The 166,402-nt window shown below is 44.6% G+C and carries 149 protein-coding genes, 8 tRNA genes, 2 rRNA genes and 7 pseudogenes (2 of these 166 cut by a window edge); 69 read left to right on the top strand and 97 right to left on the bottom strand.

Annotated features, from left to right (window positions below):
- From BDI_RS19795 to BDI_RS21490, 5 genes and pseudogenes are all read right to left on the bottom strand, one after another.
- Positions 1 to 324, bottom strand: a 23S ribosomal RNA gene (locus tag BDI_RS19795); it reaches 2,555 nt to the left of the window's first position.
- A gap of 106 nt (positions 325 to 430) precedes the next feature.
- Positions 431 to 504, bottom strand: a tRNA-Ala gene (locus BDI_RS19790).
- A 10-nt stretch (positions 505 to 514) separates the two neighbouring features.
- A tRNA-Ile gene (locus tag BDI_RS19785) sits at positions 515 to 588 on the bottom strand.
- Between the two features lie 149 nt (positions 589 to 737).
- Positions 738 to 2,264, bottom strand: a 16S ribosomal RNA gene (locus tag BDI_RS19780).
- The 16S and 23S rRNA genes sit together here with 2 tRNA genes alongside, the layout of an rRNA operon.
- A gap of 1,028 nt (positions 2,265 to 3,292) precedes the next feature.
- Positions 3,293 to 3,403: pseudogene (locus tag BDI_RS21490) on the bottom strand (integrase); the annotation flags it as partial.
- 119 nt (positions 3,404 to 3,522) lie between these two features.
- Here BDI_RS21490 and BDI_RS19775 point away from each other — a divergent pair.
- The 6 genes from BDI_RS19775 to thiL are packed head-to-tail and all read left to right on the top strand — an operon-like array spanning position 3,523 to position 12,798.
- Positions 3,523 to 6,459, top strand: coding sequence for a xanthan lyase (locus BDI_RS19775; protein WP_012056237.1), 2,937 nt, complete (start codon positions 3,523 to 3,525; stop codon positions 6,457 to 6,459).
- The gene (locus BDI_RS19770; protein ID WP_009276081.1) at positions 6,456 to 7,916 is read left to right on the top strand and encodes a glycosyltransferase family 2 protein; all 1,461 of its coding nucleotides are present in this window, start codon (positions 6,456 to 6,458) and stop codon (positions 7,914 to 7,916) included. Before BDI_RS19775 ends, BDI_RS19770 begins: the two co-directional genes overlap by 4 nt.
- The gene (locus BDI_RS19765; protein WP_012056236.1) at positions 7,913 to 8,863 is read left to right on the top strand and encodes a DUF4922 domain-containing protein; all 951 of its coding nucleotides are present in this window, start codon (positions 7,913 to 7,915) and stop codon (positions 8,861 to 8,863) included. The genes BDI_RS19770 and BDI_RS19765 overlap by 4 nt, the downstream gene beginning before the upstream one ends.
- Positions 8,864 to 8,893: 30 nt before the next feature.
- The gene (gene sppA, locus BDI_RS19760) at positions 8,894 to 10,642 is read left to right on the top strand and encodes a signal peptide peptidase SppA (protein ID WP_080504993.1); all 1,749 of its coding nucleotides are present in this window, start codon (positions 8,894 to 8,896) and stop codon (positions 10,640 to 10,642) included.
- Between the two features lie 10 nt (positions 10,643 to 10,652).
- Positions 10,653 to 11,762 (top strand): tetraacyldisaccharide 4'-kinase, encoded by a 1,110-nt coding sequence (lpxK, locus tag BDI_RS19755; protein ID WP_012056234.1) that lies wholly within the window; start codon positions 10,653 to 10,655, stop codon positions 11,760 to 11,762.
- A gap of 7 nt (positions 11,763 to 11,769) precedes the next feature.
- Complete coding sequence (gene thiL / locus BDI_RS19750) at positions 11,770 to 12,798, top strand: thiamine-phosphate kinase (RefSeq protein WP_005858417.1); 1,029 nt, start codon at positions 11,770 to 11,772, stop codon at positions 12,796 to 12,798.
- 76 nt (positions 12,799 to 12,874) lie between these two features.
- On the opposite strand, the gene BDI_RS19745 is transcribed toward thiL, so the two are convergent.
- A complete protein-coding gene (locus BDI_RS19745) occupies positions 12,875 to 13,990 on the bottom strand; it encodes a DUF4852 domain-containing protein (protein WP_012056233.1) in 1,116 nt (371 codons plus the stop codon).
- A gap of 215 nt (positions 13,991 to 14,205) precedes the next feature.
- Here BDI_RS19745 and BDI_RS19740 point away from each other — a divergent pair.
- Together BDI_RS19740 and BDI_RS21440 are read left to right on the top strand one after the other, a co-directional pair.
- Positions 14,206 to 14,278: transfer RNA gene (locus tag BDI_RS19740), tRNA-Phe, on the top strand.
- A 251-nt stretch (positions 14,279 to 14,529) separates the two neighbouring features.
- Positions 14,530 to 14,744, top strand: a pseudogene (locus BDI_RS21440) (site-specific integrase); the annotation flags it as partial.
- Positions 14,745 to 14,896: 152 nt separating this feature from the next.
- On the opposite strand, the pseudogene BDI_RS21315 reads toward BDI_RS21440, so the two are convergent.
- From BDI_RS21315 to BDI_RS19675, 11 genes and pseudogenes are all read right to left on the bottom strand, one after another.
- Positions 14,897 to 15,319, bottom strand: a pseudogene (locus BDI_RS21315) (ATP-binding protein).
- Positions 15,320 to 15,669: 350 nt separating this feature from the next.
- A complete protein-coding gene (locus tag BDI_RS19720) occupies positions 15,670 to 17,016 on the bottom strand; it encodes an aspartate kinase (RefSeq protein WP_008779450.1) in 1,347 nt (448 codons plus the stop codon).
- 28 nt (positions 17,017 to 17,044) lie between these two features.
- Positions 17,045 to 18,763: a sensor histidine kinase gene (locus BDI_RS19715; protein ID WP_012056232.1), complete on the bottom strand. Its 1,719-nt coding sequence runs from the start codon at positions 18,761 to 18,763 to the stop codon at positions 17,045 to 17,047.
- A 10-nt stretch (positions 18,764 to 18,773) separates the two neighbouring features.
- Positions 18,774 to 19,895 (bottom strand): sensor protein KdpD, encoded by a 1,122-nt coding sequence (locus BDI_RS19710; protein WP_005858479.1) that lies wholly within the window; start codon positions 19,893 to 19,895, stop codon positions 18,774 to 18,776.
- 13 nt (positions 19,896 to 19,908) lie between these two features.
- Positions 19,909 to 20,679: a hypothetical protein gene (locus tag BDI_RS19705; RefSeq protein ID WP_005858477.1), complete on the bottom strand. Its 771-nt coding sequence runs from the start codon at positions 20,677 to 20,679 to the stop codon at positions 19,909 to 19,911.
- 31 nt (positions 20,680 to 20,710) lie between these two features.
- Positions 20,711 to 21,292: a K(+)-transporting ATPase subunit C gene (locus tag BDI_RS19700; protein WP_012056231.1), complete on the bottom strand. Its 582-nt coding sequence runs from the start codon at positions 21,290 to 21,292 to the stop codon at positions 20,711 to 20,713.
- Between the two features lie 80 nt (positions 21,293 to 21,372).
- Positions 21,373 to 23,412 carry a potassium-transporting ATPase subunit KdpB gene (gene kdpB / locus BDI_RS19695; RefSeq protein WP_005858473.1) on the bottom strand — a complete coding sequence of 680 codons (2,040 nt, stop codon included), beginning with the start codon at positions 23,410 to 23,412 and terminating at the stop codon, positions 21,373 to 21,375.
- Positions 23,413 to 23,428: 16 nt separating this feature from the next.
- Positions 23,429 to 25,138 carry a potassium-transporting ATPase subunit KdpA gene (gene kdpA / locus BDI_RS19690; protein WP_005858471.1) on the bottom strand — a complete coding sequence of 570 codons (1,710 nt, stop codon included), beginning with the start codon at positions 25,136 to 25,138 and terminating at the stop codon, positions 23,429 to 23,431.
- Positions 25,139 to 25,165: 27 nt separating this feature from the next.
- A complete protein-coding gene (locus BDI_RS21485) occupies positions 25,166 to 25,246 on the bottom strand; it encodes a potassium-transporting ATPase subunit F (protein ID WP_080504992.1) in 81 nt (26 codons plus the stop codon).
- Between the two features lie 371 nt (positions 25,247 to 25,617).
- Positions 25,618 to 25,803, bottom strand: coding sequence for a helix-turn-helix domain-containing protein (locus BDI_RS19680; RefSeq protein WP_005858469.1), 186 nt, complete (start codon positions 25,801 to 25,803; stop codon positions 25,618 to 25,620).
- A gap of 41 nt (positions 25,804 to 25,844) precedes the next feature.
- On the bottom strand, positions 25,845 to 26,318 hold the full coding sequence (locus BDI_RS19675) for a hypothetical protein (protein ID WP_005858467.1): 474 nt from the start codon (positions 26,316 to 26,318) through the stop codon (positions 25,845 to 25,847).
- A gap of 701 nt (positions 26,319 to 27,019) precedes the next feature.
- On the opposite strand from BDI_RS19675, the gene BDI_RS19665 reads away from it, so the two are divergent.
- From BDI_RS19665 to BDI_RS19655, 3 genes are all read left to right on the top strand, one after another.
- Positions 27,020 to 29,257 (top strand): bifunctional alpha,alpha-trehalose-phosphate synthase (UDP-forming)/trehalose-phosphatase, encoded by a 2,238-nt coding sequence (locus BDI_RS19665; protein WP_012056230.1) that lies wholly within the window; start codon positions 27,020 to 27,022, stop codon positions 29,255 to 29,257.
- Positions 29,258 to 29,286: 29 nt separating this feature from the next.
- Positions 29,287 to 31,074: a glycoside hydrolase family 15 protein gene (locus BDI_RS19660; protein WP_012056229.1), complete on the top strand. Its 1,788-nt coding sequence runs from the start codon at positions 29,287 to 29,289 to the stop codon at positions 31,072 to 31,074.
- Positions 31,075 to 31,242: 168 nt separating this feature from the next.
- Entirely contained in the window at positions 31,243 to 33,330 is a 2,088-nt protein-coding gene (locus BDI_RS19655; protein ID WP_005858459.1) for a cation:proton antiporter, read from the top strand.
- Between the two features lie 194 nt (positions 33,331 to 33,524).
- Here the strand turns inward: BDI_RS19655 and BDI_RS19650 are convergent, their stop codons facing one another.
- The 7 genes and pseudogenes from BDI_RS19650 to BDI_RS19620 all read right to left on the bottom strand — a co-directional run.
- Positions 33,525 to 34,817, bottom strand: coding sequence for an MATE family efflux transporter (locus tag BDI_RS19650; RefSeq protein WP_009017076.1), 1,293 nt, complete (start codon positions 34,815 to 34,817; stop codon positions 33,525 to 33,527).
- A gap of 505 nt (positions 34,818 to 35,322) precedes the next feature.
- Entirely contained in the window at positions 35,323 to 36,825 is a 1,503-nt protein-coding gene (locus tag BDI_RS19645) for a glutamine synthetase family protein (protein ID WP_012056228.1), read from the bottom strand.
- Between the two features lie 18 nt (positions 36,826 to 36,843).
- On the bottom strand, positions 36,844 to 37,794 hold the full coding sequence (locus BDI_RS19640) for a glycerophosphodiester phosphodiesterase family protein (RefSeq protein WP_012056227.1): 951 nt from the start codon (positions 37,792 to 37,794) through the stop codon (positions 36,844 to 36,846).
- An 80-nt stretch (positions 37,795 to 37,874) separates the two neighbouring features.
- Positions 37,875 to 39,470 (bottom strand): sulfatase family protein, encoded by a 1,596-nt coding sequence (locus BDI_RS19635; RefSeq protein ID WP_012056226.1) that lies wholly within the window; start codon positions 39,468 to 39,470, stop codon positions 37,875 to 37,877.
- Positions 39,471 to 39,636: 166 nt separating this feature from the next.
- Positions 39,637 to 40,659: a sulfatase family protein gene (locus BDI_RS19630; RefSeq protein ID WP_012056224.1), complete on the bottom strand. Its 1,023-nt coding sequence runs from the start codon at positions 40,657 to 40,659 to the stop codon at positions 39,637 to 39,639.
- A complete protein-coding gene (locus BDI_RS19625; protein ID WP_008772533.1) occupies positions 40,646 to 42,133 on the bottom strand; it encodes a RagB/SusD family nutrient uptake outer membrane protein in 1,488 nt (495 codons plus the stop codon). Before BDI_RS19625 ends, BDI_RS19630 begins: the two co-directional genes overlap by 14 nt.
- A gap of 18 nt (positions 42,134 to 42,151) precedes the next feature.
- Positions 42,152 to 43,096, bottom strand: a pseudogene (locus BDI_RS19620) (SusC/RagA family TonB-linked outer membrane protein); the annotation flags it as partial.
- 74 nt (positions 43,097 to 43,170) lie between these two features.
- On the opposite strand from BDI_RS19620, the gene BDI_RS19615 reads away from it, so the two are divergent.
- Positions 43,171 to 44,430 (top strand): putative DNA modification/repair radical SAM protein, encoded by a 1,260-nt coding sequence (locus tag BDI_RS19615; RefSeq protein ID WP_005868650.1) that lies wholly within the window; start codon positions 43,171 to 43,173, stop codon positions 44,428 to 44,430.
- A gap of 26 nt (positions 44,431 to 44,456) precedes the next feature.
- Positions 44,457 to 45,221: a TIGR03915 family putative DNA repair protein gene (locus BDI_RS19610; protein WP_012056223.1), complete on the top strand. Its 765-nt coding sequence runs from the start codon at positions 44,457 to 44,459 to the stop codon at positions 45,219 to 45,221.
- Between the two features lie 245 nt (positions 45,222 to 45,466).
- Here the strand turns inward: BDI_RS19610 and BDI_RS19605 are convergent, their stop codons facing one another.
- The 7 genes from BDI_RS19605 to BDI_RS19575 form a co-directional block, all read right to left on the bottom strand.
- A complete protein-coding gene (locus tag BDI_RS19605) occupies positions 45,467 to 46,264 on the bottom strand; it encodes a 3-keto-disaccharide hydrolase (RefSeq protein WP_008772537.1) in 798 nt (265 codons plus the stop codon).
- A gap of 87 nt (positions 46,265 to 46,351) precedes the next feature.
- The gene (gene queF / locus BDI_RS19600; RefSeq protein ID WP_005858434.1) at positions 46,352 to 46,816 is read right to left on the bottom strand and encodes a preQ(1) synthase; all 465 of its coding nucleotides are present in this window, start codon (positions 46,814 to 46,816) and stop codon (positions 46,352 to 46,354) included.
- Between the two features lie 9 nt (positions 46,817 to 46,825).
- The gene (queC, locus tag BDI_RS19595; protein ID WP_005858432.1) at positions 46,826 to 47,500 is read right to left on the bottom strand and encodes a 7-cyano-7-deazaguanine synthase QueC; all 675 of its coding nucleotides are present in this window, start codon (positions 47,498 to 47,500) and stop codon (positions 46,826 to 46,828) included.
- Positions 47,501 to 47,577: 77 nt separating this feature from the next.
- A complete protein-coding gene (locus BDI_RS19590; protein WP_005858430.1) occupies positions 47,578 to 48,312 on the bottom strand; it encodes a class I SAM-dependent methyltransferase in 735 nt (244 codons plus the stop codon).
- A 35-nt stretch (positions 48,313 to 48,347) separates the two neighbouring features.
- Positions 48,348 to 48,710, bottom strand: a complete 363-nt coding sequence (locus BDI_RS19585) for a VOC family protein (protein ID WP_005858428.1) — start codon at positions 48,708 to 48,710, stop codon at positions 48,348 to 48,350.
- A 98-nt stretch (positions 48,711 to 48,808) separates the two neighbouring features.
- Complete coding sequence (locus BDI_RS19580) at positions 48,809 to 49,615, bottom strand: AraC family transcriptional regulator (protein WP_005858426.1); 807 nt, start codon at positions 49,613 to 49,615, stop codon at positions 48,809 to 48,811.
- 100 nt (positions 49,616 to 49,715) lie between these two features.
- Complete coding sequence (locus tag BDI_RS19575; protein WP_005858424.1) at positions 49,716 to 50,189, bottom strand: Lrp/AsnC family transcriptional regulator; 474 nt, start codon at positions 50,187 to 50,189, stop codon at positions 49,716 to 49,718.
- Positions 50,190 to 50,351: 162 nt separating this feature from the next.
- Between BDI_RS19575 and BDI_RS19570 the strand changes: the two genes are divergently transcribed.
- Positions 50,352 to 51,224 carry a DMT family transporter gene (locus BDI_RS19570; RefSeq protein WP_005858422.1) on the top strand — a complete coding sequence of 291 codons (873 nt, stop codon included), beginning with the start codon at positions 50,352 to 50,354 and terminating at the stop codon, positions 51,222 to 51,224.
- Positions 51,225 to 51,550: 326 nt separating this feature from the next.
- Here BDI_RS19570 and BDI_RS19565 read toward each other — a convergent pair whose 3' ends face one another.
- Together BDI_RS19565 and BDI_RS19560 are read right to left on the bottom strand one after the other, a co-directional pair.
- Positions 51,551 to 52,426, bottom strand: coding sequence for a nucleotidyl transferase AbiEii/AbiGii toxin family protein (locus tag BDI_RS19565; RefSeq protein WP_008675090.1), 876 nt, complete (start codon positions 52,424 to 52,426; stop codon positions 51,551 to 51,553).
- A gap of 4 nt (positions 52,427 to 52,430) precedes the next feature.
- Positions 52,431 to 53,012 carry a type IV toxin-antitoxin system AbiEi family antitoxin domain-containing protein gene (locus BDI_RS19560; protein ID WP_005828819.1) on the bottom strand — a complete coding sequence of 194 codons (582 nt, stop codon included), beginning with the start codon at positions 53,010 to 53,012 and terminating at the stop codon, positions 52,431 to 52,433.
- 246 nt (positions 53,013 to 53,258) lie between these two features.
- Here BDI_RS19560 and BDI_RS19555 point away from each other — a divergent pair, with 246 nt between their 5' ends.
- A complete protein-coding gene (locus tag BDI_RS19555; RefSeq protein WP_008675091.1) occupies positions 53,259 to 54,146 on the top strand; it encodes a toprim domain-containing protein in 888 nt (295 codons plus the stop codon).
- A gap of 71 nt (positions 54,147 to 54,217) precedes the next feature.
- Here the strand turns inward: BDI_RS19555 and BDI_RS19550 are convergent, their stop codons facing one another.
- Complete coding sequence (locus BDI_RS19550) at positions 54,218 to 54,997, bottom strand: DUF4121 family protein (protein WP_032934312.1); 780 nt, start codon at positions 54,995 to 54,997, stop codon at positions 54,218 to 54,220.
- A gap of 384 nt (positions 54,998 to 55,381) precedes the next feature.
- Positions 55,382 to 55,480 (bottom strand): annotated as a pseudogene (locus tag BDI_RS20575) (DNA-binding protein); the annotation flags it as partial.
- Positions 55,481 to 55,575: 95 nt separating this feature from the next.
- On the opposite strand from BDI_RS20575, the gene istA (BDI_RS19540) reads away from it, so the two are divergent.
- From istA (BDI_RS19540) to BDI_RS19520, 5 genes are all read left to right on the top strand, one after another.
- Positions 55,576 to 57,174: an IS21 family transposase gene (istA, locus tag BDI_RS19540; RefSeq protein ID WP_011965960.1), complete on the top strand. Its 1,599-nt coding sequence runs from the start codon at positions 55,576 to 55,578 to the stop codon at positions 57,172 to 57,174.
- A gap of 11 nt (positions 57,175 to 57,185) precedes the next feature.
- Positions 57,186 to 57,941, top strand: coding sequence for an IS21-like element helper ATPase IstB (gene istB / locus BDI_RS19535; protein WP_011965959.1), 756 nt, complete (start codon positions 57,186 to 57,188; stop codon positions 57,939 to 57,941).
- Positions 57,942 to 58,049: 108 nt separating this feature from the next.
- On the top strand, positions 58,050 to 58,667 hold the full coding sequence (locus BDI_RS19530) for a DUF4122 family protein (RefSeq protein ID WP_049762382.1): 618 nt from the start codon (positions 58,050 to 58,052) through the stop codon (positions 58,665 to 58,667).
- A 199-nt stretch (positions 58,668 to 58,866) separates the two neighbouring features.
- Complete coding sequence (locus tag BDI_RS19525) at positions 58,867 to 59,685, top strand: DUF134 domain-containing protein (RefSeq protein ID WP_008675184.1); 819 nt, start codon at positions 58,867 to 58,869, stop codon at positions 59,683 to 59,685.
- Positions 59,682 to 60,059 (top strand): DUF4405 domain-containing protein, encoded by a 378-nt coding sequence (locus tag BDI_RS19520; protein WP_008778557.1) that lies wholly within the window; start codon positions 59,682 to 59,684, stop codon positions 60,057 to 60,059. Before BDI_RS19525 ends, BDI_RS19520 begins: the two co-directional genes overlap by 4 nt.
- 183 nt (positions 60,060 to 60,242) lie before the next feature.
- Here BDI_RS19520 and BDI_RS19515 read toward each other — a convergent pair whose 3' ends face one another.
- From BDI_RS19515 to BDI_RS20570, 5 genes are all read right to left on the bottom strand, one after another.
- Positions 60,243 to 60,938: an SIMPL domain-containing protein gene (locus tag BDI_RS19515; RefSeq protein WP_008675186.1), complete on the bottom strand. Its 696-nt coding sequence runs from the start codon at positions 60,936 to 60,938 to the stop codon at positions 60,243 to 60,245.
- Between the two features lie 12 nt (positions 60,939 to 60,950).
- Positions 60,951 to 61,823: a hypothetical protein gene (locus tag BDI_RS19510; RefSeq protein WP_008675187.1), complete on the bottom strand. Its 873-nt coding sequence runs from the start codon at positions 61,821 to 61,823 to the stop codon at positions 60,951 to 60,953.
- Positions 61,824 to 61,834: 11 nt separating this feature from the next.
- Positions 61,835 to 64,135, bottom strand: a complete 2,301-nt coding sequence (locus BDI_RS19505) for a WG repeat-containing protein (protein WP_008675189.1) — start codon at positions 64,133 to 64,135, stop codon at positions 61,835 to 61,837.
- A 201-nt stretch (positions 64,136 to 64,336) separates the two neighbouring features.
- The gene (locus tag BDI_RS19500; RefSeq protein WP_008675194.1) at positions 64,337 to 64,864 is read right to left on the bottom strand and encodes an outer membrane beta-barrel protein; all 528 of its coding nucleotides are present in this window, start codon (positions 64,862 to 64,864) and stop codon (positions 64,337 to 64,339) included.
- Between the two features lie 28 nt (positions 64,865 to 64,892).
- Positions 64,893 to 65,414: a hypothetical protein gene (locus BDI_RS20570; RefSeq protein WP_008675197.1), complete on the bottom strand. Its 522-nt coding sequence runs from the start codon at positions 65,412 to 65,414 to the stop codon at positions 64,893 to 64,895.
- Positions 65,415 to 65,645: 231 nt separating this feature from the next.
- Here BDI_RS20570 and BDI_RS19490 point away from each other — a divergent pair, with 231 nt between their 5' ends.
- The 13 genes from BDI_RS19490 (at position 65,646) to BDI_RS19425 (ending at position 75,855) form a co-directional block, all read left to right on the top strand.
- A complete protein-coding gene (locus BDI_RS19490) occupies positions 65,646 to 65,948 on the top strand; it encodes a DUF4134 domain-containing protein (protein ID WP_032934306.1) in 303 nt (100 codons plus the stop codon).
- 4 nt (positions 65,949 to 65,952) lie between these two features.
- Entirely contained in the window at positions 65,953 to 66,279 is a 327-nt protein-coding gene (locus tag BDI_RS19485) for a DUF4133 domain-containing protein (RefSeq protein WP_008675203.1), read from the top strand.
- Positions 66,276 to 68,801 (top strand): TraG family conjugative transposon ATPase, encoded by a 2,526-nt coding sequence (locus BDI_RS19480; protein ID WP_008675208.1) that lies wholly within the window; start codon positions 66,276 to 66,278, stop codon positions 68,799 to 68,801. The genes BDI_RS19485 and BDI_RS19480 overlap by 4 nt, the downstream gene beginning before the upstream one ends.
- A gap of 8 nt (positions 68,802 to 68,809) precedes the next feature.
- Complete coding sequence (locus tag BDI_RS19475) at positions 68,810 to 69,166, top strand: DUF3876 domain-containing protein (RefSeq protein WP_008675209.1); 357 nt, start codon at positions 68,810 to 68,812, stop codon at positions 69,164 to 69,166.
- Positions 69,163 to 69,792 (top strand): DUF4141 domain-containing protein, encoded by a 630-nt coding sequence (locus tag BDI_RS19470; RefSeq protein WP_008675210.1) that lies wholly within the window; start codon positions 69,163 to 69,165, stop codon positions 69,790 to 69,792. Before BDI_RS19475 ends, BDI_RS19470 begins: the two co-directional genes overlap by 4 nt.
- A gap of 3 nt (positions 69,793 to 69,795) precedes the next feature.
- Positions 69,796 to 70,809 (top strand): conjugative transposon protein TraJ, encoded by a 1,014-nt coding sequence (traJ, locus tag BDI_RS19465; protein WP_008675211.1) that lies wholly within the window; start codon positions 69,796 to 69,798, stop codon positions 70,807 to 70,809.
- Positions 70,810 to 70,857: 48 nt separating this feature from the next.
- Positions 70,858 to 71,481, top strand: coding sequence for a conjugative transposon protein TraK (gene traK / locus BDI_RS19460; protein WP_008675212.1), 624 nt, complete (start codon positions 70,858 to 70,860; stop codon positions 71,479 to 71,481).
- A complete protein-coding gene (locus tag BDI_RS19455) occupies positions 71,478 to 71,753 on the top strand; it encodes a hypothetical protein (RefSeq protein ID WP_008675213.1) in 276 nt (91 codons plus the stop codon). The genes traK and BDI_RS19455 overlap by 4 nt, the downstream gene beginning before the upstream one ends.
- A complete protein-coding gene (gene traM / locus BDI_RS19450; protein ID WP_012056217.1) occupies positions 71,728 to 73,026 on the top strand; it encodes a conjugative transposon protein TraM in 1,299 nt (432 codons plus the stop codon). The genes BDI_RS19455 and traM overlap by 26 nt, the downstream gene beginning before the upstream one ends.
- Before the next feature lie 62 nt (positions 73,027 to 73,088).
- Positions 73,089 to 74,003: a conjugative transposon protein TraN gene (gene traN, locus BDI_RS19445; RefSeq protein WP_008675218.1), complete on the top strand. Its 915-nt coding sequence runs from the start codon at positions 73,089 to 73,091 to the stop codon at positions 74,001 to 74,003.
- Entirely contained in the window at positions 74,000 to 74,578 is a 579-nt protein-coding gene (locus BDI_RS19440; RefSeq protein WP_008675220.1) for a conjugal transfer protein TraO, read from the top strand. The genes traN and BDI_RS19440 overlap by 4 nt, the downstream gene beginning before the upstream one ends.
- A gap of 19 nt (positions 74,579 to 74,597) precedes the next feature.
- The gene (locus BDI_RS19435; protein ID WP_008675221.1) at positions 74,598 to 75,074 is read left to right on the top strand and encodes a DUF3872 domain-containing protein; all 477 of its coding nucleotides are present in this window, start codon (positions 74,598 to 74,600) and stop codon (positions 75,072 to 75,074) included.
- Positions 75,075 to 75,375: 301 nt separating this feature from the next.
- Complete coding sequence (locus tag BDI_RS19425; RefSeq protein ID WP_008675225.1) at positions 75,376 to 75,855, top strand: glycoside hydrolase family protein; 480 nt, start codon at positions 75,376 to 75,378, stop codon at positions 75,853 to 75,855.
- A 68-nt stretch (positions 75,856 to 75,923) separates the two neighbouring features.
- On the opposite strand, the gene BDI_RS19420 is transcribed toward BDI_RS19425, so the two are convergent.
- The 7 genes from BDI_RS19420 to BDI_RS19390 form a co-directional block, all read right to left on the bottom strand.
- Positions 75,924 to 77,078 (bottom strand): hypothetical protein, encoded by a 1,155-nt coding sequence (locus tag BDI_RS19420; protein WP_008675228.1) that lies wholly within the window; start codon positions 77,076 to 77,078, stop codon positions 75,924 to 75,926.
- Between the two features lie 25 nt (positions 77,079 to 77,103).
- Entirely contained in the window at positions 77,104 to 77,985 is an 882-nt protein-coding gene (locus BDI_RS19415; RefSeq protein WP_008675230.1) for a hypothetical protein, read from the bottom strand.
- Between the two features lie 12 nt (positions 77,986 to 77,997).
- Positions 77,998 to 79,233 (bottom strand): hypothetical protein, encoded by a 1,236-nt coding sequence (locus tag BDI_RS19410; protein ID WP_032934307.1) that lies wholly within the window; start codon positions 79,231 to 79,233, stop codon positions 77,998 to 78,000.
- 5 nt (positions 79,234 to 79,238) lie between these two features.
- A complete protein-coding gene (locus tag BDI_RS19405; RefSeq protein WP_008675232.1) occupies positions 79,239 to 80,000 on the bottom strand; it encodes an N-6 DNA methylase in 762 nt (253 codons plus the stop codon).
- 1 nt (position 80,001) lies between these two features.
- Entirely contained in the window at positions 80,002 to 80,808 is an 807-nt protein-coding gene (locus BDI_RS19400) for a DUF4121 family protein (protein WP_008675233.1), read from the bottom strand.
- Complete coding sequence (locus BDI_RS19395; RefSeq protein WP_008675235.1) at positions 80,795 to 81,073, bottom strand: hypothetical protein; 279 nt, start codon at positions 81,071 to 81,073, stop codon at positions 80,795 to 80,797. Before BDI_RS19395 ends, BDI_RS19400 begins: the two co-directional genes overlap by 14 nt.
- A 281-nt stretch (positions 81,074 to 81,354) precedes the next feature.
- On the bottom strand, positions 81,355 to 81,645 hold the full coding sequence (locus BDI_RS19390) for a DUF4120 family protein (protein WP_007838816.1): 291 nt from the start codon (positions 81,643 to 81,645) through the stop codon (positions 81,355 to 81,357).
- A gap of 331 nt (positions 81,646 to 81,976) precedes the next feature.
- On the opposite strand from BDI_RS19390, the gene BDI_RS19385 reads away from it, so the two are divergent.
- The gene (locus BDI_RS19385; RefSeq protein WP_008675239.1) at positions 81,977 to 82,321 is read left to right on the top strand and encodes a hypothetical protein; all 345 of its coding nucleotides are present in this window, start codon (positions 81,977 to 81,979) and stop codon (positions 82,319 to 82,321) included.
- Positions 82,322 to 82,378: 57 nt separating this feature from the next.
- Here the strand turns inward: BDI_RS19385 and BDI_RS19380 are convergent, their stop codons facing one another.
- The 11 genes from BDI_RS19380 to BDI_RS19330 form a co-directional block, all read right to left on the bottom strand.
- A complete protein-coding gene (locus tag BDI_RS19380; RefSeq protein ID WP_008675240.1) occupies positions 82,379 to 83,092 on the bottom strand; it encodes a hypothetical protein in 714 nt (237 codons plus the stop codon).
- 1 nt (position 83,093) lies between these two features.
- A complete protein-coding gene (locus BDI_RS19375; protein WP_008675242.1) occupies positions 83,094 to 83,795 on the bottom strand; it encodes a hypothetical protein in 702 nt (233 codons plus the stop codon).
- 10 nt (positions 83,796 to 83,805) lie between these two features.
- Positions 83,806 to 84,825 (bottom strand): LPD29 domain-containing protein, encoded by a 1,020-nt coding sequence (locus BDI_RS19370; RefSeq protein ID WP_008675244.1) that lies wholly within the window; start codon positions 84,823 to 84,825, stop codon positions 83,806 to 83,808.
- A 13-nt stretch (positions 84,826 to 84,838) separates the two neighbouring features.
- Positions 84,839 to 85,048, bottom strand: coding sequence for a hypothetical protein (locus tag BDI_RS21310; RefSeq protein ID WP_032934308.1), 210 nt, complete (start codon positions 85,046 to 85,048; stop codon positions 84,839 to 84,841).
- Entirely contained in the window at positions 85,024 to 85,323 is a 300-nt protein-coding gene (locus tag BDI_RS19360; RefSeq protein ID WP_032934309.1) for a hypothetical protein, read from the bottom strand. The genes BDI_RS21310 and BDI_RS19360 overlap by 25 nt, the downstream gene beginning before the upstream one ends.
- Complete coding sequence (locus BDI_RS19355; protein WP_008675246.1) at positions 85,320 to 85,919, bottom strand: hypothetical protein; 600 nt, start codon at positions 85,917 to 85,919, stop codon at positions 85,320 to 85,322. Before BDI_RS19355 ends, BDI_RS19360 begins: the two co-directional genes overlap by 4 nt.
- A gap of 47 nt (positions 85,920 to 85,966) precedes the next feature.
- The gene (locus BDI_RS19350; protein WP_008675247.1) at positions 85,967 to 86,464 is read right to left on the bottom strand and encodes a DUF4313 domain-containing protein; all 498 of its coding nucleotides are present in this window, start codon (positions 86,462 to 86,464) and stop codon (positions 85,967 to 85,969) included.
- A gap of 35 nt (positions 86,465 to 86,499) precedes the next feature.
- Complete coding sequence (locus BDI_RS19345; protein ID WP_008675248.1) at positions 86,500 to 86,766, bottom strand: hypothetical protein; 267 nt, start codon at positions 86,764 to 86,766, stop codon at positions 86,500 to 86,502.
- A 69-nt stretch (positions 86,767 to 86,835) separates the two neighbouring features.
- Positions 86,836 to 87,723, bottom strand: coding sequence for a hypothetical protein (locus BDI_RS19340; RefSeq protein WP_008675249.1), 888 nt, complete (start codon positions 87,721 to 87,723; stop codon positions 86,836 to 86,838).
- 3 nt (positions 87,724 to 87,726) lie between these two features.
- Complete coding sequence (locus BDI_RS19335) at positions 87,727 to 88,869, bottom strand: hypothetical protein (protein ID WP_012056215.1); 1,143 nt, start codon at positions 88,867 to 88,869, stop codon at positions 87,727 to 87,729.
- A complete protein-coding gene (locus BDI_RS19330; protein ID WP_005634950.1) occupies positions 88,854 to 89,150 on the bottom strand; it encodes a hypothetical protein in 297 nt (98 codons plus the stop codon). Before BDI_RS19330 ends, BDI_RS19335 begins: the two co-directional genes overlap by 16 nt.
- Positions 89,151 to 89,176: 26 nt before the next feature.
- Here BDI_RS19330 and BDI_RS21480 point away from each other — a divergent pair, with 26 nt between their 5' ends.
- Together BDI_RS21480 and BDI_RS19325 are read left to right on the top strand one after the other, a co-directional pair.
- Entirely contained in the window at positions 89,177 to 89,371 is a 195-nt protein-coding gene (locus BDI_RS21480) for a hypothetical protein (RefSeq protein WP_005634939.1), read from the top strand.
- A 191-nt stretch (positions 89,372 to 89,562) separates the two neighbouring features.
- Positions 89,563 to 89,973 carry a hypothetical protein gene (locus BDI_RS19325; protein ID WP_008675262.1) on the top strand — a complete coding sequence of 137 codons (411 nt, stop codon included), beginning with the start codon at positions 89,563 to 89,565 and terminating at the stop codon, positions 89,971 to 89,973.
- 185 nt (positions 89,974 to 90,158) lie between these two features.
- Here the strand turns inward: BDI_RS19325 and BDI_RS21435 are convergent.
- Together BDI_RS21435 and BDI_RS19320 are read right to left on the bottom strand one after the other, a co-directional pair.
- Positions 90,159 to 90,444 (bottom strand): annotated as a pseudogene (locus BDI_RS21435) (site-specific integrase); the annotation flags it as partial.
- Positions 90,445 to 90,524: 80 nt separating this feature from the next.
- On the bottom strand, positions 90,525 to 91,646 hold the full coding sequence (locus BDI_RS19320) for a lipid II:glycine glycyltransferase FemX (RefSeq protein WP_008675265.1): 1,122 nt from the start codon (positions 91,644 to 91,646) through the stop codon (positions 90,525 to 90,527).
- Between the two features lie 510 nt (positions 91,647 to 92,156).
- Between BDI_RS19320 and BDI_RS19315 the strand changes: the two genes are divergently transcribed.
- Genes BDI_RS19315 through BDI_RS19290 form a run of 6 tightly spaced genes read left to right on the top strand, consistent with a single transcriptional unit; the run spans position 92,157 to position 98,653 of the window.
- Positions 92,157 to 93,392: a quaternary amine ABC transporter ATP-binding protein gene (locus BDI_RS19315; protein ID WP_008675267.1), complete on the top strand. Its 1,236-nt coding sequence runs from the start codon at positions 92,157 to 92,159 to the stop codon at positions 93,390 to 93,392.
- A 20-nt stretch (positions 93,393 to 93,412) separates the two neighbouring features.
- On the top strand, positions 93,413 to 94,228 hold the full coding sequence (locus BDI_RS19310; protein ID WP_008675269.1) for an ABC transporter permease: 816 nt from the start codon (positions 93,413 to 93,415) through the stop codon (positions 94,226 to 94,228).
- Between the two features lie 25 nt (positions 94,229 to 94,253).
- Complete coding sequence (locus tag BDI_RS19305; RefSeq protein WP_008675272.1) at positions 94,254 to 95,141, top strand: glycine betaine ABC transporter substrate-binding protein; 888 nt, start codon at positions 94,254 to 94,256, stop codon at positions 95,139 to 95,141.
- Positions 95,142 to 95,145: 4 nt separating this feature from the next.
- Positions 95,146 to 96,837, top strand: coding sequence for a SulP family inorganic anion transporter (locus BDI_RS19300; protein ID WP_041525712.1), 1,692 nt, complete (start codon positions 95,146 to 95,148; stop codon positions 96,835 to 96,837).
- Positions 96,837 to 97,982 carry a hypothetical protein gene (locus tag BDI_RS19295; protein ID WP_008675280.1) on the top strand — a complete coding sequence of 382 codons (1,146 nt, stop codon included), beginning with the start codon at positions 96,837 to 96,839 and terminating at the stop codon, positions 97,980 to 97,982. Before BDI_RS19300 ends, BDI_RS19295 begins: the two co-directional genes overlap by 1 nt.
- Before the next feature lie 20 nt (positions 97,983 to 98,002).
- The gene (locus BDI_RS19290) at positions 98,003 to 98,653 is read left to right on the top strand and encodes an MgtC/SapB family protein (protein ID WP_008675282.1); all 651 of its coding nucleotides are present in this window, start codon (positions 98,003 to 98,005) and stop codon (positions 98,651 to 98,653) included.
- 68 nt (positions 98,654 to 98,721) lie between these two features.
- Here the strand turns inward: BDI_RS19290 and BDI_RS19285 are convergent, their stop codons facing one another.
- Positions 98,722 to 99,591 carry a helix-turn-helix domain-containing protein gene (locus BDI_RS19285; protein ID WP_227742524.1) on the bottom strand — a complete coding sequence of 290 codons (870 nt, stop codon included), beginning with the start codon at positions 99,589 to 99,591 and terminating at the stop codon, positions 98,722 to 98,724.
- A 139-nt stretch (positions 99,592 to 99,730) separates the two neighbouring features.
- Here BDI_RS19285 and BDI_RS19280 point away from each other — a divergent pair, with 139 nt between their 5' ends.
- Positions 99,731 to 101,674: an alkyl/aryl-sulfatase gene (locus BDI_RS19280; RefSeq protein ID WP_032934321.1), complete on the top strand. Its 1,944-nt coding sequence runs from the start codon at positions 99,731 to 99,733 to the stop codon at positions 101,672 to 101,674.
- Positions 101,675 to 102,513: 839 nt separating this feature from the next.
- Here the strand turns inward: BDI_RS19280 and BDI_RS19275 are convergent.
- Positions 102,514 to 103,749, bottom strand: a complete 1,236-nt coding sequence (locus BDI_RS19275) for a site-specific integrase (RefSeq protein WP_012056211.1) — start codon at positions 103,747 to 103,749, stop codon at positions 102,514 to 102,516.
- A 474-nt stretch (positions 103,750 to 104,223) separates the two neighbouring features.
- Positions 104,224 to 104,299 (bottom strand) — tRNA-Phe (locus BDI_RS19270).
- 208 nt (positions 104,300 to 104,507) lie between these two features.
- Between BDI_RS19270 and BDI_RS19265 the strand changes: the two genes are divergently transcribed.
- Together BDI_RS19265 and BDI_RS19260 are read left to right on the top strand one after the other, a co-directional pair.
- A tRNA-Pro gene (locus BDI_RS19265) sits at positions 104,508 to 104,581 on the top strand.
- 66 nt (positions 104,582 to 104,647) lie between these two features.
- A complete protein-coding gene (locus BDI_RS19260) occupies positions 104,648 to 105,322 on the top strand; it encodes an HAD family hydrolase (protein ID WP_012056210.1) in 675 nt (224 codons plus the stop codon).
- 5 nt (positions 105,323 to 105,327) lie between these two features.
- Here the strand turns inward: BDI_RS19260 and BDI_RS19255 are convergent, their stop codons facing one another.
- Positions 105,328 to 105,933 (bottom strand): RNA polymerase sigma-70 factor, encoded by a 606-nt coding sequence (locus tag BDI_RS19255; RefSeq protein WP_041525636.1) that lies wholly within the window; start codon positions 105,931 to 105,933, stop codon positions 105,328 to 105,330.
- Positions 105,934 to 106,068: 135 nt separating this feature from the next.
- On the opposite strand from BDI_RS19255, the gene BDI_RS19250 reads away from it, so the two are divergent.
- From BDI_RS19250 to BDI_RS19220, 7 genes are all read left to right on the top strand, one after another.
- Positions 106,069 to 106,141, top strand: a tRNA-Trp gene (locus tag BDI_RS19250).
- Positions 106,142 to 106,344: 203 nt separating this feature from the next.
- Positions 106,345 to 107,922, top strand: coding sequence for an SUMF1/EgtB/PvdO family nonheme iron enzyme (locus tag BDI_RS19245; RefSeq protein ID WP_012056208.1), 1,578 nt, complete (start codon positions 106,345 to 106,347; stop codon positions 107,920 to 107,922).
- A gap of 20 nt (positions 107,923 to 107,942) precedes the next feature.
- Positions 107,943 to 109,325, top strand: a complete 1,383-nt coding sequence (locus BDI_RS19240; protein ID WP_012056207.1) for a Gfo/Idh/MocA family oxidoreductase — start codon at positions 107,943 to 107,945, stop codon at positions 109,323 to 109,325.
- Between the two features lie 12 nt (positions 109,326 to 109,337).
- Complete coding sequence (locus BDI_RS19235; RefSeq protein ID WP_012056206.1) at positions 109,338 to 110,276, top strand: sugar phosphate isomerase/epimerase family protein; 939 nt, start codon at positions 109,338 to 109,340, stop codon at positions 110,274 to 110,276.
- 25 nt (positions 110,277 to 110,301) lie between these two features.
- Positions 110,302 to 110,988, top strand: a complete 687-nt coding sequence (locus BDI_RS19230) for a LuxR family transcriptional regulator (RefSeq protein WP_012056205.1) — start codon at positions 110,302 to 110,304, stop codon at positions 110,986 to 110,988.
- 9 nt (positions 110,989 to 110,997) lie between these two features.
- Positions 110,998 to 111,579, top strand: a complete 582-nt coding sequence (locus BDI_RS19225) for a helix-turn-helix transcriptional regulator (protein ID WP_012056204.1) — start codon at positions 110,998 to 111,000, stop codon at positions 111,577 to 111,579.
- Positions 111,580 to 111,685: 106 nt separating this feature from the next.
- Positions 111,686 to 114,010, top strand: a complete 2,325-nt coding sequence (locus BDI_RS19220; RefSeq protein WP_012056203.1) for a TonB-dependent receptor — start codon at positions 111,686 to 111,688, stop codon at positions 114,008 to 114,010.
- A gap of 175 nt (positions 114,011 to 114,185) precedes the next feature.
- On the opposite strand, the gene BDI_RS19215 is transcribed toward BDI_RS19220, so the two are convergent.
- The 20 genes and pseudogenes from BDI_RS19215 to BDI_RS19120 form a co-directional block, all read right to left on the bottom strand.
- Positions 114,186 to 115,034 (bottom strand): NAD-dependent epimerase/dehydratase family protein, encoded by an 849-nt coding sequence (locus tag BDI_RS19215; RefSeq protein WP_012056202.1) that lies wholly within the window; start codon positions 115,032 to 115,034, stop codon positions 114,186 to 114,188.
- An 8-nt stretch (positions 115,035 to 115,042) separates the two neighbouring features.
- Positions 115,043 to 116,104 carry an ATP-grasp domain-containing protein gene (locus BDI_RS19210; RefSeq protein WP_008779400.1) on the bottom strand — a complete coding sequence of 354 codons (1,062 nt, stop codon included), beginning with the start codon at positions 116,102 to 116,104 and terminating at the stop codon, positions 115,043 to 115,045.
- Between the two features lie 5 nt (positions 116,105 to 116,109).
- Positions 116,110 to 117,333, bottom strand: a complete 1,224-nt coding sequence (locus BDI_RS19205) for a diaminopimelate decarboxylase (RefSeq protein WP_012056201.1) — start codon at positions 117,331 to 117,333, stop codon at positions 116,110 to 116,112.
- 13 nt (positions 117,334 to 117,346) lie between these two features.
- On the bottom strand, positions 117,347 to 117,967 hold the full coding sequence (locus BDI_RS19200; RefSeq protein WP_012056200.1) for a sugar transferase: 621 nt from the start codon (positions 117,965 to 117,967) through the stop codon (positions 117,347 to 117,349).
- A 5-nt stretch (positions 117,968 to 117,972) separates the two neighbouring features.
- Complete coding sequence (locus BDI_RS19195; protein WP_012056199.1) at positions 117,973 to 118,650, bottom strand: PIG-L deacetylase family protein; 678 nt, start codon at positions 118,648 to 118,650, stop codon at positions 117,973 to 117,975.
- Positions 118,651 to 118,655: 5 nt separating this feature from the next.
- Positions 118,656 to 119,666, bottom strand: a complete 1,011-nt coding sequence (locus BDI_RS19190; protein ID WP_008779396.1) for a hypothetical protein — start codon at positions 119,664 to 119,666, stop codon at positions 118,656 to 118,658.
- Between the two features lie 117 nt (positions 119,667 to 119,783).
- The gene (wecB, locus tag BDI_RS19185) at positions 119,784 to 120,944 is read right to left on the bottom strand and encodes a non-hydrolyzing UDP-N-acetylglucosamine 2-epimerase (RefSeq protein WP_012056198.1); all 1,161 of its coding nucleotides are present in this window, start codon (positions 120,942 to 120,944) and stop codon (positions 119,784 to 119,786) included.
- Positions 120,945 to 120,946: 2 nt separating this feature from the next.
- Entirely contained in the window at positions 120,947 to 122,155 is a 1,209-nt protein-coding gene (locus tag BDI_RS19180) for a capsular polysaccharide biosynthesis protein CapF (protein ID WP_012056197.1), read from the bottom strand.
- Between the two features lie 34 nt (positions 122,156 to 122,189).
- Positions 122,190 to 123,281 (bottom strand): polysaccharide biosynthesis protein, encoded by a 1,092-nt coding sequence (locus BDI_RS19175; RefSeq protein WP_008779393.1) that lies wholly within the window; start codon positions 123,279 to 123,281, stop codon positions 122,190 to 122,192.
- A 23-nt stretch (positions 123,282 to 123,304) separates the two neighbouring features.
- Complete coding sequence (locus BDI_RS19170) at positions 123,305 to 124,546, bottom strand: CDP-glycerol glycerophosphotransferase family protein (protein ID WP_012056196.1); 1,242 nt, start codon at positions 124,544 to 124,546, stop codon at positions 123,305 to 123,307.
- Between the two features lie 17 nt (positions 124,547 to 124,563).
- On the bottom strand, positions 124,564 to 125,583 hold the full coding sequence (locus BDI_RS19165) for an NAD-dependent epimerase/dehydratase family protein (protein WP_012056195.1): 1,020 nt from the start codon (positions 125,581 to 125,583) through the stop codon (positions 124,564 to 124,566).
- 3 nt (positions 125,584 to 125,586) lie between these two features.
- Complete coding sequence (locus BDI_RS19160; protein WP_008779390.1) at positions 125,587 to 126,318, bottom strand: IspD/TarI family cytidylyltransferase; 732 nt, start codon at positions 126,316 to 126,318, stop codon at positions 125,587 to 125,589.
- Between the two features lie 19 nt (positions 126,319 to 126,337).
- Entirely contained in the window at positions 126,338 to 127,573 is a 1,236-nt protein-coding gene (locus tag BDI_RS19155; protein ID WP_012056194.1) for a hypothetical protein, read from the bottom strand.
- A gap of 107 nt (positions 127,574 to 127,680) precedes the next feature.
- Positions 127,681 to 128,991 carry an O-antigen polymerase gene (locus tag BDI_RS19150; RefSeq protein WP_012056193.1) on the bottom strand — a complete coding sequence of 437 codons (1,311 nt, stop codon included), beginning with the start codon at positions 128,989 to 128,991 and terminating at the stop codon, positions 127,681 to 127,683.
- Between the two features lie 16 nt (positions 128,992 to 129,007).
- A complete protein-coding gene (locus BDI_RS19955) occupies positions 129,008 to 130,015 on the bottom strand; it encodes an acyltransferase family protein (protein ID WP_012056192.1) in 1,008 nt (335 codons plus the stop codon).
- Positions 130,016 to 130,030: 15 nt separating this feature from the next.
- Positions 130,031 to 131,554: an MATE family efflux transporter gene (locus tag BDI_RS19140; protein WP_012056191.1), complete on the bottom strand. Its 1,524-nt coding sequence runs from the start codon at positions 131,552 to 131,554 to the stop codon at positions 130,031 to 130,033.
- A 319-nt stretch (positions 131,555 to 131,873) separates the two neighbouring features.
- Complete coding sequence (locus BDI_RS19135) at positions 131,874 to 133,040, bottom strand: glycosyltransferase family 2 protein (RefSeq protein WP_127908264.1); 1,167 nt, start codon at positions 133,038 to 133,040, stop codon at positions 131,874 to 131,876.
- A 17-nt stretch (positions 133,041 to 133,057) separates the two neighbouring features.
- Positions 133,058 to 134,371 carry a UDP-glucose dehydrogenase family protein gene (locus BDI_RS19130; RefSeq protein WP_041525635.1) on the bottom strand — a complete coding sequence of 438 codons (1,314 nt, stop codon included), beginning with the start codon at positions 134,369 to 134,371 and terminating at the stop codon, positions 133,058 to 133,060.
- Positions 134,372 to 134,618: 247 nt separating this feature from the next.
- Positions 134,619 to 134,969: pseudogene (locus tag BDI_RS20550) on the bottom strand (PD-(D/E)XK nuclease domain-containing protein); the annotation flags it as partial.
- A 201-nt stretch (positions 134,970 to 135,170) separates the two neighbouring features.
- A complete protein-coding gene (locus tag BDI_RS19120; RefSeq protein WP_041525634.1) occupies positions 135,171 to 135,371 on the bottom strand; it encodes a hypothetical protein in 201 nt (66 codons plus the stop codon).
- Between the two features lie 109 nt (positions 135,372 to 135,480).
- Between BDI_RS19120 and BDI_RS19115 the strand changes: the two genes are divergently transcribed.
- The 6 genes from BDI_RS19115 to BDI_RS20895 all read left to right on the top strand — a co-directional run bounded on the left by BDI_RS19115 (position 135,481) and on the right by BDI_RS20895 (position 139,403).
- Entirely contained in the window at positions 135,481 to 136,023 is a 543-nt protein-coding gene (locus BDI_RS19115; protein ID WP_012056187.1) for a BT4734/BF3469 family protein, read from the top strand.
- Positions 136,020 to 137,810, top strand: a complete 1,791-nt coding sequence (locus BDI_RS19110; RefSeq protein ID WP_012056186.1) for a DUF3987 domain-containing protein — start codon at positions 136,020 to 136,022, stop codon at positions 137,808 to 137,810. Before BDI_RS19115 ends, BDI_RS19110 begins: the two co-directional genes overlap by 4 nt.
- A gap of 85 nt (positions 137,811 to 137,895) precedes the next feature.
- Positions 137,896 to 138,090 carry a DUF4248 domain-containing protein gene (locus BDI_RS19105; RefSeq protein ID WP_005868558.1) on the top strand — a complete coding sequence of 65 codons (195 nt, stop codon included), beginning with the start codon at positions 137,896 to 137,898 and terminating at the stop codon, positions 138,088 to 138,090.
- Positions 138,091 to 138,113: 23 nt separating this feature from the next.
- Positions 138,114 to 138,617 carry a D-Ala-D-Ala carboxypeptidase family metallohydrolase gene (locus tag BDI_RS19100; RefSeq protein WP_012056185.1) on the top strand — a complete coding sequence of 168 codons (504 nt, stop codon included), beginning with the start codon at positions 138,114 to 138,116 and terminating at the stop codon, positions 138,615 to 138,617.
- A gap of 120 nt (positions 138,618 to 138,737) precedes the next feature.
- Positions 138,738 to 139,229, top strand: coding sequence for a DsbA family protein (locus tag BDI_RS19095; protein ID WP_012056184.1), 492 nt, complete (start codon positions 138,738 to 138,740; stop codon positions 139,227 to 139,229).
- A gap of 66 nt (positions 139,230 to 139,295) precedes the next feature.
- Positions 139,296 to 139,403 carry a smalltalk protein gene (locus tag BDI_RS20895; RefSeq protein WP_022193190.1) on the top strand — a complete coding sequence of 36 codons (108 nt, stop codon included), beginning with the start codon at positions 139,296 to 139,298 and terminating at the stop codon, positions 139,401 to 139,403.
- Here the strand turns inward: BDI_RS20895 and BDI_RS19090 are convergent.
- Genes BDI_RS19090 through nusG form a run of 3 tightly spaced genes read right to left on the bottom strand, consistent with a single transcriptional unit; the run spans position 139,377 to position 142,809 of the window.
- Positions 139,377 to 141,317 carry a polysaccharide biosynthesis protein gene (locus BDI_RS19090; protein ID WP_012056183.1) on the bottom strand — a complete coding sequence of 647 codons (1,941 nt, stop codon included), beginning with the start codon at positions 141,315 to 141,317 and terminating at the stop codon, positions 139,377 to 139,379. The genes BDI_RS20895 and BDI_RS19090 overlap by 27 nt on opposite strands.
- A gap of 16 nt (positions 141,318 to 141,333) precedes the next feature.
- On the bottom strand, positions 141,334 to 141,714 hold the full coding sequence (locus BDI_RS19085; RefSeq protein ID WP_009276131.1) for a hypothetical protein: 381 nt from the start codon (positions 141,712 to 141,714) through the stop codon (positions 141,334 to 141,336).
- Positions 141,715 to 141,753: 39 nt separating this feature from the next.
- Positions 141,754 to 142,809 (bottom strand): transcription termination/antitermination protein NusG, encoded by a 1,056-nt coding sequence (nusG, locus tag BDI_RS19080; protein WP_012056182.1) that lies wholly within the window; start codon positions 142,807 to 142,809, stop codon positions 141,754 to 141,756.
- A 303-nt stretch (positions 142,810 to 143,112) separates the two neighbouring features.
- Here nusG and istA (BDI_RS19075) point away from each other — a divergent pair, with 303 nt between their 5' ends.
- A complete protein-coding gene (gene istA / locus BDI_RS19075) occupies positions 143,113 to 144,711 on the top strand; it encodes an IS21 family transposase (protein ID WP_011965960.1) in 1,599 nt (532 codons plus the stop codon).
- An 11-nt stretch (positions 144,712 to 144,722) separates the two neighbouring features.
- A complete protein-coding gene (gene istB, locus BDI_RS19070; protein ID WP_011965959.1) occupies positions 144,723 to 145,478 on the top strand; it encodes an IS21-like element helper ATPase IstB in 756 nt (251 codons plus the stop codon).
- Positions 145,479 to 145,882: 404 nt separating this feature from the next.
- Here the strand turns inward: istB (BDI_RS19070) and BDI_RS19065 are convergent, their stop codons facing one another.
- Positions 145,883 to 146,815 carry a tyrosine-type recombinase/integrase gene (locus tag BDI_RS19065; protein ID WP_012056181.1) on the bottom strand — a complete coding sequence of 311 codons (933 nt, stop codon included), beginning with the start codon at positions 146,813 to 146,815 and terminating at the stop codon, positions 145,883 to 145,885.
- Between the two features lie 87 nt (positions 146,816 to 146,902).
- On the opposite strand from BDI_RS19065, the gene BDI_RS19060 reads away from it, so the two are divergent.
- From BDI_RS19060 to BDI_RS19040, 6 genes are all read left to right on the top strand, one after another.
- Positions 146,903 to 147,292 (top strand): DUF2007 domain-containing protein, encoded by a 390-nt coding sequence (locus tag BDI_RS19060; RefSeq protein ID WP_012056180.1) that lies wholly within the window; start codon positions 146,903 to 146,905, stop codon positions 147,290 to 147,292.
- 13 nt (positions 147,293 to 147,305) lie between these two features.
- Entirely contained in the window at positions 147,306 to 147,488 is a 183-nt protein-coding gene (locus tag BDI_RS21430; protein ID WP_009017040.1) for a hypothetical protein, read from the top strand.
- Between the two features lie 165 nt (positions 147,489 to 147,653).
- Entirely contained in the window at positions 147,654 to 148,988 is a 1,335-nt protein-coding gene (locus BDI_RS19055) for an NADP-specific glutamate dehydrogenase (protein ID WP_005858752.1), read from the top strand.
- Between the two features lie 181 nt (positions 148,989 to 149,169).
- Positions 149,170 to 150,600 carry a RapZ C-terminal domain-containing protein gene (locus tag BDI_RS19050; protein WP_005868544.1) on the top strand — a complete coding sequence of 477 codons (1,431 nt, stop codon included), beginning with the start codon at positions 149,170 to 149,172 and terminating at the stop codon, positions 150,598 to 150,600.
- Positions 150,597 to 151,334, top strand: a complete 738-nt coding sequence (locus BDI_RS19045; protein ID WP_005858756.1) for a nucleotidyltransferase family protein — start codon at positions 150,597 to 150,599, stop codon at positions 151,332 to 151,334. The genes BDI_RS19050 and BDI_RS19045 overlap by 4 nt, the downstream gene beginning before the upstream one ends.
- A gap of 15 nt (positions 151,335 to 151,349) precedes the next feature.
- Positions 151,350 to 152,381, top strand: a complete 1,032-nt coding sequence (locus BDI_RS19040; protein WP_012056179.1) for an endonuclease/exonuclease/phosphatase family protein — start codon at positions 151,350 to 151,352, stop codon at positions 152,379 to 152,381.
- An 80-nt stretch (positions 152,382 to 152,461) separates the two neighbouring features.
- Here BDI_RS19040 and BDI_RS19035 read toward each other — a convergent pair whose 3' ends face one another.
- A complete protein-coding gene (locus BDI_RS19035) occupies positions 152,462 to 155,416 on the bottom strand; it encodes a PEP/pyruvate-binding domain-containing protein (RefSeq protein WP_041525632.1) in 2,955 nt (984 codons plus the stop codon).
- Between the two features lie 195 nt (positions 155,417 to 155,611).
- Between BDI_RS19035 and gdhA the strand changes: the two genes are divergently transcribed.
- Positions 155,612 to 156,946 carry an NADP-specific glutamate dehydrogenase gene (gene gdhA / locus BDI_RS19030; protein ID WP_005868539.1) on the top strand — a complete coding sequence of 445 codons (1,335 nt, stop codon included), beginning with the start codon at positions 155,612 to 155,614 and terminating at the stop codon, positions 156,944 to 156,946.
- 98 nt (positions 156,947 to 157,044) lie between these two features.
- On the opposite strand, the gene ruvC is transcribed toward gdhA, so the two are convergent.
- Together ruvC and BDI_RS19020 are read right to left on the bottom strand one after the other, a co-directional pair.
- The gene (ruvC, locus tag BDI_RS19025; RefSeq protein ID WP_008779373.1) at positions 157,045 to 157,602 is read right to left on the bottom strand and encodes a crossover junction endodeoxyribonuclease RuvC; all 558 of its coding nucleotides are present in this window, start codon (positions 157,600 to 157,602) and stop codon (positions 157,045 to 157,047) included.
- Positions 157,599 to 157,913, bottom strand: coding sequence for a DUF4286 family protein (locus BDI_RS19020; protein WP_005868538.1), 315 nt, complete (start codon positions 157,911 to 157,913; stop codon positions 157,599 to 157,601). The genes ruvC and BDI_RS19020 overlap by 4 nt, the downstream gene beginning before the upstream one ends.
- Positions 157,914 to 157,999: 86 nt before the next feature.
- Between BDI_RS19020 and BDI_RS19015 the strand changes: the two genes are divergently transcribed.
- Positions 158,000 to 158,076, top strand: a tRNA-Ala gene (locus BDI_RS19015).
- Between the two features lie 238 nt (positions 158,077 to 158,314).
- On the opposite strand, the gene BDI_RS19010 is transcribed toward BDI_RS19015, so the two are convergent.
- The 6 genes from BDI_RS19010 to BDI_RS18985 all read right to left on the bottom strand — a co-directional run bounded on the left by BDI_RS19010 (position 158,315) and on the right by BDI_RS18985 (position 165,687).
- Positions 158,315 to 158,387: transfer RNA gene (locus BDI_RS19010), tRNA-Thr, on the bottom strand.
- Between the two features lie 39 nt (positions 158,388 to 158,426).
- The gene (locus BDI_RS19005) at positions 158,427 to 158,888 is read right to left on the bottom strand and encodes a hypothetical protein (protein ID WP_005858768.1); all 462 of its coding nucleotides are present in this window, start codon (positions 158,886 to 158,888) and stop codon (positions 158,427 to 158,429) included.
- A gap of 62 nt (positions 158,889 to 158,950) precedes the next feature.
- The gene (locus tag BDI_RS19000; protein WP_005858770.1) at positions 158,951 to 159,985 is read right to left on the bottom strand and encodes a DUF6340 family protein; all 1,035 of its coding nucleotides are present in this window, start codon (positions 159,983 to 159,985) and stop codon (positions 158,951 to 158,953) included.
- A gap of 38 nt (positions 159,986 to 160,023) precedes the next feature.
- Positions 160,024 to 160,875: a sugar phosphate isomerase/epimerase family protein gene (locus BDI_RS18995; RefSeq protein ID WP_012056177.1), complete on the bottom strand. Its 852-nt coding sequence runs from the start codon at positions 160,873 to 160,875 to the stop codon at positions 160,024 to 160,026.
- Between the two features lie 34 nt (positions 160,876 to 160,909).
- Entirely contained in the window at positions 160,910 to 162,880 is a 1,971-nt protein-coding gene (locus tag BDI_RS18990) for a sensor histidine kinase (protein WP_012056176.1), read from the bottom strand.
- A 185-nt stretch (positions 162,881 to 163,065) separates the two neighbouring features.
- Entirely contained in the window at positions 163,066 to 165,687 is a 2,622-nt protein-coding gene (locus tag BDI_RS18985) for a valine--tRNA ligase (protein WP_009017033.1), read from the bottom strand.
- Between the two features lie 367 nt (positions 165,688 to 166,054).
- Here BDI_RS18985 and BDI_RS18980 point away from each other — a divergent pair, with 367 nt between their 5' ends.
- On the top strand, positions 166,055 to 166,402 hold the 5' portion of the coding sequence (locus tag BDI_RS18980) for an RluA family pseudouridine synthase (RefSeq protein ID WP_005858777.1). It continues 567 nt past the right edge of the window; only the first 348 of its 915 coding nucleotides appear in the window; it begins with the start codon at positions 166,055 to 166,057; the stop codon falls past the right edge of the window.

The raw sequence follows: 166,402 nt of genomic DNA, 5'->3' as shown, positions 1-166,402 counted from the left end.
GTTCCACTTGACTCTATCTTGCCACGTCGTGGTCCTACAACCCCCGTGTCGCCTAGACGACATGGGTTTGGGCTCTTCCGTGTTCGCTCGCCACTACTTACGGAATCATTGTTTATTTTCTCCTCCTATGGGTACTTAGATGTTTCAGTTCCCCACGTTCGCCTCCCTTACGGGATGACAGGCCTTCAGCCTGCCGGGTTGCCCCATTCGGATATCCCGGGATCAAGGGCTATTTGCGCCTCCCCCGGGCTTTTCGCAGCTTATCACGTCCTTCGTCGCCTCCGAGAGCCAAGGCATCCACCGTCTGCCCTTGCTTACTTTCTCTCACCTCGTACTTTACGTACGGGTTGATATATCTTAAGCTCGCTCTACTTGTTTCTTCTTTTTGATGTCCAACATGTCAAAGATCCTCTTTCCCTCGCGGGATGTGTGGAGAATAACGGATTCGAACCGTTGACCCTCTGCGTGCAAAGCAGATGCTCTAGCCAGCTGAGCTAATCCCCCTCATTCGGAGTAGTCCCAGGCAGAGTTGAACTGCCGACCTCTACATTATCAGTGTAGCGCTCTAACCAACTGAGCTATAGGACTGTCAACTTTGCCAAGACTTACGTCCCAGCTTCATCTTTTTCTCTCCGACCGGCCTTCCGGTCATTGATCTATATAATAAACATAATCTCAACAGCAGCACAAGGGATCAATACCTCGTATGACCTCGGTACGGAATCCTGAAGCTCCAGAAAGGAGGTGTTCCAGCCGCACCTTCCGGTACGGCTACCTTGTTACGACTTAGCCCCAGTCACCAGTTTTACCCTAGGCCGATCCTTTCGGTTACGGACTTCAGGTACCCCCGGCTCCCATGGCTTGACGGGCGGTGTGTACAAGGCCCGGGAACGTATTCACCGCGCCATGGCTGATGCGCGATTACTAGCGAATCCAGCTTCACGGAGTCGGGTTGCAGACTCCGATCCGAACTGAGACGTGGTTTGGGGATTCGCTCCCTGTCGCCAGGTGGCCTCCCTTTGTCCACGCCATTGTAACACGTGTGTCGCCCCGGATGTAAGGGCCGTGCTGATTTGACGTCATCCCCGCCTTCCTCGCAGCTTACGCTGGCAGTCCCACCAGAGTCCTCAGCCTAACCTGTTAGTAACTAGTGGCAAGGGTTGCGCTCGTTATGGCACTTAAGCCGACACCTCACGGCACGAGCTGACGACAACCATGCAGCACCTCGCAAACGGCTATTGCTAGAAAAGGTGTTTCCACCTCGGTCCGAATGCGTTCAAACCCGGGTAAGGTTCCTCGCGTATCATCGAATTAAACCACATGTTCCTCCGCTTGTGCGGGCCCCCGTCAATTCCTTTGAGTTTCACCGTTGCCGGCGTACTCCCCAGGTGGATCACTTAACGCTTTCGCTGTGCCGCTTACAGTGTATCGCAAACAGCTAGTGATCATCGTTTACTGCGTGGACTACCAGGGTATCTAATCCTGTTTGATCCCCACGCTTTCGTGCATCAGCGTCAGTAATGGCTTGGCAGGCTGCCTTCGCAATCGGGGTTCTGCGTGATATCTATGCATTTCACCGCTACACCACGCATTCCGCCTGCCTCAAACATACTCAAGCCCCCCAGTTTCAACGGCAATTCTATGGTTGAGCCACAGACTTTCACCGCTGACTTAAAAGGCCGCCTACGCACCCTTTAAACCCAATAAATCCGGATAACGCTCGGATCCTCCGTATTACCGCGGCTGCTGGCACGGAGTTAGCCGATCCTTATTCATAAGGTACATACAAAACGGGACACGTCCCGCACTTTATTCCCTTATAAAAGAGGTTTACGATCCATAGAACCTTCATCCCTCACGCGACTTGGCTGGTTCAGCCTCTCGGCCATTGACCAATATTCCTCACTGCTGCCTCCCGTAGGAGTTTGGTCCGTGTCTCAGTACCAATGTGGGGGACCTTCCTCTCAGAACCCCTATCCATCGTCGGTTTGGTGGGCCGTTACCCCGCCAACTGCCTAATGGAACGCATGCCTATCTATCAGCGATGAATCTTTAGCAAATATTCCCATGCGGGATCCCTGCTTCATGCGGTATTAGTCCGACTTTCGCCGGGTTATCCCCCTCTGATAGGCAAGTTGCATACGCGTTACTCACCCGTGCGCCGGTCGCCGGCGGTGTATTGCTACACCCCGCTGCCCCTCGACTTGCATGTGTTAAGCCTGTCGCTAGCGTTCATCCTGAGCCAGGATCAAACTCTTCGTTGTTTAAATTGTTTCTTAATATCCTCGCTCCGGAATCCGTTTATCGTAGTCCAAAGTCATACTTCTTTTGACGGTATTAATCCGGAGAATCTCTTCTCCAATACTTGTACTACTTGTTGAATTATGTAAATCTCTCAAAGAACTCTTCTGTCGCTTTCGTTTTGCGAACGTGGCTGCAAAGATAAGGACTTTTATTTTAAACTTCCAAATTATTCCGGAACTTTTTTTCTAAAAGTTTGTTTCATCATTTTGTACCGGCGTTCTCTCTCGAATGCGGGTGCAAAAGTAGTGTTATAAAACATAACCTCCAAACTTTTTCGGATTTTTTTTGCAATATTTTTTTCATGAGGGGGATTGCGTACATTGAAATAATACGTGACGCTCTTTTTTAACTTACGAGTCACCACGTGTACCGAAAACAGGGCTCTCACGAGTGCTTTTACACGTATAAAAACGATAAACAGGTCCTGGCGACGAGAGGAAATCACACGGGAAAAACGGCTTTCTGCTCATGGAATCACGAGAAAATCGCTCTGTACACGTGCTTTTGGGCCACGTACAATGTGAGTTTAGGCCGATTATATCGCCCCAAAGACTAAAAAAGGGCTAAGAGAACAGTATTACATAAACAACTGTCTATCTATACTTTAAGACATCAAGAAAATCTTCCAAAAAAATCACAGGGCGCATTAGGGCGCATCTTTACGTGTTCGCAAAAACATTTTACAAAAAAAAATATATTACTCCATCTATATATAAGTAAGACGCTAATTTTTTTATAATATAAAAGTTTTACAAACCTCGCAAAGATGCGCCCTTTGCGCCCTGAACCATCCCCTACCAACTTATCAGGGATACAAAAAAAGCCTATGGGACACGGCCGTAAAGTCATTGAGATAACACCTCTATCCCATTGACTTTACCACCGTTTCCCATTGAGATACTATCGCAAACCCGACACTTCAAGAAGGGATAATCATTCCCCAGATAGGCGTCTTGACCATGAACACGAATAGTTCGCTCGCAACTGAACTGAACCGCACCATCGTCCCGTTAATCGCTACCCGTCCCATGATAGGGACAAATCCGTTCTTCTCCTTGCTGCCGTTCACATAAATTTGACTTCTCCCAATATCCACAATTTGCCCCTACCTTCTTCATATTCAATTTTAATTGCGCCAATCTGGGCTTTTTATAAGGTTATTACGGAGATTTTCCGTAAATTTGTAGAAATAAGACAGCCAATAATATTTATAAAAATATGCGAGAAAAACTCTCCTATCCTGTTAGGATCATCATATCCTTACTATCCATTTTTCTCTGGAGCTTTCCGGCAGAAGGGCAGGATAGTGAAAGCTTAAAAAAGCAATTAGATCAAAAGCTAAACTCTTTCGCAAGGCAATATGTGTCTTCACGCACCATTAAGATTGACTCCATCCTCATACAGAAGAAGAAAGTCACGCTTTTCGCCAATGAAGCTTTGGAGGACATCCCTTTTCGGGAATACAACGTTTCTGAGCTTTACGCAAGTATAGCTCCCCTATTCCCCAATGCCTCCAAGATCGTCATCTTGACCCGAGATACAGACATTGAGAGCTTGATTCCCGAATACGACAGAAAAGGACGTCCCAACAAAAAGAGGCTATACTCCATTAAAGAGAGTAAATACCCGCTAACCCGTAGCCTATCCACCCCTCATGAGATAAAAAACGGATTACAAAACCGTCATATCGCCCTTTGGCAAAGCCATGGTTTATATTACGCCCAGACCGCCCATCGCTGGGAATGGCAACGGGCTCGCATGTTCGGCACCGTGGAGGACTTATTTACGCAGAGTTTTGTTCTTCCTTATCTGACCCCGATGCTTGAAAACGCAGGAGCGACTATTCTTATCCCCCGGGAAAGGGACACTCAAATACACGAAATCATTATCGACAATGATCGCTCTACTCCGGGATCCGAGTATAAGGAATTGGATGGAGAGAAAGCTTGGTCGGATGGGGAGAAAGCCGGATTTGGGCATATTCAAGCTACTTATACGAATGGGGAGAACCCTTTTACGCAAGGCACCTATCGGCAGACGGTCACACAGAGGAAAGGAAAAGAAAGTCTCATCGAGTGGATTCCCGAAATTCCGGAATCGGGGAATTACGCAGTCTATGCCTCCTATCAATCTTTTCCGAACAGCACAGAGCAGGCACTGTATACCATCCATCATGCCGGAGGGGAAACCACGATCGCCGTCAATCAAACGATGGGGGGTGGAACTTGGATCTATCTGGGAAATTTCAAATTCACGGCATATGGAAAAGCCCATGAGAGAATCGTATTGACGAATCAAAGCAATAAATCGGGAAAGATTATCACGGCAGACGCAATCAAGATCGGTGGCGGCATGGGGAACATCGCACGTAGCCCGCTAGAAAGTCCCTATCCGATAGAAGCAGAGACAAGCGGGTATCCACGGTTTACCGAGGCGGCCCGATATTGGCTACAATGGGCGGGAATGCCAGATAGTATCTATTCGAAAAGCGCTTTCCACAATGATTATCAAGACGACATTTACGCACGTCCCCGATGGGTTAATTATTTAAAAGAACAGACCCATATCCCTATCGACATGGCCTTCGCATTCCATTCCGACGCAGGAACCACCCCGGATGACTCAATTATAGGGACACTCGGCATCTATATGTCTAAAAGCAACGACGGAATCTACACCAACCGGAAAAGCCGGGAGATCGCCAGAGACCTAACCGACATGATCCAAACACAGATCCTGTCCGATGTCCGCAAGGTTTACAATCCTCAATGGAGCCGCCGGGGCATGTGGAATCAATCTTATATAGAGGCACGTATTCCCGATGTCCCAACGATGCTATTAGAATTACTATCCCATCAAAACTTCGCCGATATGCGTTACGGGTTAGACCCACGCTTCCATTTCCTTATCTGTAGGGCGATCTATAAAGGGATGCTCCGTTATATCTGTTTCCAGAATAAACAGGAGCCTATCGTACAACCGCTCCCACCTGATCGTCTGTATACGGAGCTCGTAGAAACGAATAAAGTGAGAATCGGCTGGAAAGCCGTACAGGATACTCTTGAGGAGAGTGCCTCACCAACCGCCTATATCCTTTATAGTCGAAAAGACAGCGGTGGATTCGATAACGGGACGCTCGTAAAAGGAGAAGAAATCATTCTTCCAATTGAGGCGGGTATTATCCATAGTTATAAGGTAGCTGCCGTAAATAAGGGAGGCATCAGTTTCCCTTCCGAGATCGTAAGTGTTTACCGGTCTCCTAAAGGTGAAAAGGATAAGACGGTATTAATCGTCAATGGATTCGACAGGATCAGTGGTCCAGCCAGTTTCGAGAGTGCGACGGATAGTTTAGCCGGCTTTCTTTATGCCGTCGACCGGGGAGTACCTTATCTGAATGATATCGCATTTATCGGGGATCAATTCGAATTCCGCCGTTCCGCCACATGGAACAGCAATGATAATAACGGGCATGGGGATAGTTACAACAATTACGCAGGCCAAGTCATAGCGGGCAATACCTTCGATTATCCTTTCATACATGGGCAGGCCATGGCCGGGACCGGTTATTCCTTTGTCTCATGTAGCCATAAATCTTTGGCCGAGGGAGTCGTAAAGCCGGATACGTATCCGATTATTGACTTGATTTTAGGAAAACAGCGCCAACCGGTTATCACTCCCGTTTTACAGGATACGCTTCGCAGCTACCTTGCCCAAGGCGGCAACTTGCTTGTAAGCGGGACGAATCTTTTCTCCGACAGCTGGGGCAACGCACAAGACCGTACGTTCGTCGAGGAGGTACTAAAAGGGAAGTTGGCTAGCCGTAATGCCAGCAAGGAGGGAATCGTAAACAGTTGCGCATCCCCTTACGGATATATAAACGGCAGATACACGTTCCGGACACGTCCGAACCCTATTTGCTACTCGATCGAGTCGGTAGACGGTGTACTTCCGGCGGATAAGCTCGCCCATACCATCTTGAGATATCCGGAGAACAATATCGGGGCGGGAATCGTTTATGAAGGGAAATATCGGACTTGTTCGCTCGGTTTCCCGTTTGAGGCACTTCAAACACCGTCGGAACGAAATCGACTCATGGAGTCCATCTTACGCTTTTTCTCCATTCAACAACAAAATAAAATACAGTATATACAATGAAACGAATCAATTGCTTTATCCCTTATGGAAAAATAGAGGCTACACGACAAACGGTAGCGCAATTGGCCGAGTCGTCCTTAGTGAGTCAGATCTATCTAATCACGGACGATCCCCACGCCAAGGCTATTTATCCCTGCAACTTAATCCGCACGGAGAATATATGGAGCACGAAGACCCTCCGGGAAATAGCCGGCTATGCCAGTGCCCATTATACGTTAATTTATACGAAGACTGAAGAGCTTCAATTAGGCATGTATGCCCTAGAGCGTTTTGTCGCCATCGCCGACGATACGAGATCCGGTATGGTTTACTCCGATTATTACGAGAAGAAGGAGGGCAAACTCAACCCCCATCCGGTGATCGATTACCAGAAAGGAAGTCTTAGGGATGATTTCAATTTCGGCTCCCTCCTACTCTATCGTTCTTCCACGCTACAAAACGCCATAGCCTCCATGGATACGGAATATACATTCGCCGGACTCTACGACTTGCGCCTGAAAGTCTCCCAAAACGCTCCGCTGACGCATATCAACGAATATCTATATACAGAAGTAGAGAATGATTTACGGAAATCCGGAGAGAAGATGTTCGACTATGTAGATCCCAAGAACCGCTCCGTACAGATCGAGATGGAAGCCGCCTGTACAGATCATTTAAAGATGATAGGCGGCTACTTGCCCCCTCATTTCAAGCCAGTCCGTTTTGACGAGCAGACATTTCAAACGGAAGCCTCCGTTATTATCCCTGTACGTAACCGTGTACGGACGATCGAGGACGCTATCCGTTCCGTACTGCGACAAGAGGCGTCCTTCCCTTTCAACCTAATCATTATCGATAATCATTCCACGGATGGCACCTCCGAGCGAATCCAAGCGATCGCCGCCACGGACCTTCGTATTATCCATATCCAGCCGGAGCGTGACGATCTCGGCATCGGGGGGTGCTGGAATATAGGAATACACCATTCGGCTTGCGGCAAGTTCGCCATCCAATTGGATAGTGATGATGTATACAGTGACGAGCATACCCTGCGTAAGATCGTGGAAGCCTTCTACGAGCAGCGATGCGCCATGGTGGTCGGAACCTACCGAATGACCGATTTCGATATGCGAACCATCCCGCCCGGAATTATCGACCATAAAGAATGGACTCCCGAGAACGGCCGCAATAACGCCCTCCGCATCAACGGGCTTGGAGCGCCCCGAGCCTTTTATACACCCTTGCTACGGAAACTAAACCTCCCGAACACCAGTTACGGAGAAGATTACGCCCTCGGCCTACGTATCAGCCGCGAGTACCCGATCGGGCGGATCTACGACGTGCTGTACCTTTGCCGCCGTTGGGAAGATAACTCCGACGCCTCATTGGATGTCGTGAAAATGAACAACCATAATATATATAAGGATAAAATCAGGACTTGGGAACTCGAGGCCCGCTTAAACATGGAAAGACAATGAAACCAAACAACTGGGTCAGCTCATCGCAAGCGACCGAATTACTGTCCAAGCAACTCGTGACATGGCCATTGGCCGAGAAGAACTATAAGGCGCTGGAGGCCGTGCAAGTAAAATCCTTCGATATGGGAGGGTTCTCGATACGTGCGCAATTCAATCCCGCCCGTATTGTTTCCACCGGGGCCAAGGTAGATGCCCGATCCCTAAAAGAACGCAAATGCTTCCTATGTCCCGAGAACCTGCCGGTGGAACAGGAGCGGCTGCCTTTCGGCTTTCGCCATCTGGTATTGTGCAACCCCTACCCGATCTTCCCCCAGCATTTCACGATCCCTACCCGGAAACATACTCCGCAACTGATATTGCCGCAATGGAATGACTTCTTGGAACTGACAAGGAGACTCGCTCCCTTCACCGTCTTCTACAATGGACCCCGTAGCGGAGCCTCGGCACCGGATCATGCCCACTTCCAAGCAGTGACACGAGGCATCATGCCGCTGGATGAAGAGGTAACCCAATTTATACGACAATCGTATGCGAGTGTATACGACAACCGTATATACCCACTCACCGGCAACCTCCGCCCCGGCCTCGTCATCCAAGCCGCCACCGAAGAAGCCGCCACCCGGCTCTTCAAAAAGATCTACGCCGCTTTGCCGATACTTCCCGGTGAGCCCGAGCCGATGATGAATATCTTCGGCTCCTATTACGATAATAATTGGGTAATCACGGTAATCCCTCGTAAACGCCACCGCCCATGGCAATACGAGGCTGAGGGGAACGACCATCTCCTGTCCAGCCCGGGAGCTGCCGATATCGGAGGTCTTTTCATCACCCCTTTAGAAAAAGATTTCAAAAAGATCAACCCGGAGCTTCTGCGAGATGTTTACCAACAAGTATGCCTCAACGACCGGGACGTAGAGGAAATTTTCGTACATTTGTCATCTAATTAGTTTTCAATAGATATGAAACAATTCTTTAAAATGATGTTTGCCTCAACGCTAGGCGTTATGTTGGCAATGGGAATAATCCTGACGGTATTGATATCCATGACTATAGGATATATCGCCACCGTAGGTAGCACACCTGATTACACCCCCAAGAGCAATACGGTATTCAAGATCAAGCTAGACGGGACGCTAGCGGATAACCCGGCGGAGAATCCATTCTCTGCCTTGATGGGCGACAAGGAAAACATGCTGTCACTGAAGGACCTGCTCGAGACGATCCGGATAGCGAAACAGAATGACAAGATCGCGGGGATTTATATCGAATCGGGGCTTCTCTCCTCGGGTAGCGCCAGCTTGGAGGCAATCCGCCGATCGCTGATAGACTTCAAGGAAAGCGGCAAGTTCGTGGTAGCTTACGCCGATAATTTCACGCAAGGGAATTACTTCCTTTGTTCCGTAGCCGATAAGGTATTCTTGAATCCGCAAGGCATCCTTGAATTGACGGGACTCGCCTCGCAAACCCTATTCTACAAAGGACTGATGGATAAGGTAGGTATCGAGATGCAGATTTTTAAGGTAGGTACCTACAAAGGTGCCGTGGAGCCTTTTATGCTGGATAAGCTGAGCGAGGCGAACCGGGAGCAAATCCAATCGTATATCTCCACCATCTGGGATAATATAGCCGAAGGCATCGCCGAATCACGCGGCATCAGCGTGAACGATATCAACCATTACGCCAATGAGGGGCTTTTCTTCGCAGACCCTGTGAAAACGGTAGAATGTGGCTTTATAGACGAATTGAAGTATAAGCCGGAGGTAGAAGCATACGTCAAAGAGCTAGCCGGACAAAATGGAGAGAAACTGAGATCGGCCAACTTAGCTCAAATGAAAACCCTCAAGGCCTCACCCTCCAAAAACGCCCCGGAGATAGCCGTACTTTACGCCGAAGGCGAGATTAAGGCGCAAACACCCGGCAACTTTTACGATATCGAACAAAGTATCACGGAGAAAATGGCCGATGAGCTTATCAAGCTAAAAAACAATGATGACGTGAAAGCCGTGGTATTCCGTGTGAATTCCCCGGGAGGTAGCGCTTATATATCCGAGCAGATATGGCGTCAAGTTGTCGAGTTGAAAAAGGTGAAACCTGTGGTCGTTTCCATGGGCAACGTAGCTGCCTCGGGAGGCTACTATATCTCATGCGCCGCTAATAAGATCATCGCCGAACCGAATACGTTGACCGGCTCCATCGGCATCTTCGGCATGTTCCCGAACGCCTCCGGATTATTCGGGAAACTAGCGTTGACCACGGACATCGTAAAGACGAACACATTCTCGGACTTAGGAGACCTCTCCCGTCCCATGACCGAGAGTGAGAAAGCACTGATACAGGGATACGTGGAAAGAGGCTACCAAACGTTCCTTTCCCGCTGCGCCGAAGGTAGAGGTATGACTACCGAAGCGGTCAACGCTATCGGACAAGGACGGGTATGGACGGGTGAGCAAGCGAAAGAAAGAGGTTTAGTCGATGAGCTGGGCGGTATTGAATTAGCTATAAGCACAGCGGCGGGGTTGGCTGATCTGGATCAGTATAGCGTAACTACCGTCAGCGGTTCCAAGAATTTCTTGGACGAGTTCTTGGAAAGCCAGCTCGGAGAGGTGAAACTCTCTATCGTCAAAAATGTATTGGGTAATGAGTTCGAGTACTTCAAGACGTTGAATAATATCAAGACGAATTGCGGAATCCAAGCTCGTATGCCTTACGATATGAAACCGTTATAATAACTGGACCATGCTGACAGATCATACGATTAAGTTCAATAAACTCCTCACTCCATTCTCTTTCCTTTATGGAATCGGGGTGAGATTCAGGAATCAGCTGTTCGACTGGAAAGTCCTTCGGACAGAGCGGTATGATCTGCCTATTATTTGCGTGGGGAACCTGACTGTCGGGGGGACCGGAAAAACTCCTCATACGGAATACATCATCCGTTTGATAAAAGACCGATACCGGGTAGCTGTACTCAGCCGTGGCTATAAACGGAAAACCTCCGGTTTCTTGTTGGCCGATCAGCGAAGTACCAGCAAGGATATCGGTGACGAGCCGTACCAAATGAAACGTAAGTTTCCAGATATTCTCGTTGCCGTAGACGCTGATCGCCGCAGGGGTATCCGCAATCTATTGGCTCTGCCAGAGAATAAGCGCCCGGATGTGATCGTGCTGGACGATGCCTTTCAACATCGATACGTCGCCCCCACGCTGAACATCCTTTTAACCGATTGCCACCGTCTTTATACGCAAGATAGGCTCTTGCCCGCAGGCCGTTTAAGGGAACCTATGGATGGCGCTCGACGTGCGGACGTGATCATTGTCACGAAATGTGAGTCATGCATACAACCTATAGACTTCCGGATCATAGAGGAGGATATACATCTCTCAGCTTATCAAGAGCTCTATTTCAGCCGTATTCTTTACGGGGAGCTGGAACCCGTCTTTTCCGGTAAAGCCCCCAGACGCACATTAAAAGGGCTGGCCTCTACTACAGAGGTTTTATTGGTATCCGGTATCGCATCCCCGGCACCTCTCGAAAAAGAGATCCATAAATATACGGAGCATGTCACCTCATTGATCTTTCCGGATCATCACGCCTTCGATCGGCATGACATCCAGAAAATACAAACGGCCTTCAAGCGGTTGACTTCTACAAGTAAATTGATAATCATCACGGAGAAAGATGCCGCCCGACTCCGTGACCTTCCTTCGCTTCCCATGGAATGGTTTTCTCATTTATATTGTTTGCCTATTACGGTGGGTTTCTGTATGGATCGGGAAAAACAATTTCAAGAATTAATAGTTAAACATATTGATACAAGAATAAAGAATCATCCTATATTACGTTAACAATCTTATGAGCAATAGAACAGAAATATCGACTTTGGGAGAGTTCGGGTTAATCCGTCATCTCACCGATAAAATAGAACTTAAAAATCCGAGTACGTTGAAAGGTGTTGGTGACGACGCAGCCGTACTAGATTACACAGACAAGCAAGTATTGGTTACGACAGACCTTTTGCTGGAAGGTATTCATTTCGATTTGATGTATGTGCCGTTGAAACATCTCGGCTATAAATCCGCAGTCGTAAACTTCTCCGATATTTACGCCATGAACGGCCGCCCGAAACAGATTACGGTATCATTGGGTATTTCCAAACGTTTCTGTGTAGAAGATCTCGAAGAATTCTACGAGGGCATTAAACTCGCTTGTGATATCTATGACGTAGATCTCGTTGGTGGCGACACTTCCGCCTCACGCACAGGGTTAGCGATCAGCATCACTTGCCTAGGCGAGGGAGAGAAAGGTAAAGTTGTCTATCGAAACGGAGCCAAGGAGACCGATCTTATTTGCGTGTCCGGCGATTTAGGGGCCGCCTACATGGGTCTCCAATTACTGGAACGGGAGAAAAGCATATTTAATGGGGAGAAAGATTTCACGCCCGATTTCTCTGGTAAAGAATATTTGTTGGAACGCCAATTAAAACCGGAAGCCCGCAAAGACATTGTCGAGGTTCTTGACCAAGCTGGAATCGTTCCGACCTCCATGATGGATATCTCCGACGGCCTCTCTTCGGAGTTGCTTCATATATCTAAAGAAAGTAATGTAGGTTGCCGAGTTTACGAAGATCGTATTCCTATCGATTACCAAACCGCAGCCATGGCAGAGCAGTTTAACATGAATCTGATAACCGCGGCATTGAATGGAGGTGAGGATTATGAACTCTTATTCACTGTTCCTTTAGCAGATCATGATAAGGTGTCGGAAATGAAAGGTATTAAGGTGATCGGTCATATAACAAAGCCGGAGTTAGGCAATTATCTTGTCGGTCGTGACGGAGGTGAAGTCGAGCTTAAGGCGCAAGGTTGGAACTCACTAAACTAAAAAGAAATATCCGCTCTGAATTCACGAATGCAAAGCGGTCCGTCTCATTTTTATTGGGGGACGGACCGTTTTCCTATTATTTCACTTCAATGGATCCTAAATAATTATAGAAGAGTTCAAAATCACTTATCTTCAAGAAAGGTAAGTGATAAACATCCATCTTTATAATTTGCGCCTCTATAGCCATTTTCCCATACAAATCAGCCAAAGACATACTCTTTATATCACCGTTATGATAGACCTTATTCTTTTTCTCGGGAAGCTGTACCTTCTTATCCAAGAAACGGATATAAGTATAAGAAGTAGCCAGCGGCGTATTATAAGTAGGCACTTTTCCGACTTTCCTCATATCATAAAACCCTTTCGCACGAGCCGTCTCACAAGGGACATTCATGAACTCTGGTATATTCACAAATCGAAAGACACAATCATCCCATTTACAAAAGCCAATCTTAGCCAACGCATCCGGCTGGTCTGTCTTAATTTGTGGGCACCACAACCCTTTTAATGGAAAGATCTGCTTATCCATATCATATTGTAACATCTCCGACTGACTCTCAATACGAAACACCTTACTAAAATCAACGTCCCCTAACGCCTTTTCCAATTTAGCGGCATATTCTTTCTTAAGATCCGCCATAGTAAATGGATCGGCTTGATTTTTCTCTACCAGATTCTTATCACAATGAGCCATATACCTTACTATCACATCGTCATCAACTGTCACATTATTTAATTTAAGCGCATAAACAAATAAGAGATCGGACGTTAAATCGACCATACCTTCAACTTCGCTTTTAAAATATTCCGAAACAATATTCCCTTGACTAAGCGCATCATTAATATTTATACAAAGACGCCGTCCATCCAGTTCTACCACGACAAGAGGATGCGTTTCTACCTCAGAATAAACGCCCATACCCTCAAAGAGTTTCTTATCGTAATCTGGAATATCAACGATCACCGCCTCTTGACTAGCCAGATTCTCTTTCGGCATCGTAGAAATCTTCCCATCCTTTGTAAACGTCCTAACAAACAAATATCCGGAAACCTTAGGGACACCAAACATAATCTTATCCCCTTTTTTATACACTTTCCCATCACAGGCAGACACCGCATCACGAGTTCCTATCCCAGCAGCAAATGCCAAACATACCCAACTTAAAACAATACTCCAAATTACTTTCTTCATATCTATAGCTTATTAATCATTCTCTACCCGCTTCCAAAAATAAGTAAAAATCCATATTTATCTACACGCTCCCCCTATTTACCCTGCTTATAGCAGCTAATTCCCCCTCTACCCTCAAATATTTTCAAAAAATCCACCGCCACCTATTGCATATATCAAAAAAGTCCGTATCTTTGCACCCGTAATCGAAACAACGATATACAAAACGACATGATGGTGCCATAGCTCAGTTGGTAGAGCAAAGGACTGAAAATCCTTGTGTCCCCGGTTCGATTCCTGGTGGCACCACTTTTAAGAAAAGAAAAACGATGTAAATCCCTGAATTTCAAACAAGTTCAGGGATTTTTCATTTCCAAGAATAGGCAAAATAAGTGGGATTGAAGCAGACGGCACGTCCTTATTCGGGGGACGGTTTTAGAAAGCCTAAAATGTTACACAACACAAGTGCTACTTCGTTTTTTTACAGCACGTTGATCTATTTTACATAACCAGGTTCTCGGTTCGATTTCCTAATTTTGTATCATTAAAAATTGAGCCGTATGGAAAGAGAAATATTCAGCGTGTTGTTCTTCATCAAGCGTAGTAAACCGTTAAAAACGGGAAAGTACCTTTGCGTGTGAAATTCTATCAGATTTACCAAGACTTGGAATTGGAGGAAAAGATTGTCTCCGCACGTGCCATAGTAAACCGCTATCAGGAAAAGGACGAAACTTTCAAAACATTATACAATGTGTTCAAGGAGTATAACGACAACTTGGAAACTCCAATGAAACAGATCCCCAATATCCAACTTAAATTGACCCCCGATTTATTTTTCCTAAAATACAAAAAAATATCACATAATCAGTTTATTAGTTTTCGATTTGTGCTGGGTTTATAATTTTTATTTACTGCCAATATAATCATTCATTTCTTCCCGCAAATTTTGTGTATGGACTCTCCGTGCAGCTCAATTCTTGCGGCTTGGTGAGTTATTCTGTCCATGACTACGCCGGCTATTGTCTTCTTGCCGATGACATCATACCTGTCTTTGACCGGCAATTGTGATGTAATCAGTGTTGATTTCTTACCATATCGGTCTTTGATGATGTCCATCAGATGCATTCTGCTTCCGTTGTCCAACGGCTGCAAGCCGAAATCATCCTGTATAAGCATATCCGTCCTTTCTATCTTTTTCAGCTCCTACAGGATGCTACCTTTTACCTTGGTGGCCTTCAACTGCCCTAAAAGTCTGGAAGTATTGGCATACAGCACTTTCAATCCTTTCTGGCAGACTCTGTATCCCAAGGCTGTGGTAATGTAGCTCTTTCCTGTACCGGAGCTTCCCATGACAAACAAGTCGCACGCCTCCTTGACAAATCTTGTTCATGCTGATTGATTTATTGGGAATACTATCTGTTTTGTCTATTTAATAGATTAATGTAGAATTATGAACTGATTCTGTAACTCTTTTAATGTTTTTTGGGGTGGGGCAATTTAAATTGGATTTTGGGGGACTCTTTAGATAGGATAATGGGGGGACAGTTTATACCAGATTTTCCACCTGTCAATACACAGAAGAATTTTCATTGTTTATTACCGAAAAATAGAAGCAGTCTCTACAAAAAAAGACTGCTTCTGCTTCATTTCTAAAACAAATCAAAAAACAAATATGCTCAACTATTAATCTTAATTTTCTTTTAAGAAACGGATGATAACACAGGTTTGTCTGATACGGAAAACAAGTGCTCACTAAGCGCCTTCAAAGCATGCACTTTATCTTCCGCTTTCATCACCAACGATACATTACTACTACTTCCGCCGTATGAAATCATCCGTACGGGAATATCTTTCAATGCATTGATGATGCGTGCCTCAAAACCGACATTTTGCCATTCCAGGTCACCAACAACACAAACAATCACCATATTCTTTTCGACTGTAATCGTTGCGTATTTCCGTAATACACCCACAATCTCGTCTATATGCTTGTCATCATCAATCGTTACGGAAACCCCGATATCGGAAGTGGTCACCATGTCCACCGGCGTATTGTAATTATAGAACGTATCAAACACGATGCTCAGAAAATGAGGTGTCGGTATCATATGGAGCGACTTGATCTTGACATACGTGATGTTGTCTTTGGCGGCAACAGCTTTGATCGCACCCTTTTCCGCCGTGTTCGAGATCAATGTACCCGACGCACTTGGCTGCAATGCGTTCAAGAGACGTACCGGTATGTTCTTTTCCTTGGCAGGCAGGATGCAAGTCGGATGTAGTATCTTGGCACCGAAATGTGCCAACTTAGCGGCTTCGTCGAAGTTCAACTGCCTAACAGGAGCGGTGTCATTGACAAACCGTGGATCGTTGTTGTGCATCCCATCAATATCCGTCCATATCTGTATCTCTTCTGCTTGGATAGCCGCCCCAATTAGAGAGGCGGTGTAATCGCTTCCTCCTCTTTCCAAGTTGTCAATGCTGCCGTAAGCATTCCGGCAGATGAAACCTTGCGTAATATATATTTCTGCCTCTTTGTTTTGCTCCAAAAGTGTATTTAGGTGTTTAGCGATATATTCCATGTCCGGTTCATTGTCCATTGTAATCCGCATGAAGTTCAACGCAGGCAATAAAACTACCTTCACTCCTTGTTCTTCCAGATAGCAGGTCATCAGAAAGGTTGATATTAGCTCACCCTGCGCCAAGATTTCCTTTTCATCGAACATGCTGAAAGGCATATTAGAGAAAGACCAGACATGTTGAGACCGTTCGAGCATGTATTGCATGGCTTTTTCCTTGTAGACATCGCTCCGGTATAATTCTTCTATATGATTGACATAAGCCTGCTCCAAGGAAGAAAGGACCGCATTGGCTTTTTCCGGATCTTTCTTATGGAAGCACTCAGATATCTCCACTAAAGAGTTTGTTGTCCCTGCCATGGCAGAGAGTACTACTATTTTCTGTTCCTGATCGCAAATGATTGATGCGACATTCTTGATCCGCTGGGCAGAACCGACTGAAGTACCACCAAATTTTAATACTTTCATTAGACTATCTGATTTTTGATTTTACTTTTTATACATTGAATCTGATCACGAACGTGCTACCTTTACCGACTTCGCTTTCGATACGGATCGTACCACCATGAGCTTCCACAAAGTCCTTGCTGATGGCAAGTCCCAAACCGCTACCTTGTACTTTTGTTCCCGGCACACGGAAATAGTGGTCGAAAATACTTTCGTGGTAACGCGAGTCAATGCCCTTTCCGAAGTCCTTGACATAGATCTCGACGGCTTTGTCGATCTGTCGTGCACCGATGATAATCCGTCCGTTCTCCGACGAATAACGGATGGCGTTCGATAACAGGTTGGTCACAACCCAAGCAATTTTCTCGCTGTCGACAAACAATTTGGTGATCTTTTCAGGATACTCCACTTCGATCTGACAGTTAAAACGCTCGGCCTGTACCCGGTTCGCCTTGATGGCATAGTCGATCAGTTCGATCGGTTTGGTAATCTTCGGATTCAGGTAGAGCTTACCGCTTTCTACCTGTGACATCTTCAACAATTCGCCAGTGATCTCCAACAAACGGTCACTATTTTCCTTTATGTTCTTGGAAAGGCTCTCCTGTTCTGTATTCAGTTTTCCGATCCGATTGTCTTCCAGCAGTTCCAAACTCATCATGATAGCAGATATCGGTGTCTTCAGTTCATGAGAGATCGTTGAAATAAAGGTTGTCTTTGCAATATCTTTTTCTTTAAATTCGGTCACGTTCTTCAACAGGATCACATCCCCGACATACTTACTCTCCAGTCCAGTCTGCCTGTTAACGTTGATCGGGATGTATTTTACTTGAAAATAGCTTTCCTTGTTGTCTGCGTAGATTTTCAACGGATCCTTATTGTCATCGGGATGTACCAACTGGCGGATCAAACGGCGCAGCAGATCATTTTTTAACGCCACTTCGGGAGCCGGTTTGTCGATAATGTTTTCCCGTGTCAAATTCAAAACAGTCAAAGCCTCGTCATTGACAAACAAAATCTTCCGTTCCTTACTCAAGCCTATGATAGGTTCTGCAATGCTGTTGATAATTGTTTCTATATATTTTTTCCCTTGCAGGATATCTTCCAGCGAACTGTTCCTGTATTCGGCCAAGCGCTCGGCCATCTCGTTGAACAACGTGGCTATTTCCTTAAACTCCGGTTCATTGCCCAAATTGAGCCGTTTGCTGTAATTGGCATTGGTGATTTCCTTGATGCCATCCGTCAATTTCTGGATCTGTACGCTGACCGAGCGTGGCAGGCGAGCCAGAAAGAGGAAGGCGATCACGATACAAGCAATTCCTACCGTCCAGATCCAAAAGAGAGACCTTTCCGCCGTATGGACAGCCACTTCATTCTTTTCATAAATGGCAGACATATTGACTGCCATAATGGTATAAATCGTCTGGCGTATCTGCCGAATCGATTCATCATCCATGTCATCCAACGCCTTTTCACAGTTCGAACTTAATCGGTTGGTTAGTACGTCTTCATCCTTCTCTGTCAGATTTTTTTTCTGAGCTTCCAACCCGGCCTCAAACTCTTTTCGAGCATTCGGATTTTCCCGAATGGCATCCAGTGACTCGAGCATCTGACGGGAATAAAGGAGTGAATTATAATTATCCGCTAGGATATTCTGCGTGTCATCCGATACATTATGAATGTTTTTTATAGCCAATCCACCTAATAAAGTGATCAGGACAAATAAAAGTCCTATCCCATAAGTCAACTTTGTTTTTATATTCATATTCATGGAAGGATTTTTATGCTAATATTATTAAATCAATGCCTAATTGAGCCAACTCTTCTAACATGTTCCGATAGTGGACCATCGCAAGGATAGCGGAAGGATATTTTAAAGCTGGTCGTCCGATACATAGCGTACTGATTTGCTTTTCTTTACAAGCCTGTACGATCGCATCCGTTATATGTGGGGATTGCACTTGAATGATTTCTCCTCCAAGTTCCGTTGCCAACTTGAAATGGTTAAGCAAATGCCTTTGACTTGCCAACGGAATCCTGTCGGAACTTTCTCTTGGGGTTTGTACATACAGTACAAAAAACTTGGAATTATATCGGGTTGCCAACCGTGCGACTTTCCGTATGATCTTACGGGGAGTTTTCTCATTACTGCTGATGCAGGCCATAAACCTTTCGTGGCGTACGCCGAGATTCTCTGGAATGGTATTCTCCACTTTTTTTTCTACCCGCAAAGCTACCTCTTTCAATGCCAACTCCCTAAGCTGAAGAATATGTTCAGCCTTAAAGAAATTATTTAATGCTGTTTGTATCTTATCGGGTTTGTATATTTTTCCGGCTTTTAACCGAGCCAGCAGTTCGTCAGCAGTAAGGTCTATGTTGACCACTTCATCAGCCTGCTCCAGTACGATATCAGGAATACGTTCCTTGACCTCAATGCCAACCACGTCCTGCACCATCTCGTTAAGTCCTTCTATATGCTGAATATTGACCGCCGTGATCACACTGATACCGGCATCCAGTATATCCATGACATCCTGCCAACGCTTTTCGTTCTTACTGCCTTCGACATTGGTATGAGCCAATTCGTCAACGATGACAACTTCAGGATGGATACTGAGAATCGACTGCAAGTCCATCTCTTCGATCTCTTTTCCTTTATAAAATATCTTGCGGCGGGGGATGATAGGCAATCCTTCCACCAATGCCTCCGTCTCGACTCGCCCATGTGTTTCTATATAACCGATCTTGACATCGATACCGCTTTCCAGTAATTGGTGGGCATCTGATAGCATCCGATACGATTTACCTACACCGGCAATCATGCCGATGTAGATTTTAAAATTGCCACGACGAGACTTTTTCAACAAATCTAAAAAATGTTGTACACTTTGTTCTCGGTCCATGCGTATTATTATATCAAGGTCTTAAAGAAATTCCCAAGACAAGATGGGCATCCTCCATGCGAGGGTTCCAAATTGCCTGTGTAAAAATAGGTAATGAGAAAGAATCCGTGATTTTGATATCTTTCGTTGCTTTCAATGCAACATTCGTTACTGCAAATCCACTATTTACATCACCTCCATACGTAGTTATTCCCGCATCATACGGAAGAACACCACAAGTTGCATTCAGATCGACGCCCTTCACTGTGAATGGAAAATTCAACTCCACATAAGAAGAATAGTTTTGGTTTCCATTTTCATCTTTGTCTTGACCGGCAAACATGAAATTCCAGGCGATAGACAAAGGTAACTTCTCAATAGGCAAAGTGTAAGCCAAACCTGCTTCAAAATGGTGATCTGTTTCATGGCTTTTGAAGTTAAAATAACGGCAAGAGCCTTGCCCTGCCCACCATAAGCTAGCGACAGATAATGTAGGACCAGCTGATCCGAATGTATACGCTGCCGTTAAATCTATCTCTTTAGCCGCAGGCATAGATGTAGAGTTTGCTCCCTGAAAATCGGTAGATCCCCAGGCTGTCAAAGAGAAATTACCTACCCCCAGTGATAGTGTCGGCTGGAAGCTAGCACCAGTCTGGTAGAAACCACGCCAAATATAGGAACTTACCAAATCTCCCTGCACAGAAAAACTTACTTTACCATCCTCTTCCTGTGCATTAGCCAACGTAGAAGATGCCATTGAGAATACAATTGCCAAGGCTGCTACTTTTTTTACGAATGATTTCATAACCTAAATCTAATTGACTTATTAAAATTTGTTATTTGTTATTTGATGCTTGATCAAGCGCAACATTTAATTTCAATACATTTACTTTCTCCGTTCCGAACATACCCAATAACGGTTTCTCAACATGAGAATTGACGATACCCATGACCTTTTCTTCCGACCATCCACGAGCGTCCGCTACACGTTTGGCCTGTACATAAGCCGCTTTCGGTGAGATATGGGGATCCAAACCGGAACTGCTGGCTGTGATGATTTCAGCCGGAACTTTTTCACGGGTTAGGTAAGGATGATGAACCAAGAATGTATCAATACGTTCTTCCAACAAAGCTAAATGTTCTTCATTGGAAGGTCCCTTGTTACTACCTGCCGAACTGGATGCATCGTAACCATCACCAGCATGGGAAGGACGTCCCCAGAAATAAATATCTTGCGTGAAATTCTGACCAACGTTGGCGGCCCCCACTACTTTTCCATTCAATGTAACCAGTTCAGCATTACCTTTATTCGGTCCTGCCACTTGGGCAAACAACCACAAAACGAAGATGTAGAAAACACTGAAGAACAAACAAAATGCAATTGTCAGTCTTAATGATTTAAAAAGATTTGATATCATAATGAATTATTGTTTTATTTTCTTAACCTTCCTCCTATCTTCATACAGAGGGAGGAAGGTTTTTAATATTGATTTTACTTTTACATGAATAAACTTACAATCATATCTATCAACTTGATACCAATGAACGGGGCAATTACACCGCCCAAACCGTAGATCAGCAAGTTGCGACGAAGCAATGCGGAAGCACCGATCGGTTTATAAGCCACACCACGTAATGCCAGAGGGATCAGAATCGGGATGATGATCGCATTAAAGATGATCGCACTTAGGATCGCTGATTCCGGACTGTGCAGGTGCATGATGTTCATCGGGGCCAATGCCGGGATCGTAACCATGAACAGAGCTGGTACGATAGCGAAATACTTGGCCACGTCGTTAGCGATACTGAAAGTAGTCAGCGTACCGCGAGTCATCAGCAACTGTTTACCGATTTCGACAATCTCGATCAGTTTCGTTGGGTCGTTGTCCAAATCAACCATATTACCAGCTTCCTTGGCAGCCTGCGTACCACTGTTCATTGCGACACCAACGTTTGCCTGAGCCAAGGCCGGGGCATCGTTCGTACCGTCCCCCATCATGGCGACCAGCTTACCGTTTTCCTGTTCCTTACGGATATAGTTCATCTTGTCTTCCGGTTTGGCTTCGGCGATATAATCGTCTACACCGGCTTTTTCAGCGATATATTTTGCGGTCAACGGATTATCACCGGTTACCATTACCGTCTTCACACCCATCTTACGCAAACGTTCAAAACGTTCTTGGATACCCGGTTTGATGATATCCTGTAACTCGATCACACCAATGATGAAATCATCCTGTGAAACAACCAGCGGAGTACCGCCGTTACTCGTGATCTTCTGAACCAAATCGGCCACCTCTTTCGGATATTTGTTGCCGGCAGCCTCACTCATCTTACGAATAGCATCAAAAGCTCCTTTACGGATGCGAGTACCGTTTGCCAAATCCACTCCTGAACATTTAGTTTCTGCCGTAAACTTGATCATCTTTGATCCGGATGTATTCAGATCATGTACACGTACACCTTTTTCACGTCCCAATTCCACGATTGACTTACCTTCGGGTGTATCGTCTGAAAGAGAGGACAGTAGACAAGCTTGTACAAAAGAGTGTTCGTCAATGCCGGATACCGGATAGAACTGGGTTGCTTTACGGTTACCGATCGTGATCGTACCGGTCTTGTCGAGCAGCAAAGTATCAATGTCACCGGCTGTTTCAACCGCCTTACCGGATTTGGTGATCACATTAGCAGACAACGCACGATCCATACCGGCAATACCGATGGCAGATAACAAACCACCGATCGTAGTCGGGATCAAACAAACGAACAAAGAGATAAAGGCCGCGATCGTAATCGTCGTGTTGGAATAATCAGCAAACGGTTTCAAGGTACCGCAAACAACAACGAATACCAATGTAAAACCTGCCAGCAAGATTGTCAAGGCGATTTCGTTCGGAGTTTTCTGGCGAGAAGCGCCTTCCACCAAGGCGATCATCTTATCCAAGAAACTTTCACCCGGTTCGGTCGTCACTTTCACCTTGATCTGGTCGGACAATACTTTCGTACCGCCTGTTACAGAACTCTTGTCTCCACCCGCTTCACGGATCACCGGAGCAGATTCACCTGTGATGGCGCTTTCATCGATAGAAGCCAGACCTTCGATAATTTCACCATCGGAAGGAATCGTGTCGCCGGCTTCACAAATAAAGATGTCGCCTTTCTTCAACTGAGAAGAACTGACCGTTTCAATCTTGTTACCGACACACAATTTGGCAGGAGTTTCTTCCCGGGTCTTACGCAAACTGTCGGCCTGTGCCTTGCCTCGTGCCTCTGCAATCGCCTCTGCGAAGTTGGCGAAAAGCAACGTGGCGAACAATACAATAAACACTAAGATATTGTAACCGAAAGATCCTTGTGTCGTATCACCGGTGGTAGCCGCCCAAATCGTAACAAACAACATGACGAATGTCACCACCTCCACGATAAACATGATCGGGTTACGGAACATCATCCGCGGATTCAACTTAATGAATGATTGCTTCAAACTTTCTATAACGAGCTTCTTTGGAAATAAAGAAGCAGTTTTGTTATTTCTCATCTTCTTAATCTGTCAATTAGTAAATACTAAAATATTCGGCGATCGGGCCTAATGTTTGTGCCGGGAAGAATGACAAGGCAGCAACGATGACGATTACGAAGAATGTCATCACACCGAATGTAACCGTATCAGTCTTTAATGTACCCGCACTCTCCGGAGTGTACTTCTTGTTTGCCAAAAGACCTGCAATAGCTACCTGTCCGACAATTGGCAAATAACGTGAAATGATCAGTGCCAAACCGCAAGTGTAGTTCCAGAAATAGGTATTGTCGCCTAATCCTTCAAAACCGGAACCGTTGTTAGCAGAAGAAGAAGTATATTCATATAACATTTCACTGAAACCATGGAAACCAGGGTTGTTCAACCAGCCACCCTCGCTCTCTACGAATTCAGGGGCATATACCCATACGTAGGAAGAGATAGCCGTAAAGATCAAAATCACGAATGGGTGAGCCAACGAAACGATCGTTGCAATCTTCATTTCTCGGGCTTCTACCTTTTTACCTAAGAATTCCGGCGTACGTCCGACCATCAAACCGCTGATGAATACGGCTATAATCAAGAATGCATAGTAGTTCATGAAACCTACGCCGACACCACCAAACCATGTATTGATCTGCATGTTCAACATCTCCACCATACCAGAAAGAGGCATTGTACTGTCGTGCATACCGTTAACGGAACCATTAGAGGTGACGGTCGTAGTCACAGACCACAAAGCGGTTGCGCCCGGACCCAGACGGGTTTCCTTACCTTCCATAGCACCGCAAGACTGGTCAATACCCATCTCGTCGATTTTCGGGTTACCTGCCATCTCATAGTGAACGTTACAGAATACCCCCAAAAGATAAGCAAACAGCATCACACCATAGATCACATAACCTAACTTTTTACGTTTCAGATAAAATCCCAAAGCAAATACCAATGCCATCGGAATGATCAGAATAGACCAACATTCTACAATATTGGTCAGGTAAGTCGGGTTTTCCAATGGGTGAGAAGAGTTTACTCCGAAGTAACCACCACCATTCGTACCTAACTGTTTAATCGGAACGATTGCAGCTGTAGGACCTTGTGAAACAGTTTGTTCAGCTCCTTCCAATGTCGGGATTGTCATTTTGGAGTCAAAGCCCATCGGCGTACCTTGTATGATCAGGATGAAACCCACGATCAGAGACATCGGGAAAAGGATACGTGTACAGCTGATCACTAAATAGTGCCAGAAGTTACCGATTGTTTTAGTTGTTTTGGCGGCCATCGACTTCATAATTCCAGCCATGGCAGCCATACCTGTTGCAGCAGTGATGAACTGGAACAACATGATGACGAACAACTGTGTAAAATAAGTCAAACCGCTTTCTCCGCTATAGTGCTGCAAGTTACAGTTAACCATGAAACTAATACACGTGTTGAACGCCAAATCTGGACTTTGTCCGCTGTTCCCATCAGGATTCAAAGGAAGATATCCTTGCGATACCAACAGGATCATACCCCAGAAGAACCAAAATACGTTTATAATAAGCAGAGATTTCAAGAATGCCTTCCAATCCATCTCTTCATTGGGGTTGATACCCGCCAGCTTGTAAATAAATCTTTCAATTGGAGCCATGAAACGCATGCAGTCGTTTCCCTCCTTATACACCTTGGCGATATGCTTTCCCAGCGGGTAACTGATAACCAGCAGCAGCAATATCTGCAATGCTACACCTAAAATTTCTGTATTCATCTTTTCACTTAAAAAAACTAATTACCATTAAAACTTTTCAGGCTTAATTAGGACATACATCAAATACCCGAAGATCAATAAGCAAAGTATAAACAGTGCTAAAAACATAATTTAATTCTCCTTTCTTACATTAAATTTTCTCAAACCAGTCCACACACTTGAAGAAAAACCAATAGCATGCTACACCGGTAGCACACAAGAACAAAAATGATAACGTATCTTCCATACTTGTCTTTTTTAATTGTTAATACTATTTATTTGTTTTCCACCCTACTATATGCCAAAGCTGTGCCAAAAAATCGAGTTCTTGCACAATACATTGTTTATCAGCTATATAATCAAAAAATAATATTATTATGTAATATGCTCAATCCTTTTCAAAAGGAAAAAGATATTTTCATTTTGAAAAGGTATATAAAAAAGGCAAGCTGCCTGTTTTAGGTAAACCTACCGGGTATGCAAGAACAAAGTGTTCCACATTATAGTCCATAGGCTTCCATCTTCCTATAAAGTGTGGTTAAGGCTATCCCAAGAGGACGAGCAGCTTCGGGTTTGTATCCGTTAGTATGTTGGAGAACTTTCTGAATGTGGTGCTTTTCAACGCTGACTAGGTCCAATTCAATATTATTCCCCGTATTTTCAGATAATTGACATTTCCTTTCCATGGACATCGTTTTATGGCTGCCATATATTTTTTACGATCACTTTAAATCTCACCAAAATCTTTAGATATCTGCCCTGCACAGGCAGGCTTCCAACAATCGAAATTTCTCTTTTTAGCTAAAATCATGTTATTGATTATAGGCAATTCGCAACTTTCGCTGATATATAAAATAGCATGTCCTTGAGCTGTTGTTTTCAATTGTTTTCTTAATGTGTTCCAAGCTTCTGTATCAGAAATAAAATATTGCGATGCGGTAGACTCCGTTTCATACACCAGTTTGTATTCATTCAGCACCAATTCATTTTCCTGATTTGTCTTCTTTTGAGGATAGCATAAATAGGCAATTCCTGTCAAAAGGATGATTCCTGTAAAAGTATTCAGCAGATATTTAAAATAATAATCATTTTCGAAGACATAGAATTCATTGATGCTACCACATATACATACGCTAGCCACTAACAGTAATATTACCGTTATCCGTTGCTTTAAAAATTTCATCCGCATATTCTTTTCCATTTGTATCCTAATTTTTGAAATCAAATCCTTTAAATAAGCCGTGAATAAATTATATCCACGGCTCAAAAAGAAAAAAACAATTCAAATCTTTACAGAATGAATGGAGAAAAAGATTTTGGTACACATAAAACAACTTTAATTGCAATAATATATAATATGAAACTCATATCCTTCTATGAGCAACCAAGTACTTCTTGCAAGGCCACCATTTTTCAATCCTGTTTTTCAAAATGAAAAAATACCCCAAAACACCAATCCAGCTTGTTACTAGTAACAGAACGATAATCTTGTTTTTGATCCTTTGAGGAACATCTTTTTTTATTAAATTGCTGATTGCCCATACAGAGGCAAGCGAGCCTAACTGATAAATAAAAAATACCATTTTGTTTCTTTGTTGTTCTACATTGTTTCTTATAGCAGACAACCGAAGATGAATATTAATGATACTTTCTTCGGAAATCTAAACTGATAAAGATAATGCCAAAATCAGACTAATTAGAAAACAACAAACATAAATCACTATATATCAATCGATTAAAAATATTAATTCTAAATTGAAAGTAAAAAAAACAACTAAAATGAAAAAGTGTTTTTCATTTTGGTAATATTACTTAGGCTTCCCTATTTGCAAACATCTGTTTATCAATGACAAATACAAATTGGTATGGATTTTGCTTTGTGTTGTATATAATATTTCAAATATGAGATTATTTATCATTTCGAATAGGTTGCCTGTAAAAGTTACACGTTCCTCCGATGGAAAATTTGTTTTTTCACGGAGCGAAGGAGGGCTGGCTACAGGTTTGAAGTCATTGGACGTTGATTGTGAAAAACATTGGATTGGTTGGCCTGGCGTCTGCGTAGAACAAAAGACGGAAAAAGATGACATTTGCAGTCAATTGGAAAAAAATAATTATCATCCGGTATTCTTATCCGACAGGCAGTATGAAAATTACTACGAAGGATATAGCAACAGTACCCTATGGCCCCTCTGTCATTACTTTTTTGCTTATACGTTATATAAAAAGAACTTTTGGGAATCATATAGGGAAGTCAATGCTGTTTTTTGTGAAGAGATATCTCGGATAGTTGAACCTAATGATTGGGTTTGGGTACAGGACTATCAGTTAATGCTGTTGCCGGGCATGCTCCGTGAGAAGTTTCCCAACCTTCATATCGGGTATTTCCACCATATTCCGTTCCCTTCACATGAACTTTTCCGGATTCTGCCCGAAAGGGTCGAGATCCTGAACGGACTTTTGGGAGCCGACTTTGTCGCTTTTCACATTCACGATTATATGCGTCATTTCATCAGTGCGACGGAACGCATCCTTCATAAGAATTTCAATCTGGATGAAGTTCAAATGAATGATCGTGTAACCCGTGTGGATGCATTACCGATGGGGATAAACTATGATCTTTATCACAATGTGATAGCTGATGACAAAGTCCACCACGCAGTAGAGAAAACACGACTTCTATTTGGAGATCATAAGTTAATCATATCGGTAGACCGACTGGATTACAGCAAAGGAATATTGCACCGTCTTTACGGATTCGCCTCTTTTTTGAAAAATCATCCGGAATATCACGGGAAAGTGACATTGGCGATGGTTATCGTCCCCTCTCGCGACCATGTAGGCAGTTATGCCGAATTGAAAACCAAAATAGACGAGGAGATCGGTTCTATCAATGGAACTTACTCTACCATGAATTGGACTCCGGTATGTTATTTTTATCACGGTTTCTCTTTTGAGGAATTGGTAGCGATGTATTATGTTGCCGATATAGCCTTGGTAACCCCTTTGCGCGATGGTATGAATCTTGTGGCAAAAGAGTATGTCGCTACCAAACAAGATAATCCGGGGGTACTCATTTTAAGTGAAATGGCCGGTGCTTCGGTTGAATTGTCTGATGCTTTATTGATTAATCCAAACGACACGGACCAGATCGAACAAGCCATTTGCCGTGCATTGAAAATGCCATTGGAGGAACAAAGAGAAAGGCTTCAGCGAATGCAAGCCATCCTTTCGGTTCAAACCGTAAACAAATGGGCTGCGGATTTCATGAGAGAATGGCGGCAGGCCGCAGAGAAAAACAAACGATTACAAAAGAAAAAGATCTCCGCACAAGACCAGAACGAAATCAAAACATTATATGACCAAGCGAAAAAGCGCTTGATTTTGCTGGATTACGACGGAACATTAACTGCATTCAAAAATCATCCGGAAGATGCAGCTCCAACACCTGCATTACGAGACCTGTTACAGCGTTTTTGTTCCGACTCTCGGAATCATGTAACCATTAATAGCGGGCGGGACCACTATACATTGGAGAAATGGCTGGGAGATCTTCCTCTGTCTTTTGCCGCCGAGCATGGTGCATTTTACAAGGAAAAAGGCGCATGGCATAAAAACATAGGCAATCGAGAGTGGGATTCGGAGCTATTGTTTATTCTAAATTTGTTTGTAAGCAAAACCCCGTACTCTCATCTTGAGACAAAAGAAGCTGCTCTTGCCTGGCATTATAGAGAATCGGACGCCTGGCTGGGAGAGCTGAGAGCGCAACAGCTAACAAAGGCTATAATGCCTGTTTGCCTGAGAAAGGGATTACAAATCATGCAGGGCAACAAAGTCGTGGAAATAAAATCTCCAGAATACACAAAAGGTTCGGAAGTAGATCGCCTATTATTGGCTTCCCGCTATGATTTTATACTAGCAATGGGAGATGACACGACGGATGAGGATATGTTCCGGGCTCTTCCAGTATCCGCCATAACAGTTAAAGTTGGAATTGTATCTGAAAAAGCCAAATACAATCTGTCCTCGCAGGAAGAAGTATTGCCTTTTTTGGAAGAACTGTCGGGTGAAGGTGTTAGTTACGGAACGACTTCCAGAAGCATAAAAGGTCAACTGAAAGCCACCGTTGATTTTTTTTAAGGATTGTGGACAAATAAAAAATAATTTTTATGGACAAGTTAAATTACGGAGTAATAGGAAATTGCTGCACAGCGGCTTTGATTTCGGATAAAGGCAGTATAGATTGGTTATGTTTCCCTAACTTCGACTCACCTTCCATCTTTGCGTCATTGCTCGATCGGGAGAAAGGGGGATATTTCGGCTTCGAGGTTTCTCCGGATTATCAAATATCGCAATCGTATGTTCCTCATACAAATATTCTTTCGACCAACTTCGTATCAGAAGAAAATGAATTTGCCGTTGTAGATTTCATGCCTTGTTACCATCTGAGCGATGCGAGCAATTGTTATCGTCCGGCAGAGATCTACCGATATATCCGCAGAATCAAAGGTACTCCCCGTTTTAAAATCAACTATGAGCCGGCTCCGGACTATGCCCGTGGAAAGACAATTTTCAACACGACCTCGGAATATATAGAGACCTACTCTACTTCTAACAGCAAAGATAGGCAATATCTTTATTCCTCACTACCTTTGCACAAGATCTTGGAACAGAAAGAAATCATACTGGCTAAGGACGAGTTCTTGCTACTTTCATATAACGAGAAAGTAATCCCCGTCAACATTGAGCGTGAGAAACTGGAATACTGCCGGACGCTGGTTTATTGGCTAAATTGGACTGACCGAACCAAGAAGTTTACGGTCTATAACGATGTCATTGAGCGAAGTCTCCTAGTTTTAAAATTGATGTCTTTTTATAATGGAGCCGTATTGGCGGCCATAACAACTAGCCTACCGGAAACGATCGGAGAAGTCCGTAACTGGGATTATCGTTTTTGTTGGCTGCGCGACGCCTCCATGTCCATTGAAACTTTGTTCCAGATAGGCCATGTCGAAGCCGCAAGGCGGTTCATGAGATTTGTCCAGTCTACTTTTGTTTCTCAACACGATACTTACCAGATCATGTACGGTATTCGCGGAGAAAGAAAATTGACGGAAGTTATTCTGGGACATCTTTCCGGTTATAAGAACTCACGACCCGTTCGGATCGGTAATGATGCTTACCACCAGCTTCAAAATGACTCGTTCGGCTATTTAATGGACCTGATCTACCAATACTATCGTTTGATGCCCGGTACATTGGACGAGGTGGAAGATATGTGGGAAATGGTAAAAAGTATCCTGACGAATGTGATGATTGACTGGAAAAAACCAGACAAAGGCATTTGGGAGATTAGAGGAGAAGGACAGCATTTTGTTTCCTCCAAAGTTATGTGCTGGGTCGCATTAGACAGGGGAGCTCGTATTGCAGATTTATTAAACAAACCGACATACCGGAGACGTTGGTCGGAAGAAGTGGCCGTAATCAAAGAAAATGTCATGAAAAACGGTTGGAAAGAAGAGATGCAAAGTTTCTCGCAAGCCTACGGTAATTCCGACCTTGATGCGTCCTTGTTGTTAATGGAACCGTACGGATTTATCGATCCGAGAGACATACGCTACCATAAAACAGTGCAAGCGATAAAGAATGCGTTACTTTACAAAGGGTTGATGTACCGTTATAAATCTCATGATGATTTCGGACTTCCCTCTTCCGCCTTTACTATTTGTACGTTCTGGCTCATTCGTGCTCTTTATGTCATAGGAGAAAAAGAAGAAGCACGTAGTCTGTTTGAGGAAATGCTTCATAATTCAAATCACTTGGGACTTTTCAGTGAAGACATTGATTTTGAAACCAAGGAGCAACTGGGGAATTTTCCTCAAGCATATTCCCATTTGGCACTAGTCAATACCGCTATATTGTTTTCGGAAGAGGACATACGACTGTTTTTTAAATAAACCTTCTGTATCTCTTTCATTTTGGAAATATTTTTTCACTATGAAAGAGATTTTATTCTCTTTTTATAGGACAAAGCTCATAGATATCTCATTATTAAATAATTATATATCTTCGAACGCTATTGGCTCAAAAATTGCCAGCTCCTTGCAGTTAAATAGTGAATCAATATGGAAACGAATAATTTACTGGCCCCATTATTTTTTGTATTGATAAGGTTGATGGGAGGTGCGATTTTAAAATTCGGATTAAAAAAGATGCCTCTTCCTTACACGGTCGGGCTATTTGCCTTTGGATTATTGATCGGTACGTTTGACCGGATAGGCTGGTTGGAAAGCATTCCTATATTAAAATCATCGATCGATTTTGCCGGAAATGCTAATCCCGATATGATACTTTATATTTTTCTTCCGATCTTGATATTCGACGCTGCTTATGAACTGGACGTGCATATCTTTCGAAAAACATTGACAAATGCCACTATATTGTCCGTACCGGGTGTCATTATTGCGATGTTGCTGACGGCTGCCTTGATGATAGGGATCGGAACGTTCGCCCCTTCTTATGAAGGGTGGAACTGGACATTTGCATTGATGTTCGGAGCCTTGATAAGTGCGACAGACCCAGTGGCCATTGTCGCATTGTTGAAAGAGCTAGGCACCAGTAAACGTTTCTCGACGCTAGTGGATGCCGAGTCGATGCTAAACGATGGAACCGGTATTGTCCTTTTCATGCTGTTTTTCGGAGCCTATACCGCTACTGGTGTTTCGGATTCTCCCGTAGCGGACTTTATCATGGTCGTTGCCGGAGGAGCCCTGGTTGGTACGCTTTTGGCTTATTTGTGTATTCAATTTATCACAAATGTAAATGGAGACGAGATGCTTCAAAACAGCGTGATGATTCTTTCCGCTTATATGACTTTTGTCATAGCGCAAAATTATTTGGAAGTATCGGGAGTAATCGCTTTGGTCGGTTTCGGTTTGACAGTCTCTTACATGGGCCGTCTGAGGTTGAAACCGCAGGTCAATAAATTCATGCGTCAATTTTGGGAATTGGCGGCACACATAGCAAATACATTGATATTCATAATTGTAGGTGTCGTAATAGCATTGAAGGTAGACTTCTCATGGATGGATTTATTGATTCTTATCTGTGTATATGCCGGGATAAATATCATTCGTATATTAATAATAACCATATTTTATCCGATCATGAAACGGTCCGGATATGGCTTGTCGGTGCGAGAGTCCACGATCTTGAGTTGGGGAGGATTACGTGGTGCATTGGGACTAACGATGGCACTGATGGTATCGTATACCTTTTCGATACCAGAACCAATACGTCGGCAAGTACTTTTCCTTACGGCTGGGATTGTAACTTTAACATTGACAATAAATGCGACTACAATCGGTTGGCTTCTAAAGAAATTGGGATTGGCAGAGATACCGTCCTCCAAGCTTCTTTTGGATTATAGCGTAAAAAAGCAGTTGTACGAAGGTTCTGAAAAATACCTAAAAGATTTGAAACAGAAGGAAGCGTTGGAAGCAACAGACTGGAGTATTGTCGAACAGTTCCTACCTCAAAAAGAAATATATCCGGAAATGCCTGTCCGTACCAAAGACGTAATGGCAGACATACGTCTACGAATCTTGGATAGAGAGCGCTCGCTCTATTGGAGCCTATACACAAACGGTGTCATTTCATCCGGGACGCAAAGACGTTTAAATGCCGCAATTGATGAACAATACGATCGAGACGGAAAGAAACCTCTATGCGACCGAGGCGATATTTTTGAATTCTGTGAGGAACCTTCATGGATAATCAGTATGAAGTTTTTCTCTCGTTTTTTCCAAAAATGGGCAGATATTTACTATCAAGACAGAATTATTTTAGGGTACGATTTGGCAAGGGGATTGATCATAGCCCAGAAAGAGTCCTTGAAACTGGTTAACGAGTTTGGCTCCTCGGAAACAGTCTCTACCGAATATGAAAGTTGCTTGTCGCTTTTACAAGTCGAGATCCGTAAAAATATAACTAGAGCATCGAATTTTATCACAAAAATATCCATTGATTATCCTAAATCATATAAAGAGGCTGTGACTCGCAAGTCTGTCCGTATGTTATTGAGCAACGAAAAAAAGAGGATAGAACAATTCAAGGAACAGGGTTTGATTTCCCAAGAAGAAGCCGAGCAAATGGTAAATGAGTTGGGAGAACGTCATAATAAGGTTTTTACTTCTTACCAGTTCCTAAAATAGCGACAAGAAAAATATGTCATCCTCAATAGATAATAACTCATCTAAATCACCATTCATAATGTATGGTAAACACTGGCGAATCTTGTCTATAGGCCAATCCCACTATTTGAGGATCTTGTATAATGGTATTTAGATATACGGTTTGTTTATTTCCCGTACGTGGATATATTTTAGTCATCATCTTTCTTCGTTTTTTAGTAATGTTTCTTTTTCAAATAAAAAATAGATTGTGTAGCCAACAGAATTACAAAGACGTATTCCGCTGTTAAATAGATTGCGAGAGGAGCTTGCGTGTAGCGACATAACCAATAAAGATAAACCAAATATATGGCTGTTGTCGTAACTTGAAAAAGGAAAGTCATTTGTGTCTTTCCTGTTCCTCCGACAGCATTCAAATATACATAACCCGGTAAAGCGAAAGTGTAATTCAACAACATTACAACAAAAGGGGCAAAAGCTAATTGTATCAATAGTTCATTACTCGTATAAAAACCAATAATCCATCGATTACACAATAAAGCAATCGCAACCAAGGGAAATCCTATGGTATAACCTAATTTCAGAATTTTACTACAGATTGAAAATAGTGTCTTCCCTTCTCCCGCACCAATCGCATTACTGACTAATGAGCCTGTTGTAAGCGCAAAAGAATTCGCTATCACAAAAAATATAGCCGATACGCTCCGGGTTATATTGGAAATCGCTAACTCTATTTTTCCCAAATGTTCAATTGAAACGAAAAACAAGAACCAAGGGGCTACACTAATAAGCGCATGAAGCATACTCCATGTTGATAACTTCAAGACTTTTATAAGTAAATTACCATTATAGACCGGCCTTAACCCATATTTTTCTTTATCCAATCGTATCCACATATAGAAGGAAAGCATCATAAAGGAGCCCATCTCTGCCAAAGAAGAGGCAATTGCCGCCCCCGAGATTCCTAATTCCCTAGTGAATATCAAATAAAAATTTAAAGGAATATTGATTAATACCGCTATGGCAGCAGCCCAAGATAGAGCTTTTGTATGCGTTATCCCCACTAAAAAAGAACGTATCGCTAAAAATGGGAATGAAAACAACAATCCAAAGCTACGCCAATCCAAGTATAGAATTACCGCTCGATAAATATCCGAGGAAACGATCAGCTTCTTTAGTATAAATGGGGAAACCGTATGAATGAGAAGGTAAAGAAAGATAGCCAATCCCAAAAGGAAAAATAAGCCTTGAAAAAAGGTCTTGCCGGTTTCCTTGTAATCTTGCTCTCCATTCCTTCGAGCTACCATTACTTGCAACCCAATGCTAAATCCAAAACCAAGCATATAAATCGCTAAATAATAAATTCCGGCGATAGCGGACGCTCCTAATTCTATCTCTCCAACGTGGCCTAAGAAAACAGCATCCGTAATATTGATTAATTGTTCCATTAAGATGCTCATCATTACAGGAAAGTTGATGAGCCATATTTGTTTATATGTATAATTCATTGCTCAACTGTATAATAGTGCGATACAACATACCGCTTTTATGCAGTATGTTATTTCGTAATCCATAAAATAAAAGGATATAAAATCTCCGTGACAAATAAAGCTGTATCTGTCAAATAGCTGAATAGCTTTATTGGATAGGGCTAAAAGAAAAAACGGCTAAATAGACGTCTCTATCCAACCGTTCAAAAGATCTTCGCGATAATCTTTTGTGCTCACAGTCAAGGTTAAACTTGAAAAACATATAACTTCAAAATGAATTTATAACATCATTTTGTTTTGATGTTGGCAAAGGTAAGCCTTTATTTGTAAATAACAATTTTTTATCATGTTTTTTTTACTATTATATCTTTTTTTTCTTCTCTAGAATATTTTCGTTTTAATTTATGGCCTCTCTTGTGCTCGGATATTCAAAAAAAACGCAATGGAAAGTTCAAGAAATGAAAGCAGGGCATAAAAAGGGTGTGTCATGACACACCCTCTTGTGAAACCATAAAAAAGATTTTCAGCCACAATGGAAATAAGTATTGACCAGCTTCAACATCTCTTCCGGATTATTCTCTAGGTCCTTGCGTAAAGAAGCGTCATCATAAGATTCCAGTTTATGGATGATGCCGTCTATCATACTCGGACTAAATACGTTATATTTTTCAAAAACAGCACGCTGTTGTCTTAAACGGGCGGCTGAGGCTGCGCAACTGTCTGGGAGTTGATCCAATGTCTTTAGGCGATCTTGATTCTCTTCTTTATGAATATTCACGTTTACATAAGTCTTCTCAGCGATTTCCAAAGCATCATCGATCTCAAAACCATGGCGGCACGCAACTGCCAATCCTGCCAATAATTGGTATAAATCAGCGGAGCCATCCGGTGAACGCATCTCGACCGTTTGCTTTTGGCTCGTATCATAATGGCTGGCAGGTTCCAATGGGTTCGCCAAAGCACACATGTCCGTTTTTGCGGCCCAACCTAGCGGAACACGAACTAAAACTGAACGATTCCGATCTCCCCAACAAATATTCGTAGGTGCTTCTTGGTGTGGAACCAAGCGGAAATATGAGGTTGGGTTCGTATTTCCAAAAGCCGTAATAGAGGAAGCTAAGCACATCATTCCAGCGATAGCCTTACGGGCGGTTTCGGATAAGATACCATTCGCTAACATCTGATTCTTGCCATTTTTCATGATACGCATATGGACATGCAGACCGGAACCTGCTTTTCCCACCGTAATTTTCGGAGCGAAAGTGATGTTATATCCATATTCATGCGCTAGATTGCGGATCGCCCATTTTGCGATCATCAATTGATCCGCTGCATTTTCCGCAGGACATGGTAAGAACTCGATCTCATTTTGCTCATAGATCAAACCATTTAACGTAAAGTTACCAACTTCCGAATGACCATATTTAATTTGTCCCCCGGCTTGCGCTATGCAGTGCATGCACTCCGTCCGGAACTCATTGAACTTAGCGTAAGGAGCGGATTCATGATAACCTTTTTGGTCGGTAGCAGGGAAAACGCCTTCATCCGGTGCGATTACGTAATATTCTAATTCACCCATTGCCTCAAAATCCATTCCCGTCACCTCATGAAAAGCCTTACAAGCTTTATGCAAGGTATATTCCGGGGAACTTTCTAAGGGTTCTCCATCCTTATTGAAGAATGAGCAAAGCATGGTAAGCGTAGGTAATTCCGCAAACGGATCCTCGAAAGCCGTACGGAAACGGGGCACCACATACAGGTCACTACTCCCCGCCTCGATAAACGAGAAAAGACTAGAGCCATCCACACGCTCACCGCAAGTCAAGATCGCATCCAGATAAGCTGCATTGTTGATTACAAAGTTCAGTGTTTTCAAACGTCCGTCGCCTGCAGGATACATAAAATTAACCATCTGGATATCTTTCTCATAGATATAACGGATAATGTCCTCTTTCGTAAACTCGGACGCTGGCTTTTGTAAAAACTCCACTAATACGTTGGGAGTCATTTCTAGTTCTTTGTTCATGTTTTATATTGATTATGTTTATAGTGTAGAGAAAAACTTTCCTTTGGAACTGCTAACCGGAATCAAGCTAGAGATCGCTTCAGCAACCTCTATAGGTCGGTCAGACTCTATGATGTCCACGCCTTGACGGATGATCATACGGTATGCTTCAGCACGACTTTCGGGTGTGGATAGTTTATCGTCGGAGGGAGCGGTAGATATCATGCACATGACACCTCTTTCATGCAACATATCGATTACCTCACGGACTTCGGGGGTAATCTTCGGACCTACGTAAGCCATGATATGGCTCCAAGGTATACCGTTATCCTCATAGTCTTGAACCGCTTCTTTCGTTTTCACGAAAGCCTCAAACATGAAATTCGGATTTTTCTCGTAAAAGAAACGAGCCGAGGCACCATCATGAACCGTAATCATTACATAAGGTTCCGCTTGCATATCGGTAATCAACTGAGCAGTGCGCTCCATCGGAACATCCTTCTTATCAAGGATTAGGATTGTTTTTCCACGGGCCCAACGAATCGCTTCCTCTAAAGTCGGGATACGATAGTTTGTGATATTTCCTTCGGGATCCTTCAAACGGAAATTTTGCAATTCTTCCCAAGTATAATCAGAAACTTTCCCGGTCCCATTACTGGTACGCTCCAGTGTATCATCGTGGAAAAGGACGATAACACTATCTTTGGTTAACCTCGGATCTATCTCGAACGTGGCAGGAGTATAAGAGAGGGTATTTTCAAAGGTTTCCATACTGTTCTCAGGATAACCTTTTCCCCGTCCGCCTCGGTGCCCGCTAATTAAAGGAATTCGGTCATCCGCATATTGGTAGAAAGATATCAAATCATCTACATTTGATATCTGTAGCGTATTCATTCCCTTGTATTCAAGCTCCTCCTTTGGCGTGTTCAATACGCAAGAACCACAAAGCAGGACCAGCATTAAAAATCTGGCGGATAAATTGAGTTTCATTTCACAATCGTATTTTAGGTGAATGATTCTTTCTATCCGCCAAACTTACACAAAATAAATGATTTTACAGAGTTAGCACCTTAATATTCGTCAACTTTCTGGTCTACACGGAACTTATCCAAACGTGCTTGCAGGCGAGTTTGGATATCAGCATATTCCGGATTATCGTATAAATTATTCAGCTCATTCGGATCACTTTGCAAATCGTAAAGCTCGTTGCAATTAATCGCGTCATTATGCTCATTCTTCTCTCCATAGAAATGGATCAATTTATAACGACTGTCACGCACGCCATCGTGACGACGTACCATATGGATAGCTGGATAATCATAATAATGATAATACAGATACTTGCGCCAATCTTTTGGTGTCTCGCCTCCAAACAAGGGAACTAAAGAAGTTCCTACCATATAATCAGGTTTCTCGATACCGGCTATATCCAGATAAGTTGGGGCATAGTCAATGTTCTGTACTAAGGCTGTACATTCACTTCCCGCCTTGATTTTAGCAGGATAACGGATAATCAACGGCGTACGGAAAGATTCCTCATACATGAAACGTTTGTCGAACCACCCATGTTCACCCATGTAAAAACCTTGATCCGAGGTATAAACGATCACGGTATTATCCATAAGTCCTTCTTTTTCCAGATAGGCGATCAAACGTCCCACCTCATCGTCAATAGATTTGATGCAACGTACGTAATCCTTGATATAACGTTGATATTTCCATTTAACCAAATCCTCACCTTTCAGGTTCTCGTTAATGAATTTTTCGTTACGAGGCTTATAAGAAGCGATCCAAGCCTCCCGTTGTTCCGGGGTCATACGATCCAAAGAGGCCTGCCAACCATCAATATTCCATTCCTTTTTATAAGCCTCCTTATCTTTAAGCTCATCTACCTTCAAATCATAAACCAAAGTCATATTTTTGTCTATACTCATCTCTTGTGTACGTGCGGCATCGCAACGAGTGGCATAATTATCATTGAAAGTATCTGGATATGGGAACTCTACATCCTCATATAAATCCATATATTTCGTATCCGGCATCCAGTTACGATGTGGAGCCTTATGATGAACCAGCAGGCAGAAAGGCTTATCCTTATCCCTCTCTTCCAAAAACTCGATAGCGTGATCGGTCGTAAGGGTCGTCGCATATCCCTCTTCTTTTACATACTTGCCATTCGATTCTTTACTTTTGAACTCCGGATTATAATAATCTCCTTGATCCCATAACACATGATAATAATCAAAACCTTTCGGCTCACATTGCATATGCCATTTACCGACAACACCTGTCTGATAACCGTGCTGTTGTAAGATTTCAGAGAAGAATACTTTTGTCGTATCAATACCTTTTCCTAACTGTCTTTGTCCGTTTTGGTGACTGTAAAGACCGGTCATCAAACAAGCACGGCTAGGAGTAGACAGAGAATTCTCTACAAAGGCTTGCCTGAATAACATACCTTCCGCAGCCAAACGATCTAAATTTGGTGTAGGAGCCAATTTACCTAGCGCATGTCCATAAGCGCTAATAGTTTGATACGAATGATCATCCGTCATGATATGAATGATATTGAGCGGCTTCTCTGCCACTTCTTTTTGCCCTGTTCCGCATGCGGAGAACAAAAGGGCAGGGGCTAATATAGCTCCATAATTAATAGTATTTTTCATATATAATTATTTTATGTAACCTACTTCCCGACGATTCAAACCTATTTGTCCCGTGAGATCATCTCCCAGATCCAACCGAGCCTCTTCTGCTATAGATTGTAATAGACGAACCACCTCCGGATATTGATCTTTCACATCATATCTTTCTCCCGGATCTCTACGCAAATCATATAATCGTACTGGCTAATTGATTGCAAACAGTACCTCTAGGAATCACTCCTTTCCAACGCATGATACAAGGAACGCGTTGTCCTCCCTCAAACGTGGTAGCTTTCGCTTCTCTCAAACCTCCGGTACTCCCGGCATGATTACCAAAACTAAACCAAGGCCCATTATCCGACGTAAAGATAATCAAAGTATTTTCATCTAGGTTTAATTCCTCTATTGTTTCTAGAACTTGTTGGACACTCCAATCTACCTCAAGCATGACATCCCCATATAAACCTTGTTTACTCTTTCCTTTAAATTTGTTGGATACAGCAAGCGGAACATGTGGCATCGAGTGAGCAAAGTAAAGAAAAAATGGTTGTTCACGATTCTTTTTGATAAACTGGATCGCCCGTTCCGTATATAATGTAGTAAGCTCGGCTTGATCATTCAATGTCCACAATTCTCTTATTTTTTCATTTCCGTCGATTAATGGTAATGCCGGATGCCGTAATTTGTTTGGTAAATTAGATGCTGGAGTCACTCTATTCCCGTCATAATCTACTGGCCACATATCATTGGAATAAGGCAACCCAAGATACTCATCAAATCCTTGTTGCAAAGGCAAAAATGGATAAAGGTGACCTAAATGCCATTTACCGACCATTCCACAAGAATAACCTCTAGTTTTTAACATTTCCGGAAGAGTTTCCTCATTAGGGGCCACTCCTATACGGCCTTGAGGCATCAATGCCCCCGAAATCCCCACTCGATTTGGATAACACCCTGTAATTAATCCGGCTCTCGATGCGCTACTTATAGGTTGGGCTGCATAAAAGTGGGTAAAAAACATTCCTTCAGAGGCCAGTCGGTCAATAGTAGGCGTGTTATATCCAGAAGCACCGGTGATTGTTAAATCGCCATATCCCATATCATCCATAAAAAAGATCACGATATTAGGAAGTTTGTCCCGGGCTTGTATAATAACCGGGGTAACAGTTGCTACCCCAGTTATAAATAACAATTTTCTAATATCCTGCATTTTGTACTAAATTAGGATTCAAGTCTATCTCGGATTGAGGGATCGGCATAAGGATCATATGCTCCTTGATATTTTGCGCAATCTCAGTTTTATTAGCTTCCGCTACTTTTGCTTCATATGCACTATGCTCTTTCATTCGTTGAATAAATGTACCGGTACGTACTAAATCGAACCAACGATGTCCTTCGTGAGGGAATTCCAGCCGTCGTTCATTTAATATAGCTGTACGAAACTCATCCTTCGACATAGGTTTAAAGTTTCCAGAATCATCACCAAAAGCACGTTCCCGTATCCTGTTTAACATAGCGAGAGCCTTTGTAGATTCGCCCACTTCATTTAATGCCTCTGCATACATTAATATAGCGTCCGCATACCTGATAATGTGCATATTTACATCGCAACGGTCACCCGTTTCAAGCCCTTCAACCCAGAACTTACCGCTAAGTGGTATACTTGATTTCAATATTTCACCGGTTTTAAGATGAGCGAACTCTGTTTTAAAATTAGTCTTTTTTCTCAAATCTCGATTATCAAACTGGTCATACAATTCTTGTGTCGGGATATCAGCCTCATTAAGGGCAGAGATTCCTAAGCTCCCCGGAATGGAATATTTCGGACCAGCAAGCGCCATTTCACCATTATGTTGAAATGGAGGTTCTTTATACTCAATATAAAGTACAGCCTCAATACCAGCCTCTGTATCTCGAAGCCAGTTCGCATGGTAATCTTTGTGTAAACCGAAGCCATATTCAGATTCATGCTCGACTACCTCCGCCAATTTATCTTTCGCCTTTTGGAAATCCCCTTTAGTCAAATAGACTTTACCGAATAAAATTTTAGCGGCCCCTTTGTTGATACGGCCCTCATCGGAAGCCGAATATTCAGATCTTAAAGGAAGATGTTCTTCCGCAAATGTAAGATCTTCTATAATCTGATCATAAATCAGTTCTTTAGAATCACGTGGTCCTTTTGAATCTTCTACGGTTTTCAAGTCTAAGATTAGAGGAACATCGCCGAAGAAACGAACGAGGTTGAAATAGTATAGAGCACGAAGTGTACGAGCCTCAGCGATCAATCGGTTCTTTTTACTTTCATTCATTTTGATCTCTGGAATCTTAACAATCGCCGTATTTGCCCTAGAAATACCGGAATAACAATTTTTCCACATATCTTTTACAAATGTATTCTGAGAGTTAAATCGCAGAAACTCCAAGTCTTGTAAGTTTGCGTTCGGCATACCTAAACCATTTTTCATCATATCGGTAGGTAGCTCTGCCATCATATACATCAAACGGTTATATAAGCTGTTTAATTGCTGATAAGTAGCATCTACCGCTGCCTGTGCGTCTTTCTCGCTTGTATAAAAATTATCCACGACCAAACGGTCCACGGGATTCTCGTCAAGGAAAGAACAACTGTTGATTCCACAAGAGAAACAGAAAGCTGAAAATATATATATGAACGATTTTTTCATTTTGAGTCGATTTAAAAGTTATTTAATATCCAATTTAATGCCAAACATAAAGGTACGGGCTTGCGGATAACCGCCAAAGTCCTCTCCTGCCTCTAAAGTTGAAGCGCCTCGATAGCTCACTTCCGGATCATAGCCTCTGTATTTAGTCCAAGTCAATAAGTTTTGTCCGGTTACGTACAATCGCAGACCTCCGATATGTTTCCAATTCAATTTCGGGAAACTATAAGACAATGAGACAGTTTTTAATTTCAAGAAAGAACCGTCTTCAATGAACCGATCACTTACGATATTATTCCGATTCGTTGTCGCTTTTTGGTATTCATTACTTGGATTCGTAGGTGTCCAACGGTTCACGAGATCCTGATATACATTTTGTCCACCAGTCGGCGACTCAAGCTCCATTGCGTTATAATTGAAAATCTTATTCCCATATGAGTATTGTAAGAATACGTTCAACTCAAATCCTCTATAAGCAAACGTGTTGGTCATACCTCCAAAGAATTTCGGATTTGCGTCTCCCAATATCTCCCGATCGTTTGTGGCATCAATCTTACCGTCTCCATTCAAGTCCTTATAACGACGGAGTCCGACACCGATAGGCGAGGGTGAAGAAGTTTGTTGAGCACATTCTGCTTCATTTTGGAAAATGCCGTCAAAACGATAGCCATAAAATACTCCAATTGGTTGACCAACGATCAAGCGACGGATATCACTCGTCTTTAAATGATCGTCGTATGTACCTACATCTTTATACGTTTCCCCACCCAACTCTAATACTTTATTCCGGTTGAATGAAATATTAAAGGCTGTTGTCCATGAGAATGCCCCGCTTAAGTTGTCACTCTCAATAGAAAGCTCGTAACCTTTATTTTGGACACTACCAATATTTTTCAACATAGAATCATAACCGGAGGCGCTAGGAATCGCTACATTATATAATAAGTCCGTTGTTTTTTCGAAAAAAATAATGAGGAAGTTATAAATGGAGGCTTTTTCCCATGAGATCATTATCTTTGTACGAAACAATCCCGCAAATTATGGACGAGAAAGTGCTCGAGAAATTGAAAATCTTGGCCGAGTCGGCAAAATATGACGTATCCTGCGCTTCCAGCGGAACCTCCCGTTCGCATAAGAGCGGGGCTATAGGAAGTGCCGCGGGATGGGGCATTTGCCATAGTTTCGCTGAGGACGGACGGTGCATCTCGCTTTTAAAGATCATGCTGACGAATTATTGTATGTATGATTGCGCCTACTGCATCAACCGGCGAAGTAATGATTTGCCGAGGGCTACACTCTCCGTTACCGAGTTGGTGAATCTTACGATCGAGTTTTACCGGCGTAATTACATTGAAGGATTGTTTTTAAGCTCCGGCGTGGTCCGAAACCCGGATTACACGATGGAACGGTTGGTGAGAGCCATCAAGGATTTGCGCCTCGTACATCACTTCAATGGATACATACATATGAAGAGTATCCCCGGAGCCAGCCAAGAATTGGTAAATGAGGCTGGGCTTTACGCCGATCGTTTAAGCGTGAATATAGAGATCCCGAATGAGGCGAGCTTGCGGACTCTAGCTCCGGAAAAGGATTTTAAAAGCGTATTTGCCCCTATGCGTTATATCCAACAAGGTGTATTACAAAGCGCCGAGGAACGCAAGCGTTTCCGGTATGCCCCACGATTCGCTCCCGCCGGGCAAAGCACGCAGATGATCGTTGGCGCTACGGCGGATACCGACAAGGATATACTTCGTCTATCATCGGCCTTATATCAGAGACCTACGATGAAGCGTGTTTACTATTCGGGATTCATTCCGGTAAATGCGTATGATAACCGTCTTCCGGCACTTACCACGCCTCCGCTGGTCCGTGAGAATCGTTTATATCAAGCGGATTGGTTATTGCGTTTTTATCAATTCAAGGTAGATGAGATTGTCAATGACGCATATCCGGATCTGGATCTAGACGTGGACCCGAAGTTGGCTTGGGCCCTGCGGCATCCGGAAGTCTTTCCAGTAGATATCAATAAAGCGGATTACGAGATGCTTCTTCGGGTTCCGGGAATTGGCGTGAAATCGGCAAAGATCATAATCGTTTCCCGGCGTTACGCTAATCTCGGTTCAGAGCAGTTGAAGAAAATAGGAGTGGTCATGAAAAAGGCTAGCTATTTTATTACTTGCCGGGAACTCCCGACGCAGACCGTGAATGAGGTCAGCCCTGAAACCGTCCGGCAACTATTGACGAGAAAGAGCGGAAAGAAAGTCGACGATCGGCAGCTCATACTGCCTTTTATAGATTAACGCCTGTTTTATAAGAAGGATTGATAATGATTATATTTGTTTACGACAAGACTTTTGAGGGATTGCTTACCGCCGTATTCGACGCCTATTCCCGCCGGACTTTTCCGGATTTGTTAGTAACCGAGGGTGAGCCATTTCCATTGTTCTATGACGAGGCGATACGGATCTATACAGATGACCGGAAAGCAGAACGGGTATGGAAAGGGCTTGAGAAGAAAATCTCCAAGTCTTCTCTTTCCGGGCTGACGGTAACTTGGTTGTCGGAATTACCGGAAGTAGACCTGTTGTTATTCAGATATATCCGCAAAGCGATCGACGCTCCAGCCACGATTGAGTTCAATCTTGGTGACCCGGCCATATTGGAAACGGCCAAGATCTGGAAGAAAGTAAACAACGAACGCTTGCGAGTGATGCAATTCTTTCGTTTCCAAAAAGCGGCGGATGGAACTTACTTTGCTGCCATCGCACCTATATATAACGTATTACCTTTGGTATTACCTTATGCGCAAGACCGTTTCGCTGATCAGCAATGGCTCATTTACGACTTAAAAAGAGAGTATGGATATTATTATGATCTTAACGATACGATAGAAGTCCGTTTCGAAGAGAAAGATTCACACTTATTGACCGGATTGCTCAGTGAGGATATCATGGATAAGGATGAGAAACTTTTTCAAAGTATGTGGAAGGAGTATTTTAAGTCTATCGCTATCAAGGAGCGTTTAAACCCACGGCTTCATCGCCAACATATGCCGGCTCGTTTTTGGAAATATATGCCGGAGAAGAGATAATAGTATAATTGCTATTAATCAGCCAATTACAGTTTTTGTTAATTTCATTATCGAAAAACTAAAGTTTTTTCAGCAGGAAACTAGAGTTTCTCCATTGGAAAACTTTTGTTTCATCTAAGGAAAACTAAAATTTCGTGCTATAGAAAAAAATGTTTCTCTCATATAAAACCAGCCTGCTATTTAACGAAAAAGGGATGAACTTAATATCAAGTCCATCCCTTCTTATTACAATCAACACGTTTCTCCTATAGCTCACGAATCCAGATATTACGGAAGCTGATCGGCTCGCTAGGATCGCCATGGCTCTGCAGGATGATAGGGCCTGCGCCATGTTTCTTCACTTGCGGGAAACCGATCCACTCTGTCGTACCCAATATCGTCGTATGGTTCTGCAAAACCACGCCGTTCTGGATAACCGTTACGGTTGGATGCGTGCGATAAGAACCATCTTCCTTGAAAGTGGGGGCGGTATAAATGATATCGTATACGTTCCATTCGCCCGGTTTACGCATGGCATTGGCCAAAGGAATGGATTGTTTGTAGATACTACCAGTCTGGCCGTTCACGTAAGTCGGGTTATTGTAGCAGTCTAACACTTGAACCTCATACATCCCTTGTAGGAAAATACCGCTGTTGCCTCTCGACTGGCTCTCTCCTGTGATATTCGTCGGGACTTGCCATTCGATATGCATCTGGAAATCGTTGAATTTCTGTTTGGTCTGGATATCACCCTTCTTCTTGTTTACGGTAAATACACCATCATGCACATCCCATTCGGCGGCACCGCCCTTTACGCTCTCCCAAGCGGAAAGATCCTTGCCGTCAAACAAAACGATAGCGTCGGAAGGAGCCGTGAAACCTCCACCTTTTAAATCTGTACCCGGAGTGACTACCGGCGGAACAGGTTCGTAAAACTCGGACATCTCATGCGTGATACCCGCATAACCTGTAGGCATCTTGAACTCTTTTTTCTTGTCTTGAGCGACAACGGTAACGCAACCCGCTAAAGCGAAAGCCGCAACTGTAAGCAATCTTTTGTTCATGGTCTAAAATGATTTATTAGTTAGTTAACATTTCTTGCTGCAAATATACCGTTTTTTGCCGAGACTGATAACGATTTGTCAGAAATCTTATTGATTATGATCAAATAATCTTTTCTCGGCCAACTGCTCAAACTTGGTGTTCGGACGACCGTAATTGCAATACGGATAAATACTTATACCGCCTCTCGGTGTGAATATACCAGTAATTTCGATATATTTCGGATCCATTAATTTTATCAAGTCCTTCATGATAATATTCACGCAATCCTCATGAAACGCCCCATGGTTGCGGAAGCTGAATAAGTAAAGCTTCAAGCTCTTGCTCTCTACCATTTTCACGTCGGGGATATAATCGATATGAATCGTAGCGAAATCCGGTTGTCCGGTAATCGGGCAGAGACTGGTGAATTCCGGGCAATTAAACCGTACCCAATAATCATTTCCTTGATGCTTGTTCGTAAATGCCTCCAATACCTCCGGAGCGTAATCCTGTTTATATACGGTAGAGCCACCTAATAAATGCAACTCTCCTTCTTGTTTTCTCTCGTCCATTTCTTTCATTTACTTTTGATTCTCTTCTTTCCTTTTCAGATATTTCTCCAATCCGTCCTTACGAAGTTTGCAAGCCGGACAATGCCCACATCCCTCAGCCATAACACCGTTATAGCAAGTCAGCGTCTGCGTACGTACTAGATCAAAGACGCCCAGTTCGTCCGACAATTCCCAGACTTCGCTCTTATCCCGGTCCATAAGCGGGGTATGAATTACGAATTGCTCATCCATCGCCAGATTTAATGTTACGTTAAGAGAACGCACGAACGTATCCCGGCAATCCGGATAACCACTATAATCAGCCTCGGAGACACCCGTTACCAAATGATAAATCCCCTTACCACGGGCTAAGATAGCGGCGAAAGTAAGGAATACCATATTACGGCCGGGCACAAACGTATTCGGATAGCTATCCTCCGGCTTCTCTTGATCCATCTCTATGCTCGCATTCGTAAGCGAGCAATTGGGATCTAACTGGCTGATAAGCGATACGTCCAATAACTGAAAAGGTACGTCCGCATCCGCAGCGATCTTTCGAGCGACCTCTATTTCCAAGGAATGTTTCTGTCCGTATGTGAAGCATACGGCCTCTACACGTGAAAAATGCTTCTTCGCCCAGAAAAGGCAAGTCGTGGAATCTTGTCCACCCGAGAAGCATACCAAAGCGGCATCTTGTTGTTTCATATCTTTCTTGTTTTTAATACGTGGTTTAGCAAGCACACGGAAAAGACATCTTTTCAGCCACAAAGATACGCTTTTTTTTAATTCTTTCGAGCGGCGATAAGCAACATCATCGGACGGCGAAGTTCGTCTCGCATCCCGGGAACCGTATCCAGCATCGATTCGTCCGGTTGAGGCTCCACCAGATGGGTGATACAGAAACCCGCCTTGATCAATCCGTTCACGTAAGTCGTAAGTGTCTTATGATATTTGGTTACATCCTCTCCCAAAAAATGAGCATGCCGGATTCCCTCTTGAAAATAATGATCCACCGGCCAATGCGCAGGTTTCCCTTCCGAATCGTAAATCCAATCTTGATTGCCATAAGCAGTAAAAACGGGATGTTCCACAGAGAAGACAAAGACACCCTCTTGCGTTAAACATTTATATACCTCTGTACAAACCGTATCGAACGACTCGAGATAATGGAATGTCAAGGAGCTGATCACGATGTCAAAAGAATTTGGAGCAAAATCAAAATCCTCGATTGCTATTCTTTTATATTCGATCAACGGGGAGGAATTTATCTCCCGTGCCTTGTCTAACATCTTCCCGGAAAGGTCAATGCCTAAAGCGAAGGTCGCCCCTCGCTCTATGGCATATCGACAATGCCAGCCAAAACCACACCCTAAATCCAATACACGCTTTCCGTTAAAATCAGGCAACATCTTCTTTAGCTCATGCCATTCTCCTGCTCCTCTCAGCCCTTGTACAGAGCGAGACATCTGACTGTATTGACCGAAAAAGCGTTCATCATCATACTTATTTTCTTTCATATTATATATTGTAGGGATATCTTGGCCGAAGATACTTATTTTTCGTAGATACCGACATGATTTCCTTCGCTATCTTCTAAAACGGCGAAGTATCCTTTATTTTCCGCTTCAATCTTTGTCTTGGGTATAATAATTTTACCCCCTTTATCCAATACTTTAGATAAAGTGTCCTCGATATCTTGGCTATTAAAATGGATTAAGATACCATCCGGCGAAGGTTGATAACTAGGAGCGTAGAACAAAGCCCCAACCACTTCTCCTTGCTCGATAAAACAAGCCATCTTCTCTGTCTCACACTCGAAAACCGATAGTTTTAACCCCAAAATAGTTTCATAGAAATTGATCGCTCGATAAAAGTCTACAGTTGGAATCTCGAAAAAAGCAATTAAATTGTTCATTTTGTTTTCTTTTTATAGTTACTGTTAATGTCCTCGCGAAGACATCACAAAAGTAGAGCGTATCGTATCTATAGGATAGAAGAAAAAGGACATCTTGATCATTCCGAGAAATAATCAGAATAAGGAGCGCATAAGGAAAGATACTCCGTGGGTGTATAGCCGGAAAACAGCTTAAACTCTTTTATCATATGTGACTGATCTGAAAACCCACATTCATAAGCTAATTGAGCGAATGAAATGGATGGATTCTGTTGTACCTTAAATAAAGCTCGTTGCATCCTAACGATACGAAGAAACTCTTTGGGCGTAGCTCCTACATAATCTAAGAAAATGCGGTTGAACTGTTTAGAGCTTAGGCATGCGGTTTCAGATAACTCAGAAATATTAGTTTTCGCTTGTTCATTTATTTGATGGAGGACTGCGGATATTCGCTTTAAGTTATATTCATAGCCTTCAAACCTATAAAGACGGTGAATCAAAAACTGCTCGATCAAGCGGATGCAAGTTTCATGGTCATCAGCCTCTATCACTTTTCTGGATAATATTGATAATTCCAAATCTGCTATAGCATCCACCGCTATAAGTTCTCCATAAAAGAACTTAAGGGGAAGTTGAAGGATGGCTCTTGCCGCGTACGGCTGAAAAACAACCGTGATCATTTCAATCTTTCCGGCTGACATCACATCTGAAAAGTTGAGGCATTGCCCACAGATGAACGCTTGAGGCTGCGATTCTTTTTTTCCTACTAATAAAAGCCTTTTACCTCTATGAAATACTAATTGTATGCAGCCCGTTGGTAAAGTCCGTTCAGATACAGAAACATCCGCGCCATCTTCCAGTATCCAATAATATCTCACATAAGGAGTTAATATATGAATAGGCTTTATTATTTTAAATGACTGCATCTTATAGAATTTAATTTATCGGGGCAAAGGTAAATAACCCCTAATCAATTCTATAGTAAAAAAGAGACATTTCATATAATACTGCGACATTAAGCTTCAATCAACTATTTTTGGGTATATTCAAAACTGTAGTATGCTTGATTTCATTAAGCACAAAAGAGCTTTGCATCTTCACGATGCCATGAACCTTGGTTAATTTCTCGAACACAAATTGATTATAGGCATCTAAATCCTTAAGAACCACTTTGACAAAGAAATCATAAATACCTCCCGTCGAGTAACATTCCATTATTTCATCGATATTCCGTATTTCTTCTTTGAAGCGTTCGATATGCTCATCATCGTGTACAGCTAAAGATACATTACAGAAAATGATCAAGGGTAATCCTATTTTTTTATTGTCAACCAATGCCACATATCCTTTTATATATCCTTCGTTTTCTAAACGTTTGATTCGTTCGTAAATAGGAGTCTTGGAGATATGAAGTTTCTCAGAAAGCTCTTTTGCATTGATCTTCGCGTCCTTTTGCAAAGAATGAAGAATTTCAATATCTGTCTCATCAAGTAGTGCCATAGTTTTTTTCCTGTTTTATTTGATTTAATATCCCCGAATTAGAATTATAGAATGCAAAACAGGACAAAAATAGGAAAATTATCGTATTTAAGCTTGACGTATAGGAAAACAATCTTCTTTAAATAACTTTGCAGCAAATAAAAATCTAATTCTAACACAATTATGTTTAAAAGTAAAGATCTTCTGTATCATAGTATCGCCATATTGACAGTCATTATATGGGGAACAACGTTTGTCTCCACAAAAATACTGATTAATACAGGATTATCACCGGTTGAGATATTGTTATACCGTTTCGTGCTTGCGTATTTTTGTATTTTGACTATAGCGCATCGACGGTTGTGGGCTAATTGCGTAAAAGATGAATTCTTATTGTTCTTGTCTGGATTATGTGGTGGTTCCCTATACTTCATAGCGGAGAATACGGCACTGGGCATCACATTGGCTTCCAACGTTTCATTATTGATCTGTACAGCACCGATCATTACAACGGTATTGTCTCACCTATTTTATAAAGAATCTCTTAGGAAAGGACTGTTATATGGATCTTTAGTTGCCTTATTTGGAGTCGGATTAGTTGTTTTCAACGGCAGTGTTCTTTTAAAAGTAAATCCACTTGGTGATTTTCTCACTTTAGTTGCCGCTACGATGTGGGCTTTTTACTGCCTTATCCTAAAGCGTTTGAGTCGTTCTTATCCCACCTTGTTTATTACACGAAAAGTATTTTTTTATGGGATACTTTCTCTTTTCTTCTATTTTGCGATCTACCCTTTAAATATCAAACTAGAGTTATTGAAACTGCCAGTCGTATATTTAAATATATTATTTCTGGGTGTCATCGCCTCAATGCTTTGTTATATCATGTGGAATACGGCAGTCAGAGCCCTCGGAGCATCAAAAACAGCCAATTATATTTACATTGTCCCTCTGGTCACCTTGATAACTTCTGCGATTTTTCTATCAGAAACTATTACGATAGCTTCTGGTATTGGCGCTTTAGCCATTATTAGTGGAGTTTATATCGCAGAGAGGTAAAAATAAAGAAGGGTTACTCATATGAGTAACCCTTTGATTTTCAGTGGTGCCACCAGGAATCGAACCTTTTGCTTCGGTTTATTCTAACTCCTTGAGTGACTGTACACTTATTACTTTATCTTTTATGAAAGCCATTGAATTAGCATCACACTAAATTCATCGCTTTTCGTAATTGTCTTTGCAATCGTCATCTCTTTGACAATGTAAAGGTAGATAAAAAGTTCGATTTCCGCAAATGTCAATAGGATTTTTATGAAATATTTTTTGCTCAAACCTGATAATGTTCCTAAAAGATGGCTAAGAGCCTGTCTAAATCTTACTCAATTCTATTTTGAGAGTTTTATCCAATATTTTTCAGCCATAGGCTGTAGCCTGTCTCTTATTGCCTTCATCACAGTATCGAAATCAAGCGCCTCTTTCCATTGAATTTTTCTAAGAAAAGCCTTCCAACGGCTTATGCGTGCCCTGTCTGTAGCAAAACTATCCGTAAACAGTTGCAAATCGGGGTTGTATGCAAGTCCTCGATTGTCGAACGTCGCTTCGATGGCGTCATACAAAGCGTCGTCATTCAAATTTCTCTTCGTCAGGAGCTGATAACAGTCAAAGAAATCTTTCATGCGACTGTTGAGAACATCACGGTCTATCATCGTATGGAACTTCTCGGCAATAACGGTTTCTAAAGAATATGCCTGTATATTCACAGAAGGGATATCCGGTAAAAGCAGAGGAAAGTCTATTGTTGTTGGATGTGGAATGACGACATCGCCAAAGCCAATATCTACAGACATATTATAAGCTATGGTATCCATATGGGCGGTAAAATAGAATCTTGTACCAGGATATTTCTTTTCGACCGTGATCGGTTCTATTTTGATACTTCCCGCGTCAAATGATACCCCATCTTCATCGCATACGATACCCAGGATTTCTTGGAAGACACGAGCCAGGAAATCCCTGTCACGACTGATCCTGTCCGCCATAAAATCCACATCAACCGTAGGACGAGCCTCAAGTCCGTTCATGGCATAAAGCAAAGAGCCGCCTTTCAACAAGAAATTGTCCTTGTACTGGCTTACAGAAACCCTGTAAAGCAGTCTCTCGTTGAAGTACCTTGCCAGAAGATACATGTATTTATAGCCTGTCTCATTCATGAGGTTGAGCAAGCGTGTCTTTACAGACTTGCCATAGTTTTTCTTTCCCATTATCTTATTCTATTGCGATTTCGAGGTAATTTTTCAACGTGTTAAACACTCTTAGGCGCTTGGCGTAATCCTGCAAACGGGCGAGATTACGGTTCGGCTTTTTCAGATAAGTACGTATTACTTCCGCGCAAACGTCCAGACCAATCTTGTTCCGGTACTTCACCGCGTCACAAACACTTCGTTCCATATCAGTAATATGAACTTTATATCCCGATATATCCGCATCCATAATCCCAAACTCCAAGTTCTCTTTTTTCCAATAATAAAGTTCTATAGGCAGGGCGTGTGGAAGTACTACTTTCCTTTTATTGGCAATGGCTATGCAAAAAGCAGGCGGGACTGTCGTAGACAGTTGATGATATGTCCAGGCATTGTATAGGCATACAACACCATTCGGTATTATCCTCTCCACGTCTATCATCGTGTTTAGCAATGCCTCGGGAGCGGCATATACTCCATGACGCAATCTTATCAAATCGCCACGTTCTTTAGCCCGCAACACCTGTTTATATTCCGACAGGTGAGATATATCCGTTGTGGATATAGTCCCTCCGAGAGACGCAACTTTATTAACTATATCATTCATATAATCCACCTTAGAAGTTCTTTTTCCATTCGCAAAAATACGATTATTTTCCGAATGACAGGTAATATTCTACGGTAAATTTACAAAAACGCCGTAGAATACTATCAGTATCCGTTTTTCATATAAATCATATCTATAGAAGAAGCCCTGTGCCATCTGATGATTTCTGACGACATCTGATGACATTGCTTTTCATGTTTCAGAGATAAAGCGGTTCTTTGCCTAAATCCATGAAAATAAGATGTCATGAACATACAGGAAGCAAAGAACATCAGGCTTGTTGATTTTTTAGCCGGATTCGGACATGAACCGGTAATACAGCGTGGGAACAGCGTATGGTACAAATCGCCCTTCAGGACGGAAAAGGAGGCCTCTTTCAAGGTAGACCTCCATAAGGAACTATGGTATGACTTCGGTCTGGGGAAAGGAGGGGATATTATAACATTAGCCAAGGAGATTTGTCGGACACAGGATGTAAGCCGTGTGTTACGGTGTATTGAGGATAAAAGGACGGTTTTGAAGCCGGCTACTGTCTCCTGCCCTTTTGAAAAAGCGTATCCCGCCTTTCAGGACTTGAAAATCACGCCTCTTGCCAACCGGATACTGCTTGCCTATCTGGAGGAACGGTGCATTGATACGGAAACGGCCCGAAAAGCATGCAAGGAGGCTCATTTTAAGCGGAACGGGAAAAATTATTTTGCCATCGCTTTCCCTAATATTTCCGGAGGGTACGAGATACGGAACAGGTATTTCAAGGCTTGTATCGCTCCCAAGGACATCAGTTGTATCATCAGCTCACCGGAGAGCGGGATTTGCTATATTTTTGAGGGGTTTATGGATTTTCTGTCTTTCAGGGCGGCTTTTCCATCCTTGAAAGAGGGGGATTATATAGTGTTGAATTCTGTCAGTAACTTACAGAAAGCTTTTTCTTTCCTTTCACGATATGATGGCATCTGTTGCTGTCTGGACAATGATACGGCCGGAAAAAATGCGGTGCAGGCATTAAAGGAGAAATACGGAATCCGTATATGCGATCTCTCGCATGAATATTCCGGATATAAGGACCTGAATGAATATCTGTGCGGGAAAAACAACCGGCTCCATAATAATAGAGGAATTGAAAAGACAGTCTGATGGTGTACCCTCGTTTCCTTCCTGCCGCACGTGGCAGGAAGCGGGTTGATTTTTAATGCGGCGATACTGTGTTAATAGTAGAATGTGGTCAGATGTGTTTTATGGTCTTTTACAATCTTTACTTCCTGCATCTGTCCGTATATCTCACGCACGGATACCGGACAGTCCATCTTTTCCCATTCTTCCGGCGAAATCCTCATGTCGGAATGCCTGAAACATAGCATGACCATTTCCGGAGAACCCTCTTCTGCGAATATGAAACCTTCATGGTCGTCGACAAACTGCCTGAGTCCATCCTCATCCTTGCAGGATATTTCTCCGGTGTACATATCCCCGCCCGGTCGGGTGTTTTTGCGGATATGGATTTTGAACCATTCCCGGCTTTCCGGATGTTCAGGTGCGTCACACTCCCACAGGGCTATTTTCGCATCGTAGTAAACCTCCCCGTTTTCACATGCCCCGTAATGCCCCCAATGCTTGAAACGGCTGGTAGTCCATGTATTAAACCTTACATCGCCTGCCTTTACCAATACGCACTCACCGCCATGCATATCGCATTTGATGCCCTTTTTATCCTGGGACACGAACGGGACACGGGAGAAATTCCGGAGCACGATGTTATCTCCATACACGGCATCTACGAAGAACGGCCGGGAACGTTCACCGTATCCGGAAATAAAGAACAGGCTGTCACCTGTACGGGGATACCGGTCGGAACGTGTCTTTTCGATGTGTTCCACCATTGCGTTCGCTTTCTCTATGTCTTCCCGGACAAGCCCGTGCATCCGGTCATACCAGTAGTTCAAGCAGATGAACGTTTCCTTGCAATACTTGTTTTTTGTTTGGATCATGGTCTTTTTTATTTTATGGTTAAACATGCCCGGCTTTGGTAAAGCCGGTATTTCTTTTCTTATATGCATCCGTTTGTCTTTTGCCCTGATTGTGCAAGGCTTGGCGAAAAAATACCGCAGCGAAGCGAGGATGATTTTTTCAGCCAACCGGTCCAAAGGACCGCCTTGCTCGATCAGGGGCAAAAGGCTACCTTTGCAGGTAAGAAACAGAAATGCGGAACACTGCTTGATTCCAAGGTGGAAAACCTTTGCCTCGCAACCTGATATATCCCCCCAATAAAATCCGGCAAGGAAAATCTGTTTTTAAAAGATTCCTTGGTTCATATGTCTTACATTGAACAGTATAAGGAAGCACTTGAAGTCCGGATATTTCCCAAACGGACATTACCGGTCATCAAACGCCTCCACCCTGTTTCTTTCCAACAAAGCAAGGATGTCCTTCTCCTTATATAGTAATTTGCCTCCTATCTTGTAGTAATGTAGATACTAATTGAAAAGTGCACCAATATTCCAATTGAAAAGTGCGCCGCCATAGGATAAGTATAATGACCTTTGTATCATCCAAATACAAAGGTAAAATGAAGACTATGGTAGAAAGACAATCAATAATACACATGTATAGAGTATGCGGTTATAGCAAACGGCGTATCTCTCGTGAACTTCATGTCAGCCGTCATACCGTTGACAATATTCTTTCAGAATACGAATCAGCCATCCGTACTGATAATCCGGAAGAGGCTTTGAGTGATTTGCTTACCGTCCAGCCCAAGTATGACAGTTCCAAACGCCGCCCTCGCCGCCTTACACAAGAGATTAAGGACGAGATCGGGTTTTGCCTGAAGAAGAATGCCGTTAAGGTAGCTACGGGGCTTCGCAAGCAGCGCATGCTGAAGAAGGATATCCACCAGTTTCTGTTATCCAAAGGATATACCATCAGTTATGCCACAGTGTGCAGTTATATAAAAAATATAGAGTCATACAAAGAGAAGAAAAAGAGCGAAGCCTTTATCCGGTTGTTCTATGAGCCGGGATGCATTGTTGAGTTTGACTGGGGTGAAGTCCTTCTTTTTATTGACGGTGTCAAGACCAAGTTTTATCTGGCCGTATTCACTTTCGGGCATAGCAATGGCAGATACGCCTACCTTTTCAGGCATCAGAATACGCTTGCCTTCATGGAATCCCACCGCAACTTCTTCAGGGATATACATGGTGTCCCCGCCATGATGGTCTATGACAATATGCGTGTAGCCGTCAAGAGCTTTGTCGGTGGTGACAAGAAGCCTACGGAAGCCCTGATGAAGATGTCCGGTTTCTATTGTTTTGAGTACCGTTTCTGTAATGTACGGGCCGGATGGGAGAAAGGGCATGTGGAACGCAGCGTGGAATATGTCAGGAGGAAAGCTTTCTGCCTGACTGACCATTTCAATGACATACGTTCCGCCCAGGAGCATTTGAACCGAATGTGTACGCAGGTCAACAACGAGCAGGGCAGTCTTTCAACAGCGGAGAAATCATCGCGTCTGGAGGCTGATTTGTCATCGCTGAAGCCTTTTCCCGGCAACCTTGGCTGTTTTGAGGTCAATGAGTACATCGTGGACAAGTGGTCGACTGTCAGCATGAAAAATGTTCATTATTCCGTACCTGATTCCCTTGTAGGAGAAAAAGTACATGTCAAGGTCTACAGTGAAAAAATCGTCATCCTGTACGGGAAGGAGAAAGTGGCCTCGCACCAACGCAGTTATTGTGGTGGCGACTGGTGCATCAAGCTGGAGCACTACTTGCGTACACTTTCCCGTAAACCGGGTGCATTACCTCATTCTGTGGTCTGGCAAAGAGCACCGGAAGAACTGAAAAGACTGTATGACAGCTATTTCAAGAATGACAACAGGGCATTCGTCCTGCTGCTGGACTATGCATGGGAAAATGGTTTTTCCGGGACAGACATCATCAGGGCATGCAGGGAACTGACCGGACGTGGTGTCAGAAAGATATCTCCGGAACAGGTAAAGGCCATGTTGCATGGCAACGCACAGGAAGAGATGGAAGAATCCATGGAGTCGCCTGTTCTTCCGGCACAACAAGAGAATATAGAAAGAGAAGCCGTGGATATGCTTGAAGGCATTACGGCACTCATGACAGGATACAATGAAGCGCATGATATAATACCAACCATTTAAGTTTATAATATATGAAATCAGAAAAAGAAACCATTTATGACTATGCGACAGAACTGAAGCTGCTGGCCTTCAAAGAGGAACTGGAATACACCCTTTCATTGGCAGCCGGAGAAAACTGGAGCCATTTGCATTTCTTGACCGAATTGCTTGGAAAGGAAAGTGTCAGAAGAAGGGAATGTAGAAGAAAATCAAGGATAAAATCTGCGGGATTCCCACAAATGAAGTATCTGCATGAACTTGTCATGGAAGACATGCCCAAAGAGGCACAGATAATATTGCCTGAATTGGAAACACTGGACTTCATCAGGGAGGGAAGAAACATAGTCCTGTATGGAAATCCGGGGACGGGAAAGACTCATATTGCTACGGCTTTAGGAATAAAGGCCTGCCAGCAGGATTTTACCGTATTGTTTACTTCAGTCCCTGTCTTGCTTACCCAGATAAGGGAAGCCAAATCCGCAAAGACACTGCGGGCGTTGCAATTACGGTTTGAAAAATACGATCTGGTTATCTGTGATGAATTCGGATATGTCAGTTGTGACAAGGAAGGAGGAGAACTGCTTTTTAACCACTTGTCCTTAAGGGCCGGGAAAAAAGCTACAATCATTACTACTAATTTGGCTTTTAACAGATGGAATGAAATCATAAAGGACAAGGTGCTTGTAGCGGCAATGGTCGACAGGCTTACACATAAAGCCTATCTGGTAAATATGACCGGACTCTCTTATAGGCTCAAAGAAACACAAAAAATGAGACAAGATAAATGAAGATTTTAAACTTATATGTAATTTTGTAACAAGTATGGATGGAGCTCTTTTCAATTAAAATACGGTGCACTTTTCAATTAGTATCTACAGGTCGGCTGTGCCGCTTACCTGTTATATAAGGTATGGGAACAAAAGAAAAAAGTACGTGAGCTGTGTGACCTGCTGTACACGCCGGCGAAAAGAGAACAAATGATATCGATGTCACCGGAGCCGGCGGATGAGAAAGAAGTGATGGGAAAGACACGCTTTGTCTATCTTGACGAGAACGCCGGGAAGACGGCGGCCCCCTATATGAGTCAGCCGCTGGAACAGGGGACGGACTATATCGGTGAGGATGAGGAAATCCGGGAAGAGGATGTGGAATGTCTGCTTCCGCTGGAGGAGATGGAACTCCTTCGGAAGGAGCAGGAAGAACTGGACAGCACATTACCGGAAACGGAAGTGATTACGCAGGCGGTTACGCTGGAGGAGTTCAGCCTTGTCGGGGATGTGCTGATGAGGGTGAACGGGGCGGATCAGGATGCGGACAAAAGGAGCAGTGCCGCACGGACGCTGTTCGCTATCCGCAATACCAGTCTGTTCGATCTTTTCATTTCCCAGGTAGGGAATGAGGAAGCCGTGAATAAACTGCTGGAAGAGAACCTGGATGAAGATGGGAACCCGCGACCTTTGAAAAAAGGGGGGAAAAGGAACAATGGCGGGGTTGACTGGCGGGAGTTGGTGTAAGAGGGAATACTTCCGGGGAATAGGATTCTGCCTGCGGACATAGGCGGAATTCTGTATTTTACAGAAAGGCGGCTTTCATTTATATGCCGTTCGGCATGTGGCTTCATTTCGGAAGTAATTTTGGTTTAAAAAAGAGGAACTATTGTTTTTTATTTTGAGCATTTGTTCATTATATTTGCAAGCAGAAACAATATATATAATGTCACCACGTCCTAAAAATATCCGTAAAGTTAATGACATGCCCGTTGCCGCAGGATTCAAGCCCATAGGTCTGAACGGTTGTTGTAAGAATACCATATTCTTGCATTTTGAAGAGTATGAGGCGATACGGTTATGCGATTATGAAATGAAAACCCAACAGGAAGCGTCTGTTTCAATGGGAGTATCACGTCCGACACTAAGTCGGATATATGTCAGCGCAAGGCAAAAGATTGCCAAGGCATTGGTTCGTGGTGTTACCATTATGATAGAAGGCGGAGCAGCGTACACAGACAGTGAATGGTTCCGTTGCGGAGCATGCGGTTTCTTATTCAACAATATCAATCCCACGCTTAAAATCCGCAAGATGGAATGTCCGGTATGCCACTCCGATGACTTAAGCGCAAGTAATATTAACATTAATAAAAATGAGATTATGATGAAAATTGCTATTCCGACCAGAGACAATGTAGTCGATAACCATTTCGGTCATTGTGAGTATTACACAATCCTGACAGTAGGACAAGACAACCAGATTCTAAGTAGCGAGACTATTCCTTCTCCGCAAGGATGCGGATGTAAATCCAATATCGCAGGAGAATTGGAAAACATGGGAGTCAGCGTTATGCTGGCAGGAAATATGGGGCAAGGTGCCTTGAATGTACTTACGTCCCACCATATCAAAGTCATAAGAGGCTGTTCGGGTAATCTATTGGAAGTTGCCGCTGATTATTTAAGCGGGAAACTTACAGATTCGGGAGTGGGCTGTTCATCCCATGAACATCATCATGAATGTCATGGACATAGCCATAAAGAATGATGTCCGGAAAGAATAAGATGCCGCTTAATATTATCATAGACTTTGTCATGCTGATGGCAATGGCTTTGGTAAGTATAAGTGGCTTCATATTGGAAATAGTAATTCCTTCCCGCCATGCTGTAAGATTCCAAGACGCTACCCCATGGTGTTCACATTTGCTGGGCTTGGGAAGGCATGATTGGGGTAATATTCATTTGTGGGCGGGAGTTGTATTGGTCACTCTGCTTGCCATTCATATCTTGTTACACATAAAGATGGTATCGGCTTTTGTTACAAAGAAATGCCCGAACCATACACTACGGATATTGCTTTATGTTTTGTTATTGATGCTGTTAATGATGACAATAATGCCTTGGCTTTATTTATGTTATTAATTTAGAACAAGCCAACTTATTACTTTATGTGGTAGAATAGGTTGGCTTGTTTATTTATGAATATCCGATATGGTAGAACATTGGAATTTAGATTCAAGATCCTCCTCGAATTTCATACCAAGTTATTGAAGGCAATGGCAGTATACGACATTATTTCTTATATTCAGGCAGTTACGATTCCTTTCAATCCGCAATCTCAAACCGCACAAGCATAGAGTATTTCTTTTTAATTGTACGGAAACTATCAAATGAAACGACACTGGAGGACAGCACGTTACTCTGTGAGAAAGGAAGGCTGCTACCTGCTTCGTCTTCTACAATACGTATTACCGGTCCCAATTTTTTACCCAATGCCTCCACCAGATAGGACGCTTTCCTCTGCGCCGCTTTCAAGGCCGCGATTTTTCCTTTTTGATGGTAGGACAACATGTCCTTGTTTTCCAGTTCACCGATGCGCATGGTATGGATACCTTTGGTATCCATACGTTTGAGGATTTCATCAATCTGTTTGAAATCCAGTAACGTAATATCGAAGGTCTTGGCCACCAGAAAGTCCTGCCCTTGCTTACGCCAATAATCACCGATCTCCTGCGTACGGACGGCATTCGGAGAGATACCCGCGTCATGCAGCACTTCCCGCAGTCCCTGTTCGATCCGGTCCAAAGAGATCTTTGTACGATATTCCTCCGGTTTGGACCTGCCATCAAACTCCTCCTCGAAGTATTCACGGATTTCGATAATGTAGTGAATCCTGTCCGGCACGATCTCAATCTCGGATGTCCCGGTCACTTCAATGTAGCGTCCGTCTGCCTGCGCCTGCACCTGTGACAGGCCGGCTAGCGGCAGGAGCATTGCCAATAATAATAGTCTTGTTATCATAAGCGGTTGTATTTATTTTACTTCAAATTCCGTATCCATATAAATTTCGAGTTGCAGTCCTATTCGGTATTTTCCTGAAAGTAACCTGCCTGCTTGGAATCGTTTCTTGTCGTTTCTGTCTGTTATCCGGTTGACATCCCATGAGACAGGAATGGTAAACAGTATCGCTTCTCCACCTTTCAAACGGGCACGGCTTTTCATATAATTCGCTTCTCCTACCCAACCGGAACGGGCAAAGGGATGTACCATATATCGCTCGTCTGTACTTATACTAGGGAAAAAGACCGGTTGTACCTCCAGGTTTGTATGGTTTTCAAATAAAATACGTATGGAATCATTATTGGATGGTAATACCTTGAAAGCAAAGGCACCGTCCATTTCCGTCTCCTTTATGGAAACAATACTTTTACCTGTCAGATTGCAATAGGTATGGATGTTGGCAAACACATAAAAATTAGCCTGGTACCTGTTGGGCTTTAACGGATATTTAAACTCGGACATACGGATATGTTCGGGTAGCGTATCGCCTTTGGATAAATCTCTTCCTCCAATGGCGAATACAAGATTGTCTATAAAGGGGAAACCGAGCCATTTGCCATTTACCATCTGTTTGAGATTATGATATTCAAGCTCGGCTGTAGGGCCATCCATATTGATTATATCAAGCACAATCTCTTTTGTCCGAGGAGAATATACTGGTTGTCGTGTCCTGATTTTGTAGGCGTCCGCATGGGTGATGGTGACAGCGGGAAGCCTTTGTATGCGGATGCGGCTCTCATACTTTTCTATTTCCGACAGTGACAGCGGAAAATCGATATCCTGCGCTTGCAATTTGGGTAACAAGCAGAATAAATAAACTGATAACAAGTACGCTATTTTTTTCATACGTTTTGACTTTAAGGTTGTACAAACTTACATCTTCTGTTTATATATCTCCATTCTTCACTATCCCAATAATGTTTTTCGCCGTCAGACCCGGATACGACTTTTTGTTTTCCCGTAAATGTAACCTTAGCCTTTCCTCCCTCAAAAGGGTATGCAAACTTGAATTGGGGAGTAATGATTATGTGTCCCGACGAATCGGCAAAACCCATCAGGCCTTTCTCATCCATGATTCGGAACAACCCTTCCTTGACATAATCAGGTCCGTTATCACATTCGACTACATAAAAAAGTTTCTTGCCTGCATCGTTAATGCAGACTATCCTGGCATCTCTTGGCTTGTCTTCGTATACAAAGCCTATACCTTTGATGGTATCGGTTTGACAGAATTTATATCTGCCGTATGGCACAATGGTATCTCCACGCTCATTTAGATAACAGACCGGAACACCCGCTTCCAAACGAGGTTCAGGGGTATGGGCAATCAAGGTGGCATCATATCTCATCAAGACGGGTTGGTCGCAGGTGGAATAACCGGTAATAACCACATCCGCCTTCGGAAGGAGTGGCATGGTATCCAGTCTGTATTGAATGCATAGCGTATCCTTTCCAGGGCATAAGACAGTAGGTTCATTTCTAAACGATTGTAAAACATCCAGTACTGATTTTCGAAATGAACGGGGCGTTTTACCAAGAATAGTGGCCGTGGTGATGTAACCATCCTGATTCACTTCGTAAGCAACTCGCAAGACACAGCCTTTGTTCTTCTTCTGCCAGACTATCGGGTATTTACATCGTCGGCTCAATGTCTTGATAAGCCAGCTTTCATCCCGTAGCTCATCCAATGATTTATCCAGTCCGAAGATGCCGGGAGGTACTTCCTCGCGCCATGTTTTCCCGTATTTTTTATCCAGATAGCGGAACACTTCCCGGTTGTAGGCTGTCAACAGACGATTGGGCGTGTTTAAATAGCAATCCATCTTTCCGTTTTCTTTCAGGGGATAATAGCTATAATATTTTACTCCATACTTTTTCCAAAAGATATGTTCCCGTACTTTTTTGTCTTGTTCAATGGGTATGACCAGTTTTAGATTCGGGTGCCCTTTATTGATATATTCACGTGACAATTTCGGTGAACATACATATTCTTCGATATAGTCATAAGGCAATGTCAATACCAGTTGTAAGGTGTCCGTGCATGTTGTTCCGGACACGGTGACGAGTGTGTCACAAGGATTCAAGCCAATAAATTCTGCCCGCAAAAGACATTGTCCTTTTTTTAAATGTTTTATTCTGAAAGTTCCTGTAGAATCAGTCAGCCAACCTTGAAAAGGCAATCCCTCTACTCTCAGATTGGAACCGGTCAACGGCCTTTTTATAACATCATAGGGCGGAATCTGTCGCACTTCTTCCCCATAAACTTTACCTATAATGGAATATCCGGTTGTATCGTTATCTGCTTTGGATGGTAAATCATTTTTCTCCCAAATACCTAATACGCAGTTTAGAGGTTCCATGGTATATTTCCCGTTGATGAATAGTCTCTCCCATGGATAAATACTTTTCAGTGTCTCTTTGAAAGCTTTCACTAATGGGTGGTTCCGGTCTTCAATGTTTTCTCCTTTGGGACGTATGAACAAAGTTCGGACATCAAAGTCCAGGAGATGGCCATCCGGGGTACATTGGATATTACGTATACTGAATATCAGCCGCTGTCCTTTGTACTTCGGAAAACGATGCCAGGGGAACCGCCGGATGATTTCATCTTGTGATTCTAAAATCTTTATTCCAGGTTGTTTGAAATTATGGTATGTCCGTACACTTTGTATCCTGCCTTGCCTGAGTAGAATTACCTGTTCGGCTTCCATATTACGGTCGAAACCGGAGTGGACATAATGTACCAAATCACCTTTGCCGGCCCGTAGTTCACCGCTGAACCAGCGGGCAGGAATCCTTCCGTTCTCATAATAAGAGGCAAAAAGTGTTTTCAGAGCGTCTGTGTGGTAAATCAAAGTGGAATCTTTCCGACTTGCCTTGTCATATACGCATATTTCCATACGTTGCAGGTAAAGACAGCTGTCCTCTATTTTCCAAAAGGCCGTATAACCATCCCAGTTGGCGGTTGACATACAATGATTTTCCGGAAGAAAGTCCCTTAACCGTGTATATAGGGCGGAATCCTTGTCTATTGGTCTGGCCATCAGCCACCATTGCTCACCATTGATGTAAATGACATCACAAGACTGTCCCGTCGCCTTTATATACAAAGAGACGAATAGAAACAAGATTACGATAGAATATCTCTTTATACGCATGGATCTGTTTTACTTAATTGTCACACTATCCTTTTCAGAAATACAAAAAAGAACACTCTTTTTGTATTCTTCTTAGACAAAAATGTGGTTGTAAGCACTCATTTCTAAAACTCCAATACGCTTCTTGCTCAATTCTATATATCAGCCCTTTACTGAAGCAATTTTCAGTAAAGGGCTGATATTGTTTTATTATAGAATAAATTAAAAACGATAAGCGAATCCCAAATTGAATACAGCCTGATCAAAATCACTGACCAGTTGGTAGCGTAACTCGAAATTCATAATCCAACTACTTGTCAATGCGAAGTCGGCTCCACCACCGATATTCACTCCTACCCTGCATTCGTTATGATTGTCATCATCTTTGTCTATATGAATATGGTCTCCGTCCACATCAATATCAAAACCATCTCCTAGGTCAAACATCCAATTAGAAAATGTAAAACCGAATAGGGGATATAACTTTACGCTTCTGCCTACGGGACATAAATAATGGAGATTCATATTTATGTCCAACATACTAACATTGTCGTTTTCTATAAAGTAATTCAAAGACGGCTCAAGACGTATGGGGTTGGTTATATTGTATTGATATTTCAACCCAAGGCCAATACTCTCAATTTCCGTCCCATAACTCAGTCCGAATCCAATAGCTTGTCTACCTTTTTGAGCATAAACGCCACTCAACATAACAAACAACAATCCTAAAAAAATTAAAATCTTTCTCATTTCAATATATTTTTATACTTAATAAATGTTAATCATCATTCCAGTCATCGTCGTCATCATCATCCCACCTATAATGTTTGTTGTGTTTATGCTTCTTGTGTTTTTTATAATGTTTGTGATGATGTTTTCGGTGATGGTCACAGTATGAACAATAATGTTCATGCCAACAATTACTATGATAATTTACCCTGTCATAGAAAGGATTGTAATATACCGATCCCGGCCTTATACCTATCTCTATCAAAACACGATCCCAGCCGTGCCTATGGTAACGTTTATAATAATCACATACATCACGCATGTGCCTGCCAGATGTTTTGGCTATTTCAAGGGCCAAACCTACATTCCCCCAATCTCTTCCACATTGCCTATAATAATCATCCAATAGATTGTTGGGGGTATTATATTCTATACACAAACGTTTTCGGTAATCCGAAAGTTCCACAGAGGCATATTTATTTGCCCTGCCAATAAACAATGATAGCCTATCTTGCGCAAACATGGAACAAGAAATAGCTATGAGCAATAGCAAAACTTTAAATTGTCTCATATTTTTACAAAGCTTTTTGTTGATAAATACGGTTATATTCGCAAACATAGGTATAAAAAAGACAAAAAGCAATTTTTGTCTAAAAATTATAGCAAAACTAGATTATTATGGTCATTTAGGACATTTGATGACATCTGGTGACATCTGATGACAGCACTGAATTACAGTACGTTATTCCATTTTACATTCGCTGTCGAATTCAAATTTATGTCTCACCTAAATGATTCGACAATGAAGAGAAGAATCCTTTTTTCTGTGATGTGTGCGGTTATTACCGCCAGTGTTTTTGCGCAGGGCCAAGGTCAGGGCCTTGCCGGTATCAACGCGGCGACCAGTCTCATGACCTCGTATTTCGATCCCGCCACTAAGTTGTGCTACGCCATCGGGGCCGTCCTGGGGTTGGTGGGCGGTATCAAGACCTACGGCAAGTTCTCCAGTGGCGATCCTGATACCTCGAAGACAGCCGCCAGCTGGTTTTTCGCATGTATCTTTCTGATCGTGGCCGCCACCATCCTGCGTTCCTTCTTCCTCTAGAGGCATGAAGTATCCGGTAAACAAAGGTGCGGGCAATCCCGTCGAGTTCAAGGGACTCAAGTCTCAATATCTGTTCGTTTTCGCCGGCGGACTTGTGATGGTGCTCCTTGCGGTGGTTATCCTCTATCTGGTGGGTGTGGACCAATGGATATGCATCTCCTTCGGGAGCATATCCGGTGGCCTACTGGTATGGATGACTTTTCGGTTAAACGCCCGCTACGGTGAACACGGACTGATGAAGCTGCTGGCCGAAAAACGCCATCCGCGCTACCTAATTCACCGCAAGAGAGTCTTCAGATTATTCACGAAAAGAAAAAAACAAAAATCATGAGAAATGTTTTAAAGGCGGAAACGCTAGAACGCAGATTCCCCCTTCTCTCAGTAGAGAACGGCTGCATTGTGAGCAAGGACGCCGACCTGACCGTGGCTTTCGAGGTGGAGCTGCCCGAGTTGTACACGGTGACGGAGGACGAGTATGAGACTATGCACTCTTCCTGGATAAAGGCCATGAAGGTGCTGCCGGAGCATAGCATCGTCTGTAAGCAGGACTGGTTCATCCAAGAAACATACCGTTCTAAAAGTGATGGTGAGGAACAAAGCTTTCTTACACGCAGCTATGAACTACATTTCAATGAAAGACCGTACCTAAACCACAGATGCTACCTGTTCCTGACAAAGACGACCCGAGAGCGTAGCCGCCAACGGAGCGATTTCAGCACCCTCTGCCGGGGATTCCTGCTGCCCAGGGAGATAACCGACAAAGACACGGCTGCCCGTTTTCTGGAGTCGGTGGAACAGTTCGAACGCATCATGAACGATTCCGGGCATATAAGGCTGCGGCGTCTGGAAACGGACGAGATTACTGGCACGAAGGAACGTCCCGGACTGGTGGAGAAATACCTCTCGCTCTCGCTGGAGGATGAGAGTGCCGTATTGCAAGACATCTGCCTCAAGCCCGGACGGATGCGTATCGGAGACAAGCGGCTTTGCCTGCATACCCTCTCGGATACGGAGGACCTGCCCGGCAAGCTCTCCACCGACATGCGTTACGAGAGGATGTCCACGGACCGCAGCGACTGCCGCCTCTCCTTCGCGGCGCCGGTGGGACTGCTGCTGCCGTGCAACCACATCTATTCACAGTACGTGTTCATTGACAACGCACAGGAAATCCTGCAGATGATGGAGAAGAACTCACGTAACATGCTCTCGCTGTCAAGATACAGCCGGAGCAACGCCGTAAACCAGGAATGGACGGAAATGTATCTGGACGAGGCACATACCAAAGGGCTGCTTCCCGTCAGATGCCATTGCAACGTCATCGCCTGGGCCGAGGACGCGGATGAGTTCCGTCGCGTCAGGAACGACACGGGCAGCCAGCTGGCCATGATGGAATGCACGCCAAGGTATAACACTATCGACATGCCGGTCCTCTATTGGGCGGGTATTCCCGGCAACGCAGGTGATTTTCCAGCCGAGGAGTCGTTTTACACCTTCCTGGAACAGGCGGTATGCCTCTTTTCCGGAGAGACCAATTACAGAAACTCACCCAGTCCTTTCGGTATCCGTATGGCGGACCGTCAGAACGGGATTCCGGTACATGTGGACATTTCCGACCTTCCCATGAAACGGGGAATCATCACCAACAGGAACAAGTTCATCCTCGGTCCTTCAGGCAGCGGGAAGTCCTTCTTCACCAACCATCTGGTCCGGCAATATTACGAGCAGGGCACACATATCCTGCTGGTAGATACGGGCAACAGCTATCAGGGATTGTGCCGCATGATTCACGACCGCACCCGTGGGGAGGACGGGATCTACATTACGTACGAGGAGGACAACCCGATAGCCTTCAATCCGTTCTATACGGATTGCGGACTGTTTGACGTGGAGAAACGGGAAAGCATCAAGACATTGATCCTGACCTTGTGGAAACGGGAGGACGAGGCACCGAAACGTTCGGAGGAGGTGGCCCTTTCCGGGGCGGTGAACGCCTATATCCGGATGATTTCGGAGAACCAGGGTATCAAACCGGATTTCAACGGTTTCTACGAGTTTGTCGCCGATGACTACAGGAGAATGATTGAGGAGAAAAAGGTGCGTGAGAAGGATTTTGACATTGACGGTTTCCTGAACGTGCTGGCACCTTTTTACAAGGGCGGAGACTATGACTTCCTGCTGAATTCCGACAAGGAGCTGGACCTGACAGGCAAACGGTTCATCGTGTTCGAGCTGGACAACATCAGTGGCAACAAGGTACTGCTTCCCGTGGTGACGCTGATCATCATGGAGACCTTCATCGCCAAGATGCGCAGGCTCAAGGGGATCCGCAAGATGATTTTAATAGAGGAATGTTGGAAGGCCCTGATGTCCGCCAATATGAGTGAGTACATCAAATACCTTTTCAAGACGGTCAGAAAGTATTTCGGCGAGGCCGTAGTGGTAACCCAGGAGGTGGATGACATCATCAGTTCCCCTATCGTGAAGGAGGCCATCATCAACAATTCCGACTGTAAAATCCTGCTTGACCAACGAAAATACATGAACAAGTTCGAGCACATCCAGCGGCTTCTCGGCCTGACAGAGAAAGAAAAAGGGCAGATACTCTCCATCAACCAGGCGAACCATCCCGGGCGGTTCTACCGGGAAGTGTGGATCGGGCTTGGCGGAACCCACTCGGCAGTATATGCCACGGAAGTGAGCGGGGAGGAATATTACACGTTCACGACCGAGGAGTCCGAAAAGATGGAAGTACAGCGGCTGGCAGAAAGATTGGATGGCAACCTGGAACTTGCCGTCCGCCATCTGGCAGAGAAAATGCGAGAGGAACAAGGACAAAGATCAACCCTAAAATGAAAACGATTATGAGAAACAAACCCCTTATGAGACTGGCGGTATGCCTGATCGGCATGGCCGCCCTGGTATTGCAAAGTTGTGCGGACGGTGGTACCGACCGTGACAGACTCTGCGGATCGTGGACCAGTGTGGACGGCAAACCGGACGTGTTGGTATATAAGGAAGGAGAGGCCTACAAGGTGACGGTATTCGCCCGTAGTGGCAAGACACGCCGCCTCAGGCCGCAGACCTACCTGTTGGTGGAAGAGAACGGCAACCTCTTTATCAATACGGGGTACCGTATCGATGTATCCTACAACGAGGAGACGGATATCCTGACTTTCTCACCCAACGGGGATTATGTACGGAAGGAGGAACGCCCATGAGAGCGAGGACATTCCTGATCGGGATAATGCTTGTGCTGGGCGGGAACATGGCCCGGGCGCAATGGGTGGTGACCGATCCCGGAAATCTGGCCCAAAGTATCATCAACATGTCGGACAACATCGCCCATACCTCCAAGACGGCGGTCAATACGGCCGACAATTTTGCGGAGACGGTAAAGATCTACGAGCAGGCCAAGAAGTACTACGACCAGTTAAAGGCGGTGAACAACCTGATACAGGACGCCCGCAAGGTGCGTGACATCATCCTGATGGTAGGCGATGTGTCCGACATCTATGTGACGAACTTCAAAAAGATGATGAACGACGACAACTTCTCGTCCCGCGAGCTGGACGCCATCGCCTTCGGTTACACCCGCCTGCTGGAGGAGAGCAACGACGTGTTGCAGGACCTCAAACAGGTCATCAACGTGAGCACGCTCTCCATGACCGACAAGGACCGTATGGATGTGGTGGACAACTGTTATTACGAAATGCGCCGTTACCGCAATCTGGTGAGCTATTATACTAACAAGAACATAGCCGTGAGCTATCTCCGTGCCAGGAAAAAGAACGATATGGAACGTGTGATGCGGCTCTATGGAAATGAAACCTCCAAATACTGGTAGCCCATGGTACCTTTGACGATAGATTTTGCCAACCTGCATACCATACTGGGAACCCTGTATGAAGATATGCTCCCCCTCTGCAAGGACATGATGGACGTGGGCAAGGGGCTTGCCGGGCTGGGCGCCCTCTTTTATGTCGCCGTACGCATATGGCAGTCGATGGCACGTGCCGAGCCGATAGACGTGTATCCCCTGCTGCGCCCCTTCGCTATCGGCATCTGTATCCTGCTTTTTCCCACACTGGTACTTGGCACGCTGAACACCGTGCTCAGTCCTATTGTGCAGGGTACGCACAAGATGCTTGAGGGGCAGACGCTGGACATGGAGCGATACAGGGCGCAGAAGGAGGAGCTGGAAAAGGAGGCCATGCTGCGGAATCCTGAAACCGCCTATCTGGTGAGTGACGAGGAGTTCGACCGGCAGCTAGACGAGTTAGGCTGGTCAACCGTGGATACCGCCTCCCGGCTGGGTATGTACGTGGAGGTGGGCATGTATAACCTGGAGAAGAAGATCCGTGACACGTTCCGCAGCCTGCTGGAACTGATATTCGCCGCGGCGTCGCTGCTGATAGATACCGTGAGGACCTTTTTTCTGGTCGTGCTCTCCATTCTGGGACCGGTAGCGTTCGCCTTCAGCGTATGGGACGGTTTCCAGTCCACACTCGGACAGTGGTTCACGAGGTATATCTCCGTCTATCTGTGGCTTCCGGTCAGCGATCTGTTCAGCACCCTGCTCGCCAAACTCCAGGTGCTGATGCTCCAGAACGACATCCAGGAATTGCAGAACAATCCTGACTACTCGATAGACAACTCGAACAGTGTCTATATCATCTTTATGCTTATCGGGATTATCGGGTATTTTACCGTTCCGACGGTGGCGGGCTGGATCGTGCAGGCGGGAGGAGCCGGGAATTTCAGCCGCAACCTGAACCGTACCGCCACGAAAACCGGCAGCTTTGCGGCAGGAGTGGGCGGTGCCGTATTGGGAAATATCGGAGGACGGTTGAGAGGCAAATAAGCCTTGCCGGAAATATTTGTTTATTCATTCAAACCAATCATTCGAGAAATGGAATTCAAGTCTTTGACCAACATTGAGAGCAGCTTCCGCCGCATCCGTATGATGGCGGCCGTTTTTATCTGCTGCTGCACTCTTGTCACCGGCTACGCGCTTTGGAGCTCGTACCGCTTCGCCGAAAGGCAGCGTGAGAAAATCTATGTACTGGACGGGGGTAAGTCGCTGATGATGGCCCTTTCGCAGGATCTTTCGCAAAACCGTCCTGCCGAGGCGAGGGAACACGTAAGACGCTTTCACGAGCTGTTCTTCTCGCTCTCTCCACAGAAAGAGGCCATCAGCCACAACATCGACCGTGCCCTGCAACTGGCGGACAAGAGCGCCTACCACTATTATGTGGATTTTGCCGAGAAGGGATATTACAACCGCCTGATATCGGGCAACATCAATCAGGTGGTGCATGTGGACAGCGTGGTGTGTGATTTTGCCCGTTACCCTTACAAGGCGAGGACGTATGCCCGTCAGATGATAATTCGTGAGAGCAACGTGACCGAGCGCAGTTTGGTCACCACCTGCTCACTTCAGAATACGGGACGTTCGGACGACAATCCGAATGGGTTCATCATCGAACAGTTTACCATTCTAGAGAACAGGGATATCAGAAGCACGGAACGATGAGAAAAGAAAAAAAACACCTGAGACGTATGGACTGCTGTATCCGGCTGTTCTGCCACCGCCTGACAAGGAAACAACGGAAGATCGTGACAACCACGGCATTCCTCTTGTTTCTGACGGCCTGCCTCCATGCCATCCTCGCCTCGCTATCCGGCTTGGGAGAGCTTGGGGGAAAGATGAAAATAGAATATGTCCGGCCGCTTGACTTGCGACCGGAAAAAAGTACAATCAATTTAAACACCCCATCCGATGAAAATAGATATCCAGAAGATTAAAAAACAGCTGGGATTCCCAAGCGACCGGCCGTTGACTCTCCAAGAGAAGCGCCGGTATATGAAGTTCGCCGTCTATCCGCTCTTCTTCCTGATATTCGCGGGGATTGTCCTGTTGATATACAGTCCGACCGAAAAGGAAAAAGCGGAGGCGGAGAAAGAGAGGGGATTCAATACCGAGATCCCGTCTCCCGAAGAGAGCCGTATGGAAGGCAACAAGGTCAGCGCCTACGAGCGGGAAGCCTTGTCGAAGAAAGAGAGAGGACGGAAAGACACTTTCCTGGAAATGTCGGAACTGTTCAACCGGAACAAGGACCGGAAAGACACCGTACCGTCAGTGGACAGCGGAGTGAACCTTGAACTGCCGTCCGTACCGGAAACCGTACAGACGCATAATCCGGTACGTTCCTCCACCTCTGCCTACCATGACATGAACCGCTCGCTTACGACCATTTACACGCCACGGGAAACCTCCCGGGAGGAGGAACTGCTCCGGCGTATCGAGGAACTGGAAAAAAGACAGAACATGGAACCGTCCCAGGAACAGTCATTGGAGGAAAAAATGGCCCTGATGGAAAAGTCATACGAACTGGCGGCCCGGTACAACGGCAAACAGACACCGTCCGTTATCCCTACGGATGACCGGAAAGACAGGACATCGGTCAAGCCGGTCAAGCGGATACGACAAGAAGTGGTATCTTCCCTTGCGCAACCGGTGAATGACGGGGACTTCATAGCCGGAGTGTCCGAAGAAAGGAACACCGGTTTCCATACGCCGGTGGGCAGGACACCGGTATCGGACCGTAATACCATTGCCGCCTGTGTGCACGGCACGCAGACCGTATCGGACGGACAAGCCCTGCGTGTCCGCCTGCTGGAAGCGATGGCAGTGGACGACCGCCTCATACCCAAAGGAACGGTATTGACAGGCGGAACACGGATCCAGGGAGAACGCATGGATATTGTCATCACCAATGTGGAATATCAAGGAACCGTCATTCCGGTGGAACTGGAAGTGTATGATGCGGACGGTCAGCAAGGAATATTGATACCCAACTCACTGGAGTATGATGCCGTGCGTGAAATAGCGGCGGGCATGGGCGGTTCGATGGGAAGCAGCATCAGCATCTCCACCGACGCGGGAGCGCAGATAGCCTCGGATCTGGGTAAAGGTGTCATACAGGGCGTGTCACAGTACATCACCAAGAAGATGCGCACGGTCAAGGTCACGCTGAAAGCCGGACACAGGCTGCTGCTTCACTCTCCGAAACAATGAAACGGTATACAGACGAGAAAACAGAAACCAATTATTCAACAAACAACCAACAATAATCGGACATGAGAAAGATTCTGATGATGTTTGCCCTACTGACGGGCTTCATGGCTGCGTATGCGCAGCAGAGTGGCGGAGATTATTTCGAGGGGCTGAGCCGCAAGATAGGCTTCAGCCGGATGATACCTCCGCATGGTCTGGAAATCACTTACGACAAGACCGTACACGTGATTTTCCCCTCTCCCATCAAGTATGTGGATCTCGGTTCCACCAACCTGATTGCCGGCAAGGCGGACGGCGCGGAAAATGTGATCCGTGTGAAAGCGGCCAGAAAGCATTTTCGTAATGAGACGAATATGAGCGTGATCACGGAAGACGGAAATTTTTACACCTTCAATGTCAAGTATGCCGATGAACCGTTGCTGCTTAATGTGGAGATGTGTGATTTTATTCATGACGGGGAGACGGTGAACCGCCCGAACAACGCGATGGAAATTTATTTGCAGGAGCTGGGCAGTGAGTCACCGCGTCTGGTACGTCTGATCATGAAATCCGTACACAAGCAGGACAAGCACTGGATCAAACACATCGGCTGCAAGCGCTTCGGGGTACGGTTCCTGCTCAAAGGACTTTATACGCATGGAGACCTGCTCTATTTCCATACCGAGGTGAGAAATGCCACCCATGTGCCGTTTGACGTGGATTTCGTGACTTTCAAGATAGTGGACAAGAAGATAGTGAGGCGTACCGCCATGCAGGAACAGGTGATTTATCCGCTGCGTGCGTTCAACTATGTCATTCGTGTGGAGGGAAAGAAGGACGAGCGTACCGTGTTTGCCCTGCCCAAGTTCACCATTCCCGACGATAAGAAACTGGTAGTGGAAATGTATGAGAAACAAGGCGGCCGTCATCAGATCTTTGAGGTGGACAACGAGGATCTGGTGCGTGCGGAAACTATCAATGAGCTGCAAGTGCGATGAAGAGGTATTTATATATCACCTTTGCGCTGCTGGTACTTCTGGCAGGGCAGGCGGGAGCACAACGCCGTCTTCCAAAAATGAAGGGCGTCAGTCTCACGGCAGGAATGACGGACGGCTTTTACTGCAAGGCGAATAAGCCGGATGCCGGTTTCTCTTTCGGGCTGGCGGTTTCCACTTATGCAAAAAAGAGAAACCAGTGGGTGCTGGGCGGTGAGGTACTGAAGCGCAATACGCCTTATCGTGACGGTTCTATCCCTTTAGTGCAATATACCGGTGAAGGCGGATATTATTATAATATCTTTTCCTCCCCTAATAAAACGGTATTCTTAAGCATTGGCGGTTCGGCGATGCTGGGCTATGAATCGGTGAACGGGGGGAAAAGACTGCTGTATGACGGTGCCACGCTGGGACAATGCGAATCCTTTATCTATGGTGGTGCGATAACGTTGGAGGCAGAGACCTACCTGTCTGACCGTTTAGTGCTGCTGCTCCGGCTTCGTGAACGCATCCTTTGGGGCAGCGCTTCCACGCATGCCCACTTCCAGTATGGAATCGGTATCAAATACATTCTCTAATTTTTAAACCCATATACCCATGAAAAGAAAAATCGTTGACTTTATGACGTTTATATGCTGCCTGGCAGTTTCCTGTCTTTCTCTTGCTTCTTGTGACAGCGAACTGGACGTTCAGCAGGAATACCCGTTTACGGTGGAGTCGATGCCGGTAGTCGGTAAGATCGCTGATGGTGAGACGGTGGAAATCCGTCTGGAAATTAAAGCGGAGGGAAATTTCTCCGGAACAGTCTATACATTGAGATATTTCCAACCGGACGGTAAAGGCAGCTTAAAGATGGAGGACGGTACGGTGTTGAAACCCAATGACCGCTACCTGTTAAATGAACTGAGGTTCCGGTTGTACTATACCTCGCAGAGTGCGGATGCGTCACAGACCATCGACCTTTATTTTGAGGATAACTGGGGGAATTTGCAGAGGTTGAGTTATGACTTCAACGCGGATGACACCCCTCTGGCTGAAAAGGATGATACGCATGGAAAGGAGGTACAACCATGACATACCTGTATTTGTACATACCGGGAATGGCCCATGAGGTACAGCTGTCGGAATCGGCCGACCGGATTCCCAATATGGGGGACCGGCTCGAAATTGACGCGGTACGGCTCGACAAGTCCTCCCGCAACCTGTTGGAAACGACACCGGCCTGTCACTGCTTTGAAAAGAATGCGGAAACGGAACGGCAGTCCCTCGCGGAATACCTGGCGGAAAGTGTGGTGACCGTAACGGGAAGAAGGTGGAGCTACGGGGATGGACATACGTATTGCACGTTGGATGTGGAGGTAAGGAATTGAACGGAATGAGGAAACTTTTGTTTATTCTGATGGTACTGCCGTTCACTTTGAATGTTCGTGCCGAAGATCCGCCCTCCATGCTGGAAAAGGCGGTTTCCAACATCAAACGGTGGGAAGGCTGGCATCGGGGGAAAATGCCTTACATCGGTTTTGGACACCGCCTGCTCCCCCATGAGAAGCTGACCGAGAACCTGAGCGAGGCGCAGGCGGACTCACTTTTGAGATGCGACCTTGAACGGTGCCTGAAGGTATTCCGTAAATATGGAAAAGACTCGCTTCTTTTAAGTCTGTTAGGTTTTAATGTGGGCTGTTACCGTCTGATTGGAAACGGGAAGATACCCAAAAGCAGACTGATTCAAAAACTGGAAAGTGGCGACCGGGATATTTACAGGGAATATATATCGTTCCGCTGTTATCAGGGGAAAGTCATTCCAAGCATAGAGAGGAGAAGAAAAGAGGAGTTTGAACTGTTCTATATACCTTAGATTGAAATTATGCAAAGCCGTGAACGGATGCTGGCCATCGTCGTTCACGGCTTTAGTCTTAGCCACTCTTAATTTATCTTTACCCGGTTCATCAGCTGTCCCGAAATTTCATGCAGTTCCCGGCAGCGTTCCGGCTGCTGTTCCCTTGCAAAGGCGGTGATTCCCTGTGTCAGTTTCCATAGCGTGGCCCCGCCTGTAACTCCGTCGTCAGGATTGTTGTTCATTAGCAGTTTCTCGACCTCACGTCCCTCGTTTTTCAACAAGGCACCTTTCTGCACCAGATTCTTCAGTTCCTTGTCGAAATCCACGTCTATTTCCGATGCTCCTTGAATTTCGATGGCCTTCTGCATGATGGTGTCTTTGCTGTACAGTCCTTTGGTCAGGTCGGAAACAGCCGATACAGTGGTCTGCGTGTCCAGTTCGTAGGTCTTTTGGGAGAGGGACAGGGATTCCGGCAGTCGGCCTCCAAGGTGTATTTGCCGCATGACGGACTCCCTGACCATCCCGTTCAGGCACGCCCCGTTGAGCAGGAACGACCGCATATCGACCGATCCGTTGCCATAGTCGGATGTGGAGAAGCGTGCTCCTGCGAAGATGATGACCGTTCCGTTCTTACGGGTGGGTATCTCTATCGGAGTGGGCAGGATTGTCTCACACCATACTTTCGTGTCGTTCATATAGGCATCGGACACGACCGCTCCCTGTCCTCCCGCCTCACGGATGAAAGCGGTCAGGATATCCACTGAGTTCAGCCGACGGTAGGAGTCCGACAATACGCCCCGGACTTCCATTCCTACCGCCCGTATCAGTACCCGTGTACGCTCGGTCCATCCCGAATGCTCGTTCAGGATGGTGGCGCACAACTGTTTCTGCCAAACATCCCCGGCGGAAAGCTCGCGCAGGTATTTGGCGGGAATGCCCATCTTCTCCGAAATCTGGCTTATGGCGTTGCCGTGCAGGTTGAAGTTCCCTTCGGGCATTGCCATCTGTACCCTTCCTTCCGCTTTGAAAGAGATAACGGGGCGTTCCTTGCTACGTTGGCTTACCCCGATGGGAGCGATGAAATCCTGCGCGATCCGTCCCTCACTGAGCAGACGGTTGATGGTGTCCATGACATCCCCCTGCCTGTCCTCTATCATTCTCCGTACCTTGTTGATGACTACCTGGTTGAGTCCCTGCTGTTTCTGTACCGGTGCAGTGGCCGGCATGACTGTTGCTTCCATATTTTTTGTTTTTAAAGTTGATAAATTACAATTTGTTCTTATGGCTTGTCTTGCTTGTTTTAGTAAATTCAGATCTGTACTCTTTTGACAGACGGATATAATCCTTTTCGCTATATCCGGCCGGTCCGAACAGTTCATAATATCCGGGGAAGGGCTTTCTTTCCGTTTCCGGTATATGCGTGCTGGTTTCCTTATGGCAACAGATGATGTGCCGGACAAACCTGTAGCACTTGCAAAGATCCGCCAGGATGGTGTACTCGTTGTCCGTATGAGGTTCATAATATCCGCAGGAGAGATTGACGCAGGATACTTCCAGCCCGTTCCTTTTCAATGCCGCCACATCCGTAGCTAGCCCCTGTGCAGGCTTGTAGCCGTACCTCCGGAAATCGATAGCTGAAATGAAGTCATTGGAGCAGAGCTTCATTCCGTTGATTTGTGTTACCATATCCCCGTTCCCTTTCCGGTCACACTGGATGACGAAACGGCAATCGGAAAAGAAGGACATATCGGCATGGCCGCTGCCTATGCATCCTACCTCCTCCTGTACGAAGAAGGCGCATTTCACCGCCTTGAAATCCTCCAGGCATTTCAGGCAGATCCAGATGCCGTTCTTGTCATCCGCGCCGATTCCGGTCATCCGTTTACGCTTGTGATCATAACCGACAATCATCGAGTCCGCCACAAGATGGGCCGCATAGGAGCCTGTCTTGCGCCGGTGTACCTCGTCCATGTGCGCCACGACACAGGGGTAGCTTTCCCGGTTGCCTTTGACCGCGTAGATGTTTCCGTACCGGTCTTGCCGGAAAGGAATCCCCATCCGCCTGAGTTCCCCGATGATGAACCCGGCTATCTTCCCCTCCTTACCGGAGGGGGAGGAGATGTTGTAAAGAGCCATTAATTTTTCCATGATACTGACTTTTTAGGAGATGAACAACTTTTCGATTTGCAGGTACCGTCTGAACTCCGGTACGGGACGTCCCTTCTTGAAGAGGAAGGACGGATATTTCTTTCCCTTGTATTCCACCGACGTGCCTTTCAATACTTTTCCGAATACGGTGGATATATAGAACATATCTTGACAATTCTTGCAGAATGCCATATCCGGAAAGGGATGTATCTTTCCGCATTTGGGACATACATATTTTCTCCTGTTTGCGCACCCTTCCGTGCTCCGGCAGGAGGCTATGCTTGTGTCGCCCTCCGTATTTCTAAGTTCCAGATTGCCTTCCGTCAGATGAAGACTGTAGAACGTGTCGAGGTAAGGCACCCCTTTCTTGTGCCACCTACAGGCGGGCACTTTCACCGTCAATGAAACCTGTATATTGTCTCCGACCGCCCATTCCTGCCCCTCAATGGGATTCAGTACGGTGAAATCCGTTGTATGTGTATAATCGTTGTATCTGCGTCGCAACAGGATGCCCGCCTCCTGCGCCTGCTTGCGGATCAGTTCGGCGACGAATGCGTGTGAGAAATAGATGCGGTCCAGCAGGGAGGCGGCAATCGGTGTATTTATTGATTTCCACAATGTTACCTCGTTCCATACAACAGCCCGTCCGAGTATGTTGTTGCTCTCGTCCCTTGCCACAAGGATTTTAGCGCCGGCGAAGTTGGTATAGAAGTCAGCGGCGTTGCGTGCCTTGTCCTCATATCTCATACAGGAACTGTGCAGGCTGGATGTGTCACTGTCGGCGATGGGGCTGTAGTTGCTTTCCAGATAGGCTTCCATGAAGTCGTTCATGCTTTCATGCAGCCTGACCGTGACTTTGCTGTCCAATGAGAGGGCGCTACAGAAATAATTGATTTCGTCGGGTGAGTACTTGGGCAGGTTCTTGAACAGTTCAACAAACGTGGAGGGTTCCAGAACTGTACGATTCTCCGGGAACCAGGGTGCCTGCGGGTTGTTCCGGTCCGGGAAACTGGGATGGGCCAGATCCTTGCTGCAGGCCGTGAACACGATCCGGATTTTCTTGAACGTGCCCGCTTCCGTCCGCTTGCGCTTGGTGGAGAAGCAGTTATAGGTACCGCGTATGATCTCTTCCACCGGTACGTTCTTTTTTACTTCCAAAAGGATGTCTTTGGCTATCACACTCCCGTTTTCCGCCGCATGCATCAGGCGGGATTTCAATTCATTGCTAACATTCAGTTTCATAATCATTCGGTTTATTGTTTATAAATTCTGCCATGTTTATATGGCAATTGTTTCTTGTCCGGCTGCATTTGGCGCAATTTCTCTTTCCGCTTTCTGAGCAGGTCAACGGACATGTTCCTGCTTGTCCGATATTCCTCCTTGCTCATCCGGCGAATGGTAGGAATGCCCGTCTGAGTCAGTGTATGGTTTACCATCCAGCCGTCCATGAAGTTTTCGGGGAAGAGGCTGTCATGGTGGATGACCTCACCTATGCAGCCATGTACGAGCATGTTGCAAACGGTCATCAGGCAACAGGTATGGTTGAGATCTTCTGCAACCAGATAATTACCCAGGTGGCGTACATGATATGCCAGCAGCAGCCTTCCGCATGTCGGGTCACAGATACGTTTTCCTGTCGCTGTCTCCCCCGAATCGGTACACAAGACCATCAGGTCGCAGATATCCGGCGGGGTAAAGAACTGTCCGTTCACCTGCCGACCGATTTTGGAAGATATTGCCATGAAGAGGTCACCGAACGCATCAAACCATCCGCCGGATTGCAATTCCCGCTGCATGAGCCGTATCCATCCGGTAAGCATCTCCATAAAATGCCTGTTCTGCTGCCGTTTGTATTTCCAGTCCATAAGGGGCGGTGCGCCGGGAGAGAACCCGTGAATGACATAACGCAGGAAATCGTTGAAAACGGATATCGGATCGTAGCCGTTCGAATAGGCGAAATCACAGATCGTTTTCTCAAGCGGACGTATCGCCTGCGGTGTGTTGTATGGTGCCATATTACTCTGATTTTTTATAGATTGTTACTATATGTCTTTTATGGTCAGTCTGTATCCTGACGGGAGAAATGCCAAGGAAAGAGAGATGGGTGTCCGCTTTCAGCATGTTCCATTCCCATGCGGGAAGTTCCTTCCATTCCATACGGTATGCCCAGAGTATGAACAGACCGGGACGGAATCCGTTGAAAAGCTTTCCGTGCAGAATCCCGACCAGCCGCTCCAGTTCTTCCTTCGAGTAAAGGGTAAATGCCTCATTCCGATAGACAAAGGCATCAGCCGGTTCAATATCCGGCTGACACTCGATGATGTATCTCGTCCATTCTTTTGTGGTGTACTTTCCGTACAGAGGATCGGGTTCCGTGTATTTCCAAGCCCTGACGAATGTGTGGAAGAGGACGGCACCGTTCTTGTGCCTTCCGGTATGCCCCCACATCCGGAACTGTTTGCTGCGTATGCCATCGGGAAGCAGCAATTCCGGACTGGTTATAACCCAAGGGCCTCCTTCCGTATTGTAACCGGTACACTTTTCATTTTCATGGCAGAAAGGTGTCTGTGGGAGAAGGCAAATATGGACTTCCCGGTCATCGCCCCTTTCAATGTGTGCCTGCGGATAATAGTCACCGCCACGGGTGATATAAGTGACGACATCTCCTGCGGTCGGTAAACTGACTCTTTCCCTGTCCTGCCGCATCCTTGAAATCAGCCGGTTCACCTTCTCCACATCACACTCCTTTATGGAGCAGGCACACCCTTCATGCCTGTTGAGCAGAGTCAGACTTTCCAGGTCATAAAAATTAGCGTACTTCATATTGAGATCGTTTTTGTTGGTACAATTTGACCTGACGGGCAACCATGTCGCAGAACTTCTGTCCGTTCTCCTTCTCACTTCTGAAATAGGCAATCATGTCCCAGAGATTCTGCTTGAAGCAGCCGGTCCATTTTTCGTAACAGTGACTTCCATAGATCTTTCCGAACGTTTCCTCGAAAAGTGCGTGAGTCAGCCCTTCATCCCCATGGTGGTTGTATTGCCAGAGAGAGACAAGCAGCAGCCGGTTATAATCCAGTGTTTCCATATCTGTTCTTTTTTAAGTAAAACATCGGCCTACATGGGTAGGCATTTTTATTTCTTGATGTCTTTTCAGTCTGTTTTCCGGGGATTGCGGCAAGGCTTGGCGAAAGAAAATACCGCAGCGAAGCGAGGATGATTTTCTTTCAGCCAACCCAGCCCCTGAAAGGGGCCGCCTTGCACAATCAGCCCGGAAAACGGCTATCTTTACAGCAAGAAATGAAAAAGCAGACCTCGGATTCTCTGTTCTGAAGTCTGCTTTTCGTCCATTGTCAAGTTTCATGTTTTTCAGGTATGTATCTGCCATCCGTGGAACGGCTGCAATGTTACGGCAAACGATCTGTCAGGTATTCCATGATAGAGCAGACCTCCTACGATACCTATTCTTCCATCAGCATAATGCTGGGTAAAGCCGAACGAGTATGGGGCATGGTCATAGTAGAGTGAAATCTCACTGGGATAGTCAGGATTCCCCTCCCAACTCTTCAACCGTTCCAAGCACTTTTGAAGTGAGGTGTCACCGATGGATTCGGCATAGCGCTTTACATTCTCGAAATGTTCTTCATTCAGGATTTTCATGATTCATTGTATTTTTATCTGTTAAACACGTCCGGCTCCGGGAGCCGGTATTTTTATTTCTCGCCTGCCTGACAGTCCCGTGGCCGTACCCGCAAGGTTTGGCGAAAGAAAATACCGCAGCGAAGCGAGGATGATTTTCTTTCAGCCAACCCCGAAGGGGCCTGACCTTGTACGGGTACACAGGACGCGGGACTATCTTTGCAGGGTGGGAAATAAAATATACGGTTGTTTTTTGTTGTGGGATTTTGTGTGGATTCCTTAGATAATCTTCCTGATTTGTTCGCCATTGCCGGACAAATGCTGTATTTTTGCAATTTCTAATTTCAGGATTATGGAAAACTATCTAAAGAAAGCGGCGGATGCTTTCCTTGTGGAGCGTCCGTATGGTATGCGTGTGGATTACAGGAAGAAAGGGTTCGTGCTGTTTAACCGCAACCTGAACGTATTGGGCAATGTGGAGCATGCCCGTCTGGAAGAGCTGCCTCTGGAGCGGTTCAATGTGGAGGAAATTCCGTTGGAGGGTGAAATTGTGGAAGAACATGCAGGATTTACCGATGTATTCTTCTACACCGATTTGACCAACCCTTATGCCGGATATGTGCTGAACCTACAAAAGCTTAAAGCCTATAACCAGTTTATGTTTCCGCTGGCAATGGCGCTGAACCGTGAGTTGTGAGGTCGGAAGATGGTAGCGGTAACAGCCGCATGGAACAAGCCGTTACCGTCCCGGATTTTATTGTTTGCCCTCTTTTTCTGTTATGAACGCAAGATAGGCGGGCACGGCCTTATGGCATCCGGTAAAGTTCGGTGTCCGGCGGCCCTTGATTTTCCGGAAACTGATGGTTCCGTTCCTGTCAATGCCTCTTACATGCCTGTTGAATGTCCCTTTGGTTCTGATATGGATGTCAAAACCATCCCTTCCGGTGATTTCAAGGAACATTCCTCCCGTGATCCGTTCCCCGTCCAGGAATTTCTGTTTCTGTTCATCGAGCAGCAGCTGATGTTGCTCTTCCCGCACTCTGCGCTCTTCCGCCTCTTTCTCCTCCTGTTCCCTGCGTTTATGTTCCTGCTTCCTTTTGTATGCCTCACGGGCTTGCAGCAAGGGTGCGGTGTCGAGTCCGAGGGCATTGAACACACGGATGGAGATCAATCTGACGAAGGCTCCTCTTTCCGCACCCTGAAGCGTATCCGCAATCCAGTTCCTGCAATAGGCGGCGGCTTCCTCCCTGCGGCCTTCTCCTTTGAGGAACCGGCGTGAATACTGCCCGCTGGAAAAATAAACGTTTTCAATCCGGCAGACCACATGGAAACAGTCATCGTCCTCATTCCCATATTCGTTCTTTCTCGACAGGGAGAGATATACATTCTCTGCGTACGGCTCCAGTTCCATATAAGGAGCCACGACGGTATTCCCGTCAGACTTGTACTTGAATACTTTTGCTTTCATACTATCGTTCAGTTTGTTGGTTGTTGCATATTACATCTATAATCTCTTTTCCGCTTCTTTCACCCTTCAGGAAGGCAAGGAAGCGCCTCAAAAAGAGCCGGGCACAGTCAGTTCCCAGCTGGGAGCTTTCACTCTCTTTGGTAGCGCATACCGCAAAACGCCCCAGTCCGAAACTGTCCTGTTGCGGTACGATGTGGTAAGACAAGTCCTCGCTTGCGTTGATGTGCAACCCACGACGGAAAACATAGAAAGTTTTCGGGATTCTTCTGTCGGTATCGATTTCCATACGCTTGTAACCGTGATGTTCCAATAACCGGACCAGTTCCCTGTTTGTCGGAATTGTATGTCCGATCCAGTCCGGCCAGCTTATATTTTCTAGTATGTGTCCGTAATTGTCATATAATATATTGAACTGATCCTGGTATTCATCGTAAAATTCCCCGTTCCCGTTGCACATTTCTTCCAACGCGATGCCGTTTTTACAGACAAGGGCAAGGTCGCCCAGTCCGCACGCGATTTCATTGAGCAGCGTGCGTTCCTCGTCCCTGTCTTTTGCCGTTCCGTAAATTCTAAGCAGGGAATACCGGTGTAGTGCCGAACGGGATGGCATGTCCAGTTTTTCCCATATCCCATCGTCTCCTATAGCCTGTCTGGTGTTTTCCGGAAGTCCGTGCCACCACTTGTCCAAATTGTTTGTATCCATAATTTCTGAATCAGATTGTTTTCAAACCCTGTTTTGAGTACCATGCCTGATATGCGGCGGCGTACTCCTGACGTTCCCGCTCCAGGGAATCTCTCATCTCAGGGGTGTACCCGAGCAGGCGGATGTATCCTCCGTTATAGCCGGTGAGTTCGCACTTTATTCCGGCTTCCTCCAGTTTGTCGATGCGTTTTTGGGCCATTTTTGCGCTTGAATATTCCTTCGGCCAAAAATAGACTTCGCCCCGTGAGCCGAAACAGTCCTCCCCTAGAATTATTTCCCCGGCATACTTCCGGCTTTCGATGAAGCCGAAACGCGCTTTGCCCAATGCCCGCTGCATTGCCTTGTGTGCCGGACCTTCCGGATGCTTGAATACCTCCGGCTTGTCTTTGCTGCCGAGTTTGGGCGGTTCCACCTTGTACGGCTGTTTGTAACTTCCAATTCCGAGCGTCAGGTAAAAGTTGGTATGAAAATAGTCCGTCATGGGGTCGCTGTCATCGAAATTGTACGACATGATGAAATCGTAGATATTCATCATTACATCCTTTGCCCTGTCCGTCAATGATTTGTCTGAAGCGATATGATGGTGGTTGACATCGCCTTGAACTTTTCCGGACTCTTTGGTGAACGCCTCGAAATCCGCTTTCATCAACCGGATATGGATGGAGTGGCAATTCTCCCGTCTGACAGAGAACTTGTATCCCGGATAGGTCTCCCTGAACCATGCCCGTATCAGTTCCACGATTTCCGGTGCGTGCTGTCCCTTGTAATTGCGGCCTTTCCAGCGGTATTCGTTATACACGTACTCAGTGTATTCCTTTGCCGTGGCTCCCGGATAGTCATATTCATATCCGGTTGAAGTCGCAAAGACATCTGGTTTGTCTTTCCAAGCCTCAAAAAGCCTTCCAAACTCGGTGTTCACATGTTGCATGATTGCAGTGTCGCCACCCTTGTCCGGGTGGTGCTCCAATGCCAGCCGGCGGTATTCTTTCTTCAAGTCCGCCAGAGAGTGTATGTTCTGAAAATAAGTCATAGCCATAAGTTTTTTATGCCCCTGCGAGGCGGTTGATAAAATATTCCTGGTAGTCAAGGTCAAGACCGAGGTTGAGACAGACCGTTTCCATGTCATCTTCTCTCAAGTCGTCCACCTCCTGCAATTCGCGTAGGTACCGGATTTCGGAGTCCAGGTATTCCTGTGCTTCCGTTTGACTGCAACCGCATGAGCTGCCGATCAGACTGATAATGTTTCCTCGCATACTGTTTGATTTTTGGGGTTACTGTTCCTTTTTCTGAAGTGTCGTCCGTCATATATCGAGACGGCCCGTTCCACCAGAATCCTGCGGTTGTCTTCCGAGAGTTCCAGGTAGAACCGTTCCGCTGCGCCGAATGTGCCCTTGTCTGTCGCCACGCACCATTTTTCCCAGAAATGCGGGTACATGCCGCCATACACGGCTTTGCATTCCTCCTCGCTCCAGGCGTTCCACATGTAGTAGAAGAAACTGGAGACGGTATTTTCCGCTTGATATTTCATGGTTCTTCTATTTGTGATTCTACATTGTTTGTTTCTCTCAGTTGATGCCACACAGCCTCATACATCTCATGAAGCCAGTCTATGTTCTTTGCGCCGAGTTCAAACGGGCTGTGACACTGCACCTCGTCACCGCTTTCTTTCTCTTTGGCAAGGACGGTCAGGCTGTCCGCCGTTACCCGGAGTCCTGTCACCCTGCATTCATATAGTTCTCCGTTCTTGCCAAACCATATCACCCAGACCGGATCATAATCCTCTTCCGGAAGACGAATTTCTTTCATGCAGTGAGTATGGAGCAACTGCCGTATCGCGTCGATGATGTCCCCCCGCAGTTCCTTGATCCTGCCGCTGAAATCAACGGCTTCTGACGGTAAACTTCCTTTTCCGCCTCTTTCCTGCAAGGAGAGAATCCGCGTGTCGGGATGGATACAGAAATCCCAGTCCAACACTTCATCGTCATCGCGTGTCGTGTGGATATCGCCGCCCAAAACAAGACCGCAATCGTCATTTACCATTCTTTTTGCTTCATCGCGGTCTTCTGCCGCTACCGTGTAAGTGCCCTCGAAGGAATACCTTACTCTTATGTCATATCTTTTCATGATTCTTTCCATTTGATTGTTGATACCAGATTCATTGCCCGGAAGGATTACCGGATATTCAATATTGCGCTAAAGGCATGTGGGTCAAGCCTGTAAAACGTCGGAAGGTTAAGTGTGACCATCGGGTAGCTTACCCAACCGCTCTGACGTCTATAACCTGTATCCTCAGCCAATTTGTTGGACAGAAGGAACTCCATGGCATCAGGATTGTTGTTGATGTCCACGAATGCCCTGTCAGGCAGTGAGAATGCCGCCTTATCTTCTAAGTTGACCGTCAGGACCGTGTATATCTCATGGGTCACGGGATCTTTCAGAGACAATGCCGGCCAGCCGTTATGGTACATTTCAATCACGATTGAGAGACGGCTTTCCTGATACAGGAAAGTCTCTTCCATGGACGGATGGTCGCATTTGACAATTTCAAAATCATCCTCCCCTTTGGTAAATGTCACCATCGGATAGGATACATCGACAAAACATTCCTCTTCCCGGTAACAGAGATGTTCTTTTCCCTCTGAACGGATTATAGCCAATTGGGTGTTCATATTCGTAACTGGTTTTAAAATTATTGACTTGCAAGTTAATTGGCCGGCATTCGCCTGCCTGTTTCTTTAAACGTGTGATTGTCACCGCCTGCGGACATTTGGGAGAGTTGCTGTTTCACCGCCTTGATTTTCCCAATCAGTTCGTCCTCCCTTCGGAATGAGGGGGTACATTTGGTACGCCTCATCCCGGCTCCCCAGGGGATGCCGCCGCATACTTTTCTCAGGCGTGCCTTTTCGCTTTCCAGGGCCGACTCCAGACGGGCCAGCCTGCGTCGCAACGATTCTTCGGTCACAGTTCTCATGATCTCATTGTTTTTTTTGTATGGTGACGGGTCGGAAAGACAGTCACCATACCGTCGTTATGTGTCACGTTATATTTTAGCTTTTTCCCTTTTGATGCCTCTCAGGACGTACAACAGGTGCAGGAACAGCTCCCTGTCGTAAATCCGGAAGAAGAACGGCTCGCCTGTTTCCCTGACCGTTCCGGTAAACGACACGGACTCCCGGTTCACGGGATATTGGAGGAAGTTGCCATTTGCCAGCAGGGTGTGCTTTTTCTTCATCACTTCGCCTAGGAACTTGTCCATATCGTCGTTTCCCTCATAGCCGGAGAAGTAGAGGAAATGATGACGGCGCAGGCTTCGCAGGATTTTGGCGGTTTCCAGCCTTACATCCCTGCCTGACGATTCGTCCGTTCCTCTCATCAGGTTGCAGATGAACTTCTTCTCGCCATTTATGTCAAGAAACAGATAAGGAACTATAATTATAGAGGCATGCCGTGCGTGGTCAGAGATGACCATCGGCTTTTCTTTCAGGATGTCTCCTTTGAAGGTAATGTTCCGGTAATGGTTGTCCATCTGCCGTTCCAGTTCCTTTCTTGGCGTGGTAACGGAGCGGAGTCCCGTGAAGTAGCGTCCGCCCGCCCGGAAGCAGAACCGGTAGATGTCCGCATGATAAGGCTCTCCCTGGAAAAAGAAATTCCGGGTATGGCGGATGGGGGGCAAGACATCCATGTAGTCGAAATATCTTTCTTCCGTAATCTCACTGAACGGGGCGCAGAGGGATTGCAGGTGGATGCGTATCATCTTGCGGACGGTATTTCCGGACACGGCTATGAGGTACGGGTTCTTTTCCCTGTCCCTCAGTTCCTCCAGTGTCTCATGATGGTAGTCGCCGTGTATTCCGTCAGACATGGTGGTCACGCAGCTGCCGTCAAAACTGCGTGAATCGACTACGAATTTCAGTTTGTCGTTATTCATGGTTCAGATGTTTTGAAGGTTCAACACTCTCTTGGCGGCACTGAGGGCATTGGAGGTGAGCTGCCGTTGCCATGCCTTGTTTCTGGGTGACCAGCGGAATCCGGAGGATTTCAGTTCCTTTCGTCTGTTGTCTTCGGGAATCCTGTCAAACAGGATCTGAAGGCGGTCTTCCCCATAGTTCCATACAAGTGTCCCGCCCTCGAACGACACTTCCTTGTTTTCCCGGCTTTGCACCGCTTTCAGCCTTTCACGCATCCGTTCCGCAAGTTCCGGCAATTGGAAGAATTTGTTTCTTGGGGTGATGACGGGTTTCCTTACCCTTGCGTTATATTCGGAAATGAAGTCCACGGCCCTGCGGACGATTTCCACTTCCCCGTGATTGGCGAAGGTGGATACCTTGTTCAGGATGCTGCTGACGAACAGGGCACGGTTATAACCCCGGCATTGTCCGGTGTCAATCCCGTGGATGGTGTCGGCGCTGCTCTTGATGTCGCGTTTGAGCGTCTGCCATGCCTTTTCCAGTTTTTCTTCCTCCGGTCGTGCGGCTTCCTTTTTCCGTCTGACGGCTTCAAGAACCTTTTGCCGCCAATTGCGGAACTCCTCGTAGCGGTTCTGATAGCTTCTGTTCGTATTCTCCTGCCTGTGGTAATCAAATCCGCCCCGTCCCGTCACCATCGGGTTGGCGCAGCGTGAGAGGGCCGAGAGCTGGGCGGATAGCTTTTTCCGGTAGGCGGCGATGTATGTATCCCGTTCCTCTTCCTGCATGAGTTGCAGGTCGTTGTGCAGCTCCTCCCCGTAAATCATGATGTCCGTCTCGCCACGAATCTCCGGGTCGAAGGAACTCCAGGCGTATGCGTCGCAAGCCTGTTTCCACATATCCTCCAGATAGCCAGGATGTTTGAACGCTACGGCTTCCCAGTCTTTGAAGTCCCTGGAATGCAATTCATTCCGATCTTCCGGATTTCCGTACAGGTGTACATAGTTGCCCGTTCCATGATGCTCCTTTCTGAAATGGAACGGTACGGGTGGATGGTCCGTACCCTTTTCCCGGATCATCGTGACCCGGTGCGCATTCTCTGCGGTAAGGCCCGTTACTTGTTCTTCCCGGACCTTTGCTGTTGTTGTTTCAGTCATAACCGTTGCCATTCATAAATTATTTCTACCAGTTCTTCGTCCGCCAGTTTTTGGATTTCCTCGTCCGAGCAATAGCAGGCGATTTCCTCGTCCAGCTTGAAAGCTGCCGGGTCAAGGCTTCTGATGCCGTCCAGCAGTTCCGGCACCAGGCTGTCTGCGGCAACCGTATAGCTTCCGTCCCTGCCTTGCACCTTCCGTGCGGGATAGCTCCTTTCCCGATAAACCAACATTCTCATTTTCGGATTGGCACCCTGCTGTCCTTTGTGGACTTTGCTTGTTGTCTCTCTGTTCATACCTTCATTTTTTTAGTTTGTTTGACATGATCGGCTCCGTGGAGCCGGTTTTTCGGTTTCTTACTTGCCGGACTGTCCTTTGCCGGGGATTGCGCAAGGCTTGGCAAAAGAAAATACCGCAGCGAAGCGAGGATGATTTTCTTTTAGCCAACCAGCCCCTGAAAGGGGCCGCCTTGCGCAATCAACCCGGCAAAGGGCTATATTTGCAGGTAAGAAATTGAAAGAATGGCTGGGATTTTCAATTTGTCGGATACAACGTGTAATAAGTGTAATGAGCAAATTTAAAAGCATACAACGAAGGTTTTTCAAATATTTTCCAAACTATCGGATATCAATATCATATCGTAAAACAAGCGAAGGCGTGGCATTCCGGAATAAATACATATCTTCGCGTCAAAGGTGATTGATTGAAATGAATACATTCTCTGCTTTTGATACGGGTGTCATGGTAGCTCTCTTGCTGGGTATTGAGTTTCTTAGGAGTGATATCCAAACAATTCTCTATTGTAAAAGAAACGATCCCGGGATTTTTAAGAGCTGCCTGTATACATTGTTTATATTGTTGGCAAGTCTTTATTCCATTGTGGCCGGAGCCATGCTTAACCCCGAGCCCGTACCCGTTTATGAATTGATGCCCGGTTTTCAAATAGGAGTTTATGGTTCTTGCTTTTTGTTTATATTTCTTGTTATCGCCGGTCTTTACCGTAAAATATTGCCTCTCGTCCTTTTGGGGTACGCTATGGTATATGTAATCGGTGTACTGATACCGTTACTTGGATATGTAGTGTCCATGATGGATTATTTCGCCAGTACAGGGGCCTAGTAATAATTATAAAGACCAACGATGTTTTTTATGGAAAAAATGGATAACAGACAAACTGCAAAACATAAAAGAAGGCATTCTTCTCAGACACTTTTTATGGAAATCCTGCTTGTCCCTTTCCTTATCCACCAGTCTTCGAGATTGGCCTGTACTGGATGCTCATTGTTCAAGTTGACGATATAGGAAAATGCTAGACCGGTTAGATACATAAATTAGGAACATATCGCATATGGCACGCAGGCGTTTGTATTTCATTTCCAGACGGATTATCCTTTGTAATCCCTCTCGAAAAGGAATGTCTTTTGTATTCGGGCATATACTCGAACAATGAAAACGGATGAACCCGTATTTACCTTTTTCCATGTGCAATATACATCAGCCCTTTCAAGGTATTGACACGCCCAGAGGCAGTGGAGTTTGCCAAAGCACATGTCCAAGCATCCAGTTATAATAATCTTTAATTATTGTTTTTCAGCACATCAATATAAAGTTCCATGAAAAAAAATAGAATCTTAGTCGTATTTTCTTTCTCATGATCGTAATAACAGTTTTTAAGGCTGGTAATATCCCTGCAAGCTCATTTCCTTTGCAGTAAAATATTGATACATATCCTCTTTCAATGGATAGTCCCAGCATCCCAACTGATGATAGATTTCTCCGCCAAAACCATGTTTGAACTTATAAAGCCCGTACATGGGATGTGAGGCATCGGCATACGGAGCGATACCGAACATGTCATACTCCAAGCAGTTGTGCTCACGCGCCAGCTGTATAGCTCTCCATTGCAAGGCATAAGTAGGCATCAGATTACGGTGAGATGACGAAGAGGCTCCATAGAGATAAGTAGCCCTATGGGATGAGAAGACCAGGAACATCGCAGCCAACGGAGTGTTGTCGTGATAGGCTATGAGCAGCTTTACATTCACTTTGGGATCGTCACATTCCATCTTTGAAGCAAATATGGAATGGAAATATTGAATATCGTTCAGGTGAAGCCCATTACGTAAAGCAGTTTCTTTATAGAGGCTGTACCAGATTTGTAATCCTTCGATTCCGGCTGAACGTACCTCCACTCCACGCTTCAATGCCAACCGGATATTATAACGTGTCTTAGGTTTCATACGTGCAAGAAGCTTCTCTTCTGTGGTGGACAGATCAAGAACAATGGTATTGACCGGCAAGATATTGGTGTTGGCTTTACGCAGGTTGTGACAACAAGTACCGTAATTGAGCTTTATCTCCTGAGACTCTTTCCCAGGAAGTCCTATCCAGCGCCCCTCTTCATCAAAATCATCCGCCTTGCACCAATGGCTTTCCCAATTGAGGTCATAACGTAGGGCTATGCAATGCTTGGGTAGGAATGAACGAAGTGATTCAGAAAGTTCTTCCAGAAAAATACCTTGATTTTCTTCTGATGGTTCTATCTCGGGGCCATAGGGTAAGTAAGCAATATAATCCTCACGGTTGAGATATTGAAAGAACATTATGAAATCGGCTTGAGTGTACGTATAACCTCCCACGTGGGTATAAAGTTCACTATTGCGCACACTGTAATCAAAAGCGCAGGAACTCATGCCAAGCTGTTCTTTTACTTTCGACCAAAAGGAAGTCTGCTGAACAATGGGCGTACTATAAGCATCTGTGATCTCTTTGGGTTCCAGTCGGATATTCATTTTGTGAAATAGATTTTTGTGCTCTTTCAGATAACAAACAGAGCGAATTAACATAAAAATGTAAAATTAGTCTTTATAAAAATGGTCGCCAAGAAAAAAAACTGTAAACGTGGATTATTTGCCATCTTTTTCCATTTGTTGAAAAATATTAAGAAATTATCCATACTACGTATGGGGCTGTAAAAGTCCCGAATACCAGCCAATAACATTTGTTTAACCGTATGTTTTTAAGTATCTTTGCAAATACATCATGCAACAAAAGCCTTTAGAGGGTAGAATCATCAGGACAATTCTTTGTTGAAAATAAATCCATTTATCTCACATGATTCAGACTCATTAGTATCGCCCCTATTGCAGTTGTTTTCAGAAACAGTAAAAGAAGAAATGATTGTGGTTCCGCATGGAATGACAATAGAATTTCCGTGTGCCTATTTGTTTGACAGATAGACATTAAACTTGCTTTTATGTTTAAGTCTGAGAAAAGATTAACGAATAAAAGAAAGGTTATATATGAATGAGAAAAAGAAAATAGAAGTAATGAAACTCTACCTTATTTTCGGTCGTGAACGGAATAAAGCATTCAAGATGCTGATGAAAGGAAAGAGTAAACAGGAAATCAAGAAAGAAACAGGATGTACTGTCGCTGTAAATGGCGCCAACTTTGCCATCAATGAAGGTGAGATATTTGTCATTATGGGGTTGAGCGGAAGCGGAAAATCCAGTTTGTTGCGTTGCTTCAACCGACTTAACAAACCCACCTTTGGAGCAATTGCGGTCAATGGCAAGAATATCGCCACCCTGCCTGATGAGGAACTGCGTGCCGTCCGTCGCAAGGAACTGGCTATGGTATTTCAGCATTTCGGCCTGCTACCCCATCGTACCGTGTTACAGAATATCGTTTTCGGACTTGAACTCCAAGGTATAGGTAAGGAAGAGCGCGAACAAAAAGCACTGGAAAGCATGAAACTTGTGGGACTTGACGGCTATGAGAACCAGATGATAAACGAGCTTTCAGGCGGTATGCAACAACGTGTCGGATTGGCACGTGCTTTGGCGAATGACCCCGAGGTACTGTTGATGGACGAGGCTTTCTCGGCTCTCGACCCATTGATTCGGGTACAGATGCAGGATGAGCTGCTGGCCTTACAATCGAAAATGAAGAAAACCATCGTGTTCATTACCCATGACTTGGAAGAGGCCATCAAATTGGGTGACCGTATCGCTATCATGCGCGACGGTGAGATTCAACAGATTGGCACCTCGGAGGAAATCCTCACGGAACCCGCCAATGGATATGTGCGTAGTTTTGTGGAAAACGTGGACCGCAGCCGTATCGTTACAGCCGCTTCAATTATGGTGGATAAGCCTCTGGTTGCACGTTTGGGTAAGGAAGGACCGGAAGTACTCATACGCAAAATGAAAGAGCGTAAACTTACCGTACTTCCCGTAGTGGATGCGGGCGGTATTCTGCAAGGCGAGGTCCGGTTGAGAGATCTTGTGAAATTGCGTGAAGCGAAAGTAAAAGACATCGCTTCGGTCATAAAAAGCGAGGTTCATTCCATTACCGCAGACACGGTGGTGGAAGACATCCTTCCGCTGATGACCAAGACCAATTCACCGATCTGGGTGGTGAATGAAGAACGCGAATTTGAAGGAGTGGTTCCACTTTCATCGCTCATTGTGGAAGTGACCGGCAAGGATAAGGAAGAGATAAACGACATTATCCAACAAGCAATTGATTTATAATACAAAAAACGATATATACAATGATAGATATAGGATGTTATATAGAAGCAGCCATCGAATGGCTGACCGAAGAAGGTGCGGTATTTTTTGATGCGTTGAATGTAGGCGTAGAAAGTTTTATTGATAGTTTCCAACTGGCATTGTACGCTATCCCGTTTTATGTTTTTATTCCACTGACCGTTTTACTGGCTTGGTGGAAAGTGGGTAAAGGTATGGGGGCTTTTACTCTTCTGGGACTGTTGCTGATATGGGGTATGGGATTTTGGGAGGAAACCATGCAAACGCTTGCCTTAGTGCTTTCCTCCACTTGCATGGCTTTGCTGATAGGAATCCCACTCGGCATTTGGGCGGGAAAAAGTGAACGCTGTAACCGGATGCTCCGTCCCGTTCTGGACTGTATGCAGACCATGCCCGCTTTCGTCTATCTGATTCCTGCGGTATTGTTTTTCGGATTGGGTACGGTTCCCGGTGCTTTCGCCACCATCATCTTTGCCATGCCTCCGGTGGTGCGGCTTACGGGATTGGGCATACGGCAAGTACCTGAAAACGTAATAGAGGCTGCCCGATCGTTCGGGGCCACTCCCCGCCAATTACTTTTCAAGGTGCAGTTGCCTTTGGCTTTACCCACCATACTAACCGGCATCAACCAGACCATCATGATGGCACTTTCCATGGTAGTGGTGTCTGCCATGATTTCAGCCGGTGGTTTGGGAGAAGTGGTACTGAAAGGTATCACACAAATGAAAATCGGACTCGGCTTTGAAGGCGGCATTGCCGTTGTAATACTGGCTATTATTTTAGACCGTATTACTCAAGGTATCGCCCAAAAGAAATAATCATCATATTTAGCACAATGAATTTATGAGAATATTCAGATTTATCACAACCATTATCAGCAGTATTTTGATGACATCGTGTATCATCAACCCCAATAAAATAAGCATCGCTTATCCTAACTGGGCGGAAGGTATCGCAGTGACCCATTTAGCCCGTGAAATTCTTGTGGAACAAGGTTTTCAAGTAGAACTGCTCAATGCGGATATCGCCCCGATATTCACCTCGCTTGCACGTGGAAAGACGGATGTGTTTCTTGACAGTTGGCTTCCCGTTACGCATAAACCCTATTTTGAAAAATATCAGGGAAAATTTGAAATATTGGGGCAGGTGTTCGACAGTGCCCGTATCGGTCTTGTGGTACCGGCTTATGTCCCCATTAACAGCATAGAGGAGCTGCCGGAGTTCACAGAACGTTTCAATGGGGAAATTGTAGGCATTGATGCAGGCACGGGTATCATGAAATGTACGGAAACGGCCATACCAACTTACGGACTGGATTACAAACTGATGATTTCAAGCGGTCCGGCCATGACTGCGCTTCTTGACAAGGCGATTAAAAAGAAAGAATGGATTGTAGTAACCGGATGGACACCCCATTGGATGTTCGACCGTTACGAGCTTAAAGTATTGGAGGACCCGAAAAATATCTATGGAGTCTCGGAATATATCCGGGCGATTGCCCGTACCGGATTCAGCAAGGAACATCCATTCGCCGCAGAACTGTTGGGGAATATTCATCTTACGGACCGGCAAATCAGTTCACTGATGAGTGCCATTGAGCAGACAAGGGGAACGGAACGCGAGGCTGTAAGGGAATGGATAAAACAAAACAGAGCTTTGGTGGACAGTTGGATACCCAAAGACAAGGAAACGAAAATGTATAAATACGATTACCGGAGATTAAGAGTTTAATATGATTCAAACAAGCAATTTTAGACCGAAGTTTTTTACAAGTATACGACATTACAACAAATCCTTGTTCGTGTCTGACCTGATGGCCGGTGCTATTGTCGGTATTGTGGCATTGCCGCTTGCCATAGCATTTGCCATAGCGTCCGGTGTTTCACCGGAAAAGGGGATTATTACAGCCGTTATTGCAGGATTCATCATTTCATTCTTAGGAGGAAGCAAGGTGCAGATTGGAGGACCGACTGGTGCTTTCATCGTCATAGTGTATGGCATTGTCCAAGAGTATGGTTTCCACGGATTGGCAATTGCCACGTTTATGGCTGGTGTACTATTGATACTCATGGGAGTATTTAGACTGGGGACTGTGATCAAGTTTATACCTTATCCCATCATTGTCGGATTTACGGCCGGTATAGCCATGACAATCTTCACCACGCAAATGGCTGACGTATTGGGATTGGATTTAGCAAGTGAGGAAGTTCCAGGTGATTTTATCGGTAAATGGATGGTTTATATCCGTCATATGGACAGTATAAATGGTTGGAATGTGTTGACCAGCCTGTTGAGTATAGGAATCATTCTGCTTACTCCCCGGCTGTTACGAAAGATACCGGGATCATTAATGGCGATTCTTATCGTTACTCTTGTTGTATGGGTTCTCGGTAATTATTGTGGCATAACGGGCATAGACACTATCGGAACACGGTTTACTCTCGTGTCGTCTCTTCCTGAGGTTGTTATTCCATCCATTGATTGGAAAGCAATTCAAGAGCTTTTCCCTATTGCCGTCACTATTGCCATTTTGGGTGCCATAGAATCTTTGTTATCTGCACAAGTGGCTGATGGACTGATAGGTGACCGCCATCACTCCAATACTGAACTGATTGCCCTCGGAGTGGCAAATATGTGTACACCGCTGTTTGGAGGTATTCCGGCCACCGGTGCCATAGCTCGTACCATGACTAACATCAATAACGGCGGGCATACACCTGTAGCTGGAATCGTCCATTCTGTCGTGCTACTGTTGATATTGTTGTTACTTATGCCGTTGGCACAATATATCCCAATGGCTTGTCTGGCAGGTGTATTGGTGGTGGTTTCCTATAATATGAGCGGATGGAGAAGTTTCAGAGAGTTGCTCAAAGGTTCCAAGTCGGATGTGGCTGTATTGCTCATCACCTTTTTTCTTACGGTTATTTTCGACCTTACCATTGCCATAGAAATGGGGTTACTCATAGCTTGCGTGTCATTTATCGGGCGTGTGATGAAAACCACAGAAATCTCTGTAATTAAGGATGAAATCAAACCGTGCGAAGAAACAGATCTGTATATGGATAGCGAAGAAACAATTGCTGTTCCCGATGGTGTGGAGGTGTATGAAATTAACGGACCTTATTTTTTTGGTATTGCCACTCAGTTTGAAGAAGTGATGGCAGAACTTGGCGACAAACCTTTAGTACGCATTATCCGTATGCGCAGGGTACCTTTTATTGATTCCACGGGAGTGAATAATTTGTCAAGTCTCTGTCGTATGAGCCACAAGGAAGGCATCAGAATCGTACTCTCCGGAGTGAATGAAAACGTACATGCCACTCTTCACAATTCCGGATTTTACAGTTTACTGAATGAGGAAAACATTTGTCCCCATATCAACGCAGCCCTTAAACGGGCACAAAACATTATAAACTCAGAACAATAATGAAAAAGATATATTTATTGATGGCTATTTTAATGGCCGGATGGATAATCCCGGTCAGGGCAAAAACTCCTGATAGCAGTATAAAAGAGAAGCCTGTATTAAAAATAGGTGGGGCACTCCGTTTCAATTATAATTATTCGGACTGGAAAGCGGGATGCCGAAAACGTGGCGGGGATTTTGGATTTGATGTGTTTCGGCTGAATGTAGATGCATCCTATCATAAATTCCAGCTTTCAGCCGATTATCGTTTTTACCCTTCTTCATCAGGGGGAGGAATGTTAAGACAAGGGTGGTTGGGGTATCAGTTTGATAAAAACAACCAATTGCAAATGGGGCTTACAACGGTACCGTTCGGAATACTGCCATATACGTCAAACAGTTATTTTTTCAATCTCCAATATTATGTGGGACTGGAAGATGACGCAGATATGGGGTTAAAATACATTTTCCGTAGCCGGCAATGGGAAGTACAAGCCGCTTTCTTTAAAAATTCGGGATTGACAGATTTCGGAGACAAGTCAGAACTGACAACAGACCGATATTCATATGATATTGCTGGACGACACAAGGAAGTGAACCAAGGTAACATTCATGCTACCTACCAATGGGGTAACAAATGGAAACATCAAGCGGGTGCTTCCGTTTTGGTGGGCGGAGTCTATCATCTGGATAGTGGGGCAATGGGGTATCGATGGGCTACCGCCCTGCATTATGTGCTTGATTACAAGCGTTGGAATTTCAAGGCACAATATACCACTTATGACATCCATTTAGCGGACGAATCAATGGATACCCGCCATCAAATCACTTTGGCTGCTTTCGGGGCAACTTACCAAGTAACTTCAAAAGCAGATATTTATTCTATGGCATTAGCTTATCACATTCCGTTCCGAAAAGGTTTTCTGGATGAGATATGCCTTTATAATGATTTCAGTTTATTGCATAAACGTGTAGGAGGCTATTCCGACAGCTTTCAGAATGTGACAGGCTGTTCACTTGTAATGGGACCGGTGTTTGTTTATGTTGATTATGCCATCGGGCATAACCACGCATGGATAGGAAACGATTGGAACAATGCTTTTGCGCAAAGTTCCGATAATGCCACCAATGTTCGAATCAACATAAATATGGGATACTATTTTTAATAATAAAAAATACATAGACAATGAATATGATTTTAGAAATAACACTTAGATTATTTGTAGCTCTTATTTTAGGAGGAATCATAGGAATAGAACGTGAATACCGTTCAAAAGAAGCCGGATTCCGTACACATTTTTTAGTAGCATTGGGTAGTGCCCTTTTTTGTATTGTATCACAATATGGCTTTGGGTTTGATTTGAAAGACTCATCGAGAGTAGCGGCACAAGTGGTTTCCGGTATTGGTTTCCTTGGAGCGGGAACCATTATTTTTCAAAAGAATGTAGTGCGTGGTCTGACTACTGCTGCTGGATTATGGGTGACGGCAGCTATCGGATTGACCTGTGGAACTGGCATGTATATAGCAGCCGGCATAGCTACAGCTATGGTGCTTTTCGGACTGGAAGTCATGAATTCCTTTATTCCGATTTTTGGAACTACTACAGTACAACTTACCTTTACAGCAACTAAGAAAGAGAGCGTGAAGCGGGTGGTTAACCAAATAAAGGAAGACTGCATCGAACTCTATTCTTATGAACTGCGTGACCGTCGTACCTCACAAGGTGAAATATTCGAGGCCAGCATTGAGATGAAAGTTAAACGTGGCAATCACAACGAACGACTCATCAATTATATGGATGAATTTGACGATGTCACTATTTCAAGTATAGAATGAGAAATCCTATAAACAGATTTTATATAATAAGTTCGTAAAAACAGGGAATTTAGCTGAAACTGCCCTGTCTAATCTGCAGTGGAATAAAGGCGATATGACTCAGGTGAACTACCCGAAACCCTACTGAAATATTTGGAAAAAAGTGACTGTTCATTAAATCCCAGATCATAAGCAATCTCCTTGATAGCTTTGGAAGAATTACGCAGCAGGATCTGCGCTTCAAGTACGATGTATTCCTCTATCCACCGTGCGGCACTTCGCCCGCTTACTTGCCGGATAACGGTAGTGAGGTGACGGGGGGTCAGTAAAAGTTCATCTGCATAAAATGATACGCGCCTCTGTTGGCAGTAATGGGTGTGCAACAAATCAAGAAAGTCATAAAATATCTTCTCGCTGTGTGATGCGGGGATGACGGTATCTTCCAAGCGTCGGCAGACATTGCGTACTTGGCAGAACATTCCCAAAATGAGCGGATAAAGAGTTCCTGAGGAATCTTTCAAGCCGGAAGCGTCAGCGCAGAGACACAGCAGGTCATAGAAACGGCTCAACCGTTCGTGTTCGTCTTCATTGAGGGCAATGAAAGCATTGCGTATGGCAATCTTCCCCAAAGTCCGCTCGATATGGACGAGTTGCCGCCAAAAGGCTTTTGAAAGCAGCAGACCCACACACCTGAAACCGGGGCTGCGGCTTACAATGCGGCAGGCACAGGGTGTGGTGAAGCAAAGCAGGTGCTCACGGTTGAAACAGTAGGGTTGCAGGTTGATGTCCAGTAGCATTTCTCCGTCCAAGCAAAGAAACAGACAGGGAAGGTCTATCTTTACAGGGTTGTCGTGTGTACCGAACAAGTCTTTTTCATGCCAGATGACGAAAGGAGTGGCATCCTTGCCCAGCTGTAGGCGTTGAAGCAAGTTGTCGAATGTGAATACGGGCTGAATCATACAAAACAACATGTAAATTAGGTTAATAAAGCATATTCTCATTAATAATCGTACAAATATACAAACCAAATGCAGAAAAACGCATTTACAAGCATGAAATAACGCAGTAATTTTGCAACGTAATCAAATCAGTATGACAATGAAAATAAAATTTTTGACTATGGCACTCTCCATGACGGTCATTCCGTCAGTTCTTTGGGCACAGAAACCGGCTACGGAACATACCATCCGTGCTAATGAAACTGTAAATACGGAACTGAATTTCAACGACCGTCAGGATTTTGAAGACGCGAACCGAGGATTTATTGCAAGTATTGATGGAAAAGCGGTATTGGGCAAAGACGGAAAAGTGTCTTATTCAGTGGAGGAATGGGATTTTCTGAAGAATGAAACACCGCAGACTGCCAACCCCAGCCTGTGGAGGCAGTCGCAGCTTAACCGCATCAACGGACTGTTTGAAGTGATACCCGGCAAACTTTATCAGGTAAGAGGGTTCGACATTGCCAACATGACTTTCATCCGTTCTGACAATGGCTGGATCATCATTGACGTGACGACTACCGACGCCGCTGCGAAGGCAGGCTATGACCTCATTAAGAAGCATGTGGCCGACCTGCCTGTACAAGGTGTGATTTTCACCCATCCCCATGGTGACCATTACGGAGGCATCGCAGCGGTAAAGGAGGCTTCCTCTAAAAAGGATTTCAACATCATCGCTCCTAAGGGCTTCATGGCTTCGGCACAAAACGAGAATGTACTGGCAGGAGTAGCCATGACCCGCCGCGCCACTTATATGTATGGTTTGCAGTTGAAACCGGGGGAAGAGGGTACGTTAGGCTGTGGCCTGGGACAGCGTATGTCAACGGGTAGCAAGGGTATCGCCCGTCCCACCATCGAAATAGCAAACACAGGAGAGAAACATATCATTGACGGTGTGGAGATGGAGTTTGTCTATGTACTCGATACGGAAGCACCCGTGGAAATCATGGTCTGGCTTCCGCAACTGAAAGCTTTCTGTACGGCAGAAGACATGACACATAATATGCACAACCTGCAAACGTTGCGTGGTGCGAAAGTTCGTAACGGGCTGCTGTGGAGCAAGGCGATAGATACGGCCATCGAACGTTACGGTGATCAGGTGGAGGTGTCATTCTCAACCCATCACTGGCCAACTTGGGGTAATGAACGCATCGTGGATTATTGGGAAGCCCAGCGTGATATGTACCGCTATCTGCACGACCAGACCTTGCACCTGGCCAACCGTGGTCTGACACCTGATGAAATCGCCGAAGAGATGAAACTGCCCGCCTCACTTGCCTCGCAGTTCAATTGCCGTGGATATTACGGCACACTGAGCCACAACGTGAAGGCGCAGTATGACCTTTACTTTGGCTGGTTCAATGGCAATCCAGCACACCTCAACCCGTTGCCTCCTTCAGAACTGGGATCTAAATATGTAGAGGCCATCGGTGGTGCCGACAAAGTGCTCGAAGTGGCCAAGGCATCGTACGCCAAAGGTGAATACCGTTGGGTAGCTACGCTGCTGGACAACCTGGTCTTTGCAGAACCGGAAAACAAGGAAGCACGCCGATTATTGGCAGACACATATACCCAACTGGGTTATCAGGCAGAAAGCGGACCGTGGCGCAACTTCTATCTGACAGGAGCACGAGACTTGTTCAAGAAAGATGTGCCTTATACATCACAGCTCATCAATGACGGGGTGTTGGCGCAGATGGACATGGGGACTTTGCTTGATTACTGCGCCATCCAACTGAACGGGGAGAAAGCTGCCGGAAAGGAAGCGGTTATCAACATCAACTTCACAGATACGAAAGAGAAAGTGATGTTGATGCTAAATAACGGGGTGTTGAATCACCGCCTTGACAGTCAGGATGAGAAAGCTGACCTGACCCTGGAGATTGAGAAAATGGACTTCATCAAACTGTTCTTCGGCAGAACAGATTTACAAACTTTGCTAAAGACGAACAAAGTGAGAACTACGGGAAACACCCAAGCTATGGATGTTATCTGTAGTGCCTATGAACCGGCGGATCCTAATTTCAAAATTGTATTGCCGTAAATGGGAACAGCACATTGTTTTTTCATGGCGGGTGCATGGATGTGCATCCGCTTTTCTGTGTCACCATCCTGTCTTTATATAGTTCAAAACGGTAAAAAAATCCAGGGGGTTATTCATATCCAAGGCATCTATCTGCTTAAACATAGCAAAAGACTCAGAAAAGGAACTCTTCACCTTCGTTCAAGAATCATCGAAATTCTGCTTTATTAAAAAGAAAAATTGTGATCACCCCGTTCTATACATCTGCTACTTGCCCATAAATAAATTGTGCATGATTAACCTCACTAGCTTCGTATTCATTGGCACATCCATCAATATTATAAGGTGTAAGAAATTAACTCAATATATACCATGAATAATATAAATCTGTCCAACATCAAATCCTGTTCTTAGGGGTTCAAATCGGATTATCTATAGTTGTTTATCAGCATACGGTTCTTATTATTATATATCATGGTTTCGAATAAAAATTAGGTTAAGAAGAGTTGAGCTGGAAAGAACAGAGTTTCTCAGATTACTATTTCATATAACCTAAAGAAATAGGCTTAAGAAGTCATTTTTCTATTTCTTTAGAAGAATTTCTCAAAGAAAGATAATCGAGAAGAGCAAATATTTTTACCCTAAATAAATAATAGGCAGGGGCTGTCCAAAAAGTCGGATAGTCCATTACTGTTACTTACAGTTTAAAAGTAAAAGACGTGAAATTACCCTTATTTCTAGATAGAGAAAGTAATAATCTCAAGTTTATTGAATGTATTTCTTTGTAGACTTACAGACTGTAAGTTAAAAAACAAGGAACTGACTTTTGGTACCCCTTCAATGGCTAGCCCATTGTATGTTTATTGAGACAGACGTTCCTTCACATTGTTCATTGCCGCTTTCAGGCTACTGTTCATCACCCGTGCATAATGTTGTGTCATGCGTGTGGAGGCATGGCCGAGCATAACGGATACATCCTGCAAGGGTACATTATTGGCGAGCGTTACGGTGGTTCCGAAAGTATGGCGGGCCACATGCGTGGTCAGATTCTTCTTTATACCGCAGAAATCGGCTATTTCCTTGAGGTAGCTGTTCATTTTCTGATTACACATGACAGGCAGGCAGCATCCTTTCTTTATGCAGGCCGGATGTTCCCTGTATTTTTCCAATATGGCCAAAGGAACGGGCAATAGCGGAATGTTGCTGATAGAAGACGCTTTTCTGCGGCGCTCCAGCTTGACCCTTCCCTTCCTTATCCACCAGTCCCCGAGATTGTCCTGCACCAGATGCTCATTGTTCAGACTGGCTACATCGGAAAACGCGAGACCGGTGAAGCATGCGAAGACAAAAATGTCCCTGACCAGCTCGAGCCGTGGGATGGTGAATTTCTTTTTCATGACGGCCTGTAATTCGTCGTAAGTCAGGAATACCGGATCGGTTTCGTCCTGCTCCATCTTGTAACCATAAAAAGGATTCTTACGCATCCATTCCTTTGCCAATGCCATATTGGTGAATTTCTTGAAACATTTCATGTAGCGGACTATCGTGTTCCGACACAGTCTTCCTTCCGTTTTCAGGTAAATGTCAAACGCATGGATAAACTCCGGTGTCAGCTCATGGAAAGTGACCTCCTCCTTACCGTAATAAGAGGGGATGAACTGCTGCAATTTCTTCACCACGTTCTTGTACCGATTAATCGTGACGGGAGAGTAGTCTATCCCTGCTAGTGTTTCCATTTCCTTGATGCCTTCCATCATGGTACCGAGCAGCGTACGCATTTCGGTGTCTTTCCCGAAAACACGTTTCAGGATCAGTTTCGGGGTAATCAGGGCCTGTTCCAATACCAGTTCCTTGTGTTTCTCGAGGGCACGTGCGTGTAATTCCGCAATATAGGTATTCAACGCAACGGATGCCCTATCCCTGCCCTTACTGCATCCTTTGGCCGCATTCCATAGGTTCAGAGGCACGCTTCTTTGGATACGGGCATCGTCGTAGTTCCCGTTGATGGTTATCCGCATCAGTACGGGGGCCTCGCCGTTTTTCAACAATTTCGTTTTGAGCACGAAAAAAAGAATGTTCATTGTTCCTTGTTTCATCACTTTTGTTTTTTTAGAGGTGTTACATCCAATTGTTTCGTCAAAACCGGATGGCATGAGATAGTGAAACGAAGTGTTAAATTCGGTGGCTTTTTTTTAAGGCTTTAGGAAAAGCCATAGAAAAGCCATAAAAATCCAATTTTTCTCAAGTTCGAATTGCCTTTTGTATCCCGGGTTCGATTCCTTTTTTTTATTCCGATGGGAAACATCGAATTTTTAAATTTCTTTCACATTTTCAACTCCATCCGGTCATGTGTGCAAAATTACTTTTTCACACCGGAGATTGAAATTGTCAAACAGTTGAAAAACAATGAAGTATGGTGCATATTTATGGCTTTTTCAAAAGCCTTAAAAAAAGCCACTGAATTGGCGAAATCCAACTTCACAAATATGTAGCGGAATGCGTAGTGAGGGTAAAAAAAGAACCCTTGAACTATCTCTAATTCAAGGGTTTTCTAAAATTGAAAAGCTTTTTGGTGGTGCCACCAGGAATCGAACCGGGGACACAAGGATTTTCAGTCCTTTGCTCTACCAACTGAGCTATGGCACCATCATGTCGTTTTGTATATCGTTGTTTCGATTACGGGTGCAAAGGTAGGTATTATTTTTAATCCAGCAAATGTTTTGAAAGAAAAATTCACGGGACAGGAAATTATCTATTTTTCCTGCAAAAAAATCCACTTTTCTCTTGCAAGTTCAAAAACAATGTGTACCTTTGCACCCGTAATCGAGACAACGATACAACAAAACAAAAAAAACGGGATGTAGCACAGTTGGCTAGCGCGCCACGTTCGGGACGTGGAGGTCGGAAGTTCGAGTCTTCTCATCCCGACTTATCAAAAAGGCAAGAATCTTGAAAGAGATCTTGCCTTTCTTTTTTCAATCCTATTAATATCTAATGAATAACAAAAGGTATCAACATATATTGTTCGATCTGGACGGTACATTAACCGATCCTATGATTGGTATTACCAGTTCTGTAAAGTACGCCCTCTCCTATTTCAATATAGAAGTAGAAGATTTACGATCTTTATGCCCTTTCATCGGGCCACCATTAAAAACATCCTTTAAGGACTTCTATCAGTTTACAGATGAGCAAGCAGATGTAGCCATTGCTAAATACCGGGAATATTTTTCAAAACAAGGTATTTTCGAGAATACCCTGTATCAAGGTACTGATGAATTACTCCGTTTGCTTACCGAAAACGAAATGAAAATCTACTTAGCCACCTCAAAGCCGCAACCCTTCGCTCAACAAATTCTAGAATATTTCCACTTAGAATCTTATTTTACATTTGTTGGAGGAAGCACATTCGACGGAAGCCGTTCCGAAAAAGCGGATGTAATACAATATGTATTAGACAGCACCGATATAAAAACACGGTCTGACGTAGTCATGATCGGTGATCGTAAATATGATATAGAAGGGGCCAAAGCGAATAACATAGATTCAATAGGAGTCCTTTACGGCTACGGGGATGAAGAAGAATTAGCGAATGCCGGAACAAACAAAATCGTTACTGATATAAAAGAACTATCATCTTTCCTTCTAACAGGGAATATCCCCATATAGAAAGCTTAAGCAGATCTATAAATCACATTAAAAATAAACATCAGCAATAAAGAGAATGAAATATTTGGAAAGCTCGGCTTCAACCGGGCTACCAATTTTTCTATAGCGATCTTCATCTGTACACGAACCGTACTCTCTTGAACCGATAATATTTCCGCGATCTCCTTCGTTTTCAATCCCTCCTCACGAGACATCAAAAACACAAGACGGCATTTCTCAGGAAGTTCGTCAATCGCTTTATCAAGCATCTCTCTCATCTCTTTTAACTCCAAATGCTCCTCCGGAGAACCCTCATCTTCCTCTTCCATTAATGGCAACAACTCATTTAAAGAAGCCCTATTCAAGTCTTTATTCCTTGCTTGATAACGAAAAGACTCGTTACGTACAGAAATATATAAATAGGTATCTATATTATCAATCTCCTTTAATCGTTTCCGAGATTGCCAGACCGAGAAAAAAACATCTGTCACAACTTCACGGCATGCCTCCTTCTCGCCTAAACAATAATAAGCGAAGCGAAAAACCTGATCATAATATAAATTATAAAAACGTTCGAAAGCTCCCCTGTTATCTACCGACACAGATTCAAGCAACCCTTTGATATCTCGCACAAAAACTCCCACTCCTTTTTCTTTGATTTGGCAAACATACTAAATATAATCTAAATGCCTTTTTAAAAAGCAGACTATTTTTTCTCATATTTTACTTGCATATTCAAATTATTAAACTACTTTTGCACCCGCAATACGGAAGTAGCTCAGTCGGTAGAGCACTGGTCTCCAAAACCAGGTGTCGGGAGTTCGAGCCTCTCCTTCCGTGCGTGAGCGGCAACACTATGAATATGTGTTGCCGCTTTTTTATTATTCTCCTTCTCTTCCCATTGCGATAAAAAAGCGTAAATAAGACAACATTTTTCGTTAAAGAGACTATTTTTTCTTTCAATATATAAAGGAATATACTACTTTTATTGCCGATTTTAAATCTAATTGTGACTTAGTGTAAATAGTATACCATAGAAACAGATGACAACTAACAAATTTTCAAACCGATACTCGTCTGAGAGGAAAAAGTATTTTTTCAAAAGTAAGGCGTTTATCCTGTTCCTCGGATTATTTTTGGGAGCAGGGATTATGATCGCCCTTTATAAAACATCTGTATATTTCTCGACAGATGAATCTTGTATGATGTGCCACGTGCATCCTCACGTAGAAAACAGTTGGAAACTTTCCAAGCATGTAAATAATGGAAGTGGCGTTAAGACACATTGCGTAGCTTGTCACCTCCCACCCCAAACAAATACTTGGAAACATTATAGCGCAAAGGCTAAATTGGGTATGAAAGATGTTTGGTCATACTTGACTAAAGACAGCGCGGATTTCAATTGGGAAACTAAGTCCGAGTTGGAACACGCCGTTAAATATATCCCCAATGAATCTTGTAAGGAGTGCCATCAGAACTTATTCCCCGAAGGAATTACCGATGATGGTGTAACAGCACATTTATATTATGATGAGAATGAGAAAAAGCTAGATCTACAATGTATTAGTTGCCATTTGGATGCAGGACATTACAATCCGAACTACAATCACTCTAAGATGGTTGGCATACCGGGACAAAACACATCCGGGGCAACCTCGATAGATACCAGCCTGTTTTTTAAGGAACCAACTACAGTAACCTCTTTTACCGATTATGTAGAACAAATTCCCGGAACAATGGTCTCATTCAAGATGATTGCCATTCCCGGAGGTTCATTCAAAATGGGTAGTGAGGAAAAAGAGGCGTTTCATAAAGCAGATGAGTCACCTGTACACAACGTAACCGTTAGTCCGTTCTTCATGGCTGAGGTCGAGGTGACTTGGGATCAATACTGGGCTTTCTATGGGAATACGATGAGTGAGGGCCGTACCCCGCCAGAGACCGTGTACGCAAATAACAGTAATCCGAATGTCGATGCCATCTCCGGTCCGACACCTCCGTTCGGTTTCCCGGATCAAGGCTGGGGTGGCGGAGATCGCCCGGCTATTACAATGACTCATTATGCGGCCGAGACTTTCTGCCAATGGTTATCCAAGAAAACAGGAAAGACTTATCGTTTACCGACCGAGGCGGAATGGGAATATGCGGCACGTGGCGGCACGGAAACGCCTTATTTCTTTACGGGCAATCCAAAAGATTTCTCCGATCAAGGCTTCTGGCGTAAATTTTTCGACGCTAAGACTGATAGTATAGGTTCTTATGTGATTTATAGCAAGAACAGCAAAAACAAGACGCAAGAACCGGATTTGGTAAAAGCCAATCCCTTTGGGTTAAAGAATATGTTGGGTAATGTAATGGAATATTGTGCCGACAAGTATGATCCTGAAGCTTACGCTAAAAGCGGAAGTAGCGCCACAGATCCATTGATTACTGAAGGTACAGAATGGGTAGTGAGAGGCGGTAATTACACCTCCGATGCGGCAGATCTTCGCTGCGCTTCCCGTGATTATACCAAACATGAAGCTTGGTTAAAAACCGATCCGCAACAGCCGAAGAGTATCTGGTGGTACTCCGATATCAGAGGAATCGGTTTCCGTGTTGTATGTGAACCTAATAAATAGTGTCTAAAAAAAATAATATCATGAAAAAAGAGAACAGCATTAGCAGAAGATCATTTCTGAAAAGTTCAGCCCTAGCGGGTGCGCTTGGAGCAATTGGAACAGGTAGTACAGTTGGTGTATTAACTTCTTGTGGTGGAGGTGAAAGTGCGAACGCAATAAAGCCTTTGAAAGAACCCGGTACTTATTACGTGCCCGAATTACCAGATCTGGCAACTGATGGAAAAGAACTAAAAGCTGGTGTAATCGGTTGTGGCGGACGTGGTTCCGGAGCCGCTTTTAACTTCTTGAACGCTGCGAACGGCGTTACGATCGTGGCTTTAGGCGATACGTTCCAAGAACGTGTCGACGATTTGGCAAAGAAATTAAAAGACGAGAAAGGTATTGATGTACCGGCTGACAAACGTTTCGTCGGCTTGGATGCGTACAAGCAAGTGATCGATAGCGGCGTAGATGTAGTGATCGTCGCCACTCCTCCCGTATTCCGTCCGGTTCATTTCCAATACGCCACAGAAAAGGGCAAACATTCCTTCCTAGAGAAACCTATCTGTGTTGATCCGGTTGGTTACCGTACCATTATGGCTACCGCGAAACAAGCTGCGGCAAAGAACTTATGTGTCGTAACCGGTACTCAACGCCATCACCAACGCAGTTATGTCGAGTCTTACAAGAAGATCATGGAAGGATTGATCGGTGAGATCACGGGCGGTACGGTTTACTGGAACCAAAATATGCTTTGGTATCGGGACCGTCAACCGGGATGGAACGATTGCGAATATATGATCAAGGACTGGGTAAACTGGAAATGGCTTTCCGGCGACCATATCGTAGAGCAACACGTACATAATATAGATGTATTCACTTGGTTCAGCGGATTGAAACCAGTCAAGGCTGTAGGTTTCGGTTCTCGCCACCGTCGTATCACTGGCGACCAATATGATAACTTCAGCGTTGATTTCACAATGGAAAATGGTATCCATATGCATAGTATGTGCCGCCAGATAGATGGTTGTGCAAATAATGTAAGCGAATTCATCCAAGGAACCAAGGGATCATGGAGCAGTGACACGATGGAGATCAAGGATTTGGCAGGAAACGTTATCTGGAAATATGATCGCGAGGCCGAAAAAACGAACTTCAAGCAAACTGACCCGTATACATTAGAGCATGTAAACTGGATCAACTGTATCCGTGGTGGTAAACAAATCGAGCAAGCTTCTGAGACTGCTATCTCCAATATGGCCGCAATCATGGGTCGTGAGTCCGCTTACACGGGTGCCGAGACCACTTGGGATGCCATGACTGCCTCTGCATTGGATTATACTCCGAAAGATTTGAACTTAGGAAAGATGGATATGAGCGGCTTCGTCGTTCCTGTTCCGGGTAAACCAATCGACAAGAAATAATCCGGACTGTTTATGACATTAAATAGAAGAAACTTTTTAAGAACCTCCTTATCCGGCGCTGCTTTAGCGGTAGGAAGTACGGCCTTGGCCTCCTGCTCTTCCAAGCCGGCAAACACTGCCAAAGGAGAAAAAGGGAGCGACAAGACCGGCAAGGACCTTGAATTAAAGCTTTCTTTCCAAGAGGGAATCGCCCCGGGTGAAAGTTTGAACGAGAAACTTGATTTTATGGAGAAGTTGGGCGTTGTAGGTTTTGAGCCGGGTGGCGGAGGATTAGCCGGCCGGGTAAACGAGATCAAGCAGGCCTTAAACGGACGTAACATCAAAGTAAGTGCCATCTGCGCCGGCTTCAAAGGCTTTATTCTTTCTACCGATCCAGCCATCCGCAAGGAATGCATGGATACGATGAAAGAGATCATCGCCGCAGCCGGTGAATTAGGTTCTACGGGCGTGATTATCGTTCCTGCCTTTAATGGTCAAGTCCCCGCCTTGCCTCATACGATGGAGACACGGGATTTCCTTTGCGAGCAATTCAACGAGATGGGAACTTTCGCCGCCCAGCATGGGACTAGCGTCATCTTTGAACCTTTGAACCGAAAAGAGTGTTTTTATCTACGTCAAGTAGCCGACGCCGCCTCTTTATGCCGGGATATCAATAATCCGGGTGTACGTTGCATGGGCGACTTCTGGCATATGACATGGGAAGAGACCTCTGATATGGGAGCCTTTATCTCCGGTGGAGAGTATCTCCAACACGTACACGTGGCCAGCCGCAAACGTCGCAGCATGCCGGGTGAGGATGGAGATGCCGATAACTATATCAATGGTTTCAAGGGATTGAAAATGATTGGTTATAACAACTACGTAAGCTTCGAGTGCGGATGTCAGGGAGACCGTAACGTGGTAGTCCCCGCCGCCGTCAAGTTATTACGTGAACAATGGGAACAAGCTTGATAAGATGCCTTTAGTATACCCAAATATGCAATTGAGTGAGGTGGTGGAAGAACACCCCTCACTCATTCCCGTAATCAACCGGTTTGGGATTCGTCTCGGGCTTGGCGACAAATCAGTGAAGACGCTCTGTGAAGAACATTCGCTGGATACGGACTTCTTATTGACAGTGATCAATACCTTCCTCAACGAGGAGTATTTTCCGGAGAAGAAGTTACAAACTTTCCATACATCGCAGATCATTGATTACCTGACAAAGACGAACCAATACTATTTACGTTATCAGCTTCCCAATATAGAACGCCATCTAGGTTCCTTCATCTCGATGAGTACGCCCGGCAATCCTACTCTTGGATTGATAGGACGCTTCTTCTCCTCGTTCAAGGAAGAACTCATCGCCCGCATTGAGAAAGATGATAAGATATGGTTTCCCTACTGCATGTCGTTAAGCAGAAAGCTGGGAAAAGAACCGGCGGGAACGATCGATGGATTGCAAATCACCTCCGAGCAACGTACGGAAGATACCATCGAGGCCCTTTTAGCCGACTTAAAAAGTATCATGGTCAAGCATCTTTCGGGAGATTACGACGAGAATTTATGTTATGCCGTCCTCTTCTCCATCTGTAGTCTGGAGAAAGACATCAAACAACACAACCGGATCCGGTATCGAATCCTTACCCCCATGGTCTCGGCCATGGAAAAATTATGTATCTAACGATCTGAAATGCATCGAAACAAACAAATAGCGATCATACTGTCTGATACCCTAAGAAGTATCGGGCTGCAAAGCTTGCTGACCGACTACTTCCCCCCGGTAGAGGTTTGCTATTTTCCAAATTTCGAGATGCTTTCCTCCACAGGAAGCGACACCTACGATTACTATTTCACCGATTCAGATACCCTTGTGCTCAACGCAGATTTCTTCCTCCCGAGAAGAAACAAGACCGCCATCCTCATCGACAGCACCGAAGAACACGGGGCGCTCTCGTCTACGAACCGTATCACGTTACGTTCCTCCCAAGAGACCATTATCGAGCAATTGCAACAATTATTTACGAGCGACAGCTCCGGCAACACCACAACCGAAAACAACAAGGACCTATCCAGCCGTGAGGTAGACGTACTTCAACTGATCGTAAAAGGCATCACGAATAAAGAGATCGCCGATAAGCTGAACATCAGCTTGAACACCGTCCTTACCCATCGTAAGAACATCACCGCCAAGCTGGGCATCAAGACCGTATCCGGCCTCACCTTCTACGCCATCATGAACGGGATCATCTCAGGTGACGATATCGAACTATAGCGAAACCAACAAACCGGCTTTCAAAATCACTACATCTAGTGATTGACCATCCTGTTTCTTTACCGTTTCTTCGCGATTGAAAAAATATACTAACAAAAGAAATTCGATGAAGAGACACTACTTAGGTATCATCGCCCTAGGTGCGTTGGGGCTGCAAAATGTATACGCCGAGGACATCAAGGCTAACGAGAACGACACGATAAAAACCTATAACATGGGTGAGGTAATCGTGACCTCATCCACGAAGGAGACGAATAACCTCCGTACGTTACCCGGTTCCGTATCGATCCTTTCGCCGCAAATGATCTCCGGCAGGCAGATCGACGCATTAAAGGATATAAGTTCTTTCGTCCCGAACCTATACATGCCGGATTATGGGGCAAAACTAACCTCGGCCATCTATATCCGCGGTAACGGAGCCAGAAGTAGCGGACAATCCGTAGGCTTATATGTAGACAACGTGCCTTATCTGGATAAAAGCACCTTCGATTTCGAGCTGACCGATATCCAACGCATCGAGGTATTACGAGGGCCGCAAGGAACCTTGTATGGTCGTAACGCCATGGGGGGCATCGTAAATATCTATACCATCTCCCCGTTCGATTACCAAGGAAAGAAACTCTCCCTATCGGCCGGAAGCTACGGGCAATATAAAGTCAAGGCCTCCCATTATGCTAAGTTGAGCGAGACCATCGGATTCACCGCCGCCGCTTACTATGACCATAGCGACGGCTTCTACACCAATGCCTACGATGGGAAAAAGATCGATAAGGAAGACAATGTAGGCGGCCGATTCAAGTTAGAAGGTCGCTTCAATCCGAACTTCCGTGCCTCCTACTCCCTTTCCGTAGATTATACGGATCAAGGAGCGTTTCCATATGGTATGTTCATCGGAACCGGAAATACCGATCACAAGTATGTAAATCCTATCAATATCAACGATCCCAGCTCTTATAAACGGACGGTCATCGCCAATAACCTGTCCCTTGAATACCGGAATGAGCACGTGATACTAAGCAGCATCACCGGTCATCAATATTTCAAGGATGACATGAAGATGGATCAAGACTTCTCCCCTCTCTCGATCTTCACCCTCAACCAAAAGCAAAAACAAAACGCTTTCAGCGAGGAATTTGCGATCAAGAGCAACACGAGAAATAATTACCAATGGTCCTTCGGACTCTACGGTTTCTACGATGATCTACATACGGACGGCCCGGTCGATTTCAAGGAAGACGGAATTAAGACCGTCCTCCAGCCCGTATTCGATCAATTGAAGAAAGATCACCCTAAGATGCCCTATCTGAAAATACTGGACGATTATCTTTATATTCCGGGTTCTTTCGACACCCCTTCTTACGGTCTTGCATTGTATCACCAATCCACTTATAACAACCTGTTCACGGAAGGCCTGTCAATTACCGCCGGTATCCGCTTGGATTACGAGAAGCAAAAGATGGATTACAATTCCGAGGCTAAGATGAGAATGGGTTTCGGCTTCGTAGAAAACGGACCGGTTATCGACATCGAGAAACTTTTCCCGATCCCAACCACCGTGATGGACGCCAGTGTCTCCCAAGACTTCTGGCAAGTACTTCCGAAAGTCTCTTTAAAGTACGAATGCTCGCCAAACACGTTCACCTATGTATCGGTAGCGAAAGGTTATAAGACCGGGGGCTACAACGTACAAATGTCGGCAGACGTGATGCAAAGCCAGATGCAATACGATATGATGAGCGCTTTCAAGGACATGATGCCGATCGAGGTCAAAGAACCTACCCCCATCGAGGAAGTAGCCTCCTACAAACCGGAGAAAAGCTGGAACTACGAGATCGGTATCCGTAGCGAGTTGCTATTCCAACGCCTAAGCGCAGAATTGACAGGTTTCTATATGGACATTCAAGACGTTCAGCTGACCAAATTCGTGAACAGCGGCAACGGCCGTATCCTCACCAACGCCGGGAAAGCCAAAAGCTACGGTATAGAGGCCTCCTTGCGTGCCCGCATCATCGATGGGCTAACCGCCGACGTTAATTACGGTTTCACCCATGCTACGTTCCGGGATTACAACAACGGGAAAGAGGATTTCAAGAACAACTTCATCCCATATACCCCACGTCATACCCTCAATGTCGGACTGCAATACACCCGCCTGTTCCGTTACGCATGGATAGACCAATTCTCCGCCTCCGCCCAATTCAGCGGTGTCGGAAAGATCTTCTGGACCGAGCGAAACGACATCTACCAGAAATTCTACGGAACGGTAAACGCAAAGGTAGGCGTACGCAAAGGTATCGTCAACGTAAACCTATGGAGCCGTAATATAACGAACACCCATTACTCTGCATTTTATTTCGAGTCATTCGGGAATCCGTTTATCCAACTAGGTAAGCCTTTCCAGATCGGTGCGGAGGTGGCGATCGCCTTTTAAGCGCAAGCGTTCAATAGAAATAAAAAACGGGAGAGCCGGCTATTACACCAACTCTCCCGATAACATTATTCTTACTTTTCAGTCTTCGACAGCCTACAGAGCAAGAGCTACAATACGTCTCTTCTAGTAAACGAATCACCCTCTAGATATTCCATCCTTAACCTCGAATATAAAACTATACAGATCTTTTTATAGATTCCTCAAAAGAAACCACATTATATTTTCCATCAAAATCATTACTTAATGACAAATCATAAGCATCATCATCAAAAGCACGTTGTACAAAACGAATCAGTTTTATACCTAGCCATACGAAAGGATTTAATAATGTAGTCAACCATATTTTATGACCACTATATTTCGCTATAGCATTTACCATAACAGAAGTGGAAGCGTACTCTATATTCTGCGGACAAAAAATCCCCTTAGAATTATTATCAATCAACAGTCTGATAAATTCACATAGATTATCAATAAAAATCAAGCTCTTTCTCTGCGGATAATCAGGAAACACAGGCAATTTTTGCCCGTATTTCACTAGTAAAGGATAATTCCCTTTGCAACCTTTACCATATATCGCTGGTGGACGAACACTGCATACCGCAAACGAATCGTCATTCATGGATTGAATAACTTTATCCGCCTGCAGTTTACTATCTCCGTAAAAGCTAGAAGGATTCTCATTATTCTTATCTGTGACAATACCACAATCATCTCCATAAACGTTCATTGACGACAAGAAAATGAATTGCTTCACTCCTGACTCTCTTGCTGTTTGGCATATATCAATCGTCATATCCCGATTAATCGAATAGAACAAATCCCTTAAGTCTTCCGTAATTTTTATATGAGCAATACCAGCGACATCTATCACTACATCAAAAGAAGAGAAATCTGTTTTCTTCCATTCATTATTTATTGTTCCAATAGAAGCAACTTGGTATTTTGAGGGGAATCGGTTTAACCAGTTTTCTATATTTGTCCCAATATAGCTACCGGCTCCTGTTATCAGTACTCTTTTCATAGCTAACATTATAATTTAATCAAACCATCCTCATTATACAAAATATCCCAATACTTACGTAATAATTTGGTACCATATTTTATCTCTATTGGCGGTAATTCCTCACCTAATAATTGTTTCACTCTCAAATACGGTAAATTCAAACCAGCTCCAGCATATAATACGATGGTAGCAGTGACACGCGGATTCAAATCTGTTAACCATGGAGTATCATTCTCATCTAACATAAAATCAAAACCAATATTACCATCTAAGTTTAATTCACGCACAATATCTTTACATAGCTGATAAGCATCGCTTTTCTTTTCCACCACACTACTTTGAGCGATACTCATAGAACTAGTCGTATTTCTTCTCCCCGCAATGTACAATGTATTTCCTTGGTCAGCCAAAAGATCCACCGTATATTCTACACCTGGAAGAAATTCCATCGCTATCATTTCAGGTATAGGTTGGCATCCATCTATTATCTCGTACATTTCCTCTAATGTCACATTCTGAGAAGAAGGCTTTTCATGCATAAATAAATCTGATTTCGACAAATTAGCACGTACGATTCGTACCCCACGACTACCACTATTCTGTGTCATCTTAACGCAAACAGGCTTTTGAGGATAACCCAATTCTCCGATACGATTACGAAGTGTTTTGGCAGAATCTACCAAGAAATATTTCGGCACCACCAACCCTTTATCCTTCATAAACTCATAAAGCTGATATTTACTGTTAGCGATTTCAAGTGTTTCATTATTCGAGATAGCCACTTTTACATCCAGCTTCTTAAAATCATCCATTCTTTTTAGAATGGAAGGAAGTTCCATAGAAATATGCGGAAAAAACACATCTACCTTTTCATTCTTACAAATGTTCAGAAGAACATCTACAAAATTAGAATCAGTATATTTGGGAACTTGATAATATTTATCCACCAGCAAATTCATCGCAGGATCATTGGATATATCGCAACCGACAATCTTGATATTTCTTTCTTTATTTGCTTTCAGACATTTGAAGAAACCCGGCATAAAGAATGCTCCACACGCCGAACTTAATACAACTATATCTCTCATGGATTCTAGAATTTAAAGCTAAATTTATTGAATACGTCATCGAAAGTCTCTGCCCGCATAATCTGTTCCACCTCACCATTGGTACGCAGGACATACATGGCACTTTGAGGTTTGATGAATTGTGGCTTAGACACAATGGAATAACCACCAACATTGTCGAACACCAAAATGTCACCTTCTGCGATAGATTGTTCAAATCCCGGATAGAGTACATCTTGTTCCAAACATGTGAATCCCATGATATCCATATTAGTATAAGTATGCTGTTCCTTACCTCCTGACAAAACAGTTACCGGCAATTTTTTCATAGTACAGATTTCACCCAAATTATGATAATCACCATCCATATTAGCTATATATCGTCCCCTTACCTCTTTAACGCTAAGAACTTTCGTTACAAAACTCAAATAACGAGCTACCACAGTAGTACCAGGCTCAGTAAATAAGATAGGTTGATTTTCCACATCTTTATAATGGTCAGCAAAAGGCTGGATCGTACAATCCGCATAATCTTCATAAGTAGGCACGGTATCACCCCCAAACTGTTGTTTCAAAAATTCAGGCATATCAGCATACATACCGCTTCCCAACGAAATATAAGCTGGAACCCCGTCAATATAGTCATCCGCCGCTTTCAACATAATCTCCGTACGTTTAGTCCAAGCCTCCACACCTCTTGAGCGACTGATATGACAATGCAGACCGATCAAATTCAGATTGACAGTTTCTTTAATTAAAGAAACCGTTTCCTGTAATTCCTTACTTTCTGGCACTAGCCCAAAACGAGAAATAAAATCACCACCCACATGCATATTTATACGAATACCAACCGTATAATTTCTATCAGGATGCCCTTTAACATAAGAAATTATACGCTTCGCCTCATCTAGACTATCTATATTCAATATACCTTGATGTTCTAAGTGATCAAACATCTCCTCTCCTTTTGAGGGGCCATTGTAAACAATCTGTTTGTTATCATAACCTAACTTTTTAGCCAGTGTATATTCCATATCAGAAACTACCTCGGCATACCCACCCAACGATCTAACCAATTGGCAAACAAAAGGAGTATAATTGGTCTTGTAGGAATAAGAAAGCTGGTAATTAGGATAAATAGCCTTGAAGATACCTTCCAGCTTTCTATAATTATCAATGAAGCCTTTTTCATCAAACAGATAAAAAGGAGTACCATTACTCTTAATAAGATTCCTAATAGCTTGTTCCATTAGTATAACATATTTATTTCATTATTTCATTGGTTCGATACTCTTTCAAATGAGGTCTGAAATCATTACCATAATCATTCGTCATACGCTTAATTATTATACTAAATGTCAAGAAAAACACCTTCAAATCTAACCATAAAGATAAATGGTTTGCATAATACACCTCATATTCAAATTGTTCCTCATACGTTGTAAAGACCTTGCCAGACAAGCTGTCGGGAGGAATCAAACCTCCACGTACGCTATGACGTGCTCGTTCAGATTCATTGAAATACGGAAGATCATCCATCCGAAGTGGACGTGGACCAACAAAAGACATATCGCCAATGAAAATCGCCCATAGTTCCGGTAATTCATCAAGGGAGGAAGAACGAATCAAAGCCCCAGCCCTAGTTACACGTTGTTCCTCCGGAAGTAAATTCCCCTCCTTGTCTCGTGCATTGGTCATCGACCGGAACTTATACAGCTTGAAAGGCTTTTCCCCTTTACCGATACGCTCTTGAGAGAACAAGATCGGGCTACCCATAGAGATCCTGACAATAATAGCCAAGACAAGATATACCGGCAACAGAGCAATCATGGCAATGCCTGACAATACAATATCTAAAAAACGTTTAAAGAAATATCTGTACATACTAACTAATATTCTCTTAATACGATTTCAAAGCTTTCAGCATAGTTCGTTCCCCACTGGCTCCCCCTAACAGCAGCAAGGCCAGTAATATATTCGGCACTACGAGGGTGCGGATAAGGACGCATCACTCCTCTGTACATTCCCAATGCCGTAATCTTCGCATCCACACCCTCTTGACCAACTTCCACGTAACAATTAGGACGGAACAGATTCATAGCGTTATTAATAGCCCATTCCGTGCAGCTTGGCACCTCCATATACCAAAACTCCTTCACCCGTTTCACCTCGGGCCTACGTTGGAACAAACGGATAGCTTCTTGGCAAGCCATGGAAGTCTGCAAATGATCATTATTCGTATCAGCGGGATGATGCGTAATGACAATATCCGGCTCACTCTCTTTGATAGCACTTTCAATAAACTGCACCAATCTCAAATGCGGCACCGTATTCATCTCGATATTAGGGAAAGTCGCTTCAAATATCCTATCCACTCCCAAGTATTTGGTACTGGCATTCGTATCATCCTCCAACTCATTATCATCGGGACGGAACGCACGAGCTTTTGCTTCTGCACACATGATAGCCACATCTACAATGTCGCCATTTTGGGTCCATCTAGAGATAGAAGCTCCCGCTCCCAAAACCTCATCGTCGGGATGAGCAACTACAATTAAATATTTCATGGAACTTATTTTACTCTTTTATCCACTTTAGAAAAAACTTCATCAACAAAACCAGGAAGAGAATATCTGTATAATATAGATGGATCAACAGGTTTAAAATCTGAGAACAAGAACTCCTTAGGTATATTAATACATTCAAGATTAACAACTAAAATATTATCTGGATCATAGAAATCATATTTCATTACTTCTGCATTATTAGTAATATACTTCCTGTTAGCAGCCATAGCTTCATATGGCCTCGGAGATAGACCGCTCTGTTCAGAATAAACAATATCAAGAATGCATTTACTTTTTCTAACAATTTCCACATTTTCTAAATAACTCATCGGCTTAAATTGCATTCTTTTATAACTAACAAAAGTTCCCCTACGAATAAAATCCCACAAATAAAGTGTCCAGCTTGCCATATACAGAAAAAAGAATGACTTGATCCGATTTATCACAAAATACTCTTGAAGTCTTTTTATAACACCCCATCTATTGTTATAAAGTGTACCCACAAAAGATACGTCAAAGCTATAATCTTTTTTTACAGCTATATCCTGATATTCTTTTAAAAAAAATAGAGGTCTAAATTTAAATTGAGGATTATTTATAACATCATCAGTGTCGAAAGAATAAACATAGTCATATTGTTTAAGGATCTCTGGTATTTTTTTTCCACATAAAGGGTCCCACTGAAAAAAGATGAAAGTAGATTTTGGAAAACACCTATGAAGATATTTAAGTACTTTCACATCAAATCCCTGCCCCCTTATTACAAAAATTATATCAGGATTAAAATCCTTATTGATAGTCACAATTCTTCTAATGTAATTGAAGAAATACTGTGGCACTACCTTTTTAAACAAATACATATATATTTTTGTGAAAGAAGCTTGTGACGGACGTTCGTCATAAACACGTACTTCCGCCCCTCTACTTTCCAACTCTGTAACACAACCATCTGTATAATGTTTACAGGTTCCAAAAGGAGAAAATAGCAATACCTTTTTTCCTAATAATTTTTCCATTTACTTAAAAATCAAAAAACAACCTCTTTATATCCATTCAACCATCTATGGTTCATTTCTCCATAGCCTTGTTATAATCAAATTCACGACTAATACACTCCAAATTCTTATAAACCTTTATTCTTTTCTCCAAACCATTTTATCTACCACCCCGGTATAACTCTGAATCAGTTTCACCACCTTTACCGAGACATTCTCATCCATATAGTTAGGAACCGGAAAGCCCAACGCTCCATCTCGGTTCATCTCAACAGCCACATCCACCGCTTGCAGTACCTGCTCCGTCGTGATGCCAGCCAAGATAAAGTTTCCTTTGTCCAATGCCTCTGGACGTTCCGTACTTGTGCGAATACATACCGCAGGGATCGGATTGCCAATAGACAGGAAAAAACTGCTCTCCTCCGGAAGCGTTCCGGAATCAGATACGACCGCAAAAGCGTTTATCTGAAGATGATTGTAGTCATGAAAGCCTAAGGGCTGATGTTGAATCACACGAGGATCGAACCGGAAACCCCGTTGCTCAATATATTTCTTAGAACGAGGATGACAAGAATACAAGATCGGTAAATCGTACTTCTCTGCCATAGCGTTCACTGCGTTCATCAAGTTAAAGAAATTAGCCTTCGTATCGATATTCTCCTCCCGATGAGCAGAAAGAAGGATATACTTGCCTTTCTCCAATCCCAATCGGCTTAGCACATCACTAGCCTTGATCCGCTCCAAATTATTATGCAAGACTTCAGCCATTGGAGAACCTACCACATAAGTACGCTCCTTAGGAGTACCTGCGGCATTCAAATAGCGGCGAGCATGCTCGCTGTAGCAAATATTCACGTCTGATATGATATCCACTATACGGCGGTTTGTTTCCTCTGGAAGGCACTCATCGAAACAACGATTACCAGCCTCCATGTGGAAGATAGGGATATGTAAACGCTTCGCTCCTATTACACTCAAGCATGAGTTGGTATCACCCAGCACAAGTACAGCATCCGGTTTTAACTCAACCATCAACTTATAACTCTTATCGATTATGTTACCCATTGTAGCACCAAGATCATCCCCTACGGTATCCAGATAAACCTCTGGATCCGCCAACTTCAGATCCTTGAAAAAGATCCCGTTCAAATTGTAATCATAGTTCTGACCCGTATGAGCCAATACCACGTCAAAATATTTTCTGCACTTATTAATAACAGCTGCCAACCGGATAATCTCCGGACGAGTACCAACGATGATCAGCAATTTTAATTTCCCATTATTCTTAAATGTTGCCATCACTATTCTTTTTTAACAGGTTCAAAATAGGTATCCGGGTGGTTCAAATCAAAACTCTCATTCGCCCACATTACCGTTACCAGATCCTCCGTATCGGAGAGATTAATAATATTATGCGTATAACCCGGAAGCATATGAACCACCTCAATTCTATCACCACTCACATCAAACTCAATCATCTCGTCTGTACCGATCTTTCGCTCTTGTATCAAGCCATGACCGGAAACTACTATAAAAAACTCCCATTTGCTGTGATGCCAATGTTGCCCCTTGGTTATACCTGGCTTAGAGATATTAATACTCACCTGTCCACAATTCGTCAAACGAAGCAATTCCGTGAAACTACCACGTTGATCCACGTTCATCTTCAAGGGAAAAGCCACCTTCTCCTTGGGTAAATAGCTCAAGAAGGTACTATACAACTTTTTAGCGAAACTATTGTAAGGTATCTCCGGAACTATCAAGCTGCTCGGCTGATTCTTAAAGCCTTCCAGCAATCGAACGATCTCACCCAAAGTCACCTTATGGGTAATGGGAACCGCACAGTAACGACCATCCTCTTTCAACACCGTTTCTACACCATCAAACTCACAACGATGCTCCTCTCCCTTCAAGGCTGCTATCATCTCCTCCACTAAGTCATCTATATAAAGCAGTTCCAACTCTACTGCCGGATCATTGACAGTGATAGGCAGATCGTTGGCAATGTTATTACAGAACGTAGCGACAGCACTGTTATAATTAGGTCGACACCATTTTCCAAACAGATTCGGAAAACGATACACCAACACCTTCGCCCCCGTCTCCTCACCATATCGGAACATAAGTTCCTCTCCTGCCTTCTTGCTCTTACCATACTCAGACGTTCCGAAACGTCCCGCCAACGTAGCCTGTATAGAACTAGAGATCATAACAGGACAATTATTCTGATACTTCTTCAGCGTATCAAGCAGTGTAGAGGCGAAGCCAAAGTTTCCTTGCATAAACTCTTCATGGTTCTGCGGACGGTTCACTCCTGCCAAATTGAATACGAAGTCACAATCACTACAATATCGCTCCAACTCTTCCTGTGTCGAATCAATATCATACTCATATACGGCGCAGACGGTCAGATCACCATAATACCTCGCCTTGCCATCCCGTATATTTTTGAGTTGGCAAACAAGATTTCTGCCGACAAACCCATTAGAGCCGGTCACTAATATTTTCATTAAAAACAAAGAATTTATTAATTAAGAAAGGAAATTACTCCGAACGGATCTCCCTGCCCTTAGCGCAAGGCAACAGCCCAAGGTCCTCTTGGATAAAACGTAAACGCATCAATAGCTTCTTCATGCCCTCCACATCTAGGCGTGCGGTATTATGGCTATGGTAATCCTCGATAACCGAGACCTCCTCGTTACCCTCGGTAAAAAACTTATCATAATTCAAGTCACGGTTATCACAAGGGATACGATAATAATCTCCCATATCAATCGCCTTAGACATCTCCTCGCGGGTAACAAGTGTCTCGTAAAGCTTCTCGCCATGACGGGTACCGATCACTCTCACCTCCGTATCTCCATACCTAGGATCAACCTTGGCGTAAATCTCCTTCAAGGCCGTAGCTAAAGTAAAAAGCGTAGCGGCAGGAGCCTTCTGTACGAACAAGTCACCATTCTCGCCATGCGTAAAGGCATAAACCACCAAATCCACGGCATCATCCAGCGTCATCATAAAGCGAGTCATATTCGGATCAGTGATAGTGATAGACTTGCCATCCATCATCTGCTCCACCCACAAAGGAATCACTGAGCCTCGAGAAGCCATCACGTTGCCATAGCGAGTACAGCAAATAGTAGTCTTCGCATTAGCACCCAAGGCACGTCCCTGCGCAATAGCCACCTTCTCCATCATCGCCTTAGAGATACCCATGGCATTGATAGGATAAGCCGCCTTATCGGTAGAAAGCACCACCACGTTCTTCACTCCATGATCGATCGCTGAGAGCAACACATTATTAGTACCCTCAACATTCGTACGCACAGCTTCCATAGGGAAGAACTCACAACTGGGGACCTGCTTTAAGGCAGCAGCGGCAAACACATAATCTACCCCATCCATAGCGAAATCCACCGCTTCACGTTGGCGCACATTTCCAATATAAAACTTTACCTTATGAGCTACCTCGGGGCGTTGCGCCTGCAAGAAATGACGCATATCATCCTGCTTCTTCTCATCACGCGAAAAGATACGAACCTCCTTAATGTCGCTATCCAAGAAACGACGAAGCACGGCATTTCCGAAAGAGCCCGTACCACCTGTAATTAACAGGGTTTTATTTTCAAATACAGACATTATATATCAATGATTAAAATTAATTAGAGTACTTGTTCCACACGTTTACATATTTCCTTGATCAAGTCTTCATTGTTCGTAGATCTGCCTTTTCCCCACATCTCATCCAATATCCAAGTTCGCCTTTCTTCAGAAATCTGTAGCGAGCTGCTACTTTCTATCGTTGCTAGCAATTGCTTAAAATCTGAAGCATGTACTCCTGGTGTAAATGTCTTATAGTCACGAAAGAATCCGAATTCGTTTTTCGCATAACTATCTACGTCGAAATCATAATGGATAACCCCTTTATTGGGTAATAATAAATAGTCATACCAAATAGAAGAATAGTCAGATATCATAATATCCGTAAAAGGTAAAATCGGATACAAATCAATATTGGCATCTATATAATAGATATGCTTCAAATCCTTATATTTAAACGCATCATACGTCATGGAAGGATGAAGCTTGAGTAATAATATGGCATTTATTTTTGAAAATGCCTTATTCAAGGCATACAGATCAGGAAAGGCATAGTCCATAAAATGCGTACCATAGTTGATACGCCATGTGGGCATGTAAACAAATACCTTGTTATACTTCCGTGAAGTATGAATAATATCCAACATCAAGGGGTCTTCTTTTTCTTCGATATAGCGAAGCAAACGCTCATGATCCATCATCATAAACGAACAACGAGGCGACATACCATGATACAATACTTGCGGATCAAACCGAAAGAATCGCAAGTACTGGTCATCTATCGTTGGCGTGGTTGAAAAGAACAAGCCATATTGCTCATAGACATAAGGCATACATACACGTGAAAGAAACGATCGATCTGCTGGAACTGCTTTATTATCAACCATCGCTTTCAAAGAGATTCCATGCCACAGATTCACATTGAAAACTCTCCCGGAAGTGAAAAAATTAATGTGATTTGAATTTACCGTACTGACATAAACACCTGCGGTCAATGAATGATATAATCCTTTAAGGCTATACTTATAATATGCACTGTAAGACAATGCTCGTAAACGTTTGACCAACCTGCGTGAGGAAGTTATCCAGATCGTTTGGATTTCTGGATGCTGTTCCTGCATATAAATAAAGAGGTATTTAGTATTATCCTTAAAGATCTTTTTGTTACCAAACACCCACTTTTTTTTGTTCCTAGGAGTACAATAAGAAATCATTAGGAAAAAGTACCCTATAAATACATAAATTACCTCTTGAATAAGTTCGGAAATACTATGTCCTTTAAAAATAACATTAAGAAATTTCATGTGATACCTATCTATAATTATTTATAAGTTGAAATAAGTTTTGATAAGATAGCTTTCAAGTCATTTTGGGGCGACCACCCTAATTCCTGCAACTTAGCGGTACTTAATCTTAATTTTGTTTCTGGGGCATACCCCATATTATCATTTAATCTAAACTCCACACTTATATTTGGATTAAAGTTGTCTCTTAGAAGTTCAGCCAATCCCCTTGCAGAAATATAAGTATCTGCATTTGCTACATTATACGCATTGCCTTTTTCACCTTTGAGTAATATATAAAGTATCGCTGAAACACAATCTATTGTATAGCAAATAGGTTTAGCAGACTCACCTTTAGAATATAAAATAATATTATCCCCCTTGGATGTTAAACGGCAAAAATGGGCAACATAACGATTATCCGTACTACTTACATTAGCTCCTGTCGTTTGTGTCAAACGAGCCACCATTATATTCAAATTATACTCAGCCGCATACAACGCACATAAATTTTCAGCAGCACGTTTTGCCATCGGATAACTACTACGTGTCGCCATTGGATCCAAATAGCCTTGAACCTCTTCTGTTACAAGATTGGAATCATCTAAAATAGTACCATACACTTCCAATGATGATAAATAGACAAAGCCTTTTACCGGAAAACGCCTTACATACTCCAATAAAACTTGCGTACAATTAACAATCGTATTAAATGTTTCTACTGGCTTTTCGACAAAAAATTTACTTGAAGTAGGGGCTGCACAATGCACGATGAAATCCACTTCACCAATTTCACTATAATCAAATGAAGACAAATCGCACTCTATAAAATGTATATGAGTATGCTCCTCACTTTCATACATATCTTGCGCCTTAGCTTTACAGCGTACAGGTGCGACAATACGAATATTCCTGTTTAACGCTAATAAACAATGTATTAAAGTAGAACCTATCAGTCCTGTTCCTCCTGTAATAAGAAAAATTGTATGACCAAGTTGTGCGGAAAGCTCAAAAGATCTCACAAACTCCTCTATATCTTGTTTAATAAGTTGACTCATAAATTAAAACCCAAAAATTTGTTGATTCTCATGCACCTCTACCATAGCCCTAAATATAAAATAGTCGGTAGGAGTCGTAATTTTAATATTCTCCATAGGTCCCTCTATGGTTGCCATCTTATACCCAAAATAACTCATCATAGAACAAGAATCTATAAAAGTAATGTTACCATTTTCTTTATTCTTTCTATGGATACTTAGGATATCCTTTAAATAAAAGCTTTGAGGTGCCCGGGCCAGCAGGCAAGAAGAACGATCGGGAATCACCATTTGTCCCTCCTCTTTCTGGATGACAAAAGTTTCTATGGCAGGTACGACAGTTATGGCACTTCCTTTTTCATGTACTTTTTCAATATTCCGTGTAATTGTCTCATCCACGATCAAAGGCCGGACCCCATCATGAATAAGCACCACGGCATTCTCCTCCCCCTTATCCTTGCAATAATCCTCCACGGCACAAAGACCTCTATAGATAGAATCTTGCCCGGAATCACCTCCTGATACAATTTTAACCACCTTGTTGATCTCAAACTTCTTCAACATCTTTTTCAAAAAAGGAATCCACGATTCAAGGCATACCACTACAATACCATCAATCAAAGGGTGATTGTCAAAAAGTTCAAGCGTATAAATAATAATAGGTTTACCCCTTAACTCCAGAAATTGTTTAGGTTTAGACCTAGTATTCATTCTTACACCGGATCCCCCCGCAAAAATGACTGCTATATTTTTCATGATTAACAAACTAAGAAAGCTAAGCTTCTATTAATTTTTCCAATAAAGCCAATTGACTATCCATCGTATTTTCCGGAAAGAGTGCTTCAACCTCTTCAAAAGACAATCTCTTTCCTTTCATTTGCTTACAAAACTCACTCACTCGCTCTACCGCATCCGCATCATCAGGACCAATATTAATACCTAAGGGGTATTTCTCTACCATTGCATAATGAACGTCTTTCAATTGATAGAAATTAATGATCGGGCGACCTGTAGAAAACAATTCTAACATTTTACTAGGTATTTGCAAGCTGAAATTATTTCCTATATTTATCAAAATATCATATTCATTATAAATAAGCTCATTATATCTACTTCTATTAACAGCCGGGAAACTTTTAATAGTTTCTGACAAATACTTATCTACAATACTATTACAATTACTATAACTAATATAAAAATCGACATGAATATCATCAATTTGAGATAAGACAGATAATGCCCGCTCCGGATTTCTTCTATCTGCATACAACGCTCCCGCATAAACCAATCTACATTTCCCTTCATTTACGATTTGTTGAACAACTGATTTAGATAAGGAGCTAAGAATATATTTCATCACAAAAGTTTTCTCATTCGGTTGAGAGAAGTCATTCAAAGCCGAATGATAAAGTTCTTCTGTAAACATATTAAAGTCAGCTATATCATACACAGATTTTTCATTTTTATAATTACGAATTTTTCTTCTATTTGGAAAAAAAACATACTTATATTTAGAAGGTTGAAAGGTAAATGGATCTGTTATAAAAGTAATCCATTTTACTTTAGGATGCTTAAGCTTAAATCTTCGGGATGCAAAAACAGAACAAATGGGATTAACCACACTAATAATCACATCAATCGTCTTATCTTGATCAATTTTTTCCAGTTCATGATAAAATGGATTCATTTGCCAACCCTCAACTGTAGGATAACTGATTGGTGACAACAATAAAGACCTAATTCTAAACAAATCAACAACTACCTTATTAAGCATAACATTACGACCATTCCGTATATTCTCTTCACACAACATCCTCCATTTCCACATTCGTGAAAAAACAAAATGCAGCTTAATCTTAGGATCATTTAACGGTTCAAAATGAACCTGACTTAATGGACAAACAACATCAATAGAGTGTTTATTTTTTAATATTTGTATATACTTATCTATGCAGGCTGAAGTCGCTGACATATTTGGATAATACGCACCTGTTAAAATTACTATATTCATGATTATATCTTAATTAATTCTTTTTCTATAACATCCGATAATCACAGGATATTATAAATATCATGAGTAAAATAATATCTAATTATTCCTAATCCTTTCATTATAAATTATTTCAACTTATAATTATACATTTTTATATATAAAAATATCATTAAAACGCCCATAGACATAGAAGACAAATTAAAATCAATGACTGAAAGAATCAATGACAGAAAAAATATATTCAACAGTATCATTGAAGACACATTTTGATAACGATAAAACCAACAAATAGACTTTCTCATAAGAATTCCGAACAGGAATGGAAAAACGATCATTCCTACAATTCCAAAATCCAAATAGAAATAAAAGTTCCAACTGAATAAGGCATTCCAATTCTTATCAAAATTTTGTCTCGAAAGTGTGATCCATGTATCCTGTTTTAAAATGACAAAGTCAGAGAAATTTGTACCATAACTAATACCAATCATCCTAAAGGCGATATCTAGTAATCCATTAAAAGCATTAAATGTCAAGGTTCCATAGCTATAACCACCTAGCTTATCAAGATAGTTATTATTCAAGGCATAATCGAATGCGACAATAGGGCCATAACTATAACTCATTAAATTCTCTGTAGTCATTTCCACTCCCACATCCAAACTTTCTTTATCAAATTCCATATATCCACGCCTTCCAGCACCAATTATAGTTAGCAAAAAAAACATTGCAGCAGACATCACTAGGATCAAAAGTCCCTTTTTTAATGTAATCTTAAATCTTTTAGGATAAAAGCAATATCCAAACAACAATAAAGGAATAACCAAATATCGAAAATAATCAATTCTTCCTCCCCCTAAAGATGACAAGCTAAACAACATGACAAAAATAAGGAGTAATAATTTAGATCTATAATAAAGAACGCCAAAGCCAAACAATCCAGCGCATAGAAAGCTGAATGGCTTTAAAATCCAATAATTCATATTGGGGAATAGTGCCCCATATATATTCAAATCTCCTGACTCAAAATATAAATTCCGGATCTGATACAAATCCCCCAAAGCCATAAACGTATAGAATTTATATAAGAGATATAAACTATAACACGTCAATACAACTAGAACTCCAACAAATAGCTTATTCTTAAAAAAGCCACGTATTGAAAGTTGAATTCCAGATTGCTTTAAATCTACAGACTTAACTGGACATTTAATTAATAAAAAACCACCTATCAAGGCCCAACAGCTAATACACAAACAGAATAACGTTTCGAATTTAGGAACTTTATAATCATACAATCCTAGCGTAGACAAAAATAAAGAAATGAACCAATATAAAGAATACAAATAAAGAATTCTTTTTGATGGCCTATCTATATTTTGAATCTTAATTATATAGATCGTTATCAGCGAAACAAGTAGTATAAATACAGTCAGCATAAATATTGATTATTTATCAACCTTTAAATAGTATTTTTAAATCATTAACCATATCCTTATTATTTAATCTTTGCACTATCTTATCAACTATAATATTCTGGAAAATAGTAATCATTAAAGCCATCCCAAAGACCAAGAAAAACCTTTGAGCGAAAGAGATATTCAACTTAGTGGCAAAGTCCAAAATGGGTATATGCCAAAAGTAGATCCAAATAGTATGTGAACCTATATACTTGAAGAAATCCTTCAAACCACAAAACCTTAATACATCGCATATCCTATGTCGCACGACCCATAACAACAAAATGCACATCATGGCATAGGATGTATAATACAAGCGAGGCGGGTACTTATACACACTTGTTTGCACTACTCTCCCTTCGATCGAAAAAAGTGTAACCGCTAACGCTGTATATAAAAAAACGGAGACAGCCAATAATAACATTACGTATTTATAATGGACACGCCACATAACGCTACCCAAGACAAAAAAGAGAATATATGGAATATTGAGAATGATCAGATAATATAAGTAACTGTCTGTTACTTGAGATATTTCCTCATAAACAATCAATGTAACCGTAGCCACAACACAAATTTTACTCAAACTCATCTTTCTCACCAGGGGGTAGATAAGGGGAGCACATATAGAAATCACAAAAAACACTCTTATGATCCAAACATACCAGCCCGTATAGAAAAAAGCGTTTCGTAATACAAATTGATAATCGATCCATTTATGAGTGACGATCGTGAACAGAATACTATATATACCCAAGAAAATCCAAGTCGGCAAAATCAACCGCTTGAATCTTTTGATAACATATTTTAAGTACCCCCCGTCAATTAATGTATTTTCATCTTTTATTGACAAGGTATAAGATACGCCGGAAAGGAAAACCATCAAAGGAACATCAAAATTACGGATCTGACGAAGCCATAGGGATTCCGGTTCGCAATGAATCACAACAATTCCAATCAACGCTATACATCGAAGTATATCTATAGAAATATCTCTAGCCATATTTTTCAGTAAATTCTAAACCAATATTCTCCGCATCCGCACAAGAATCGCATCTACCTTATCCCGCTCCAAGGCGGTCAAGGAGTAGCGGTAGGCGGTATAGGCAAAGAGGGGGATGGAGAAAGCGAACGTCATCAAGAAACGGAATGGAAAATCCATGAACCAGCAAACCAACCAACAGCAAAGGCCACCCGCCAATACTGGAGGCAAGCTTTTCAAGAAAACGGCACGGCAATAGGCGGCTCCATTGAATCCCCCTTCCCTACGGAGTAGCGGAATGCGCAACCACATGCAGAAAGTCTCTACCATTACCATCAAGACAGCGATAACGATCAATGATCCTCCTTCTCGCAACACCCACCAACTCAAAGGGAGAATAAGCAGCTTGGGCGTATAGGTGACGATTGTATAAGTGCCGATCTTTCCCATCGCCCGGTTCGCCAAGCCTAAGCCGGAAGTGAGCATATCCACGATCTGCATCATCAGAAACATACTGCCAAAAAGCACCGTATTCCTCGGCACCTCCACCAGCCAAAGTTCCAATAAGGGACGCATCTCAAAGAGCGTAGGAACACCTACCATCGCCAAGAGCAAAAAGGAAAACTTACTTTCCATCTCAGCCAACAGCCACATGTGCGACCGGTTGCCGCTACCTTCCGATGCCATCAACTGGGGAGCGATCGCATTGCTAAAGGAGGAACTGACAAAGCTGACCATTCCCGAGATCTGAGCCCCAATGCCATAGGCAGCATTCACGGCCGTACCCATTACCCGGTTCAATACAATAGCCACGCCTTGATTGCGCAAGGCGATGCACAAGGCGGAGTAGGTAATCCAACCCGTAAAGGAGAAAAGTTCTTTTACATAGCCCCAGCTAAACAGGCGAAGGCAGGGATAGACACACTCCTCGTATTTACGGTGCGAATAGATCGCAAAGGCCAATAGGTTGAACAGGCTGATCAGCATTATGATCCAGCCATAAGCCACCAAGCTGTCCAAAGGTATAAAAGGGAGCAATACCACAAAAAACACCTTCAGCACCCCATCGAGCACATCGATTAAGGAGGTGTAAACTATATTCTCCCTCGACACCAGTAATGCCCGATAGGGAGCGGCGATAAAGGAGATATAGACCATGGTAATGACCTGCTGATAAACAATGACTGCGGCCTCCTCGCGCCCTTCCGGTATATTCAAGAAGCCATGAAACAGGAAGGGAGCCAGCGACTCCAAGGTCAACGTGATCCCTAGCCCCAAGGCGATATGGAGCAAGAGACTGTTACTAAAAACCGCTTGCAGACGTTCCAACTCCCCCCGACCCTGACAGAACGAAAGGAAACGCTGGGTACTTCCCACCAACGAGTTGGTAAGAAACGAGAGCATGCTCACAACACCCGCCACCAACGAATAGATTCCATAATCATCTACGCCTAAAATATCCAGCACCAGACGGGCCGAATAAAGCGAAAGCAATAGATTGATGATGGTGCGCACATATTGCGCCAATGTATTTACGATAATTCTGTTTGATGCTCGCATATCAAAAAGGTCTAACTTTAAAAGACACCGTCTCACCGATCCACAACAACTCATTAGGGGCGATATAGTTCATAATAGCCTACTAGCGAGATAAAGGTCAGCTCACCCCCAAATTAATCTTCGTGTTCAAATCCCGTGGATTCGTCCAATCAATGTCGTGATGCATCGAGTTCTTATAATAATAGTTGACCAATCGCATGGGATCCTCCACAGTTCACTTCGTGTCCCTCCGGGAAATATAAACCTAGCGCATCAACATCAACGGATAGAGCACTACCCGCAGGAAATTCTTTACTTTTGGATTCATTTCCTTAATTTGCTATTTTAGCATCAGCCTAATCTTCTTAGGTAGCCTCTGTAAAAGACGATATTTGACAACTTTCATCAACATTCTAGTTTGATATCCTCCTAAATAGTATAACAAGAACTGAATGGGATGATGTTCTTCAACTCCATAAGGATCAACCTGTGAAGTATCATACAAAAATATGCCCTCACCCTGAATATGCTTCTTTACATTTTCTTCAATAGGTCTTAAAGCTAATGCGTATTGATTCAATACCTTATAAGTTTTTTTCTCTACCGAAAGTAAATAGCGTTTGGATACATGCTTCCTTCCACCAGACAAATCGACACACAAATCTTCATCTCCAATCCCCACATATTTGCCCATATGTAAAGGGTTCATAAATGAATCATATTGTACTAGTTCATTAACAGGAGCAAAGTTGCATGACTTATAACAATTCACAATTGGGACTTGAGCTACAGGATTTAATGTCATCGCATGCTCACCTATTTCAGAAAAATTCGTTGTATAAGACTCATATGGTGATACCACAAACTTACCGTTTTCAACTAAAAACGCATAAAAATATTTAGACCATGCTCTTGTATAGCTCTTAACTTGGTCTGGAATATCAATATTTTCAAAACGTGTGTCATCAAAATTGTCTAGCCAAACTCTAAAATCTTTCCACATCCTAGTTGTCCAACATTGGCCCCATGTGATAGCAATTTGAATCGCATAGACACTATAAGCACTTTTACAAGGAGTAAATCTCATAGAAACAACTTCATTCAAAGTCTTAGCGTATAATGCAATACAAGCAGCATTGGAGTCCTTATCATAATAGGAACAAGCGTCTAAAGCATAATTGTAGAAACAAGGGCTTACATATATATCATCTTCTAATAAGATGATACCTTTAAAATATTTCGTCAAATCACCACAAGAGAAAATATGCTGTTTTAAGCCTAGTCTTTTCTCATGGATAATTACATACTTTTCTCCAAAAGGCCATTTATAATCATTTACATAAGAATTTAAATCATCATTTCCCCCACAATCTATACTAAGAACCAACGGAATATCACTTTCTCTGTAATTTGCCGCTTCTAAGGACTTCAACAGCCGTTGTATGGGATACAATCGATTGTATCCAACAACTACTATCGCAATCTTTTCTTTGTTTAAATCAGACACAAGTCTCAACATATTTTTCACCTCTCCCCTATTCGGGTATACACGAACCCTAGCTTTTCCAATTCCTGACGGTTATAGATGTTTCGGCCGTCCACGATCACGTTGCCACGCATTACATTCTTGACTACATTCCAAGAGGGCAAACGGAATTGACGCCATTCGGTCATCAAAGCGAAGGCATCAGCCCCATCCACGCAATCATACAGGTTCTCGCAATAGGTAACAGAGTCGCCTATACGGCGCTTGCACTCCGACATGGCTACCGGGTCAAAGACTTTCACCTGCGCACCTGCCACCAGCAGTTGCTCGATCACTACCAAAGCCGGGGCCTCGCGCATATCATCGGTCTCCGGCTTAAACGCCAGTCCTAAAAGAGCGATGGTCTTACCTTTCACATCTCCCAGAAAGTCGACAAGCTTTCTGAAAACAATAAATTTCTGCTTCTCATTCACCCGCTCTACCGCCTCAATCACCTCCAGATGCAACTCCTTCTCTATCGCCGTATGGATCAAGGCCTTTACATCTTTTGGAAAACAAGATCCACCATAACCACAACCCGCATACAAGAATTTGGTTCCAATACGGGCATCAGAGCCGATGCCCTTACGTACGTGATCTACATTCGCCCCTACCAACTCACAAAGATTAGCGATATCATTCATGAAAGAGATACGAGTAGCCAACATCGCATTCGCCGCATACTTCGTCATTTCAGCGGAAGGAATATCCATGAACAAGACACGGAAGTTGTTGATCAAGAAAGGCTGATATAATCTTGTCATCACTTCTTCAGCCCGTTTACTCTCTGTACCTACCACAACACGATCCGGACTCATAAAGTCTTTAATGGCTGCTCCCTCTTTCAGAAACTCTGGATTGGAAGCCACATCAAACGGTATATCCTCACCCCGCTTCTCTAACTCCTGCCGAATAGCCTCTTTTACTTTTTGTGCCGTACCTACTGGTACGGTCGATTTAGTGACTAATATCGTATATCGATTGATATATTTACCAAAACTACGAGCCACCTCCAATACATATTTTAAATCAGCGGATCCATCCTCATCCGGAGGTGTACCCACGGCAGAAAAGACGACCTCCACCTCCTTCATCGCCTCCTTTAAATTTACCGTAAAACGCAAACGGCCATATTCCATATTTCGTTTCACCAATTCCTCCAGTCCCGGCTCATAAATAGGCATTACCCCATTTTGCAAGCATTGGATCTTCTGCTCATTCACGTCCACACAAGTGACGTTCACACCCATTTCAGCAAAACAGGTGCCCGACACCAAGCCGACATAGCCCGTGCCAACAATTGCGATATTCATATCTTTTTGATTTATGATTTTTGATTTTATAGTTAAGGCATAAGTAATAAGCACCTTATCATCCAACTATTCAGTTGAAAGCATCGAGACTTACCGGTTTCTATTAATGTGTGGCAAAATACGGTGGTTTAAATTTATCTAGATTACAGTTCTTCTATATATCCAGAAACATACTCTTGCCGTCTCCTGCACATATCAACTTTACTTCATTGCCCTATACATCTCACAGAACGTTCCTTCCAATTCCTTATTCAATAACCCAATCCCCCCCAACGTATGCCGCTCACTATCAAAATTAATCCCAACCTTTACGATCGGCAACCCACAAAGAGCGAAGCGCTCCGGGTAATTGCGCAAATTGATTTGCTCAAGAGCTATATCCGCAGTCTTGTTCAACTTCAACTCCACGACATAGAGCGTTGTCAGTGTGCGTATCACCATATCCACACGGCCTTTCGGGGTACGGACTTCCACGTTCACATACATTCCTAGCAGGCTGAAAATCGTATAAAGCAAGGACTGGTAATGGCCCTCATAATCCGTATTGTTACATTAGAGGATGGTGGAAAAGATAGGTCTGCAACAAACGCAGAGCGTCGTACTCGTTGATCAAGACAACCACCTTTTGGCTGGTCTGGGCGTAGGCCCGTTTGATGAGACTTTCCAAACGTTGGTTCGTCAAAACAAATATAACGTTCCCTAAACGATCAACTTTCAACCCTCTATTTTTCCCATTCCACGCCTCATCGCCCTATACACCTCCTTGAGCGCCCCGGCCCCATACCCCATGAACTCCGGTTCATCCATCTCTACGCATAGTTCTTGTACCAAGCGGGTCAGGCTCTGGGGGTTGATACTCTTTTTTTTTCGCTTTGCTGTAGGTGGCGGTGCCTACGTGGGCCTCCGCACAAAACTCACGGATGGAGATTCCTAACCGCTTACGTGGAAATTCCACTAACTCATCAAATAAAATCTGGTTCAAATCTAAATTTTCCTTCATACTGTGCTAATTTTTATCAAACAATCATCCGATATTTCAGCCTATAGGCTGAAACGTAGAGTCAATTATTAGCAATAGCTTTAGAAAATTAATCTGAAATCCTATTGATATGGACCAACAAATGTCTTACTTTCTTCCTCCCATCACCAACACGCTTCCGACCGGGAACTGTACACTACGGGAAGTGTACCGATGGATCACCGAGGATAAATCTCTCGAAACGGTTACCAACGAATTACGCGCCTTCATCAGGGAAGGCAGGGTAGCGGAATACCGCCAACTCAAACAGCGACAACTGCCGTTCGTAACGCCCCACGGCGTTTTTTCCCGTCGTAAGAGCGACGCTCTCATCTCCGCCTCGGGGTTGGTAGTGGTCGATATCGACCATCTCGCCTCTCTCGAGGAGGCGGAACAACTCCGGGACCGCCTCTTCGCCGATCCCTATCTCGGGACCCGCCTCGCCTTTGTCAGTCCCGGAGGACTGGGAGTGAAGCTTTTCATACCCGGAGACGAGACCGTTCGATGGGCCATGAGCTACATACAGCTCCTGTATGCCGACACCTTCAAGGGTGAGGTGGATACCTGTGGCAAGGATATCGCCCGCTGCTGTTTCTTGTCTCACGATTCTAACGCTAAAATATTCATATCATGAACAACGATCTTTCCAAACTAGTCGAGGCGGTACGGGCGACCCATGCCGATATCGCCCCCACTTACGCCGAGTATGTACAATTGGCTTTCGCCATCGCCACCGATTGCGGGGAGGCAGGACGTAGCGACTTCATCAGTCTCTGCGAGCCATCGCCCAAGTTCAACGCCCTACACGCCAACAAGCTTTTCTCCAGTGCCTTGCGCACCGGAAACCAGAATGTCCATCTGGGCACCGCTTTCCACTTAGCCAAGCTGGCGGGCGTGGAAATAGGTTTCAAGTTTCAAGGTTTCACGAAACCCTTTTCCTCACACACACGTGTGAGTACATATAATATAGCCGATACGGTAGATCAAGCCCACGAGACCAGCGATCGGGAAACCGAGGCAAACGACGCCCCACTCCACATCGGCAGTGAGCCTTACACCTCCCTGCCACGGCTGGTACCCGGCTATCCATGGCCCTCGTTGCTACGGGACATCCTCGGTTTCGCCGATAATGCCGAGCAGCGGGATATCCTTTTGCTCACGGCTCTCACCGCCCTAGGCGCCACCTTGGGCAAGACGGTGCGTTGCCTCTATGGGATGCATTGGATCTATCCCTGTATCCAGCTCTTCGTGATCGCTCCGCCCGCATCGGGTAAGGGCATCATGGCGTGGCTGCGTAAGTTTATCGAGCCTATCCACCGGGAGATCCGCCAACAAGTGGACCTAGCGATGAAACAGTACCGCCAAGATTTGGCTGCCTATCATGCCTTAGGCAAGGAGAAAGCCAAGATGGAGATGCCCCAGATGCCTAAAAACAGTATGTTTATCATCTCCGGCAACAACACCGGGACGGGTATCTTGCAAAATATCATCGATTCGGACGGCACCGGTATCATTTTCGAGACCGAGGCGGATACCATCACCACCGCTATCGGGGGTGATTACGGGCATTGGAGCGATACGCTCCGTAACGCTTTCGACCATGCCGGGCTCTCGTTCAACCGACGGACCGATAACGAATACCGGGAATGCGATTCCACCTTCCTCTCGATGGTGCTCTCGGGTACGCCCGGACAGGTAGCGCCGCTTATCCCCTCGGGCGAGAACGGGCTCTTCAGCCGTGAGGTCTTCTACTACAAATCGCAGATCCGGGAATGGATCGACCAATTCTCCGTCGACGAGGTAGACGCCGAGAAGGAATTCCACCGGATGGGGTACGAGTGGAAGGCCACGATCGATCAGCTCAAGTGCCGGGGTACCATTACCTTGCGCCTCGACGAGCAGCAACAAGCCGCTTTCAACGACAGCTTCGTACGTCTTTTCCTGCGTGCCCGGCAATCCAACGGGCAGGAGATGAACAGTTCCGTGGTACGCCTCGCCATCAACCTCGTACGTTTCATGGAGGTGGTAGCCATGCTTCGTGCCTTGGAACAACCGGAATTACTGCTGCCGGCCCAAGGCATCAACAGCGACAACCTAAAGGACAAGATCATTGGAGGCTGGGAACTCCATATCACCGACGATGACTTCGCCGCCCTTCTGACAATGGCAGAGCCGCTCTACCTCCACGCCACCCATATCCTCTCATTCCTGCCTACCGGCGAGATCACCAGCCGAGGCCTCTCGGAAAAGGACAGTCTGCTCAGCTCCATGCCAGACGAGTTCACCACCGTCCAATGGATGGAGACCGCCGAGCATGCCAACATCCCCAAGAACACCGCCAAGACATGGCTACGCCGACTATGCGACTCTGGAGCCCTCCTGCATGGCGAGCATAAAGGGATTTATTTGAAACCCATATAATGTACGTACGTGTGTGTGAGGAAAGAGGGTTCATGAAACCTTGAAACTTGAAACCCTCCTATAGTCATTTTAAAATTCAACACAGATGAAAAAAATAGATCTCGCCCGTCAATATTGCCTGACAGGCACCCCTTCGAACGCTTTGCATAAGTTGAACCGATATATCCGTGACGTGAAAGGACTGAAAGAGGCCCTTATCCGTCATGGTTATCACTCGAAAGATCGCTCCATCACGCCAAAGCAAGTACAGATATTCTATGATTTTTTAGGGGAACCCTAAAATTCTTCTCCTAGAGCGAATAGGTGGAAACAAATGGTATATCCGGGCTTTCCGCCTATCGTATCTTTGCTACAGAAACAAAAACATCAACCTTGTCTCCTATGCGCTACTTTAATTATCAAGAGTTTGAAGACTCCGCCACGGCCCGGCGAGACGGGATCGACAACAGCCTCACCCCGGTGGCCCAGCAAATGGTCACGATCCTAGTGGAAATGCTGCTAGACCCGCTACGGCGGGTCTGGGGCAGACCCATCGTCATCAGTAGCGGCTATCGCTGCCCCGAATTGAACATCCTTATCGGGGGAGCCAAGCACAGTCACCACCTCCTCGGTTGCGCCGCCGACCTGATAGCCGGCTCTCCAGATGATCATCGCCTCTTGTTCCGACTGATACAAGAGACGCACGAGCTGTGCGGACTCGAGTTCACTCAGCTCATCCTAGAGCCCGGCGCCCGATGGATCCATATCTCTTACGTACCCGGCAATCTTCGCTGTCAGGTTATCGATAAAGAAAAGTCGCCTAATTGACTTAAGTCTTTCAAACCGAAGACTTAAATCAAGGAGCACGAAGAGCCAAGTCATCAAGCGTGAGGACTCAACTCATCATCCCCCAAGTTCCTTATGTATCACTTAAAATATCTTACGATTATGTCATTAAACTATTCCATTGCCATGATGGGTAACCCGTTGAAAAAAGAGGAACCCAAGAAAGCCTACGCCAAGGCGCAAACCAACGGCGAGCTCAACCTAAAAGAGCTATCTACCCTGATAGCGAGTAAATGTACGGTGCACCAAGCCGACGTTTCGGCCGTGCTCATCGCCACCACCGAGTGTATGCTGGAAGTTCTGAAAGCCGGCAAGCAGGTGGATTTCGGCGATCTGGGTGCCTTCCGCCTCCAGATCAATTCCGGGGGAGCGCCAAGTGCCGACCTGTTCACCTCCGACTATATCAAGGGGGTGAACATCCAGTTCGTCCCCGGCGAGGAACTTCAAGTCATCTTCCAAGGCCTCAAGTTCAACCTCGTCCCCACCCGGGCCGCCCAAGCCGCCGTCATCAAGGCCCAGAAGGCCGGTAAGACAACGGTGGATATCTCCGGTAAGAACGGCTCCTCGGACAGCGAGAGCCCGGATGAGATATAATGGGGCACGTTTCGGCGTGCTCATTGATACAGACTTCGTATTATCAACCTTATAAAACAAATTTAAATGAGTGAAAAGAAGAAAACCAACGTTTGGAGCGTAATCATCAAAGTAGTCATCGCCATAGCCACCACCATCGCCGGGGCCTTAGGCATCAGTGCTTGCGCTTTCTAGCGCCTTATCCAAGACCTCGTACTTGGAGTGCCGGCTCTTAAACTCGGGGACGATCGCCTTCATCTTGCCCACGATGGCCATATCGTCCCTCGAGCGGCCTAGGCCGACGAGTTCATCTATATCTTGGCAAACCGTATCATAATCGTACTCCCGTACCTTGGCGATCTTGATCTTCGGATGGAAGGTAGGCAGCGTGATCTCCTCGTCGTTCAGTACCTCCTCGTACAGCTTCTCGCCGGCACGAAGACCCGTAAACCGGACCTCTACGTTCTTGGCGCCCGAAAGCTGAATCATACGTTTCGCCAAGTCGATGATACGCACGGGCTTGCCCATGTCGAAGACGAAGATCTCCCCACCGTTACCCATCGTACCCGCCTCCAATACCAACCGGCAGGCCTCCGGGATCAGCATGAAGAAACGGATGATATCCGGATGCGTCACTGTCACGGGACCGCCCTTGGCAATCTGTTCACGGAACAATGGGATCACGGAGCCGTTAGAACCCAGCACGTTGCCGAAGCGGGTCGTAACGAACTGCGTCACGCCTTCCACATGGCCCTCCTTGATCGCCTTGTCGAGGCTCTGCACGTAAATCTCGCAGATGCGCTTCGAGCAACCCATCACATTCGTAGGATTCACCGCCTTGTCCGTGGAGATCATCACGAACTTCCTCGTGCCATACTTCACGGCCAAGTCGGCGATCACACGGGTACCGTCCACGTTGTTACCCACACTCTCGCAAGGATTATCCTCCATCATCGGAACGTGCTTATAGGCCGCCGCATGGAATACATAGGCGGGGCGATGCTCCGAGAAGATCTCCTCCATGCGAGACTTGTTAGCGATGTCCGCCACCAAGGTATAGGCGTTGATATCCCGCCAATCCCTCGCCATCATCAAGCGGATGTCGTGCAAGGGGGTCTCCGCCTGATCTACCAAGATCAAGCGATCCGGAGTGAACGAGGCGATCTGGCGCACCATCTCGCCACCGATGCTGCCGGCGGCTCCCGTTATCAGGATGCGTTGACCACGAAGCAAGCGGCCCACCGCCTCCATGTCTATCTCTATCTTTTCCCGGGGAAGCAGATCCTCGATCTCAACCTTCCGGAGTTGTGTATGCGTCAAATCGCTCCTGCCATCCCATTCTTGCGCCGCCGGGGTCACGTAGATCTTGATCCCCGCCTCCGCCAAACGGGCCACCATATCCGGCTGTTCCCGGATGGAGTCGCTCTTCAAGGGGGAGACGAAAAGGATCGTCGCCCGCTCCCGGCGCATCGCATCGATCAGCTCCTCATCGAAAGGGTACACACGCACTCCCATCAATATACGATTCTGCATGTTCCCGGCCTCCGAGACGAAGCCTGCCAGCACGTACTGTGCGGGATCTTGGTTCTGGATGCTCTTCGCCAAACTGATACCGCCCTGCTTCACGCCGAAGATAAAGGCACGCTCAGCCTTCGACTGACGGAAGGTTGTCACGTAGAAATACTTCACGAACACACGCATCGCCCACATCAAGCTCATCGCCAGCAGGGAGGATAGCACAAGGTCTCGTTTACGGATATACACCAAGTAAGGCGAAAAATCCGTAAACTCTTGGAAGGTCACCACGCAAACCACACCGAACAGCACGGCGAAGCCCACCCGTTGCAAATCCACGAAGGAAGAGTAACGAATGATGCCCGAATACGTACGGAACAGCCTAAAGCCCACCAGATAAGGCACTAGGCAAACACCCCACGTGAGCGACAGGTGCCAAAAGATGCCCATCGTGGCGAAGATCCCGTTATTCAAGGCATATACCAGCAAGCCTGAAAACAGGATCACCAAGCAATCCAACAGGATAATGCTCCAATACGGCAACGCTTTCCTTGAGAAATACCACGTTGAGAGTTTAGAAAAAAGGTTCATCATGAATAAAATTTTTGGTTCATGTCAGCTGGGGCAAGCCCTCCACCTCACCGGCATGCCATCTTCGGTAGTCGGTCGAAGAGGATTCGGGAGCAGTTAGTACCACGTAATCCGTCTCGTCCCACCGCAAGATATGTTTACGGGCGTAGGAACGCAGCGAGCGATCCGTAACGGAGACCATCACGATTGGGAACGGGTAGGCGAACAGGCGCAGCGGTGTGGTCTCGCTATCCGGGAACGCACGATGCAGCTGGTAGGCCGAACGCTCGAAAGCCACCCAATAAGGTCCTGTACAATATAAGTGGATCGAGGTATGGTTCATGCGCTCACGCTCCATGATCTCGTTCAGGTGTTCGTTTAGCAATGCGACCAAGCGAATACCGGAGGGAAGGGAAGACATTTCTTTTTGAATTATGAATTGTAAATTATGAATTTTGAATTATTCATTATGTTTCAGCCACCGGTCGTAATCAGCCAACCGACGGATCAAAGATAATTTACTCTTCTTCGGGGAGGATTCCCGGCTCCACGGATCGATCAACTCGTGCGCACGATAATAATAGATACTGCTATCCGTACAGCCATAAAGCGTAAGTAGTAATAATGCCAACGACTGCTCCGCACGGATCAAGGATAAGAACGAGACGATCGTTCCGATCAACGACTTTTGCCGCTCCTCGTCCCCTAATATCGTATAGGCAGGCAACAAGAGGGAATAGAGCTTGCAACGCATCACGGCCGAATCCAACTGCAACTCCCCATAGGTACGCAAGGTCTCGGCCGCCAGCTCACGATCGGCAGCCGTAACGCCACAACTTCCCCAATGACGCCCTAGTGCCTCATGAAGACCATTTTGTATCCGGGAATTGTCCAAACGGGTATATACATGCTTGCCTTCCTCGGCCAAGCTGATCACCTCATATTCGCCCGGCTGAACACGCAACAGGGGAACCCACATCCAGTTGTCCACGCATACCATTACCTCCCGCTCGCCAACACCGGGCTGTATTACTACACTTGCCTCAACACCTTTGAAACGACCATCCGTGATGCGTATCCGGTCACCTTTACGCAAATAACCCGCTTCCGGCACATACACCGGAAGCTCATCCGAGTAAGAACGGGCCACCCAACGCAAGTTTTCCATCTCACGATCGGATACAAAAGGATATGAGCCACGGCCATCCACGCTAGGCAGGAAATTATACAAGGGAAAATCTCGTTTCAAACGGAAGATCTCATATACAGAAGAGCGGATAAACACATAATTGTAGAGCAACGGACGGTGAGTCTCCACCAAATGCCCTTCACGGCGGCGCATCTCCACGAAAGAGGGGGCGAAGAAATCGAACGTAGGCTCACCCAAACGCACTCTGCGATCCAACTCCTTCTTCAAACCCTTAGCAGGGCCTTTATGACAAGCGGGAAGAGATAACACATACCATCTTACGGCGTGGACATCACGCGATGGTAAAGGAGGAAGATCATGACCCATAGGTAATTCAATGCCATATCAGAGCATCATATTAACACACTGATAATCTAACACTTAAATCAAAAATTCTTTTCTATTCCCGAAAATTTAAAAGCAATATAAACCATGTCAATATCTCTTCTATCGGGACGTGAAAGAGTGGCTACTTGGGAAGTAGCGTAATCTTCCACGCCGCAAATTTAATAAAAAACACCGAATAACAATGTAGATACTAATTGAAAAGTGCACCAATATTCCAATTGAAAAGTGCGCCGCCATAGGATAAGTATAATGACCTTTGTATCATCCAAATACAAAGGTAAAATGAAGACTATGGTAGAAAGACAATCAATAATACACATGTATAGAGTATGCGGTTATAGCAAACGGCGTATCTCTCGTGAACTTCATGTCAGCCGTCATACCGTTGACAATATTCTTTCAGAATACGAATCAGCCATCCGTACTGATAATCCGGAAGAGGCTTTGAGTGATTTGCTTACCGTCCAGCCCAAGTATGACAGTTCCAAACGCCGCCCTCGCCGCCTTACACAAGAGATTAAGGACGAGATCGGGTTTTGCCTGAAGAAGAATGCCGTTAAGGTAGCTACGGGGCTTCGCAAGCAGCGCATGCTGAAGAAGGATATCCACCAGTTTCTGTTATCCAAAGGATATACCATCAGTTATGCCACAGTGTGCAGTTATATAAAAAATATAGAGTCATACAAAGAGAAGAAAAAGAGCGAAGCCTTTATCCGGTTGTTCTATGAGCCGGGATGCATTGTTGAGTTTGACTGGGGTGAAGTCCTTCTTTTTATTGACGGTGTCAAGACCAAGTTTTATCTGGCCGTATTCACTTTCGGGCATAGCAATGGCAGATACGCCTACCTTTTCAGGCATCAGAATACGCTTGCCTTCATGGAATCCCACCGCAACTTCTTCAGGGATATACATGGTGTCCCCGCCATGATGGTCTATGACAATATGCGTGTAGCCGTCAAGAGCTTTGTCGGTGGTGACAAGAAGCCTACGGAAGCCCTGATGAAGATGTCCGGTTTCTATTGTTTTGAGTACCGTTTCTGTAATGTACGGGCCGGATGGGAGAAAGGGCATGTGGAACGCAGCGTGGAATATGTCAGGAGGAAAGCTTTCTGCCTGACTGACCATTTCAATGACATACGTTCCGCCCAGGAGCATTTGAACCGAATGTGTACGCAGGTCAACAACGAGCAGGGCAGTCTTTCAACAGCGGAGAAATCATCGCGTCTGGAGGCTGATTTGTCATCGCTGAAGCCTTTTCCCGGCAACCTTGGCTGTTTTGAGGTCAATGAGTACATCGTGGACAAGTGGTCGACTGTCAGCATGAAAAATGTTCATTATTCCGTACCTGATTCCCTTGTAGGAGAAAAAGTACATGTCAAGGTCTACAGTGAAAAAATCGTCATCCTGTACGGGAAGGAGAAAGTGGCCTCGCACCAACGCAGTTATTGTGGTGGCGACTGGTGCATCAAGCTGGAGCACTACTTGCGTACACTTTCCCGTAAACCGGGTGCATTACCTCATTCTGTGGTCTGGCAAAGAGCACCGGAAGAACTGAAAAGACTGTATGACAGCTATTTCAAGAATGACAACAGGGCATTCGTCCTGCTGCTGGACTATGCATGGGAAAATGGTTTTTCCGGGACAGACATCATCAGGGCATGCAGGGAACTGACCGGACGTGGTGTCAGAAAGATATCTCCGGAACAGGTAAAGGCCATGTTGCATGGCAACGCACAGGAAGAGATGGAAGAATCCATGGAGTCGCCTGTTCTTCCGGCACAACAAGAGAATATAGAAAGAGAAGCCGTGGATATGCTTGAAGGCATTACGGCACTCATGACAGGATACAATGAAGCGCATGATATAATACCAACCATTTAAGTTTATAATATATGAAATCAGAAAAAGAAACCATTTATGACTATGCGACAGAACTGAAGCTGCTGGCCTTCAAAGAGGAACTGGAATACACCCTTTCATTGGCAGCCGGAGAAAACTGGAGCCATTTGCATTTCTTGACCGAATTGCTTGGAAAGGAAAGTGTCAGAAGAAGGGAATGTAGAAGAAAATCAAGGATAAAATCTGCGGGATTCCCACAAATGAAGTATCTGCATGAACTTGTCATGGAAGACATGCCCAAAGAGGCACAGATAATATTGCCTGAATTGGAAACACTGGACTTCATCAGGGAGGGAAGAAACATAGTCCTGTATGGAAATCCGGGGACGGGAAAGACTCATATTGCTACGGCTTTAGGAATAAAGGCCTGCCAGCAGGATTTTACCGTATTGTTTACTTCAGTCCCTGTCTTGCTTACCCAGATAAGGGAAGCCAAATCCGCAAAGACACTGCGGGCGTTGCAATTACGGTTTGAAAAATACGATCTGGTTATCTGTGATGAATTCGGATATGTCAGTTGTGACAAGGAAGGAGGAGAACTGCTTTTTAACCACTTGTCCTTAAGGGCCGGGAAAAAAGCTACAATCATTACTACTAATTTGGCTTTTAACAGATGGAATGAAATCATAAAGGACAAGGTGCTTGTAGCGGCAATGGTCGACAGGCTTACACATAAAGCCTATCTGGTAAATATGACCGGACTCTCTTATAGGCTCAAAGAAACACAAAAAATGAGACAAGATAAATGAAGATTTTAAACTTATATGTAATTTTGTAACAAGTATGGATGGAGCTCTTTTCAATTAAAATACGGTGCACTTTTCAATTAGTATCTACACCGAATAACAAACAATTTTTAGGCTTTGTGTAGGCTTTGTTTGTTTTCCGAATTTGTCTTTCCTCTATTTTTCGTTTCTATGCGTGGTGTACGGACACGACAATGGAGACGAAACGACCTCATATTCCCTACATCATCACGTCACCCAAAAATCGTACGAACTATCGTGTAGAGACGGGGCGTGCCCCGTCTCATCCCCTCAAATAGGTATTTTAAATTACTACCTGACGGTGGGAGACGGAGCACACTCCGTCTCTACAGCAGGGTAATAATGATTTTCTCACTTTTTACGCTACTTCCCAAGTAGCCTATCGCCTACCCCACCTTTGATACCTCATTATATATACTCTCGAAGCAAGCCTTGTTCACCGCAGACATCCTATCCAACGAGAAGCTTTTCAAATAGATTTGCGTGGTCTTGATCGATTGGTGTCCCAGCAATTCGCTGATCATCTCGATCGGTACACCCTGTTCCTTCAAGGTCGTAGCGAAAGAGTGACGGATCGAATACGAGGTAACTATTTCCGTCACACCACAGGCATTTGCCAGCTCCTTCAGGGACCTGTTAAAATCAGCCAAGGCAGAGGTATATTCCCGGAAGGCCTCTTCACCCGTTTTCGTCCCGCTCAAGAAAGTGAATAGATAAGGAGAATCGCGAAGCGTGTCGGTCATCAGCGCAGCCAACAACTCCCTGGCCACAGGCTGTATCTCGACCAACATCGGCGTACCCGTCTTCTGGCGATTATACCTCAAGACCCCATTCCGGATATCACTCTTTTTCAAATGAGCGAAATCGACAAACGCCATACCGCAAAACAAGAACATCAAACACAATGCCCGCTGTGTTTTGCGCAACTCCGGAGCAGCCAGCGGAGCGGTCATCAACAAACGCAAGGACTCCGCAGGCAACGCCTTCTTCTGTTTGCTTTTCACTCCCAGGAAAATCCCCTTGAACAAATAACGGGAAAAAGGAGCCTCCCCATTCTCCATCGCCAATCCATACACACGGCGAATCCTACGCATATAGGTAGATACCGTATTCCACGAGCATTCCCGGTCCCGCAAATAATCTTGATATCTCAAAAGCATTTCCCGGTCAATACGGGTATAAAGGATCATCTCCTGCCCACAAAAACGCAGGAATGAATTCAAGGCATCCTGATAACTCTTGGCGGACGAATAGCGCCCTTGCTCTCTCAATCGGGCTATATACATCCGCATACCCTCCGCTAAATCATACTGTTTCATAATATTCACGTATAAAAAAAGTAAATTACAACAAAAAACACGGTTAATTCGTGATTGTCTACTTACATTTGCAGAAAAATAAATACCATGGACAAGATCGTAGAAATAGCCCGGTTCACCTATCCGGCGGATGCCCAACCGCTGATGGCCCTGTTGAGGTCGGAAGGGATAGAATGTTATCTCCGTAACGAGCTAAGCAGCCAGATCATGGCCGGTTACGTAGACGTAGGCGGTGCACGGGTGGAGATTCTGGAAAGCGATGTTCCCCGGGCCATGAAGATCATGGAGGAAGGCGGTTACGACCTGCCCCGGGAAGACGAGCAAGCGGAACCGGTAGAGAAAGTCGCCGGATTCGCACGTCATATCCCTTTTCTACGAAAATATCCCTTAGAGAAACAAATCATGATCCTATTCGTCATCGTAGCTGTCTTTTTGGCTTTGGTGATTTATTTCGGATCGCTTATTTCCTCAAACTAAACAAATGTAATCAATGGCACGCAGAAAGATAACAAATAGTCAAGCCGTATGTATCACCTTACTATGGGGTGTCTTATGCTACATGCTGCTTGTATACAGTGAAACGATCAATTTCGACGTCATATTTGCCCTTGTAGCCTCCGCTATCATTGTGTTCGTTCCGATCTATAAGAATTTCAAACATAGAAACGAATAACATTTCGTCGTTTTTTCAAACATAATATATCTAAATGATATTTTTTACGCATTTTATCTTTCAATTATTTGCTAGTGTCAAAAATTAGCTTACCTTTGCCACGTCGTTAAACAAACGGCGTACGGATAACAAAATGGTATAACATTCTAAATATAAAATTCAGTCATGAAGGCAAGTGAAGTTTTAGACAACTTGAAAAGAAGATTTCCGAACGAACCGGAATATCATCAAGCAGTATCAGAGGTTTTAGGGACTATCGAGGAAGCTTACAACGAGCATCCGGAATTTGAGAAAAGCAACTTGATCGAGCGCCTTTGTATCCCCGATCGCATTTTCTCTTTCCGTGTAACTTGGATGGACGATAAGGGACAAATCCAGACGAACATGGGTTACCGTATCCAGCACAACAACGCTATCGGCCCGTACAAAGGCGGTATCCGTTTCCACGCTTCCGTAAACCAATCGATCCTTAAGTTCTTGGCTTTTGAGCAAACGTTTAAAAATTCACTGACTACATTGCCGATGGGTGGTGGTAAAGGAGGTTCCGACTTTAGCCCGAGAGGAAAGTCAAACGCTGAGATCATGCGTTTCTGCCAAGCCTTCATCCTTGAGTTATGGCACCATATCGGTCCGGACACGGATGTTCCCGCCGGCGATATCGGTGTAGGCGGACGTGAGGTGGCTTATATGTATGGAATGTACAAGAAATTGGCTCGTGAGAATACGGGCACATTCACGGGTAAGGGTATCGAGTTCGGAGGTTCCTTGATCCGTCCGGAAGCTACAGGTTACGGAAACGTATATTTCTTGTTGCAGATGCTGAAAACCCGCAACATTGATATCAAAGACAAGGTAGTTTGTGTATCAGGTTCCGGAAACGTGGCTCAATATACGGTAGAGAAATTAATCAGTCTTGGAGCGAAAGTTGTCACGATGTCTGATTCCGACGGTTATATATATGATCCGGATGGTATCGACCGTGAGAAACTGGATTATATCATGGAGTTGAAGAACTTGTATCGTGGCCGTATCCGTGAATACGCAGAGCAATACGGATGCAAATATGTACAAGGCGCTCGTCCTTGGGGAGAGAAATGTGACATCGCTATGCCGAGCGCAACCCAGAATGAGTTGAACGGCGACGATGCCAAGACTTTATTGGCTAACGGTTGCTTCGCCGTATCCGAGGGTGCTAACATGCCTTCTACGCCGGAAGCTATCGATGCCTTCCTTGAGGCCAAGATCCTTTACGCTCCGGGTAAGGCCGCTAACGCTGGCGGTGTATCCGTTTCCGGTCTTGAGATGACCCAGAACGCACAGAAGTTAAGCTGGAGCAGCGAGGAAGTAGACCAGAAACTTCAGAGCATCATGGAAAACATCCACGAGCAATGCGTAAAATACGGAAAGCAAGAGGATGGTTACGTAAACTACGTGAAAGGCGCAAACGTAGCCGGCTTCATGAAGGTAGCCAAGGCTATGATGGCACAAGGAATACTCTAGGTAATTGAAAATTGAGAATTGAGAATTAGTTAGAGAGAAGCGATTGATGATCATATAAGCGAGGGGGATAGGCTTTGAGAGGCTATTCCCCTTTCTTATTTCCGACGAAGTCCCAATTTTCAATTTTCAATTCTTAATTTTCAATTAAAAAGCGGTATCTTAGTGCCGTAAATTGATAAGTATGATAACAGAAGAACTTAGGAAGCTATACCAATCATATACCGGATCACCGGCAGAGGAAATAACGGAGTTACCGTCATCTGGCTCTAACCGCCGGTATTTCAGGATAAAAGGTCCTGAGACGTTGATTGGAGTTAGTGGCACTTCTATTGAGGAGAACGAGGCTTTTATCTACATGGCAAAACATTTCCGGGGGAAGGGCTTACCCGTACCGCAAGTATATGCCAGCTCGGACGACCATTCATTTTATATCCAAGAGGATTTAGGAGATACGCTTCTTTTCAACGCCATCGAGAAAGGCCGTAAAAGCAGTGTATTCGACGAGGAGGAACGCCGTTTATTACACAAGACGATCACCAAACTCCCCGACATCCAGTTCTTGGGGTCCGACGGTTTCGATTTCTCGTATTGCCATCCGCAAGCCGAGTTCAACCAACGGTCTATCCTTTGGGACTTGAATTATTTCAAGTACTGTTTCTTAAAGGCTACCGGGATGGAGTTTCAGGAAAACCGTCTGGAGGATGATTTCTTGAAGATGAGCGATGTATTGTTACGCAGCTCCTCCGCCACGTTCCTATACCGTGATTTCCAGTCACGCAATGTTATGGTAAAGGACGGAGAGCCTTGGTTTATTGATTTTCAAGGTGGACGAAAAGGCCCGGTTTATTACGACGTGGCTTCCTTCCTTTGGCAGGCGAAAGCGAAATATCCGGAGGATCTGAGGAATGAATTACTATCGGATTATATCACGGCCCTACGTAAATATATCCCGGTAGACGAGGCTTACTTCCATAGCCAGCTGCGCCATTTCGTCCTGTTTAGGACCTTGCAGGTATTGGGGGCTTATGGTTTCCGGGGGTATTTCGAGAAAAAGCCTCATTTCATCCAAAGCGTCCCGTTCGCCATCGAGAACCTGCGGCAGTTATTGAAGAATGACTATCCGGAATACCCCTATTTATGCTCCGTCCTTCGTGAGCTTACCGGGTTGAAACAATTCACGGACGATATCCAGAAACATATGCTGGAAGTAAAGGTCATGAGTTTCGCCTATAAAAAAGGAATCCCGAACGACCCTAGCGGGAACGGAGGTGGATTCGTATTCGATTGCCGTGCGATAAACAATCCCGGTAAATACGAGCGTTACAATCATTTCACCGGTTTGGATGAGCCAGTGATCCAGTTCTTGGAGGATGACGGGGAGATCACGAACTTCCTTGAGCATGTCTACCATATCGTAGACGCCTCGGTAAAACGATATATGGATCGTGGATTCACCAATTTGATGATTTGTTTCGGATGTACGGGAGGACAGCATCGTTCGGTCTATTCCGCACAGCATCTGGCGGAACATCTTAACACCAAGTTCGGAGTAAAAGTACATTTAGTACATAGAGAACAAAATATAGAACAACTCTTTAACCCTACATTATGAAAGCTATGATTTTTGCGGCCGGTACTGGTTCCAGACTGAAGCCGTTAACCGATCACACGCCAAAAGCGCTTATACCTATCGGGGGCAAACCGATGCTAGAACACGTCATACTGAAACTGAAATCCTCCGGTTTCGACCAGATCGTGATCAATATCCACCATTTAGGCAACCAGATCGTGGATTTTCTGGAGGCGAACAACAACTTCGGTGTCCGGATCGAAATTTCGGACGAGAGCGATTATCTGCTGGATACGGGAGGAGGAATCAAGAAGGCCACTTCTCTTTTATGCGGGAACGAGCCTTTCTTGATACATAATGTCGATATCTTATCGAACGTGGATCTCAAGAAACTATACGATACCCATGTACAAACGAACCCGTTGGCTACCTTACTCGTCAGCCAGCGCAATACCTCACGTTATCTATTATTTAATAAGGAGAATAGACTGTGTGGTTGGCGTAATCATGAGACCGGCGAGGTAAAATCTTACTATCCCTATTTTGACCCGGATCAACACAACGAGTACGCCTTTAGCGGAATCCACGTACTCTCGCCCAAGATATTGGAGCTGATGGAAGAATGGACCGGAAAGTTCTCTATCATTAACTTCTATCTGGCTATTTGCGCCAAAACCGATATCAGGGCTTATATGGCGGATAACCTAAAACTATTGGATATCGGCAAGCCGGAAACCTTGGCCGCCGCCGAGGAATGGCTACGACAAAACATCTAACAAAATATTTCACACATGAAAAAAACTAGTTTTATCTACTTACTCTTGTTGATCGCACTGGGCCTCAGCTCTTGCCAGCAAGAGAAGACTTTCAAGGTTCTTCAATTCAACATCTGGCAGGAAGGCGCTGTCGTAAAAGGAGGCTTTGACGCTATCGCTGACGAGATCGTAAGAAGTAACGCCGATTTCGTTACGTTAAGCGAGGTACGTAATTATCATCAGACCCGTTTTTGCGACCGGATCGTGGAAGCGTTGCAGCAAAGAGGACAAACGTACTATTCTTTCTACACCGAGGATTCCGGCCTGTTAAGCCGCTACCCGATCACGGATAGCACGACCGTCTATCCCTTGAACGATGACAGGGGTAGTATGTACAAGGCCATTACCCACATCGGCGATACCGAGGTAGCTCTTTACACCGCCCATCTGGATTATCGCAATTGCGCTTATTACGATGCCCGTGGATACGACGGAAATACATGGGACGAGGAACCTCCTGTCACCAATCTGGACACACTCCTATGGTTGAACGAGCAATCTGTCCGTGACGACGCTATCGCTTGCTTCCTAAAAGAGGCGAAAAAGGATCGGGAAGCCGGACGGATCGTTATCCTCGGAGGGGACTTTAACGAGCCTTCCCATCTGGACTGGACCGAGGCGACCAAAGATATGAGAGACCACCAAGGATTGGTTGTTCCTTGGCACGTATCCGTCATGCTGGAGAAAGACGGCTTCAAAGATACGTACCGTGAGATCTTCCCGAACCCTGTAACTCATCCGGGACTTACCTGCCCGGCGGACTGTAAGGATATCGCTTTAGAGAAATTGGTTTGGTCGCCGAAAGCGGACGATAGAGATCGCATCGATTTCATCCATTACGCTCCATTCGAGGGATTAACGCTTACAGATGTATGTATCATCGGTCCGAAAGGTGACATCCTCCGTGGGCAAAGAGAGACGGAAGAGACCTCCGACCCGATCATGACTCCCCTTGGAATCTGGCCTACCGACCACAAAGCGGTTCTTGCCACTTTCCACTTGAAATAAAAAATGGATTCGCGAGACCCGTCTTACCGGCTCGTCTCGCAAATCCACAAACAACTATCTTCTCTTGAAACGCTATCTTTTTATGGTTTCAATACCACGCCAAGACTTTTCTTCCCATCCATCTTAATCGTAATCGGAGCATCAAAATGTACATGACGAAGATATTCCGTCTCCTCTACGGCGGGTTGCGCATTCAAGAACGCCTCATCGAACCAACCATCTCCCTTAAATGGATTAACCGTAAAATAGCCCACTCCGAACGAAGTCAGGTTCTGGAAGAAATGGGTACCTTGACTCGGGTCTACCCGATAGTTCTCCAATCCGCATTCCACAATCACCCGTGCGTTACTGATATGCGGCCATTTCACCGGAATACCCAACCAAGAGTCGCTGCTCCCCCATCGACCGGGGCCGACTAATACGTATCCTTTCTCCTGATCGGTAAACGAACGGTTCATCTTCTCGATCTCATAAGCGATCAACTGATTATTGGATGAATTAAAAGCGCCCGTCTTCACATAGATAATATCCTGTACGTCGCCAACGATGCCATGCCCCAAAACACTGGTAGAAGAAAGGATGGTTTCCTCGTTCTTCACCAAGCTCAGATCCTCGTCCATAATCTCTTTATTATCTACGATCGGACGGATTTGCAACAGATAGAAAGTCGCCCTTGTATGATCCGACGGGTCCATGTTGACAGCGAACTCAATCTCTACCGGACGGCCCATTTCCTGCTGCCCGATCCGTAAGATCTGATCCAACGTATCCGCCAGCGGGAACACGTCATGCTGTAGGATATTCACGAAAGAAAGGATCTTACGACCGCCCGGATAATAACCGTCACGGATAATCTGATCGTACGGATCGTATGTAGAGACAATATATTTCAAGGAACCCTCAGCGTCAGCGTCCTTCAAGCCCAGCTTCACCAAGTTAAAGGCATCATCTACCGAGAAGGCTTCCGCCATATTCTTCAAATCCAAGGCATAGAAACGAGTCTGCGTTTCCCTAAGAGCGAAATCCATCGTACTCATCTGCAAGATGCTATGGGGATGTCGGGGAGAGAAACGCAAGGTTTGCCCGCCATCGACGATATACTTACCCAATCCCAAGGCGATATTCGCGATCCCATCTTCCGCCTTCTCGTTACCGATCGGATAGAAATTCAAGGAACGGGCCACGCCCGACATCGTCGGATAGAAATGATCATTATAACGGGAGCCCACCACTTCTTGCAAGACGATAGCCATCTTCTCCTGATCGATCAAGTTCGAGGTAGCCGTCATATACGCCTTACTGTCCTTATAAAAGACAGAGGCATACACCGCCTTGATAGCGTCGCTCACCGTACGGAGCATATCGTATTTCTCCTCGATCTTAGGTACCATATACGTAGAATAGATCCCGGCGAAAGGTTGATAATGCGAATCTTCCAGCAGGCTGGAGGAACGCACGGCGATCGGGCTTTTCACCACATCGAAGAAAGCCATCAAGTCCTCGATTAAACGGGAGGGCAAGCTGGCCCGCAAGAAATACCGGAGGATCGTCTCGTCGTCCGCATCGCCCAGCGCTACCGGATACAACTCGTTCGTCTCCATGAACTCGTCGAAGATGTCGGTACAGATCACGACCGTCTTCGGGATATTCACGGCAAAATTATCACTCTCCAGCTTAGGGTATCGCTTCACCATCGCACCGATAAAGGCAAGACCTCTACCCTTACCTCCCAGCGAACCGTCGCCGATACGGGCAAAATTACTATACTCATCAAAACGATCCTTCTGATAAACCGCCACGACACCCGTGTTCTTCATCCGGCGATATTGCACGATCAAGTCGAAAATCAATTTCCGGGCCTCATCCATATCCTTATAGTCACTCACGTCCACATGCTTCAAAACCTCGGCGGGCGGAAACATGGCACGGGAATAAAAGAAACGGGAGAAATGATTCCGGGAGAGATGGTAAACCAGCGAGTCGTCGGGAATCTGAAAGACTTTCTTTTGAAGGTCTTTCAAATCCTTGATGCGCATGATCTCCTCTTTCGTATGCGGATTCAAGATCACGAAATCGCCAAAACCGAAACGCTGCATGATCTTCTTTTTCAAATCCTGCGGATAACTCTTGGAGTTCTTATCGATAAACGAGGCGTTCAGTTCCTTCGCGTACACATGGTTGCTGGCCTCCGAAGATTCCAGCACGAAAGGAATGATCAAACCCGTTTTCCGTACATACTGTCCAAACTTATAACCGGCATACGGATCTTTCACGCCATTGTGCATAAAACTCATATCCGAGATAATACCCAACATATTATCTCGATACTGATCAAAGATACGTACCGCCTCCTCGTAATTCCGGGCCAATTTGATCTTCGGACGGCCACGCATACGCAACGTACGCTGGTGATCGTTCAACGCCTCCTTCGCGAACATCTGGCTTTGCTCCAGCACGAACTTATATAAATGAGGCAAAGCGGACGAATAAAAACGAATGGAATCCTCCACCAACAAGATGATCTGTACGCCCACGCTGGCCGTATCGTCCGGAGCGTTCATCTTATCCTCGATCAACTTGATAATCGCCAGTAACAACTCCGAGTTACCCAACCAGCTGAACACATAATCGATAGCGCTCAGATCCTCGTTGGCGATCCGCTTAGACACCTCTTTCGAGAAAGGAGTCAATACGACGATCGGGATATTCGGATAATGCACCTTTATCTCGCTCGCCGCAGCGAATATATCCCGGTTATCCATATTCGGCATGCAAATGATCAATTCGAAGTTCCGGTTCTTCAACTCATTCAAAGCCTCCTCCTCGGTAGTCACCTGCGTAAACCGGGGTGGGTAACGGAGGCTTAAGGAAGTATATTCGTTAAATATCTGCTCATCTACACGCCCGTCATCTTCCAGCATGAAGGAATCATATTTCGTAGCGATAAGCAATACATTATATATACGCTTATTCATTAGATTGGCAAACGGGGTGTCTCTGAACACCAAGTCTTTTAAGTTCGGTATACCGCTCATAATAGATTCTGATAGAATTATTCGAGTCAAATGTAAGGAAAAATAATAACTATTGAAACATGAAAGTACGCATTCTGACTCTAACTGAAGATTTTTAGGTTTTCACTGATAAAAAGTAAGCGAAACTCTTGGTCATTCCAAAGAATTACCTACATTTGCCAACAGAATGTTATCCTTTTAAAGAATATAAATGCTATGAAGACTGAAGTTATTTTATCAGCGCTAGAGGCAAAACATCCGGGAGAAAAGGAGTATTTGCAAGCAGTAAAAGAAGTGCTTTTATCAATTGAGGAAGTGTACAACCAACATCCGGAATTTGAGAAAGCGAAAATCATTGAACGCCTAGTTGAGCCGGAACGTATTTTCACTTTCCGTGTGCCTTGGGTAGATGATAAAGGTGAGATACAAGTTAACTTGGGATACCGTGTTCAGTTCAACAACGCAATCGGCCCGTACAAGGGAGGTATCCGTTTCCACCCGTCCGTTAACTTGTCTATCTTGAAATTCTTAGGATTCGAGCAAACATTTAAAAACGCTTTGACAACCCTTCCGATGGGTGGTGGCAAAGGCGGTTCCGATTTCGCTCCGAGAGGAAAGAGCGATGCCGAGATCATGCGTTTCTGCCAAGCGTTTATTCTTGAATTATGGCGTAATCTTGGTCCGGACAGGGATGTTCCGGCTGGCGATATAGGCGTAGGTGGCCGTGAGGTTGGTTATATGTACGGTATGTACAAGAAATTGGCTCGCGAGAACACAGGTACGTTCACGGGTAAGGGCATGGAGTTCGGAGGTTCTATCCTTCGTCCGGAAGCTACCGGCTTCGGCGCTCTTTACTTCGTACATCAAATGTTGGAGACTCACGGAATCGATATCAAGGACAAGACGGTCGCCATCTCCGGTTTCGGCAACGTGGCTTGGGGTGCCGCTACAAAGGCAACCGAGTTGGGCGCTAAAGTGGTTACTATCTCTGGTCCTGACGGATATATCTATGATCCGGCGGGTATCTCCGGCGAGAAGATCGACTATATGTTGGAATTGCGTAATTCCGGAAATGATATCGTAGCTCCTTACGCAGACGAATTCCCGGGCTCTACCTTCTATCCCGGCAAGAAACCTTGGGAACAAAAAGTAGATATAGCCTTGCCATGCGCTACCCAGAATGAGTTGAACGAGGCTGACGCTCGTAAGTTGATCGAGAACAAGACTTTGTGCGTAGCTGAGGTTTCTAACATGGGTTGTACGGCTGAGGCTGTAGACTTGTTCATCGAGCATAAGCAATTATTCGCTCCGGGTAAGGCTGTCAACGCCGGTGGTGTGGCTACTTCCGGATTGGAGATGACCCAGAACGCTATGCATATCTCATGGACCGCCGCCGAGGTAGACGCTAAATTACATCAGATCATGAGCGCAATCCACGAACAATGCGTAGCTCACGGTAAAGATGGCGAATATATCAATTATGTAAAAGGCGCAAATATCGCAGGCTTCATGAAAGTAGCGAAAGCTATGATGGCGCAAGGTATCGTATAAGAATAAGGTCAGTTTAGGCTAAATAAAAACATAGTTATGAATTCTTTGAACCTTAGTTATGGTTTGAGAATTTCATAACTATGTTTTTTAAGCTCATATCAGCGGACTTTCCCGGGGTTCTTAGCGATAAAATCCTTCCATCCCGTATACTTCTTTTCCGAGATCGGATTATTGGTTTGGAAATAATGACAAACAGCCGCCGCCAACCCATCCGTAGCGTCCAATTGCGGAAGCATAGACTCATCCGGTATCTTCAGATAGCGTTGTAGCATGCCGGCCACTTGTTCTTTCGCCGCATTTCCATTCCCCGTGATCGAGAGCTTGATTTTTAGAGGGGCGTACTCGAAGATCGGGACATCCCGCTCTAAAGCCGCCGCCATCGCTACTCCTTGTGCCCTTCCGAGTTTCAACATACTCTGTACGTTCTTCCCGAAGAAAGGCGCCTCGATAGCCAACTCATCCGGATGGTATTGATCGATCAAGGCCAAGACCCGTTCGAATATCTTACGCAGACGGAGATAATGATCCTCATATTTATTCAATTGCAGGATTCCCATAGCTTCCAGCTTCGGTTTATTCCCCTCGATCTTCAAGATTCCGTATCCCATCACGATCGTACCGGGGTCTATGCCTAATATAATACGGTCCTTGATCATTTAGGTAGCTCTATATCTTCCAACAGGGTAGAGAATCCAGCGATCTTCTCTTTATAACGTCCTATCAAATCTTGCTGCAAGGCTCCGCCTTCCTTACGCACCCACTCATTCAACGAATCGATATCCCTCGTATGAAACTGTACGGAAAAACTTTCACCTTCCTCATTCCGCGAATCCAAGATCCGTCTCAAATAAGGACTATAAAGGATACCGCTCTCGGAGGCTTTCGGTATATAACTATTCTTCAAATATTCCAGACACTCATCCACGATATCCTTATGGATATGAAAAGTCGTATTATAAACTATCATCTTCTTTCCTTTCTCTTGAAATTTCTTATACAAAGATAGCGCATATATCAAGAAAAGCCTTATATTTGCACATGAATTAACAAGACGGGGCATTAGCTCATCTGGCTAGAGCGACAGACTGGCAGTCTGTAGGTGATCGGTTCGAGTCCGATATGCTCCACCAATAATAAATTAAGCGGTTACAAAACAAGTAGCCGCTTTTTTTATTGATAAAAATCGTTTTGTTTTGGCGTTTTGTTGCATTTGGTGACGCAAATTTGACGCAAATAATAACGCTGTTGCGTTCATTGCATTTCCGGTTTAACACCCAGTTTAACCTTACCTCCCAAACCTCGCTAGAACCGCAGCCTTATCAAACAAAATTAGGCAGTTACCTAAAAAGATAACTGCCTAATTTTGTGAGCCGAAAGCCGGACTTGAACCGGCGACCTACGCATTACGAATGCGTTGCTCTACCAGCTGAGCTATTTCGGCAACATTTGTTTCTTTATTTCGGGCGCAAAGATACAGGGTTTATTTGACATCTGCAAGAAGATTCGCTAAAAAATCATCTAAATCTGCATCTAAATCTTTTAATAGAGGATCGTCCAGACGAAGCATATCATCATCGATGAAGAGAAGTTCCTCTATTACAACAAAATCCTCATCGGTCAAGCTAACAGAAAGAGGCTTCATGAATCGGGGGACGTCAAAAATATTCTTGGTAGACAAGATCGTAAGAACCGCCTTCACCGAAGCGGCAACCCGCTTATTGAATGCGTTCTCCTCCTCGTTCGAGTTCACCCAATCGAAGATAACGATCTTTTCGATCAAATGCTCCTCATCATCATAAATTTGCAGTTCCCCGCTTTCCGCATCAGCCTGCACATATAAGTCGCTTATAAAATTACCGGACTCATCCTTGGCCAGCTTTTCAACAGCCGACGTAAAAGCGTTCTCGATGAGGGATTGAACCTTTGCCATATTTGCGTTCATATATTAATTCTCCTTTATTCGAATATGCGTCAAAAGTAATAATAATTCACCGAATAACGCCGTTAATCCTCACCAAATTGCACATTTAGTTTCTTATCGGAACGAATTCGTTCGGCCAACGCCTGTACATAGAGTTCCAATAATTTGGTACTCTTATCATTATCACCATTATTACGCTTGAATAAATCGTATGATTTATGAGCCCACTCATAGGCTTCTTTTAAAGCTCCTCTCATCTCATGGCATAGGGCCAGATTAGAGGCCGCCTTCGCCCGGCTTTTCCAGTTTTCCGTACCCCGGTAAAGCCCGGACCAACGATCTTCCGCCATATCCCATTTCTCATTAGCCGCATAAGCGGAAGCCTCTTTCCAACGTGAACCCATTCCGGTAAAGTACCAACGAGTCTCCTTCTCCCAATGAGGAACAAAATTAGCGTAGACCTTCGCCCCGAAATATTTACCGGCCCCACGCAAAGCATTCTCCGGAGAGGGCAATACCTTATCCAAGATCGGCATATAATCCGCACTTTCCGCCCAATAAATACTATCTTTCATATGTACCGTCGCCAGTGGAGCCTCACGATCGGGAACGTAACTGCGTATCACGCCAGCCATCTGCACGTCGATCATTCCCATTACATACCCTTCGCCCAAGGTACCTACGCTTTTCTTCATATCGAACAGCAAGCGGTCGATGGAGATAACCGCATCGGCACCGGTCTCATCGCATAGCGACGCTACTTGCCCTTGGGTAAGTTTCGTATCCAGAAACGCCTGATTATCTTTTCGAACCGCATCATGGTAAAGCAATACGTCGTTAAAATAAGAAGCCTCCACGATAGCCTCCCCTAAAGTACGGCAAGCGTCAAACAGCGCACTATCCGCTTTCGCTTTGCAAGTATCTTGCCTCTCTCCCTGCAAGGTGTATTCGTAACCCGCATCCTCCGGTTGGGGGACGGCATTGTTTACGATAAGTACCTTGGCGACATTCTCAGGAAACGTCACCTCCGCAGGATTATACGTCTCGATACCTACATAATTAATCGTGCTACAAGCGGACAACAAACCCGCTATGCCTATAAAAAGAATGCTTCTCATCTTCATCTATTTAAAAGGGGGCGATTTACGCCCCCACATTATGTCAAATCACTCACAGCCTTGAAATAGCCGATAGACTCCGCGATCCCCAAGAAGGGGTCTTTCATGTCTTTCTCGTATTCCAAGCTACACATTCCCGTGTAATTAACTTCCCGCATCATACGGATCAGCGCAGGGAAGTCGATCTTTCCACGACCGATCTCGATCCCGACTCCCGCCTTCGAAGAATCCGTCACGTCCTTGATGTGCATATCGAATACCCGGGTATGGTATTTCTTCAAGTCGGCGACAGGATCACAGCCGTTTCGCAAGTCATGCCCGACATCCAGACACATACCGATACGGGGGTCTAAATCCTTCGTATGCACCCAAACGTCCGTAGCATCGGGATACGTCTTAATATCAGGACCGTGCAAGTGGATAGCGTAATGAAAATCATACTCCTTCACTTTTTTATCCACATAGGGTAAAAGCTCGTAATTCGGGACACCGACGATTAACTTCACTCCTACCCGCTTCGCATAATCAAACGCACGATCTATCTCTTCCTCACTCTTCATATAAATAGGACCTACGGCATATCCCGTCACTTTATGGGCAGCGCATTTATCATGAAAAGCCCTAATCTGCTCATCCGTACTATTCAACGGCAAATGGAAATCCTTGATGCAAAGATAATGGATATCTAATCGTTCCAACGTCTTCAACGTCGTATCTAAATCAAAATTAACGAAAGTATATCCCGCCATTCCCAGATGGAACGGGTTTACGGCCTTCGGGGCTTTTGGCTTTACAGGGTCCGGCAAAGCGGCCCGGGCGATCGTGGAGGTACCTAATAAAAGGGCACCCGCCAATCCTTGTTTAAAAAATGTACGTCTTGAGTGTTTCATGGTCTATTACAATATTATATATAATGTATACTGTTTATCTTGGGAAAATAACGCTAAAGGTAGAGCCTACCCCTTGCTGGGAAGTCACTTCTATACGACCGCCGAGCTTTGTGACCAAAGCCTTGGAGATAGCCAATCCCAAGCCGACTCCATTGGTCCATTGCGTCAACTTGACAAAACGATCGAAAACCCGTTCCAATTGGTCGTCCGGGATTCCCTCGCCTGTATCCGTCACATAAAAGCGGATTTCCTGCTCCGTCACGTCATACCCGAAGCAAATATAACCTTTTTTCGTGTGCTTGATAGCATTCGTCAATAAATTAGTGAGGACTTGCGTTAATCTACTCCGATCGGTATAAAGCGTAAAAGGTTGGCAATCATCCAATCGAAGTTCTACATTTTCGGGCATACGTAATAAAATGATACTATAGATATCTTTCATTAAAGCCTTCATTTCATGATTCGCCAAAACGAAAGTCAACGTATTCGACTCGATTTTCGATATATCCAATACGTCTTCTATCAAGCGTTGCAACAATTCATTATTACTTTGTATAATATTGGAGAGTTCATGACGAGTTTCCGCATCTTCCTCATCGGCGATCACCTGCGAGAATCCGACGATGGCGTTCAATGGCGTCCTGATCTCATGATTCATGTTTGCCAAGAACGCAGATTTCAGGTGATCCGCCTCCTCCGCTTTCTCTTTTGCGATCTTTAATCGTATCCCCGCACGATGACGGGCATAGGCGACTATACCCAAGCCCGCACATAGAAACAACACCAAGACAAATCCTCCTCGAAGCATCAAGATACGGACACGCGACTTTTCCGCCTCTAGCTCCAGTTTCTTACTTTGTATCTCTAGTTTTTCCACCTCTCGTTGGGTTTTCAACTTCGCTAAATCCTCGTAATATTTTACCCGCATAATCGAGTCGTGCACTTCTTTAGAATCTCTGTAAGCCCTAGCCGCTTCCATCCCTCTTCCAAGCTTATAATAGAGATCCGCCTTAAAATCCTCCACTGAGACCCAATCATTAAAGCGTTTCTTATCCAAGAGCATTAGTTCCAATTTGTTCGCCAAATCAATGGCCTTCTCATATTTCCCCGCTAAAGCGTAATAATTCATCCAAAGGAATTGAGGCAGGATTTGCTCGGCATTCATATTATTCTTCTTTTCGATATCCTCCATCATCCTCAAGTGCTGATAAACCAAGGAAGGCTCTTTTTCCGCCACGTAATACTGGGCCGAGTAATAATGATAGCGATCTTTTAAAAAAGCGACAGTATGTTCCGCATCCAATTGAGTAATGCCCTCTTTCTCGCACTCTTGTATGCAAGAATCCAATTTATTCAAATACTCCAATCGCAAATCCTTCGTAAGCAACAGCCGTAACACGTAATACCAACGCATCCTAGAGGCATTACGTTCTTCCATGCGAGATAAGATCTCCCGGCTTAATTGAATACCCTCCTCATCCAATCCTATATTAAAATAGAAATTCGCTAAAGCTTGGTTTGCCATATCCACCCCATCCGGATAATTAAAACAGGTCGCAAGATTCCTCAAGCTATCCACCTCCCGGATTACCAATCCCTGCATCCCCTCATTCGCTAAAGAATAGATATTCCATCCTTTCGCCCTACATAATTCCTCGATCCGGTTTGTCGCGATGAAAAGGGGTTCCGCTATTTTCAAATATATTCGCAAGCTATCCGGATCTTGCATATAGTAATAACGCATCAAGAATAGTAAGGCATTTCCTTTGTAATAATCGTTACGTTGCCTCTGTGCCTCTTCTAGTAGCAAATCCGCATATACTTTATATACTTTGTTATGCGTATTGGCATAAAGTAATTCGTTCAAGCGTATTAGTTTACTACTATCCGGCAAAACCTTGATTTCTCTTCGTAAGCTATCGACAAACGTGTCACCTTTCGCCCTATCCGGAATAAGCAAAGTTAGAATCAACGTCCAACAACCAATAAAAAACAATCTCTTCATATATACCTTGAAAAGTTAGCACGACTATCCATTATTCAATGCCCGGCAAGTTAATAAAAATTTAAATGCCAAGACATCAACATAAACAAGTTTAATATCACATTTTCAACTTATACAACAAAAAGCCTATATCAACCAAAAAAAGATTGATATAGGCTCTTATTTCAAAGAAACGGCCGTTCTATTTATTTTGTCAAGGCAGCGATACTTTCCTCGATAGACTTAATCTTCGATTCGGCATCGGCTTGCTTTTTCTTCTCCATCTCGATTACTTTCGCCGGGGCTTTGCTCACGAAGTTCTCATTGCCTAATTTCTTCATGACAGAAGCCAAGAAACCTTTTTGGTATTTCAATTCTTCTTGAAGCTTAGCCAACTCTTCCTCCACATTGATCAGATTGCCTAAAGGTACGGCATATTCAGTCGTACGGACCAAGAACGATACAGCACCGGCCGCTTTCTCCTCTACCTTGGAGATGGAAGAGAGATTGCACATCTTAGCGATTACGGCGTTGAACGCCTCATTGTGCTCACCCACGATCTGTAATTCCAACGCGTCCTTATTCGGTATATTCTTTTGCAAACGAATGGTACGGACACCGCCAACGATCTCTTTCACGATCTCGAAAGCATCCAAATAAGCGCTATCTATAACCGCTATTTCCGGCATTTGGGCAACCATCAAGCTCTCACCTTCCTTGCGAGGCTCAAGGGCTTGCCATAATTCCTCGGTAATAAACGGCATGAAAGGATGAAGCAAACGAAGCAAGGCATCGAAGAAACCTAACGTAGCCTCATAAGTAGCCTTGTCGATCGGCTGCTGATACCCCGGTTTTACCATCTCCAGATACCATGAGGAGAACTCATCCCAGAACAATTTATAGACAGCCATCATCGCTTCGCTCAGACGATATTTACTGAAAGAGTCGTCTACCTCGGCAATCGTCTTATCCAGCTGCATCTTGAACCATTTCACGGCGATAGCGGAAGCCTCCGGCTGAGCGATCGTATCGTCTACCGTCCAGCCCTTCACCAAGCGGAAAGCATTCCATATCTTATTATTGAAGTTACGTCCTTGCTCACACAAAGCATCATCGAAAGGAATATCATTTCCGGCAGGAGCCGCGAGCATCAAGCCCATACGCACGCCGTCCGCACCGTATTGCTCGATCAATTGCAACGGATCGGGAGAGTTTCCTAAAGATTTGGACATCTTACGTCCCAGCTTATCGCGAACGATACCCGTAAAGTAGACGCTCTTGAACGGCATTTTCCCTCTGTACTCATAGCCGGCCATAATCATACGGGCTACCCAGAAGAAGATGATATCCGGTCCGGTTACCAAATCACTGGTCGGATAGTAATAATTGATTTCCTCGTTATCCGGGTTATTGATACCGTCGAACAGGGAGATCGGCCACAACCAAGAGGAGAACCAAGTATCCAATACGTCCTCGTCCTGACGCAAATCAGACATGGTCAGATTCGGGTTACCACATTTCTCTTTCGCCAGTTCCAAAGCTTTCTCTTCCGTCTCGGCTACCACGTAACCACCTTCCGGCAAGAAGTAAGCCGGGATACGGTGTCCCCACCAAAGCTGACGGCTGATACACCAGTCCTTGATATTCTCCATCCAATGGCGGTAGGTGTTCTTGAACTTCGGCGGATAGAACTTGATATCGTCCTTCATGACCGGCTCCAAGGCGATCTGGGCTAGATGTTCCATCTTCAAGAACCATTGCATAGACAATTTCGGTTCGATAGGCACGTTCGTACGCTCCGAGAAACCCACCTTGTTCTCGTAAGCCTCTACCTTTTCCAAAAGACCGGCGTTACGCAAGTCTTCCTCGATTTGCTTGCGGACATCGAAACGATCCATGCCCACATACAGGCCGGCGGCCTCGCTCAGCGTACCGTTATCGTTGAATATATCGATAGAAGGCAAATTATATTTCTCGCCCAACATATAGTCGTTTACATCGTGCGCGGGGGTCACTTTCAAACAGCCCGTACCGAACTCTATATCTACGTAATCATCCTCGATCACCGGAATCTCACGGCCTACCAGCGGAACGATCACTTTCTTTCCTCTCAGATGTTGGTTCTTCGGGTCGTTCGGGTTGATACACATCGCCGTATCTCCCATAATCGTCTCCGGACGGGTAGTAGCGACAACAGCGTATCCCTCCTCGCCTACGATCTTATAGCGAAGATAGTACAGCTTGCTATGCTCTTCCTTATAGATAACCTCCTCATCGGACAGGGCCGTCAACGCCTTAGGGTCCCAATTCACCATACGCACGCCCCGGTAGATCAAGCCCTTCTTATATAGATCGACAAAAACCTTGATGACGCTTTCCGAACGTTTCTCGTCCATCGTGAACGCCGTACGATCCCAATCGCAGGAAGCCCCCAATTTACGAAGCTGCTTCAAGATGATACCGCCATGCTCCTCTTTCCATTCCCAAGCGTGCCGCAAGAACTCGTCGCGCGTCAGATCGGTTTTCTTGATTCCTTGCCCGGCCAAACGATTCACTACCTTCGCCTCCGTAGCGATCGAGGCATGGTCCGTACCCGGTACCCAACAAGCGTTCTTACCCATCATACGGGCACGGCGAACCAAGATATCTTGGATCGTATTGTTAAGCATATGTCCCATGTGCAATACGCCGGTGACGTTAGGGGGCGGGATTACGATCGTATACGGCTCACGGCCGTCTGGCTTTGACTTAAAGAAGCCGTTATCCAACCAATACTGATACCACTTCCCCTCTACTTCAGCGGGATTGTACTTACTAGCGATTTCCATATTTTTATAACTAATTAGTCTTTACACATTTCTCGATCCGCAAAAGTACAAAAAATATAGACAAAAAACGCTGAGCATCGGGAAATATAGTCGGCCGAGACAATAGGCATTCTCTCTCGGACAAACCACTATTCTATAAACCACGGCATGGTTTGTAAAGACCAAGTCGTAGATTATATAGATCACGACGTGATTTATAAGGACCACGACGCTATTTTGAAAATAGAGTGAATGGCAATTACTTTTACATCCGGGGATTTGAAGGTTTATTCCTATAACAAGCAAACTATTTATAACGGTTTTTCTATTCCGCGCTATTGCAGTTTCGCGTAAATGCCTGTATCTTCGCGTACTATAAAAAATAGATATGAGAAAGCGATCTGAGTATAAAGGAGGGGATAATCGACGTAAACCCTCTAAAGAACGACAGGTAACGGTGGGTGAAAGTAACACTTTGCTACCTTTCCTGTTCGAGTTATTAAAAGAACAAAGCCGTTCATCCGTGAAAGGATTATTGAGCAGGGGACAGATCTCGGTAAACGGAAAAGTCACCCGGCAGTTCGATGCCCCGCTGAACCCTAACGATACGGTCGGGATCAACTATGGAAGAGGGAAGGTGGAATTCAACAATCCGTTACTTAGAATTGTTTGGGAAGATGATGACCTCATCGTGATCAACAAGCGGGAAGGTTTGCTATCCGTATCTACCGATCGT

Source organism: Parabacteroides distasonis ATCC 8503 (assembly GCF_000012845.1).
Lineage (GTDB): Bacteria > Bacteroidota > Bacteroidia > Bacteroidales > Tannerellaceae > Parabacteroides > Parabacteroides distasonis.
This window is presented reverse-complemented; position numbering and strand designations above follow the sequence as displayed.

Coding starts and splice junctions, on each gene's coding strand:
- BDI_RS19155 (WP_012056194.1), bottom strand. CDS start 127,573: ATGAATATAGTAATTTTAACAGGTGCGTATTATCCAAATATGTCAGCG.
- BDI_RS19745 (WP_012056233.1), bottom strand. CDS start 13,990: ATGAAGAAAGTAATTTGGAGTATTGTTTTAAGTTGGGTATGTTTGGCA.
- BDI_RS19440 (WP_008675220.1), top strand. CDS start 74,000: ATGAAGAGGTATTTATATATCACCTTTGCGCTGCTGGTACTTCTGGCA.
- BDI_RS19435 (WP_008675221.1), top strand. CDS start 74,598: ATGAAAAGAAAAATCGTTGACTTTATGACGTTTATATGCTGCCTGGCA.
- BDI_RS19425 (WP_008675225.1), top strand. CDS start 75,376: ATGAGGAAACTTTTGTTTATTCTGATGGTACTGCCGTTCACTTTGAAT.
- BDI_RS19360 (WP_032934309.1), bottom strand. CDS start 85,323: ATGAAATATCAAGCGGAAAATACCGTCTCCAGTTTCTTCTACTACATG.
- BDI_RS19330 (WP_005634950.1), bottom strand. CDS start 89,150: ATGAACAGAGAGACAACAAGCAAAGTCCACAAAGGACAGCAGGGTGCC.
- BDI_RS19770 (WP_009276081.1), top strand. CDS start 6,456: ATGAAACGAATCAATTGCTTTATCCCTTATGGAAAAATAGAGGCTACA.
- ruvC (WP_008779373.1), bottom strand. CDS start 157,602: ATGATCAAGGACCGTATTATATTAGGCATAGACCCCGGTACGATCGTG.
- BDI_RS19405 (WP_008675232.1), bottom strand. CDS start 80,000: ATGGCACCATACAACACACCGCAGGCGATACGTCCGCTTGAGAAAACG.
- BDI_RS19140 (WP_012056191.1), bottom strand. CDS start 131,554: ATGCGAGCATCAAACAGAATTATCGTAAATACATTGGCGCAATATGTG.
- BDI_RS19225 (WP_012056204.1), top strand. CDS start 110,998: ATGCATCGAAACAAACAAATAGCGATCATACTGTCTGATACCCTAAGA.
- BDI_RS19955 (WP_012056192.1), bottom strand. CDS start 130,015: ATGGCTAGAGATATTTCTATAGATATACTTCGATGTATAGCGTTGATT.
- BDI_RS19415 (WP_008675230.1), bottom strand. CDS start 77,985: ATGGAAAAATTAATGGCTCTTTACAACATCTCCTCCCCCTCCGGTAAG.
- BDI_RS19665 (WP_012056230.1), top strand. CDS start 27,020: ATGAGATTATTTATCATTTCGAATAGGTTGCCTGTAAAAGTTACACGT.
- BDI_RS19705 (WP_005858477.1), bottom strand. CDS start 20,679: ATGAAATCATTCGTAAAAAAAGTAGCAGCCTTGGCAATTGTATTCTCA.
- BDI_RS21485 (WP_080504992.1), bottom strand. CDS start 25,246: ATGTTTTTAGCACTGTTTATACTTTGCTTATTGATCTTCGGGTATTTG.
- istB (WP_011965959.1), top strand. CDS start 57,186: ATGAAATCAGAAAAAGAAACCATTTATGACTATGCGACAGAACTGAAG.
- kdpA (WP_005858471.1), bottom strand. CDS start 25,138: ATGAATACAGAAATTTTAGGTGTAGCATTGCAGATATTGCTGCTGCTG.
- BDI_RS19625 (WP_008772533.1), bottom strand. CDS start 42,133: ATGAAAAAATCGTTCATATATATATTTTCAGCTTTCTGTTTCTCTTGT.
- BDI_RS19525 (WP_008675184.1), top strand. CDS start 58,867: ATGTCACCACGTCCTAAAAATATCCGTAAAGTTAATGACATGCCCGTT.
- BDI_RS19420 (WP_008675228.1), bottom strand. CDS start 77,078: ATGGAAGCAACAGTCATGCCGGCCACTGCACCGGTACAGAAACAGCAG.
- BDI_RS19310 (WP_008675269.1), top strand. CDS start 93,413: ATGATAGATATAGGATGTTATATAGAAGCAGCCATCGAATGGCTGACC.
- BDI_RS19065 (WP_012056181.1), bottom strand. CDS start 146,815: ATGAAACAGTATGATTTAGCGGAGGGTATGCGGATGTATATAGCCCGA.
- BDI_RS19195 (WP_012056199.1), bottom strand. CDS start 118,650: ATGAAATATTTAATTGTAGTTGCTCATCCCGACGATGAGGTTTTGGGA.
- BDI_RS19585 (WP_005858428.1), bottom strand. CDS start 48,710: ATGAACAATTTAATTGCTTTTTTCGAGATTCCAACTGTAGACTTTTAT.
- BDI_RS19190 (WP_008779396.1), bottom strand. CDS start 119,666: ATGGAAAAATTATTAGGAAAAAAGGTATTGCTATTTTCTCCTTTTGGA.
- BDI_RS19550 (WP_032934312.1), bottom strand. CDS start 54,997: ATGATCCAAACAAAAAACAAGTATTGCAAGGAAACGTTCATCTGCTTG.
- BDI_RS19320 (WP_008675265.1), bottom strand. CDS start 91,646: ATGAATATCCGACTGGAACCCAAAGAGATCACAGATGCTTATAGTACG.
- wecB (WP_012056198.1), bottom strand. CDS start 120,944: ATGGCAACATTTAAGAATAATGGGAAATTAAAATTGCTGATCATCGTT.
- BDI_RS19505 (WP_008675189.1), bottom strand. CDS start 64,135: ATGCGTATAAAGAGATATTCTATCGTAATCTTGTTTCTATTCGTCTCT.
- BDI_RS19650 (WP_009017076.1), bottom strand. CDS start 34,817: ATGAATTATACATATAAACAAATATGGCTCATCAACTTTCCTGTAATG.
- BDI_RS19035 (WP_041525632.1), bottom strand. CDS start 155,416: ATGAGCGGTATACCGAACTTAAAAGACTTGGTGTTCAGAGACACCCCG.
- BDI_RS19655 (WP_005858459.1), top strand. CDS start 31,243: ATGGAAACGAATAATTTACTGGCCCCATTATTTTTTGTATTGATAAGG.
- BDI_RS18985 (WP_009017033.1), bottom strand. CDS start 165,687: ATGGAAATCGCTAGTAAGTACAATCCCGCTGAAGTAGAGGGGAAGTGG.
- BDI_RS19055 (WP_005858752.1), top strand. CDS start 147,654: ATGAAGGCAAGTGAAGTTTTAGACAACTTGAAAAGAAGATTTCCGAAC.
- BDI_RS19200 (WP_012056200.1), bottom strand. CDS start 117,967: ATGTACAGATATTTCTTTAAACGTTTTTTAGATATTGTATTGTCAGGC.
- BDI_RS19710 (WP_005858479.1), bottom strand. CDS start 19,895: ATGGACCGAGAACAAAGTGTACAACATTTTTTAGATTTGTTGAAAAAG.
- BDI_RS19150 (WP_012056193.1), bottom strand. CDS start 128,991: ATGCTGACTGTATTTATACTACTTGTTTCGCTGATAACGATCTATATA.
- BDI_RS19165 (WP_012056195.1), bottom strand. CDS start 125,583: ATGAGTCAACTTATTAAACAAGATATAGAGGAGTTTGTGAGATCTTTT.
- BDI_RS19475 (WP_008675209.1), top strand. CDS start 68,810: ATGAGAAACAAACCCCTTATGAGACTGGCGGTATGCCTGATCGGCATG.
- BDI_RS19040 (WP_012056179.1), top strand. CDS start 151,350: ATGAAAAAAACTAGTTTTATCTACTTACTCTTGTTGATCGCACTGGGC.
- BDI_RS19315 (WP_008675267.1), top strand. CDS start 92,157: ATGAATGAGAAAAAGAAAATAGAAGTAATGAAACTCTACCTTATTTTC.
- BDI_RS19570 (WP_005858422.1), top strand. CDS start 50,352: ATGTTTAAAAGTAAAGATCTTCTGTATCATAGTATCGCCATATTGACA.
- traN (WP_008675218.1), top strand. CDS start 73,089: ATGAGAAAGATTCTGATGATGTTTGCCCTACTGACGGGCTTCATGGCT.
- BDI_RS18995 (WP_012056177.1), bottom strand. CDS start 160,875: ATGAAACACTCAAGACGTACATTTTTTAAACAAGGATTGGCGGGTGCC.
- BDI_RS19245 (WP_012056208.1), top strand. CDS start 106,345: ATGACAACTAACAAATTTTCAAACCGATACTCGTCTGAGAGGAAAAAG.
- BDI_RS19630 (WP_012056224.1), bottom strand. CDS start 40,659: ATGCAGGATATTAGAAAATTGTTATTTATAACTGGGGTAGCAACTGTT.
- BDI_RS19555 (WP_008675091.1), top strand. CDS start 53,259: ATGAACATACAGGAAGCAAAGAACATCAGGCTTGTTGATTTTTTAGCC.
- BDI_RS19390 (WP_007838816.1), bottom strand. CDS start 81,645: ATGAAAATCCTGAATGAAGAACATTTCGAGAATGTAAAGCGCTATGCC.
- traJ (WP_008675211.1), top strand. CDS start 69,796: ATGGTACCTTTGACGATAGATTTTGCCAACCTGCATACCATACTGGGA.
- BDI_RS19095 (WP_012056184.1), top strand. CDS start 138,738: ATGTCATTAAACTATTCCATTGCCATGATGGGTAACCCGTTGAAAAAA.
- BDI_RS19680 (WP_005858469.1), bottom strand. CDS start 25,803: ATGGAAAGGAAATGTCAATTATCTGAAAATACGGGGAATAATATTGAA.
- BDI_RS19560 (WP_005828819.1), bottom strand. CDS start 53,012: ATGAATGATATAGTTAATAAAGTTGCGTCTCTCGGAGGGACTATATCC.
- BDI_RS20570 (WP_008675197.1), bottom strand. CDS start 65,414: ATGAGACAATTTAAAGTTTTGCTATTGCTCATAGCTATTTCTTGTTCC.
- BDI_RS19765 (WP_012056236.1), top strand. CDS start 7,913: ATGAAACCAAACAACTGGGTCAGCTCATCGCAAGCGACCGAATTACTG.
- BDI_RS19335 (WP_012056215.1), bottom strand. CDS start 88,869: ATGGCAACGGTTATGACTGAAACAACAACAGCAAAGGTCCGGGAAGAA.
- BDI_RS19115 (WP_012056187.1), top strand. CDS start 135,481: ATGGACCAACAAATGTCTTACTTTCTTCCTCCCATCACCAACACGCTT.
- BDI_RS19260 (WP_012056210.1), top strand. CDS start 104,648: ATGAATAACAAAAGGTATCAACATATATTGTTCGATCTGGACGGTACA.
- BDI_RS19500 (WP_008675194.1), bottom strand. CDS start 64,864: ATGAGAAAGATTTTAATTTTTTTAGGATTGTTGTTTGTTATGTTGAGT.
- BDI_RS19720 (WP_008779450.1), bottom strand. CDS start 17,016: ATGAAAGTATTAAAATTTGGTGGTACTTCAGTCGGTTCTGCCCAGCGG.
- BDI_RS19605 (WP_008772537.1), bottom strand. CDS start 46,264: ATGAACAAAAGATTGCTTACAGTTGCGGCTTTCGCTTTAGCGGGTTGC.
- BDI_RS19455 (WP_008675213.1), top strand. CDS start 71,478: ATGAGAAAAGAAAAAAAACACCTGAGACGTATGGACTGCTGTATCCGG.
- istA (WP_011965960.1), top strand. CDS start 143,113: ATGAAGACTATGGTAGAAAGACAATCAATAATACACATGTATAGAGTA.
- BDI_RS19510 (WP_008675187.1), bottom strand. CDS start 61,823: ATGAAAAAAATAGCGTACTTGTTATCAGTTTATTTATTCTGCTTGTTA.
- BDI_RS19375 (WP_008675242.1), bottom strand. CDS start 83,795: ATGGATACAAACAATTTGGACAAGTGGTGGCACGGACTTCCGGAAAAC.
- BDI_RS19180 (WP_012056197.1), bottom strand. CDS start 122,155: ATGAAAATATTAGTGACCGGCTCTAATGGGTTTGTCGGCAGAAATCTT.
- BDI_RS19110 (WP_012056186.1), top strand. CDS start 136,020: ATGAACAACGATCTTTCCAAACTAGTCGAGGCGGTACGGGCGACCCAT.
- BDI_RS19045 (WP_005858756.1), top strand. CDS start 150,597: ATGAAAGCTATGATTTTTGCGGCCGGTACTGGTTCCAGACTGAAGCCG.
- BDI_RS19485 (WP_008675203.1), top strand. CDS start 65,953: ATGAAGTATCCGGTAAACAAAGGTGCGGGCAATCCCGTCGAGTTCAAG.
- BDI_RS19615 (WP_005868650.1), top strand. CDS start 43,171: ATGGACGAGAAAGTGCTCGAGAAATTGAAAATCTTGGCCGAGTCGGCA.
- BDI_RS19235 (WP_012056206.1), top strand. CDS start 109,338: ATGACATTAAATAGAAGAAACTTTTTAAGAACCTCCTTATCCGGCGCT.
- BDI_RS19240 (WP_012056207.1), top strand. CDS start 107,943: ATGAAAAAAGAGAACAGCATTAGCAGAAGATCATTTCTGAAAAGTTCA.
- thiL (WP_005858417.1), top strand. CDS start 11,770: ATGAGCAATAGAACAGAAATATCGACTTTGGGAGAGTTCGGGTTAATC.
- BDI_RS19675 (WP_005858467.1), bottom strand. CDS start 26,318: ATGGAAAAGAATATGCGGATGAAATTTTTAAAGCAACGGATAACGGTA.
- BDI_RS20895 (WP_022193190.1), top strand. CDS start 139,296: ATGAGTGAAAAGAAGAAAACCAACGTTTGGAGCGTAATCATCAAAGTA.
- BDI_RS19275 (WP_012056211.1), bottom strand. CDS start 103,749: ATGAAACAAGGAACAATGAACATTCTTTTTTTCGTGCTCAAAACGAAA.
- BDI_RS19400 (WP_008675233.1), bottom strand. CDS start 80,808: ATGAAGTACGCTAATTTTTATGACCTGGAAAGTCTGACTCTGCTCAAC.
- BDI_RS19660 (WP_012056229.1), top strand. CDS start 29,287: ATGGACAAGTTAAATTACGGAGTAATAGGAAATTGCTGCACAGCGGCT.
- BDI_RS19370 (WP_008675244.1), bottom strand. CDS start 84,825: ATGACTTATTTTCAGAACATACACTCTCTGGCGGACTTGAAGAAAGAA.
- BDI_RS19020 (WP_005868538.1), bottom strand. CDS start 157,913: ATGATAGTTTATAATACGACTTTTCATATCCATAAGGATATCGTGGAT.
- BDI_RS19160 (WP_008779390.1), bottom strand. CDS start 126,318: ATGAAAAATATAGCAGTCATTTTTGCGGGGGGATCCGGTGTAAGAATG.
- BDI_RS19715 (WP_012056232.1), bottom strand. CDS start 18,763: ATGAATATGAATATAAAAACAAAGTTGACTTATGGGATAGGACTTTTA.
- gdhA (WP_005868539.1), top strand. CDS start 155,612: ATGAAGACTGAAGTTATTTTATCAGCGCTAGAGGCAAAACATCCGGGA.
- BDI_RS19340 (WP_008675249.1), bottom strand. CDS start 87,723: ATGAATAACGACAAACTGAAATTCGTAGTCGATTCACGCAGTTTTGAC.
- BDI_RS19355 (WP_008675246.1), bottom strand. CDS start 85,919: ATGAAAAGATATGACATAAGAGTAAGGTATTCCTTCGAGGGCACTTAC.
- queC (WP_005858432.1), bottom strand. CDS start 47,500: ATGAAACAACAAGATGCCGCTTTGGTATGCTTCTCGGGTGGACAAGAT.
- BDI_RS19215 (WP_012056202.1), bottom strand. CDS start 115,034: ATGAAAAGAGTACTGATAACAGGAGCCGGTAGCTATATTGGGACAAAT.
- BDI_RS19470 (WP_008675210.1), top strand. CDS start 69,163: ATGAGAGCGAGGACATTCCTGATCGGGATAATGCTTGTGCTGGGCGGG.
- BDI_RS19205 (WP_012056201.1), bottom strand. CDS start 117,333: ATGGAACAAGCTATTAGGAATCTTATTAAGAGTAATGGTACTCCTTTT.
- BDI_RS19580 (WP_005858426.1), bottom strand. CDS start 49,615: ATGCAGTCATTTAAAATAATAAAGCCTATTCATATATTAACTCCTTAT.
- BDI_RS19290 (WP_008675282.1), top strand. CDS start 98,003: ATGAATATGATTTTAGAAATAACACTTAGATTATTTGTAGCTCTTATT.
- BDI_RS21480 (WP_005634939.1), top strand. CDS start 89,177: ATGATCGGCTCCGTGGAGCCGGTTTTTCGGTTTCTTACTTGCCGGACT.
- BDI_RS19565 (WP_008675090.1), bottom strand. CDS start 52,426: ATGGGAAAGAAAAACTATGGCAAGTCTGTAAAGACACGCTTGCTCAAC.
- BDI_RS19490 (WP_032934306.1), top strand. CDS start 65,646: ATGAAGAGAAGAATCCTTTTTTCTGTGATGTGTGCGGTTATTACCGCC.
- BDI_RS19210 (WP_008779400.1), bottom strand. CDS start 116,104: ATGAGAGATATAGTTGTATTAAGTTCGGCGTGTGGAGCATTCTTTATG.
- traK (WP_008675212.1), top strand. CDS start 70,858: ATGGAATTCAAGTCTTTGACCAACATTGAGAGCAGCTTCCGCCGCATC.
- BDI_RS19645 (WP_012056228.1), bottom strand. CDS start 36,825: ATGAACAAAGAACTAGAAATGACTCCCAACGTATTAGTGGAGTTTTTA.
- BDI_RS19050 (WP_005868544.1), top strand. CDS start 149,170: ATGATAACAGAAGAACTTAGGAAGCTATACCAATCATATACCGGATCA.
- BDI_RS19520 (WP_008778557.1), top strand. CDS start 59,682: ATGATGTCCGGAAAGAATAAGATGCCGCTTAATATTATCATAGACTTT.
- BDI_RS19120 (WP_041525634.1), bottom strand. CDS start 135,371: ATGAAGGAAAATTTAGATTTGAACCAGATTTTATTTGATGAGTTAGTG.
- BDI_RS19575 (WP_005858424.1), bottom strand. CDS start 50,189: ATGGCACTACTTGATGAGACAGATATTGAAATTCTTCATTCTTTGCAA.
- BDI_RS18990 (WP_012056176.1), bottom strand. CDS start 162,880: ATGAAGAGATTGTTTTTTATTGGTTGTTGGACGTTGATTCTAACTTTG.
- BDI_RS19345 (WP_008675248.1), bottom strand. CDS start 86,766: ATGAGAACTGTGACCGAAGAATCGTTGCGACGCAGGCTGGCCCGTCTG.
- BDI_RS19305 (WP_008675272.1), top strand. CDS start 94,254: ATGAGAATATTCAGATTTATCACAACCATTATCAGCAGTATTTTGATG.
- BDI_RS21430 (WP_009017040.1), top strand. CDS start 147,306: ATGGCACGCAGAAAGATAACAAATAGTCAAGCCGTATGTATCACCTTA.
- BDI_RS19635 (WP_012056226.1), bottom strand. CDS start 39,470: ATGAAAAATACTATTAATTATGGAGCTATATTAGCCCCTGCCCTTTTG.
- BDI_RS19380 (WP_008675240.1), bottom strand. CDS start 83,092: ATGAAAGCAAAAGTATTCAAGTACAAGTCTGACGGGAATACCGTCGTG.
- BDI_RS19350 (WP_008675247.1), bottom strand. CDS start 86,464: ATGAACACCCAATTGGCTATAATCCGTTCAGAGGGAAAAGAACATCTC.
- BDI_RS19005 (WP_005858768.1), bottom strand. CDS start 158,888: ATGAACGCAAATATGGCAAAGGTTCAATCCCTCATCGAGAACGCTTTT.
- istA (WP_011965960.1), top strand. CDS start 55,576: ATGAAGACTATGGTAGAAAGACAATCAATAATACACATGTATAGAGTA.
- istB (WP_011965959.1), top strand. CDS start 144,723: ATGAAATCAGAAAAAGAAACCATTTATGACTATGCGACAGAACTGAAG.
- kdpB (WP_005858473.1), bottom strand. CDS start 23,412: ATGAGAAATAACAAAACTGCTTCTTTATTTCCAAAGAAGCTCGTTATA.
- BDI_RS19220 (WP_012056203.1), top strand. CDS start 111,686: ATGAAGAGACACTACTTAGGTATCATCGCCCTAGGTGCGTTGGGGCTG.
- BDI_RS19590 (WP_005858430.1), bottom strand. CDS start 48,312: ATGAAAGAAAATAAGTATGATGATGAACGCTTTTTCGGTCAATACAGT.
- BDI_RS19285 (WP_227742524.1), bottom strand. CDS start 99,591: ATGATTCAGCCCGTATTCACATTCGACAACTTGCTTCAACGCCTACAG.
- BDI_RS19385 (WP_008675239.1), top strand. CDS start 81,977: ATGGAAAACTATCTAAAGAAAGCGGCGGATGCTTTCCTTGTGGAGCGT.
- BDI_RS19325 (WP_008675262.1), top strand. CDS start 89,563: ATGAATACATTCTCTGCTTTTGATACGGGTGTCATGGTAGCTCTCTTG.
- BDI_RS19700 (WP_012056231.1), bottom strand. CDS start 21,292: ATGATATCAAATCTTTTTAAATCATTAAGACTGACAATTGCATTTTGT.
- BDI_RS19175 (WP_008779393.1), bottom strand. CDS start 123,281: ATGTCTGTATTTGAAAATAAAACCCTGTTAATTACAGGTGGTACGGGC.
- queF (WP_005858434.1), bottom strand. CDS start 46,816: ATGGACGAGAGAAAACAAGAAGGAGAGTTGCATTTATTAGGTGGCTCT.
- BDI_RS19000 (WP_005858770.1), bottom strand. CDS start 159,985: ATGAGAAGCATTCTTTTTATAGGCATAGCGGGTTTGTTGTCCGCTTGT.
- BDI_RS19395 (WP_008675235.1), bottom strand. CDS start 81,073: ATGGAAACACTGGATTATAACCGGCTGCTGCTTGTCTCTCTCTGGCAA.
- BDI_RS19640 (WP_012056227.1), bottom strand. CDS start 37,794: ATGAAACTCAATTTATCCGCCAGATTTTTAATGCTGGTCCTGCTTTGT.
- BDI_RS19060 (WP_012056180.1), top strand. CDS start 146,903: ATGGACAAGATCGTAGAAATAGCCCGGTTCACCTATCCGGCGGATGCC.
- BDI_RS19480 (WP_008675208.1), top strand. CDS start 66,276: ATGAGAAATGTTTTAAAGGCGGAAACGCTAGAACGCAGATTCCCCCTT.
- BDI_RS19105 (WP_005868558.1), top strand. CDS start 137,896: ATGAAAAAAATAGATCTCGCCCGTCAATATTGCCTGACAGGCACCCCT.
- lpxK (WP_012056234.1), top strand. CDS start 10,653: ATGCTGACAGATCATACGATTAAGTTCAATAAACTCCTCACTCCATTC.
- BDI_RS19280 (WP_032934321.1), top strand. CDS start 99,731: ATGAAAATAAAATTTTTGACTATGGCACTCTCCATGACGGTCATTCCG.
- BDI_RS19775 (WP_012056237.1), top strand. CDS start 3,523: ATGCGAGAAAAACTCTCCTATCCTGTTAGGATCATCATATCCTTACTA.
- nusG (WP_012056182.1), bottom strand. CDS start 142,809: ATGGGTCATGATCTTCCTCCTTTACCATCGCGTGATGTCCACGCCGTA.
- BDI_RS19170 (WP_012056196.1), bottom strand. CDS start 124,546: ATGAAATTTCTTAATGTTATTTTTAAAGGACATAGTATTTCCGAACTT.
- BDI_RS19130 (WP_041525635.1), bottom strand. CDS start 134,371: ATGAATATCGCAATTGTTGGCACGGGCTATGTCGGCTTGGTGTCGGGC.
- BDI_RS19230 (WP_012056205.1), top strand. CDS start 110,302: ATGCAATTGAGTGAGGTGGTGGAAGAACACCCCTCACTCATTCCCGTA.
- BDI_RS19610 (WP_012056223.1), top strand. CDS start 44,457: ATGATTATATTTGTTTACGACAAGACTTTTGAGGGATTGCTTACCGCC.
- BDI_RS19090 (WP_012056183.1), bottom strand. CDS start 141,317: ATGATGAACCTTTTTTCTAAACTCTCAACGTGGTATTTCTCAAGGAAA.
- BDI_RS19515 (WP_008675186.1), bottom strand. CDS start 60,938: ATGATAACAAGACTATTATTATTGGCAATGCTCCTGCCGCTAGCCGGC.
- BDI_RS21310 (WP_032934308.1), bottom strand. CDS start 85,048: ATGCGAGGAAACATTATCAGTCTGATCGGCAGCTCATGCGGTTGCAGT.
- BDI_RS19410 (WP_032934307.1), bottom strand. CDS start 79,233: ATGATTATGAAACTGAATGTTAGCAATGAATTGAAATCCCGCCTGATG.
- sppA (WP_080504993.1), top strand. CDS start 8,894: ATGATGTTTGCCTCAACGCTAGGCGTTATGTTGGCAATGGGAATAATC.
- BDI_RS19085 (WP_009276131.1), bottom strand. CDS start 141,714: ATGTCTTCCCTTCCCTCCGGTATTCGCTTGGTCGCATTGCTAAACGAA.
- BDI_RS19295 (WP_008675280.1), top strand. CDS start 96,837: ATGAAAAAGATATATTTATTGATGGCTATTTTAATGGCCGGATGGATA.
- traM (WP_012056217.1), top strand. CDS start 71,728: ATGAAAATAGATATCCAGAAGATTAAAAAACAGCTGGGATTCCCAAGC.